We start from the raw sequence: 219,640 nt of genomic DNA, 5'->3' as shown, positions 1-219,640 counted from the left end.
ACTCTGGTGTGTGGAACAGCGTTTCCAGCACTGCCGCAATGTCGCCGTCCGTGCGCTCAAAGCTGTGGGCCAGTGTCTGCAGCAGTGCGGGAGGCGGGTTGTCGCCCACCAGAAAGAGCGCGATCTTGCGGGTGATGAAGCGCGCGGTGGCAGGCGCACGGGCCAGGCGGTCCAGCGCTTCGTCCACCTCGGCCAGGCCTTGGGCGCGGAGCGGCTGGCCGAGCAGTGTTTTGGGGTCCCAGTCATGCCGCTGCGGGTTGAATTCAAACAATCCCTCGCGCACGTAGTGGCGAAGCAGTGCGGGCCTCATGCGCGGGGGCTCGTCACCCGGCGGCCGCTGCGACACGCCCACGCCGGTCAGCACGCGGGCCAGCTCCTGCACGTCCTGCTGGCTGTAGCCACCGTCCACGCCCAGCGTGTGCAGCTCCATCAGCTCGCGCGCGTAGTTTTCGTTGATGCGGCCTGCGGCGTTTTGCGCGTTATCCAGGTACCGCAGCATGGCCGGGTGGCGCACGGTGGCGCCCAGCAGGTCGCGAAAGCGGCCCAGTGCGTGGGGGCGCACCGCACGCTCTTCGTAGTCGCCCACCAGTGCCCGCAGGCTGCCTTTGCCTGCAAACACGTTGAAGTGGTTCATCCAGAACCAGGTCATCTTCTCGCGCAACTGGCTGGGCGAATACAGCGCGCGCAGCACAAACCGGGCGGCAGCCTCTTGCTGCAAGGCCCGCATGTCCTGCTGCCAGGCCTTGAGCGCGGCCTTGCGCTCGTCTTCGGTGGGTTGGGCCTTGGCGGCGCGGTTGCGGGCTTCCATGTTGGCCGCCAGCGCCTCGATGGGGGTGCGCGAAATGGCCATGGCGTCGATCTGCGCCTGGGCTTCGCGGGGCAGTGCGGCGTTGGCACCCGGGCGCAGTTGCGCAGCCAGATACGCACTGATGCCCAATCCGCCCTGCGCTTGCGTGCCCTGGGCGGTGCAGCCCCAGGTCACGCGGTCCAGCAGGCGTGCCAGGGTGGGTTCGTCGGCCGCGCTCCAGGTGCCCGGGCCTGTTGTGTGGGGCACTGCGGCTGCGGGGGGCGCGGCTTGTGTGGCAAGGGGGGCGCCAAAGACGGCGCAACCCGCCAGGCCGAGCAGCAGGGTGCGGCGGTGGAGGTGCAGTGGGTTAGTGGGGGTCATGGGGCCTCGCGGGCAGCTAGCCAATGGCTGTCCGCATGGTGCCGCTGCCACCACCCGCATGCAAGCCCGCACGGCGGGTTTTACCTGCGCGACACAAACGCCAGGGAGGATTTATCGAGGGGTATCTCCAAACCCCTAGACATGATCGCCTGAGAACAGGTTCTCGGTGCTATGGCGCTGCGCCCGTGGCCTGCGCGGCCTCCTCAAAACGGTCTACCTTGCGCAGGGTCTGGAACGCCATCATCCAGCCACCCACCACCCCCAGCGTGCACAGGCCGCCCACGAGGGCGGCGGGCACTACGCCCAGCCATGCGGCGCTGGTGCCAGCGCGGAATTCGCCCAGTTCGTTGGACGAGCCGATGAACAGCATGTTCACCGCATTCACCCGCCCGCGCATGGTGTCGGGCGTGGAGAACTGCACCAGAGCGCCCCGGATGTAAACGCTCACCATATCGGCCCCGCCCGCCACCAGCAGCGCCGCAAACGACAGCCAGAACAGTGTGGACAGCGCAAACACCAGGTTGGCCACACCAAACACCGCCACCGCGATGAACATGGTGCGGCCCACTTGGCGGTTGAAGGGCCGCATGCTCAGGTACAGCCCGGCGCTGACCTCGCCCACAGCCATGGCACTGCGCAGCGCACCCAGGCCCGCCGGGCCTACATGCAGCACCTCTTGCGCATAGATCGGCAGCAGCGCCACCACGCCGCCCAGCAGCACGGCAAACAGGTCCAGCGAGATGGTGCCCAGGATGATGGGCCGCGTGCGGATGAAGGTGATACCCGCGCCAAAGCGCTCGAACATCGTGCCTTGCGCGGGGCCGGGTGCCGTGGCATGGGCCACCACCACGCGCAGCAGCAGGGCCACCCCGAGCACAAAACACGCGCAGCAGATGGCATAGGTCAGCTCTCCGCCGCCCAGCGCATACAGCAGCCCGCCCAGCAGCGGCCCGCCAATGCTGGCCACACGCATCAGCATGCTGTTGGCGGCGATGGCCTGGGCCAGTTGTGCACGGGGCACGATCTGTGGCAACAGGCTCTGCATGGCCGGGCCCGAGAACGCGCGGGCACAGCCATACAGCACCAGCACGGCATAAATGCCCGCCACCCCACTGCTGCCGTGGCCAGACAGCCACCAGAGCAGGGCGCTGCACAGGCCGCCCACCGACCAGGCGATCGCCAGGATGCGCTTGCGGTCAAAGCGGTCGATCAGGTCGCCCGCGGGCAGCAACAAAGCCAGCATGGGCAGAAACTGCGCCAGCCCCACATAGGCCAGCGCCAGCGGCTGCCGCGTCAGGTCGTACACCTGCCAGGCCACCACCACCGCCTGTACCTGGGTGGCGATGACGGCCACCACGCGGGCGACCAGAAATGAAACAAAACCGGTATGGCGGTAGACGTTGGCAGGTTCGGCGGGCGCGGCAACAGCAGCGCTCGGGGTGAGGGGCTCAGGGGTGGGCATGGATAGGATCAGCGGGGGAAGCATCCGCCCGATGCGGCGATGCTCCCAAACGGCGGGAGGCCAGATGCTAGCGATTGTTGCGCCGGGCTGCAGTCAAGCGTTGGTAAAGCCTCGCAGTGGGCGCGCTGATGACGAGCATTCGATGGCGTCAACGGCGCTGCCGGTGCCGGTAGTCCCAGGGCGCCAAAGGCCGCTTCTGGGACCACAGGCCCGCATGCTGTGCTTGTGCAGAGCGCTGCAAGGGCGCCAGGTGCGGGTAGTGGCTGGCGTAGGGCGTGTACACCCAGGCCATGCCTGCGCGCACCTGTGCCGTGGCGACATCGGTGCCACCGCAACGCACCTGCGCCACCATGCGTCCGTAGCTGTCCTCATCCACGGGTTGTAGCGTGGCCCGTTGTCGAAAGCACAGCTGTGCCAGGTGCTGCCGCGACTTCTGCCCGAACGCCTGCCGCGACTCGGGCGCATCGATGGCGGCGATGCGCACCTTCACCTGCTGGTAGGCACCAGGTGGTCCGCAGCGGGCAGTGAGGGTGTCGCCGTCGCTGATGGCAACGACCAGGCAAAACAGGGAAGCGAGGGGCACAGGGAGCTTGGGTGTGTGTTTGCAGGCACTGGCGCCAGTGTTTCTTGCAAAAATGGAGCGATTTGGCTGGATGCGCTACATCAGTATGACTTCGTAGCTATTAATAGTATAGCGGTTTGCTGCGTGATGACGGTGACACAACAAGGGCTGGTATGGGGGCATGCGCATGCCGCCGCCCTGCGTAGCACCTGGCGGGCCACAGGTCTGCTTTGCTTCAAGGTGAGACCACGCCGTGGTGTGCATGGCTTGAAGAATCTGGGGAACCGGGAGCGGTTACTGCCGTCAGACACTCCAGGCGCTGTGACAATGGGGTGCATTGTCCAATGCGCTCGCGTCGCGTTTGCTTCACGCTTGTTATCGTCGGCGATAGCCGCCCACCCCCAAGGAGTCCCGGTTTTGCGTTTCCCCTGGTCCACAGAATCCCATGCCCCCCAACCAGCGCCCCTGCGCACCGCTGCAGTGGCCCTGGCCTGTGGCGCGACTTTGGTCATGGCAGGCTGTGCCGGCACAGGGGCCAAGACGTTTGGCGTGCAGGAGAACTTTGGCTCGGTCGCCACGTACTCGCGCCTGTTCGATGCCACGCCGGCCCAGACGTGTGAAGCCTCGCGCCGCGCGCTGCTCAGCCAGGGCTACGTCATCTCGTCCAGCGCGGCCGACCTGGTGGAAGGCAAGAAGAGCTTCCAGCCCGAGCCCGAGTCGCACCTGCAGATGGTGGTGCGCGTGGTGTGTGTGCCCGAGGCCAACGACGGCAAGGTCAGCCTGGGCTTTGTGACGGCCACCCAGGACACCTACGCATTGCGCAAGACCAACAACTCGGCCAGCGTCGGTGTGGGCGCCATCGGCTCGGTGTCGCTGCCGTTCTCATCCAGCAGCGAGTCCCTGGTCAAGGTGGGCAGCGAGACCATTGCCAAGGACACCTTCTACGACAGCTTTTTTGATCTGGTCAAACGCTACCTGGTCATCGACCAGGCGCTGGCGGACTGAGCGGCCGGGGGCGTACCCGGTTTTTTTTTCGTTCGTCTCTCGGCCCACTTCCCGCCGGTGCCTCATCGGGCGGCGCGCCAGCGTTGTACCCAGGCCCATCCTTCGGGCCAGTCACCCAGGCCGCTGTCGGCATTGATATGCCCCTTGGCCCCCAGGTCCACCTGCTGGGCACCCCAGGCGGCTGCGCAATGGGCCGAGAAGGATGCAGTGGAATACGGATCGTCGCTGCTGCTCACCAGCATGGTCTGCCGCGCGGGCTGACCCGGGGCGGTCAGCGCCGCAGGCACGGGCGTGAAGCCTTTGGCATCCGGTGGAAAGTCGGGCCCCTCGGGGTCTGGCACGGCCACCAGCAGCAGGGCATGCACAGCGGTCAACGCGCTGGCAGCCCACCGCGCCAGTGCCAGGCAACCCAGGCTGTGGGCCACCACGATGGGGGGCTGGCCTGCTGCAGTGATGGCCGCGTCAATGGCCTGCATCCAGGCGTCGCATTGCGGGTGTGCCCAATCGGCCTGCTCCACCCGCACCACGCCCGTGTGCTGGGTTTGCCACAATGATTGCCAGTGGCGGGGGCCGGAGTTGTAGATGCCGGGAACAAGCAAAACAGGTCTCATCGTCAAAATTCCTTCAGGTCAAAAAAAGCAGTGGTGTCACTGCCTGCCAACGATAGGTGCCGCGCCTGTGGATGGGCAGGGGGCATCATCGGAAAGTGGCCCTCCAAACCTTGAAGTCATCGCAAAGGGAGCATTGCACCGTGGAGCTGGACAAAAAAGACCGACAGATCCTCATGGCCCTGCAGGCCGACGCTCGCCAGAGCCTGTCTGCCTTGGGCAAGCAGATCGGTCTGTCGCAGCCTGCGATGAGCGAGCGCGTCAAGAAACTCGAAGACGCAGGTGTGATCGTGGGCTACCAGGCCCGCATCGACCTGGCTGCCGCTGGCCTGGGCTTGCAGGCCGTGGTGCGGGTGCGCACCACGCACGAACACATTCAGCGCTACGTGCAGCTGTTTCAGACTATGCCCGAGGTGCTGGACGCCGTGCGCGTGACGGGAGAGGACTGCTTTGTGGTGCGCTGCGCATTTGGACAGCCGGCAGACCTGGAGCGCGTGGTGGATGCCCTGGCGGCGTTTGGCAGCGTGTCTACCGCCTTGGTGCTGTCGCACCCCGTGAACAAGCTGGTGCCGCTGGCATGACGCGGCGGGTCAGCAGAACCTGCGGGTGACCCGCGCGGGCGAGCCTGCTCAACGGGTGACCAGGTACCGCAGCTCCGCAAAAATGCCGCCCAGCGTGGTCACTGACTTGAGCTGCAGCGTGGGTTGCATGATCTGGCGCGGCAACAGCGGCGTGCCTGCGCCCAGCGTGACGGGGGCTATTTGCACGATCAGCTCGTCCAGCAGGCCCGCGTCGTAAAACTGCCCCACCAGGTCACCCCCACCCACGATCCACACATTGCGCCCTGCTGCAGCCTGCACCATGGCCTGGTGCACGGGCCGCACATCGCCACGCACAAAGCGCACATCCGCGCCTGCAATGCCGCGCAGCGTCCGTGCGCTGAACACCCAGGTCGGAGGCGTGTAAGGCCAGGGCTGGCCCGCATCGATGGCATGTTTCAGCATCCATTCGTAGGTGTGCGATCCCATTGCCAGCGCACCCACGTCGCGGATGAAAGCGGGGTAGCTGGGGCCCTCGATCTCGCCAAATTGCAGCAGCCAGCCAAGGTCATGGTCGGGCGTGGCGAGGAAGCCATCGAGGCTGGCTGCGCCATAGAACTGGGTCTTGCCGGGGCGGGGGTGGTTGCCTTGTGGGGGCATGGTGGGGCTTCTCTCTGAGGGTGGGTAGGTGCGCTGGCCCGGTGCAGGTGCAGCGGGCATGGTGGGGCACGGTCACTGTAGAGAGGGGCTGCTGACAACGGCCTGGCAGCAGATGTCAGGCCGGGGTTAGCCCGGGCTGCGGGCACCGGCCTGCAGGGCCTGCACGGCAGCTACCAGCACGCCGGTGGCTTCTTCGGCGCTGAGCAGTCCGGCGCTCACGAATGCGCCGTTCACCACCACCGCAAGCTGGGCGGCCAGTTGCTCCGGGTGGGGGGCCTTCAACCGCACCGCGACCTCGTGCAGGCGGCCCCGCAGCGCTTGCATGTGCCGCCGCGCCACCTGCCGTGCAGGGTGGTCCTGCTCGGCAAATTCAGCGGCTACGTTGATCTGGGGGCAGCCCCGGTAGTTGGAGCGGGCCAGGCGCTCGCCAATCCAGCGCATGTGGGCCTCCAGCTCCCCAGCGGGGTCATCGGCGAACTGGGCCGCCACGCTGTCCCATTGGTCCCAGAACTCGACGTCTTCCCGCTCCAGGAAGGCCACGATGAGGTCGTCCTTGGTGGGGAAGTAGCGGTACAGGCTGGTCTTGGCCACGGCGGCTTCCAGCACGACCAGGTCCACGCCCACGGCGCGCACGCCGCGTTCATAGAACAGCCGAGACGCGGTGTCGAGGATGCGGCTGCGGACATCGGCGGCGGGCTCGGCCCCCGTGGCCGGGCCGCTGGTGGGGGAGAGGTCCCTGGTGGAACGTGAATTTGTGGTGCGCATGCTTGACATGATACAGACCTGTCTGTAATCTTTAAAAAACAGACAGGTCTGTATCGTTAAATTTCAACCACCCACCCAACGCAAAGGATGACCATGAACCCGCAACAACACCGCCCCATCGCCGTTTACGGCGCCACCGGCCACACCGGCCAATTTGTCGTGCAGGAAGCACAGCGCCGCGGGCTGCCCGTGGTGGCCGTGGGGCGCAGCGCCGCCCGGCTGGACGAGGTGTTTGCCCCTGGCGTGACCCGGCGCATCGCCGATCTGGCCGACCCCACGAGCCTGGAACAGGCGTTTGCCGGCTGCGCCGTGGTCATCAACTGCGCAGGCCCCTTTCTCGACACGGCTGCCCCGGTGGCGCAGGCCGCGCTGCGGGCAGGCTGCCACTACATCGATGTGACGGCCGAGCAGGCGAGTGCGCAGGCCAGCCTGGCCGATTTCGATGCTCCGGCCCGCGCTGCGGGCAAGGTGGTGATTCCGGCCGCCGCCTTCTATGGCGGTCTGGCCGACCTGCTGGCCAGCGCGCTGACCAGGGCCGGCACCATCGACGAGATCACTGTGGCGATCGGGCTGGACCGCTGGTGGCCCACCGCCGGCACGCGCAAGACAGGCGAGCGCAACACCGTGCCGCGCCAGGTGGTGGCCCACGGGCGCCTGGTGCCGCTGGTGCCGTCTGAGCACGTGCCGGACTGGGCGTTTGCCGCGCCCCTGGGCAGCCAGGCCATGGTGGAGATCCCGTTCAGCGAGGTCATCACCATCGCCCACCACCTGCCGGTGGGCCACATCCGCTCGCTGCTCAACCGCTCGGCGCTGCAGGACATCCGCGACACCGGCACCCCGCCGCCCACGGCCACGGACGACAGCGGACGCTCTGCGCAGCGCTTCGAGCTTATGGTGCAGCTGGTGCAAGGTGGCCAGACCCGCACCGCCGGCGTGCGCGGGCAGGATATCTATGCCGTGACGGCGCCCATCGTGGTCGAGGTGGCCCAGCGCCTGCTGGCGCCTGCCTACGCCCACAGCGGCGCACTGGTCGTGGCGCAGGCGGTAGACCCGGTGGACATGCTGCGCGCGTTGCACGGCACGGCGCTGGAGGTATTCGGCGACGCCTTGACGGGCTGATGTCCAGGGGCGCTCAAGGCAGCTGCACCGTCTCCGCCAGGTGCCCGTACACCGTCGCAATGCGCCGCAGGTGCCGCGACTCCGGGTGGGTCAGCAGCCACAGCTCGGTTTCGCCATCGGCCAGCGCGCCCGTGAGCGGGCGCAGGTCGCTGCGGCCCTGGGCCAGAAAGAGGGGCAGCACCCCCACGCCCATGCCCAGGGCCACCAGTTCCATCACGGTGAGCAGGCTGTTGACGCGGTAGGTGGGCTGCGCCCTGGGGTATTGCTTCTTGCGCCAGCGCACCGAAGGGTGGTCGGGCAGCGCGTCGTCGGGCGCAATCCAGGCGGCGCGGCCCGCCTCCACATCCGACAGGGCCAGGGTGCTGGCGGTGCCTGCGTACAGGGCCGAGCGGATCATGCCCAGCTGCCGCCCCACCAGGTGCTGTGGCGGGCGCTTGGTCGCGCGCACCGCGATGTCGGTGTCGCGCCGCGTCAGGCTCACCAGCTCGTTGCCGGCGTGCAGCTCGTACACCAGGGCCGGGTGCCGGGGCTGCAGCATCTGCAGGGCTGGGGCGATGAGGCCGTGCAGGATGGTGTCGGTGGTGGAGATGCGCACCGTGCCCGACACCTGCTCGGGCTGCGCCTGTGCGGCAGAGCGCGCGGCCTCCAGGGCGGCTTCCACCCGCTCGGCCTGTTCGGCCAATGCCTGGGCCAGTTCCGAGGGGCGGTAGCCGGCGCGCGACCGGTCGAACAGCGACTGGCCCAGCCCCCGTTCGATGCGCTGAATGGCGCGGAACACCGTGGACGCATCCACTCCCAGCCGCTCACCGGCGGCCGCCAGGGTGCCGGTGCGCACCATGGCCAGCAGCACTTCCAGCTCGGCCGCGCCCAGTTGGTATTGCGCTGATGCAACGGTTGATTTCATGGGTGCTTATTTTGTTTGCGTTGTTGCAAGCATAGATTCTGCCTGTCGCCGGGCCTTGCCGTGTACCGATGGGTGTCTGCGGCTGCTAGTGGGTAGCAACGGCGACACATTCCAACCGTTTTTACAGAAAGCCCCGTTCCCATGAAGCTCTACTACGCCCCCGGTGCCTGCTCGCTCGCCGTCCACATTGCCTTGCGCGAGGTCGGCGTTGCGTTCGATCTGGTCAAGGTGGACCTGGTGCGCCACACCACCGAGACCGGCGCCAACTATCTCGACATCTCCCCGCGCGGCTATGTGCCCCTGCTGGAGCTGGCCGACCAGTCGCGCCACACCGAAGCAGCGGCGCTGCTGCAGTACGTGGCCGACCTGGACCCGGCGCGCGCACTCATCGGCCAGCCCGGCTCCAGCGAGCGGCTGGCCGTGCTGGAGTGGCTCACCTTCGTCAGCACCGAACTGCACAAGGGCTTCAGCCCCTGGCTGTGGCACAAGGAGACGGCCGACTCCACGCGCCAGGCCGTCAAGGCCAAGCTGGCCGTGCGTTTTGCCGAGATGGAGGCCGTGCTGTCGCGCAGCGACTTTCTGGCAGGCGGCTACAGCGTGGCCGATGCGTATGGCTTCACCATCGTCAACTGGTCGCACCTGCTGGGCATCCCGCTCACTGCCTACCCGCACCTGCAGGCCTGGATGGCACGCGTGGCGGCCCGCCCGCAGGTGCAGGCTGCGCTGCGGGCTGAGGGGTTGCTGTCGTGATGGCCCAGACCACGGCGCCCGCTGCGCTCACTCTGGTCTCGCACGCGCTGTGCCCCTATGTGCAGCGCGTGGCCATCGTGCTGCACGAAAAGGGCCTGGCGTTTGAGCGCCGCACCATCGACCTGGCCCGCAAGCCCGACTGGTTCCTGGCCCTCTCGCCACTGGGCAAGACCCCGGTCCTGCAGGTGCGCGGCCAGAGCCTGTTCGAGTCGGCCGTGATCTGCGAATACCTGGACGAGGTGGCCATGCCCGTGCTGCACCCGCCAGATCCGCTGCAGCGCGCACGCCACCGCGCGTGGATGGAGTTTGGCTCTGCGGTGCTGAACACCATCGGCGGCTTCTACGCCGCGCCGGACGAGGCCACGCTGCAGGCCCGCGCGCAGGACCTGCGCAGCCGTTTTGAGCAGATCGAAGAGGCCCTGGGCCAGCGCAGCGTGCCGGGGCCGTACTTTGCAGGGCCGGACTTTGGCATGGTGGATGTGGTGTTCGGCCCGGTGTTCCGGTACTTCGACATCATCGACACCTTGCCGGGCGTGGATGACCTGGGGCTCTGGCAAGGTTTGCCGCTGGTGCAGCGGTGGCGCGCCGCGCTGGCGGCACGCCCTTCGGTGCTGCAGGCCGTGGGTGTGGACTATGCCGAGGGCTTGCGGGCTTTTTTGCGCGCGCGTGGGTCAGCCCTGTCGCGGCGCATGCAGGCGATGGCCGGCTAGACCCCGCACGCCTGCCGGCTCAATCCGCCCAGGTGCCCGGCGCCAGCCCGTCCAGCGTGTACGGTCCGATGGCCGCGCGGATCAGCCGCAGCGTGGGGTGGCCCACGGCGGCCGTCATGCGGCGCACCTGGCGGTTGCGGCCTTCGCGGATGATGAGTTCGATCCAGGTGGTGGGGATGGCCTTGCGCTCGCGGATGGGCGGGGTGCGGTCCCACACCGCAGGGGCGGGCTCCAGCAACCGTGCGCGGGCGGGCAGGGTGGGACCGTCGTTCAGCACCACGCCGCTGCGCAGCGCGGCCAGCGCGGCCTCATTGGGAATGCCCTCCACCTGCACCCAGTAGGTCTTCTCCATCTTGAAGCGCGGGTCGGCAATGCGGGCCTGTTGCTTGCCGTCGTTGGTCAGCAGCAGCAGCCCTTCGCTGTCGGCGTCCAGCCGCCCAGCCACGTACACGCCGGGCAGGTCAATGTAGTCCTTCAGGCCCTGCCACTTGCCCTCGGGCGTGAACTGGCTCAGCACGCCGTAGGGTTTGTTGAAACGGATCAGGCGCGAGGTCATGGGGCTGGTTTCAAGCAAAAAGGGCCAGATGCGCTAGTGCAATATGTGCTGGGTGCTATCAAATGCATAGTAATGAAGCTCTGCGCCATCAGGCCGGCACGAACAGCGCCGGGTCCACCATGGTGCGGTTCAGCATCACGCCCCAGTGCAGGTGCGGGCCGGTCACGCGGCCGGTGGCGCCCACCTTGCAGAACGCGTCGCCTGCCTGCAGCACATCGCCCACGCGCACCTCCATGCTGCTCAGGTGGCAGTACATGGTGAGCAGGCCCTGGCCGTGGTCCAGCCACACCGTGCCGCCGTTGAAGAAGTAGTCGCCCACGTCAATCACCCGGCCCGGCAGCGGCGCCACGATGGGCGTACCGGTGGCGGCGGCAATGTCCATGCCGCTGTGCGGATTGCGCGGCTGGCCGTTGAACACGCGGCGCAGCCCGAACGAGCTGGACCGCCGCCCCGGCACGGGCACGCGCATGCGCAGCGATGCCAGCGCCACGCCTGCGGGCTGCTCGGTGAAGGTGGCCATCATCTGGGCCTGGTGGTCGCGCTCGCGCTCGTAGCGGGCCTGGTCCTCGGGCGAGAGGTCCACCGTGCGCGGCGACACCTTCAGGTGCTGCTCCTTGTATTGCTTGGGCGCCACGTTGTAGTGCACCAGGCGCGGGCTGCCGCCGCCCTCGGGCAGCACGCTGATGAAGGCATCGCCCGGCGCTGCCGCCAGCGGTATGCCCACGATGGCCGTCCACTCGATGGCATCGCCCACCACCCGCAGCGGCACATCCACCTCGCCCTGGCGCACCTGCGCCACCGGCCGCGTGGCCGCCGGGCCCAGCGACAGCCGTGTCACGCCCCCCGGCACCTGCAGCGCCTGGGGCCACACCGTGGGCGCGGGTGGCACAGGCTTGGCATGCAAAGGGGCCACCAGGGCAGGCTGCACGAGCAGGCCCGCCGTGCCGATCAAGGCGCTGCGGCGGGTGATGGAGAGGGCGGGGCGGAAGGGAGCGGGGCGGAAGGGAGCGGGGCGGGCAGATTCAGACACGGCAGAGGAAGGCATGAACAAAAACAAAGTGGCTGCGCGGGGGGGCTGGTACGGGTGCAAAGCGCCCCGCTGTCGCGGCCGACAAGGGCGATTGTGCCCCCGGTGTTGGCGGCGTCCGCCTACATCGCGCCTGCATGTCGGCACCTACCATCGCGCCATGCCACCCGCAGCCCACCGCCGCCGCTCCACCATGCTCACTGTCTTGCTCACGGCTCTGGCCACCGGGGCCCTTGTCTTGTTGGCACTCAACTTCACGGCGGGCGAGAAAAAAGTGCAGCAACAGTTGCCGCGCCTGTACAGCGCCGCCCACCCGCAGTTCGAGCGCGCCCTGGGCAGCCTGCTGGGCCCGGGCATTGTGGGCGGCAATGCGGTGACGGAGCTGCTCAACGGCGACCAGATTTTTCCGCCCATGCTGGCCGCGATCAAATCCGCTCAGAAAAGCGTCACCTTCGAAACCTACATCTACTGGTCGGGCGACATCGGCAAGCAGTTTGCCGACGCCCTGAGCGAGCGCGCCCGCGCCGGTGTGCCCGTGCATGTGCTGCTCGACTGGGTGGGCAGCGCCAAGATGGAAGAAAGCTACCTGGCCGAGATGAAGGCGGCCGGGGTGTTGATTGAAAAGTTCCACAAACCGCACTGGTACAACCTGGCCCGCCTGAACAACCGCACGCACCGCAAGCTGCTGGTGGTGGACGGGCAGGTGGGCTTTACCGGTGGCGTGGGCATTGCGCCCGCGTGGACGGGCCACGCGCAAGACCCCGACCACTGGCGCGACTCGCACTACCTGGTGCGCGGCCCGGCGGTGGCGCAGATGCAGGCCACGTTTTTGGACAACTGGCTCAAGGTCACGGGCAAGGTGCTGCACGGCGACGCGTACTTTCCGCCCATCGCGGCGGTGGGCACCCAAAAGGCGCAGATGTTCTCCAGCTCGCCATCGAGTGGCAGCGAGAGCATGCAGCTCATGTACCACCTGGCCATCACAGCGGCCGAGCGCAGCATCGACCTGTCGGTGGCGTACTTTGTGCCCGACGACCTGACCCGCAAGCTGTTGATGGACGCCCTGGCACGCGGCGTGCGCGTGCGCCTAGTCACCCCCGGCGAGCACACCGACACCGAGACCGTGAAAGCCGCATCCCGTGCCACCTGGGGCGAGCTGCTGCAGGCCGGGGCCGAGATCTACGAATACGGGCCCACCATGTACCACTGCAAGGTCATGATCGTGGACCAGTTGCTGGTGTCGGTGGGCTCCACCAATTTTGACAACCGCTCGTTCCGCCTGAACGACGAGGCCAACCTGAACGTGTACGACGCTGCATTTGCACAACGCCAGACACAGGTGTTTGAAGACGACATCCGACGGTCACGCCGCGTGACCTACGAGGCCTGGCGAGACCGCCCGCTGCGCGAGAAAGTGCACGAGACCTTGACCGGCTGGATGCGGTCGCAGCTGTGACGATGTTTGAATGAAATCAGCCGCTGGCGCCAGTGAATAATGCGCCAGGCGCTATCAAAAGTGTAGTTGCTGGTAGTGGATGCGCGGCGGCGGTTGCGGTGCGCCGCCGGGGCAGTGTTTGCCCTGGCGGGCATCTCCGCCGTGCTTGTGGATCAGTGCGTCACGAACTCGTAGGTCACGGCTTCGCTGTCCACCATGTCGAGGATGTCGTCCAGCACGTCTTCGTCTTCGGTACTGGCCCACAGGTCTTCGGGGTCTGTGGCAAACAGGGGTTCGATGGCGATGTCCATGAACTTGCCATCGGGCAGCTTGATGACCGGCGTGCCCTCAGAGGTATCGACCAGCTCCCAGTTGTCGGGCACGGTCATTTCGAGCTGGATGGTGACGTTGAGTTTTTTCATGGCGAATCCTTGTTGCAGAACCGGTCAGGGTAACCCAGTTTGGTGCCAGATGGATGTCTGGCGCCGAACGGATATGCCTAATGCGCTATAAAAATTAGAGCATCCGAAGGATTTGTGGCTGCAGGCGCTCATGCCTGCGCCGGGCGAACTCCGTGCTCTCGCGTCTGGCATGGGCTTTGCGTCATGCAGGGCGTAACGTGTCGCGATGCAGACCGTGGGCCGCCGATGTGCCCTTGTACTGCGCGCCGTTTGCTGTAACGTGTCTGGCCCAAGCCCCTGTGCGTCCGCATTCGCTGCGGGCCACGGAAATGCCTGTTCTTGTCCCATCTTCTGACCTACTGGAGAACCTGCCCATGATCATCAAGAAAACCCTGGCCCTTGCCGCAGCCGCCGCCGTGGTCGCCAGCCTCGCCTTCAGCCCGGCTGCGCAGGCAGGCCCCCGGCTCGACAAGATCATGGAGGCCAAGGTCATCCGCGTGGGCACGCCCGGCGACTACCGCCCGTTTGCCATCAAGACCGACGCGGGCTACAGCGGCCACGACATCGATGTGATCGAAACCATGGCCAAGGAGCTGGGCGTGAAGATCGAATACGTGCCCACCACCTGGCCCAACCTGGTGAAGGACCTGCAGGGCGACAAGTTTGACGTGGCCGTGGGCGGCATCACCCGCAACGTCAACCGCATGCGCATTTTTGACATGCTGCCCGGCTACGCCCCGTTCGGCAAAGTGGTCCTGGTGCGCGCGGCCGACAAGGCCAAATACACCAGCGTGGACGCCATGAACCAGCCCACCGTGCGCGTCATCAAGAACCCCGGTGGCACCAACGAAACCTATGTGCTGGCCAACCTCAAGGCCGCCCAGGTCACAACACACGACAAGAACGCCGAGATCCCCGCGCTGATCGCCGAGGGCAAGGGCGACGTGATGATCACCGAAACGTACGAAGCCCTGCACTACGCCAAGGCCGACCCGCGCCTGCACGCCGCGTTTGTGGACGCGCCGCTCACGCCCAAGAACTACCTGGGCTTCATGCTGCCCACCGACGACGCCGACTACGTGCGCGTGATGGGCTTTGTGTGGGGCCTGGTGGACAGCCGGGGCACCATCAAGCAGGCCGCAGACAAGTGGCTGAAGTGACGGCTTTGAAGTGACTTGGGTCGGGCGCAGTGGACCTGTGGGCTACTCGCCAGGAATCTCCGGCTCCACCAGCAGCGCCAGCAACTGCAGCGACTCCTGCCAGCCCAGGTAGCACATCTCGGTCGGGATCACCGCCGGGATGCCTGCCTGCACGATGGACACCTCGGTGCCCGTCATCACTTTTTTGAGCTGGATGGTGGTGCGCATCTCTCCGGGCAGGTTCGGGTCGTCAAACCGGTCGGTGTGCACGATGCGCTCGCCCGGCACCAGCTCCACATAGTCGCCGCCAAACGCGTGCGTGCCGCCGCTGCTCAGGTTGGTGAACTGCATGCGGTAGCTGCCGCCCACGCGCGCGTCCAGGCTCAGCACCCGGCCGGTAAAGCCATGGGGTGGCAGCCATTTGCACATGGCATCGGCATCCAGAAACGCGCGGTAGATGCGCTCGGCCGGGGCGCGCAGCACGCGGTGCAGGGTGACGGTGCCGGTGGCGGCGGTCGGGGCTGCGGAGGGGTTGGGGTTCGTCATGCAGGGTCTCCTTGCGGGAATCGGGGTGGATGGATGACAGCGTGCGCCCCAACGCCATGGCGGTCAATGGCCTGGGGCGTCAACGCGTTCACACCTCTACGACGAACGGGCCGGTGCGTTTTCGACAACCGGCCCTTTGCATCACCACATTTTTTTGTGGCGCCGGCTCAGGCGGCGATGGTGCGCACCGCAAAGCTCTCACTGCCCTGCGCCCAGGCCAGCAGCCGGTCGATGTTGGGGTGCTTGCCCGGAAAGGCGCGCGCATCCGCCACATGCTCCGCATACCACTCCAGCCCCAGGCTGGCGGCTGCAGGCGTGATCTGCCCGCCATACAGCGCTGCCAGCGCGGCATACACCACCAGCGACCCGGTCTGGCCGGGCTTGTTCTCGATGGTGGCCAGCACCTGGCTGTCTGCGCCCAGTAGTTGCAAGGCGGCGAGGTGGCTGGCGGAGGGGAGTTGCTTGAGTCGGTCTGCGAAGTTCATGGCGGTCAAATTCAAGTGAAATGTGCCGCAAGCGCTAGAAGATCATGCGCGAGCAGCTATAAAAAAGTGAGTGGTTGAATCAGCGGGGCGGAATCTTAAGGGATGCGCGAAGGGGTCAAGACTTTGAACAGGCTCTGACTTTTGAACACACGCTCACGCCTGCCACACCCCAAACCCTGCCGAGCGCAGATCGATGCCAATCTCGATCTCCCGGTCCACAGCCTCCTCGTAGGTCATGGGGTTGAAGCCCTCGTACAGGTCCGGCAGCAGCCGCAGGCCGTACTGCGTCACAAACCGGTTGGCCTGGATGCCCGCCTTGTGCTTGTCAAACCGCACATCCGGGTCCAGCCCCGTCATGCCCACGTACACGCAGGGCTTGCCGTCGATGTAGCCGGGGTTGCACTTGCGAAAGCGCGGCTCCAGCAGCACGTCTTTGGAGAGCTCGACCACGTAGACGTGGTGGTGGGGCTTGCGGCGGCGCATGGGGGCTGGTGGGGTGGGGCGGTGTGGGGTTGGGCAGCTTTACGCAGTCCGTCTGGCGGCCTACTCGTCGTCCTCATCCGCCAGCCCGTCATCCCGCAGGCGTCGGTCCAGCTTGCCGCGCAGCGCATCGGCGTCTTGCACGAACTGGTCCACCGGCACCGCAGGGGCCACGCGCAGGGCGGGCGGGAACAGGCTGCTCATGTACAGCTCGTTGCCCAGCCGCATGCGGTTGAGCCACTGCGCGCCCAACCACGACGGCACGCCCAGCAGCACCACAGCCGCCATGGCCCAGGCCAGGCCAACGCGGCGGCGGGGCAGCACGGTGGCCAGGTGGGCGTGCAGCGCGCCGGCCAGCACCAGCACCATCAGCACCGGGGCAAACCGCGACAGCGACTCCAGCGAAAACGTGAACGCCGTCAGATAGCTCAGCAGCTGCACCGCGTCGGCCACCAGCACTGCGGCGCACGCGATGCGCACGTGGCGCCAGAACCGCAGCTGGCTGCCAAACAGCTTGTTGGCCACGGACCACAGACCCGCCCAGGCCCCCACCACCGCCAGCGTCGTCAGCAGCAACAGGGGCAGCGATTTCAGGTACTGCGCGGCGTCGCGGGCCTCCAGCCACGACTCTCCCAGCCCGGCCAGCAGCACCAGCACCGCCAGCGCGGCCGTGGTGCCCACCGTGTGCCACGGAAACTGCGGCAGCGCCTGCTCCTCGGCAATGGGCGCATCGGCCAGGCGCAGGTGGATGTGGGTGTGGCCCAGGTCGATGGGCATGCCATCGGGCCAGTCAAAGCGTTCGCCATGGGCATGCTGCTTGCGCTGCAGGCGTGCGCCGTTGCGTGTCTCCAGCACCTCGACCTGCACGGTGCGGGGCTCGTCCACCGCGCGGTCAATGCGCAGGTGCCGGGGCGCCACAAACGGGTCGTCCAGCACCAGGTCGCAGTCTAGCGCGCGGCCCACCGTCACGGGCCAGCGGGTGATGGGCGCACGCGCCAGCAGCGCGCCGTGGCGGTCAAACGCCTCGATCAGCCCCAGGGTGGTGGTGGTTGGCATCGCGCTCATAGTGCGGCCTCCCAGCGAAAGGCCTTGAGGTAGTGGCTGGCGAGCTTCATGCCGTTGTCAAACGCAATGCCTTGCACATCCAGGCGGCCCAGCACGCCCCGTGTGGGCTGGTTGACCGAAGTGGCCAGTACTGTCATGTTGTACAGGCCGGTCAGCTTGCGGTAGGCCGACAGGCACACCACCGCACGCAGCGGCACGGTGCCGGGGTCCACAAACCGCTCGGTGCACTCGGCCGCCGTCTGGTGGCGGTTGCCGCGTGTAGGCAGGCGCTCGTTGGCAAAACTTTGCGAGTACATGCGGGCAAACCGGGCTGCGCCCAGCGTGGGCGCGTTGTAGGCCTCGTAGGACAGGCGCACCGCGCCGGTGCTGAAGTCGCCCGCCACCACATCGCTGTCGGCCTGGCACTGCGTGCGCTCCAGGTTCAGCCCCGGGAAGGCCGGGTCACGCCCCGATCCCCAGCACCGCGCCAGCGCATCGTCGGGCACGGGCAGGCGGTAGTTGCCATGGCGCTGCTCGCGAAACGGCGCTTTCAAGAACCGGTCCGTCAGCAGTTGCTGGTGCTCCATCAGCTGCCGCGTCATCTCGGCGTGCGCGGCCTGCGTGATGGGCTGGGCGTTGGCTGCGCGCTGCACCAGGGCCTGCGCAAACTCGGCAGGGATCAAAAAGCTGACCTGCTCACCATCGAGCCGCTTGGCAACGTTCACACCCAACACCCGGCCTGCGTCGTCCACGGCGGGGCCGCCGCTCATGCCGGGGTTGAGCGCGCCGCCAAAAAAGATGCGCGGATAAAAGCTGCGCTTGACCAGCCCGTTGTAGGTGCCCTCGGTCACCGCAAAGCCAATGTCCAGCGGGTTGCCCAGCGAGTAAATGCGCTCGCCCTGTGCCAGCGCGTCAGTGGTGGGCCGAAAGCCCAGCACCGGCGCCGCTGCCGTGCGCCCCTTGGCGCGCAGCACGGCCAGGTCGCGCTGCACGTCAAACGCCAGCAGCTCCACCTCGCCCTCCTGCCCCTCCATCGTCACGTACACGCCCCGGTAGCGCTCGGGCTCCAGCGCGAGCTGGCTGGCCACGTGAAAGTTGGTGACGATCAGCCCATCGGCCGACACAAAAAAGCCCGAGCCAATCGACGCCTGCGTGTTGGCGTTGCGCAGCAGCGTGCGGATCTGCACCAGCTTGTCGCGCGACAGCTCGTAAATGCGCCGCGCATCGCGCGACAGCAGGGCCGCATCGGCGGCTGTGGGTGCGGCGGCTGGTGTAGACGCCGCGCCGTCCACAGGGGCACTACCCGCCGGGCGAGTGGACGGGGCGTTGGCAGCAGCGGGTGAGGGGGCGGGCTGTGCGTGCGCCAGCGCACACAGCAGCAAAAGCAGCGACGAGGTCGCCAGCCGCAAGGGCCGAATCAAAGGGAAGGGCATCGCGGTATTCTATGAACGCCCTGCGACAAGCCGTTTGACGTTGTCCTTTCTGTCGGTCCTGTTTGCAACCATTCACCCGCCACTCCATCCCACGCAGCCATGCAACCCACCCACACCTATCCCATCGGCACACCCGGCCAGCCCTGGGGCGCTGCAGAACGCGAGCAGTGGCGCGCACGCCAGATGCGCCAGCGCAGCTACGCCGACGACGTGCTCACGGCCATCGAGGCACTGCGGGGCCGGTTTGACGTGGAGATGTATGGCGACGTGATTTATGGCGACGCCCAGCACCCGGCAGAGCGCTTTCCCCTGCGGGCCCTGCGCAGCCGCGATTGGCAGCCCGGCCTGCCCACCGTGCTGGTGACCGGCGGGGTCCATGGCTACGAAACCAGTGGCGTGCACGGAGCGCTGCGGTTTGCAGACACCCAGGCGGAGCGCTTTGCCGGCCACGCCAACTTGCTGATCGTGCCTTGCGTCAGCCCGTGGGCCTATGAGCGCATTCAGCGCTGGAACTTCGACGCCATCGACCTCAACCGGTCGTTCCGCGAGGGCTCATCCGCGCAGGAGTCCGCCGCCCTCATGCGCCTGGTGGCACCGCTGCACGGGCAGTTTGCCGCCCACATCGACCTGCACGAAACCACCAACACCGACGAATCCGAATACCGCCCCGCCGTGGCCGCGCGCGACGGCAAGGTGTTCGAGCCCGGCAGCATCCCCGACGGCTTTTACCTGGTGGACGACGCCGACAACCCGCAGCCCGCCTTCCAGCAAGCCATCATCGAGGCAGTCAGCCGCGTCACACACATTGCGCCAGCGGACGAGAAGAACGAAATCATCGGCACGCCCGTGGTGGCGCCGGGCGTCATCCACTACCCGATGAAGCAGTGGGGCCTGTGCGCGGGCATCAGCGGCGCGCGCTACACCACCACAACGGAGGTCTATCCCGACAGCCCCCGCGCCACGCCCGAGCAGTGCATTGAGGCGCAGGTGGCGGCGGCGTGTGCGGCGGTGGAGTTTGTGCTGGCCGACGCCCAACACTGAGGTTTATGGCCCCAGCGGTACGGCTTCGTATTTTTTGGTGCTTTCTTGGCGCTCGTTACGGAGCGCTTCCCAAAGCGCCCAGCAGCCGGGCACTCACCTCGGCTTCATCGAGCGCCGCGAACGCCATGTTGTGCTGCTCCGTCAGCGGCCCATGGCCCGGCTCCATGCGGCCTGCGGCGTCGTAGCCCATGGCCTTGAACTTCCAAGCGCCGCCGACTAGCTTGAGGGAACCCACATGTGCCCCATCGGCCGTGTGCACGGACACCACGGCGGCGTTGATGGGCACCAGCTGCAACGGACCAGCCACCGGGCCGGGCGGTATGTGAGCGAAGGTGGGGTGTTTCAATCTTGCTCGTCCAGCAGCGTCTGTACCGCGCGCAGCAAGGCGGGCAGGGCCGTCTGGGTGATGTTCCACACGGTACCCACGTTCACCGTGGCGTAGCCGTGGATGAGTTGGTTGCGAAACGCCACGATCTGCGCCACGTCGGGAATGCGGGCGGCCATGGCCGTATCCAGCTTGGACAGTTGGTTGAGTGCTTCGCCAATGATTTCAAACTTACGCTCTACCGCCGCCTGGGCCATTGCGTTGGCGCCATAGGCTGCTGCATCCATGCCTTGGGTAAAAGACTCTATGGCGGCAGCCGCCTCGCGCACATCCCACAAAAAGGCTCGCGGGTCACGCTGCATACACAGCCTCGCGGTGGCGGTTGATGTTGGCCAGCACGTACGGGTTGCGCACAGCACCGGGTTCCACCAGGTCCACGCCCCGGCCGAGCAGGGCTTCCAGATCGGCTTTGGCGCCAAAAATGGAGTGGAGCCCGGGTTCAACACCCGGAGCAAACTCCACCAGAAAGTCGGCGTCGCTGTGGGCGGGGTCAAAGTCACTGGCCCGTGCCGCCGAGCCAAACACCTCCAGCCGCCGAATGCCGTAGCGCCGGCAGATAGCGGCAATGCCGGTGCGGTATTGGGCGATGGCGGGATGCATGGGCGCAGTTTAATCGAGCACCTCATTGACCGCCATATTGGCCTGTAGCGCTTGTTCGATAAGCGGGAAGTGCTATGAAGAATATAGCGAATTAGTGCGATGCCTAAAACGATGACCCCGGTTCGCTCAAAAACGCAAGCTCTTCGGCCGTGGAGGTGCGGCCCAGCACCGCGTTGCGATGCGGGTAGCGCCCAAAGCGGTCGATGATGGCCTTGTGCCGGCGCTCAAAGTCCAGGTTGTTTTCCATGCCCGGCTGCGCGAACAACTCCAAGGCTTGCTCATGAATCACGGCAGATTCGCTGTGCATATAAGGCATGTAGACAAACACGCGCTGGGCTGTGGGCAGACTGCGGTCCTGCCTGCTGGCCACCAGCTCCTGCGCCAGGGCGAGGGCCAGTGCGTCTTGCGCAAAGGCGCGGGCGGTGTCGCGGTACACATTGCGCGAGAACTGGTCCAGCACCAGGATTTCTGCCAACCGGCCTTCTGGGGTAGCGCGCCAGGGGAACAGTTCACAGCGGGCTGCGGCATCCAGCGTGGGGCCGAAGCGGGTGCGGATGGATTCGTCGAGGGCAGCGTCTTTGGCGAAGTGCTGCTGGGGAGTGAGTTCGGTGAACCAGAAGTGTAGGATTTGGAGCGATTGCATCAGAGCCATTGCGTGGTTTTGTTTGAAGGGGCGGTGCTCAAGAATTGTGGGTGGAGCTACCACAAGCATGAAGCGCTAAACGCAGCGGATTCGCTCGCTCCGTGCGCTAAGTTAATCCGCATTCTCCTTTTCAAGTCTCGAGAATGCCCATAGATCGCACTCCGCTTCGAATTCCTGACCCCACTCGTTTTCAATGTGAGCCAGTTCGTGCAGAACCGTGTGTGACAAGAATAAATACGGGCTGTTTTCTAACTGTTCACTTTCTGTCGCAAATCCGGTGACGACAAGCGCATCGATCACGCTGCTTATAGATCGTTCGTCAATAACTCGTCGTATAGCGATGATGAAAGAGTTATTGCTAATGGGCGGAAAGGCTGCTGCGATCGGATCCCCCCTAACGCTGTAGGCGTTGGCTTTGGCCCAAGAGCTGACGGTTTCGGCTGAAACCAGAGATACCGTCTTGGTTGCGAACCGCTTAATCAACCCTTCGAGTTCTGAGCGGTATATCTCGATGTCTTGGATATGCATGCGATCTGGCGTGTAACTAGGGAGCGTTCAAATGTCAAAACGGCGCCTAGAGGCAACAATTTTTAGAAGGCGCGATGCGAGCATGATCATGTCTCGTGGCTCCTTCGCTTCAATCGCAACACGACGATGTGATGATGGTTCACCAACCGTGCGCTTCGGTTACAGCTAGTCTATTTTGAATCAATGCTCGTTTGAGCGTATGGGCGCTTTCGGCTCAGTCGCTCTCAATCAAAAAAAGCCAGCAGACTTGAGGTCTGCTGGCTTTTTCAAGCTTTAAAGCGAAATTACTTCCCCCAAGAATCCTTCAACCCCACCGCAAAGTTAAATACCGGCTTCTCTGCTTTGTGGTCAATGCGGTCCGCCACAAAGTACCCATGCCGCTCAAACTGAAACTTGTCGTCCGGCTTCGCGTTGGCCAATGACGGCTCCACGATGGCCGTCACCACCTTCAGGCTGTTCGGGTTCAGGCTTTCGATGAAGTCCTTGCCGCCCGCGTCGGGCTGGGCGTCCAGGAACAGGCGGTCGTACATGCGCACTTCTGCGTTCACGCCGTCGGCCACGCCCACCCAGGTGATGGCGGCTTTGACCTTGACGCTGTCGGCGCCGGGGGTGCCGCTTTTGGTGTCCGGCACCACGGTGGCCAGCACTTCGGTGATGTTGCCGTCGGCGTCCTTGGTGCAGCCGGTGCATTCGATGACGTAGCCGCCCTTCAGGCGCACCTTGTTGCCGGGGAAGAGGCGCTTGTAGCCCTTGGGCGGCACTTCTTCAAAGTCTTCGCGCTCGATCCAGACTTCCTTGCCGATGGTGAAGTGGCGCAGGGGGCTCTCAACCCCCTCGGGTGGGTGGGGCAGGGCGGGCAGGCTGCAGGGCTCCAGGTGGCCTGCGCCCATCACGTCGTCCCAGTTGGTCAGCACCAGCTTGACGGGGTTGAGCACGGCCATGCCGCGGTGGGCCTTCAGCTCCAGGTCTTCGCGCAGGCAGCCTTCCAGGGTGCTGTAGTCGATCCAGCTGTCGGATTTGGTCACGCCAATGCGTTCGGCAAAGGTCTGGATGGCGGCGGGCGTGTAGCCACGGCGGCGCAGGCCGACGATGGTGGGCATGCGGGGGTCGTCCCAGCCGCTGACCTTGTGGTCGTACACCAGCTGGGCGAGCTTGCGTTTGCTGGTGATGACGTAGGTGAGGTTCAGGCGCGCAAATTCGTACTGGCGGGGGGGCGGGCTGGCCAGCAGGCCGCCTTCGGTCAAACGTTCCAGCAACCAGTCGTAGAAGGGGCGCTGGTCTTCAAACTCCAGCGTGCACAGGCTGTGGGTGATCTGCTCCAGCGCGTCCTCGATGGGGTGCGCGTAGGTGTACATGGGGTAGATGCACCAGGTGTCGCCCGTGTTGTGGTGCGTGGCGCGGCGGATGCGGTAGATGGCCGGGTCGCGCATGTTGATGTTGGGGCTGGCCATGTCGATCTTGGCGCGCAGCACCATCGATCCGTCTTCGTGCTGGCCGTCCTTCATCTCGCGGAAGATGCGCAGGTTCTCTGCCGGGGTGCGGCTGCGGAAGGGGCTGTCCACGCCGGGCTTGCTGAAGTCGCCCCGGTTTACGCGCATTTGTTCGGCGGTCTGTTCGTCCACGTAGGCGTGGCCAGCTTCGATCAGGTATTCGGCCGCGCGGTACATGAAGCCGAAGTAGTCGCTGGCCTGGTAGGGGGCAGCGCTGCCGGGGGTCTGGCCGATCTGTGTCCAGTCAAAACCGAGCCACTTCACGGCGTCGATGATGCTGTTGACGTATTCGGTGTCTTCTTTTTCGGGGTTGGTGTCGTCAAAGCGCAGGTGGCACACGCCGCCGTAGTCGCGCGCCAGGCCAAAGTTGATGCAGATGCTCTTGGCGTGGCCCACGTGCAGGTAGCCGTTGGGTTCGGGCGGGAAGCGGGTGCGGATCTTGGCGGGGTCGGGCTGGCCGGCCGTGTGGTGGGCGGCGTCGCCGGGGGTGCCAGCCCAGCGGCGGGTGGCGTAGGTGCCTTTGTCCAGGTCGTGTTCGATGATCTGGCGCAAAAAATTGCTGGGCTTGACGGTTTCAGGGGGCGCAGAAGTGGCAGTGGCGGCGGTATTGGCGGGGGAGGGGGTGCTCATCCAGCCATTTTAGGCGGCGGTTTCGTGACGGTTTACGCATTAAAACCAGCGCGTGTACGTTCAGACACAACGTAAAGACGATTTTGTGCCATCCTTTTAGGCACTTGGTGCGTTGTGTACCGGTGAGGCGTGTCCTTTTGGCTGGCCGCCCTCATTCACTAGGAGATTTCCATGACGAAAACCCGTTCTGTTTCTACTGCGGCCGCTGTGGCGGGTGTGGCGCTGGCCCTGTTGGCCGGTGCTGGCTCCGCCCAGGCCCGCGATGTCAATTGGTCTGTGGGCATTGGCGTGCCCGGCGTGGTGGTGGGTGCCAGCAATGGCTACTACGCCCCCGCCCCGGTGTATGTGGCACCGCCCCCACCGGTGTACTACGCTCCCCCTCCACGCCCTGTGTACTACAACGCTCCCCCGGTGTACTACACGCCACCCCCAGCGGTGTATTACGGCGGTTATGGCTACGGCCACCGCCACCACGGGCACGGCCACGGTCGCCACTGGGACCGTTGATCAGCCCCCAACGGCTGGTTTGTCACCAACCTCTTGGGCGCGAGTCGCTCACAGGCAGCGTTGCACAGGCTGCCTTTTACAGCGGTCCTTCGGGGCCGCTTTTTTATTGGGGCGGACCCTGCGCTGGGGCGCCGCATAATCCCGCACTCTGGCCTGCCAGCGTGGCAGGCGCATTGCCCCGGAGACTTTGTCTGTGACTGCCAATAAAACCGTTTTTGTCCTCAATGGCCCCAATCTGAACCTGCTGGGCACGCGCGAGCCTGCCGTTTACGGCGCGGCCACCCTGGCCGATGTGGAAAAGCTCTGCACCGACGCCTGCAACCGCCACGGTTTTGCGCTGCGTTTTCACCAAAGCAACCACGAAGGCGCGCTGGTGGACTGGATTCACGAGGCGGGCCGCCTGCACGCAGCGGGCGAGCTGGCGGGCGTGGTCATCAACGCCGGGGCCTACACCCACACCAGCATTGCACTGCACGATGCCATCAAGGGCACGGGCATCACCCTGATCGAGCTGCACATCAGCAATGTGCATGCGCGCGAGGCCTACCGCCACCATTCGTACATGGCAGCCGCCGCCAAGGCGGTGATGTGTGGCTTTGGCGTGCTGGGCTATGGCCTGGCGATTGACGGGCTGGCGCAGTTGCTGGCCCAGCAGCCAGCGGCCTGATGGCTGGGCGCGGGGGATTCCACGGCCATGGCCCCGCTGCCCCTGCAAGTTTCTGAGGACGAGGTTGAAATCACCGCCATGCGCGCGCAGGGCGCGGGCGGGCAAAACGTCAACAAGGTGTCCAGTGCCGTCCACCTGCGGTTTGACGTGGTGGCGTCGTTGCTGCCCGAGGGCGTGAAGGAGCGCCTGCTGGCCCTGCGCGACACCCGCATCACGCAAGACGGTGTGCTGGTCATCAAGGCCCAGCAGTACCGGAGCCAGGAGCAAAACCGTGCCGATGCCCTGGAGCGGCTCAATGCGCTGGTCAACAGCGTGGCCGTGCCGCCCCGCGTGCGCCGGGCCACCAAGCCCACCTATGGGTCGAAACAGCGGCGCTTGCAAAGCAAAACGCAGCGGGGCGAGACCAAGGCACTGCGGGGCAGGGTGCGCGACGGCTCCTGACCTGCGGGCCAGAGCAGGCCTGCGTAGGGGCTGGAGGGCGTTGCTTGCTGTGCGCCAAGGGGCTGTCAATGTTTGATTGGCATCATCCGTAGAACAATCTGTCTGCCTTGCAGGGCTTGGTATCACGGGCTATCAGTCCTACATTCATGGGGTTCCTTGTTGGAGTTGTCATGTCTGCCTCTGCCCAAGCCCCGGTTCCAGTTTCTGCCGCAGTCCCCGCGCTGTTTGTGTCGCATGGTGCGCCCTTGTTTGCGCTGGATGCGGGCACCACCGGCCCGGCGCTCACGCAATGGGGCCAGAGCCTGAAGTCGCAGTACCCCGGCCTGCGTGGTGTGGTGGTCATGTCGCCACACTGGATGGCGCGCTCGGCGCAGGTGATGACCGGGCCGCAGCCTGCCACATGGCACGACTTTGGCGGATTCCCTCCCGCGCTGTACCAGCTGCAGTACCCCGCTCCAGGCTCGCCCGCTTTGGCACAAGAAGTTCTGGGTCTGTTGCAGGCCGCTGGCGTGGCGGCCCAGGGCGATGCCGCGCGTCCCTTTGACCACGGCGCCTGGGTGCCGCTGATGCACTTGTTCCCGCAGGCCGACCTGCCTGTGGTGCAGGTGGCGCTGCCCGTGGGCGCGGGCCCGGCCGATGTGTATGCACTGGGCGCCGCCTTGCGCAGCCTGCGCAGCCAGGGCGTGCTGGTGGTGGGGTCGGGCAGCATGACGCACAACCTGGCCGAGTTTTTTGGCGGCGAGCGCGCGCCCGCGCCCTATGTGCTGGAGTTCAGCCGCTGGATCGAGGACGCTCTGGCCCGTGGGGACATGGCAGCACTGCTCAACTACCGCAGCCAGGCGCCTCACGCCCACCGTGCGCATCCGACCGAAGACCACTTTTTGCCGATCTTCTTTGCACTGGGTGCAGCAGGCGACGACCTTCACGCAAACTACTTGAGCCGCGAGGTGATGTACAGCATGCTGTCGATGGACGCTTTTGCCCTGGAGCCGGCGCACTGACACGGAGCTCCTCGCATTCCACCCGTTTTTGGCCCTAAACCATTCGAGGCGCACATATATGCTTACCTTGCCGCTCACATTTTTGCAGCGTCCCGCTGCCTCCACCGCACCCCGGCCCTGGCTGCTGGTGCTGATGCATGGCGTGGGCAGCAACGAGCAGGACCTGTTCAGCCTGGCCCCGCAGATCCCGGACCGGTTTCATGTGCTGAGCCTGCGGGCGCCGTTTCGCATGGGGCCGGGCTCACACGCGTGGTTTGATTTCTCCATCGAGCCCAGCGGCGAGCGCACCATCAACGAAGAGCAGGAGGCGCAAAGCCGCGCCCTGGTGGCCCAGGCGGTCGAGTCTGCCGCCGAGCAGCTGGGCATTCCGCCCGAGCGGGTGGTGGTGGGCGGCTTCAGCCAGGGCGGCATCATGGCGCTGTCGCTGTTGCTCACCCGGCCCGCGTTGATGCATGCAGGCCTGGTGTGGCACAGCCGCCTGCTGCCGCAGGTGGTGCCGCTCACCGCACCTGCCGATGCGCTGCGTGGCAAGCAACTGTGGCTGAGCCACGGTACCCACGACAACGTGATCCCGCTGGCCAACGCCCAGGCCATCGCCCACCACATGGCGCCACTGCCGGTGACGGTGACGTACCGCGAGTTCCCCAGCGCACACGAGATTCGCCCCTCCGAGCTGGCCGCCACGGTGGCCTGGCTGGAGTCGCTGTCCACCACGCCCACGGCGTTTTAGGCAGATTTGTGGGCGGGCCAGCCCGATGCTGGCTACATCGCGTTACCAGGTCCTGGGCGCATGACGATCCAATCGTGCAAGCCGCCCTTGGGGGGCTGGCAGGGAACGCCTGACGCTGCATAGGCTCGGACAAGGGTTGTTCCTGTGTTGAAGGAGAGTCCATGCCCGATCAAGACACCGCAGAATTCCGCCCCGCGCCAGAGCGCACCTCCGCCGCACTCTGGGTCTTGCTGGCCGCGCTGGTGTGCGCCGTGGCGGCTGGCGCGGCATGGTGGTTCTGGCTGCGGCCGGTGGAGCTCGCATTGGCGCCACCCCCTGTGGAGGCCGCTCCACCAGCACCGGCAGCGCCCACGCCCGCTCCCGAGGCGTCGGGGCCGCAGAACCCGGTGGATGTGCTGGCACCGCCTGACGCTGCCTTGCCTGCGCTGGCCGAGTCCGACGCCAGGGTGACAGAGCTGTTGGCCGAGCTGCTGGGCCGCGACAAGCTGGCGGTGTTTCTGCAGACCGATGGTTTTGTTCGCCGCGTGGTGGCCACCGTAGACAACCTGGGGCGTGCCCATGCCCCCTCGCGAATGTGGCCCGTGCAGCCCACGGCGCAGCGGTTTGTGGTGGATCGCACTGGCAACGCGCCCACCACCATCGCGGCGGCCAATGCCGCGCGCTACAGCACCTTCTTGGCGTTTGCCGAAGCGGTACCGATGGAGGCCGCCGTTGCGCTGTACGCGCGGCTGTACCCGCTGTTTCAGCAAGCGTATGAAGAGCTGGGCTATCCCCGGCGCTACTTCAACGACCGCCTGGTGGCGGTGCTGGACCAGCTGCTGCAAGCGCCCGAGCCCGCGGGCCCGCTCCAGGTCAAGCTCACGCCCGTGAACACCGAAGTGCCCAACCTGCGGCCCTGGGTGCGCTACGAGTTTGTGGACCCCGCGCTGGAGGCGCTGCCCAGCGGTCAGAAGATCCTGCTGCGCATGGGCCCCGCCAACGAGGCGCGTGCCAAGGCGCTGATCCGCGAGCTGCGCAAGCGCGTGGCGACGAGCGACGTGGCGCGCAAGTAAGGCCCTCTAGCCTGTCATGGGGTGGGAAGTGGCAGAGCCGTCTTGTAGCGCACCTGCTTGAGTGCGAAGCTCGACCGGATCTTCTCGACGCCCGGAATGGGGGACAGCTGCTCCAGAATAAAACGCTCCAACGCCCCAATGTCGGCAAGCGCTACGCGGATCAGGTAGTCGCTGTCGCCGCTCATCAGGTAGCACTCCATCACCTCATCGTGCTCGGCGATGCGGCGTTCAAAGTCGGCCAGGGCTTCCTTGCTTTGCGCCTTGAGGCTGATGCTGATGAACACATTCAGGCCCAGCCCCAGCGCCGCCGCATTGGCCAGCGCCACATAGCGACTGATGACGCCTGCTGCCTCCAGTGCCTTCACCCGCGCCAGGCAGGGCGAGGGCGACAGGTGCACGCGCCGCGCCAGTTCCACGTTGGACAAAGATCCATCGGCCTGCAGCTCGGCCAGAATGCGCAAATCGAGGGTATCCAGTTTCATATGCCGCAGTTTATGACTTTGGCGGCATAAAGTGCTATAGACGCGCGTTGCGAAAGGCAAAACGGCAACTCATTTGGAGCCAGCCTCGCTACAGTGGCCTCCATGAACGCCCTCACCCCCCACGCCCTGCTGCAACAAGCCACCGGCGCCCCCCTGGACGCCGATCCCGAAGAAACCGCCGAGTGGCGCGATGCCTTCCTGGCACTCGTCGCCACCGAAGGCCCCGAGCGAGCGCGGCACATGCTGCAGGAGCTGGTGCGGGTGGCGCGTGCGCAGCGCATTGGCTGGCAGCCCGACCTGAACACGCCGTACGTGAACACCGTGGCGGTGCAGGACCAGCCTGTGTTCCCGGGTGACCTGGCCATCGAGGAGCGCGTGGCTTCCATCGTGCGCTGGAACGCGCTGGCGATGGTGGTGCGCGCGAACCAGGCGTATGGCGAGCTGGGTGGGCACATTGCCAGCTACGCCAGTGCTGCGGATCTTTTCGAAAGCGGGTTTAACCATTTCTTTCGTGCCCGTGAAGGCCTGGGCGAAGGGCAGCACCGGGGCGATCTGGTGTTTTTCCAGCCGCACAGCGCGCCCGGCGTGTATGCCCGCGCCTTCCTGGAAGGGCGCCTGTCCGAGCAGGACCTGATGCACTACCGCCAGGAACTGACGGCGCCGGGTGCAGGCGCGCAGGGCCTGTCGAGCTACCCGCACCCCTGGCTGATGCCCGACTTCTGGCAGTTCCCCACGGGCTCGATGGGCATCGGCCCTATCAGCAGCATCTACCACGCGCGCTTCATGCGCTACCTCACGCACCGCAATCTGCTCGATTGCACCCACCGCAAGGTGTGGGGTGTGTTCGGCGATGGCGAAATGGACGAGCCCGAGAGCATGAGCGCGCTGACCCTGGCCGCGCGCGAGGGCCTCGACAACCTGGTCTGGGTGGTCAACTGCAACCTGCAGCGCCTGGACGGCCCGGTGCGTGGCAACGGCCGCATCATCGACGAGCTGGAGCGCCTGTTCGCCGGCGCGGGCTGGAACGTGGTCAAGCTGGTCTGGGGCAGCGACTGGGACGGCCTCTTCGCCCGCGACCTGACCGGCGCGCTGGTGCGCACGCTCGAAGGCACGGTGGACGGCCAGATGCAGACCTTCGCGGCCAAGGACGGTCGTTTCAACCGCGACAACTTCTTCGGCCAGAACCCCGAGCTGGCCGCGCTGGCCCAGGGCATGACCGACGAGCAGATCGACCGCTTGAAGCGCGGCGGGCATGACCTGGTGAAGATCCACGCCGCCTACGCCGCCGCTGCCGCCCACCAGGGCCAGCCCACCGTGATCCTGGCCCACACCAAAAAGGGCTACGGCATGGGCACTGCCGGCCAGGGCAAGATGACCACGCACAGCCAGAAGAAGCTGGACGAGACCGACCTCATCGAGTTTCGCAATCGCTTCAACCTGCCGCTCAGCGACGAGCAGGCCACCAGCCTGGCCTTCTTCAAGCCCGCCGAAGACAGCTCGGAGATGCGCTACCTGCGCAGCCACCGCGACGCACTGGGCGGCTACCTGCCGCGCCGCGAGACGGCGTGCGACGCGCTGCCCGTCCCATCCATTGATAGCTACGCGCAGTTCGCGCTGCAGGCCGATGGCAAGGAGATGAGCACCACCATGGCCTTCGTGCGCATGCTGGGCACGTTGCTCAAAGACGCCACGCTGGGCCCGCGCATCGTGCCCATCGTGGCCGACGAGGCGCGCACCTTCGGCATGGCCAATCTGTTCAAGCAGGTGGGCATCTACAGCAGCGTGGGCCAGCGTTATGCGCCCGAGGACATCGGCTCGGTGCTGAGCTACCGCGAGGCGCTGGATGGCCAGATCTTGGAAGAAGGCATCAGCGAGGCCGGCGCTATCGCAAGCTGGACGGCGGCCGCCACCAGCTACAGCGTGCACGGCCTGGCCATGCTACCGTTTTATATCTACTACTCGATGTTCGGCTTCCAGCGCGTGGGCGATGCCATCTGGGCTGCGGCTGACCAGCGTGCGCGCGGCTTCCTCTTGGGCGCGACCTCGGGCCGCACCACACTGGGCGGCGAGGGCCTGCAGCACCAGGACGGCAGCAGCCACCTGGTGGCCGCCACCATTCCCAACTGCAAGGCCTACGACCCGGCCTACGCGGGCGAGATGGCCGTCATCATCGATGCCGGCATGCGCGAGATGGTGACCGAGCAGCGCGACGTTTTCTACTACGTCACGCTGATGAACGAGAACTACGCCCAGCCCGACCTGCCCGCTGGTGCGGCAGAAGGTGTGCTGCGTGGATGCTATGTTTTCAGGAGCTATCCAGGCAATATGCACCAGCGCGACAGCGAGATTTCGTCCAAAAGCGTCACCCTGATGGGCTCTGGTGCCATCCTGACCGAGGTGGTCAAGGCAGCAGAGCAACTTGCCGGCGAGGGTGTGGATGTGACTGTGCTCAGCGTCACAAGCTGGAGCGAACTGGCCCGCGACGGTGTGGCCTGCGAGCAGCGCTGGCTGGCGGGCGATGCCCAGCCTGCACCCGCATGGCTGACTCAGCAATTGGCCACGACCCGTGGACCAGTGATCGCCGCCACCGACTACGTGCGCGCCGTGCCGGAAACCGTGCGCGCCTTGGTGCTGGAGGGGCGGCGGTTCGTCACCCTCGGCACCGATGGTTTTGGCCGCAGCGACACCCGCGCGGCGCTGCGCCAGTTCTTTGGCGTGGATGCGCAGGCCGTGGCGCACGCAGCGCGACGCACACTGTCTGCGGGCTGACGGCCGCACGGGACACCCGCGCGCCGCGCCGGCGCCACCTTGCAGGCCCACGGTGTGGCGCTGGCGCTGCTGCCAGGTGATGTCCCTGTTGCGCAGCGGCATCCCCTTCCTACAATGGGTTACATACTGATTGGAGGGCGCCATGGCCGACATCACCTGGGACCACAGTCCCCCGACCACCTGGAACGCCATGGTCAACGGCCAGGCCGTGTGCTCTGTCAAACGCAAGGACATTGGCGGGTGGACGGCTGCCTGGACGGACGACCGTCTGTGGCCCGCGCCCACCCACCTGCCCAGGGCTACGCCGCAGCCCACGCGTTTTTTTGGCAGCCTTGAAGAAGCCAAGCTGGCGGTGGAGCAGGTGCTGGCAGCCTGAAATTGGCCACGGCTGCGGCCAAGGTGCCGCAGTGTGAATCAATGCTATTTGTTTGATAGCTTATTGCGCAATACCAGCAAGCGCTGGAGGCTGAAAATTGCCAAAGTACGGCGCGTGAGGCATGGAGTTGCCTTCAGCCGACCAGCAACGCGCCCAGGCGTGTCAGGTTCACGTCGCAGCTGCTGACGACCACGCCCACACGCTGGCTGCGCAGCTCGATGCGTATCGCACTTGCCGCTGAAAAGCCCAGGCACCCTTGGGTTCCACCACCGGGTGCATGCGCTCGGCAAAAAATGGACACGCCGTCCACCAGTTGCTCGTCCGTCACCGTGAGGATGTCGTCCGTATCGCGCCGGATGATGGCAAAACTGATTTGCCCCAGGTGCTACGTCTGCGCGCCATCGGCAATCGTCTTGGTCGTATCGATGTGCGCGATGGCCCCGGTGCGCCAGGACTGTTGGCCGTCGTTGCCCGCAGCGGGCACTACGCCGTAGAGCTTGCAGCGGGGCGGCAGGGCCCGCGTGGCCAGCGCCGTGCCCGACAGGAGCCCGCCGCTGTCCAGGCACAAGAACAGCGCGTCGAGTGCGCCGACTGCCTCGAACAGCTCCTTCGCCGCCGTGCCGTGCCCTGGCCTGCCAGCACGTCGGCATGGTCGAACGGGGGAATCACTTTGAGGCCGTACTGCGGCGCCATGGCGCGGGTGCTCTGTTCGCGGTCCTCGATGTAGCGGTCATAGAGCACCACCGTGGCGCCATACCCCTGAGCGGTGGCGACCTCGGCGGCGGGCACCTCCCGCGGCATGACGATGGTGGCCGGAATGCCCAGCTCTCGCGCTGCGAGAGCGATGCGCTGGGCGCGGTTGTCGGACGAAAGCGCCACCACACTCGCCTTGCGCTGGGCTGCATCGAAGTGATAGAGCACGGTGAACGCCCCCCGGAACTTGAAGGCGCCCATGCGCGGCATGGTTCTCGCACTTGGAGAGCACCTGCGCACCCCATTCCGCGTCGAGGCTGCGCGAGGCGAGCATGGGGCGGTGGGCGTGCCCTGCGATGCAGCCGGCTGTGGCCACCACGTCGTCGTAGGTGGGCAGGGCCGTGGGGGCGCGATGGGAGTCTTCGTTCAGGGGTCTCAGCGCGAGTGAAGAAGGCGTTGGCGGCCGCGCCTAGCGTGTCAGGGTAGCTTCACGGCCGCCAATGCGTTTGAGGTGGAGAGGTACAGCGTAGACCCATTCACTGCGATGCCCGTGGGTTCGTCGATGAAGCCCGGCAGCGGGCCGGCCGCGAAGCCCTTGTTCCAGCGCTGGCCTACTAGGGTGCTCACCTGGCCGTCGGCGCCGATCTTGCGCACCACGCGGTTGCGCGGATCGGTCACGTAAACGTTGCCGCTGGCATCGGCGGCCAGCCAGGCGTGGGAGTCCGAGATGGCTGCGCCGGTGTCCACGGTCAACTGCGCCGAGGCCACCGGACCGTCCACCAGCGCTGGCGGCAGGTCCGGGCGCCCCGCAATCGTGCTCACCACCCCGGCGGGCGTAATCTTGCGGACGGTGGGGCCGATGCCCGTGATGTTGTGGTAGCGGCCGTCCACCACATAGACGTTGCCCTCGGCATCGATGGTCATCTGGCCCAAGGCCGAGAACTGCGCCGAGGCTGCCGGACCATCCGCGTGTCCGCGCGCGTTGGGATTCCCCGCAAACACGCTGACGGCGCCGGCCGGGGTGACCTTGAATACCACGCCCTGCAGGGAAACCGCATAGACGGTGCCGCCAATGTCGGTGACCATGCCAGTCAGTCCCTGCAGCAGAAAGCCCGGTATCGCGTCTAGCTGGGCGGAGAGGTCGGCATGCACAGTAACGTTGCCTGCAGGGGTTGTCTTGAGGATGCGCTTGAAGTCGAAAGAATAGATGTTGCCCGCTCCATCGATGGACAGCGGAGCCGAGCCGCAGAAGGCCACGTCGTTGATCGGACCTGTCATCTGTGCGCACGGGTTCTTGGCGCGGCCGAGGGTGGCCACCGTGCCATCGGATGTGACGGTGCGCAGCGCGGCGTTGTTGCGGTCGCGCACGTACAGCGTGCCTGCCTTGTCCACCGCCAGCGCGCCAGGGCTGTCAAAGCGCGCGGCGCTGCCGCGGCCATCGGTGTGCCCTGCCAGCGAGGCGGTGCCCACCTGCAGGTCGGGCGCGCCGGCGCGCGGAGTGCGGTAGACAACCGCATACGTTCGATAGGCGTCGGAGGGACCGTTTTCGGTGATGAGGATGCGGCCTTCGGCATCCACCGCCAGATGTTTGCCCGCACAGAAGGGTTGGGGCAGCATGTTGGGTCCAAAGCTGCAGTTGTCCGCGCGCCGCACGGTTGTGACGGAGCCATCGGCCGCGATCTCGCGCACGGGCGTGCCCTCATAGCGGTCCAGGACGAACACTCGGTTGGAGCGGTCTATCGCGATGGCCTGCAATGCACCAAATTTGGCCGCGCTAGCCGCTCCATCCACGTAGCCCGCGTTATTGAGAGTCACCGTGCCCGACAGCACAGTGGCCTGTCCGTTGGGCGCGTACTTGCGCACCACATGATCGTTGGGATCTGCAGCGTACAGGGTTCCTGCAGAGTCGGTCGCCAGGTTGACGGGGTATAGGCGGTCTGGGTTGTAGCTCCCGAAGCCCGGAGTTGCGTACTGGCTGGCCCTGAAGATGACCGTTGTGACCACCCCTGCGGGCGTGATTTTGCGTATGGGATTGCCTGTCGGCGTCAGGGAGATGTCTTGCAAGGTTGGCGCCCATTCGGACACAAACACATTGCCCTCCCGGTCCACCGCAATGCTGGTCGGGCTGCACAGCGTGGCCGCCGTACCGGTGCCATCGGCGTTGCCGCATACGCCCACCTTGCCGGCCAGCGTCGTGACGTTGCCCGCGGCATCGATCTTGCGCACCAGGTGGTTGCCGGCGTCTGCCACATAGGCGTTGCCGGCCGCATCCACCGCCACGGCCTGAGGGACATTGAAGCGGGCTGCAGTGCCCGATGCATCCAGGTAGCGCGGCCCTTCACTGCTGGCGTCGCTGCGGGTGGGACCACCTCCCGCCCAGGTGCTGAGCTGCCCGGTGGGCGCTAACCGGCGAATGGTCTGGTTTCCCGGGTCGGTAATCAGTACATCGCCGTTGGGTGCCAGTGCCATGCCGCCGCTTTCGGTACTGATCTTGGCCGCAGTGCTCAGGCCGTCCTGCGTTCCTGGCCCCTCGGTAGTGCCAGCCAGCAACGCCAGGGGCGTGGCGGGCGGAGGAGGCGGTGGTGCATCACCCCCTGACCCTCCACCGCACGATACCAGCGCAGACATGGCCAGCGAGGTCCAGAGCGAGTGGGACAGCCGACGGCGGCTGCACGTGGATGCATCGGGCATGGTTGCGTACCTCAGGAATAACAATGAACGGGTGGGGTGCCGCCGCTGGCTAGCGTGCCGCAGCGATGCTGCACAAGGATTGGCGGTGGCGCCATGGCGGCGGCACGCCCAGCGCGAGCGCGGTGCACGGCAGCTGGCTGCGGGTTGATCACGGCAACTGCACCTGCACCACCGCGTTCGGCATCGATATGTACATCATTGAATTGCGCACCGCGATTCCGGCCGGGCGATTGATGATGCCGGGCAGATCGCCTGCTGCAAACCCGTTCTTCCACAGCTGCCCCACCAGTGTGCTGACCTGACCGTCAGGGGCAATCTTGCGGATCACGCTGTTGACCGGATCTGTGACATACACGTTGCCCTTGCTGTCCACTGCAAGGCTGGCTGTCTCACCGGACGATGTGGAGCCCACCGTGAATTGCGCAGTTGCCGCGGGACCATCAGCGTAGCCAGCAGCGGCGTTGGGATTGCCTGCCAACGTGCTGACCAGCCCGGCTGGCGTGATCTTGCGGATGGTGGGCCCCACTTTGACGTTGATATTGGACAGGCCGTCAACCACATAGAGGTTGTCTGCTGCATCAATGGTCATATAGCCCGGCGCCGCAAATTGTGCTGCGGCCCCTTGCCCGTCAACATGGCCTACCGTGGCAACGCTACCTGCGAACAGCGTGACTGCGCCATTCGTGTCAATCTTGAAAATTGCACCCTTGAGCGTGGAAACGTAGACATTGCCCTTGCTGTCCGCCGCAATTCCGGATGCATTGTTGCTCATGAATATGTAAGTGGACGTTGTCAGCAGCGACGTCAGGTCTGCAAGGAGGGTCACCTCGCAATTGCGCATTTTGAGGACGAGCGTCTCATGGACGGTATACAGGTTTCCAGCACCGTCAGTGGCCAGCGGGCCACTGTTGTACCCCAAGGACCCACTGGTCGGACCTGAAAGGGACAGAAATTCGCTGGCCAGGCCGGTGACTGCCGTGCAATGCCCGCCCGGTTTGCCCAAGGTGCGAACCAGGCCGTCTGCTTGCACTGTTCGGATGTTGTTGGTTCCTTTGTCCCGCGTCCACATGTTGCCGTTGTCCCGTACGTACAGAGATCCAGATGGGTTGAAGGCCAATGCACCGGGCCGGCCAAATCGAGCACTACTACCCTGTCCATCTTCTGAACCTTCGGCGGAGGGCAGTCCGGCGACCATGGTGGACGTGCCTTGCGGCGTGTAGCTGCGCAGCTGGGCATATCTGTAAGAGCCATCGTAGTACCCATATTCGGTAACGAGAAACTCGCCGCTGGCCTTGACGACCATTTGGTCTGCTGTACACAGAGTTCCTGGGGCGCCCACAGCGAAACCAACTGGGCTGGTGGTGCAAGACTGCGCACGGAAGAGTGTTGTTACAGCTCCATCACCTGCAATCCGCCGAATCGTCGGGTAGCCCGTGTTGTCGGGGACCAGCACATGCAGGCGGTCCGCGGCGTCGAATGCTATGGCGCGGAAGCTGCGGAACTGCGCGGCAGATGCCGTACCGTCCGCATCCCCTTCATTGCTCTGAGTTGCGTTACCAGATACCAAAGCGGCTTGCCCATCGGCTGTGTACTTGCGGATTACGTGGTCGTTGGGGTCGGCCGCGTACAGCGTTCCCTGCGAGTCGGTCCCCAATAGCACAGCATCGTAGTAGTAAGTCGGGCCCCAAGGGCCGGGCCTGGCGGTTGGGTACAAACTGGCTTTGCTGACCAACGTGCTCACTTCCCCAGCGGCAGTAATCTTGCGAACGGCGTTGGCTGCGGAGTTACCTTGTGCCACAAATACATTGCCAGCCTTGTCCACAGCGATGCTGCTGGGATTGCACAAGGTCGCGATGCCAGTGGGGCCATCTTGATTGCCGCAGACGCCAGGTTTTCCGGCCAGCGTGGTGACTTTGCCCGCTGCACTGATCTTGCGGACCAGATTGTTTCCTGTATCTGCAACATAGGTGTTTCCGGCCCCATCGACGGCGGCTGCCATCGGCCTGCGGAAACGTGCGTCCGGGCCGTTACCATCGGCAAAATTGACGACCTCGGGTGCTGGACCTCCACCACCGGCCAAGGTGCTCACCTGATCCTGGGTGGCACTCAGTTTGCGGATGCGATGGTTACCTGTGTCCGCTATGACGACGTCGCCTGATGTGGTCACCGCCATCCCACCCATATCGACATTGAAACGGGCTTCGCTGAGCGCTGCGCCATCCTGATTGCCGTCGCCATTGGGATCTCCAGCCAGGACTGAGAGGGCTGTAGCCGGAACGGCTGGTGGCGGTGGCGGCGGTACTGGCGTTTCCACGGAGCCGCCAGAGCCCCCCCCGCAAGCGGTGACAGCGGTGGCTACCAACGCAACCAGCAGGCTGATGCGTCGCAGTCGTTCGTTGGATCTGATGTGCCCCATGAGACTCCCGGGATAAATGTTGCTTAGTGAAAAAATGTGATGAGGCGAGTCTATGTGGCATGTATTACTACTGCCAAGTAACAGTTGGTTAGTGCATATCGTTCACCAAGACCTGGCATGCCTGCCGCGGGTCGTGGCCCCATGCTCAACGAACGGTGCAGACTTCGTGTCGCGCGCTGAAACGGGCCAGCCCACTTGCCAGTGGCTATCGCTAGTGTCCCGAGTTAGAAACTCGCAGACAAAATTTCTCGATACTGCGCCGAATGTCATCGGCGGACTTGACCTACACAAACGGCTTGGGAGCTGAGTTGTTCAGCTCCAGGTATTGATGAATCGCCTGTTCAAGCTGTCTTGTTGATCGGTGTGTGCCGCGACGGATGTACTTCTCGGTCAGGGTGGCAACCCGACGCTCGACCTGATTGAGCCAAGACGCGGAAGTTGGCGTGAAGTGCACGTGGAATCTGGGGTGCCTTGCAAACCATGCCTTGACCGCAGGGGTCTTGTGCGTGCCGTAGTTGTCCATCACCAGATGCACATCCAACTGAGCTGGCACATTCGCCTCAATGGTGCGCAGGAACTGCAAAAACTCCGTGCTGCGATGGCGCCGGTGTAACTCACCAATCACCTCCTCCCCCGTGGCAATGCCCAGTGCTGCAAACAGCGTCGTCGTTCCATGGCGCATGTAGTCGCGGGTTCTGCGCTCAGGAATACCCGGCGCCAACGGCACCACGGCTGCAACAGCATTCGATACACAAGGGCGCAAGGTCAACGCCATTGACACCGATGCGCGAGGGGCGGGAATGTGCGCCGGCGGCCGCCGGCCGCCGGACTGCACAGCCGCCGCTGTGGTGCCAAAGACCGGGGCTGGCGTCGCCATGGTTCGGGCCCCGCGCCCTGGCCAGCGCCCGCCGGCCGATGGACTATGGCAACTGCACCTGCACCACGGCGTTGGGCACCGAGAGGTACATCATGCTGCCCCGCACGGCGATGCCGCTGGGGCGGTCGAGCATGCCAGGGAGATCGCCTGCCGCAAACCCGTGCTTCCAGGCTTGGCCTGCGAAAGTGCTGACCTTGCCGTCGGTACCGATCTTGCGGACCACACTGGCGAAGGGATCTGTGACATAGACGTTGCCCTTGCTGTCCACGGCGAGACTGGCCGACTGCGCAGGCCAGCTCGCACCGCGCTGCACATGGAAGCGTGCGGCGTCGGCAGGCCCATCGGCGTAGGCGGGCGCTGCGGTGGCGTTGCCTGCCAGCGTGGTGACCATGCCGGACGGCGTGATCTTCCGAATCGTTGGCCCCACCTTGTTGGTGTCGTGGTACAGGCCGTCGACAACGTACAGGTTGCCCGCCGCATCGGCCGTCATGTGGCCCAGCGCCGAGAACTGTGCTGCGGCGCCTTGCCCGTCCACGTGGCCCACGGTGCCCAGGGTGCCGGCAAACAAGGTGATTTCGCCTTTGGTGTCGATCTTGAAGATCGCGCCCTTGAGGCTGGAGACATACACGTTGCCAGTGGCGTCGGCCGCGATGCCGGATGCCACACCCAGGAAAGCCGTTGGCACCTTGTCTAGCCAGGGCGCGAGGTTGGCCAGGAGCACGGTATTGCAGTTGGCCGTCTTGTAGATGCGCGCGCCATCCATGGTGTAGAGGTTGCCCGCGCCATCAGTGGCGAGGGGCCCCAGGTAGCGGGAAGGAATCTGGCTGGCCACGCCGGTTATCGCCGTGCAATGGCCGCCGGGCTTGCCCAGGGTGCGCACAAGCCCGTCCGTCTGCACCGTGCGGATGGTGGCATTGCCCTCGTCGCGCACGTACAGCGTGCCCGCCGGGTTCAATGCGATCGAGCCGGGCATGTCAAAGCGCGCGGTGCTGCCTTGCCCGTCGTTCGCACCTTCGGCCGATGGGATGCCCGCCACCGCTGTGGAGTTGCCTTGGGGCGTGTACTGGCGCAACTGTGCGTATCTGACCGTACGCATGCCGACGCCGTTGTTGCTGTGGCCGGTTTCGGCGACCAGGAATTGCCCGCCGGCGGTCACGGCCATCTGGTCCGCGCTGCACAAGGTGCCGGGCCCGGCACCCCGGCCATCGTTACCCACGTAGCAGTCCGTGGCCCGTACGAGGGTCGTTACGCTCCCGTCGCCGCCAATCTGGCGGATGGATGGTGTGGCGTACCAGTCGAGCACGAACAGGCGGTTCGCCGCGTCAAAGCCAATCGCCTTCAAATCACCGAACTTGGCCGCTGAAGCGGGACCATCGGCGTTGCCGCTGTTTTGCGCGGCTGCTACGCCGGACACCGTGGTGGCTTGGCCACTGGCCGCATAACGGCGGATGACGTGATCGTTCGGATCTGCGGCGTGCAAGACGCCGTTCGAGTCGATCGCCAAAAGTACCGGGCGGTAGATCTCTGCTACGTAGGGACCGGAAATGAAGACCGAGCTGGGGTACTGGCTGGCCTTGCTGGTCAGCGTGGTCACTGCACCCGTGGGCGCGATCTTGCGAATGGGGTTGGCGACGATCTGGGTGGGCGACTGCGTGATTTCGGACACGTACACATTGCCCGCTTTGTCGACGGCGATGCCGGTGGGGCGGCAGAAACTGGCGGCGTTACCGGTGCCATCCTCGTTGCCGCAGACCCCGACCTTGCCTGCCAGTGTGGTCACCACGCCGGCCGCGGTGATCTTGCGCACCAGATGGTTGTCGGTGTCCGCAACGTAGGTGTTTCCGGCCTCATCCAGGGCGACGCCCATGGGCCGGTGGAACTGCGCGGCGGTGCCGGTGCCGTCGGCATGGTGGGAGGGAAGATTGAACACCTCCCGGTCGCCGTCGCCCGCCAGGGTGGTGACCTGAGTCCTGTCGGCACTGAGCTTGCGAACTTGGTTGTTGCCGCTGTCCAGGAAGACAACCTCGCCAGAGCTGGCCACGGCCATGCCGCCCAGGTAGGTGCTCAGCCGGGCGACGGTCAGTGCCGCGCCATCCTGGTTGCCCGCAGCATCGGTATTGCCTGCCAGTACCGACAGGGTGGTGGCGGGCGCCGGTGGGGAAGCCGGCGGCGGGGGGGCCGTGGGTTCGGACGACCCACCCGAGCCGCCACAGGCGCTGAGCAAGACGCTGGTGAGCGCGGCGAGCGCGCCAAGGTGCCGCAGTCGCACTGCGGACGTAAACGTTGTCATGCAAATCTCCCTTTCGGGCCGCACGGCAAAAACGCCTGAACGATGCACGTGCATTCGTTGCGGACCACTTGGCTCTTTTATATAACCATTCAGGGAGTACTTCCGTGTCGGATGGATGTGGAAGATGTTTCAAATGGAAGCAATCTCGGGTGCGCCGGACCCGGGTGGCCGCATCCCTGCGCGGGGCAAGGTGGGTGCCCACTGCAGCGCTCGTGAAGGGGGCTGGCCGGGCTCACTGTGTCAACGGGCCTGGAAAAAAGCGTTTAGTACAAGCATGAGCCCTGGGAATTCGAGCGAAAAGCGCGCCCGGTTCACAAAATAGGCTTCGCACGCTACCGCGAAGAACTCTGCGGGCGAGGTGGCGCCGTACGCGTCCAGCCAGGGCCGTTCGGCGCCGAAGCGCTCGGCCATGACAACGCGTTCACGGAACTGCTCGTAGGCGGGCTCCCAGGCTGCCCACCACGCCTCATACGCCGCACGGCCGGTGCGTGCGCCCATGAAGCCTGCGGGCAGGGGCGGGCAGCCGTTGGGTTGGCCGTTCTTCATATCGAGCTTGTGCACGAACTCGTGCACCACCACGTTGTGGCCGCGCGCCGTGTTCTCGGTGGCGTTGGCCACGTGCTGCCAGCTGAGCATGATGGGGCCGCGCTCCATGGCCTCGCCCAGCAGCACCTGGGTGTGCTCGTGCACCACGCCCGCTTCGTCCATTGTCTGGCGGCGTGCGACGGCTTCGCCGGGGTGCAGCACGATGCCCACGAAATCGTCGTACCAGCCAAGCGCCTTGGCGGGGTCGCCCCAGTGCAGCAGGGGCAGGCAGGCCTGCGCGGCAATGTCGATGGCCATGGCGTCGGTCACCGTGAGGCCATGGGCGCCGTGGAATTCCTTGTGGTGCAGAAAGAGTGCGCTCAGCACGCGCAGCTTGGCCTGGTCGTGCAGCGATAGCGCGGCCAGGAACGGGTAGCGCTGGATGGTCTGCAGCCACAACGTGGCAGAGATGTCCGGTACCGGGGCCACGGTGGCGCGCACGCGGCGCCAGAGGCGGTTGAGCAAGGGGGGCATGGCGATCGGGCTGCGGGAGGTGGGCCCGCTCAGTTCATGACCGCTGTTACTTGGGGGCCAGGGGCAGCCGTTCCAAGCCTGCGCTGGACAAACGCAGTGTTTCCAGCCGGGGGGGCAATGCTGCGGCATCCCAGTCGCTCAGCACCACGCGTTGCAGACCCGGAGCCAGCACGTGGTCGGCCGGCCGGTGGGTGTGGCCGTGGATGAGGGTGTGGGCGCCTGCGGCCTGCAGCCAGGCGATGGCGGCGGGGCTGTCCACATCGGCGTACGTGGCCCCCGACTGCTTGCGCGCCTCGCTCTCCTGGCGGATGCCGCGCGCCTGCACGCGGCGCGTGGCCAAAGGCTGGGTCAGAAACTGCTGCTGCCAGGCGGCGCTGCGGGCCTGCAGGCGAAAACGCTGGTAGTCCACATCGTCCAGGCACAGCAGGTCGCCGTGGCTCAGGACATACCGCTGGCCGCCAAAGACCAGGACTGTGGGGTCTGCCAGCCCGGTGATGCCGCACCCAGCCAGGAAGGCAGGGCCCGCCAGGAAGTCGCGGTTGCCATGCATGAAGTACACCGGCAGGCATTGCGCGGCGGCCCGAAGGAGGGCGCAGCCCCGGGCTTCGAAGCTGCTGGGCTCGCTCATGGCATCGTCGCCCACCCACACTTCGAACAGGTCGCCCAGGATAAAGAGGGCGTCTGCCGTGGTGCCTTCCAGATACTGCTGGAATGCGGCCACCGTGGCGGGTTCGCTGGCCTGCAGGTGCAGGTCTGAAATGAAATCGACCGTGCGCCAATGCGAGGGAGCGACAAGCTCCTCGAACCGGGGCACGGTCGTGGTCACGGTGGGGGCTGGGTGGTTCATCCCTTGCGCTGCGGCCTGCAATGGGCGGCCGACATTGGCGTGGCCTCAGCGGGGCGCGCAGCGCCACAGGGGGATGCCATGCTCAGAGGGCGACGGCCTTCTCGATGATCACGTCTTCCTTCGGCACGTCGTCATGGAAGCCCTTGCGGCCCGTCTTCACGGCCTTGATCTTGTCCACCACGTCGGTGCCCGACACGACCTTGCCGAACACGGCATAGCCCCAGCCCTGGGCCGAAGGTGCGGTGTGGTTCAGGAAGCCGTTGTCGGCCACGTTGATGAAGAACTGGGCGGTGGCCGAGTGCGGGTCGCTGGTGCGGGCCATGGCCACGGTGTAGTTGGCGTTCTTCAGGCCGTTGTTGGCTTCGTTTTCGATGGGCGCGTCGGTGCCCTTTTGGGTCATGCCGGGCTCAAAGCCGCCGCCTTGCACCATGAAGCCGGGGATCACGCGGTGGAAGATGGTGTTGTTGTAGTGGCCCTTGTTCACGTAGGCCAGGAAGTTCTCGACCGACTTGGGTGCCTTGGCGGCGTCGAGTTCGAGGGTGATGACGCCGTAGCCGGCGATGTGCAGTTCGACTTGGGGGTTGCTCATGGCTTTGCTTCTTTCAAAAAAATGGGCTCTTCACTTCACCACGGTGGCGGAGTTGATGGTGATGGGGGTGGTGGGCACGTTCTGGTGGCCGCCCTTGTTGCCGGTGGCTACGGCCTTGATCTTGTCGACCACGGCGGTGCCTTCGACCACCTTGCCGAACACGGCGTAGCCGTGGCCGTCAGGGTTGGGGGCGTTGAGCATGCCGTTGTCCTTCACGTTGATGAAGAACTGCGAAGTGGCCGAGTTGGGATCGCCGGTGCGCGCCATGGCGATGGTGTACGTGTCGTTCTTGAGGCCGTTCTTGGCTTCAAGCGGGATGGGGGCCTTGGTGGGCTTTTGCTGCATGTCAGCCGTGAAGCCGCCGCCCTGGATCATGAAGCCGTCCATCACGCGGTGGAAGATCGTGCCGTCGTAGTGCTTGCTGTTCACATAGGCCAGGAAGTTCTCGACCGTCTTGGGGGCCTTGGCGGCGTCAAGCTGCACGACGATGTCGCCCATCGACGTGGCCAGCTTGACCTTGGGGGCATCTTGGGCCTGCACCGGTGCTACTGTAAACATAGCAGCTAGGGCAATACTTGCTAGCGCTACCGTCGAATTTCTTCTGGAAATCATCCAATCACTCCTTCGAAAAAGATCTGCCATTGTTGGCCGCGGCGCGTCCAGTACTGGCGCTTGACCGGGCCTGTGCGGGCGCCTTCGGCGACTTCGCCGAACGTTACCACCATGGTGTCGGCCGAGTCTGTCCACCGCAGGTAAGACTTGTCCTTGAGCTGGAGTTCCCGGCCCTTGAGGGCGCGGGCCTCGGCCTGCAGCACCTGGGTCCATTCCTCCAGCGGCTTCTTGCGGTAGCTCTGGAAGTCGGGCGCATAAAAGCCCAGCAGGCGCTTCATGTCGCCCTCGGTCTTGGCGGTGCGCCAGGCGTTGAGCACCGCTTCGAACGATTTGCGGTCGGCCGCCACGCTGTGGGGCTGCACCCATTGCAACTGGCGTGCAATGACCACGGGGGTGGAGCGGGGCTCCACCGTGCGCAGGATGCGTTCGAGGTCGGGGTTGGCCAGCACGAGGCAACCGTCGGTCGCCAGTGGCGCGCGCGAGAATTGGTCGGGCGGCGTGCCATGCAGCCAGATGCCGCTGCCCGTCTTGCCCCGGCTCTGGTCCAGGGGGTTGGGATAGTTGATGGGGAGGGCGCCCGCGCCGTAGAAATCCTTGAGCTTGGCCGGGTCCAGGCGGCTGGTGATGAAGTACACCCCCAGCGGTGTGCGCTGGTCACCCTCCACCTCTTTTTCGATGCCGAGCTTGCCCACGGAGGCATAGTAGTCGGCCACCAGCCGCAGGCCCTGGGCGGTGTTTTCAAAGAGATACAGGCGAGAGCGCGAGGTATCTACCGCAATCGCGTGGCGCGAGCGAGGGGACAGCTCCAGGAACTGTGCGGGGATGGCATTGACCGGGGGGCGGCTGCGTTGTGCATCCACACGCTGGCGCGATTCGGTGCGCAGTTCGGCTAGTGCCGCAGCGGCCTGGATGCTGCGGGCCGAGTCCGGCTCAGGGGCCACATCGCCCATATGCCGCAGTGGCCGGGTTCGCGACATGAGCAGGTCACCGACCGCCAGTTGCGCCAGCTGGAAATTGGGGTAGTCGCGCGCCAGGCTTTCGGCCTGGGCCAGCGCCTCGCGACCCCGGCCTTCGGCCACCAGCTTGTAGACCGCCATGAGGCGCGTTTCCGCTTGGCCGTCGCGCAGCTCAGCAGGTGTGGGCGCCACTGGGGGCGTGGTGGATGCCGCATGCGCAGCAGCCGCCCGGCGGGCCTTGGCACCCTGCGGCAGGGCTGGCGTGGCCAACGAGAGGCCCAGCAGCAACAGCACAGCGGATGCTGCCCTGCGGCCTGCGTTGGTCAGGGGCACAAACATGCAAACCATCTATCAGCTGACTGTCAGGGCAAAAAAAAAGCCCGCGCGGAAGGCGCAGGCGCCGCATCGGGGGCCATGGTTAACCGCCTGTGGATTCGCGAACGATGGTCCAGCGGCCGTTGTTATTGACGAGGTCCAACGTCTTGCGGCTGCTCACGTTGAGCGCGTCGGCACTGTATGCTTGGCGAAATCGGGCCGTGGCCTTGTCACCTTGCACGGACACGGTGATGTCAGAAAGCTTCACGCTGATCTTGGATTTGCCGACGATGCGCGCCTCGCGTTCCTTCTCCCAGGCAGCGCGGCCTTGGCGACCAGGTGGATCGAACGACTTGTCGTACGCGCCCAGGTACCCCTTCATGTCCTTGGACGACCAGGCCGCAGCCCAGGCCTGTACGGCGGAGGTAACGGCCTGGGTGGACGCGTCGCTGGCAGCTGCAGGAGCGGGGGCAGGTGCCGTTGCAGCGGGAGCAGGGCTGACAGTTGGAGCGGGAGCGGCGGCAGGCACTGGCGCCGGGGCTGCAGCTGCTGGCGCTGGAGCGGGTGCAGGGCGCTGGGTTACCACCACGGCGGGCGCGGGCGCTGCGGCGGCAGGGCGACCGGTTTTGCTGCCGGGTTCGTTGGAGAACAATTCGCGGATCAGTGCCAGCTTGGGCTTGACCGAGTTGGCGTTGTTGGCATCCAGTTGCAGCGCCTTGTTGTAGGCCTGGCTGGCCAGCTTGGCGTAGATGTCGCCCAGGTTTTCCTGTGCGGTGGCGTAGCTGGGGTTGGTGCGGATCGCCATTTCCAGCGCCGTGCGGGCCTTGTCCAGCTGGTTCTGGTTGGCGTACAGCACAGCCAGGTTGTTGTAGGGCTCGGGCAGCTCTGGGTACTCTTCGGTGAGCTTGGTGAAGGTGGCGATGGCGTCGGCCTGCTTGCCCGAGTCGGTCTGGGCCACGCCACGCAAGAAGCGCAGTTGCGGGTCGCGTGGGTTGGCGGCCAGGCGCTGGTCGGCCTTGGCCAGCGCCTCGGACGCCTTGCCAGCCTTGAGCAACTGGGTGATGTCGGCATAGTCGTCCGCGTGGACCACGCCCGTGCCCATCAGGGCGGTCAGTGCCAGAAGGCGCAGTAGGCGTGGGAGTGTGCGTCGGACTTGCTTCATGGGGGTACAAAGGAGTTGGGCGGCAGCCAGCCCGGGCGGGGGCTTATACTGCGGCGGATTGTAGCTGAGGGGGTTGTCATGACGGTACGCTGTTGCCGCTGGTGATTTTGCTGGACGCCCCTTGCCGGGCCACCCCCTGTCAAGGGCCGAGTTCCGCTGCTGCCGGGTGAGTTTCTTTGCCTCGCCCACCCCATCAAGTCTCCCGTTACTGAAATCCCATGAGTTTGCGCATCTACAACACGCTGTCGCGTGCATTGGAAGACTTTTCCCCGCTCGAACCTGGCCATGTGCGCATGTATGTGTGCGGCATGACCATTTATGACCTGTGCCATATCGGCCACGCGCGGATGATGATGGCGTTCGACGTGGTGCAGCGCTGGCTCAAGGCCAGCGGCCTGCGCGTGACCTACGTGCGCAACATCACCGACATCGACGACAAGATCATCAAGCGCGCGCTGGAGCGTGGCATTACCATCCGCCAGCTCACTGACGAGATGATTGCCGCGATGCACCAGGACATCGGCCTGCTGGGCATCGAGCCACCGTCGGTGGAGCCGCGTGCCACTGAATACGTGCCGCAGATGCTCTCGCTGATCGGTCAGCTGGAGGGCAAGGGCCTGGCCTACCGTGCGAGCAACGGCGACGTGAACTACTCCGTGCGCAAGTTCGATGGCTACGGCAAGCTCTCGGGTAAGTCGCTGGACGAGCTGCGCGCCGGCGAGCGGGTGGCCGTGCTGGACGGCAAGGAAGACCCGCTCGACTTCGTGCTGTGGAAGTCCGCCAAGCCCGAGGAGCCGCCCGAGGCCAAGTGGGACAGCGCTTTTGGTGCTGGCCGCCCCGGCTGGCACATCGAATGCTCGGCCATGAGCTGCGCCACGCTGGGCGAGACCTTCGACATCCACGGTGGCGGCGCAGACCTGCAGTTCCCCCACCACGAGAACGAGATCGCCCAGAGCGAGGGCGCCACGGGCAAGCCGCTCGCCAAATTCTGGGTACACAACGGCTTCGTGCGCGTGGACAACGAGAAGATGTCCAAGAGCCTGGGCAACTTCTTCACCATCCGCGACGTGCTCAAGACCTATGACGCGGAGACGGTGCGCTTTTTCATCGTGCGGGCCCACTACCGCAGCGCGCTGAACTACAGCGATGCCCACCTCGACGACGCACGTCAGGCGCTCAAGCGTCTGTACACCGCGCTCAGCCTGGTGACCCCCACGCAGGTGGCGTCCATCGACTGGACCAGCCCCTACGCAGCCCGCTTCAAGGCCGCGATGGACGAGGACTTTGGCACGCCGGAGGCCGTGGCCGTGCTGTTTGACCTGGCCAGCGAGGTCAACAAGACCCGTTCTGCCGAGCTGGCCGGGCTGCTGAAGGCGCTGGGTGGTTGCCTGGGAATCTTGCAGGGCGACCCGCAAGCGTTTCTTCAGTCGGGTGCGGCGGGGGTGGATGAGGCCGAGATTCAGGCGCATATTGCCGCCCGGGCCGCAGCCAAGGCGGCCAAGAACTTTGCCGAGGCCGACCGCATTCGCAACCACTTGCTGGCCCAGGGCATCGTGCTCAAGGACTCTGCCGCCGGCACCACATGGGAAGCTGCCCAATGAGCATTGTTTTGATGCTAAATATGCCAGTAGTGCAGGTGGAATAAGCGGTGGCAGCTTCTAAAAAGATAGCAAGCGACGCCGCGGCGCCGCCACTGGTGCTGGCCACGCCCGACTACTGGGCCGAGGCCTGCAAGCACCTGGTGAAAAAAGACCGGGTGATGAAGCGCCTGATACCGCAGTTTGGCGACGCCGCGCTGCAAACCAAGGGCGACCCCTTCATCACACTGGCGCGTTCCATCGTGGGACAGCAGGTGTCAGTCGCGTCAGCACAGGCCGTATGGGAGCGTTTTGTGGCGCTGCTGCCGCGCGGCATGAAGCCCGCCAGCGTGCTCAAGCTCAAGATCGACGACATGCGGGCCGCAGGCCTGTCTGCCCGCAAGGTGGACTACCTGGTGGACCTGGCCATGCACTTTGAAGGCGGCAAGCTGCACGTCAAGGACTGGGCCGCCATGGACGATGAAGCCATCATTGCTGAGCTGGTGGCCATCCGTGGCATCGGCCGATGGACGGCCGAGATGTTTTTGATCTTCTATTTGATGCGGCCCAATGTTTTGCCCCTCGATGACGTGGGGTTGATCAGCGGCATCAGCCAGAATTACTTCTCTGGCGACCCCGTGAGCCGCAGTGACGCCCGCGAGGTGGCCGAGGCCTGGAAGCCCTGGTGCAGCGTCGCGACTTGGTATATTTGGCGGTCTCTGGACCCCCTGCCTGTAACCTATTGACACCACTGCAGGCACGCCGGTTACAGTGCGTGCCATTCGTGGCAACCCCGCCGGGTGCGATCCCCCTAGGAGAAAAACGTTGGCGAAAAAGACCTTTCTGGATTTCGAACAGCCCATTGCCGAGCTGGAGTCCAAAATTGAAGAACTGCGCTACGTGCAGACCGAGAGTGCCGTCGATATCTCGGAAGAGATCGACCAGCTGAGCAAGAAGAGCCAGCAACTCACCAAAGACATTTACAGCGAACTGTCGCCCTGGCAGATCACCAAGATCGCCCGCCACCCTGAGCGTCCCTACACGCTCGACTACGTGCGCGACATCTTCACCGACTACGTCGAGCTGCACGGCGACCGCCACTACTCGGACGACCTGTCCATCGTGGGCGGCCTCGCGCGCTTCAACGGCCACGCCTGCATGGTGCTGGGCCATCAGAAGGGCCGCGACACGAAGGAGCGCGCCATGCGCAACTTTGGCATGAGCAAGCCCGAGGGCTATCGCAAGGCCCTGCGCCTGATGAAGACGGCCGAGAAATTCAAGCTGCCCGTGTTCACCTTTGTGGACACGCCCGGCGCCTACCCGGGCATTGATGCCGAAGAGCGCGGCCAGTCCGAGGCCATTGGCCGCAACATCTTCGAGATGGCGCAGCTCGAAGTACCTATCATCACCACCATCATTGGCGAAGGCGGCTCCGGCGGCGCCTTGGCCATCAGCGTGGCCGATCAGGTTGTGATGCTGCAATACGCCATCTACTCGGTCATCAGCCCCGAAGGCTGTGCGTCCATCCTCTGGAAGACCAGCGACAAGGCGCAAGAGGCCGCTGACGCCCTGGGCATCACCGCCCACCGCCTCAAGGCCCTGGGCCTCGTGGACAAGATCGTGAGCGAGCCCGTGGGCGGCGCCCATCGCGACCACAAGCAGATGGCCGCATTTTTGAAGCGCGCTTTGGGCGATGCCTTCCGCCAGGTGGCAGACCTCAAGACCAAAGACTTGCTGGACCGCCGCTACGAGCGTCTGCAGAGCTACGGCCGCTTCAGCGACACCAAGGCGGACGCCCGCTAAGCCCGCTAAGCCCGCTGAGGGCAGGTTCTGGCCTGTCGTTGCTGGCACCGAATGCACCAGCTTGGTGCGGCTCCAACGGCCCTTCGGGGCCGTTGTTGTTTTTCTGGCCGACTCCTCGCAGGGGCGCACAAACCCGCACTGGCGCATGGACTGCTACCGGATGTAACATGCCCGTAGACCGCCTGCGCGGGCGGTTCAAGGAGGGCTTCATGTCGCTTCTGAAGACGCTCAAGGGCCAGATCCTGGTCCTCTCTGCCACCTGCATGGTGGCTGCCCTGATGGTGCTGACGTTGGTCAACTACCTGTCGGCGCGTGCACAGGCGCAGGTTTCGCTGGCCGAAGAGGGCATGGCGACCGCCAAGAGCCACGCTGAAACCATCGAGGAGTGGGCGCGGGCCAAGGCCACGATCATTGCGGCCTCTGTCGCCGCCTTTGAAGATCCCGAACCTGCCAAGTCTCTGGCCATGCTGCGCGACGCGGGCAAATTCAGTACGGCGTATTTTGGCTACGCGGACAAGAAGTACGTTTTTTCAGAGACTCGCAGCCTGCCCGCCGACTACGACCCCACCGCACGTCCCTGGTACAAGCAGGCCGCGCAAGCGGGCGGGTCTGTGGTCACGCCGCCCTACATCTCGGCGTCCGACCAGAAACTGGTGGTGACTTTTGCGACCCCGGTGGGCGCCGGCGCAGCGCTCAAAGGCGTGGCGGCTGGTGATGTCTACATGGAGTCAGTGGTTGCCAATGTGGCTTCCATCCAGCCCACGCCGCAGAGTTTCGGGTTTCTGGTGTCTGCCGACGGCAAGATCATCGCCCACCGCGACCAGGCGCTGACCCTCAAGCCCATTGCCGATTTGTCCAAGGACCTCGTGACCGACAAGCTGCTCGCTGCATCCAAGGACAAAAGTTTGCTGCAGGCGGACATCGCGTCGCGCAGCCGGTTACTCAGCGTGGTGCCGATCGCGGGCACCTCATGGATGCTGGTGGTGGCCCTGGATGAAAGCGAGGCCATGGCACCGATCCGGGCCATGCTGGCCACATCGCTGATCTCCAGCGTTTTGGTGTTGGTGGTGGCCGTGGGGCTGCTGGGCGTGGTTCTGACGCGACGCCTGCGCCAGCTCACGCTGGTGCGTGACGCGATGCACGAAATCGGCGCCGGTGACGGCGACCTGTCGCGCCGCATCGACGCCCACGGTGAGGACGAGCTGGCCCAGATCGCCGGTAGCTTCAACAGCTTTGCGGGCAAGCTCTCCGGTGTGCTCTCGCAGATCCGTGACGCCAGCAGCTCGGTACGCGTGGCCGCCGAAGAGATTGCAACCGGCAACCATGACCTGAGCGGGCGCACCGAACTCACGGCATCCAGCCTGCAGCAGACATCAGCCTCCATGCAGCAGCTGACCGAGACCGTCCGGCACAACGCAGACTCGGCACGCCAGGCCAACCAGCTGGTGGCCCAGGCGTCCAGCGTGGCGCAACATGGTGGACAGGTGGTGGGCAATGTGGTGACCACCATGGACCAGATCAATGCGGCCTCGCGCAAGATCAACGACATCATCGGCGTCATCGACGGCATTGCCTTCCAGACCAACATCCTTGCGCTCAATGCTGCGGTGGAAGCCGCCCGCGCGGGCGAGCAGGGCAGGGGCTTTGCGGTGGTAGCAGGCGAGGTGCGCAGCCTCGCCCAGCGCAGCGCCGAGGCCGCACGCGAGATCAAGACCCTGATCAATACCTCGGTCGAGCAGGTGGAAAACGGCTCGCGGCTGGTGCACGACGCGGGCACCACCATGACCGAGATCGTGACCTCGGTGCAGCGTGTGACGGACATCATGGCCGAGATCACGGCGTCCACCAATGAGCAAAGCACCAGCATCAACGAGGTCGGCCAGGCCGTGGCCCAACTCGACCAGATGACCCAGCAGAACGCAGCGCTGGTGGAGGAGAGCGCTGCCGCGGCACAGAGCCTCAAGGACCAGTCGGTGCGGCTGTCGGAGGTGGTGGGCACCTTCCGCCTGTCCACCGACCCTGCCCACGCTGCGCCGCGGCTGTCATCGCCGGGCGGTTAAGTTGCAAGGGGCGGCGCGCCCCCCATGCACCTTACTGCCGGAGTGCGGGGCACCGTGATAATCGGCGCCCATGCGCCGCCATTTCTCCCTTGTTCTCTACGCCCTCCGGGCACGTCCGGCGGTTGCGACGGGTCCAGATGCAGGGCCTGAAGGGCGGATGCGATGACGCAATCAATGGACGCCGCCCTGCGGGCCTTTGCGCCCGCGTTACCGATGGCTGTGGCGTTGAGCGGGGGCGCAGACTCGACCGCATTGCTCTTGGGCTGTGCACGCCGCTGGCCCGGGCAGGTGCTGGCGGTCCATGTGCACCATGGGCTGCAGGCGGCCGCCGATGGGTTTGAGCAGCATTGCGTGGCCTTGTGTGGCAAGCTGGGCGTGCCCTTGCGTGTGCAGCGGCTGGACGCGCGCCCCGCGCCCGGCCAGAGCCCCGAGGATGCCGCTCGGCAAGCCAGATACCAGGCTTTGACGGCAGTAGCGCTAGAGGATCATGCCTTGGGTGCTATTCAATCCATAGCAATTGCACAGCACGCCGACGATCAGGCCGAAACCCTGCTACTCGCCCTGTCGCGCGGAGCGGGAGTGGCCGGCCTGGCCGCCATGCCCGCCCAGTGGACGCGTGCTGGTCTGGTCTGGCACCGCCCCTTGTTGCAGGTGTCTGCGGCGGACGTACGCGATTGGTTGAAGGCACAAGGCCAGGCGTGGGTGGAAGACCCCACCAACTCCGATGAGCGCTTCACGCGCAACCGCATTCGGGCGCAACTGCTGCCTGCGCTGCATGCCGCATTCCCGTCCTTTCGCGATACCTTTGCACGGTCGGCCGCCAATGCAGCCCAGGCTGCCGAGCTGCTGAACGAGATGGCACAGCAGGACCTGTCCTTGGTGGGCGTGCCCCCCGGTATCAAGGCGCTGCAGGGGCTCACCCGCGCGCGCCAGGCCAACGTGGTGCGCCACTGGCTGCGCCATGCCCACCAAACCACCCCGGGAGCCGCGCAATTGGGCGAGCTGCTGGATCAGATCCAGGCCTGTACCACACGGGGTCACCACATCCGCATCAAGGTAGGAAGCGGCTTTGTCGTGCGGTCTGGTCTTACGCTGGAATGGCTCAGGCAGTAGCTCTCAGGTGTCTTTTTGCCCGCGTCGCGGGACGACACCCACAAATACGGGAGTAAACCGCCGCATCCGGCACGCTGGCCAATCGCGAAGATTGCCAGCTCTATGAGCTCGGTGCGTCCAATAGAAAGCCCGAGTCCGTCCTTGCCCCCTGCCCAACAGGCTCAGCACACAAGCCATCCGCGCTCGGATGGCCTCCATGTCGACATCAAAACCTGGGCGGCAATCGGCAAAAAAGTGACTCCAGCTATCAGCGCCCGGCGTGCACGAGGACTTTGGATCAGCCCACCTATGCTGCTGCAACCAGCGGAACAGCCCCTGAAATGAGGCATAATAGCGGGATTGGAAACGTGACCGAGTGGCCGAAGGTGCTCCCCTGCTAAGGGAGTATGGGGTGTAGAGCCTCATCGAGGGTTCGAATCCCTCCGTTTCCGCCAGAGCTAAAAAAACCCGCCCTAAACCAGCGGGTTTTTTTACGTCTGTGCTCTGCGTTGACCCCATATAAAACAACGTGGTACGCTTCGATTCATGGTGTTTTATACAGTGTTTTCGCAGCGGGTAGTCAACCGGTTTCCGAGCTCAATTCAAAATTTTTGGGTCTACATGATGGCCTACAGAAATTGAGCCATGCCGAAGCGAATCCTTGAGATGACGGCGCTGGAGGTTTCCAGGCTGCGCGTGGAAGGCTCGCACGCCGTGGGCGGGGTCAGCGGGTTGTACCTGCGGATTGAAGGAGGGTCGCGCACCTGGGTGCTGCGGTATGTGCACATGCGCCAGCGTAGGCGCATGGGCCTGGGCAGCTATCCCGGTGTGACGCTGGCTGCCGCACGGGAGGCAGCGCGCGCAGCGCTGGGGCAGCGCGATGCAGGCATCGACCCCATCAAGTCGCGCCGGGACGAACGGGAGGCCGCCCGCCTGGCAGCCGCCCAGCGGCTGGAGTTCGACAAGGCGGCCGATGCGTTCATCACTGAACACGAAAGCACCTGGCGCAACGCCAAGCATGCGCAGCAGTGGCGCAACACCCTCAACACCTACGCATCGCCGCACTTTGGGCGGCTGTCTGTCTCCGAGATTGAACAGTCCCACGTGCTGCGCGCGCTGGCGCCTATCTGGAAGACCAAGACCGAAACCGCCACTCGTGTGCGCGGGCGCATTGAGCAGGTGCTTGATTGGGCCACCGCCCACGGCCACCGCACCGGACCCAACCCTGCGCGATGGCGTGGGCAACTAGAGCACATCCTGGCCAACCCTGACAAGGTTGCCCCGGTAAAGCATCGAGCCGCAGTGCCAGTGGCCGATCTGCCCGCCGTGTACCAGCAGATTGCCGCTGTGGACGGTCAAAGCGCCCGCGCTCTGTGTTTTCTGATCCTGACTGCTGTTCGCTCTGGCGAGGTGCGCGGAATGGTATGGAGCGAGGTAGATCTGGATGCAGCCCTTTGGGTCATTCCCGCTGAGCGCATGAAAGCCAATCGGGAGCACCGCGTACCCTTGTCGCGCCAAGCTGTGGCGCTGCTGCGCATTCAGGAGGCCGCGCGCGAGGAACTGGTGGAACACGTCTTTCCCAGCAACCGTAAAGGCCCGCTGTCTGACATGGCATTCACCGCCCTGATGCGCCGTCATAAGCTGGCAGCCGTGCCGCACGGTTTCCGCTCGACCTTTCGGGACTGGGCTGGAGAACTTACGCATCACCCGCGCGACGCAGTGGAGCTGTGTCTCGCCCATAGCATTGATACGAAGACAGAAGCGGCTTACCGCCGCGGTGACATGATGGAAAAGCGCGCATTCATCATGCAAGAATGGGGCGACTACGCTTCCTCTAGTAGACCCTGAACACTGTGGCGCTCTGGCCGCCAGCCGGTCCGCCACTACCTCCACCACAACGCTTACGAGGGCAGAAGTGCATCGATTTCCGCAAGACACCGCCATCACTGCAGACGTCGCGATCGCGGCGATCACTGCGCACCCCTCTGTTGCATCCGGCGAGGGGGATTGCATGTCGCTTTGGACGAGCCTTTCGAAGGCGGCGCGAGAGGCTGCAGAGGAGTCCCCTCCCGACTGGCCCAAGGTCAAGTCACTTTGGCTCGTCGCTGACGCCTGCTCCTTGGTGCTGCGCGCGGACAGCGCTAACGAGCCTTTCATCCCAATGATGGTGTTCGGCGATCGGCGTTCCGCAATCGCGCAGGACTTTTTGCCTGGAGATGCGGCGCTTCTGTCGGAAATTGCCGTAGCCGTATCGCACCGGGCCCTGCAGGCCCGCCTGTCGGACCTAGCATGGTTGAACGCCCGTCCTAAGAGAAACATCGCGGATTCCCACCGAGCTATCGACGCCTATGGGGCCGCGCCATTGGACGAGCCAGAATTCCACTCATCGCTGGTCGAGTGGCGCCGCGCCATCGTGCTGGCCCGACAGTTAAAAGATGAGGGACGCGCAAAGCTCGCTCGTCTCATCTCGTCTTTGGAGTCCACTGCCGAGAGAGAGATTCCCAAGGACGGAGGTCTGGGGAAGTCGGCGGCCAGGGTTTTGTTTGATCTGCGTGTGGCGACGGATAAGGGAGCTACTCTGGCCGACCTGCTGGCAACGAGCGGCGAGCGACAGAGCGCAGCCGGCAATCACTATGTGGCACGCAACCTTCTAGGTCACGCACGGGACTGGTATGTCCGCTTGTCTAATGCTGAACGCGCCGCCGACATGACCGTCGCCATGGCGCTCACTTGCGAAGCCGAGGCAGACCAGCGCATTCAGGAAGGAGGAGACATAGGGCATGTGATGGCTGGTAGTTTCCTGGACGACGCCATCCAGCTACTGCGTGCGGTGCCCGGGGCCCAGCGGCCAGCACGCGGCGTCGATGCGTGCATTGAGCGGATCCTTAAACGCCTGACGGTGTCTGGTCAGCAGGCAATGAAGGCCATGCACACCTACTCGACCGGCAAAATGGATATCACTGAACACGTGCAAGAGGCAGAGCGGGCCGTCAGCGGAAAGTCTGGGGTTGCAGCGCTGCTGACGATGGCGCGGTTGCACGGAGGCGCACAATTCGCTCGGCTCAAGGCGGGCGCCCAGGAATCCATGCAAACGCATTTGTTTAGCGCGGCGTTTGCCTCGACACACTATGGACCTGATGGCCGCGTAGTTGCCAAGACGCCTGGAGGTTTGTCCGGAGTGGACACCGATCTTGACCAACAGTTGTTCGGTCTCATGATGCGCCACTACTTGCTCGATATCGAGCTGGTCTGCCGGGCAGTCATCCTGCCGGCGCTAGGCATTATCCAGCGCGAACACACGGTTCGAAAGTCCGAATTGGCACAGTTAATGTCCCTTGCGCCGGTGGTCCCGCCAGGTCGCGCGGAGCAGTTCGCAAAGGGTCTTTGGGAGGGTTTCGAGTATGACTTTGCGACCGCCACATACATTCTGGCGCCGCAGGTGGAGAACCTCGTGCGCTGGCACCTAAAACAGCGTCAAGTCCTTACGACAACCGTGGACAGGTCGGGCATCGAGAATGAAGTGGGACTCAGCGCCCTCATCGATCTACCGCAGATTGTCGAAGTGTTCGGGGAAGACTTGGCGTTCGAGTTGCGCGCGCTGTTTTGCTCTGCACTTGGCCCCAACATACGCAACCAAGTCGCCCACGGACTGCTCAACCACGACGAGTGCAACACCGTGCCGGCGGTATATGCGTGGTGGTGGGTCTTGCGACTGACGCTCAAGAGCTTTCATGATGCGCAAGTACCGGCAGGGCATCCGTCTGTGGAGCCGGTGAAGGCTGCCTGATTGCTCTTATCGCAGCGCGCCTAGGTCCTTTTTTGTTGCCAAGCGCCAGGGCACCCCTGCAACCACTCCACCACTTCCGCCACCAGCCAAAACAGCTTCGCCCCCATCTTCCGAGGCGGCGGAAACCCGCGCTGCTCGATCAACGCCCGCAGCGTGTTCTCCACGATGCCCAGCTCTTCCAGCAGCTGGGCCTTGTTCATGATGATCTGGCCCATGTGTCAGCCCTCCGGGTTGATGATCTGAAAGCCCAGGCCCACCGCCAGCCCGTGCTCCACCTTCGCCCCGCGCGACTTCTCCCAGCCGGGCAGCAGGTACACCGCATCGCAAGTCACCAGCCGCGCAATGTCCATGCGCATGCAGTCCAGCCACTGGGCCTTGGGGTCTGCGTTGATTTCGGCGGGGTTCTCCACATGGTGGCCTTGGGCGCGCAGCGCCGCCGCTGCTGCGTGGAAGGCGGGAAAGTTCAGATCGGGGTAGCCCGTCATCGGGCCTGCAACGTAGATTCGCATGGCATCCCTCCCTATCGGCTCACCCGCCGGCCCATCACCAGGCTGGGCGGTCGATTGGCCGCGCTGCGGTGCTGCAGCTCGGGGCAGGTGTACGGCTTGCCCGTCTTCCAGCTCATGCTGATGGGCTGCGCGGTGCTGTAGTCCACGCGCTCTGCCTGCCTGATCTGAGACCAGCGCGATGGCTCAACGGGGTGCGCCAGTGCCGGTGCGTTTTTCGGCTTTGCCATGGTTCAGGCCTCCGCGCGTTCTTCGATGCGTTCCACGCGCAGCACGTTTTTGCCGGTGGCAATGTGCGCGTGGGCCTCGGCTTGCTCCGCGGTGGCGGCCTTCACCCGAACGGTGGGCAGCAGCCTGGCGTCTGCAAGGTCTTCCACATCTGATGGCGTGACGCCCTGGGGCACTAAAGTGGCCCGGTAGCTGCGCAAGGGCTGGACGTTGTGAATGGGTTGCATGTCTTCGATTTCCTTTCTGTGTTCGGTCAGGCCACCAGCTGCAGCTGGGCCTGGGCGGGGTTGGTGATGGGGGCGGCCGGCTGGCGGCGACGGCGGCGCGGCCTGGCGGCATCGGCCAGGCGCTGGCGCTCCGCGTCGAACACGGCGCGCAGGTGTTCCGGCGTGGTGCCGGCCTGCGGCACGTAGCCGCTGTGCAGCGGGCGCTGGTAGCAATGCACGCGTGGCTCGGTTCGCTTGGCGTTCATGGGTTGCACTCCTTTCGGTCGGTGGTGGTGGGTTGGAAAAGGTCTGCGCGCGTGATGCGCACTGTTGAAAGGGCGGTCAGCAGGTCCGGCAGCAGCTCGGCCGGTGTCTCCAGCACCTCGCGTTTCATCTGGTCGCGGGCGGCCTGGCCGTCGCCCATGTCTTCGCAGCGGCGGCGCGCTGCCAGCAGTACCTGGGCCTGCAGCGGGGTGGGCTTGCGGCCCGTTTCGGCCATGCCGCTGCGCGCCTCGGTGGCGGTGGTGTGTTTTGCTGCCTGTTTTTTCATCAGTGCCACGCCTCGGTGGACTGCATGGCGCGTAGTGCGCGGAACTGGGCCACCGTTTCGGGCTTGCACCAGTCCTCTTTGAAGTGCGGGCTTGGGGGGAAGAGCTCTCTCGCCAGCTCGCCCGTGATGCGGGCCGTACAGTTATTGAAACCAGTCCAAGCGCGCGGCAAAGCCGCGCGGGCCGTGGCTGTGCCGTCGCCCTGCGCTTGTCCTGCTGCAGCTGTGCAATCCGCCGCATGCGCGGCGTGGGCTGCAATGGTCACCTCATCCACCACAGGCGCCCAGGCAATGCGGCGGCTCACCAGCCAGCGCCCGCACATGCGCCCGCGCTGCGGCTTCAGGCCCACGATGCGGCCCACCTTCACTTCCTCGCCATACTTGTTCACCTCGCCCGCTTCGGGCGTGCGGTGGGCCGTGCGCAGGTGCCACTGCTTGCGGGGCAGGGCGTGGCCGCCCATCGCCTCCATGAAGATGCGCCAGTCCGCCCGAATCTCCCCATGCCGGTGGCAGGCGCTGAAGGCCCGCACCGTGGCCCGGTCGCCCTCCTGCGCAAACAGCTCCAACTGGTCGGCCGACACGCGGCGCAGCTCGCGCCACACCGTCACGCTGGGCATGCCGATGGTCTGAAACTGCCGGATGCCCCAGTGCGATGCCCAGGCGTCCACGCGCTGATGGCCAGCGGCTGGCTCCCTCACGTCCCACTGGTCGGTGTGGCCAAAGTCCATGGCGATCTGCTGGCCGTTCACCACATCCTGGTGCTCCGCCAGGGCAAGGTGGCCCACGCTCTTGGCGATGTACTTCGCCACATAGCCAGCGGCGCCGCCCCTCACCATGCGCTTGATGTTCACGCGGTTCTCGGCCGCGCCGCGCTCGTCGCCGTCCTCGCTCAGCCAGTAGTGGCGCACCTTGTCTTCCACGGCCTGTGCGCTTGCTTCATCCTCTACCCATATCAGCGCATGCCAGTGGGGCGTGGCGTCGTGGTGCGGTTCGGCTACGCGCAGGCCGTACATGCGCACGCCTTTGCGCGCGAGGGCAGAGCGGGTTCGTTGCCACATGGACCGTAGCCACGCTTGCCCGTCACGCGGCGTGGCGCCGCGATACTTCTTGTTAGGGATAGGACGGCCACCACTGCCCAGCTTCACCGGGTGGAACTTGCTGGGCAGCGTCAGCGTCAGGAACAGGCCCACATGCGCGCGCGCATCGGCGTACTCCTCCGCACCCCTGATGCGCGTCATCAGCTCGCCCCCGCGCACGATGGGGTTGGCCGTGCCCAGCTCGGCCAGCTCGCGCAGCGTGTACACCTGCCCTGCCTCATTGCGGAACAGCTTGCGGCCCAGGGCCTCAGCATTGCGCTTCACCTGCGCCTTGCGGCGCGCCAGCCCGTCGCGGCTGATGTAGCCGCCCAGCCGCACGTGCACACGCCCCATGCCAATGTTGCCGCCCTCAACCACACGCGCAACATGCACGCGCAGGCGCTTGCGCCACCACGCGGCATCCTGTGCCCGCTTGATGGCGGGCTCGCCCGTGATGGGCTTGTCCTCCACGATGCCAGCGCACCGCACCAGCAGCCGGATGCTGTCCACACGCTCTGCCAGGCTGGCACCCTGGCCAATGGCCAGCGCGTCCAGCTCGTCGGCCTCGCCCGCCAGCTTCTTGGCCATCTCGCAGATTTCGTGGTCGTCCAGGTTCCACATGGCTGCGGCGCCAAACCGGTCTTCATACTGGGCAACCGCCTGCAGCATGTCCCACGCCTGCGCCCACTCGGGCGGCTCCTGCAGCCATTCCTGCACCGTCTTTTCGGCCGCCAGCATGGGCGGTGCCGTGGGCGCCAGCCGCTCGCGCACTGCAGCCTGCCAGCTGGCAGGCGCACACCGGATCACGCGCTCCAAGTGCCCGCGCGCCATGCGCAGCGTGGGCTTGTTCGCGTTCCATTCCTTCAGGCTGCCGTTGGGCAGCTTGCGCGGTATCGTGGGCATGGCGCTACACCCGCGCCGCAAGGGCAGTCAGGCCACCCAGGTGCTTCTTGGCATCGCGCACCACCATGCGCAGCTCCTCGCGCTCAGGCGGCGGCAGCTCTTGCCAGTTGCGGTCTGCCAGCGTGTACAGGTGCTCCACATCCGCGCCAATGCCGGCAATCATCAGCAGCGCCACGCGCCACATCACCGGCAGCCTGCGCCACTCCCTCGATGCCGCGTCGCAAAAGCGCCCATTGCTCGCGCTCTGCGTCATCTGGTCGCGCAGCTTCATCAGCTGCGCCAGCACGTCCGCCGGCGGCGGCACAGGCCTGGCCGCAGGTGGTGCTGCTGGCTGCAGCAAGTCCATGTCAGGCGCAACCAGTCTCAGATGCATGTGCGCACCTTCTTCACAGGCGCAATGCCAAAGCCGCAGCGCCCGCCTGTCAGGCGCTCTGCCAGGTCAAACGCCTGCCGCGTGGCGGCCTGCCGGTCAGCCGCCAGCAGGTGCTGGGTCATGCGCTGGCCGTTGGCCGCGCGGTAGGTCATGGCGTAAAGGCTCATTGCGTCCTCTCAGGTTTTTTGGGCAACAGAAGTCCCCGCCTGGCGTTGCCGCCTTGCAAAAAAATCGGGGTAGGGGGGGTGATGGGTGCCGCTGCTATTCAGCGGCTGTGGCGCCGTTTATGACGTGTTGGCGTCCCCGGCAAACAGGTCGTCCGTGACGGGCTCGATGGGCGTGATGGGCTCGTGCGCCGCCTCTGGCGAGTTGTCCAGTAGCACACGCAGCATCCCGCGCCGCACATGCTGAGACAGCGGGATGCTCACCTTCGGGTTGGGCCGCGCAGGCACGCTCAGCATCTTGGTGAACTCTGTCATCGCCTCGTAGTTCGCGCCGCACTCCGCGTTCGTGCAGCTGAAAACCAGCTTGCGCATCGTCATGCTCACCTTGCTGCCGTGGCGGATCACGCACTGGGCACCGCAGTGCGGGCACTCCATGCGTGTGCCCTCGTAGCGCACCTTCTTGCCCTGGTGCAGCCTCTGCTGGCGTGCAGGCTTTGTCGCCTGCAGCGCTTCATGCTCCGCTTTGGTGTGCAACATGCTTTTCCCCGTGGTCATCGTGCTGGCGCTTATCAGCGGCTCTTGAGCGGCTATTTGCTGCCCCTCACTGCGTCGCCGTGCCAGCGCCGCGCTCGGCCAGGTAGCCTTCGAGCCCGCGCAGGTAGATGCGGCGCATAAAGCTCGCGGCGCTGCGGTCCTCGCTGGCGGCCAGCTCGCGCGCTTGCGACAGCTCCTCGGGCCACAGGCGCATGCCCGTCTGCTCCATCCTCTTCTTCGGTTCGGGCGCTACTGGCTCTGCCAGCCTGCCCGCCGCGCGGTTGGCAGCCACCAGGGCCTTGAAGCTGTGCGGGGTGTTCTTTGCGGTCTGCATCATGTTCTTCCTTGGGTGTTGTCAATCGCCAGCTTCGGGCCCGGCTTGATGCCCGTCATTTCGTAGACGCTGCGGTCTATCTGGGTGCTGATTAGCAGCTCAAGCACCGCGGTGGTGGTGGGCAGCCTGTACGCCTGCCGCAGCAGCTCCAGGTGGTGCTCCATTTCGGCGGAGACTTCCACCAGGATTTCTGTGGTCTGCATGGACGCATTCCATGGCGTCAGCAACGCGCAGCGTTGCCCACGCTGGCCGCCTGCGCCATGCCGCCCAGGCCCAGCTTCTGCAGCTCTTTCTCGGCGGCCAACAGCGCCATGTTCTGGATCAGCGTGGCCTTCTGCACGCCCAGGCGGTCCGCCAGCACGGCCAGCAGAACATCGTCGGCCTTCTTGAAGCGCACGGTGTGCCGGTAAACGCGGCGCTGTTCCTTGTTGTCGTATGCCATATGAACCTTTGTTGCTTATCGAACTGCGGTGAAAGAGCCGCTTACAGTTGTAGCTTTCACAGGAGACCCCGCATGCAGAGCCGAGTAGTCGCCCACCACACCATGGACACCCTGAACGACGACGCCCCGGTCACGGTCGGCATGCTCAGGGCGTCCATTGACGAACTTGGGCAGGGTGTTGGCTTTGTCCTCAGCGGCGCTCTGCTGGAGGCTGGTCTCGACGCCAAAAAGCGCAAGGAAATTGCGGTCGCTCTGCACGCGCTGACGATGCAGGGCACCTTCCACGGCCCGGCCCGCGATGTTCTGGCGGGCATCGTCTACGGCATGTCCATGCAGCTTCAGGGCACGCCGGATGGCGTCGGCAAGCAGGCGTAGCGCGTTCACGCCACCACCCCAGCCACGGGCCGAAACTCCACTGCCCCCGCAAACACCCCCAGCAGCGGCGCCAGTTCCAGCGCCTCGCGCTCCGAGAACTCCACCGGCCTGCGGTTGCCGCTAAACACCAGCTGCCCCGTGGCCGCGTCGGCAACACTCAAAAAGGCCCACACCGGGCGGTCAACCGCCCCAACGCTCTGGGCCAGCAGGTAGCGCTGCCCTGCGTCGCTGCATGGGCCTGTGCTTGCTATCTGCCCCAGGCGTGCACCCAGTTGCGAACGGCGCTGGTCCAGCAGCCTTTTGGCGCCTTGGGTGTGGCGGTGTGCGCGCCGCAGTTCCGTATTCATTGCCATTGCCAAAACCTCCTACCCGCAACGCGTGGCGGTGTGTACCATCGTGTGAGATGGCGTTAACTGTGTGCGCCAAATCTTACGGTAAATATTTTCCGGTTGCAAGCCGGATTGGCGCATGAATCAGAAAAAAATTTCCAGTGAAGAGGTTCGCACAGAGATAGGTAAGCGGCTGCGGGAGGAGCGAGAGAGGCGTGGGCTCAAGCAGGAAGATTATTTCCGGTTTGGAGATTGGTCCGCGCGCACTGTGAGCAATTGGGAGGCTGGACGCACAATGCCTACGGCGGAGTTCTTTGCGGAGGTTGAGACGCTGGGACTCGATGTGAACTACATCATTACTGGCCGCCGTGTCGCGGGGCCACTCACTGGCCCTGCAGCAGCGCCAGCAGGCGAAGCAGACACCATTCGCATCCCCCTGTTCAGTGCCACCGGCAGCATGGGAAAGGGCAATGACCTCATCACCGAAGACGTACTGATGGGGGATGTTCCGATATCGCGCCACTGGCTGGCGCTGAACGTGCCCCGGTCCCGACCCGAGGCGCTGCAGCTGGTGCACGCCTACGGCGACAGCATGCTCGGCACCCTGAATTCAGGCGACTTCGCCATCGTGGATACCGACTGCCAAGTCGCTGACATTGACGGCGTTTACGTGCTGCAGGCCAACGGCCAGCTATTCATCAAGCGCGTGACCCGCCGCATGGATGGGGCGCACGTCATTACCAGCGACAACCCCAGCGTGCGCACTGTTGATGTGCTGGATGGCACCCAGCCCGTGCGTATCTGCGGGCGGGTGGTTTATGGATGGAACGGGCGGCGGTTTTGATGCCCCTACAGGCTTGATTCTTATTGCTTTTTATCTGAATACATCGCTAGAGATTTATGGTTACAAAATCTAAGGCTCCGGCCCCTGCAAGTGTGGTGAATATCAAGACGACAGAATTGATATTTGACCCCGAGAATCCAAGATTCTACCGACTCAACTCCCAACATTCGATGGTGGAAAATATCATCGAAGATATGCTTGATCAAGAGGGGGCGCAAGATCTAATGCTCTCTATTGGGCAGAAGGGCTATTTTGCAGGTGAACCTTTGTTGGTGATCTCACCCAAAAAGAAGGGAGAGGCATTTACCGTCGTGGAGGGGAATAGGCGTCTGGCCGCAGTCAAACTGCTCAATGGGGAGATTGTTCCCCCCAAAAAGCGTCAGCGTTCCGTAGCCATTATTCAAGGCGAGGCCATCGAGCCTGCACCAACTGAGCTCCCATGCCTTGTTTACGAAAATAGGCGCGATGTATTGCGATATCTTGGATATCGGCACATCACCGGTATTCAAGAATGGGATGCGCTGTCTAAAGCTAGATATCTGAAGGAGCTTCGGGATGAGTTTTATCCGAATATTGATGAATCGGAGCAATTCAAAAATCTTGCAAAAGATATTGGAAGTAAGGCGGATTATGTTGCCAAGTTGCTTACCGCTCTTAATCTCTATGAAAAATCTAAGGATAACAATAATTTTCATGGCCTAAAAATAGACCCGGCAGACATAGAATTTTCTTATATTACTACTGCTTTAGGGTATAAAAATATTCCTGACTGGCTTGGTCTCGCCACTCCGAAGGATGTAGAGATGCCAGGTGTGAAGATGGATAACTTGGCGAAAATGTTTGGTTGGTTTTTTGCAAAAGATCAACACGGTCGAACCATTATTGGAGAGTCACGGAATATAAGTGACCTGGCCGCAATTGTCACAAGTGATAAGGCGATAGCAGCGCTTGAGGAAACTGGGAGTATTAGTACCGCATACCTCTACACCGATGGGCCAAATGAAGCGCTAGAGAAGTCGCTACAGGAGGCATTGGCAAAAATACAGATAGCTTGGCGCATGGTGCCTGATGCTAAACATCTGACTTCCTCCCACGAAGACTTGGCGAATGAAATTTTCGACCATGGGAAGACCTTGCGAAACTCCATTCGTGACAAATTGGAGGATCAATAGGATGTTCACATCCCTGGAAAATCCTCCTGATGGCAAAGATATTTTTCTTTGGACCGATTACATAGAAATACTAGCCCTCACGCACCCAGATCGTTGTTATTGCAAAGGGGATTTGAGTGGATTGGCAAGAAGGCTGTTGACATCAACACGAAGAAATATTGACTACGAGCAGCTTTGGAGGGATGTTATAAATTTCTCAAGCACTAGAAGAGTTGCATTTGGAGAGTTTTATCCATTTGAAATCTCTGATGATCAGGATACTTTGAGTTTCAAATTCAATGCAACGCCTGAGCACCATGCCTATGTGGGGCTTCTCATTGCCTCATCGTTGCGGCTAGTGTCGAAAGAAATACTGCATCGCATTGCCCGGCAGTTTGAAGAGGCCTCGCTTGAAGTTTTTAAGGGCCTTCAGCCTGTTGGAGCTGAAGTTCGAGCAACTTGGGCTGGAGCCGGGGCTGGCGCGGTCTACCAAGGCAAGTTGTACGAAAAGATGCTTGCCATAGCAAATGATCTCCGATGCACACCCAATTTCAAGGTCGAAGATTTCGATGAGCGAGACACGGGGGATGGTGGTATTGATTTAATTGCATGGCATCCAATGTCTGATGAACGCGATGGCATGCCAATCTCTTTTGCCCAATGCGGATGCTCAAAAGCAGATTGGACATTCAAACAAATCGAGGCCCATCCTGCAAAGCACATTCGTCATCTCCCCGTGATGCATCCATGGGCCACGTACTATTTTATGCCTCTTGATTTGCGCCGATCAGATGGGGATTTTGCAAAAAAATCTGATATTGGTCAGGCAATTATCGTTGATCGCCTTCGAATTCTGCGGCTGGCAAAGCAATTCAATTCTTTGAAGGATTTTCCGGCAATGCCTTACGTAACAGACGCCACTCAATACGTAAATCCAGACAATTAAGGCTTGAAGTAATTCGATAAAAATTAGAAAAAGGGTGCGATTGTATGGAGAGAGCATTTTTTACTCGAGCGCCAAATGACGGGGAGCTTTTATCTTTGAGACGCTTTTTAGCGACTTACAGGGATGGCTCAGGGGGGCAGCGTGAGGCTGATGGCAGTTCGCGCGCCGATTCGCGCCAGATCGAGCGCTGCTTGGCAGAGCTGCTATATGGCCGCACAACGGAGAACAAATCGTTCTATGACTTCGTCATTGAGTCGAACGAGAGCGGTGGCATTGCGGTCCGTGGCGCGTCGATTAAGTCGAAGCAGCTGGAGCTGGATGCGGATAGCCTTGAAGTGGGTAAAGCGATGCGCGCGCACCTGGAGATTTCCAATTCCAACTCCAAGGACTGGAAGCTGTGCGCGGCGCACGGGCTGAGCCAAAAGGATTTTGGCGATGCTCAGCATGCGGAAACCTTTGGCCGCCTTATCTTGGCGCGGCAAGTTGCAGACCGGGAGCAGGCAGAGGCCAACTATGTTGCCCAGCAAGACGCCGACGTGAAGAGAACCTTCATCACGAAGGAGTCGATCTTCATCTCTGTGCTCTACACATCCCCTCGCAAGAAGGATGGCGAACGCCAGTGGATGGTCTCGGCGTTCCCCATCAATCTGCCTCCGCCCGTGAAATGGGAGTTCCGCACCGAGCGGTCTCTGGTCGGGTACGACGAAGAGGGCGGGGCGCTCTACGAGTGGTATGGCCTATCTGGCAGCCAATTCAAGTACTTTCCCAAGCTTGCTTCGCGGCTGCACGGCACGGGGTTGTTCACGCTGCCAAAGCCAGCTGTGGAAACCCTACGCGCCAAGTCTTCGAAGATGTTCGAGGGCTAGAGCAGCTTCCGCACTTTCCGCATGATCTGTTCCATCAGGAACGGGGGCACCGCATTCCCGATTTGCTCGAACTTTTCGGCCAAGTCGCCTTCGGGTTCGAAATTCGCCGGAAAGGTCTGAATGGCCGCGGCCTCGCGCCATGACAGGCGGCGGGGCGGGTTCAGGCAAGGGAAGTCCGGGGCGAACTCCCGGTGGTCGTACTGGTCTGTAAAGCGCCACTTCTGCTTCCAGCCGTTTGCCAGGTCGCTCCACTCCAGCTCCATCACGGGCGAAGCAGGGTGCAGCGTCACGTGGCGGAAGTTGGCCACCACCGTAAATGCCGGGCTATCCCAGCGGTGCCGGCGGTTGCGCGACATGAAGTACCAGGCAAAGTTGCCTTCGGGGTCGTGCGGCCGTTCGTAGTATTCGCCCACAGGGTTGGGCGGCAGGTGGCGGATAGCCTCGCCATGGCTCGCCCAGGGCAGCAAGCCACTCTTCTTGATGAGCGATGGCTTCGCATGGGTCTGGTTGGGGAACTCGAAGGTGTCGCTCACATCGTGCCGCACGCCCACGATGATGACCCGCTTGCGCATCTGCGGCACGCCGTAGTCCGCGGCGTTAAGCAGCATGTGGTGCACGTGGTACTTGGCCGACAGCTGGTTCTCGTAGACGTCGATCTGCTTCTTGAACCACTCGCCGTTTTGCAGCTTCGCAAGGCCCGACACGTTCTCGGCAATGAACACCTTCGGCTTGACCTTGTTCACAGCTTCCGCAAACCCCAGAAAGAGGTTGGAGCGGTCGTCCTTGTCTGGGTTGCGCAGCCCGCCCATGGAGAACGATTGGCATGGGTAGCCGCCCATCACCACATCTGCCGCAGGGTAGGGGTTCGGCTTCGAGGCATTGAACTCGAAGATGCCCGTGTGCCGGACGATGCCTTCGCCAAAGTGCTTGGTGAATGTCTCTGTGGAGGCCTTGAAGTTATCAAGCGCAAGCACGGTGCGAAACCCCGCCGCGTGCGCGCCAAAGTCCATTCCACCCGCCCCAGAGAAGAGGGACACAACGCGCAAACCCATGTAATTATTCCCAGTACTTTTCAGAAGGCGCCATTGTAGGGAAAGACCGCAACCTTGGCCAGCGCGGTGTCGCCTTTGGCCAACAGTGCCTGGCTGTGCGATACCCTTTGCAGATGGACACCATGACTCCCGAGCTGCGCAGCCGGCTCATGTCCCGTATCAAGGCCAAGGACACCAAGCCTGAAATGCTGGTGCGGTCCGCCGCGCATCGCCTTGGGCTGAGGTTCAGGCTGCATGACAAGCGGCTGCCTGGCAAGCCTGATCTGGTGTTGCCAAAGCACCGGACTGTGATTTTTGTCCACGGGTGCTTCTGGCACCGGCACGGGTGCAAGTTGGCGTCCAACCCCAAAAGCCGGCAGGACTATTGGGCGCCAAAGTTCGAGCGCAACGTGCGGCGCGATGCAGAGCACCGCGCGGCTCTGGAAGGGGCCGGTTGGCGGGTAGTTGTGATTTGGGAATGTGAAGCAAAAAGCCCAGCAGTGCTCCAAGAGCTGCTGACTCGGCTCTTCAGCCCGTCTAGTGGCAAGTAGAGGCACATGCAATGCGGCCTGTCCTGGCCGCAGGCGAACGCTGTCGCCACGAGACTATGCGAGCTGCAGTTCGAGCCTGCGACCCATTGCCACCAGCGCCGCGGAAATCGTATCGATTTTCGTCGGATGATGTAGATCCAGAAGCCGAGTCACCTCTTGCGGGCGCACATCCATTCTCCTGGCTAGTTCGGAGGGGCGGATCCCCTGAAGGACCATCTCGTTTAGCAGCAGCACTTTGGCTGACACACTTGTCGGCAAGTCGATTGCAACTTGCCCCGGCTTCACCGGCGATGGCGCGGGAACGCGACGGCGGTCCTCGAAATAGAAGTCCATTGCAGTGATGAGCGCATCTCGCGCCATCTCAACAGCTTCTTCGAAGGTGTCGCCTGACGTAATCGCCTCCGGAATATCCGGAAATGAAACCAGAAACTCTGAACCATCCCGCGCGATATCTGCGGGGTATTCAAGCATTATTTATCAAACTCCTTGACGCCCAGTTGGCGCAATATGGTTTTCAGTAGCCCTGTGCCAATTTCATCTTTGTGCCTTGGCAAAGTGCACTGGTGACCGTTCAAGTAAACCTTGGTGTGCTTAGAGCCTTCCTTGAACTCAGCACCAAGCGCCGCCAACCTCCGGCGGAATTCCGTGTTTTTCATACACATTCCAATTTAGTAGTCGCCTTTCAGCAACTAAGTGAAATTTTTTATACATGAGAACTCCTTGGTTGCAACTATGGATTGGTTGAAGGGAAAAGCTAGAACTTGTAAGTTAGAAACTTAGGTTTGAGAGCTTGGTGCCGAGATTTGGTTAGTTGCAGGCTGGATTGTACGCATTTTTGTTTACGTGTCAACCCTTGCGCGAGCGTTCGACTCTTTCGGCAACATGGCGATGTTCTAGGGCGCTCGACGCTCGCCGTGGGTTCATTGGTGGCATAGTCGTATGCATGCGCTACTGGTGGGTCAATCACAAACAGACATCTAAACAAGAACTTGCTGGAGGCTATCTGTGGTCTCCCGTGCGTGAGGCCAGCGGCGCACGCAGCCAGTTCTACGACAACATGAGAGTCGCTGCGCCTGGCGATGCTGTGCTGTCATTCTCTGGAGGCGTAATCCAGCACGTGGGCCGGGTCGCAGACTTCGCAAGCCCTGCGCCGAAGCCTGACAGCTTCGGCGCTGTTGGCGAGTACTGGAGCAAGAGCGGCTGGCTTTTGCCCGTGGCGTGGCAAGAGCTCCTAGCTGCGATCAACCCCAAGGCGATGATCGCCGAGCTCGCGCCCTTGCTTCCGGCAAAGTACTCACCCATCCATCCTCAGTCGGGCAACGGCAATCAGAAAGCCTACTTGGCAGAAATCAGCGCAGCGCTGTTTGAACGGCTGGCTGGGCGGGTGCTTGAAGAGGCTCCGGCCCCAGTACTCCAAGCTGACACATTCAAAGCTTTGGCGAGCATCGATGAGTCGATCGAAGCCCAAGTGATGCAAGACCCAGGGCTGGACTCCACCACCAAACGCCAGGTGGTGCTGGCGCGAAACGGGCAGGGGCTATTCCGCGCCCGTGTGTTTGAACTGGAGCAGTCGTGCAGGCTTACCCAAATCCGTACACCTGCGCTGCTGATAGCCAGCCACATCATGCCGTGGAGGTCCTGCGGCACGGCTGCTGAACGGCTTGATGGCGCAAACGGTCTGCTGCTGGCACCCCATGTGGATCGCCTGTTTGACAAAGGGTTTATTAGCTTCACAGATGCTGGGCAGGTATTGATTTCGCCCAAGCTCGACGCAAATGATCTGGTACGACTTGGACTACAGGATGCCTGCGACAGAGGATGTAACGCTTTCTCAGACCGGCAAGCGCCATATCTCAAATTTCATCGCGAAATCGTTTTTCTAGAGTAGGCCAATTGCTCCCTACAGTCGCTCAAAACAACAGGAGGCACAACGATCATGGACAACCACACCGTTCTTCGAGACTTCATTTATCACTGGTCCGATTTTCCCGGGCTATCCATAAGCCGCCACGGGCTTTGCTCTTTCAAAGCAGACATTGAATATAGGTATCTAGGCCACCTTGTCACCGAGACCACTCAGGTAACCATTCCTCGAACTGGAATGGAAGATGGACAGGTGAACCTGAGTGAAAGTGGAATTCTGAATTACGATGACTTCCACCTTGGCTTCTCACCAACCCGCCAAACCTATCGCATGGACGGCCAGAAGCGCCTAGTTGTTTCCGGCTTCTCGAAGAAGTGGGGAGGGGAATACGAAGTGCTTATCACTCCGGCCGCCAATTGACGCTGGTGCATTAGCGTTTCATTTCACACGTGTTTCCAACTCAACGCGCGTGGTCAATCCCCCGTCCCCAAGGCTGTGCGTCAGTTTCACGACCAGCCAGTCGGTGGCGTCGATCACATCCTTGAACCCCCGCAGCACCACAGGGGTTTGCGGCATCAGCTCGGGGCGGCCTATGGCCAGGGTCAGTTCCATGGTGGCTTTGCCGCGTTCGATGCGCCCGCGCTCGGCCCGCGCGGCGGCCATGGCGTCGGCCTCGCTGCCGAAGGTGTCTTTCAGGCGCTTTTCATTTTCCTGTTCGCCTACCAGCACGCTCTTTTTCTCGGCCGCGTTCGGGTCGTGCCAGTAGGCGCGCACCCCGCTGTAGGCGTTTCGGTCGGCGCTGTGGTAGCGGTGCTGGTCGCCATCGGCGCGGGTGATGATGATGGTTTCGAGGTCTTCGCCGTTGGCGGCCTTCGTGCTGCCTATGGGCTTGAACACCAGGCGTCCCTTCTTCACCGTGGCCACCGCGTCGTGCTTCTTGGCGAGGCGGGTGAGGAAGTGCAGGTCGCTCTCGCGTGTCTGGTCGATGTGTTCCACCGGGGTGTTGGCCAGGCTGTCGTCAATGCGTACCTGCAGGCCGTTGCGCTGCGCAATGTCGCCCACGATCTCGCCCAGCTTCTTGCCGTGGTAGCTGCGCTCCGCGCGGGTGCGCAGCTCGCGCCGCATCTCAGCAGATCGGGCGCGAATGCTGATGGTGTCGGGCGTGCCGCTGTGTTCCACCTCGTCCACGTCGAACGTGCCCTTGTCCTGCATGCCGCTGCCTTCCCATCCCAGGGACAGTGCCAGCTCTGCCCCCTTAGCTGGTATGCCCATGCGGCCGTCGCTGTCGTCTATCACCAGGTCCAGCTGGTCTGCTTCGCCGCCTCGGGCTTCGGTGAGGGTGAGCGACACCAGGCGCGCCTCCACCTTTTTGGAAATGTCCCGCCCGTCCACCACCAGCGCGAACGTGGGGGCGCGGTGCAGCTGGCTGGTCTGCAGGTAGTCGGGCGCCACGATCACAGCCACCACTCCCAGTAGTCATCCACAGGCCAGGGGTCCACACCGCCCGATGGTTCGGCGCGCTGGTCATCCTCAGCCGCCAGCTGCAGGTCGAACTCGATACGCCGTGCGGCGCCGTTGTCGATCAGCACAGAGCGGGTTTCGGTCAGGTTCTCGATGGTCCAGGCGCCGAACACCTCGCCCGCGCCCGACACCAACGCCCAGGCCTTGCCGCTGTCGGCCATCTTGCGCAGCGCTTCCAGCGAACGCATGGAGCCCGCGAACTCAGGCGCCAGCACGCCCGACAGGTTGATGGTGTCATCACCCAGGCCCACGAACTGGCGGGCGGGCCTGGCCCCCACGCGCGAGTTGCTGGGGTGGCGCCAGGCCGTCTGGCGGCGCAGCTGGTCGGTGGGCAAGGTCTGCAGCCCGAAGGTGAACTGCCCCAAAGAAAACAGCATGTGTGGTGCTCCTACCCGTCAATGTCGCTGTACTGAGAATTCACCCGCGAGCGGTCGGCCTGTTGCAGTCGTCGCACCTCGGCCGCCACCGCACGCGCGAGGGCCTTTTCGTCCATGCCTGGCGCGGCGTTCACGGTGATGCTGATGGTAGTGCCGCCACCCATGGGGGCGCCCATGCCCGCGCCGTGTGCCATCAGCGGCGCGCGGCTGTCGATGCGCAAGGCGGCGGCATCAGCCGCCATCGGCATGGTGGCAGTGGCTGCTGTGGCCATGGCCAGCGCCGCAGTGCGCACGGCGCCCTGGCCGCCCGCAATGCCCAGGGCCGCGCCTTCGCTGATCCAGCCGCCGTACTGCATGAACACCTTGGAAGGCGATGCAATGCCCAGCTTCTCGCGGAACCAGCCGCCCACGGCATCGGCCACGCCCACGATGGCGTCGCGCACTGCCTGCACGCGGCTGGTGATACCGTTCACCAGGCCTTGCATCAGGTCCGCGCCCGCTGTCATGAACCGGTCTTTCAGGCTCACCAGTGTTTGCCACAGTGCTGCAGCCCCTGCGGTGGCGCTTGCCCAAAGGGCCGAAGCCGCGCCCGCCAGCTGCTGCCAGATGGCGAGCAAGAAGCCCTTCACGGTGTCCCAGTTGCGCCAGATCAGAAAGGCCGCCGCTGCAATGGCCGCGATCACCAGCACGATGGGGTTGGCCAGCAGGAACAAGGCGACGGCGCGCAACGCGCCCAGCAGGAACCCCAGGCCCGACACCAGCAAGCTGGCGGCCTTGCCGACACCCGGCAACAGGAACGCCAGGCGGGCCAGGCCGAAGCGAAACAGCAGCATTGGCCCCATCACCGATGCGTAGGCCAGGCCGATGGCCCCCACGGCGGTGGCACCGATGGCCAACACGGCCACCACGCGCAGCGCCCATTTCACGGCGGTCTGGTTTTCGCGCGTCCATGCGCCCACGGCGTTGGCCATGTCGCCCAGCTTGCCCACGATCAGCACCAGGTCGGGCGCGATGGTGGCGCCCATGTCCTTGAGCATGTTGGTGAAGCTGCCCTGGGCGGCCTCTACCGAAGCGCTCAGGGTCTTGAGCTGGGAGTCCACGCGCTTGCGCAGATCGGCCTGGGCTTCCATCTTGGCCACCACCTCGCGGTAGCCGTCCAGGCCCTTTTCCATCAGGGTATTGAGTACCTGATGCGTTTCCGCGTCGTCGCCGTAGAGCTTCTTCAATGCGGCGATGCGCTTCACATCGCTGTCCACGCCCTTGAGTTTGTCCAGCTGCGCGAACAGGTTGTCCAGGCCCGCGAACTTGCCGCCCTTGGTGGCGAAGTTCAGCTGGATGCCTTCGCCCGCCAGCATCTTGTTGGTCTTGGCCAGCTTCTCGGCATCCAGCGACAGCTGCACCACCTTGCGGATGGCGTTGCCGGCGGATTCCCCGGCCATGCCGGTCTGGTCCATCATCACCAGCAGCGGCGCCAGCATGTTGCTGGCTTGCAGGCCCTTTTCCCCCAGGAACGGCATCACCGCGCTGATCTTGGTGAAGCCCTGCAGCATGTTGGTGGGGTCCACGCCCAGGTAGAAGGCGCGCTGGATCACGTCCATCAGGCCCATCATGTCCTTTTCGCTGGTCTGCGTGGCGTCCTGCATCTTGGCGGCGAACTCGGCCGCAGCTGTCACCGGCATGCGTAGCTGAATGCCAAGGTACGCGGCCGACTCGCCCAGGCCGCCCAGGATGGCCTGCGATGTCATGCCCTGGCGGCGCAGCATGGTCATCATGTCGATGAAGTCGGCCGTGGTGCCTGGCAGCTTGTCACCCAGGCGCGTGGCCAGGGTCAGAATCTGCTGGAACTCCGGCCCCACCTCGCCAGCCTTGCCCATCATGGACGCGCGCAGCTGCGTTTCCGACACCTCGGCCGGCATGAAGGCGCCCACCACAGAGCGCAGCGGCCCCGCCATCTTGCTGCCCCCGGCCATCAAGGCAGCGCTACCGGCGGCAATCATGCCGGTGTGCATCATTTCGTTGCCGTGGCGCTTGCGCAGCTCGGCCAGCTTGCGCTGCTGTTCGCCGTTGGACTTGAGCTTGGCCGTTTGCTGCTCGATGGTGGAATTGGCCGCTGCAGTGTCGGTGCGCAGGCGTTGCGAGTGGTTGGCCAGGTCGCGCGTGCTGATGCCTGCGGCCGACAACTTGGCGCGCAGCTGCTGCAGCTTCACCTGCTGGGTGTCGTGCTGGTTTCCCAGCGCTGCCGCCTCTCGCTTGGCCTTGGCCAGCTCTTGCGTCATGGCCCGCGTGGGCTCGGCCGTCTGGCCGTACATGCGCGCAAGCTCGCCCACCCGGCCCCGCGCCTGGGCGAGCTTGGCGGCCGTGTCGTGCAGCTCGCCCTTGAGCGTGCGGAACTCGCCCACCTGGGCTTGCTGGGCGTTCAGTGCCTTGAGGCTTTCCTTGGCGGCCTTGAGCGCGCGGGCGGCGTCGCGGCTCCCGTCGCTCACGCGCTTGAGCGGCCCCAGGGCGCGGTCCACGAAGTCGAGGACAACGCGCAGGCGCAGGTTGTCAGCCATGGCGGCCCCCACGGCCGCCAGCGCAATGGATCAGGCGGGGAAGTCTTTGCCCAGGATGCGCCGGGCCTCGGCCATGTCGGCATCGGCCGCGCGGTCGCGCGCCAGGGTCCAGACGTACACGGGCAGCATGAACACGGCCAGGGCCGCAATGGCCAGGGCCGCAATCAGCAGGTACGCAAGGGCGGTGAAAAGCATGGTTCATTCTTGCACATCCAAAGGCGCAGGGGTGGCGGGGTCATTCCTGGCGTTCGTGACGCTCGCGCGCCCGTTCGCGCCACTCCATCAGATCGGCCACGCTCATGGGGTCCATGTCGGCGGGCCGCCAATGGAACACCAGGGCCAGGTCGGCCATGGCGTCCTCTACTCGGGCTGGAACGCCTCCCGCTGCGCCTTCGGCACCAAAAAACTGACCACCTCCGTTCCCAGGCTCACCAGGTCGGCGGGGTCCAGGGCGGCCACTTCCTGTTTCAGCAGGGGCGGCTCGGTCACGCGTGGCAGCAGGGTTTGCAGGGCCGTCACGTTCATCTGCAGCACCTCCACCAGCGACAGGCCGCGCAGGGCGCCCGCGTTGGGCTTGCGCACCTGCACGTGCGTGATGGTCTGGCCGTTGCGCTGGATGGGCGTGTCCAACGGGATGCCCACTGGAAGGCCTGGCGCCGTGATGGCGACAGCGGGTGCGGTGGCGGCGGTGGTGGTCGTTGTCATGGTCTTGTTTCCTTGCCCATCTGGTATTTGATTGGGGCGATTGGGGTGGATTGGGGAAAGGGATCGGCCCCGAAGGGCCGGCGGTGGGGTGGGCGTTAGACGCCCAGGGCGGCGCGCACTTCGGCCAGTCGGTCCACGCCGTTGACCATTTCGACCATGTTCACGGCGTCGATTTCGATCAGCGTTTCGCCGTTGATGCTCAGCTTGTAGTAGCTCAGTGCGGCCTTGTACTTGATGGCCGTGGCCTCGCCGGCCTTGGCGCTTCCGGGGTCGATTTCAGAGAACCGGCCGCGCATCACCACTTCCATGGCGTCCACGCTTTCGCTGTCGTCGCCCTGCAGCGCACCTGCGAAGCGCAGCAGCACGCCGTCATGGCGCAGCGTGCCCCAGCTGGTGAACAGCTCTTTCATGTACCCGGCGGCGGTCAGCTCGGCTTCCAGGCCTTCCATGCCAAAGTCGGCCTTCACCGGGGCGTTCATGCCGCCGCTGCGGTAGTCCTCCATCTTGCGGGCGAGCTTGGGCAGGCCCACTTCGGGCATTTCGCCCACGTAGCTGGTGCCATCCACAAAGGTGGCAAAGTTCTTGATCTTGCGGGGCAGTCCCATGGTGTTCTCCTGTGGTCAATCGGTCGGGGTGGTGGGGCCTTATTCGCCGGTGCCCACGCGCAGGGCGAAGTCGGCGTAGTAGCGGTCGGTAATGCGCTGCTGGAAGGTGAGGTCTTCCAGCGGGGGCACGGGCGTGTAGTCGTAGTCCAGCGTCAATTTGCCGTTCTTGAGCGTGGCCGACACGTTCACCTCCTGGTCGTACCAGGCCTGGCCGTTCAAGATGTAGCCCAGGTTTTTCAGCTCGCGGAACTTGGCGTTGATGCCTTCCAGAATGTCTTTCACCAGGCTGGGGTGCAGCGGCTTGTCCACCGCCCAGAAGTGGCCCTCGGCCATGGTGTCGGCCAGGATTTGCGCGGTCCGCGTGGCGCTCTCAAACGCGAACAGCTCATCGGTGGCGCAGGTGCGCGAACCCCAGAAGCGGAAGCCCTGATTGCGGATCAGCGTGGTGATGCCGGCCGCGTTGAGCAGGCCAGCGTCGGTGTCGGGGTTCTGCAAGTCCCAAAACACATCCTTGTCGATGCCCAGCACGCCATTCATGGGCACGTTGGACAGCGTCTTGTGCCAGCCATGCTCGGCGTCGATCTTGGCGCGCAGGCCCATGGCGTAGGCCACGGGCGATGCGTCCACGATAACCCCCGTGCCCGGGGTTGCCACTTTCACGCGCGGCCAGATCAGCATCAGCTCGCGGCCCTCGAAGTTTTGGCGGTAGTCCATCACCTCGGACACGTCCGCGCCGTGGCCCTCGGCGTACACGAACGCGCGCAGCTTCTGCGCCACGGCCACCAGGGCGGTGGTCACAGCCTGGGTGTCCAGGCCTGGCGCGCCCAGGATGCGGGGTTGCACGCCCAGCTTGGCTTTGGCGGCCAACAGGGCTTGCATGCCGGTGTACTGCGAGCCCACGGCCGTGCCGATCACCTTGCCGTTCTGGTCGGTCAGCTTGGCGGCAGCGTCGGCGCCTTCGCCATCGGCCACGCGCACCACCACGGTGATGGGGCGGGCTTGGTCGCGGATGGCGGTCAGCGCGCCGGACAGGGTGCCCAGCGTGCCGGCCTTGGCAATGGCGGCGTCCACCTTCGTGACCAGCACCGGAGTGTTGAGAGGGAACGCGGTGGCGTCGGCGTCGCTGGCCGTGCAGATCAGGCCCAGCACGGCCGTGGAAATGATGCGGATGTTGCGCTGGCCTTCGTTGATTTCGACAACGCGCACGCCGTGGTGGTAGTTTGCTTGGGTAGCCATGGTGGTTCCTTCGGGTTTGGGTTGGTTACGGGGTGGTTGCGTGCGCGGCGTGAAGCACGCAGGGGTCAAAGCGGTGCGGCTCGGGGTGCGCCAGGCATGCGGCTACCAGCTCGGAGCAGGTGAAGCGGCTGGCCTTTTGCGGCAGAAACCAGGCGATGAAATTTGCGATCAGCTGCCAGTCGTAGAGGGCGCCTTGCAGCAGGCTTGCACGGGCAGCAGCCAGCACGGGGTTGCGATTCACCTTCACGGCATGCCAGTGGGCAGGGTCCAGGCGAATGCGCTTGAACCGCACACCACCCATGCGCCCAGCACGGCGGGGCGAGTGGGCCGGCAGGCGCTCGGCCGCTACGCTGGAAACGCACCACAAGGCGCCGTTGCTGTCGGGCTCGGTGGTGCCGTCCGGCATCAGGTGGTCCACGCCATCGCCTGGCTGGAACACCAGCTCGGTGTGGCTGTACCGGCCGCGCAGGCGCAGCCGGATGATGCGATTGGCCAGCCCTTGCAGGCCGGGGCGGGTGCCGGTGTAGGAAGCCAGCAGCATGGGTCATCCCTCCAATCCCTTGATGTGGCGCTCGGCCTCGGTGGTGGGCGTGTTCAGGATGGCCGCCTTCTTGGCGGCCGTCATGGGGCCGGAGCCGGGCGCCCACGGCTGCGCAGTGGGCTGGGCGGTGGCGATCAGCATGTCGATCATGGCGGCCACGCGCGGGTCGCGCAGGTCGATGTACTTGCGCACGCCGGTCAGCGTTTGCACGGCTTTGCATGCCCCGTGGTCGCTGGCCGCAATGGCCAGGGCGTCCGGCCCGAAGCGGTCATAGAACGGCCCCACATCCACCCACCACAGCCGTGCATCTTCTGCGGTGGCCGCGGCTTCCCAGGCGCCGGTGGCCGGGTTGTGCACCTTGCCGATCAGCGTGGTGTCGTAGGTTTCCAGGGCCACCAGGTCGGCCCCCTCCAGAACGTCCAGCGCTTGCGTGATGGCAAAGGCACGGCGGTCGCCGTCGATCTGGGCGTAAAAGTGCATGGTCATTTCCATTCGGTCAGCTCCCAGGAAACCGTGGAAGTTGAGGCTCCGCCGGAGCCCGCGCGGCTTGCGGTAATCGTGGTGCTGGAATCCAGTACGGCCATGGGCATCTGCGAGATGTCCGCCACCTTTCCGCCCAGGATTCGCAGCTCTGCCTTGCTCATGTTCACGGCGCTCACGGTGACCGTGGCTGTCAAACCGCTGCCAGAGATGCTGATGACCCCGCGCTGCACGGACTTGATGCCCGCGCCGCTGATGGCCGTCAGCACTTCGGTGGCCTTGGCGTTGACGGCCGCCAGCAGCTCGGCCAGCTTGGTGGTGGTGAAGTCGCGGAACAGGCGCACCGCGTCGAGGGTGATTGCGTCAAACATCAGGCTTGCACCTCAATAGCTGTGATGGATTGCAGCCCGCTGGCGTCGTAGGCGAGCGTCTCTGTGCGGGTGCGGTTGTCGTAGGTGGTAACGACAGTGCCCACGCGGCCCTGGCCGTCATAGGTCAGCGTCTGCACGGCGGGCTTGCCCGCCACGGTACGGGTGACAGTGGCCAGGCGGCCCTGGCCGTCGCGGGTCAATGTCAGTTGGCTGGCCCCGTTCGCGGGCCCCAGCGCGAGGTGGGCGGGTTTCAAAGTCACGTCCGGGCCGGTCTGGCCGTTCACCGTGCTGACCTTGCTGGCCGACAGCGCGGCCACTACCGCCGCAACGGCGTCGATGCTGTCGCCCAGCTCGTCCATGGCGGCGGCCAGCTGGGTTTGCGTGGCCAGGTCGCCCACGTTGCCGATGGCGGCTTCCAGCTCGTCGCGGCGCTGGCGCAGCAGCTCCAGCATTGCCGTCACCTCGGCCATCGCCGGACCCACCAGCGTGTCGATGCGCTTCAGGCCAAACTGCGTCAGCTCATCGACCACCGCCTGCAGTTCGGCGCGGCGTTCTTCCAGTTCGGCAATGCGGGCGTCCACGTCCCCCAACACGGGGTTGAAGTAGTCCTCGGACAGCGGCGTGACGCCGTCCCGCATGCGGTACTTTTCAAAGCGCGTGGGCATGGTGGTGCGCCTTACAGGGCCAGGTCGTAGCGCTCGGCCACGTGCCAGGGGTGCACGCCGGTCACGCCCGCGCCGTCGATGCGGATGCGATAGGAGCCGGTGTTGGCGGCCAGCGTCCAGCGGAACTCACGCCAGCGGCTGCGGCCGTCCACGATTTCATCGCGGAACGATGTGGCGGCCACGGTATTGCCGGCCACGATCAGGCGGCAATCGACCGTGTGGCCGTTGGCTGCGCTGAAGTCTTCCAGCAGCAGGCGCACGCGGATGGTCTTGGATGGCGTGCCCAGCACGCGGTCGGTGCTGACGTGCACAAAGGCCGTGCCACGGCGGCGCACCGTGACCTGGGCATTGCCGGGGCGAACAGCGGGCATCAGGTCTTGCGTGCCGATGAACACCGCGCGCAGGGGCACCAGGGCGGCGCCGCCGAATTGCGGCGGGGTGTCCGGCGTGACGGGGCGCCACAGACCACCGGTCTGGTATTCCCACACCAGGCGGCAACCGGCGGGCACGGCCGCGTCATACAGCATGTCCAGCTCTTGAATGCCGCCCGCCAGCTGCAGGGGCTGCATCTGCACCACGGCGCGGGGCGAGTTGAAGCGCGCAAAGTTCAGGCGCAGCATCAGGTCGCGTTCGGCGGCCTGGGTGAAGTAGGCGCCGTCCTGGGCGTACATCAGAATGCCCTGGGTGTATTCGGTGCCCTCGGTGAAGCCCACGCGGTGGCCCGCGCCGGACACCAGCACCAGGGCATAGCGCTTGCCCGACTCCACCAGCACGGGGTCGGTGAATGGCACCTTGAGCCAGCCCGCCGTGACGGCGCCGGGGGCCAATGTGGCACGGGCCAGCACTTTTTCTACGTTGGGCTGGCCCAGCGCGGCTTCGGTCAGCATCACCGTGAGGCCCCCGGCCGGGTCTGCCGATGTGACAAAGACTTCCGTGCTGCTGAGCCAGCCGGTTTGCGCCATCAGCACGGTTTGCGCCAGCACGGAGCCCTGCACCACATGCTCGGTGGTCACAATGTCCCAGTAGGGCTCTTGCCATGTGTCGATCCACATGCGTGTCACGCGCACAAACTGGTGGTCTTGGGTGGCTCGCGCCAGGTCTTGCGGGTCCACCGTCCAGGCTTCATCACCCCGGCGCAGGATGCCGGTGATGGGGTCGTACACGCCGGACTTCCAGAACGCACTGTTCGTGCAGGGCGTCAGTGTTTCGCCCATGCGCACGCGCTCGCGGCTGATGGTCTTTTGCACCGCGTTCAGTGTCTGGTACTGGTACTGGTTGATGGCCAGCTCGCCCGCCCGTGTTTCCATGCGCAGCCGTGTGACTTCTTCATAGGCGGGCAGCAGCAGACCGCCCGCGCTGGTGCGTGCCTCGGGGTCCATGGGGTTGAGCAGCGACAGGGCGCCGGCCTGGGTGGCCACGATGGGCGGGCGGATGCCTTCGTAGGCGGCGGCGCTGTAGGCGGCGTGGGCGGTGTCGCTTTCGGCGGTGCTTAAAAAATGGTCCGCCCCGTAGAACACGTAGTCGTCGGGGATTTCCATGCGCTCTTTGATCTTGGCCATGTCCAGGCCCAGCTGCGCCACATGCTCCAGGCTGGCGCGCGTGGCCAGCTCCGCGCCCAGTCCCGAAATGTCGCTCATGATGTGCGCAATGCGCGGCTCTGCGGCCAGCATCCAGCCTTCGGCCACGCGCAGGCGGGCGTCCAGGCGCTGCAGGTTGGGCAGGCGGCGGTTGTCGGCCAGCACCACCTCTTGGACCCCGGTGGGCGACAGGCGAACGTGGGCGATCAACGTGTAGCCGGTGGGCGGCTCGGGGCGCTCGGGGGTGGGGGACTCCAGGCCCTGGGCAATGTGCACGGTGGCCACGCGGCGGCGCAGCATGGCCACGGCCTCGGGTTCCACCTCACGGGTCTGCAGGTCGATCAGGAAGTCGCGCGGCTGAATGTCGGTGTCTTCCTCGGCACCAAACACGCTCACGGCCACCCACTTCTGGTCCTGCAGCGGCAGCATGGCGAACACGCTGTGCGTTTGCGCGGGGTCCAGTGCGTACACCTTGCCGGTGGGGCCGTCATACAGGCGGCCGGCGGCCACTTCCAGCTCTGTGGCGCTACGGCCGGAAACCGTCATGCCGGTGACCTGGCGCTCGGCCGTGATGGCGTCCGTCACGATGTGGCGCGCGGCTTCGTCGCCCCAGGTCTGGGAGTTGTTGAGGTCGGCGGCCTGCAGTTCCTGGCGGTCGCGGTAGATGACTTGCTTTTCCATGGGGTTTAGCTCCGGTTGATGGTTTGGCCGGCCAGCACGGCGCCGGCGCGGTGGATGCGGCTGGCGCGCGCCGTGGCGTGCAGGCGCGTGCGGATCAGTACCTTGTCGTGCGCGGCCCGCGCCCAGTCCATGGCGTCCAGGGCGGGGGCCATGCGCTCGCGGGCATCGCCCACCGACAGCGCGGCGCGCATGGCGGTGCCAGCCATGGCGAAGGGCTGGCGGCGTGCCGGCATGCGCACATGGGCCAGCGCGACAAAGGGCGGGCTGCTCAGGCGGGTGAAGCCCAGGTACGCGGGGCCGTGCTTGGGCACGTTGGCCACGGCCGGGTCGTGCAGGCGGATTCGGGCGTACATGCGCCGCGCGCTGTCGCTGCGCACGGTGAAGCCACCCAGGGGCAGGCCGGCACACAGCACATTCGGGCGCGCTGCGCGCTCGGCCACGGGCTCGGCATCTGGCGACAGGGGCGCGAGCGATGGCGCCGTTTGCTTGAGCGTGAGCAGCTGCAGGCGCTCGCGGTAGTTCACGGTCTGCACGCGCCAGTACCGGGTGGAGGCGTCGGCGCGGCTCATGACCCCGGCCAGCGGCTGGCCCAGGTGCTGGCCACGGGCCACGGCGCGGCGCGCCAGGTCCACCGTGGCGGTGCGGTCCTGCGCCATGTCGGTCCACCCGTGGGTGGTGAGCGGCAACACCTGGCCGGTGGGGTAGCGGATTTCCGCGCGGATGGCAGATCGCGCCATGGCGCTGGTGCGGGCCGGTGGCTCGGCCTGGGCGCCCACAAAGCCGCTGCCCAGCATCAGGCCCTCGCAGGGTGCCCGCTCGCGTTGGCTGTAGATGCGCATCTCGGGATGGGCGGCCAGCCACTGGGCGCGGCTCTCGGCGTCCCAGTAGCCCAGGAAGGTTTTGGCGGGCGGCATTTCCAGCCGCTCGATGCGGGCGCCGCCCAGGCGGGCCAGCTCGCGCAGGCCGCGCGGGGTGCCGATCAGGGCATGCAAACGCGGGCTGGCCTTGATGACGGCGCGGCGCTCGGCCTCGGCCTGGGGCCACACGGGCACGTCTTCGGCCAGGCCCATGTGCGGCAGCAGGTGCGCGGGGATGCGCGCGGGATCTTGCAACGTCGAAAGCGCAGCGTCTCCCACGGTCCACGGCCCCATGGCAGAGGATGCCGCCCGCTCCAGGGGCGTGGCGTTGGGCGGCAGCAGGTGGTGGCGGTCAGTCATGGCGCGCCTGTGGTGTGACGGTGATGGACGTGATGACGGGCACTTCACCGGCGCCGGCCGCAATGTCGGCGGCGGGCGTGGCCAGCACCGCGTCGCGGATGCCTTCGCCCATCAGGGCGGCCACCAGGGCGGCGCGCGTCATGTCCACGCGGAAGGCGGCCCGCAGACCCAGCTTGCGCACACGCTCGGCGGCAGCGGCGGCCAGAACGGCGCCATCGGGGCCGGGCGGGTGCACCAGCGTGGCGGCCACGGCCAGCGGCAGGATGCGCGCGGCCGTCACGTCCACATCCACCGTCAGGGGGCGCACGTCTTCGGCCAGCAGCGCGGCCTCGGTCTGGCCCACGATGGCGTCACCTGGCACCGCAACCCGCCAGCACATGGAATTGGCCCCGGCCTCGGGGTGGTCGCCAAACAGGGCGCGGCCGATGGCTTGCTGGGTCGCTTCCACATCGTTGGTGTTTGCCGCCACGCGGGCCAGCAGGCACACCTTGACGCGTCCCGGGCGGTCGGCCCACACGTCCACCTGGCGCACATCCACCGACACCGACATGGCGCGCAGGCGCCAGCTGGTCGGGCTTCCAGCGGCCGACAGGGCGTGGTAGCCCATCAGCACGCGCTCTTGCAGGCGTTCGTCGTCTTCACCAGGCAGGCGCGCCAGGTCGTAGCGCGCGGCCAGGTTGTCCAGATCGGTGCCCACGGCCCAGCCCAGCATGACGGCGCTGGCGGCATCGTTGATGCGGGCGCGGATCAACAGCTCGCGGTAGGCAGCCACCTGCAGCAGCTTGATGAGCGGCTCGCTTTCGAGGTCGATCACCTCGGCGGCGGCTGGGTACAGGCGCAGCAGGTCGGCGCGCAGCTCGGCCAGCACCGTTTCAAAGTCGAGGGCTTCGACAACAGCGGGGCGGGGCAGGGCGGAAAGGTCCAGATTGTTCATGCGGCGCGTCCCGTCACGGATACGTTCAGGGACAGCGGGCCCACGCGCCCGCGCTGGTCGTAGGTGCCGTGCAGGCGGAACAGCACGGCGCCGGGGCGGTCGGCCTCGCGCAAGGATTCGATACGCGACAGCCGGAAACGTGGCTCCCAGCGCATCAGGGCGCTGGCCACTGCGGCATAGACGCGCACCTGGGTGGCCAGGTTGTCGGGGTGGTCGATCAGCTCGGGCACCAGCGAGCCGTATTCGCGGCGCATGACGCGCGAGCCAATGGGCGTCGTCAGAATGTCGCCCAGCGACTGGCGCAGGTGGTCCAGGCCGGTGATGGATTGGCCGGTGGTGCGGTTCATAGGGGCGGCCCCGTTTCTTCGTCACCGCGTGCCACGCCGGGGTGCTTGTGGCTCGCCAGGCTGACTTCCTGGGCGATCACATCGGGCGATCCCACCACGCCGTCGGCACTGATGGTGAGCGTTGAGCCGCCGGCGGAGAGCGAGATTTCTTGCTCATTCATCGTGATGACGGAGCCCAGCACGCTGATGGTGATGCTGCCCACAGCCTCGATTTGCAGATTGCCGAACTCGGCGTTGTGCTTGATGACGCCACCGCCGCCCAGGTCCATTTGAAATACCTTGGGGTCTTCGCTGGCCTGCTGGTTTTTGTCGCTGTAGGCACCGGGCAGCACCACCGCGTTGCTGAGGTCGCCGCCGGGGGAGAACATCAGCACCTGTTCGCCCTTCACGGGCGGCCACCACGTTGCACCTGCCTCGCCACCAGCGCGGCCAGCCACCCAGGGGCGCCAGTTGGTGAGCATTTCGCCGCAGCGGACGCGAACGCGCGCGGGCTTTTTGGTGCGCACTTCTTCCACGGTGCCCACGCGCACCAGGTTTTCCAGGCGGCGCAGGATTTCAAACGGGGATTCGGGCTGATCTACGGGGCGATCCATGCATTTGATGGTGCCCGCGCGTGCGCGAGAAAGCACGCAGCCCATGCTGTGGCTGCGCTTTGGACAATTCGAGAGCGAGGTCCCCTATGAGAAGAGACTACCTGAGCGCTCTGGAGCGCTCCATGTGTTCCTCTATCAACCGTCTGAACTCGTTCATCTCTGCCTTGGACGCAAAGAACCTTTTGGGTATGAGGTGCGCCTGATGTCCAGATATGTACAAGGCGATGAAGCCAGGACGCTGCAATAGCTTGACGATTCCTGACCAATAGAAAACGGACTTGTTGAACTTGGTTTCTTCAAGTAGTCCTTCGTCCGTTACCTCCATGGTGTGTTCTACAAACATGGTCTTGTTCTTCTTGCCTGCGACGGCGAACGCAATAGCGAAAAAGACAAACAGCCAAATGGCAATCCACCAAAAAAGCGCGATCAAAGCGGCCGTAAAGAAGTCAGCCGAGTTTTCCGTCATAAATGTCCAGATGATCCAGGCGGCAAACAGCCCGTGTGTGAGCTGATACCAGGGCGATCTGAAGGTGTGTGCGATGTTGAATCGAAGCACGTCCCAGTAGGTTGTCTTGAATTGAATTCGCATGGTGTCCCTCCCACTATTTTTTGATCGACGGCTTATTCTGCTTCACGCTCGTTGTGCCTTGGACTAAGTGCTCAGCCTCGAAAGCATGATTTCATGCAGCCGCTTGGTGAAGTCGTCGGAAATACCCAGCAGCGGGCGTGCCGGGTAGTCGTATTCCGGGCCGCCAGGCTTCACGCTGTCGCGCAGGCCGAAGTGATGCACCCGGGCGATGCGCTCGGTGCGGCCAGCGAAGCCCACCACCGCGTCGCCGCCTTCGGCCTGGGCGCGCAGGTGTTTGGCTCCGGCCAGCTTGGTGAACATGCTCTGTGCCTTGCGCTTGCGCAGCTGGCCGCGCTGGTCGCGCATCGGGTTTTTGCGTGGCGCCCAGGCTTCACCATCTGGCCCGTGCTGCGCGCGGATGGTGGCGGCGTTCTCGCGGCGCAGCTCGCGCGCAATGTCCAGGGCGAGTTTCCGGCGCTCGACATCGGTCAGGCGGTCCAACAGGGGTTGCAGCCATCCTTCCAGCAGCATGAAGTCGTCGGCCATGGGTCAGTGGTTCCCGCGCTGGCGGGCACGGACCCAGCGGCGCCAGCGCCTACGGATGCGCTGGTATCCCTCCCACAGTAGAAAGCAGACGGTGAACAGGTATTTCATCGCGGGGCGTAGTCCCACTCGGCCAGCTTCTCGTCGCGCAAGTACACCTCCCAGTGTTCGGCTTGCAGGATCGCCAGCTGTGGCGGGGGTTCCTTGGGGTGGATCAGGTCCAGCGCTCCGGCAGGGCCGGTTGCACGCGGGCGCGCAACGACGCGCTCGGTCAATTCCAGCTCGATCTGCAGGTCGATGGCCTTGGCGTTCAGATACTCGGCCTCGAACCGGATGGCGCGGGCGCGTTTTGCTAGATCGTCGAAGACCTCCGGCTGGTTTCGCTTCATCCATTCCACCAGGGGCGCCATCACTGCGTCGGCGTGGCCCGCATAGTCCAGCAGCAGCGCGCGCAGGGTGTAGGCGTACTCAAACGACAGCGAGTCGGTGCCGCTGTGCATGATCCGGCCGCCGGTGATGAAGATGGCCAGCTTCTGCGGGTCTTTCTTGAGTGCGGGCAGCGCCTTGGTGAGCGTGTCGCGCAGGCTACTCGGCTTTTCCATTCTGGGCGGCCTCGATCATGTTGCGGGCGCTGTCGTAGGCGCGCTCGCAGGCGAGCCCACGGGCGCGGGCGGTGTCAGCAACGTGCGCGAGTTCTCCCGCTCTGTCGTCTGCGCGTCGGAGCATGTCGGCAAGCAAATCGGCGGGGGCGGGGTCTGGCGCGCACTGTCCGGCAGCGGCGCGAGCCTGGGCGGCGGCACGGTGCTGGGTGAGGTAGTCGGCAAGGTCGCGCTGCAGCCGGTTGCGAGCGTCAACAGCGCGAGCGCGGCCAGCGTCAGCAACACCAACGGCGGCCTGTGCATCGGCGTCGATTTGGGTGAGTTCGTCACGGTGGTTCCCTTCCAGTTTGCGATAGCGTTCAGAGGCTTTGAGCGCGGACCGTGCGGCCGTGGTGCGCTCGGTCTGCAGGGTGTTTTCGGTGTGAGCGGTTTCCAGCCGGGCTTCGGCCAGGCGCAGGGTCTGCATCACCAGGGCGAAGCCCAGGCCCAGCCCCAGGGCAATGGCGGTGTATTTCCAGGCGTTGGCGTGTAGAGCTGCAAGTGTGGTCATTGCATTGCCATGCAGTCCGCATGCCTCTTTTGTTGCCGGGTCCACACGCCCTTGCAACCATGCGGCCCCCAGTTCTGCGGCAGGCGGCAATCCCGGCCGGCCTGAAAGCGCCACAGCAGCAGCGCCTGGCAGGCGCCCACGTAGTCGCCGCGCAGCAGCCAGGTGCGGGGGGAATTGGGCTTGCGCCAGTTGCCGCTGCCGAACTGGCCCACCCAGTCTTGGTAGAGGTCGAATTCGCCGGGGTACAGCAGCACACCCGGCAGGCTGGCTTTGAACCGCACCTCGTCGGCGTTGTGCAGGTTGCGCGCCAGTTGCTCGGCCCGCTGGCGGGTGATGGGCGGGTCGTTCAGGCGCACCGCCGTGCCGTCCTCGTACCGGGTGGACCCGTGGCCGATGGTGGGCACGTCGCCCACCGTAGGCACGTAGGGGTGGTGCACCACGGCACCATCGGCGCGCACGCTGGTGGGGCCGTCGCCTTCGCTCGCCTTCCATGTGGCAAAGCCTGCGGCCGACAGCGACAGCAGCGCCACGGCGATGCGCTGGCGGGTGCTGGTGGTCACTGTGCCACCTCGCACGCAGCCTGCTTTGCGATGCGCTCGGCGCGTTCATTGCGCCACTTCCACAGCAGGTAGCCCAGCTGCGCAGCCACATACGCGATGGTCAGGGCGGTTAGCGTGTGGCTCATGGTCCAGCCGTTGACGGCTTGATGGGCCACTACGGCAACGGGGGGCGATGCCTTGGCGGTTTCTACGCCGATGGCTTTGATGATGCTTTCACGGTCCATGGTGTTTTCAGTCCCACAGGTTGATGGTTTGCTTTTGGGTGCGCTTTGGCGGGACAACGATTTGCACCACGGTGCCGGCTGGAAGGCGCGGCCCCAGCTTGGCCAGGCCTGGGTTTGCGGCCAAGGTGGCCTCTACCACCTCGGCCGTGGCACCTGTGGTGCGGCGGCACAGCTCGTCCAGCATTTCGTAGTCCTGGGCGATGGCGCGCATCAGATCAGCTCCACGGTGGTGCGCGGCCGGCCCAGCAGGTCGGAGATTGCCCACCGGAGCTTGCGGCGGTGCTCGTCCACCTTGGCTTCGATGCGTTCGCGGATGCGCTCTGTTTTGCTGTCGTTGTGGGGCGTGGTGTCGATTTCGCGGTACGCCTCGGCCAGGTCTGCCTGCACATGGGCGTGGATGGCGCGCAGGTAGCGGCCAGCCTGGCGGCCGTCGCCGGCATCCGCCAGCGATTCCACGCCCTGGGCGAGCTGGTCAGCCTTGTAGGTGCGCAGCTCCGCATTCACCGCGTCGATGGCGCCCGCTATGGCTTCGGCCAGGCGCGCGGCCGTCACGGTGCCGTCCAGCAGGCAGGCCTCGCGGACCTTGGGCGCGTCGATGGCTGGGAACCATGGGTCGTTTTCGACCTGGGCGTCGTCGGCTTCGATGGGCGGATTGGCGGTGGCGATGAACGACATGGGCGGCTTCGTGCTGGTGGTGTTTGAGGGTGTGGCGGTGGCCCAGGGCGTCGGAGTGGTGCACGGGTGTGCGCTCTCTGCCCTGGGGCCGCCACGGGTGCGGGGTACGCTCGGGTTGCAGCGGCTGGGTTACTTCGCCTGGCCTACTTGGTCTTCGCGGCCAGGCGGCGTTCCAGCCGCTCAATGTCTTTTTTCACACCGGCTCGGGTGTCCAGCTCCATGGCGCGCTGCAGCAGGGGCAGAGCCTCCTTGCACGCCTTGATGGTGCGCGTGGCCATGTCCACATCGTGGCTACCGGTCTTGCCCAGCACGGCCCAGCCTGCGGCCTTGTACAGCTTGCTTTTGGCCTGGTCGGGCGTGTCAGCCTGGTCGGTCAGGGCCATGGCCTTGGCGGCCACCAGTAGTGCATCAGCGCCGCTGAGCTTGCCCGCCAAGATGGCTTCGGCCACTTCGTCCTGCACGATGGTGGGCAGATTGCGGTTGTACTGGTCGGGCGGCTTGATGCCGCTGGCCAGTGCGTACTCTGCCACTTCCAGCGCCCGGGCGTAGTTGCCTGCGTCGATGTGCCACACCAGCACGGTGGCCAGCACGTCGTCCTGGGTGCCTGGCCGGGCTTGCAGCACGCCGTCTACGTAGGCGTCGTACTCTGGGAGCATGGCCCGCTTGGCTTCGATCTTTCGCTCCACGCTGTGCATGTCTTTCAGGCGCAGGCGGTGCTGGTGCAGTTGCGCCAGCTGTAGTTCGTAAGCAGTGCCTACGGTCTGGCCGTGCGCGTTGTCGGCTTCTTGCTGCGCGGCCTGCTGCGATGCAAGGCTGTGAATGCGGTGCCTCTGGGCTGGTGTCTGTCGCATGGCTGGTGTTCCCCGTGCTTCTTGTCGGTGCTGTGGCTGCCGGCTTGCAAATAGCGGCTCCCTTTTTTAGAAGCGGCTTTTTGCGGCAGGCTGCTGTGCGTCAGTCCTGCAGCTCGATGTTTTCGATCAGGCAGGCTTTGCCCAGGTCTTCCACCACGAACGCGTCGTTGCTGCTCTCGAAGGTCTCGATGCGGTCGCGCTTGGGGTTGTCGATCACCGCACGGCGGCGGCTGCCGTCCTGGTAGTAGATGGACAGGTTTTTCAGGCTGGTGATGAGGATGGCGTTGGGCTTCATGTAGGGCACGGTGATGCCTTGCTTGCCACCCAGGCGGCGCTGGCTGCGCACGATGTCGGCGGCCAGCATTTCCGTGGGGGCGGTCTGGCCGTCCACCAGTGGGAACAGCTTGTCGTGCATCAGGCCACGGCCCACGATGGCCACGAGATCGCCCGCCTCTGCGTGCCAGGCGTCCAGCAGCGATTCGGTGGCGTCGTACACCAGGCCGTCCAGCGTCTTGTAGTCGCCAGTCGCGCCCACTACCACCTTGCCTGCGGCTGCGCCGTGGTCCATGACGCGCTCGGGTGCGTTTTCGCGCAGGTACTGCAGCCAGCCCTTGTTTACGTCCTGCAGCAGGGGATTTGTCACCCGGTTGGTGTTGGCCGCAGCGCTGGTGCCATTGAATCCGATCATGATGCGGTCCAGCGCGCATTGCTGCTGGATGGCGCGCGACAGGCGCAGCTGGAAGTCGGGGAACTTGGCCCACATGTCCAGCGTGGCATAGCGCACGTGGGTGTCGTAGTTGGTCTGCACGCACTGGTAGCCCTGGCCGCCCAGCGATGCGGCATCGCGCGTGATACGGTCAGCGCCAGTGGTGTCGGTGCGGCTGGCCACGGGGCCATCGGTACCGATACCGATTTTCTGGCCCTGCATCTCGTCCACGGGGTAGATGCCGATGGACTGCAGGAAGGCGCTGCTTTCCTGAATGCGGCTTTCCAGCTTTTGCTGCACGCTCGGCGCTACGGTGAACATTTGGGCCGCCGACTCCACGCCGTTGAGCGTGGCGAGCTGGGCGAGGTAGGCGGAAAAGTGCTTGCGGGTTGGGTTCTTCATGGTCTGTCCCTTGGGTTCGTTTCTGGTTTGCGGTGTCTTGCGTGTTGCGTGGTGGTGGCTCAGCAGTCGGCCAGCACGGCGCCTTCAGTGCCGGTGGCTTCAGGACGCCCGGTAGAGCTGCTGTCTTGCTGGCTCAGCTTCACGGTCAGTTCGTTGAACTTCTTTTCGAGCGCGGAGAAATCGCCCGCCAGCTTGTCGCGCGCGGCCTTCTCGGCGGCCAGTTCCTTGGCCTGGTGTTGAATGGCGGCATCAGCTGCGCCCAGCACTTCCAGCGTCTTGGTAGCGAATACGTCGGTGGTTTCTGGCGTGGGCTTGGGGGCAGTGATGCTGCTCAAGTTTTTCAGCATGTCGCTGAATTTGGTGATGAGCGTGGACGCGATGTTCTCGGCATCGCCTTCCAGGCCCAAATCCGTTTCGACAGCAGCGGAGAACAGTGCGCCCTCGCTGTGCTTCTTGCCCTTGAACGGGCTTGCGTCGGGATTGCCGGCCGCGAACTTCAGCACCTCGGTGCCCAGGCTGGCGGGGGAGTCGGTCACAGCAAGGCCGGTCAGATAGGCTTCGCCGGACTTCGCAAAGTTGGGGTCCACTTCGATGCTGGTGTAAATCTTCTGCTTGGCCTTGTTCATGGCCACCAGCGCCGGCAGTGCTTCGATTTGCGCGAACAACGCCAGCTTGCCGTCTTCCACTGTGCGCGATTCCACTGCTAGCACATCGCCCAATGCTGCGAAAGCGCCTTCGGGAAGCATGCCGCGCATGTGTTCCAGCCACACGCGGGCACCGTACTTTTCACGATTGAAGTTCTTGGCCATCTGCTCGATCCAGCTGCGCTGAATTTCGCGGCCGTCGGTGGTGGCGCCTTCGGTTGCTACGCGGAAAAACTTGGATGGCATGGTGCGGCTTTCGTGCGGTGAGTTGATCTGCCGCCTATGTTCCGCATGCCTTGCCGTGGCCGCAATTTGTGCGCGCTGTGGCTGCGCGACTCACATTTTTCCGGTGGTGCTTTCCGCGCGCGCGCGGCAGACACTGGTAGCCCATGACAAGCAAAGCCGCCACCAGACCAGCCACAGCAGCCAAGTCCAGACGCGAGGTCAGCGCCGTGCACAACACGGGCAGCGCCGCACAGAAAGCGATCACCACCCGCGCCAAAGCCATCTTCAAGGACGCTCAGCCAGGCGGTGAAACAAGCCCGGTGGATGGCGGTGCAGGTGTGCGCCGCGAAGCACGGGCGCTGTTCTGGATGGGCTGGAAGCTGTCGCACATCGCAGAGCACCTGGGCGTTCCGCGCGGAACGCTGCACGGCTGGTGCAAGGCAGAGAAGTGGCAGGACACACCGGCCGCGCAGCGCGTGGAGAACGCGCTGGAAGCCCGTCTCTCAACGCTGATCGCCAAGGACGTGAAAACGGGCGGGGACTTCAAGGAAATTGACTTGCTGGGCCGCCAGCTGGAGCGGCTGGCCCGCATCGGCAAGTACGAACGCACCGGGCGCGAAGCCGATCTGAACCCAGCCATTGAAGCGCGCAACGCTGGGCCGAAGAAGGCTCGCGGCAAAAACTGCCTGTCAGAGGAACAGGTGGAACAGCTGAAAAGCGCTTTCCTCGATTCGCTGTTCCAGTACCAGCTGGGCTGGTGGCAGAGCAGCCAGCAGCGAACGCGGGCCATTCTCAAGTCGCGCCAGATAGGTGCCACCTGGTACTTTGCGCGTGAGGCGTTGATTGATGCGCTGGAGACTGGGCGGAACCAGATTTTTCTGTCCGCGAGCAAGGCCCAGGCCCACATCTTCAAGCAGTACATCTGTGCATTCGTCCACGAAGTGACGGGTGTGGAGCTGAAAGGCGACCCCATCGTGCTGGCCAACGGCGCCACGCTGTATTTCCTTGGCAGCAACGCACGCACCGCCCAGGGCTACCACGGGAACTTCTACTTTGATGAGTTCTTCTGGACGCAAGACTTTGAGCGCCTGAACAAAGTGGCCAGCGGCATGGCGATGCACAAGAAGTGGCGCAAGACCTACTTCAGCACGCCCAGCAGCATTCAGCACGCGGCCTATGCGTTCTGGTCGGGCCTGCGAGTCAAGAAGAAGTCCAGGATTGAAGTGGACTTGACGCACGCGCGCTTGGCCGGTGGCTTCACTGGCGAGGATCGGGTGTGGCGCAACATCGTCACGATCATGGATGCGCTGGCGGGCGGCTGCGACCTGTTCGACCTTGAAGAGCTGAAGCTGGAGTATTCCGATGCGGAGTTCGCCAACCTGCTGATGTGCGGTTTTGTCGATGATTCGTTTTCGGTCTTCCCGCTCTCGATGTTGCAGCCCTGCATGGTGGACAGCTGGGAGCTGTGGACAGATTTCAAGCCATTCAGCCAGCGGCCCTATGGCTGGCTGCCAGTATGGGTAGGCTATGACCCGAGCCACACGGGCGATAACGCCGGCCTGGTGGTGGTAGCCCAGCCCACCAAACCGGGCGGGGCGCTGCGCGTGCTGCACACAGAGCAGTTCAAGGGCATGAACTTTGAAGCCCAGGCGAAGGCGATCAAGGCAATCGCTGAGCGCTACAACGTAACCGGCATCACGGTAGACACCACTGGCATCGGGGAGGGCGTTTACCAGCTGGTGCAGAAGTTCTATCCCGCGGTGCGAGGCATCAACTACAGCGTGGACAGGAAAACCATGCTGGTGCTCAAGGCGCAGCAGGTCATCAATGCGGGGCGGCTGGAGTTTGACGCTGGCAACAAGGAGCTGGCCGCCAGCTTCATGGCCATCAAGCGTGAGATGACGGCCAGCGGACGCAACGTGACGTATGCCGCGGGGCGCAGCGAAGAAACCGGCCACTCCGATCTGGCCTGGGCAACGATGAACGCGCTCAGCCATGAACCCTTGGAAACGGGCACTGACCTGGCCACGCCACAGGGCCAATCCTTCCTTGTTATCTCTGACTGAACATGACAAAACGCAATCGCCGCGCTCAGGCGCACTACACCCCCACGTCCACTGAACCCTCTGCGGCTACTGCGGCCCCGCCGCAGGCCCAGGCTTTCAGCTTCGACCTGGGCGAGCCAGAGCCTGTACTGGGGGGACGCTCGGCGCTGCTGGAGTATGCGGAATGCTTGCAGTGCGGCGACTGGTACGAACCGCCTGTGAGCTTGGCAGCGCTTGCTCGCCTTCTGCGTGTAGGAGCGCACCACGAGTCGGCCCTGCGGTTCAAGGTCAATGTGCTGGTCAGCACCTTCATCCCGTCTCAGTCGCTCAGCGCCGAAGCCTTCGGCGGCTTCGCTCTCGATTACATGGTGCTGGGCAATGCCTATTTGGAGCGGCGCCGTAACCGGTTGGGCGAACTGCTGGAGCTACGCCACGCATTGGGCAAGTACACCCGGCGCGGCCTTGAAGCAGGGCGCTTCTTTTTCGTTACGGACCTGCAGAGCCCGCACGAATTCCCGCGCCACGCAGTGTTCCAGCTGCGCGAGCAGGACATCCATCAGGAAATCTATGGCCTGCCGCCGTACCTGGGTGCGCTGCAGTCGGCCATGCTCAATGAATCGGCCACGCTGTTCCGGCGCCGCTACTACAACAACGGCAGCCATGCCGGCTTCATCCTCTATGTGACCGATGCAGCCCAGTCCCAGGGCGACGTGGACAAGATGCGCGAGCAGCTGACCAAAACCAAGGGCGTTGGCAACTTCAAAAACCTTTTCTACTACGCGCCCAACGGGAAGAAGGACGGCATCCAGATGATCCCCATCAGCGAGGTGGCCGCCAAGGATGACTTCCTGAACATCAAGAACGCCAGCCGCGATGATGTGCTGGCTGCTCACCGTGTGCCGCCTCAGCTGATGGGTATGCTGCCCAACAACGTGGGCGGTTTCGGAGACGTGGAGAAAGCCGCAATGGTGTTTGCCCGCAACGAGATTGCGCCGCTGCAGGCGCGCATCTCACACGCCATCAACTCGTGGGCCGGCAACAAGGTGTGCACCTTCAAGCCCTATCTTTTGCAGGATGTCCCTTCCTAGAACCTAGTCTGCTGCTGCGTAGTCTCAAGCGCGCTTACTTGGGAAGGGTGAGGGCAGCTAACGCAATGCCGCTCGTAGCGCGTTAAGCGCCGATATGGTCACTGTCAAAAGGCCAATGTTCGCGATGACAACGGTGCCAAGGAAATCGGCAAACAGCATCCGGCGATGGGTAAACATAGTTCTGAGAGTCCTAAATACAGCTCGCCAGCGATGGACGCCTCGTACACGTTCGCGCCGCGCAAAGCGGGCGTACACCGTCAGGTTGTCGAGCAGCGCGTCTACAAACTGATTCAGGTTGGCTAGAAACGCCAACCAGAAAACCCCCACGCAGGAAAAAAACGCAACGGTCGAAGGCCAGTTGGATAGATCAAATCGCTTGAAATCCAGGTGGATCCAAAGAAGCAGCGCTGTAGTCGCCAGCAAGACCTGCGGAGTCAAATTTCTCAAGAACTCTAGTAGGGCCCGTTGGCCTTCTTTTTTAAAGATCAGCACAGTTGATGTGTGTAGCGGCGACATAGACAGTGTATCTGCCGAGTCATGCATCAAGTGCACCTCGCCTGCGTCAAAGCTTACCGCCGCAGCCCCCGTTCAGGGGTGCGGGCGGGCGCCCACCTACGTTCATCGCATCACCAGCGCCGCCTCCTCGCATTGGCTGAGGCAGTGCGAGCCCACCCTGCGGCGCGCCGTCGAGACCCCGCCGCGCCCGCTTGCTTGATACGTCGATTTTGTCGGGGTGTCGTGCGGACCCCAACGCTAGGGTTGATGCGGCTCTACGCGGCTGTTTCGGATTGGAAGCGCTGTCGGCAATTGTCGGAATTTGTCACTCGTCCAAAGTCCGTGCTTTTGTTCTGTATGGAGCAGGCCTTCCATGCCATAGTTACAAGTTATATGAAGCCTGAATGCCACTTCTACATCGATGACTCTGGCCCAAGAGACCCAGACCGAAAACCCGACAAAATCGCTACAGATCGTGATTGGTTTGCCCTTGGGGGCGTGCTGGTAAACGCATCAGATGAAAGTCACTGCAAAGAGTTGATCGAGGCGTTCCGTTCCCGCTGGCCACAATTGGCTGCGGAGCCCCTCCGCTCATATGACATCCGCCACAAAACAAAAAGGGCACGTTGGCTCCAATCTGAGCCAGTCGAACGGCAAGCTGCTTTCTATGACGAGCTGACTGAATTGATCATCAGCCTTCCTGTTCACGTATTGGCGTGCGTGATAGATCGGCCTGGATACAACAACCGATATTTAGCGCAATACGGCCCCCGGCGCTGGAAATTGTGTGCGACTGCATTCAACATCGTCGCCGAGCGCGCAGCAAAAGTAGCCATACACCGGGAGTCAAGGCTGAGAATCTATGCTGAACAAAGTGACAAAGCTACAGAGAAACAATTGAAATCGTATTTCAATACCCTACGAAACGAAGGGCTGCCGTTTAATGCCACCAATTCTCAGAAGTACAGCCCTTTAACTCAGGCCCAGTTTCATTCGACTCTTTTTGAGTTCCGAATTAAAACCAAGCAATCAGCTCTTATGCAGTTTGCAGATTTGGTGCTGTGGCCGGTATGCCAGGGGGGCTACGACCAATCTCATCGTGCGTACGTCACGCTTGTAGAAGCCGGAAAGCTCATCGAATCCGTATGCACGGAGGAAAACGGACTGCTGGGGACAAAGTACAGCTGCTTTGACCCTAGATAAAACAAAAGCCCGCAAACGCGGGCTCTTGGCGGCCACAACAGGGTGACCTCATAGGCTATGCCTGATAGCAGTATCGCTGATGTTGACCAAAACGTCAATAACGGTTTGCCGGCATGTCGTGCGATCCTAGGTCCTGGCTGCTGTATGCGGTTTAGCAAGTGTTGCATGTATGTGATGGCCTACTGGATGGCCTACGAATGAGCACCAGGCTCCCCAAAGCATCATCTGTTGCCGCTGTGTGGCGCCCTCCGTTTCCGCCAAGATAAGCCCCAAGCGCTCAACGCGCTTGGGGCTTTTTCTTTGTCAAGTCTGTCTGTTCGCCGCAGTTCGGTTGAGGAATTGCATTGCGCATAGGTGATTCCCGAATACCCAACCGATCATGTTTCGCGCCCAATCGTGGGGTCCTAAGAGCCTTGCTCGCTTTCTTGGGGACATGGATCAGATTCCGCCCGCTGTTTGGATTGCGGAGGGCCTGTGTCCTGGTGAACTCTGGCAAGGTTTCAGCCCGCCCTGTGCGGGCTTTTTTTTGTTGTGTACTTCAAGCCGAGGGCGCTGGCCCGTGATAGCGGCCCAAAGCCGACATGGAGCGCGCAAGTGCTGGCCAGTGGCCCTGTATGCTGACACTGATACTGATGCCTACAGGGAAGAAGGGCCCCCATGACGCACCATCGTGACGTGCAAGTTCGCGAGCTCAGCCTGGCATTCAACGATCTGGACTTTTGTTATCTACCCAGGGCTGCGGGCTCTGCGCCTTCTCATTGCGCCGATTTTTTGTGCACGGTCGATGCTTCCAGGTTTTTTTCCAACGGAGGCCATCACATCGTTTTTACGCTCGATTGCGAGGGTGGGCAGGGCGGCTACAACCCCCACTGCGGGGCCATCTTGCGGTACGGCAAGAACCTGTGGTCGGCTGCGCGTGGTTTCATCATTTTTGGCGATGGTGCGGTGATGGCGGAGGGGTGGAACGGTACCGCCATGCCGGCATTGGCCGTCATTGCCAATACCGTAGGCGCGGGTTTCGATCCAGTTCGACACCCGGTGTTTACGCTGCGCATCACCGCAGGTTATCGGCGCGGTGCTTTTGCGAACAGCATGCGGATTGAGATCCGCTTGGGTGAATCAGCAAAGGGCGCTTTGCTGTTTGCTGGAGGCATTGACGGGGCCGAGTGGGGGTGGAGTTGGAGGGGGGGCTCCAAGGCCGCCATGGGGGGTATCGCTGCCGGCTTTGTGCCTCCAGTTGCCACCGGTTGCGTGGAAGAATTGCTGCCACGCAGTGCGCCTCATGCTGCGCTGGTTATGTCCCGTTTCAAATTCAGGATACATCCACCCAGTACGGCCCCCTAGTCAGTAAATCGCAAGCATGAGTGACCCAGCGTGGACACGCGCAAGCACCTATCTCGGTGTCGTGAAATGGTCGGCGCCTTCGTTACTCACTCGTCGATCGAAGCACTCCACCGGCTGCCCCAATCGTTTCCCTTGTTGCTCACCTTGTCGATCTCGCGACGGTCGCGTTTGGTTGGTCGACCTTCTTGCAATGTCGCAGCCGGCTCAGGGGCCAAGCGGCGCAGTTCTGCGGCCTTTTCGCGGGCGGCGATGCTGTCAGGGGTTTCTTCGTACAGTTGCTGGGCCACTGGCGCAGGGCCCCGGGCACCGCTCAGGCCCAGAACGCGCACGGTGCGTGCTACGGGACCTTGGCGTAGCGCTACGGTGTCGCCGCAGCGCAGGTCGCGTGCAGGTTTGGCCAGCTGGCCATTGACAGTGACCCGGCCCTTGCCGATCTCTTCGGTGGCGAGGCTGCGGGTCTTGTAAAAGCGGGCGCACCAGAGCCACTTGTCCAGGCGCATCGTCTCCAAGGTGTTCATGGGCGAGATTGTGCCGTCTAGGCCATGGGTGTGCTGTCGGTCAAGGGCGCAGGCAGTGGCAGGCGAACCACGGCGTCCAGCCCTGTCACCTTGTGGCCTTGCACCTGGTTTGTCAGTGTGATGTTGCCTTCCAGGGCCTGCACGATCTCATGGCAAATGGCCAGGCCCAGGCCGCTGCCGGTGCGCACGTCTCCTGCAGAAAAGGGCTGGAACAGGCGTGCCGCCAGCTCGTCATCAATGCCAGGGCCGTGGTCGCTGATCGTCAGCGCCGCATGCCGCCCGTCGCTGCGCAAGTCCACGGTCAACTCACTGCCGGGCGGTGCGTGGCGCACGGCGTTGTGCAGCAGGTTGCGGCTCAGTTCGCGCAGCATCCATTCATGCGATTGCACCAGGGTTGGCTCGGTGTGGATGCCAAAGTCCAGATCGCGCTGAGCAATCAGTGGCGAAATCTCCAGCGCCACGGCACGCAGAATGTCATCAAAGCGGGTGGCTGGTGGAGCGCTTTGTTGGCGCAGCTGCTCCACCTTGGCCAGGGCCAGCATCTGGTTGGCGAGCTGGGTGGCGCGGTCCACGGTGTCGCTGATCTCGTGCAGGGCTTGTTGCGGCTCCACGTCGCCGCGCAGGGCCGATTGCACCTGGGTCTTGAGCACGGCCAGCGGTGTGCGCAGCTGGTGGGAGGCATCGCGCACAAAGCGCTTTTGGTGCCGCAGCAGGTGACGCAGGCGCTGCATGACCTCATTGGTGGCGTCCACCAGCGGCTGCAGCTCGCGCGGGGCGAGCGGGGCCGCGATGGGGCTCAGATCGCCCTCGCGCCGGGCCTGCAGCTGCTGGCTGAGCTGCCGCACGGGCTGGGTGGCGCGCTGCACCACCAACACCACGGTAAAGGCCACCACGGCGATCAACAGCGCCTGTCGCAACAGGGTGTTCCACAGGATCTGCAAAGCCAGGGTTTCACGCACCTCCAGGGTCTCGGCCACCTGGATCACGGCCATGGCCCGGCCTTCGGAGCTGGCCACCGGTTGCAGCAGTACTGCCACACGCACATCGCGGTCACGAAACCGGTCGTCGTAAAAGTCCACCAGGGCCGCGTAGGGCGGGCGCGCGGGGATGCTGCCATGCCACACCGGCAACTCTTCAAAGCCCGACACGATATCGCCCTTCAGGGTCGAGACGCGATAGAACATCTGGCTCTGGTTGTCGGCCTCAAAGGCCTCCAGCGCGGAATAGGGCACGATGGCGCGCAGTTGCGCCGCATCGTCAAAGCCTTTCACGTCGAGCTGTTCGCTGATGCTTTTGGCGGATGCCAGCAGGGTGCGGTCATACGCGGTGTTGAGCGATGCCAGCGTCTGGTGGTACAGGCTCCAGGTGTTGAAGCCGATGAACAGGGCTACGGGCAACAAGATGCCCAGCAGCAGCCGCCGTCGCAGCGAGTGGTGGCGCGGGGCACTCTGGGTCATGCGTCGGCCCGTAGCAGGTAGCCCAGGCCGCGCAGCGTCATCAGGGTCAGGCCCGTGCCCGCCAGCTTTTTGCGCAGCCGGTACACCACGACCTCGATGGCTTCGTACTGCACGTCGAGCTGTCCCGGAAACACCAGCTCATACAGCCGCTCCTTGGTCACGGCATGGCCCGGTTGCGCCAGCAGCGCGTGCATCAGCGCCAGCTCGCGGGGGGTCAGCTCCATCACCTCGCCGTTCAGGTACAGCGCGCCGCTGTCCTTGTCGTAGCGGATGGCGCCGATCTGCACGATGCTGGGGGCCAGCGGCGCTACGGCGGGATCTCCACTGCGGCGCACCAGTGCGCGCAGGCGTGCCTCCAGCTCGTCCAGATCGAACGGTTTGGGCAGGTAGTCGTCGGCGCCAGCGTTCAGCCCCACTACGCGGTCGCCCACGGTGCCACGTGCCGTCAGGATCAGTACGGGGGTGCGCAGGCCACGTGATCGCGCCTGCTGCAGCACCTGCAAGCCGTCCAGGCCCGGCAGGGTGAGGTCCAGGATGACGGCGTCGGGCTGCAGGGCGGTCCATTGGCTCAGCGCTGCGCGTCCGTCGCCCACAGCGGTCACTTCCATGCCACGCCGGGTCAGTGCGCGGTGCAGCGTGGCCTGCATGGTGGGGTCGTCTTCTACAAGGAGCAATTGCATGCGCGGCACCATAGCACCGTCTCATTGGGCCGGGTGCATGAGTGTTTTCCCTGAGTCTGAGGACAGCCGTTTGACAGGCAGCGCGCGCATCATCGGGCGGTTCGCAAACCTTATCAGGAGACAGACACCATGCGTCGCGATACCTTTCTGAAATCACTGGCCGCCCTGGCCGCTGCGGGTGCGTTGCCCGTGTCGGCCCAGACGGCAGCGGCCCTCAAGATGATGATTCCCGCCAACCCCGGGGGCGGTTGGGATTCCACGGGTCGTGCGCTGGGCAAGGCGATGCAGGATGCGGGCGCCGCATCGTCGGTGTCCTATGACAACAAGGGCGGCGCAGCGGGCGCGATTGGCCTGGCCCAGTTCGTCAACGCCAGCAAGGGCGACCCGAACGCGCTGATGGTGATGGGCGCTGTGATGCTGGGCGGCATCATCACCGGCAAGCCCCCGGTGGGCCTGGACAAGGTCACGCCCCTGGCGCGCCTGACCAGCGAATACAACGTGTTTGTGCTGCCCGCCAACTCGCCTTTCAAGACCATGAAGGATGTGGTGGAACAGCTCAAGAAGGACCCCGGCAGCGTGAAGTGGGGTGGCGGCTCGCGCGGCTCTACCGAGCACATTGCCGCCGCCATGATCGCCCGTGAAGTGGGCGTGGACCCCGCCAAGATCAACTACGTGGCGTTCCGTGGGGGCGGTGAAGCCACTGCCGCCATCCTGGGTGGCAACGTGACCGTGGGTGGCAGCGGCTACAGCGAGTTCTCCGAGTACATCTCTGCCGGCAAGATGCGCGCAGTGGGCGTGACCTCGGGCACCCGCCTCAAGGGCGTGAACGTGCCCACGCTCAAGGAGCAGGGCATCAACGTGGAAATCGGCAATTGGCGCGGCGTGTACGGCGCGCCTGGCATCACGCCCGAACAGCGCAAGGCCTTGATCGACGCGCTGGCCAAGACCTTCAAGCACAAGGCCTGGCAGGACGCGATGGAAAAGAACGGCTGGACCCCCGCATGGATGGCCGGCGACGAGTTCGGCAATTTCGTGGATGCCGAGTTCGCCAGCATGCGTGCCACGATGGCCAAGTCCGGAATGATCTGATCCCGAAGCAAGGCGCGGCAGCCGTCATTTCTGCCTCTGGGCAGGCGGCGCGCCCGTGCATTGGTTGGTGCGAAGGAAAAAACATGACACAACAACATTCATCGCGCTCCAAGCCCTTGCAGACCCTGATCGGGGTCGGGCTGGTGGTGCTCGCGCTGGGTCTGGCCTGGGGGGCCAGCTCGGTCAGTTCAGAAGCGGGCTACGGTGGCGTGGGCCCCAACTTCTTTCCCTGGGTGGTCAGCATTGCCATCCTGATCTGCGGCGTGCTGTGCGTGGCACATGCGCTGAGCGGAGGGTTTCGGGAGCTGGAAGAGGGCTCCGGCGACGAGCGCGCCCACTGGAAGGGCTTCATCTGGGTGTCGGCAGGGCTGCTGCTCAACGCCCTGCTCATCACCACGCTGGGCTTCATCCTGAGCTGTGCGTTGTGCTTCGTGCTGTCGGTGCGGGGTTTCAAGAGCTCGGAAGGTGAACTCGACCTGCGCCTGCAGGCCTGGATCAAGGATTCCTTCATCGGTATCGCGGTAGCGGCCCCGGTGTACTGGATGTTTACGCAACTGCTGGCCATCAACCTGCCCGGCCTGACCAACACGGGGTGGCTGTAAAGCCTGCACGCCATGGAAACCTTAAACCTTTTGATGCAGGGTTTTGCCACCGCGGCAACACCCATCAACCTGATGTGGGCCTTTGTGGGCTGCATGATCGGCACCGCCGTGGGCGTGTTGCCAGGCATCGGCCCCGCAGTGGCTGTGGCCATGCTGCTGCCCATCACCGTCAAGGTCGAGGCCACGGCCTCGATGATCTTCTTTGCGGGCATCTATTACGGCGCCATGTATGGCGGCTCCACCACGTCCATCCTGCTCAACACCCCGGGTGAGGCCGGGTCCATGGTCACGGCCATGGAGGGCAACAAGATGGCCAAGCATGGCCGCGCCGGTGCGGCCCTGGCCACGGCCGCCATCGGTTCGTTTGTGGCGGGCACCATCGCCACGGTGCTGGTGACCTTCTGCGCGCCGCTGGTGGCCGAATACGCCATCCGCCTGGGCCCGCCGGAGTATTTCATGCTGATGGTGCTGGCCTTCACCACCGTGAGTGCGGTGCTGGGCAAGAGCACGCTGCGTGGCATGGTGGCGCTGTTTGTGGGCCTGGCCATGGGCTTGATCGGCATCGACCAGATCACGGGCCAGGCGCGCTACACCGGGGGTGTGCCTGAGCTGATGGATGGCATCGAAGTGGTGCTGATCGCCGTGGGCCTGTTTGCGGTGGGCGAGGCGCTGTACAACGTGATGTACGAAGGCAAGTCCGACGAAACCCAGAACCGCCTGACCAGCACCCACATGACCAAGGAAGAGTGGAAGCGCTCCTGGCCCGCATGGTTGCGCGCCACGGCCATCGGGTTTCCGTTTGGCACCGTGCCTGCCGGTGGCAGCGAGATTCCAACCTTCCTGAGCTATGCCGCCGAGAAGAAACTGAGCAAGCACAAGGAAGAGTTTGGCACCACGGGCGCCATCGAAGGCGTGGCAGGCCCCGAGGCCGCCAACAACGCGGCCATCACGGCCACGCTGATCCCACTGCTGACGCTAGGCATCCCCACGTCGAACACCACGGCCATTTTGCTGGGCGCGTTCCAGAACTATGGCATCCAGCCCGGCCCGCAGCTGTTTGACACCAACGGCGCGCTGGTGTGGGCGCTGATCGCGTCGATGTACATCGGCAACGTGATGCTGCTGATCCTGAACCTGCCGCTGGTGGGCCTGTGGGTGAAACTGCTGAACATCCCGAAGTCGTACCTGTACGCGGGCATTCTGGTCTTCTCCACCCTGGGTGTGTATGGCATGCGCCAGAGCGCATTCGACCTGGTGCTGCTGTACGCGATCGGCCTGCTGGGTGTGGTGATGCGCCGCTTTGACTTCCCCGCCGCGCCGGTGGTGGTGGGCATGATCCTGGGCCCCTTGGCTGAGGCACAGATGCGCAATGCGGTGTCGATTGGCGAAGGCAAGTGGACGATTTTCCTGGAGCGCCCCGGTTCGGTGACCCTGATCGTCATCGTGCTGGCCGTGCTGATCGTTCCGCGCCTGCTGCGCCGTTGGGCTGCCCGCAAGATGGCGCTGGCAGAGGCCTGAAACCGTGGCGAGGCCCCAGGCTCGCACCCATAAAAAAACCGCGCCACCGGGCGCGGTTTTTTTTCGTCCAGACGGCGCGGGCAGATCCGTGCCGACGATTTTCTTGGCAAGCCAGACCCCCAGGCGCTGTGCTCCCGGAGCCCTCCCCACCAGGTGGCTTGCTGTGAACTCAGGCTGAATCGTACCATAAAATGCGAATAGTTCTTATTTGCAGGATGGCGCATGTCTTCATTTCCGCAGGAGTTTCTGGTGCTTTGTCGTCAGTGGGGCGAAGCCCAGCGGCGTTGCAGCGCGGCCCTGACGGCGCAGGCCGCCGAGATCCAGGCGCTGCAGGCCGAGGTGGTGCGGCTGCGTGGGGCGCTGGTGGTGCGCGATACGCGGCTGGCCATGGCGTACGACGAGCTGGCGCAGCTACGGGCTGCTGTGCCGGGGCTATCCCGCCGTCAGACCATGGCACGCCATATCGCTGTGCTGGCGGAGCGCATTGCCACCTTGTCGCGGGAATGCCTGCGCTGGCGACTGGCGGCGCAGTCAGACACCAGGGCAGTGAGCCACCCGGAGCAGGGTGGGGCAACCAGCGCCGCGCCCCCGGATGCTTCGGCACCCCCCCGCAGGGTGCGCGTGCCCGTGGTGGTCGAGGCCCATCCGGACGCAGACGCGGGTGCGACGTTTGACGCCAGCCTGGCCGCCGCTGACCTGGTGATTTGCCAGACGGGCTGCATCAGCCATGACGCCTACTGGCGGGTGCAGGACCAGTGCCGTCGCACGGGCAAGCCCTGCATCTTGGTGGACCAGCCGCTGGCAGCATGTGAGGCATCCCTGTACACCTCTTTGACTCCGGTTTGGGATAAAAACGCCTGATAGCGCTAGTGCCATTTGCCTAGGTAGCTATCTAATTTGTAGCGTCTTGGCTCTATGCCGGGCGTCTGCTGCCTGTGGGGGACAGATCCTGCGCCCCGCCAGCGCGCTACCATCCGCAGATGCCTTTGCTCGCTGATGACGCCCCCGCACTGCCGCTGGATGCCCAGGGCATTCTGGAACTGGCGGCACGCTCCATGTTCCAGCTGTTCTCCAGCGTCAGCCAGGGCATGTTCCTGGTGGATCGCAGCGGGCGCATCGTGTGGGTGAATGAGGGCTACCAGCGCTTTCTGCCGGACCTGGGTTTTTCGTCGGTGGACCAGTTCGTGGGCCGCACGGTGGAAGAGGTCATCCCCAACACACAGATGCGCCGCGTGCTCGAAACGGGCCAGCCCGTGCTGATCGACCTGCTGACCAACAAGGCGGGCACCTTTGTGGTCAGCCGCATTCCACTGCGCGACGACGCGGACCGCGTGATCGGCGCCATTGGCATCGTGCTGTTCGACCATCCCGAAACCACGCTGCAGCCCCTCATCAGCAAGTTTGCGCTGTTGCAGCGCGACCTGGACGACGCCCGGCGCGAGCTGGCCAGCCAGCGCCGCCGCAGCCTGGCGGTGGCGGGCGACGGCGAGCGGCGGTCCAAGTACACCTTTGCCAGCTTCATCGGTTCCAGCCCCGCGGCGGCCGAGGTCAAGCGCCAGGCGCGCCGTGCAGCGCAGTCGAGCAGCCCCGTGCTGCTGCTGGGTGAGACGGGGACCGGCAAGGAGCTTCTGGCCCACGCGATCCACGCAGCGTCCAGCCGCGCCAGTGGCCCGTTCGTCAGCGTCAACATCGCCGCCGTGCCCGACACGCTGCTCGAGGCCGAGTTCTTCGGCGTGGCGCCTGGCGCCTACACCGGCGCCGACCGCAAGGGCCGCGACGGCAAGTTCAAGCTGGCCGATGGCGGCACGCTGTTCCTCGACGAAATCGGCGACATGCCCCAAAGCCTGCAGGCCAAGCTGCTGCGGGCGCTGCAAGAGGGCGAGATCGAGCCGCTGGGCAGCAACAAGCTCGTGCCTTTCAATGTGCGCATCCTGGCCGCGACGTCGCGCGATTTGGCGTCCCTGGTGCGCGAGGGCAAATTCCGCGAGGATTTGTTCTACCGCCTGCATGTGCTGCCGGTGCGTGTGCCGCCGCTGCGCGTGCGGCGCAGCGACATTCCTGCCTTGGTCGAAGCATTGGGCGAAGACCTGGCCCTGCGCAATGGCACCGCGCCGCCCGAGTTGCTGCCCGATGCGATGGCCCTGCTGGCGGGCCAGCCCTGGCGCGGCAACATCCGCGAGCTGCGCAATGTGCTGGAGCAGGCGGTAATGCGCAGCGACTCGCAGTCCATCGACGCCGCTCAGCTCGAACGCATCCTGCGCGAAGCGGGCGTGGAGCCCGCCGCCCCCGCCCCGGTGCAGGACCCAGGCCACGCCGCCGACGCCGAGGACGAAAGCCGATACCTGCGCCCGCTGGCCGAGCAGGTGGCGGAGCTGGAGCGCAAGGCCATCGCGGCTGCGCTCAAAGCCCATGGCGGCAACAAGCTGGCCACTGCTCGCCAGCTGGGCATCTCGCGCGCCACGCTCTATGGACGTCTGGAAAACCCTGAATAAAAATCAGGCAAATGTCTAAAAATTAGACATTCAATGTGTATTTAAATCAGGCAGTGTCGCCAGGGTGTCAGTAAAAGTATCTTTGAAATCAAGCACTTGGCTGCTGGCACAGACTGTGCAATAAAGAAGCATCACAACAGGAGACATCGCCATGCACCGTCGCACTCTGGTCGCCCTCGCTTCCGCAGCCGTTACCGCCGCCGCACTTTCTGCCCCCGCGTTCGCGCAGACCGGTGAAATCCGCATTGCCCACGTGTACAGCAAGACGGGTCCGCTGGAGGCCTATGGCAAGCAGACCCAGACCGGCCTGATGATGGGCCTGAACTACGCCACCGGCGGCAGCATGACCGTCAATGGCAAGAAGCTCGTCGTGATCGAGAAGGACGACCAGGGCAAGCCTGACCTGGGCAAGAGCCTGCTGGCCTCGGCCTACTCGGATGACAAGGCCGACATTGCCGTCGGCCCCACCTCCAGCGGCGTTGCCCTGGCCCTGCTGCCCGTGGCCGAGGAATACAAGAAGATCCTGCTGGTGGAGCCCGCCGTGGCCGATGCCATCACCGGCGACAAGTGGAACAAGTACATCTTCCGCACCGGCCGCAACAGCAGCCAGGACGCGATCTCCAACGCCGTGGCCATCGACAAGGCGGGCGTGACGGTGGCCACGCTGGCACAGGACTATGCCTTCGGCCGCGATGGCGTGAAGGCCTTCAAGGACGCGCTCAAGAACGCCAAGCTGGTGCACGAGGAATACCTGCCCACCACCACCACCGACTTCACCGCCGGTGCCCAGCGTCTGATCGACAAGCTCAAGGACGTGCCCGGCCGCAAGGTCATCTTCATCATCTGGGCCGGTGCAGGCAACCCGTTCAAGATCGCTGACATGGACCTCAAGCGCTATGGCATCGAGATCGCCACCGGCGGCAATATCCTGCCCGCCATGGCGGCCTACAAGAACTTCCCCGGCATGGAAGGCGCCACGTACTACTACTTCGGCATCCCCAAGAACCCCGTGAACGAAGCCATGGTGGCTGCGCACTACAAGGAGTTCAAGACCCCGCCAGACTTCTTCACGGCCGGCGGTTTCAGCTCTGCCATGGCGCTGGTCACCGCTCTCAAGGCCACGAACGGCGACACCAACACCAACAAGCTCATCAAGACCATGGAGGGCATGAGCTTCGAGACGCCCAAGGGCAAGATGACCTTCCGCAAGGAAGACCACCAGGCCATGCAGAGCATGTACCACTTCAAGATCAAGGTGGACCCGGCCTTTGCCTGGGGCGTGCCCGAGCTGGTGCGCGAGATCAAGCCTGAAGAAATGAACGTGCCGATTCGCAACAAGCGATAAGCCGGTCTTTCGATTCCGTTAGCGAGTTAGCGAGGCCCGTCGGACAGGACCACCGTCCTGCTCCCTCGGGGTCCATCCCGCAGGGGCGGCCGCCCCTCTTTTTCCAGTGAATTGATGCATGAACCCCCGGGTCTACACGGGGGCAGGGTCGGTTTTTCTCAAAAATTATTTGGAGACAAGACAACATGGCTTTCAATTTCCTCCGGGCGGCAGCAGCAGGGGCTGCGATGGCACTCTGTGGCTTGGGCAGTGTTCACGCTGCCGTCAACCTGCCGGCACTCAAGATCGACAAGACACAGACCACGGTATCGGGCCTGTCCTCGGGCGGCTTCATGGCCGTGCAGCTGCACGTGGCGTATTCGGCAACGTTTGCCAAGGGCGCCGGTGTGGTTGCGGGCGGCCCGTTCTATTGCGCCGAGGGATCGGTCGTCAACGCCACCGGGCGCTGCATGGCCAGCCCGGCAGGCATCCCCACCAGCACGCTGGTCAGCACCACCAACACCTGGGCCAGCCAGGGCGTGATCGACCCCGTGGCCAATCTGCAGAACTCCAAGGTCTACCTGTTCTCGGGCTCGCTCGACAGTGTGGTCAAGACCGGGGTGATGGACGCGCTGCGCACCTACTACAACAGCTTCGTGCCCGCCGCCAATGTGGTCTACAAGAAGGACATTGCGGCCGAACACGCCATGGTGACGGACGACTACGGCAACGCCTGCTCCACCAAGGGCGCGCCCTACATCAGCGACTGCAACTTCGACCTCGCCGGTGCCATGCTGCAGCACCTGTACGGCACGTTGAACGCCCGCAACAACGCCACCCTGCCCACCGGCAATTACATCGAGTTCAACCAGAGCGAATTCATCACCAACCATGGCATGGCCACCACGGGCTGGGCCTATGTGCCCCAGGCCTGCCAGGCGGGCGGCACGGCCACCTGCAAGCTACATGTGGTGCTGCATGGCTGCAAGCAGAACATCAGCGATGTGCAGCAGCAGTACGTGCGCAACACTGGCTACAACCGCTGGGCTGACACCAACAACATCGTGATGCTGTACCCGCAGACCAGCACCGCAGCCACCAACAGCTGCTGGGACTGGTGGGGCTATGACAGCGCCAACTATTCCAAGAAGTCGGGCCCGCAAATGGCGGCCGTCAAGGCCATGGTGGACCGCGTCTCCAGCGGCACGGGCGGCACCACGCCCCCCGGCCCTGTGGCCCTGCCAGCCCCCACGGGCGTGAGCACCTCGGGCGCTACAGCCAGCAGCATGGCCATCGGCTGGGCTGCCGTCACGGGCGCGGCCAGCTACAACGTGTACCGCAACGCCAACAAGGTCAACGCGCTGCCTGTGACTGCCACCAGCTACACCGACACCGGCCTGGCCGCGTCCACCACCTACAGCTGGACGGTGCGCGCGGCCGATGCCAACGGGGCCGAGGGCGCCACATCGGCCGCAGCTTCGGGCACCACGCTGGCCGCATCGGGCGGCGGCACGGCCACTTGCACCACCGCCAGCAACTATGCACACACCCTGGCCGGGCGCGCGTATGCCGCCGGGGGCTACACCTATGCGCTGGGCTCCAACCAGAACATGGGCCTGTGGAACGTGTTCGTCACCAACACCCTGAAGCAGACCAGCACCAACTACTACGTGATCGGCACCTGCCCCTAAAGTGCCGGGGCGCGCTGCCGCAGGGCAGGGCGCCCCACCCATTCCATCGATTGACTCAGACCGTGAAAGTGAACCCCCACCCATGAGCACCTTGGCCACCAAGGACTTGACCATCCGCTTTGGCGGCCACGTGGCGGTCAACGGCGTGACCTGCTCTTTCGAGCCCGGCACGCTGACCGCCATCGTGGGCCCCAACGGCGCGGGCAAGACCACCTACTTCAACCTGATCTCGGGGCAACTCAAGGCTACCAGCGGCAGCGTCACGCTGGGCGGGCAGGACCTCACGGGCCAGTCCGTCTCGGCACGCACGCACGCGGGTCTGGGCCGGGCGTTTCAGCTCACCAACCTGTTCCCCAACCTCAGCGTGCTGGAGAACGTGCGCCTGGCCGTGCAGGCCACGCAGGAGGGCAAGCACCGGCGGGGCATGAACCTGTGGAGCATCTGGAGCGACCACAGCGCGCTGACCCAGCGCGCCCGCGTGATCCTGCAAGCCGTGGCCATGACCGACCGGGCCGACACCCCGGTGGCCAGCCTGCCGCACGGCGACCAGCGCAAGCTCGAAGTGGCACTGCTCATGGCGCTGGAGCCGCAGGTCTACATGTTCGACGAGCCCACGGCCGGCATGAGCCACGACGAGGCGCCCGTGATCCTGAACCTGATCCGCGAGCTGAAGAAGGACAAGACCAAGATCATCCTGCTGGTGGAGCACAAGATGGACGTGGTGCGCGAACTGGCCGACCGCATCATCGTGCTGACCAACGGCACGCTGGTGGCCGATGGACCGCCAGCCGAGGTGATCGCATCGCCCGTGGTGCAAGAGGCTTACCTGGGCGTCTCCAAGGACGCAGAGAAGGAGGCCGCATGAGCACGACGCCAACGACCAACCTGCTCGAACTCAAGGGTGTGCACACGCACATCGGGGCGTACCACATCCTGCACGGCGTTCATCTCGCCGTGCCCAAAGGGCAGCTCACCATGCTGCTGGGCCGCAACGGCGCAGGCAAGACGACCACGCTGCGCACCATCATGGGCCTGTGGCATGCGTCACAGGGTTCCATCCACTTTGGCGGCAAAGACATCACCGCGATGAATACGCCTGCCATCGCGGGCCTGAACATCGCCTTTGTGCCCGAGAACATGGGCATCTTTGCCGACCTCACGGTGAAGGAAAACATGCTGCTGGCCGCACGCAGTGCCCGCAACGCCGCGCAGATGGACGAGGCGCGCTTGCAGTGGATCTTCAAGCTCTTCCCCGCGGTGGAGAAGTTCTGGAACCACCCCGCCGGCAAGCTCAGCGGCGGCCAAAAGCAGATGGTGGCCGTGAGCCGCGCCATCGTCGAGCCGCGCGATCTGCTCATCGTGGATGAGCCCAGCAAGGGCCTCGCGCCCGCCATCATCAACAACATGATCGACGCGTTCGACCAGCTCAAGAAGAGCGGCGTGACCATTTTGCTGGTGGAGCAGAACATCAACTTTGCCAAGCGGCTCGGCGACACCGTGGCAGTGATGGACAACGGCCAGGTGGTGCATGCGGGCAGCATGGCCGTGCTGGCGCAAGACGAAGAACTGCAGCGCTCGCTGCTGGGGTTGGCGCTATGAGTTGTGTGAGCAATTTCATATGTTTTCGGGCGGTAGCGCAGGTATCTATTGCCCTGTTGGCTATCAAATGTGTAGCTAATGTACGTGGTGCGGCGACCGCCGCTGGAGGTCGGGCATGAGCGTCACCCGCGATTTCGACTGGAAGCCCCTGGCGTTGGTGCCGGCGCTGGCGCTGCTGGTGCTGCCCTTCATCGGCTCGCCCAGCACCTGGCTCACGCTCACGGTGGCTGGGCTGGCCATGGGCATGATCATCTTCATCATTGCCTCGGGCCTCACGCTGGTGTTTGGTCTGATGGATGTGCTGAACTTCGGCCATGGCGTGTTCATTGCGCTGGGGGCGTTTGTGGCCACCAGCGTGCTGGGCGCGATGGGCGACTACACCCAGAGTGCCGAGCTGTGGCGCAACCTGATGGCCGTGCTCCCCGCCATGGTGGTGGCCATGGCAGTGGCCGGGGCCGTGGGCCTGGCGTTCGAGCGCTTCATCGTGCGGCCCGTGTACGGCCAGCACCTGAAGCAGATCCTCATCACCATGGGCGGCATGATCATTGGTGAAGAGCTCATCAAGGTCATCTGGGGCCCCGCGCAGATCCCGCTGCCGCTGCCCGAGGGCATGCGCGGCTCGCTGCTGGTGGGCGATGCTGCCATCGAAAAATACCGCCTCGTCGCGGTGGCCGTCGGCCTGCTGGTGTTTGGCGTGCTGGCCTGGACGCTGTCGCGCACCAAGGTCGGCCTGCTGATCCGCGCCGGCGTGCAGGACCGCGAGATGGTCGAGTCCCTTGGCTACCGCATCCGCCGCCTGTTTGTGGGCGTGTTCGTGGTGGGCTCGGCCCTGGCGGGCCTGGGCGGTGTGATGTGGGGCCTGTACCAGCAGAACGTGGTGCCCCAGATGGGCGCGCAGGTCAACGTGCTGATCTTCATCGTGATCATCATCGGCGGCCTGGGCAGCACCGGCGGCGCGCTCATCGGTGCGCTGCTGGTGGGGCTGATGGCCAACTACACCGGCTTCCTGGTGCCCAAGGTGGCGCTGTTCTCCAACATCGCGTTGATGGTGGCCATTCTCTTGTGGCGCCCGCAGGGCGTCTATCCCGTGGCCAACCGCTGATGAGGAGCCGACTGACATGCTGAACCGACTTCTCTCCGGCGACTATCCGCGCAGCAAGGTGCTGGCGGTGATTCTGGTGGCCATCTTTGTGGGCCTTGCTTTTGCACCTTTCCTCTTCCCCGGGGTCAAGGCGCTGTCCGTGGCGGCCAAGGTGCTGATCTTTGTGGTGCTGGTCGCCAGCTTTGACCTGCTCTTGGGTTACACCGGCATCGTGAGCTTTGCGCACACCATGTTCTTTGGCATTGGTGCCTATGGCATTGCCGTGGCCACCACGCGCATGGGGCCCACCTGGTCTGCGCTGCTGGTGGGGCTGGCAGGCGCGCTGGTGCTCTCGCTGCTGCTGTCGCTGGCGGTGGGGCTCTTCTCGCTGCGCGTGCGGGCCATCTTTTTTGCGATGATCACGCTGGCCGTGGCCGCTGCGTTCCAGACGCTGGCCTCGCAGTTGTCGGACATCACCGGCGGCGAAGACGGCCTGACCTTCAAGGTGCCCGAGTTTCTGTCGCCCAGCTTCGAGCCGTTTGACGACCCCTTCCTGGGCGTGAGCATCGATGGGCGGCTGATCTGCTACTACCTGCTCTTCGTGACGGCCGTGGCGCTGGTGCTGGCGCTGCTGCGCATCGTCAATTCGCCCTTCGGCCGCGTGCTGCAGGCCATCCGCGAGAACGAGTTCCGCGCCGAGGCCATTGGCTACCGCGTGGTGGTGTATCGCACCACGTCCAGCGTGCTGTCGGCGCTGTTTGCCACCATGGCAGGCGCCATGCTCGCGCTCTGGCTGCGTTACAACGGGCCGGATACGTCCCTGAGCTTCGAAATCATGATGGACTGCCTGCTCATCGTGGTGATCGGCGGCATGGGCACCATCTACGGCTCGGCCATTGGCGCCGTGCTCTTTCTGGTGGCGCAAAGCTACCTGCAGGATCTGCTGCGCCTGGGCAGTGAGGCCACGTCGGGCCTGCCCTGGCTGTCGGCGCTGCTGTCGCCCGACCGCTGGCTGCTGTGGCTGGGCGTGCTGTTCGTTCTGTCCGTTTACTACTTCCCCACCGGTGTGGTGGGGCGCCTGCGCGCGGCAGCTGCGCGCAAGGTGGGGTGAGTGGCCTGGCCGCGCCGGGTGACTGGCGTGGCCTGGGTGTGTGGGTGAGCTGTGCAACAAAGACGCAAAGAAAAAACTCCAGGAGACAAGCACATGAAGATGAGCATGAAGAACCCGCGTTTTCGTCCCTTTTCTCGTCCGTTCGTTCCCGCCGTGCTGGCTGCAGCCGTGCTGGCCGCCTGCGGCGGCAGTGATGGCGACAGCGCCGCACTCAACACCAAGCCCGCCTACCTGGGCGCCATCAGCGAGGCCACGTACGACGGCAACAGCCACGATCTGCTCACCGCGGGTCTGGGCGCCACAGGCCTGGCGGCCTCCGTGCCACCGGCCCACGCCGACCCGCTCAAGCCCACGGCGGCCGAGCTGCGCCGCACCGCCATCCACACCAATTACCGCGCCATGCTCGACATGACGGCGGCGGGCGGCTACGGCACGCTGTATGGCCCCAATGTGGATGCGCAGGGCAAGGTCACCACCGGCGAGGGCAAGGTGGCGGGCACCGAATACATCGCGTTTGCCGACGATGGCACGGGCCGCAAGAACGTCACCCTCATGGTGCAGGTGCCTGCCAGCTTCGACCCCAAGAAGCCCTGCATGATCACCGCGACTGCCTCGGGTTCGCGCGGTGTTTACGGTGGCATCTCCACCGGTGAGTGGGGCCTCAAGAAGGGCTGCGCAGTGGCGTACTCTGACAAGGGCACGGGCGGCGCACCGCACGACCTGCAGAACGACACCGTGCCGCTGATGGACGGTACCCGCACCACGGCCACGGTAGCGGGCAAGGCCGCGGCCTTCAACGCAGGGCTCACCGCCACCGAGCTGGCGGCCTTCAACACCGCCACACCCAACCGCTTTGCCTTCAAGCACGCCCACTCGGGCCAGAACGCCGAGAAGGACTGGGGCACCACCACCCTGCAGGCGGTGGAGTTTGGCTACTACGTGCTCAACCAGCGCTACGGCGCCACCGATGCGGCGGGCCTGCGCTTGAAGACGCTGACCCCGGCCAACACCATCGTGATCGCATCCAGCATCTCCAACGGTGGTGGCTCCGCGATTGCTGCGGCCGAGCTGGACACCCAGGGCCTCATCAGCGGCGTGGCCGTGTCCGAGCCTGCCATCGAGATGCCGGCCAACCCAGGCGTCACGGTACGCCGTGGTAGTGCTGAGGTGGCCGTCACCGGCAAGACGCTGGTGGACTTCACGACCTACGCCAACCTGTACCAGGCCTGCGCATCGCTGGCGCCGTCGGTCAGCACCAGCCCTTATGCAGCTGCTTTTGCCGCCGGCTTTGGCAGTGCGGCCCTGCCGATTGCGCCCAATCGCTGCGCTTCGCTCAAATCCGCAGGCCTGCTCACGGCCTCCACCACGGCCACGCAGGCCGAGGAGGCTTTGCAGAAGCTGCGCGCCTACGGCTGGGAGCCGGAGTCCAACGACCTGCATGCGTCGCTGGCTGCTTTTGAAGTCGCTCCGGCGGTGGCCGTCACCTTCGCCAACAGCCTGTCGCGCGCCAGCGTCAAGGACCACCTGTGCGGCTTCAGCTACGCGGCCACGGCGGCTACGGGCGCGGTGACAACACTGGCCCCCGCAGCCCTCGCTGGAATGTTTGCCACGGGCAACGGCGTGCCCCCATCGGGCGGCATCAACCTGGTCAACAACCTGGGCAAGCTGGGCCCGGCACGCGACTTCCTGTCGGTGTCGGACGCTGGCGTGGCCGACTGGAACCTGAGCGGTGCGCTGTGCCTGCGCAACCTCGTCACCGGCAACGATGCCGCCGCCAAGAAGCTGCAGGCTGGTGTGGACGAAACCCGCCGCAGCGGCAACCTGCGTGGCAAGCCTGCCGTCATCGTGCATGGCCGTGCGGATGCGTTGCTGCCCGTCAGCCACACCTCGCGCCCCTACGCGGCACTGAACAAGAAGGTCGAAGGCGCCGCCAGCAAGCTCAGCTATGTGGAAGTGGCCAATGCCCAGCACTTCGACAGCTTCATCGGCTTGCCCACCGTGCTGCCGGGTTATGACAGCCGTTATGTGCCGCTGCACGTGTACCTGAACCATGCGCTCGACGCCGTGTACGACCACCTCGCCAACGGTAAGGCGCTGCCCGCCAGCCAGGTGGTGCGCACGGTGCCACGTGGCGGCACACCGGGCAGCGCCCCGGCCATCACCGCCGCCAACGTGCCGCCGCTGGCCGCCACGCCCGCTGCCGCCAACGCCATTGCCATCACGGCGGGCGCCATTTCCATCCCCGACTGACCGGGACGCTGAACGACCTATGTGGAAGCCCGGGACTCGTGCACTGCCGGTTCATGCCGCCCGGGCCATTGAAGGCGCAGTCATCACAAGGATGGAACCAATGAACACTGTGAAGAGTTGGGCACGCCGCGCGTCGGCCGCCCTGAGGTGGAGTGGCGCGCTGATGGTGGCACTGGCCGCAGGCGTTTCGGTGCCAGCGAGGGCTGCCGATGTGGTGGTGGGGCAGGTGGCCCCGCTGTCTGGCGTGCTGGCCAGCACCGGCGCGCAGATGGTGCTGGGCGGCAAGATTTATTTTGACTGGGTCAATGCACAGGGTGGCGTGCACGGCGCCAGCATTCGCCAGGCGGTGGCCGACGATGGCTACAAGGTGGCAGACACGGTGGCCCGCACCCGCGAGCTGCTGGCCAAGCCCGAGGTGGTGGCGCTCTACGGCTTTGCAGGCACGGCCAACATCACCCAGCTGCTGTCCGATGGCGTGCTGGAGCAGGGCGGCGCCGCGCTGGTGGCGCCGTACACCGGTGGCGAGTCGTTGCGCAGCCCGTTCAACCCCTGGATCTTTCATGTGCGTGCGGGTTATGTGGACGAAACCGAGCACATGGTGCAGCAGCTCACCACCCTGGGCATGAACCGCGTGGCCGTGATGTACCAGGATGACGGATTCGGCAAGGCGGGCCTCGCGGGCGTGGAGGCCGCACTGGCCAAGCGTGGCCTCAAGCTCGTGGTGTCAGCAGGCTACGAGCGCAATACCGACAAGGTGGATGACGCCGTCAAGGCCATCAAGGCCGCCGATGTGCATGCGGTCATCATGATTGCGGTGAACAAGCCTGCGGCGGCCTTCATCCAGCGCTACCGCGAGCAGGGCGGCGGCGCGCAGCTGTACAACATCTCGGTGGTGGACCCGACGGAGCTGGTGAAGCTCGCGGGCCTGAAGAACGCCCACGGCCTGGGCATCAGTCAGGTGGTGCCGTACCCCTACCGCCCGCAACTGCCCGTGGTGCGCGAGTACCAGACGTTGCTGAAGAAGTACGCGCCTGAGGCCGAGGTCAACTACACCAGCTTCGAGCAGTTTTTGGGCGCCAAGGTGCTGGTCGAAGCCCTGCGCCGCGCCGGGCCTGCGCCCACACGCGCCAAGGTGGTGAAGGCGCTGGAGTCATTGCAAAGCTATGACCTCGGCGGCATCACGCTGGGCTATTCGCCCACCAACCGCATCGGCTCGCGCTATGTCGAGGTTACCGTCATCGGCAGCAACGGCCGCCTCATGAAGTGAGCCGCCGACGCTTCACTTTTTTCTTCTCTGTTCCACAAGGTCGCCATCATGTCCCCCACCTCGCACTACGCCGCCTGTGCTGGCTATGAAATCCACTACATGGAGTGGGGTGCGCGTGACGCGCCCGTGGTGATTGCATGGCATGGCCTTGCGCGCACCGGGCGCGACATGGACGAGCTGGCCGCGCACCTGGCACCGCGCTACCGCGTGATCTGCCCCGACACCCTGGGCCGGGGCCTGAGCCAGTGGGCGCGCGCGCCGCAGGACGAGTACCGCCTGTCGTTCTACGCGCGCATTGCGGCCAGCCTGTTTGACCAGTTGGGGATCGAGAAAGCGCACTGGGTGGGCACGTCGATGGGTGGAGCCATCGGCACGGTGTGCGCATCGGGTCTGTTTGAGCCGCAGCTCAAGGGCCGCATCACCAGCCTGCTGCTCAACGACAACGCACCGCGCCTGGCCGATGCCGCGCTGGAGCGCATCAAGGCCTACGCGGGCCACCCACCCGCGTTCGATACGGTGATGGAGTTGGAGGCGTTCTTCAGGCAGGTGTACAAGCCATACGGATGGCTGAGCGACGCGCAGTGGCGTCTGCTGACCGAGAGCAGCACGCGCCGCCTTGCCGACGGACGTGTGACACCGCACTACGACCCCGCCATGGTGCAGCAGTTCACGCACCATGCCAATGACTACCTGATCTGGGACCACTACGACGCGCTCAGCATTCCGGTGCTGTGCCTGCGCGGGGCGGAGTCTGACCTGGTGCTCCCCGATGTCACCGCCGAAATGCTCACGCGCGGCCCGGGTGCCCGGGGGCTGGCACAGGTGGTCGAGGTGCCCGGTTGCGGCCATGCGCCAGCACTGAACGTGCCCGAGCATTACGCACTGGTAGACGGGTTTTTGGCTCGGGCGGGGTGACGCGACTGGCGGTACATTGGCTCCAACTGTTGCCTACCGCCATGAAACCGTTCTTGTTGATCGCCTCGCATTTGCTCACCCTGGCTGTGGGGTTTGCTGCGGGTGTGTACTGGTTGCCGATCCTGATCGCGCCCGCAGCCCCTACGCTGCAGGCGGTGCAGGCAAGCCTGCCCACGGCCGCATGGAAAGCCACCTTTCGCCGCGACCTGAAGGACAGCGACGCCCTGCACTGGGGCGAGGGCGTGGTGTTCATTGGCCCACAAGCCATCAGCCTGGCAGGCAAGCTGGCACCGGGGCCGGACTACAAGCTCTACCTGTCGCCTTCGTTTGTGGAGACAGAGGCTGACTTTCAGCGCCTCAAGCCACAAATGCTGCGCGTGGGGGATGTGAAGACGTTTAACAACTTCATCGTTCCGGTGCCGCAGGGCGTGGACCCCGCACGGTTCAACACCGTGATCGTGTGGTGTGAGACCTTCGGCCAGTTCATCACGGCCGCGCAGTACCGGTAGAACGACTGTTCAAGGTCATGCCAGGTGTGTGCAAGTGCTCTGCCGGAAGGTGTGGAGCCACCAAGGGGGACTGGGCGCCCCGGCTGTTGGCATATGCATCAGCCCATGCTGTGCGTCCAAGGTATCCACGCACCCCGATTGCACTGCCCGCTGATGTCGGAAAAGGCGTTCAGGCGCCCAGCTGCGCCAGCGCGGCTTGCAACCCGGCGAGTCCGCCCACACGCTGGTCATTGATGAAGATTTGTGGCATCTGCCGCACCGATGGCCCGCACTTGGCATAGAACGCCAGGCGCTCGGCTTCGTCATCGATCTTGATTTCCTCGTAGGGCAGGGAGCGGGATTTGAGGAGCATCTTGGCCGACTCGCACTGCGGGCAGGCAGACTTGGAATACACGGTGATTTGAAGGGTCATGGTGCGAGTTTACGGGGCGTGGAGTGGGTCATGAGACCGCGCCGACCTCTGGCTTGTACCGTGGCTGCGGCGGAGTGGTTTACTATTCGGTTTGTTTTGTGACTGATTGGTAATTTATGGCTCTGCTATTTCCTTGGGTCCGCCGTTCGGTGCTGCTTTTAGCGGCGTCTTTTGTTGTGGCCTTGGTGGGCTGCTCATCCACCACGCCGCCTCCCGGTGTCACCCCCGTCACCCCGTTTGATCTGGCCCGGTACGAAGGCCGCTGGTACGAGGTGGCGCGGCTCGACCATTCTTTCGAGCGCGGCATGACGGACGTGAGCGCCACCTACCAGCGCCAGGCAGATGGCAGCGTGCGTGTGCTCAATCGCGGTTTCGATACGGGCAAGGGCGATTGGCGCCAGGCGGAGGGCAAAGCCAAGTTCACCGGCGACACCCACACCGCCTCGCTCAAGGTCTCGTTCTTTGGCCCGTTCTACGGCGGCTACCACGTGGCCGTGCTGGATGCCGATTACCAATGGGCGCTGGTGGTGGGGCCGGACCGCAGCTACTGCTGGATCCTGTCACGGACGAAGCAGCTGCAGCCTGCTGTGCGCGAGCAACTTTTGGCCCGCGCACAGGCATTGGGCATCGATACCCAGGCGCTGATCTGGGTAGCCCAAGAACGCACCGACCCGCAGCCATGAGTGTTTTGACGATGTCACAACCCATCGCCGTCATCGGTGCAGGTCTGGCGGGCCTGTCGTGTGCGCAGGCGCTGCTGCAGGCGGGGCATACGGTGCATGTTTTCGACAAGAGTCGGGGGCCGTCGGGCCGCATGAGCACTCGGCGCGCGGAGGACCAAAGTGGACCCTGGCAGTGCGACCACGGCGCGCAGTATTTCACCGCACGTGACGCCGCTTTTCGCTCCGAAGTGGCCCGGTGGCAGCGGGCCGGTGTGGCCGCCCCATGGGGCGCACGCCTGGCAAGTTTTGATGGCACTGGCTGGACCACCCCGCACACGCCCCTTGAGCGTTTTGTGGGTACACCGCGCATGACATCGCCCGCTGCTTGGCTTGTGCAGGGCCTGGCGCAGGCCGGTGAGCGCGCCCATACCCAGTGGCAGACCACCGTGCTGCGGCTGGAGCGGCACCCCGAAGGATGGGCCATCACTTGCGCAGAGCAGGGGCTGCTTGCTCAGTGCTACCGCGCTGTGCTGCTGGCTGTGCCCGCGCCTCAGGTGGCGCCGCTGTTGACCCAGGTGGCCCACGCTGGCGCTGCGATAGCAGGCAGCGCCCGCATGCGGGGCAGCTGGGCCGTCATGTTGCGTTATGCCTCGCCTGTGGCCTTGCCGTGGGACGGCGCCTTCATCAACACCGGCCCGCTGCGCTGGGTGGCACGCGATAGCAGCAAGCCCGGCCGTACGGGGCCAGAAACGTGGCTTTTGCACGCCAGTGCCGAGTGGAGCGAGGCGCATATCGAAGACGGCGCAGACAGCGTCACCGCTGCCTTGCTCGCCGCCTTTGCGGCCCTGGGCGGCCCCACACCCCTGGCTGCCACGGCGCACCGCTGGCGCTATGCGGATACCGAACCCGCACTGACCCTGGGCTGCTGGTGGGACGCCAATGCCCGCCTGGGGCTGTGTGGGGACTGGCTGAATGGCGGCAAGGTCGAGGGCGCCTGGCTCAGCGGCCTGGCACTGGCGCGACAGGTCGCAGCCGCCTGATCTGTGCGCACAGGGCTTGTGCCATGAGCTACACCGTGGTCTGGTTCAAGCGCGACTTGCGCGTGCATGACCACGCCCCGCTGCAGCACGCCGTCGCCCAGGGCCCGGTGCTGTGTCTGTACGTCGTCGAGCCCAGCCTCTGGGCGCAGCCTGATGCGGCCCTGCAGCACTACCACTTTCTGCAAGAAAGCCTGCACGACCTGGCCCAGGCCCTGCCACGGCGCGGCGCCACGCTGCAGGTGGCCGTGGGCGAGGTGGTGGACGTGCTGGCCCGCCTGCATGCACTGGCCCCGTTCCACACTCTTGTGGCGCACGAAGAAACCGGCAACGCCCACACCTATTCCCGCGACTTGGCCGTGGCCCGGTGGTGCCGCACGCAGGGCGTGGCATGGCGCGAATGGCCGCAGCACGGCGTGGTGCGCCGCCTGCGCTCACGCGATGATTGGCAGGGACACTGGCAGGCCCACATGCACGCACCAGTGGTGCTCGCCCCCGGGCCCGATCTCTTGCAGGCCCGTACGTTGCCGTGGCCTGCACAGCCCTGGCCCAGCGGGGATGAACTGGGCCTGCCCGCGCATGACCCACCCCAGCGCCAGCGAGGTGGCCGCAAAGAAGGTCTGCGCGTGCTGCAAGAATTTTTGGCAGAGCGCAGCCAGGGCTATCGGGGCGGCATCTCATCGCCGCTGACAGCGCCCAGCGCCTGCTCGCGCCTGTCGCCCTACCTGGCATTGGGTTGCCTGGGCATCCGCGAGGTGGTGCAGGCCACCCAGCGCCGCCAGCAGCAACTCAAAACCAGTACCGAGCCCGGAGCTGCGTGGCAGCGCAAAGGCTTGACGGCCTTCATGAGCCGCCTGCATTGGCATTGCCATTTCATCCAGAAGCTTGAAACGGAACCCGCACTGGAGTACCACAACCTGCACCAGGGCTACAACGGCCTGCGCGAAGCGGAATGGAACACCGCTCACTTCGAGGCCCTGGTGGCCGGGCGCACCGGCTGGCCCATGGTCGATGCCTGCGTGGCGATGCTGCGCGAGACGGGATGGGTCAACTTCCGCATGCGGGCCATGCTGGTGTCGGTGGCTTCGTACCCGCTGTGGCTGCACTGGCGGCCCGTGGGCGAATGGCTGGCCCGCCAGTTTCTGGACTACGAGCCCGGCATCCACTGGAGTCAGATGCAAATGCAGGCGGGCACCACGGGCATCAACACCACCCGCGTCTACAACCCCATCAAGCAGGCGCAAGACCACGATCCCCACGGCCACTTTGTGCGTCAGTGGCTGCCCGCCTTGCGCCGTGTGCCCGATGCCTGGCTGCTGGAGCCCTGGCGCATGCCGCCCGATGTGCAGGCCCGCTGCGGCGTGCGCGTGGGCCACGACATTGCCGTGCCCCTGGTAGACCTGGACACCGCCACCCGCACCGCCAAGGCCCGCGTGCACGGCCTGCGCGCCCAGCCAGCCGTGCGCGCCGCCCAGGCTGCGATTGTGGAAAAGCACGGCTCCCGCCAGTTTTGCGATGGCGGCAGCCCCCAGGCACGCGCCCGGGCTCGCGCACTCAATGCCGCCCAGCATCCCCAGCAGCAAACCCTGGACTTTTGAACCATGCGCATGCGCAAAAAAACCGACCTGCCGCAAAAGACCTGCCAACACTGCGGCCTACCCTTCACCTGGCGCAAGAAGTGGGAGAAGGTGTGGGACGAGGTGAAGTACTGCTCCGACCGCTGCCGCAGCGAACGCAAACGCACCGACAAGGCCGCAGGGGAGGGCGTCGCATGAGCACCGTGCTGTTCTGGTTTCGCAACGACCTGCGTCTGCACGACCAGCCGGCGTTGCAAGCGGCACTTGCCAGCGGCGCCACCCACCTGCTGCCCGTGGTGTGCCTGCCTGCAGACGATGAAACCACGCCCTGGGGCTTTGCCCGCGTGGGCGCGCACCGCCGCGCCTTTACCGCGGCAGCGCTGCGCGGTCTGCAAGGGCAGATGCTTGCATTGGGCAACCCACTGCTCGTCTGCCAGGCCCCGCCTGCCACCGCCTTGCAGCAACTGGCCCAGGCCGTAGGGGCCACCACCGTGGTGTGCGAAGACATTGCTGCCCCTTACGAACAGGCCGAGGTGGCCGCACTGCGCGCCGCTGGCTTGCAGGTGCGTACCGTGTGGCACAGCAGCTTGCTGCCCCCGGCGCGCATGCCCTGGCCAGTGGACCAGTTGCCCGGCGTGTTCACCAGCTTTCGCCAGAAGGTAGAGCGCGCGGGCATTACCCCCGCCGCACCATTGCCGCTACCGACCAAACTGCCCCCGCCACCCGATGTACCTGCCTCCGTGCTGCAGGGAGCGGGCGCAGAGCAGGGCACCGCAGCCATCCTGCAACCCGTGCCGCCGCAGGGCAGCGATGCCCGCTCGTCCTTCCCCTACGGCACCGCTGCCTGTGATGGAAGCGAGGCCGCTGCACTGGCCCACCTGGCGCAGTACCTGGCCCGCAAGTTGCCCCACAGCTACAAGGACACGCGCAACGGGCTCACGGGGCTGGATTACTCCAGCAAGTTCTCGCCCTGGTTGGCAACGGGTGCACTCTCGCCGCGCCAGATCTATGCCGATCTGAAAAATTTCGAGCGCGACCACGGCGCCAACGATGGCACCTACTGGCTGTGGTTTGAGCTGCTGTGGCGCGATTACTTCCGGCTGCTGCACCTGCAATACGGTGCAGCGTTGTACCGGGCGCGCGGGCTGTCAGAACTGCCGCCCGCCCCACACAACCTGCGCGGTTTTGATCGCTGGTGCCAGGGCAATACGGGCCAGCCCCTGGTCGATGCCGCCATGCGCGAGCTGGCCGCCACTGGCTACCTCAGCAACCGCCTGCGCCAGGTGGTGGCCAGCTACCTCATCTACGACCTGCGCGGCGACTGGCGCGCGGGCGCGGCGTGGTTTGAATCGCAACTGGTGGACTACGACGTGTACAGCAACCAGGCCAACTGGCTCTACATTGCGGGGCGCGGCACCGACCCGCGCGGGGGGCGGCGCTTCAACCCCATCAAGCAGGCGCAAGACCACGACGCCGACGGCAGCTACCGCCGCCTATGGGGCACGGCATGAGTACCCCGCAACCGCGCACCCACACCCTGCGCCTGCTGCTGGGTGACCAGCTCAACCCCGAGCATTCATGGTTTGCCACGCCGGACGAGGGCGTGGTCTACGTGCTGATGGAAGTGCGGCAAGAGACCGACTATGTGCTGCACCACGCGCAAAAGATACTCGCCATTTTTGCCGCCATGCGCGACCTGGCCCGCCACCTGCGCGAGGCCGGGCACCGCGTGCGCTACGTGGCGATTGATGACGCCAGCAACCGCCAGTCGATGCCCGACAACCTGGCCGCCCTCATGGCCCACTACGGTGCGCACACGCTGCAATACCAGCACCCCGACGAATGGCGGCTGGACGAGCAACTGCGTACCTGGGGCGCAGAGCAAGCCTTTGCCGTGCAGGCCGTCAGCAGCGAGCACTTCTACACCACCCGCACCGAAATGGCCGAGGTGTTCCAAGGTCGCAAACAGTGGCTCATGGAGCACTTCTACCGCCGCATGCGCCAGCGCCACAGCGTGCTGATCGACGAGGCTGGTGAGCCCGAAGGCGGCCAGTGGAACTACGACCACGACAACCGCAAGCCCTGGCCCGGCACACCCGCGCTGCCGCCCGATGCCCGGCCCACGCACGACCACAGCGCCCTGTGGGCCACCATCCAGGCCGCAGGCGTGCAAAGCTTTGGCAACCCGCAGGCCCATGCACTGCGCTGGCCCCTCAACAGGGCCGAGGCACTGGCGTGGCTGGAGCACTTCATCACCACCACGCTGCCGCACTTTGGCGCGTATGAAGACGCCATGAGCACAAAGAGCAGCAGGCTCTTTCACTCCCTGCTGTCCTTCGCCCTCAACACCAAAATGCTGCGCCCGCACGAGGTGATGCAACGCGCCCAGGTCGCCTACCACGCAGGCGCTGCGCCTCTGCCTGCAGTGGAGGGCTTTGTCCGCCAGATCCTTGGCTGGCGCGAATATGTGCGCGGCATCTACTGGGCCCACATGCCCGGGTACGACGAGCGCAACGCCCTGGGCCACAGCACGCCGCTGCCAGAGTGGTTCTGGACGGGCAACACCCGCATGCGCTGCATGCAGCACGCCGTGGGCCAGTCGCTGGAGCATGCGTATGCCCACCACATCCAGCGCCTCATGGTCATCGGCAATTTTGCACTGCTGGCGGGGCTCGACCCCGCTGCCGTGCACCGCTGGTACCTGGGTGTGTATATCGACGCCTTTGAATGGGTAGAAGTGCCCAACACCGTGGGCATGAGCCAGTTTGCCGACGGCGGCCTGTTGGCCACCAAACCCTATGTGAGCAGCGCTGCCTACATCGACCGCATGAGCGACTACTGCAGCGGATGCCACTACGACAAGAAGCAAAAAGTGGGTGAGCGCGCCTGCCCGTACAACGCGCTGTATTGGGACTTTTTTGCGCGCAATGAAGGCACGCTGGGCAACAACTTCCGCCTCGGCATGGTGTTCCGCCAGTTGCAGAAGATGCAGGGCCCGCAGCTCGATGCGCTGCGCGAGCATGCAGCCAGCCTGCGCACGCGGCTGGATGCGCTGTAGCCCATTTGCCGAACCACCCCACGACACCCTCACCGCAGGACCGCGCCATGTCTCAAATACAACCCGCCGCAACGCCGTTCACTTCTTTGCAGTCGCTGCCTGATGGCTACCGCGCCCTGGTCATCGGCTCCACTGGCGCCATCGGCAGTGCCTTCCTCGCCCACCTGCAGGCCGATCCGCGCTGCGCCTTGGCCGTGGGACTGGGCCGCCACACCCATCCGGCGGTCGATTTGGACGACGAAGCTACCATCGCCGCCGCCGCCCAGCAGCTCAAGGCCCAGGGGCCGTGGCACTGCATCATCCACGCCGCTGGCATGCTGCATGGTCCCCACGGCATGCCTGAAAAGCGCCTGGGCCAGTTGAATTACGCGCAGATGGAAGCCACCTTCCGCACCAACACTTTCGGCCCCGCGCTGGTGCTGGCCCACTTTGCACCGCTGCTGCCCAAGCAGGAGCGAGGCCTGCTGGCGGTGCTCTCGGCCAAGGTGGGCAGCATTGGCGACAACCGCCTGGGCGGCTGGTACAGCTACCGCGCCAGCAAGGCCGCGCTCAACATGCTGGTCAAAACGGCGTCCATCGAAGTGGCCCGCACCCACCCGCAGGCCGTGCTGGTGGCGCTGCACCCGGGCACCGTCAACTCGGCCTTGTCGGCCCCTTTCAATGGCGCAGAAATAGGCCGTCCGGCGGCGGATGCGGCGGGCGACATGCTGCGGGTGCTGGATGGACTCGCGCCCGAGGAGACGGGCAGCTTCTACGCCTACAGTGGCGCGCCACTCGCCTGGTAAGCGTGGCGCGCGGTGCTATGGTTTTGATACTGCTTGCGTACCAGCAGTAAGCGCTGGCAGGCCATTTGCTCCAAGGCGCGCCATGTGCCACTGTCCGTGCGCGACCGCCGTATGGCTTGCATGCAGAATGCCGCATGCATTCCACCCCATCGCCCGACACGATCCTGTTTGCCTCCCACACCACGGCCTCAGCCGCGTCCGTGACGCAGTGGGTAGAACGCCACTACGGCCTGCCCGTGCAGCAGTGCTACCTGATCCGCCGCAACCTCAATGACAACTACGCTGTGCGAACAGCGGACGGCAGCCGCTACGTGGCAAGGCTCTGCGCCATCCGACCGCGCGGTCCGTTCAACGTGGATTTTGAGCTGGCGTTGTTGGCTCACCTGGAGGCGCAGGGCGTGGGTGTGGCCTCTCCGGTGTTGGCTGCGAACGGCGCGACCAGCGTGACCTTGCCGTTCCCCGAGGGCCTTCGTGTGCTGGTCCTGTTCCGCCACTGCGAAGGCGCTGTGCCCGATACCCCCGAAGACCTGCACCTGACCGGCGCCACGCTGGCCCAGATTCACAGCGCCGCGCAAAGCTACACCGGCCCCGCAAGCCTCTACGTGCTGGACGGCCACCATCTGGCGGGCCGCACGCTGGAGTACCTTGCCGCCCACCCCGAGCTGGCCCCCACCGTGCTGGATGCCTACCGCGAACTGATCCACCGCCTTCTGGGTGAGCTGGCGGATGTTGAAAGCACCTTGTCCCGTGTGATGTGCCACGGCGACACCCATGGCTTCAACAACCATGTGTACACCGATGCCGAGGGAGTGCGCCGGGCCGCCTTCTTCGACTTTGACGACGCCGGGCCGGGGTTCCTGGCTTATGACCTGTGTGTGTGGCTGTGGTCGAACCTGCCCCGCAAGGCCCCCATGGAGCCCGACGAAGCCTTGCTCAAGCGCTGGCAGCAGTACCTGGCTGGCTACCGCGCAGGCGGCGGCCATGTCACCGATGCTGACCTCGCCGCCCTGCCGCTCTTCGTGCAATTGAGGCACCTGTGGAACATGGGGGAGGGCGTGGCGCGTATCCACCACTGGGGCGCCAACATGATGTCTGCCGACTGGATCAAGAAGCAGCCGGATGTGATGGCCGCCTGGGCCCGCCTGGATTTGCCCGCTTGATGGGCCTGCACTGAGCCCTGATGCGTTGCGCAGGCACCCATGCTCAGGTCATGTGGCGTGGGGCCACTGGGTGCGTCAGTTGCTGCGCATCGCTGGGGTCTTGCTCCAGGCTGTAAGGGACCGAGAGAAAGGCCACGCTGAACACAAAAAACAGCGTAGCGGACACGGCCCGGGCGATGGGGAGCACAAAGTTCTTGAGGTCAGTGTTCATGGTGGTTCCTGCTGCGGCTAAAGGTGGAGAAGGGTCGGGGTCAGATGCCGCCTTGACCCTTGCCGCCATGTTGCCGGTACCAGGCTGAACCGGTGCTGAACGGGTGCTGAGCGGCGCTTGCCCACCGCCTACTTGTAGTTCTCCCGGCGCTCCCCAAACTCCCTCACCCGCTTGCGCCACGCCCTGTAGCTGCCCGGCGCCAGGTGCGTGCGCATCAGCACCTTGACTTGATCATGGTGCAGGCCGTGGACGGCGCGGATCTGCGCAAAGCTCACGTGGTCGCTCAGCGCCATCTGGATGATCTCGCCCACGGTGGCGGCGTCCAGCGGCGCGCTCGGGTGGGTGCTCGGCAAGTCGGCGGCGCGCGGTGTGGTCATGGTCAGTGTGTTCAGGTGGTGACGCGAGGGTAGTGCGCATGCTTTCACCTTGCGCTGCGGTGGCCCTTTCACCCTTGCCATGCAAGCCCTCCACGACCCCTTGGCGCGGGCGTTCAGCGATCTAACGCCAGCCCCTCGGCCAACGCCTCAAACACCACCCGAATCCGCCGTGATGTACGTAGCTCTCGGTGCGACACCAGCCAGACGGGAAAACGCACTGGCGCCACTTCGTCCAGCACGCGGACGATGCCCGGCGTTTCGCGGGCGATCTCGTCCATCATGGCGCCAATGCCCATGCCCTGGCGCACCAGCGCCCAGTGGGCTGCGGTGTGGTCGGCGTAGCAGGTGAAGTTGTCTTCGCTCAGGCTCAAACCGTACTGACGCAGATACGCAAGGTACTGGCCGTTGCGGTCTGACCCCACAAACTCCGCATTCATAGCGTCCTCCGCGCTGCGCGGGTGGCCGTGGGCCTGCACCCAGCTCTCCGACGCGTAAAAGCAAGCGCGGGCCTCGCGCACCAGGCGCGCGATCAGCTCGGGCTGCTCGGGCTGAACGTGGCGGATGGCAATGTCGGCCTCGCGGCGCAGCAGGTCGCTCAGCGCGTTGGAGGCGATGACTTCCACGGCAATGCCTGGCTCCTGTGCCCGCAGGCGTTGCAGGATGGGGGGCAGCAAGTGCGTGGCTACTACATCGGTGGCTGACACCGACACCACGCCCCCCACCGCCTGCGACCGCCCGCTGGCAGCCAGGCCCAGGGCCTCTGCAGCAGTGCCCATGGCGCGGGCATGTTCCAGCAGGTCCAGCCCCGTGGGCGTGAGCACCATGGATTTGCCCACGCGCTCGAAGAGGGTCACGCCCATCTGCTGCTCAATGGCCGCCACCTGCCGGCTCAGCGTGGGCTGGGTCAGGCCCAGCTTGCGTGCGGCGGCCGACAGCGAGCCGGTCTGCGCCGTTTGCAAAAAAGCCTTCAGTTGGTTCCAGTCGAGGTTATCCATGCGTAAACGTATATGTTCACTGCAATTTACCGCAGTTTCCTGAGCTTCAATGCATGGATAGCATCTGGGTGTTGCTCATTGCACTTGCCTCCACAAACTGCCTCTTTACCTCGCCGCTTCAGCACTTCACCCGGTCTGCACACCATGTCGTCTTCTGCCATTGCTCCCGTATCCCGCGCATTGCCCTCCGCCGCCACCCCGCCGGCTGCGTCAGCCAAAGCGCGCTTCTGGGACCGCATTGCACCCAAGTACGCCGCCGACCCCATTGCCGACCTGGCAGGGTACGAGGCTACCTTGCAGCGCGTGCAGGGCCTGCTGTCGCCCCAGCATGACGTGCTGGAGATTGGCTGCGGCACCGGCAGCACGGCGCTGCGCCTGGCGCCATTCACCCGCAGCCTGCTGGCCACCGATGTGTCGTCGCAGATGATCGCCATCGCCCACCAACGGCTGGCCGCGCAACCGTCAGCAGCCTTACGCTTCGCCGTGGCCGACGCAGAGGCCATGGCCCCAGGGCCCGAGGTGTACGACGCAGTGCTGGCCTTCAACGTGCTGCACCTGATGAGCGATCTGGACGACGCGCTCAGGCAGCTGGCAAAGGTGCTGCGCCCGGGTGGACTGCTGATCTCCAAGACCGCCTGCATCGCAGAGATGAACCCGCTGATCCCCTACCTGGCCGTGCCCCTGATGCGCGCCATCGGCAAGGCCCCTCCGGTGTTGTCCTTTGACGAACAGCGGCTCCGCTCAGCCATGGTGCAGCAGGGCCTGCAAATCGTCTGCACCGAGCGGCATGGCACGCGCGGCAAGGACATCCGCGCCTTCATCGTGGCCCGCAAACCGGGCTGAGTTTTACCCATCCACTTCAGCACAGCCTGGCGACTTTGCAAGGCCGCCGGGCGGAGCCTTGCCCACGCATGCGCTGCCGGTCCCCTGCTTTCATTCCACGCGCCGCAGAAGGGTCCCCAGATATTCGATTTGCTGCGGCCCTGCCGTCATCACACACCTCTTTGCCCACACGGCTTCGCCCGCTCACCCACAACCCCCCATCACTGCCACTCACACCATGAACCATCGCAACCACCCCCTGTCTCTCACCTCCGCCGCTGGCCTCGTCGCAGCCGTGGCATTCCTCACCGGCTGCGCGTCCACCCTCGACCAGGCGGGCCTGGAGCAGCGCACGGGGCAAGCCATTGGCCGCACGGCAGGCCAGTTCACCATCACCGACCGGCAGGAGGAAACCGGTGGCCGCATCAACTACACCGTCAACACCCGTGACGGCGCCAGCTACCGGTGCTACCTGTACGGCGCAACGGGCTTTCAGAAGGCCATGAGCTTCGGCCAGACACCCCATTCCGACGCCGTCTGCACCGCCATGGTGGGCGGCGCGGGTAATGGTGGCGCCCAGGCACCGGCAGCGGCCGCTCAGCCACAGGGCCGCGCTGCGCCCAAGGAATGCAATGCTCTGCTGCGCACGGCGGGCCGCTGCTAAGAGCTGCTCACAAAACTCTTCTGGCGTCGTTGCTGTGTCTTGTCGTACTGCTCGTACTGCCTGCGACACAGCGCCTGGCCAGAACCGCTTCGCTGAGTTCTGTTAGCCGCTCTCAATGGCACCGCGCTGCTTTGGCCTGCGGGCCATGAACCTGTATGCAAAGGATTTGGGACCATGAACCGATGGCACTGGGCCAGCTTGCTGCTGGCAGTCTGCTTGAGCGGTTGCGCCAGCTTGCCCGGCGCCACCACCGACACGGTGGACGGGCGCACGGTGGAGTACGTGCAGGCGGGGCAGGGCACCCCCGTGGTGGTGTTTGAGAACGGGCTGGGCGCCCGGCTGGACTGGTGGTCCAAGGTTTGGCCCGACACCGTGGCAGAAACCCGCGCGCTGGCCTACAACCGCGCGGGCTATGGCCGCAGCGACGCGTCCCCCCAGCCGCGCGATGGGGCGCAGGTGGTGCAAGAGCTGCGGGCATTGCTCAGGGCCCGCCAGCTACCGCCTCCCTATGTGCTGGTCGGCCACTCGCTGGGCGGCCTGTACATGCAGCTGTATGCGCGCCAATACCCCGCCGAGGTGGCGGCACTGGTGTTGGTGGACTCCACCCACCCCGAGCAGATGCGGGGGGCTGGCAACCCCGACCTGTGGCCGACATGGCTGAAAGTGGCTTTCCGCCTGGGCACCTCTCACGTGGTCAAACAAGAGCTGGCAGCGCTGGACGCCACCGGGCAGCGCGTTGCCAGCCTGCCGGTGGACCCATCGGTGCCCGTGTTTGTGCTCAGCGCACTGCAAACCCCTGGGGCTTCATCTGCGCTGGCCGAAGACGTGCGCCAAAAGCGCGCCGACTTCGCACACCTCTACCCCGGCTCCACCCAGGTGTGGGTGGACAGCGGGCACGGCATTCCGCTGGAGAAGCCCGAGGCGGTGGTCAGCGCGATTCGCGCAGCATTGCAGGCGGCCCGCGCGCTTCGCTGAAGGCGGAGGCGGCCACGCCTGTGGCAATTTCATCGTGGCTTGGCAGCCAAACCCCGTGCCAGAATGACACGATGAGCACCACCACCTCCTCCTTCCAGTCCAACGCAGATGGCACCCAGGTCACCACCTACACCTGGGCCCAAACCCCGGGCCAACCGGTGGGCGTCGTTCAAATCTCCCACGGCCTTGCCGAGCATGGCGAGCGCTACGACCGCTTTGCGCGGGCCCTGAACGCCGCAGGCTTCATCGTCCACGCCGTGGACCATCGCGGCCACGGGCGCACGGCAGGTGGCAAGCTGGGTGACTTTGGCAGCGCTGGTTTCAACGGCCTCATTGCCGACGTGGCGCAGTTCGGCGCACTGCTGCGCGCGCAGCATGGGCCGCAGCAGCTCCCGCTCTTTTTGTTCGGCCACTCCATGGGCTCGTTCGCTGCGCAGGCGGCCATCCTGGACCATTCATCCACCTGGTCCGGCGTCATCCTGTCGGGCTCCACCGCCCTTGACCTGTTGGCCGCCGCCATGGCCAACGCCCCCGCCGATGCGCCCGCTGGGCTCGCGGCATTCAACGCAGGCTTTGAGCACCGCACCGGCTACGAATGGCTGTCGCGCGATGCTGCCGAAGTCGATGCCTACGTGGCCGACCCGTGGTGCGGCTGGGATGTGCCACCCGACGTGATCCCCTCACTCTTTGCCCCCGCGCCCCGCTTGGCGGACCCCGTGCAGCTCGCACGCATCCGCAGCGACCTGCCCATCCTCATCGCATCCGGGGACGCAGACCCGCTGGCCGCAGGCGGGGTCTTGTTGGAGCAACTGGGGCAGCGGTATCGGGATGCCGGTGTGACCGATGTCACGGTCAGGCTGTACCCGGCGGCGCGGCATGAGATCTTGAACGAGACGAATCGGGATGAGGTGACGGGGAATGTTGTGGCTTGGCTGAAGGCGCGTGTGTAGGTAGTGGAGTCGGTGCTCAATGCTGTGGTGGTGGCCTATTCAATGCCTGTTCTGGGCTGATAACAGGAATTCGACATCCACATGCAGATGACTGCAATCGCTGCAGAGCCGATCGCAGGCGTGCCAGCTCCAGACAGTTAGCCGACCACCATCTTCACGTTTGCTTTGCTTCTGGCCGACTTGGATATAGCCGTCGCAAGGGAGGAAATATGAAAATTTCTAAGCTGATCATCAAGAACTTTCGTTCGTTGCGAGACGTGGCCTTTGAGCCTGGCGGATTCAACATCCTCGTCGGCCGGAACAACCACGGCAAATCGAACCTGTTCGAAGCTATCGAATGGTTCTATTCCGGAAAGGGCGACCTGGCAGATCTTCGATATGCGGGAGCGTCTGAAGGCGAGGAAATGGTCGTCGAGATTGAGTTCTCTGGCGTTCAAACCGGACTTGAGCAAATCTCGAACAAGGACAATCAGCAGAAGCTGAGAAACATCGTTGGCGAAGACGATGTCTTAAGCGTTCGTCGTACTAGCGTCGATTCCAAGGCACGCTATGTCTACAACGCAAAGGAAGGGAAGTGGCAAAAGCAGCCGGTTGGCGTCGACAGCGCGTTTAACAACTGCATCCCTCGCTTCGAGTTCGTCCTAACCGATAAGAACCTCAAGGAGGTGTCAGCCTTCAAGGCTACAACACCCATTGGTCAGATGCTCAGCAGCGTCGTGTCTGAAGCGCTCGAGCAGGATCCCAGATACGTGGATTTCAAACAGAAGTTCGCAGAGCTATTTGAGTCTCCAGATTCAAATGTACGGAGGCTGCTGCAGCAGACTAGCGAGCGTGTCGCTGGCCATTTGAAGCTGCAATTTCCCGATTGCGCTGCCGTTGAGTTCAACGTGGAGATTCCGCCTTTCGAGGATTTTTTGAAAGGCTACACGACGACCGTTGACGATGGCGTGACCACGCTCGCAGAAGAGAAGGGTGATGGAATGCAGCGAGCGCTGATGCTGGCCATCATCAAGGCTCATGCCGACGCGCGCCGTCACGAAGCTCTTGGGAAGGCGTTCATATTTTTCATCGATGAGGCCGAGCTTCATCTGCATCCAGCAGCACAGCGTCAGCTCAAGAATGCATTGGCGAGCCTGACTGAGGATGTAGACCAGGTCTTCATCACAACCCACTCGTCAGTCTTCCTTTCTGACACGCACGCGGGGCAAGCCGAGTTTGTTGTCGAGAAGGAGGATGGGGCGACCTCGGTGACTCCAATGACGAAGAAGGAAAGAGTTCGAACAGTCTACGAGCTCCTCGGCGGGAATCCGACAGACCTTTTGCTGCCTGCGAACTTCTTGGTCGTTGAGGGTCCGAGCGAGGTTCTGTTCATCGAAGCGGTTTGCGCCAGGTACTACCTCGAAAAGCCCAAGATTCATGTCGTGGCAGCGAATGGGGATGACGAGCGTCAGGCACAGTATCTTGCGGCGTTGATGAAGTGCTATGCGCCGCTGAAGGACTCGCCCGTCTATCGTCGATGCGCAGTTCTGCTGTTCGACGCTCCGACGGGTGGAGACAAGCAGGCTCGGCTTACTGCCTTCCTCGAACAAAACGCCGACATTCGCGACAACAACCGGGCTCACACGCTTCCGACGACAGGGCTGGAAGACTACTACCCGGCGGAGGTGCGTGCCAAGTACCCCAATCTGACGAACAAAATAAAGCTCGCGAGGGCCATCGGCGCTGAGATAACCCAAAATCAGTTCGAGCAGGATATGCCCGTGATTTTCGCTGCACTGACTGCCTGCTGGGAAAAGGCGTATCAGGCTTGACTAAGACCTGTGAGTACCCGATTGTTCTCATTTGAATGCGGCAACAGTACTACGGCGCATTCGATACGAATTGCGTGCAGAAGACCCCTTTCGCTGCGAAGCAGCCAGGACCCTGAGCATTCAATCTCGTGGGTCAATAGACCGTCTACCGCCCCCGCATCCCTCGCCCCCTTCGCGCGCCCCCCGCCACCTGACAAGCCTTCCGATACGCCCGCAGCGTCAGCTCCGCCCGCTGCATCACCGTGTCCTCCACCGTGGCCGCGCCTCCGGCTAGCTCATCGGCCTGCGCCTGCAGCAACTCCGCCGGGCTCATGCCCGATGCCTCGCCCGTCAGCAGCGCAATGCCTTCGCTCACATGCCCCATGGTGTAGACGTGGAACAGCCCGCGCTCCACCGCGTCCAGCACGCTGCGGTCCAGCATCAGGTGGCGTTGGTTGCGGGCAGGGATCAGCACGCCGTGGGTGCCGTCCAGCCCGGCCGTTGCGCAGGCGCGGAACCAGCCTTCGATCTTTTCGTTGATGCCGCCCACGGGCAGCACTTCGCCATGCTGGTTCAGTGCGCCGGTCACCGCAATGCCCTGGCGCAGGGGCAGGCCTGACAGGCTGGACAGCAGCGCGTACAGCTCGGCGCACGAGGCGGAGTCGCCTTCCACGCCGCTGTATTCCTGCTCGAACACGATGGATGCATTGAGCGCCAAGGGCGCTACATGGCTGAACAACGCGGTGAGGTAGCTGTGCAGGATGAGCACGCCCTTGTCGTGGATGGGGCCGGACATATCGACCTCGCGCTCGATGTTGAGCAGGCCCTCTTGCCCGGCAAAGGTGCGCGCGGTGATGCGCACCGGAAAGCCAAACCGGTAGTCGCCCAGGTCAATCTGCGTCATGGCGTTGATCTGGCCGGTGATGGAGCCCTGCAGGGTGATCAGGCGCTCACCTTCGGTGATGGACTCGTGCAGTTCTTCTTCGGGCTGGTTGTGGCGCAGGGTGCGGGCGGCCAGGGCGGCTTGTACGTCGACGGCTTGCACCAGGGTGCCTGCGCGGGCCTGGCACAGGGCGGCGCTCTCGATGGCGAGTGCTTCGGTGTGGGCAAAACGCGCGCTTTGGCGGCCTTGGTCGTCGGCCTCGCGGTGCGATTGCTCCAGCAGCAGGGCCACGGCGTCGGCGGCAAAGTGGGGCAGGCCGCGCTTTTTGCAGCAATGCGCGACCAGGATGGCCGAGGACTGGTGGGTGCCGGGGGTGGCGATGAAGCGGTCTGAAAAGTCCACCTTGACGCGAAAGCGCCGCGCGGCGTCGGGGTCGGCCTCTTGCAGGGCGTAGTACTCCTCCACCGATCCGATCAGCACGATCTTCACATCCACGTCCACCGGCTCGGGCTGCAGTGCCACGGCGCCGCCTGGCGCATGGGCGGGGCCGCCACCGCCGCCGTCCTCGATCTGCAAACGCCCGCAGCGCAGAAAGCGGCGCAGGCGCGGCCACAGGCCTTCTTCGGCGGCCAGGTCGTGCAGGTGCAGCAGGATGAAGCCGCCATGCGCCTTGAGCAGGCTGCCCGCGTGAATGCTGGCGTGGTCGGCCTGCACGGTGTCGGCGTCGGCGCCGTGTTCGATGCTGCCGAACAGGGTGCGGGCCGTGGGGTTGTCTTCCACCACCACCGGGGCGCTGGTGCGGCCGTGGTTGTCCACCACCACGTTCACCTGGCAGCGGGCCAGCAGGTCGTCCAGCGCGTCCTTGCGGTCGTCTTCGGCGTCCTGGCCTTGTTCAGCGTCACCTGGCTCGAACAGGTCGATGTGGTCCAGCACGGCGCGTTCCACCTGGTCCAGCCACTGCGTGAGCTTGACGGCGTCCTTGATCTGCTTGCGCAGGCCCTGGCGGATGCCGTGCAGCGCGTGCTCCACCAGCGGCTTGATGGTCTGGCGGCGCAGGGCGGCCAGGGCGTCGTCGCGCGCGCGCTCCAGCGGGCGTGTGGTTTCGAGGAACTTGGCGATCTCGGCGCGCAGCTCCTGCTCGGCGGCGTCGATCTCGGCACGGCGCTCGCGGGGCAGGGCGCGCGCTTCGCCTTCGGTCAGCGGCTGCCCCTTGGGGCCGGTGAGGGTGAACACCATGTGCCCGGCCTCGCGGCTCAGGCGGAACTGGCGGGCCTCGGCAAATGCGTCCAGCGCTGCAAAGGCTTCGCTCTCTTGCGCTTGCCAGGTCTTCTCGATGCGCTCGGTCTCGGCCTTGAAGTCGGGGCTGGTCAGGCGCTTGGGGATGTCGGCCTGCAGGCTGCGTGCCATGTCGGCCAGACCCTGGCGCAGCAGGCGGCCCTCGCCTGCGGGCAGGCGCAGCGCGCGGGGGCGGTCGGGCTGGTCAAAGTGGTGCAGGTAGCACAGGTCGGGCGGCACCGCGCGTTTCGCGGCCTCGGCCTGCATGGCCTGGCGCAGCAGCGACGCCCGCCCGCTGCCCACTTCGCCCAGCACAAACAGGTGGTAGTCCGGCTGCTGCATCGCCAGACCAAATTGCGCAGCGGCCTGGGCACGCTCCTGCCCGATCCAGGGCAGGGGCAGGTCTTGCAGCTCGGCGGTGCTGGCAAAACCCAGCGTGGCGGGGTCAATGGTCAGACGCAACTGGTAGGGGGTAAGGGCAAATGCGGGCATTGATGTGGGTGTAGGAGGGGGCGGTGCGGAGTGCGTGGCAGGCAGCCGTGCAGCACCTGGCGACCAAAATATGAGCCAAAACGGGCAGATGCGCTAGTGCAATATGCCCTGGGTGCTATCAATAATGTAGTGAATGACCATGGGCGCGCAGGGCGCCCAGTGCCATTCGCTTTGGCATGCGCAACGGCATGGGCATGCGCATCAGTGCGCCACCGGGCATACCCCGGCAGGTGCACCACCGGCCAGGGCGTGGCTGCGGGCATCGGCCAGTGCGGCGGCGGTGGGGGCCTCGGTGGGCCAGCCCGCCAAGTGCTGCTGGGCCACACGGCTCAGGGCAGTGATCCAGTGGTGGTTGTCGTTCAGGCAGGGGATGTAGTGAAACTCCTTGCCGCCCGCGTACAAGAAGGCCTCGCGCACTTCCATGTTGATTTCTTCCAGCGTCTCCAGGCAGTCGCTGGTGAAGCCGGGGCACACCACGTCCACCCGCCGCGTGCCCGCCTTGCCCAGCGCCTCGATGGTGGGCTGGGTGTAGGGCTCCAGCCACTTGGCCTTGCCAAAACGCGACTGGAAGGTGATGCGGTAGCGCTCCTCGCGCAGTCCCAGGCGCTCGGCCAGCAGGCGGCCGGTCTTGCGGGCCTCGCAGTGGTAGGGGTCGCCCAGGTGCAGGGTGCGCTCGGGGACGCCATGAAAGCTCATCACCAGCTGGTCGGGCTGGCCGTGGTGCTTCCAGTGCGTTTCGATGGTGCGGGCCAGGGCGTCGATGTAGCCGGGGGCGTCGTGGTAGTGGTTGACAAACCGCAGTTCGGGCACGTTGCGCGTAGCGGCGGCCCAGGTGTAGACGGCGTCAAACACGCTGGCTGTGGTGGTGGCGGAGTACTGCGGGTACAGCGGCAGGATGAGGATGCGCGTGGCGCCCTCGGCCTTCAGCGCATCGAGCTGGCTGGCGATGGACGGGTTGCCGTAGCGCATGGCGTGGCGCACCAGCACCGCGTGGCCCGCCTCGCCCAGCCAGCCGCGCAGCAGCGTGGCTTGCTTGGCCGTCCAGTGCGCCAGGGGCGAGCCCTCGGGCGTCCAGATGCTGGCGTATTTGGCGGCCGACTTGGCCGGGCGCGTGCGCAGGATGATGCCGTGCAGGATGGGCATCCACAGCAGTTTGGGAATCTCCACCACGCGGTGGTCACCCAGGAACTGCGCCAGATAGCGGCGCACGGCCGGGGCCGTGGGTTCGTCGGGCGTGCCCAGGTTGCACAGCAGCACAGCGGTGCGGTCGGCTTGGCCGTGAGTGAAAGGGGGTTCGGGGTGGAAGGAAGGCATGCGGCATTTTCACCCACGCGCCGGGCCAGTGCGGGCTGGGAGCCTATTTGCCGCCCGGCACACAGCTGCCTGCGAGATCAGCGCCGGGCATGTCGTCTTCATGCGTTTGTAGCCCTGTTTTTGGGCGCATCGGGTATTCCCTGATGTGGTTATGAAACCGGTTTCATAAACTGGCGCCACTTTGGAATAACGACTGTCCACCGTGAATTACCAGTTCCAGTTCGATGCCGTGTTTGCCGCGTGGCCCTTGCTGCTCAAGGGCACCTGGATCACCGTGCAGCTGTCGCTCACCGCCACCTTGCTGGGGCTGGTGGTGGCCATCTTTTGCGCCTGGGGCAAGACCGGCGGGCCGGGCTGGCTGCGGTTTTTGATCAATGCGTACATCGAGGTCATCCGCAACACGCCGTTTCTGGTGCAGCTGTTTTTCTTCTTCTTTGCGCTGCCATCCATCGGCCTGCGCTGGTCGCCCTACACGGCGGCGCTGACAGCCATGGTGGTCAACCTGGGGGCGTATGCGGCCGAGATCGTGCGGGCGGGCATCGAGTCCATTCCCAAGGGGCAGATCGAGGCGGGCAAGGCGCTCAACCTCAAGCCGTGGGAGATCTTTCGGTTTGTGATCCTCAAGCCCGCGCTCAAGGCCATCTACCCGGCGCTCACGAGCCAGTTCATCTTGCTGATGCTCAGCTCGGCCGTGGTGTCGGTGATCTCGGCGGACGACCTGACCTCGGTGGCGGCCAACCTGCAGTCGCAGACCTTCCGCAGCTTTGAGATCTACATCGTGGTGACGGCCATCTACCTGGCGCTGGCGCTGAGTTTCTCGGCGCTGTTCAAGCTGATCTATCAGCGCATGCTGAATTACCCAGACCGTCGCTGAGGAATACCTGCCATGCGTACTTTCGGACTCTCCGAGTTTCTTTTTATCGTGCAGGCCGCGCAGTGGACGCTGGCGCTGTCGGCCATTGCCTTCGTCGGCGGTGCGCTGCTGGGGCTGGTGGTGGCGCTGTCGCGCACCTCAGAGAACGCTGCGGCACGCAATGCATCGCGCGTGTTCATCCAGGTGTTCCAGGGCACGCCGCTGCTGCTGCAGCTGTTCCTCATCTTCTTTGGTGCGCCCGTGCTGGGGTTTGACATCAACCCCTGGGTGGCCGCGGGCGTGGCGCTGGTGCTGAACAGCGCGGCGTTTCTGGCCGAGATCTGGCGCGGCTGCATCGAAGCGGTGCCACGTGGACAGTGGGAGGCTGCGCAGGCCCTGAACCTCAAGTACGTGGCCCGCATGCGGTTTGTGGTGCTGCCCCAGGCCTTCAAGATCGCACTGCCGCCCACGGTGGGCTACGTGGTGCAGATCATCAAGGGCACATCGCTGGCGGCCATCATCGGCTTCACCGAGATCACGCGGGCCGGGCAGATCATCAACAACGCCACCTTTCAGCCGCTGCATGTGTTCACCACCGTGGCCGCGCTGTACTTCGTGATCTGCTGGCCGCTGTCGCTGCTGGCCGCACGCATGGAGCGCAAGCGCGCACGTGCTCTGGCGCGCTGACCCACGCGCCGCCATCCTCTTTTCTTTCTGTTCTCGTTCACACCAACCACCAGGAGACATGCGATGACTTTTTCTTTGCAACGCCGCACCGCCACCGCCGCTTTGGCTGCCTTGGGCCTGGGTGCCGCGCTCACGGCCTTTGCGCCGCTGGCCTCGGCCCAGTCCGTGGCGGACATCAAGAAGAAGGGTGAGATCACCATCGGCATGCTGGTGGACTTTCCGCCCTACGGCACCACCAACGCGCAAAACCAGCCCGACGGCTACGACGCCGACGTGGCCAAGCTGCTGGCCAAGGACCTGGGCGTGAAGGCCAACATCGTGCCCGTCACCGGCCCCAACCGCATTCCGTTCTTGCTGACCAACAAGGTCGATGTGCTGGTGGCATCGCTCGCGATCACGCCCGAGCGTGCCAAGCAGGTGCAGTTCTCGCAGCCCTACGCGGCCGCGACCATCGTGCTGTACGGCAAGACGGGCGCCAACATCAAGAGCGCGGCAGACCTGAAGACCGTGCGCGTGGGCGTGGCCCGCGCCAGCACGCAAGACGTGGCCGTGACCAAGGCGGCGCCCGAGGGCACTGAAATCCGCCGCTTTGACGACGACGCGTCGGCCATGCAGGCGCTGATTTCGGGCCAGGTCGATGCGATTGGCTGCTCGGTCACGGTGGCGGCGCAGATCGCCAAGCGCGTGCCCGCCAACACCTTCGAGAACAAGTTCAACCTGCTGCAGCAGGCCATGGGCATCGCCCTGCGCCCCGGCCAGGACGAGCTGACCAAGGCCGTGAACGACTTTGTGGCACGCAACACTGCCAATGGCGAGCTGAACAAGCTGTACCAGAAGTGGCTGGGCGCTGATCTGCCCAAGCTGCAGTAAGCCTGCCTGAACGATAAGGAGCCATTGATGAGCGACGCAGTCACGACCGCCCCCGGCACACCGCCGATCATCCGCATGGAGGGGGTCAACAAGTGGTACGACAGCTTCCAGGTGCTCACCGACATCAACCTGTCGGTGCGGCAAGGGGAGCGCATCGTGATCTGCGGGCCATCGGGCTCGGGCAAGTCCACGCTGATTCGCTGCATCAACCGGCTGGAGACGGTGCAAAAGGGCCGCATCGAGGTCGATGGCATCGACCTGACCGCTGGCGGCAAGAACGTGGATGCCGTGCGCGCCGAAGTGGGCATGGTGTTCCAGCAATTCAACCTGTTCCCGCACCTGACCATTCTGGAAAACTGCACGCTGGCCCCCATGCGATCGCGCGGCATGAGCAAGGCGCAGGCCGAAGAAGTGGCCATGAAGTACCTGACCCGCGTGCGCATCCCCGAGCAGGCGCATAAGCACCCCAGCCAGTTGTCGGGTGGGCAGCAGCAGCGCGTGGCCATTGCGCGGGCGCTGTGCATGGCGCCCAAGGTGATGCTGTTTGACGAACCCACCTCGGCGCTCGACCCCGAGATGGTCAAGGAAGTGCTGGACACCATGATCAGCCTGGCCGAAGACGGCATGACCATGCTGTGCGTGACGCACGAGATGGGCTTTGCCCGCAGCGTGGCCGACCGGGTGATCTTCATGGCCGACGGCAAGATCCTGGAGCAGGCGCCACCACAGCAGTTCTTTGGCCAGCCGCAGCACGACAAGACGCGGCAGTTCCTGGGCCAGATCCTGAGTTCACACCACGCACATTGAGACCCACGCACAGACCCACGCACATTGAGACCTGACAGGTCGTGCGGTTGATGGCCTTCGCCCCGTGGGGGCGCGGCCTGAAAGAAACACATGAAGGTATTGATTTCCTTGTCCTCCTTCGGCGCGGCCGAAACAGGACGCCACGGCCAGCTGTGGTGCACCGACCTGGCCCAGCAAGCGGGCGCGGACGGCGTGGAGGTGCGTGGCGAGCTGCTGCGCGATGCGGCCACCGAGCTGCCCGCGCTGGCGGGCCGGGCGGCGGTGTACTCCAGCCCCGAAGGCCTGTGGACCGCGCATGGCGAGCTGGATGAAGCAGCCCTTGCACGCGGCGTGCAGGCCGCCCAGGTGCTGCGTGCACCGCGCCTGAAGATGTCGATTGGCGGCTTTGGCGCAACCCTGCCGACATCGCATGCCTCGCTGCAACGCCTTAAAGCCCTGCTGCAGGCCGCCCCGCAGGTGGAGCTGGTGATCGAGAACGACCAGACCGCCACCGCCGGCACGCTGGCCGCCATGCAGGCATTTTTTGCAGCCCAGGCACAGGCGGGGCTCGGCCTGGGCATGACCTTTGACATGGGCAACTGGCACTGGCAGGGCGAATGCCCGCTGCAGGCCGCGCAGGCCCTGGCACCCTATGTGCGCTATGTGCACTGCAAGGGCGTGCAGCGGCTGCCCGCCAAGTGGGTGGCGGTGCCGCTGGCCGATTCGGTGGCGCCCTGGCGCGCCGTGCTGCGTGCCTTGCCAGCCGATGTGCCGCATGCCATTGAATACCCGCTGGTGGGTGACGACCTGGTGGCGGTCACGCGCGAGCAGGTGGCCTTTATCCGCGCTGCACGGGAGGCTGCATGAGCGATTCAGCCTTCGACGTGGCACTGTTTGGCGAGGCCATGCTGCTGCTGGTGGCCAACGAGCCCGGTCCGCTGGAGAACGCCACCGGCTTTCACAAGCGCACGGCCGGGGCCGAGACCAATGTGGCCATTGGCCTGGCGCGCCTGGGCCTGAAGGTGGGCTGGGCCAGCCGCCTGGGCATCGACTCCATGGGCCGCGCGCTGTTGGCCGCCATGCAGGGCGAAGGCATCGATTGCTCGCACGTGGTGTGTGATGCCACGCAGCGCACGGGCTTTCAGTTCAAGGAGCGCGTGACCGATGGCCGCGACCCGCAGGTGGAATACCACCGCAAGGGCTCCGCCGCCAGCCAGATGGGGCCCGCCGATGTGGACGAGCCCTGGCTGCAGTCCGCGCGCCACCTGCATGCCACAGGCGTGTTTGCCGCCATCTCCGACACCAGCCTGCAGGCCGCCATCCGCACGCTGGAGGTGATGCGTGCTGCAGGCCGCACCATCTCCTTCGACCCCAACCTGCGCCCCACGCTGTGGTCGTCGCCCGAGACCATGCGCCACTGGATCAACACCCTGGCGACCTATGCCGACTGGGTGCTGCCGGGCATGGAAGAGGGCGTGTTTTTGACCGGTGAAACCACTCCAGAGGGCGTGGCACGCTTTTACCGTGAGCGCGGCGCCAAGCTGGTGGTGGTCAAGCTCGGGCCCGAGGGCGCGTACTACGACAGCGACGTGGCCGGCACCGGCCGCGTGCCTGGCGTGCCCGTGGCCCAGGTGGTGGACACCGTGGGCGCGGGCGACGGCTTTGCGGTGGGCGTGATCAGTGCCTTGCTGGAAGGCCTGCCGGTGCCCGCCGCTGTGCGCCGTGGCGCCTGGATTGGTGCCCGCGCCGTGCAGGTGCTGGGCGACACCGAGGGGCTGCCCACCCGCGCCCAGCTGCAGGAGGCGGGCCTGTGAGCCTGGCGCTACCTTCAGCAAACGGCAGCACAGGCCCTGCGCGCAAACAGGTGCTGGTGTTTCGCGAGCTGCCGCCCGACCAGCTCGCGCGGTTGACCGCCGTGCACGACGTGACAGTGGCCGACCCGCGCAAGCCCGACGAGCGCGCGCGGTTTGACGCGGCGCTGGCGCAGGCGCACGGGCTCATTGGCTCCAGCTTCCCCATCGATGCCGCCGTGCTGGCGCGTGCGCCCTGGCTTCAGGTGGTGTCCAGCATTTCGGTGGGCGTGGACAACTACGCGCTGGACGTGCTGCAGGCGCGCGGCATCATGCTGTGCCACACCCCCGGAGTGCTCGACGAAACGGTGGCAGACTCGGTGTTTGCCCTCCTCATGGCCACCAGCCGCAGGCTGGTGGAACTGTCGCAACTGGTGCGCGAGGGCCGGTGGACGAAGAATATTGGAGAAGACCTGTTTGGCAGCGATGTGCACGGCAAGACGCTGGGCCTGCTCGGATTTGGCCGCATTGGCCAGGCCGTGGCGCGCCGCGCCGCACTGGGGTTTGGCATGCCGGTGATGTACCACGCCCGCCGCCCGGTCGACCTGGCAGCCCAGGCCCCCGAGTTGCAGGGCAAGGCCATCCACACGCCGCTGCCTGCGCTGCTGGCGCAGTCGGACTTTGTGGTGGCCATGCTGCCCTTGTCGGACAGCACACGGGGTATGGTCAATGCCGAAATTTTTGCGACCATGAAGCCCGGCGCCATCTTCATCAACGGCGGCCGGGGTGCCACCGTGGTGGAGCAAGACCTGCTGCACGCGCTGGACCATGGCCCGCTGCGCGCAGCGGGGCTGGATGTGTTTGCCACTGAGCCGCTGCCGCTGGCGTCGCCCCTGCGCACCCACCCGCGCGTGACCCCGCTGCCGCACATCGGCTCGGCCACGCACGACACGCGCCATGCCATGGCCGCGTTGGCCACCACCAATCTGCTGCAGGCCCTGGCGGGCGAGCGGCCCGCCGCCGTGTACAACGCCGTACCCGCATGAGCCCGCCGACACCCGCACCCTCCGCCACGCTGCGCGCCCGTCCCACCATCGCCGATGTGGCGGCCGAGGCCGGTGTGTCCAAGGCCACGGTGTCGCGCTACTTCAACCACCGCGAACGCCTGCTCAGCCCCGACATTGCCGCGCGGGTCGAGGCGGCCATCGCCAAGCTGGCCTATGTGCCCAGCCCCATGGCCCAGGCGCTGAGCCATGGCCGCTCGCGGCTCATTGGCCTGGTGGTGGCCGACATCACCAACCCCTATTCGGTGGCCGTGTTGCGGGGCGCCGAGAAAGCCTGCCAGGACGCAGGCTACCTGGTCATGCTATTCAACCTGGGCAACGACCGCGAGCGCGAGCGCGCGGCCATCGACGCGCTGGCCAGCTACCAGGTGGATGGCTTCATCCTCAACACGCTGGGGCAGGGCGAGGGGCAGGCGGATGTGAACACCTTGCACGGCAAGCCCGCCGTGCTGGTGGACCGGCGCCACGCCGGGCTGGCGGCAGACTTCGTCTCGCTGGACAACCAGGGCGCCATGCGCGAAGCCTGTGCCCACCTGCAGCAGCAAGGCTGGCAGCGCCTGCTCTACATCAGCCAGCCCTTGCTGGGCGTGAGTTCCCGCATCGAGCGCACGGAGGCCTTCCGTGCGCTGGTGTCCTCCAAGGGCTCGGCGGTGCGCGGCGCGGTGCTGCAGCTGGCGGCCGAGCAGGGTGACGAAGTGCTGGACCAGGCACTCACCGATCTGCTGCAGCAGGCCCGGCCCGGCGAGCGCTGCGCGGTGGTGGCGGGCAATTCGGTGGTCACGCTGCGGGTGGCAGCGTCCGTCTCGCGCCTGGGGTGGACGTTTGGGCAACAGCTGGGTTTCGTAGGCTTTGACGACCCCGAATGGGCGTCGCTGATCCGGCCTGGCCTGAGCGCGGTGGCCCAGCCCACCGATGCCATCGGGCAACGTGCTGCGCAGTGCCTGCTGGAGCGTATCAACGGCCTGGAAGGCCCTGCGCGCGAGAGCCTGCTGCCCGGGCTGCTGGTGGTGCGCGGATCTTCGTTGGGGCCTGGGGGCGCGCCAGACCCGGGTTGAACGCACTGCATTCCGCAAAGGCCTGCGGTATGCTTTGCGGCCCTCGTCCCGGTGCATCGCCGGGGCCTCTTTTTTCGCCTTCATCCTTCAGGTGCGCCCTGTGCCAAATCCCTCTCTGGACACCTCCCGCATCCGCGCCATCTCCATCGATCTGGACGACACGCTCTGGCCCATCTGGCCCACCATCACGCGGGCCGAGAGTGTGCTGCTGGACTGGCTGACCCACCACGCGCCTGCCACGGCGGCACTCTTCTCGGACACCGAGGCGCTGCGCGCCATCCGCAACCAGATGGTGACCCTGCGCCCTGACCTGAAGGGCGACCTGAGCGCGCTGCGGCGCGAGTCCATCCGGCTGGCGCTGACGCAGGCCGGTGACGAGCCCGCGCTGGCCGAACCGGCGTTTGATTTGTTCTTTGCAGAGCGCCAGCGGGTGGAGCTGTTTGACGATGCGCACGACACGCTGGCTTTCTTGTCAGCGCGCTACCCGGTGGTGGCGGTGTCCAACGGCAATGCCGATATTCACCGCATCGGCATCGGCCACTACTTTCGCCACAGCATCAGCGCGTCGGACTTTGGCATCGCCAAACCCGATGTGCGCATCTTCCATGCGGCCGCCACGGCCGTGGATGTGTTGCCCCACGAGGTGCTGCACGTGGGCGACGACGCCACACTGGATGCGCAGGGCGCACTGAATGCCGGCATGCAGGCGGTGTGGATCAACAGCGCCAACCACCCCTGGCCGCACGACGACACACCGCCCCATGCCACGGTGGACAGCCTTACCGCGCTGTGCCGGCTGTTGGCCTGACCGGTTTCGCTGGGTTCGGTTTCTTGCCTCAGGTCAAGGTTTGGGCGCGCGGCGGTTGAAGCCGCTGCCTGATCAGGTCACACTCCATCGTCGCTCAGCGACCCCTCCCACCATGCCCCGTACTCCCCCCCCGTTGCCCGCCATCCGCACCATCGGCATGATGCAGCCCATGACCTGGCTGGTGCTGGCCTGGCGCGACATGGCGCGGGCGGGCTGGATCAGTTTTGCGCATGGCCTGGCACTCACACTGTTTGGGGCCGCCATCTTTGCAGTGGCACACCACCGCTTCTGGCTGCTGGCGGGGGCTCTGTCGGGCTTTCTGGTGGTGGCGCCGGTGCTGGCCACCAGCCTGTATGCGCTGAGCCGCGCGCTGGAGCGTGGCGAAGCCGCCAACCTGGGCGTGGTGCTCAAGACCTGGCTCAACTGGCAGAACAGCCATGTGAACAAATGGGGCAGCGACTACTGGTGCATGCTGCAGTTCGGGGCCCTGCTGGCGCTGGCCGCCTCGGGCTGGGTCGTGACATCTGCGGCGCTCATCACGCTGCTGGCGCCCGTGCCCATCGAGACACCGCTCGACTTTCTGCGCCATGTGGTCATGGCGCGTGACGGCTGGTTGTTTGAAGTCTGGCTGGCGCTGGGCAGCCTGATGGCCGCGCCCATTTTTGCGTCCAGCGTGGTGGCCATGCCCCTGCTGCTGGACCGCCGCGCCACGCTGCTGCAGGCGGTGCTCACCGGCTGGCAGGCGGTCATCACCAACCCGCTTCCGATGGCGTTCTGGGCAGCGATCATCCTGGGCTTTACCTTGCTGGGCCTGGGTTCCCTGCTGCTGGGCCTGATCGCTGTGATGCCCATGCTGGGCCACGCCAGTTGGCACGCATACCGCGACCTGGTAGATGCATCCAGCCTGCCCGAGCGTGACCTGGTGGCCCCTGGTGTACCGGCGGCCCCTGTGCGCCGGCCTGGAGGGACATCGTGATTTTTGGATTTACCGAGGCGCAGATCTCGGGCTTCTTCCTCACCTACGGGGTGGGGGCGTTCATCGCCTACATGCTGTTCATCATCGGGCAGCTCGCGTGGGAATCGAAGGCCGGACGCTTTGGCACCTTCGTGCTCTTCCTGGGCCTGGGCGTGGGTTTTCTGGGGTTCCTGGCCAAGGTGGTGATCCAGTGGTGGCTGGAACGGTAGCGGGCCACACGGCCCGTTGCTCAACGCCAGGCGCACCCAACCGCGATCTGTCCGGGGTCTGGCACTGAAACCTGCGCATTCATTTCTTTCCGTTGTGTTTTGTTTCATGTAGAAACTAATTGCAATGGCTGGAGGTGGTTGTGATGCTTCGTAACTCCCTGATCGTCGTCGTCCTGGGGCTGCTGGCCGAGGCGGCGGAAGCCCTGTCCCTGGGCGCGCCGCAAGGCAAGGTATGGCTGGGACAGCCCATCGACCTGGGCTTTGAAGTCCAGCTGGACCCCGGCATGTCGGTGGACGCCTTGTGCCCGCAAGCGCGGCTGGTGTCTGGCGATGTGGCCGTGCCGGCAGGCCGTGTCCAGGTGAGCGTGCGGCCGGGCGAACCGGAGCGCAACCCGGTGCTGCGGGTGCAGTCCTCCCATCTGGCCGACGAGCCGGTGCTGACGGCCCAGGTCTCCGTGCATTGCACGGGCCGGGTGACGCGCGAATACACCTTTCTGGCCGATCTGCCTGCCACCGTTGCGGCCGGGCTGAAGCCAGTGGCGATTCCCTGGGAGGTGCCGTTGGCAGATGCCTCCCCCTCACGGGCGGCCGGGGTGGCTGCCGGAGAAGCGTCTTCTGCAACCGCAATGGGCACCTCGCGGCCGCGCAAGGCGTTGGCCGCCAGCCGGGTAGAGCGCAAGGGCACGAAACTGGCCGCAAAGTCTGCCGAGGCTCCCGTTGCGCGCAGCCGGTCCGCTGACACAGCGGCAGTGGCTTCCGCGACCAGCACTGCGCAGACGGCGCCTCAGGAGCCACCCAGCACCGCGCCCAGCATGGCGCCCGAGGCCGCAGCAGCGCCCCCCGCACAGGCGTCGGCATCGTCCACCGCCTCGGTGGCTCCAGCAGCGGCACCTGTTGCGCCTGGACCGTCCAAGCCCCGGCTGGTGATGGAGCCGTTGACGGCGCTGGTCACGCCGCCCGCCTCGGGCGAAGGGGCTCCGTCCGACGGCGCAACACTGATGCCGGTGGCGGCTTCGGCTGCGGAGGCTAACGCGCCGGACGGCGCGGGATCCCCCGGCGCGCGCATGCAGGCCTTGCAGGTGGAAGTGGATCGCATGCGCGCGCAGGCCGAGCAAGACCATCAGGCCACGCTCGCATTGCTGGCCCGTGTGGAACAGCTGAATGCAGGGCATTTCCCGGCGTCCTTGGTGTATGGGCTTCTGGCTATGCTGGCCTTGACGGTCGGGGCAGCAGGTTGGCTGCTGGCGCGCATGCGACACGCCATGGACGCATCGAACGAAGAGTGGCGCAACACCCTGACGGCCTATGTGGCGCAGTCTTCCTTGCCCGCAGCGGGAGACGCCGAGGCCGAGCGCCGCACAGCAGTGCTACCTGCCGATGACCGGCCTGCCGGGTTGCCCGGACTACAAGGAGTGGGTGCCTTGCCCGCGTAGGGACGGTCAGCGGACCCATCGCTCAGGAGGTGGTGCGCAGCGCAGATCAACGCGGCCAGGACCGCAGCCCCAGATCCTGCGCCAGGCGGCGATAGTCGGCTAGGCTGCGTTGCACATAGTCGTCCAGGGCCGTGCCACTCAGCGCAAAGGGGTACAGCCCATGGCGGGCGCACAACGCGGCATACCCGGGCGCCGCCTGGGCTTCCTGCAGGGCGGTCGTCCAGGCGTGGGCAGCCGCGTCCGGCACGCTGGCAGCCATGTAGAGGCCGCGCACGGTGGTCCATTGCAGGTCAATGCCCTGCTCGCGTGCCGTGGGCAGGGCGGCCAGTGTGCCGGGCAGCCGCGCGGGTGCCAGCACTGCCAGGATGCGCACCGGCAGGCCTTCTGCAGCGGCCCGGGTGGCCTCGGCCGCGTCGCCGGTGAAGATGTCGATGTGCCGGCCGCCCAGCGCCTTGAGCGCTTCGCCGCCGCCTTCAAACGATACAAAACGCATGCGCTTGTGGTCTTGCCCCGCTGCGCGCACCAGCAGCGCGGCCTTGACCCAGTCCTGGCTGCCCAGCGTGCCGCCGGCGCCAAACACCACGCGGCCCGAATCTTTTTGTAAGGCGGTGACCACGTCCTGCAAGCGCTGGTAGGGGGCGTCGCGGTGCACTGCCACCACGCCGTAGTCGTTGCCCAGCGTCGCTATCCAGCGCACGGCGCTCACCGGGTGTGGGCCGAAGCGGCCCTGCGCCATGTTGAGCAGCGAGCCGCTGGAGAACGCCACCAGCGTGCCGGGCCCTCCCAGGCGGCCGGTGGCCACCTGGTCAAATGCCACGGCGCCAATGCCGCCGGGCAGGTAGCGGGTGCGCAGCGGCGTGCGGCCAGGGCGCACGGCCTGCAGTGCCTGTGAGGCCAGACCACAGGTCAGGTCAAATCCGCCGCCGGGGCGTGAAGGTGCAATGCATTCCGCCGGCTCACGGGATGCGTCGGCCGCCGCCGGGAAGGGAGCCAGGCCCGCGCCAGCGCTGGCGGCGGCGGCCGCGAGCGTCTGCAGCAGCTGGCGGCGGCTGCAAGGCGCTGTCAGCGGACGGTCTGTGGTGGGCAAGGGCTGCGGCATGGGGTGTGGAGCGTTCACTTGTTCAGCAGACTGTGTCAGGCGCGGGGCCACCAGAGTATTGCCAGGAGCCCTGGCCCTTCAGCGCGCGCCTGCAGCCGCAGGCTGCCCCGGTGCCGCTCGGCAATCGACCGGGCAATCGCCAGCCCCAGGCCGGAGCCGCCTGCCGTGGCCTGCGAGCCGCGCCGGTAGCGCTGGCCCAGTGCGTCGCGCTCCTCGGCGGGCAGACCGGGGCCGTTGTCCTCCACGCAGATGCTCCAGCCCAGGCTGTCACCCGCGGCTGACACGGTGACGGTGCCCTGCGCCGGGGTGTAGGCGATGGCATTGGCTGCCAGATTGGTCAGGGCCTCGCGCAGCAGGCCACTATCGCCCACGGCCTCGATGCCAGCGGAGGGCGTGTGGATGCCAAAGTCGATCTGCTTGGTGCGCGCCTGGGGCAGCAGCTCCAGCGCCACCGTGCGCAGCAGCGCGGCCAGGTCAAAGGGCGTCAGCTCTACCGCCGCTGTGTCGCTGCGGCCCAGTGCCAGCAGCTGCTGGGTGCTGCGCGTGGCGCGGGCGATCTCGCCTCCGATGGCTGCCAGTGTGTGCTGCACCTGCGTGGTGTCGCCCTCGCGGCGTGCGTAGTCGATCTGCATCTGCAGCGTGGTGAGGTGGGTGCGCAGTTGGTGCGAGGCATCGTCCAGAAACTGCCGTTGCTGTGCCACCAGATCTTGCGTGCGCGCCATCTGCTGGTTGACCGCGTCCACCAGCGGGCGGATGTCAGCGGGCAGGTCGTTGGATGCCAGCGGGGTCATGTCGTCGCCGCTGCGGGCCTGCACCTCGCGCGCCAGCCGCGCCAGCGGGCGCAGCGCCACAGCCAGCAGTGCCGCAGTGCCCAGCACCATCAGGGCCAGCACCAGCGCATCGCGCTGCACCGCGCGGCGCACAAAGCGGGCTGTGAAGTCCTGGCGCGACCGCGTGCTTTCGGCCACCTGCACGAGCACGGTGGATGCGGGCTCCGCACGGTCCAGCGCGCGGCGGTAGGCGGCCAGCCGCACTGACTCTCCAAAGTAGGTAGCGTCATAAAAACGCGGTACGCCAGGCTCCAGCGGCCCGGCGGGCAGGGGCAGGTCGGCATTGCCCAGCTCCACCAGCCCGTCGGACGACGCCACGCGAAAGTACACATTGCCGCTGGCCGTGAGTTCAAAGAATTCCAGCATGCTGTACGGCAACTCGGCCGACAGGCCGCCCGAGGCGGTGGAGATGTTGGCGTCGATGGACTTGAGCGCGCCGAGCAGCGAGCGGTCGTAGGCCGCGTTGGCGGCCTCCAGCGCATCGTGCCGGGTCATCCACAGCTCCACGCCCGTCACCAGGGCCAGCAGCGGCAGCAGCAGCATGGCCAGCAGCCGCCACAGGCTGGCGCGGCGCAGGCGTGCGGTCAGGCCCATCGGTCAGTCCGCCTCCAGCGCATAGCCCAGGCCGCGCAGCGTGGTGATGCGCACACCACTGCCATCCAGCCGCTTGCGCAGGCGGTGCACAAACACCTCGACGGCTTCGGGGTGCACATCGTCATCGTCGGTGAACACGCGGTCCAGGATCTGTTGCTTGGAAAACGGCTCGCCGCTGCGCTGCACCAGCACGCGCAGCACGGCGTGTTCGCGCGGGGATAGGGCCAGGGGCTCGCCGCGCAGGGTGAACTGCTTGCGGGCGCTGTCGTACACCAGCGCACCGCAGGCCTGGCGCTGGTGCTCGTTACCACGCGCGCGGCGCACCAGGGCGTGCAGGCGTGCCTCCAGCTCGGCCAGCTCGAAGGGCTTGGCCAGAAAGTCGTCGGCCCCCGCGTTGAGCGAGCGCACGCGCTCGTCCAGCGAATCACGTGCCGTCAGGATCAGCGCGGGCAGGCGCTGGTCGCGGTCGCGCAGGCGTTGCAGCACTGCCTGCCCGTCCAGCCCGGGCAGGCCCAGGTCCAGCACCAGTGCGTCGTAGTTGTCGTGCTGCTGCAGCGCGCGGTCGGCCAGGCGGCCGTCGTTCACCCATTCGACCTGGATGCCCGCATGCTCCAGCGCACGGCTGAGCCAGGTGCCCAGGTTGTGGTCGTCTTCGGCCAGAAGGATGCGCATGGAGGGATGCTACCGTTTGTGCGGAAGGCGCAGGGCTTGCCTTCAGCATTGAGCCATTCAACGCGGAGCGGTCACGGCGCGCAAGCGCCAGCAGTCAGCTTGCGAGCACGCACTGCCCAGGCCAGGCAGCCGTGCAAGGGCCGCCCCGCCGCACTGGCTGCGTCCCCCATCCCGACCCGCGCAGCGGGGCGAGAGAAAGGGGGAAGACGCGAAGCGGCTCAGGGGGTTAGTCTGGCTTCACCTTCGCGCGCAGCAGCACTTTCTTCCAGCGCTCCTGTTCGGACGCGATGAATTGCGCGAACTGCGCTGGCGTGCCGCCAATGGCCTCGGCAGCATCCGCGTTCAGGCGCTCCAGCGAGCCGGGGGCCTTGACGGCCTTGGCGGTCTCGGCCGCCAGCTTGTCAAGGTTGGCCGGGGCCAGGTTGGCGGGCGCCAGCATGCCGTACCACTGCGTCATCTCAAAGCCCGGAAAGCCCTGTTCGGCCACCGTGGCCACGTCGGGCAGCTGGGGCAGGCGCTTGGCCGATCCGGTGGCAATGCAGCGCACCTTGCCGGCCTTGATGAAAGGCAGCAGGGCGGCAGCGCCCACGGCAGCGGCATCAAGGCGGCCCGAGAGCAGGTCGGTCATCATGGGGCCGGTGCCACGGTAGGGCACGTGCAGCATGAAGATCTCGGCGGTCATCTTGAGGTATTCAAACGCCAGGTGGCCCGCGCTGCCGTTGCCCGCCGAGCCATAGCTGAGCTTGGCCGGGTTCTTCTTTGCGTAGGCGATGAACTCCTTGAGGTTCTTGGCTGGCACGTCGGGGTGCACCACGTACAGGCTGGGCACCTTGGCCAGCAGGCTCACGGGCTTGAAGTCCTTGTTGGCGTCGTAGGGCAGCTTGTCGAAGATGAAGGGGTTGACGGCCAGCGTGCCGATGTGGCCCAGGATCAGCGTGTGCTGGTCGTCAGAGCGTGCCACTTCACCCATGGCGATGTTGCCTGCGGCGCCCGGTTTGTTGTCCACATACACGCTCTGGCCCAGCGTCTTGCCCAGCTCGGCAGCAGTGGAGCGGGCCACGATCTCCGAGCTGCCGCCCGGCGCGAACGGCACCACAAACCGCACCGACTTGGACGGCCAGGCCGCCTGGGCCGAGGCTCCAGCGGGCAGCAGGCCGCCCAGGGCCAGTGCGCCGCTGGCTCCCAGCAGATGGCGGCGGGTGGGGGACCAGAGGGCGGGGTGTTCGTGTGAAAGCATGGGGGGTGTCTCCGTCAAAACAAAAGGCCGAAAGGCCAGCGCGCACAAAGGCGAACAAGGCGCATGCGGCATGCGAGTGGCGCCATGGTGCCTGGGTCGTGCTTTCGGAATGCTGTCAGCGGGCTTGGTAGTTACCCGGGGGTGGTCTGCTGGCCCGGGTGGAGTTGTGTCAGCCCGCTGCTGCGCAGGCCGCCACGGCGGTGCCGCTGAGCACCGCGCCTTCCAGCGTCGCCGGGTAGGGGCCCTCCACATAGTCGCCGCAGGCCGTCAGCCCCGGCAGCACCTGCATGGCGGGCCGCTGCAGGCCGGGGGTGCATGCAAACGTGGCGCGCTTTTCGACCACGGTCTGCACAGGGCGTAGGCCCGGCAGGCCCAGCTGCGCAGCGGCTTGCTGCAGCACCTGTTGCTCGATGAGCGCCCGGTCGCCATCGCTGGCGCTCACCACAAAGGCCAGCAAGCCCTGCTGGCCGTCGAGCTGGCCCCGGTCGAACACGAATTGCGCCGGGTGCTCTGCCGTGTTGCGCAGCGCCAGCATGGGCAGGGGCAAACGCGCCCCACTGGCGTGGGCGTAAACGGTGGTGATGGCCTCAAACCGCAAGGCACTGGCGGTGGCGCTCCAGCGGGTGGCAGCGGCCAGGCCCGCCGTGCTGGCAAGGCCCGCGACCAGGCGCGCGGCCTCCCACGAGGGGCAGGCCAGGGTGATGTGGTCAAAGGAGTCGGCTGCTTCGGCGCCCTGCGCTGTACCGACGGCGCCCATAGCCCCCACCAATTGCCAGCGCCCGCTGGGCAGGGGCACGAGCCGCTGGATGCGTTGGCCGGTGACCACCTGGCCGCCTTGCTGCACCAGCCAGCGCACCGCAGCCTCGGGGAACAGCGCGCCCGGGTCGGTGCGTGGCAGCAACAGGTTGGAGCCGCCGCGTCCGCTGAACAGGCTGTCCTGCAGCACCCGCAAAAACAACTGGCCGCTGGCCTCGCGTGCGGGGGTGTTGAGTGCCGACACGCACAGCGGGTCGATGAACTCGGCCATCAGCCGGGGCGTGAGCGGGGCACACAGGTCTGCCACCGAGGTGTGGGGCGCGCAGCGAAAGCCGCGCAGCTGCCAGGCCGTGGCCGTGCGCAGCAAGGCGACCTTGTCTTGCCAGCCCCAGCCTTTGGCGCGCGCGATGCCCAGCAGCGCATCGAGCGGCGGGGGCAGGTCGGGCAGTTGCAGGCCCTGGCCATCGGGAAACTGCAGGGTCAGCGGCAGGCGCAGCAGCGCGGTGGCAGGGTCCATGCCCACCAGGCGCATCAGGCGCAGGCTCTCGGTGTAGGCACCAATCAGGATGTGCTGGCCGTTGTCCAGCGTGGCCGCTGTGCCATCGGGCAGCACGCCCGGCACGGCGCGGGCGCGACCGCCCACCGTGCGCGCGGCCTCGAACACGGTGACCTGGCGGCCGGCCTGCCGGTGGGCGATGGCTGCAGCCATGCCGGCCCAGCCAGCCCCGATGACGGCGACTTTCTGCGGTGCCACGCCGGGCTACATCCTGCCCAGGGCTTGCATCTTCCAGGCCAGCCAGAACTTGCGCAGCGGCGTGAGGCGGATGCGCTGGTGCAGCACCTGGAAGTTTTCGTGCTCGATCTCGCGCAGCAAGGTGCGGTAGATGCTGGCCATCATCAGGCCGGGCTTTTGGGTGCGGCGGTCCGCGTCGGGCAGCAGGGCAAAGGCCTCGTCGTACAGCCGGTGCGCACGCTCGGCCTGAAAGCGCATCAGCGCCGTAAAGCGGTCGGAGTAGGTGCGCTTCAAGATCTCGTGCGCCTTCACATCGAACTGCTGCAGCTCGCTGACCGGCAGGTAAATGCGGCCCAGCATGGCGTCTTCGCCCACGTCGCGGATGATGTTGGTGAGCTGGAATGCCAGGCCCAGCCGGTGTGCGTATTCGGTGGTGCGCGGGTCGGTCTGGCCGAAGATGCGCGCTGCGACTTCGCCCACGACGCCCGCCACCAGGTGGCAGTAGCCCTGAAGACCTGCAAAGTCGAGGTACCGGGTCTGCTCCAGGTCCATCTGGCAGCCGTCGATCACGGCCTGCAGGTGGCGCTGTTCGATGCCGTAGTCGGCCGCCAGCGGCATCAGCGCCAGCATCACGGGGTGCGTGGGCTGGCCCGCGTAGGCCTTGGTCACTTCGGCCTGCCACCAGGCCAGCTTGGTGCGGGCCACGCCGGGGTCGCTCACTTCATCGACCACATCGTCCACTTCGCGGCAAAACGCATAGAACGCCGTGATGGCCGCGCGGCGCGGGGCAGGCAGAAAGAGAAAGGCGTAATAGAAGCTGCTGCCCGAGGCCACGGCTTTTTGCTGTACGTACTGCTGCGGTGTCATGGGGCGAGATTGTCCCATGGCGCACCGGGGCGGTCCGGTTGTCGGGGTTTGAGATGATTTCGGGCGGATGCGCTAGTGCAGCATGCCCTGGTTGCTATTCAAATAATAGCTTTATGGAGGTGTTGCGGAGGCGGCGGGTGCAGGGGCAGGCGCCTCGGGTTGCGACATCTCGCGCATCAGCGCATCCAGGTCGTCGCCTTGGATCGACATCTCGGGCAGCGTGGCGGGCGTGCTGCGCAGCCACCGCGTGGTGGCGGGCACGGCCATCACCAGGGCGATCACGCCGGCCAGGCAGAGCAGGTAGGGCGCCAGCGCACGCGCCACCGCGCCCATGGCAGGCCGGGGCGCCACCTGGGCGCGGGAAAGCACCAGCGCGTAGCCCAGCGGCGGCAGCAGGAACCCCGCCTGCAGCACCAGCAAGGTGAGCGCGGCCACCCAGGCCGCGTCGTCCACCAGCGCCAGCAAGGGAGGCATGACGATGGGAATGATCAGAAAGATCAGCTCGAACGCGTCCAGCACAAACGCCGAGCCCAGCAGCACGGCCAGCACCACCCCCATGGCCAGCAGGGGCTGGCCCTGCAGGGCACGCATCCATTCGGCCACCAGCACATCGGTGCCGTAGGCGCGCAGCACCAGCGAGAACGTGACTGCCGCCACCAGCAGCGCAAACAGCGCGCCGGTGAGCGCCATGGCATCGTCCAGCACCTGCGCCAGCCGCCGCAGCGTGAGCTGGTGCGACGCCATGCCCCACACCAGCAGCAGCACCCCGGCGGTGGCGGCGGCCTCTACCGCCCGCACGCGGCCGGTGGTGACCAGTGCCAGCAGGGCCACGATGAGCATGGGCACCACGCCCAACGTCCAGCGCTCGCTGCGGGTCAGGGGCGCGGGTGCTGTGGACGCGACCCCTTGATCGGCGATGCCGACAGCGCGGCGCTGGGCCAGCCACCAGGTCACGCCCATCCACAACACCAGCAGCAGCGCACCGGGGGCCAGGGCGGCCTGCAGCACATCCTGGGTATTGATGATGCGGGTGCCTGCGCGGGCGCTGGCCAGCCCCAGCTGCGTGGCCAGGGTCAGGCCCTCGGTGTGGGCGCGCAGCATGGCATCGCCCAGCAGCAACAGCACCAGCGACGGCGGCACGATGATGCCCAGCGTGCTGGCCACGGCGACCAGGGCGGTGCGTCGGGCGGGCGGCATGCCTTCGTGGGCCCAGGCCTGCCCGGCGGTGTGCGACAGGGTCACCAGACTGGCCCCCACCGATCCGTTCATGGGCGCCATCAGCATGCCCACGCCCAGGCCCGCCATGTCGGGCGCGGCCCGTTGCCCCACCACGCGCGCCAACAATTTGCGCAGGCCGCTGTACAGGCCGTTGACCAGTGCCAGGTGGTTGAGCAGCGCGCCCACCACGGCGTATAGCACCAGCGCCTGTAGCAGGTCGTGTTCAAGCAGGCCCACCACGCGCTCCGGCAGGCTGCGCAGCACCGCGCCATCAAACGCGCCCAGCGCCAGGCCCGCCACCGCGCCCAGGGTACTGACGCCCAGCAGCACGGCGTAGGTGGCCCAGCCGGTCGTCATCATCAGCACCAGGGCCAGCACCAGCAGCAACAGGCCGATGGCGTTCATGGGATGGCGCTCATGGGACGGGACTCATGCAGGGTCCGCCGGTGCGCCAGTGGGCGCGCGCAGCGTGTGCACGGCCCGCCACAGGTCGGCCAGGGCTTGCAGGGCCAGCAGCACGGCCAGCAGCAGCAAGGCCAGCTTGATGGCGAAGTAGCCGGGGTTGGCGGTTTCAGGAAAACTCTCCAGCCCCCGCACCGACCGCCACACCGTGGGCGCGGCGTTGATGCACACAAACACCGCCCACGGCAGCACGGCGAGGGGCGCGCCCAGCAGGCGCATGACGCGCACTGGGCCCCGGCCTGCATGGGCGAGGTCAGGGCGGCTGACCAGGTGGGCGCCGCGCCGGTCGGCATGGCGCAGGGCCACGGCCACATACAGCGCAAACAGCACCTGCGCGAGGTCGTTGGCCTGGCTGGACCCCGCGCCCCACCCGTCGCGCAACGGCCATTGCAAAAACAGCAGCAGCACGACCAGCAGCGCCAGCGGCATCACCAGCGCGCCCAGGCGGTTGAGCCAGCGCTCCAGTGGCAAGGGGGTGGGCAGGTCAGGCGGCAAATGCATGCAGATGAAGGGGCGGCGGAATGGGCTGCGAAACAGGCTGCAAAACGGGCCGCTGGGCGGCTCGGTTCAGCATTCGACCACATTCACCGCCAGCCCGCCGCGCGATGTTTCCTTGTACTTGACCTTCATGTCCGCGCCGGTCTGCATCATGGTCTTGATGACCTTGTCGAGCGAGACCACGTGCTGCCCGTCGCCGCGCAGCGCCATGCGGGCGGCGTTGATGGCCTTGATAGCGCCCATGGCGTTGCGCTCGATGCAGGGGATCTGCACCAGACCGCCCACGGGGTCGCAGGTCATGCCCAGGTTGTGCTCCATGCCGATCTCGGCCGCGTTCTCCACCTGCTCGGGCGTGCCGCCCATCACGGCGGCCAGCGCGCCAGCGGCCATGGAGCAGGCCACGCCCACTTCGCCCTGGCAGCCCACCTCGGCGCCGGAAAGCGATGCGTTCTCCTTGTAGATGATGCCGATGGCACCTGCGGTGAGCAAAAAGGTGGCAATGCCGTCGTCGTTGGCCGGGATGGGGCCCTGCAGAAAGTTGACGTAGTAGTGCAGCACGGCCGGGATCACGCCTGCCGCACCGTTGGTGGGCGCCGTCACCACGCGGCCGCCCGCGGCGTTTTCTTCGTTCACGGCCATGGCGTACAGGTTCACCCAGTCCAGCATGGAGAGCGGGTCGCGCAGGGCGGCCTCGGGCGAGCGGCTCAGGTTCTTGTGCAGCTCGGCCGCACGCCGGCGCACATGCATGGGGCCGGGCAAGGTGCCGGTGCTGGCGCAGCCGCGCTGCACGGCGCCCGCCATGGTCTGCCAGATGGCCAGCAACTGGCGCCGCACCTCGGCCGGGCTGCGCCAGTGCTGTTCGTTGGCGGCCATGAGCTGGGCCATGCTCTGGCCCGTAGTGCGGCACTGCGCCAGCAGCTCGGCCCCGGTGCGGAACGGGTGCGGCAGGCCCTGGCCATGGCCTGCGGTATCGGCGCCAGCGCTGGCGGGCGTGTTGAGCACGCGCTGACCCGCCGCGTCGACCACAAAGCCGCCGCCCACCGAGTAGTACTCACGCATGGCGATGTCGTTGCCCTGCGCATCCAGGGTATGGAACGCCATGCCGTTGGGGTGCAGCGGCAGGCTTTTGCGGCGAAACAGCAGGTGGTCCTTTTCGACAAACGGCACGGCATGCTCGCCCAGCAACGCCAGCGTGCCGCTCTGGCGGATCTGTGCGATGGCGGGGGCGATCTGGTCGGGGTCGATGTGGTCTGGCTCGTGCCCGGCCAGACCGAGCAGCACGGCGCGGTCGGTGCCGTGGCCCACGCCGGTGGCCGAGAGGGAGCCGAACAGCTCCACGCTCACCCGGTGCACCGCCGCCAGGCCGACGGTGTCGCGCACATGGCAGGCAAATTGCCGCGCCGCAATCATGGGCCCCACGGTGTGGGAGCTGGACGGCCCGATGCCGATCTTGAAGAGGTCGAAAACGCTGACGGACATAGTGGGGGGTGACCCTGGGCTCTGAGAACCAGTGTTAAAGGTGCCCCAGCGCTTGTGGCGCGCGGGCACGGGCCGGCAGGGTGGGGTGTTGGCCGCCGCCCTGCCACGGTGGCCGCGAGGCTAACCGGGTGCAGTGGCAGGGGCATGCTCGCAATCCCTGCCCCTGCCGGGTCAAGGGCGAGAGGCATTCCAATAATTCGCTATCAATTAAGTAGCTTTTGGCGCATATGAATCATGCGCTACAGGCCTTTTGGGCACTGAGCGGTGCGCTTGCAGGCCAGTGTGTGAGCCCGCCTTGTGGCCCATGAATCTTTCTTACATCACCAGTGCGCGGCCCAGCATCACGCACCAGTCCCACCCACGGAGCTTGGGCCGGGTGTGCAGGCTGCCCCCTTTCAGGGCCTCGACCTTGTCGAGGATGCGCAGGCCGCCTTGCACCACCAGCCGCAGCTCCCAGCCGGCGCGGCCGGGCAGGCGGTGCACCAAGGGGGCGCCACTCTGCATGGTGGTGCGCGCCCAGTGGGCGCAGTCGGCGATTAGGCGGGCGTTCTCGCGGGTGCTTTGCAGCGCCAGCAGCTCGGACTGGCAGGCGCCATACGCTACGCAGTCGGAGCGCGGCAGGTAGTGGCGGCCTCGGGGAATGTCCACGGACAGGTCCTGCCAGAAGTTGATGAGCTGCAGCGCCGTGCAGATGGCGTCGCTCTGGCGCAGCGCCTCGGCGTCGTGCACGCCATACAGGTGCAGCAGCAGCCGGCCCACGGGGTTGGCCGAGCGGCGGCAGTAGTCCAGCAGCTCGTCGCGGTCGGCGTAGCCCTCGCCGTCACGGGTTTTCTCCACGTCCTGGGCAAAGGCACTCAGCAGGTCTTCCAGCAGCGGCACGGGCAGCTGGTGGCTGCGCAACACGCCTTGCAGCGGCAAAAACACGCTGGCCCAGCGGGGCGAGGGCGTCTGGCCCTGGGCAATCGCGCGCAGATCGGCCAGGTAGGCAGCCAAGTCTGCCAGCCGGGCGGCGGGCAGGGCATCGCCTTCGTCGGCAATGTCGTCCGCCGTGCGCGCAAAGCCGTAGATGGCGGCAATCGGCTGGCGCAGGTGGGGCGGGCACAGCAGGGATGCTACGGGGAAGTTTTCGTAATGGGTGACAGGAGGCGCCACCGCATCAGTCGCAGTGGGCTGTGGCGCGGAGGCTGCGCCGGGGTGGGGAGAGGGGCTGGGACGGTCGTTCACACCCGGATTGTCGCTTGACAAGCTCAAGGGCTTCTCATAGATTACTAACCGGTCAGTCAGTAATCATAAAAACCAATCCAGTGGGGTACAAGGCGGCTGGCCCCTGCATCTTTCACAAGCGCCCTGCATGGCTGCGGGTGGCTGGTTGGCGGGTGTCTGGTGTACTGTCGCTGCGCGGGCACTCCGGCCTGCGTCTTGCTTGCTGATCCTTGTGGCCCCTTCTTTTTTCACCGGATTTCCCATGCGCACATCCTCCGCCCTGCGGCCCTCTTCACGGCATTCCAGGCTTTTGCTGGTGCTGGCCACCGCTACCGTGCTGGCCGCCTGTTCGCGTCCCGCACCGCCCGAGGAGCCCGTGCGCTCCGTCAAGCTGATGACGGTGGGCGTGGGCGCGCTGCAGTCCAGCCTGGAGTATTCGGGCGAGGTGCGCGCGCGCGTGGAGTCGCGCCTAGGCTTTCGCGTGGCGGGCAAGATCGTGCAGCGCCAGGCCGAGCTGGGCCAGCGCGTGAAGGCCGGGCAGGTGCTGGCGCAACTGGACCCCAAGGACTACCAGCTGGCGGCTGACGCCGCGCGTGCGCAACTGGCATCGGCCACCACGCAGCGTGATCTGGCGGCGGCGGACCTCAAGCGCTACCAGGCGCTCAAGGACCAGAACTTCATCAGTGGTGCCGAGCTGGAACGCCGTGAGGCCACGCTCAAAGCGGCCCAGGCCACGCTGGACCAGGCGCGCGCGCAGCTGTCGTCGCAGGGCAACCAGGCGGCCTACACCACGCTGGTGGCCGACGTGTCCGGCGTCGTGACGGGCATCGATGCCGAGCCGGGCCAGGTAGTGTCGGCCGGTGCGCCGGTGGTGCGCATTGCGCAGGACGGCCCGCGCGACGTGGTGTTTGCTGTGCCCGAGGACAAGGTGGCGCAGATCACGACGGGCTCCGAGGTGGCTGTGCGCGGCTGGTCTGGCGGCGCGACCCTGACGGGCCGCGTGCGCGAAGTGGCTGCCAGCGCCGACGCTGCGACCCGTACCTTCCAGGTCAAGGTGGCCATTGACGCTGCGGACGCCCCAGCGCTGGGCGCCACCGTGTACGCCACGCCCAAGGCACTGAGTCATGCCGGCATTGCCGCCATCAAGCTGCCCACGAGCGCGCTGCGGCAGGAGGGCCAGTCCACCGCCGTGTGGGTGTACGACCCCGCGACCAGCACCGTCAAGTCGCAGGTGGTGCAGATCGCCACGGCCGACGGCAACGATGCCGTGGTGGCAGGGGGCCTGACCCCCGGCATGCAGGTGGTGGCCACTGGCGTGCATGTGCTGTCTCCCGGCCAAAAAGTGACGGTATATCAGCCAAAAGTGGCCCAGGCGCCAGTGAATAAAGCACAGACAGCTCCTGAATCTGTAGCAATGCCGGCGGTGCCATCGGCTCCGGCGGCCGCTGCTGCACCCGCCACCGCCACGGCCTCTGCCGCCAACTGAGGCCCGCCATGACGCAAATCCAACCCAAAGAGGGGTTCAACCTCTCCAAATGGGCGCTCGACCATCCTGCGCTCACCCGCTACCTCATGGTGGTGTTGATGCTGCTGGGCTTTGCCGCCTACTTCCAGCTGGGGCAGGACGAAGACCCTCCGTTCACCTTCCGTGCCATGGTGGTGCGCACCTACTGGCCCGGTGCCACGGCCCAGCAGGTGGCCGAGCAGGTCACCGACAAGATCGAGCGCACGCTGCAGGAAGTGCCGTACGCCGACAAGATCCGCAGCTATTCCAAGCCCGGCGAGTCGCAGATCATTTTCCAGATCAAGGACTCCTCCAAGCCCGGCGACGTGGCCAACGTCTGGTACAGCGTGCGCAAGAAGGTGGGCGACATGCGCTACACCTTGCCCCAGGGCATTCAGGGCCCGTTCTTCAATGACGACTTTGGTGATGTGTATGGCGTGATCTACGCTCTGGAGTCCGAGGGATTCAGCTACGCAGAGCTCAAGCAGTTTGCCGATGACGCGCGCCAGCAGCTGCTGCGCGTGCCCGATGTGGCGAAGGTCGAGCTGTTTGGCGTGCAGGACGAAAAGCTCTTCATCGAGATCTCGCAAAAGCGCCTGTCGCAACTGGGCCTGGACATGAACCAGGTGCTGGCCCAGCTGGGCCAGCAGAACGCAGTGGAAAGCGCGGGCACCATCCAGACCCCGCAAGACCAGGTGCAGGTGCGCGTGCAAGGCCAGTTCAACGCCATCGAGGACCTGCGTGCGATGCCGATCCGCGGCCCCTCGGGCGCGCAACTGCGTCTGGGCGATATTGCCGAAGTGCAGCGCGGCTATGTGGACCCACCGGGCGTGAAGGTGCGCCACCAGGGGCGCGAGGTGATTGCGCTGGGCGTCTCCATGTCCAAGGGCGGCGACATCATTGCGCTGGGCAAGGCCCTGCACACCACCACCGACCGCATCGCTGGCACGTTGCCGGCGGGCGTGAAACTGGTCAACGTGCAAGACCAGCCCAAGGCGGTGTCCACCTCGGTGAACGAGTTTGTCAAGGTGCTGATCGAGGCCGTGGTCATCGTGCTGGCGGTGAGCTTCATCAGCCTGGGCGTCCACAAGCGGCCCGGCAACAACCCGCTGTGGAAGCGCTGGTACATCGACCCCCGCCCGGGGCTGGTGGTGGGCATCACGATCCCGCTGGTGCTGGCCGTCACGTTCCTGGCCATGTGGTACTGGGGCATAGGGCTGCACAAGATTTCGCTGGGCTCGCTCATCATCGCGCTGGGCCTGCTGGTGGACGACGCCATCATTGCGGTGGAGATGATGGTGCTCAAGCTCGAAGAGGGCTATGACAAGGTGCGCGCCGCCACCTTTGCCTACGAGATCACGGCCATGCCCATGCTCACAGGCACGCTGATCACGGCGGCGGGCTTCTTGCCCATCGGCTTGGCCAAGTCCACCACGGGTGAATACACCTTTGCCATCTTTGCCGTGACGGTGATTGCGCTGGTGCTCAGCTGGTTCGTGTCGGTCTACTTCGTTCCTTACCTCGGCACACTGCTGCTCAAGGTGCCGCCTCACGTCTTGGCCGCTCAGGCCAACAAGGGCATCACGGACGACCCACACGAGGTCTTTGACAGCCCGTTCTACCGCAGCTTCCGCCGTCTGGTGGACTGGTGCGTGCAGCACCGCTGGCTGACCATTGGCGCCACGGTGCTGACCTTTGCGCTGGGCATTGTCGGCATGGGCAAGGTGCAGCAGCAGTTCTTCCCGGATTCCAGCCGGCCTGAGATTCTGGTGGACATCTGGTTCCCTGAAGGCACGTCGTTCGCAGGCAACGAGGCCGTCACCAAACGCGTGGAGCAGCGCCTGTTGTCCGAGCCAGGCGTGAATACGGTGAGCACCTGGGTAGGCTCTGGCGTGCCGCGTTTTTATCTGCCGCTCGATCAGGTGTTCCCGCAGAGCAACGTGTCGCAGTTCATCGTGGTGCCCCAAGACCTGAAGGTGCGCGAATCGCTGCGTGTGAAGCTGCCTGCGCTGCTGGCGCAGGAGTTCCCGGAAGTGCGCGGGCGCGTCAAGCTGCTGCCCAACGGGCCGCCCGTGCCTTATCCCGTTCAGTTCCGCGTGGTAGGCCCTGATCCGCTGGTGCTGCGCGAGCGTGCGGACGAGGTCAAGGCCCAGCTGCGCCAGAACCCCAACATGCGCGGGGTGAACGACAACTGGAACGAGTCCGTGAAGGTGCTGCGCCTGGAAGTCGACCAGGCCAAGGCACGCGCCCTGGGCGTGACCAGCCAGTCCATCGCACAGGCGTCCAAGACCATTCTGTCGGGCACGCAGGTCGGCCAGTACCGCGAGGGCGACAAGCTCATCGACATCCTGCTGCGCCAGCCGCTGGATGAGCGCAACGCCATCACTGACATTGCCAACGCCTATCTGCCCACGGCCTCGGGCAAGTCGATCCCGCTCACGCAGATCGCCAAGCCTGTGTTCACCTGGGAGCCCGGCGTGATGTGGCGCGAAAATCGCGACTACGCCATCACCGTGCAGGGCGACGTGACCGAGGGCCTGCAGGGCGCCACGGTGACGGCGGCGCTGCTGCCATCCCTCAAGGAGATTGAGGCCAAGTGGCGGTCGGCGGGCCAGACGGGCTACCGCATCGAGGTGGCGGGCGCCGTGGAGGAAAGCTCCAAGGGCTCGGCGTCCATCGCGGCGGGTCTTCCCATCATGCTGTTCATCACCTTCACGCTGCTCATGCTGCAACTGCACAGCTTCAGCCGTGCCATGCTGGTGTTCCTGACCGGGCCGCTGGGGCTGGCGGGTGTGGCGGCAGCGCTGTTGCTGCTCAATCGTCCCTTTGGTTTTGTGGCGCTGCTGGGGGTGATCGCGCTCATGGGCATGATCCAGCGCAATTCGGTGATCCTGATCGATCAGATCGAGCAGGACCGCGCCCGGGGCGTGCCCGCCTGGGATGCCATTGTGGAATCGGCCGTGCGCCGTTTGCGCCCCATCGTGCTCACCGCCGCTGCCGCCGTGCTGGCCATGATCCCGCTGTCGCGCAGCGTGTTCTGGGGGCCGATGGCCGTTGCCATCATGGGCGGGCTGGTGGTGGCCACGGTGCTGACGCTGCTGGCACTGCCTGCAATGTATGCGGCCTGGTTCCGTGTCAAACGACCTGCGCCAGAGGTTCCTGGTGCTGCTTGACCGACAGGGCGTCCGCATCAGGTAAAATAGAAGGTTGACCGATTTCACACAGGCGGCAGCTGAGGTTGCCGCCTGTTTGTTTGTAGAACCGCGCGGGTGGCGAAATTGGTAGACGCACCAGGTTTAGGTCCTGACGCCAGCAATGGTGTGGGGGTTCGAGTCCCCCCCCGCGCACCACCCATGTGAGACTTTGCGGAACACGGCGCTGCTGCGCTGCAGCCAGCACGATCCACATTCATAAGAGGAATAGCCATGGCCGTTACTGTTGAAACCCTTGAGAAGCTCGAGCGCAAGATCACGCTGAGCGTGCCCGTCACCCTGATCCAGTCTGAAGTGGACACGCGCCTCAAGCGCCTGGCCCGCACGGTCAAGATGGACGGTTTCCGTCCCGGCAAGGTGCCCATGAACGTGGTGGCCCAGCGTTATGGCTACTCGGTGCAGTACGAAGTGCTGAACGACAAGGTGGGTGAGGCCTTTGCCGTGGCTGCGAATGAAGCCAACCTGCGTGTTGCAGGCCAGCCCCGCATCACTGAAAAGGAAGGCGCTCCCGAAGGCCAGGTGACTTTTGACGCCATCTTCGAAGTGTTCCCCGAAGTCAAGATCGCTGACCTGTCGGACGCCGAAGTTGAAAAACTGTCGTCCGAAGTGACCGACAGCGCCATTGACAAGACCATCGACATCCTGCGCAAGCAGCGCCGCAGCTTCGCCCAGCGCGCCATTGACGCCGCTGCGCAAGACGGTGACCGCGTGACCGTGGACTTCGAAGGCAAGATCGACGGCGAACCCTTTGACGGCGGCAAGGCCGAAGACTTCCAGTTCCTGGTCGGCGAGGGCCAGATGCTCAAGGAGTTCGAAGACGCGGTGCGTGGCATGAAGTCCGGCGAAAGCAAGACTTTCCCCTTGGCGTTCCCTGCTGAATACCACGGCAAGGACGTCGCTGGCAAAACCGCCGACTTCCTGGTGACCATCAAGAAGATCGAAGCGGCCCACCTGCCCGAAGTGAATGATGCTCTGGCCAAGTCGCTGGGCATTGCCGACGGTTCCGTGGATGGCCTGCGCGCCGACATCAAGAAGAACCTGGAGCGCGAAGTCAAGTTCCGCTTGCTGGCCCGCAACAAGGCTGCCGTGATGGACGCCCTGGTGTCCAAGGCCGAGTTGGATCTGCCCAATTCCAGCATCCAGGCTGAAATTGCCCGCCTGATGGAAGGCGCCCGCGCTGAACTCAAGCAACGCGGCATCAAGGACGCCGACAAGGCCGAGATCCCTGAAGACGTGTTCCGTCCCCAGGCAGAGCGCCGTGTGCGCCTGGGCCTGGTGCTGGCCGAGCTGGTGCGCGCCAATGAGCTGCAGGCCAAGCCCGAGCAGCTCAAGGCCCACATCGACGAGTTGGCCGCCAGCTACGAGAAGCCCGAAGACGTGGTGCGTTGGTACTTCGGCGACCGCCAGCGCCTGGCCGAAGTCGAAGCCGTTGTCATCGAAAACAACGTGACCGAATTCGTGCTGTCCAAGGCCAAGGTGGTCGAAAAGGCCATTTCCTTCGACGACCTGATGGCGCAGCAGGGCTGATAGGCCCTCGGGCCGGGTGGTCTGCCTCGTGCAACTGCCCGGTTCTGGTTGTCAAGACACACCAGGGGCTTGTGCTTTCGTGCACAAGCCCCAATTCATTTCTGGGTACAGTACCTGCTTGACTGGAGAAATACATGAGCGCATTGGAAACACAAGGCCTGGGCATGGTCCCCATGGTCATCGAGCAGTCGGGCCGTGGCGAACGGTCCTATGACATCTACTCGCGCCTGCTCAAGGAGCGCGTGATTTTTCTGGTGGGCCCGGTCAATGACCAGACCGCCAACCTGGTGGTGGCACAGCTGCTGTTCCTGGAAAGTGAAAACCCGGACAAGGATATCTCGTTCTACATCAACTCGCCCGGTGGTTCGGTGAGCGCCGGTATGGCGATTTTTGACACCATGAACTTCATCAAGCCCGATGTCTCGACCCTTTGCACGGGCATGGCGGCCAGCATGGGTGCTTTCCTGCTGGCGGCGGGCGCCAAGGGCAAGCGGTTTGCGCTGCCCAACTCCAAGGTCATGATCCATCAGCCATTGGGCGGCATGCAGGGCCAAGCCACCGAGATCGAGATCCACGCCCGCGAGATCCTCAAGACCCGCGAGCAGCTCAACAAGATCCTTGCTGAGCGCACCGGACAGCCGCTGGAGAAGATCCAGCGCGACACTGAGCGTGACTATTTCCTCTCGGCCGACGAGGCCAAGGACTATGGTTTGGTGGATCAAGTGATCAGCCAACGCGCCTGATCGCCCGAGGGCGACGAAGCGGCGTTTTCCCGAGGGGAAGACGCCGTTTTTTATTTGGTTATCATCCCGACAACTTTCCGAAACAAGCAAGGCATTGCCCCCATGGCCGAGAAAAAAGGCTCTTCCAGCGAAAAAACCCTTTACTGCTCTTTTTGCGGCAAAAGCCAGCATGAAGTGAAGAAGCTGATCGCCGGTCCGTCGGTCTTTATCTGCGACGAGTGCATTGACCTGTGCAACGAGATCATCCGCGACGAACTGCCTGCTGGGGACTTGGCCCGCGAAGGCCGCAGTGACCTGCCCACGCCGGTCGAGATCAAGGCCAATCTGGACAACTATGTGATTGGCCAGGATGTTGCCAAGCGCACGCTGGCCGTGGCGGTGTACAACCACTACAAGCGCCTGCGCCACAAGGACAAGGCCCACAAGGACGATGTGGAGCTGTCCAAGAGCAACATCCTGCTGATCGGCCCTACGGGCTCGGGCAAGACGTTGCTGGCGCAGACCCTGGCACGCATGCTGGATGTTCCCTTTGTGATGGCCGACGCCACCACGCTGACCGAAGCCGGCTATGTGGGCGAGGACGTGGAAAACATCGTCCAGAAGCTGCTGCAAAGTTGCAACTACGAAGTCGAGCGCGCCCAGCGCGGTATTGTCTATATCGATGAAATCGACAAGATTTCGCGCAAATCCGACAACCCCAGTATCACGCGCGATGTGTCGGGCGAGGGCGTGCAGCAGGCGCTGCTCAAGCTCATAGAGGGCACCATGGCCAGCGTGCCGCCCCAGGGCGGGCGCAAGCACCCGAACCAGGACTTCCTGCAGATCGACACAACCAACATCCTGTTCATCTGCGGTGGCGCGTTTGCAGGGCTGGAAAAGGTCATCGAGAACCGGACCGAGGCCTCTGGCATCGGCTTTGGCGCATCGGTCAAAAGCAAGAAGCAGCGCTCGCTGACCGAAGTGTTCACCGAGATCGAGCCCGAAGACCTGATCAAGTTCGGGCTGATTCCTGAACTGGTGGGCCGTATGCCAGTGGTGACTGCCTTGGCTGAACTGAGTGAAGATGCGTTGGTGCAGATCCTGACCGAGCCGAAGAACGCGCTGGTCAAGCAGTACAGCAAGCTCCTGGCCATGGAGGGCGTGGACTTGGAAATTCGCCCGGCTGCCCTGAAAGCCATTGCCCGCAAGGCGCTGGCCCGCAAGACGGGCGCGCGAGGCCTGCGTTCCATTCTGGAGCAATCGCTGATCGGCACGATGTTCGACCTGCCCAATACCAGCAACGTCGAAAAGGTGGTGGTGGACGAGTCCACCATCGAAGAAAACAAGCCGCCGCTGCTCGTGTACCGCGAAGCGGCCAAGAAGGCCTGAGAAGACCGGAGCGGGCGCCATGTTGTCGCCCTTTGAACCATCAACCCTTGCGCCAGTACGGCTGCGTGCAAGGGTTGAAAATCCCCACATGTGGACCCACTTCCACAGAGCACTTTGAGGATTTCCATGTCCGGACATACCCCCCTGCCAGCCACCCCTATTGACCTGCCGCTGTTGCCTTTGCGCGATGTGGTGGTGTTCCCTCACATGGTGATCCCGCTTTTCGTGGGCCGCCCCAAGAGCATCAAGGCCCTTGAGATGGCCATGGAGGCTGATCGCCGCATCATGCTGGTGGCCCAAAAAGCTGCCGCCAAGGATGAGCCCTCGGTGGCCGACATGTTCGATGTGGGCTGTGTCTCTACCATCTTGCAGATGCTCAAGCTGCCCGACGGCACCGTGAAGGTGCTGGTGGAAGGCCAGCAGCGTGCTCTGGTGGCTTCCATTGAAGATGCCGAGACGCATTTCATGGCCACCGTGACTCCGGTGGAGGCGACCCCCGACGCCAATAAGCCCAGCGAAATCGAGGCCCTGCGTCGCGCAGTGATGCAGCAGTTTGACCAGTACGTCAAACTCAACAAGAAGATCCCGCCCGAGATCCTGACTTCCATCTCCAGCATTGACGACCCAGGTCGGCTGGCAGACACCATTGCTGCACACCTGCCCCTCAAGCTCGAGAACAAGCAGGTGGTGCTGGATCTTTCGGATGTAAAGGCGCGCCTCGAAAACCTGTTCGAGCAGCTCGACCGCGAAGTGGACATCCTGAACGTCGACAAAAAGATCCGTGGCCGCGTAAAGCGCCAGATGGAGAAGAACCAGCGCGACTTCTATCTGAACGAGCAAGTCAAGGCCATCCAGAAGGAACTGGGTGAGGGCGACGAAGGCGCCGACATCGAGGAGATCGAGAAAAAGATCAAGCTCGCCAAGATGCCGGCCGAGGCACGCAAGAAGGCTGACGCCGAACTCAAGAAGCTCAAGCTGATGTCGCCCATGTCGGCCGAGGCGACGGTGGTGCGCAACTACATCGACGTGCTCACCGCGCTGCCTTGGAGCAAGAAGACCAAGATCAAACACGACCTCGTGAATGCCGAGGGCGTCCTCAACGAAGACCATTACGGCCTCGACAAGGTCAAGGACCGCATCCTTGAATACCTCGCGGTACAGCAGCGCGTGGACAAGGTGAAAGCGCCCATCCTGTGCCTGGTGGGCCCTCCTGGCGTGGGCAAGACCTCGCTGGGGCAATCGATCGCCAAGGCCACCGGCCGCAAGTACGTGCGCATGGCCCTGGGCGGCATGCGCGACGAGGCCGAGATCCGCGGGCATCGCCGCACCTACATCGGTGCGCTGCCGGGCAAGGTGCTGCAGAGCCTGTCCAAGGTGGGCACGCGCAATCCGCTGTTCCTGCTGGACGAGATCGACAAGCTGGGTACTGACTTCCGGGGCGATCCGTCGAGCGCTCTGTTGGAGGTGCTGGACCCTGAGCAGAACCACACCTTTGGCGACCACTACGTCGAGGTGGACTTCGACCTGAGCGATGTGATGTTCGTCGCCACATCGAATTCGATGAACATTCCGCCGGCACTGCTCGACCGCATGGAAGTGATTCGCCTGTCGGGCTACACCGAAGACGAGAAAACCAGCATCGCCATGAAGTACTTGCTGCCCAAGCAGCTCAAGAACAATGGCGTGAAGGACGAAGAACTCCTCATCACCGAGCCTGCAGTGCGCGACATGGTGCGTTACTACACCCGTGAAGCAGGTGTGCGTTCGCTCGAGCGCGAGCTGTCCAAAATTTGCCGCAAGGTGGTCAAGGGCCTGCAGCTCAAGAAACTGGAGCCGCAGGTGGTGGTCACGGCTGACAACCTGCCGGACTTTTTGGGCGTGCGCAAGTACACCTATGGCCGTGCGGAGCTGCAAAACCAGGTAGGACAGGTAGTGGGCCTGGCCTGGACCGAGGTGGGTGGAGATCTGTTGACCATCGAGGCGGCCATCATGCCGGGCAAGGGTGTGATTACGCGCACGGGTTCGCTGGGTGATGTGATGAAGGAATCCGTGGAGGCTGCCCGTACGGTGGTACGCAGCCGCGCGCGCATGCTGGGTATCAAGGATGAAACGTTCGAAAAGCGCGACATCCACATTCACGTGCCAGACGGTGCCACCCCCAAGGACGGCCCCAGCGCGGGGGCTGCGATGACTACCGCGTTTGTTTCTGCGCTCACGGGTATCCCTGTGCGCGGCGATGTGGCCATGACAGGCGAGATCACGCTGCGTGGCGAGGTGACGGCCATTGGGGGCCTTAAGGAAAAGCTGCTGGCCGCATTGCGCGGTGGCATCAAGACCGTGCTGATCCCTGAAGAGAACGTGAAGGACCTCGCCGAGATTCCGGACAACGTGAAGAGCGGCCTGGAGATCGTGCCCGTGCGGTGGATCGACAAGGTGCTGGAAGTTGCTTTGGAGAGCAAACCCGTGCCGCTGACGGATGAAGAGGTTGCAGTGGCTGCTGCGGTGCCTGTGTCGACGGACAAGGCCGCGGTGTCATCCGCCACGGCCGATGGATTGAAACATTGACGCAATTTTTTTGGGAACTCCCAAAAAATGCGCTACAATTCATTCCATCGCAGCAAACGTTGTACAATGTAAGGCTTCGGTAAATGCGGGAATAGCTCAGTTGGTAGAGCGCAACCTTGCCAAGGTTGAGGTCGAGAGTTCGAGACTCTTTTCCCGCTCCAATTTCCACAAAAAGGGAAGCAATTGCTTCCCTTTTTTGTCAGAGGAATGAGAGTTCCTGGCGCGGTAGCAAAGCGGTTATGCCCCGGATTGCAAATCCGGTTAGTCCGGTTCGACTCCGGACCGCGCCTCCAGATATGGTCTGCAGCAGTGAAGCGATGAAAGCCTCTGGGCCGAGACGCTCGCAGGGATCGTGTCGATGGATGGTAGTTGGATGGAAATTTTTTGGCTTGCAATCGAATACGGCCAAAAATAGTTATATAATTTGAGGCTTGCTGATAAGCACTAACGGAAACGTTAGAGAAATCAGAAAATGCGGGAATAGCTCAGTTGGTAGAGCGCAACCTTGCCAAGGTTGAGGTCGAGAGTTCGAGACTCTTTTCCCGCTCCATATTTGAAAAGGGAAGCTTAGGCTTCCCTTTTTTCTTGGCGGTTCGGAGCGTGCTGTTGTCAAACTGCGGCCCCGACCAGAGATGCGACAGGGCATTGCGCGCACGCGCTGCCCGGGTTACGCTGCAACGCAGGTATGCGCTCAGCAGCCGGCGCCCCGATGGTGAAATTGGTAGACACTGCGGACTTAAAATCCGCCGCTTTCCTGAAAAGGGGCGTGCCGGTTCGACCCCGGCTCGGGGCACCACTCAACTGTTCACACTTGCGCAGCAATTGCGCAAAGCTAGGCAAATCAACGGTCTAGCGCTTCCCCCTTTGGTGGTACAGTGCGCCCGCTGCGCAATTCTGCGCAAGTGATGCCCCCGAAATCCCCCCACCAATCCCCCCAATGGCAACCCCCATCAAAACGGCACAAGGCACGTGGCGCATTCAGATCGAGGTGAAGGGCCAGCGCGACAGCAATACGCTGCCCACAAAGCGCGAGGCCAGCGAGTGGGCGGCCAGGCGCTCGGCTGAGCTGCTGGCCACGGCCACCGGTCGCGCCGGTGAGGTGAAGACGCTGGGCCAGGCGCTTGTGCGCTATGGCGAAGAGGTGTCGAGCGAAAAGAAGGGCTGGCAGAAGGAGTTGATACGCCTGCAGGCCTTCCCGCGCCAGCCGCTGTTTCCGGCCAAGCGCCTGCTGGCCGAGCTGACGCCCTCCGATATCGTGGCCTGGCGTGATGCCAGGCTGAAAGTGAATGCGCGTGGCTCGGTGCTGCGGGACATGGTGCTGCTGTCCCACGTGCTGGAGGTCGCCCGGCGCGATTGGCAGTGGCTGAACTCGAACCCGATGCAGGACGTGCGCAGGCCTGCAGAGCCCGACCACCGCGAGCGGATCATTTCAGGCCCAGAGGTGCGGCGCATGCTGCGCGCTCTAGGGTGGAGTAGGGGGCCGGTGCGCTCGGTGGGCCACGCGGTGGCCAACGCCTTTCTGCTGGCCCTGCAGACAGGGTGCCGGGCCGGTGAGATCTGCGGCATCCGCTGGGATGACGTGGGGGCGGGTTACTTCAAGGTGGACGGCAAGACCGGCAAGCGCGATGTGCCTGCCGTGCCGTCCACGATGCGCACCATTGAGCTGATGCGCGGCTTTGATAAAGACCTGGTGTTTGGGCTCAAGACGCAGAGCCTGGACGCGATGTTTCGCAAGTACCGGCAGCGGGCGGGCCTGGAAGGGTTCACCTTCCACGACAGCCGCCACACCGCTGCCACGCGCCTGGCCCAGCGCCTGCATGTGCTAGACCTGTGCAAGATGTTTGGGTGGACCAGCACCACCCGTGCGCTGGTCTACTACAACCCGAAGGCCGTAGACATAGCCCAGCGCATCACGACTGGCGCTGCTCCCATTCAATCACCTCGCTGAGCAGCCACTTGCCGTCGCGGCCTGGGCGGGGGAAGTCCTTGTATTTCTCCATGCGACTGCGCAGCGTATTGCGACACACGCCAAACCGTTCTGCGAGCTGGGCTCGGTCCAGGCGCGTGCCCAGCATGCTGGCCATCAGCGTCATGGCGCTGACCATCTTTTCCATTTTTTCGGCTAGTTGGGCGGCTTCGCTCATGGTGTGACCGTCTCCTTTGGCACGTTGAAGAACCCCAAGCGCCCCTTGAACGGCACGAAGGGAATGGGGCTGCTGTCGTGGAGCACGAAGCCGTGGGAGCCGTCTTGCTTCCAGGGCGAAGGGTGGTGCTGGCGGCAGTCGGTGACGTGGGTCCAGCCAACGAAGCCGCCGCGCGGCAGGTCTTCGTAGGCGGGCATGTTGGCGGGCAGCAGGCCCGTGCGCTGCAGCTCCTCGTACACCTCGTCGTAGTAGCGGCGGGCCATGGTTTGGCCTGCGTGCACCAGCAGGCGGCCACGGAAGTTGGTGGGCCAGTCGCGGTTCTCGATGTCCTTGAACCCGTGGACGATGAGCCAGGCCCACGGCTGGCGGATGCTGAGGGCGGGGATCATGCTGCGGCCTCCATGCCAAGATCTGCAGGGGCCACATGCAACACCTGGCCGCCGCCCTGGCTTTGCATGTGGGCGATGACGCGCTTGGTGGCGGTGTGCAGCTCGCCAGCGCTGAGCTGGCGCAGCTGGTGATCGTGTAGATCGACGGCGCTGGTGATGGCGTCCAGCTCGTAGTAGTGCAGCGTGACGGGGCGCCATGTGCCGAATTCAATGCCGCGCGTGAGAATGGCCTTGATGGCGATCAGCGCTGCCTCGATGTGGCCTTGCATGCCGCGTACGTAGCCCAGGCGCTCGATCTCCAGCGCGATCAGCATGGTGGTGCGCAGGGTTTGCACCTGCAGCTCGGTCGCCACGCCCTCGCGCACACGGGTGGCGCAGTGGCGAACGGCATCCATGGTCTCGCGGATCTCGGCCTCGGTGAGGCGCGAGGCGCGCACCTGGGCCTTGAACATGGTGTTCACCGGCGTGGGCTGGCGGCGTTGGGGGATGCGGTAGCGGGGGAGGCCCATCACAACCCTCCTTTCAGGGGCACTCGGCCGTATGCAGCATCCAGCTTTTTGACGACTTCCCCTGGCCCATCTGAAGCGAGGATGCCCGCTTCATTGACTAGCTGGCTTGGTCGGACGTCAGGACTCGCACCAAAGTCTTTCGCATCAGATGCCTCCAATTCGGTGTAGTCCACGGTCAGCTCCATGGGCTGCGCTTCAGTGCCTGGGAAGGGCCATGGGTCGGGCAGCGTTACCACCCACTTGCGACCGCTGGCGCGCACGATGGTGGCGGTGTGGTCTTTGCACCGGATCAAGCCGCCTGCGGGGCCTTTGACGTTGGTCTTGAGCTTGACGGCTTGGCCCTCGGTGAAGTTGTTGGGCGTCTCTGCACTCTGCATGGCCTGGGCGATGCCAGCCATCACCTCGGCCTGGCTGGCCTTGGCGGTGCCGTCAACGGTGCCCTTGCCTTTGGCCTTGGGCTTGAGTGCCGGTTTGGCCTTGTCAGCGGGAGCATCTGGCTGCGCCTCGGCTGCGCGTGCTGCGGCCTCTTCCTTCATCGCGTCTTGCGTGGTGGCCTTGTGGTAACTGGTGTCGATGTGGGCCGCCCATGCAACAGCGTCCAGCAGCTTGGCCTCGTCGGGTGGGCGTTGATAGCGGGGCGCCACGTCCACCGTGGCGGCCAGCATCATGAGGGTGAGCAGCTGAAGTCGTGGGCTGGCGCTGGCTGACTTGCGTGCGGCCTTCTCCAGCTCGGTGTCGGTGAAGCGTTCGGGCAGATCGAAGATCATGCGCACCAGTGCTTCATCGGCCTCGCGGGCCTCGGTCAGGATGTAGTGGTAAGCGACCTCCTCGGGCAGATCGATACTGCTGGGTGGGTCGTTCTTCAGAGTCTCGATGATCTGTGCGATGGCAGCGCCGCGCCACCGGGTTTGATACTCGGCCTGCAACTCATCCTTGGTGGGCTGGGGGGCCTTCTTCTCGGCCTTGCCCGCTGCCCCTTTGGCCTGCAGTGCCTCGCCCGCAGCGCGCACTGGCACGGCCTCCACCACACCGCCCGTGGGAGTCTCGATCAGCACCACCTTGCCTTGGGGCACTTCCTGGCCCAGCACCTGGCGCATGGGCTCTGTCTCGCCCTTCTTGGTGGGCTTGTCCAGCAGGATGTAGCCCTTGGGGGTGGCGCCTTCGGTGGGCATCAGCTCACGGGCTTCGCGGCCCGTGATGATCTTGCGGCCCTTGGCCTGGGCTTCGGCCTTGAGGGCTTCGTAGTGGGCCTCTTTTTTGTCGGCAAAGCAGGCGGTGTCCGTACAGACGTCTGCACCCGCCTTGTCCCACAGCTCGGGGTTGGCACCGGTGCGCTTGGGGCACTGTGTGCAGGCGCCCACCTTGGGCAGCAGCTGGGCGTTGTCCAGGGCGAAGGGCGCCTGGGTGAGGTCGGTCATGTACTGGCGCTGGGCCAGATCCTTGGCGCTGCGGTAGCTGAGCGGGCCGCCATCGGGGCCGCCAGTGAGCGCCTTTCTTGTGAACTCCACCTGCAGAGCAGGCGTAGGGCGCTGGGCCACCAGCAGGGCCACGCTGCGGTTGAGCGTGCCCGCTTTGAGGGCTGCGATGGCCTCGGGGCAGATCTTGAGCAGGCGCAGGCTCTCCACCACGTGCGTGTGGCTGCGCTTGAGGGCGTTGGCCACGGCGTCGCGCGTCATGTTGAAGTCGTCAACCAGCTGCTGGATGCCGCGCGCCTCGTCCAAGGGGTTGAGGTTTTCGCGGTGCAGGTTCTCGATGAGCTGCATCACCACGGCGTGGGTGTCGTCTGCGGCCACAATGTGCACGGGCACCCGATTCAACCCTGCGATGCGCGCGGCCACAAAGCGGCGTTCGCCCGCGATGATTTCGTGCGAGGCGTGGCGCGTGGCCTCATCTTCAAACGTGTCTTGCAGGCGCGCGGCAGGCAGGCGGCGCACCAGCAGGGGCTGCAGCACGCCGTACACCTTCATGGTGGCGGCCATCTCCAGCAGGGCGTCGTCTTCCACGATCTGCCGGTTGGTCTTGCTGCGCACCAGTTCGATCAGCGGCAGAGAGCTGTCAGCGGGCATGGCCTGGGCGGCGTCCGCGCCGACAACGGTGAAGTCGGCCATGGGCAGGTTGATCAGCACATCGCCGCATTGCAGCTGGTACTGGCGCCCGCCTGGCGTTCTACCTGTGATCAGGCCTTGCATGCCCGCCTGGGGGTGCGGCTTGCCGCGCAGGGTGGTGGCGTCGTCGTTGACGCGGGCCTCGCGGCCAATGAGTGGGTCTTTGGTTGCCATGGTTTATGCAGGCTGTGGGGTACGGAAGCTGGTGAGGCTGGGCAGGCGGAAGGCGTCGCCAGAGCCCGGGCGGTAAGGGTTGGTGCGCAGCTCGGGGCAGGTGTAGGGCGGGCCTTTCACGGTGCTGTTGCGCACGGGGACGTCGGTGCTGGCGATCTCCAGGCGCTCGCTCTTGCGGCGGGCCTGCAGCTCGGCCTGGGATGGCACGGGGCTGATCAGCACCTTGCCGTTGGCGCTGATGTGGGCCTTGGGTATGTCCTGCAGCTCGGCGCTGCGTAGCGGTGCGGGCCGTGGGCGCTGGATGTGCACGCTGGTGGTGTTTGGCTTGGTGCGGGGGACGTAGTCGGCGGCCTTGGAAAAAGGGCGTTGGTTCATGCTGGCACCTCCACCCGTACGCCTGGCAGGCCCCATGCGCGTTCGGCCCAGCCGCCCAGCACCAGCTGCTGCAGGTGGCGCAGGTCGTGGTCGTTGTTGATGACCTGGTTGGGCTCGAAGCCTTCGCCCGTCACTTCGCTCACGTGGGCTGTGCTGCCCACCTCGCACCCGGGGCGCTTGATCTGCCAGATCTGGCCGCCCAGCGCTCGCACCAGTTGGGCTTCGTCCTCAAAGCGGACGTCGGTGATGACGACCAGCCGGGCGGCCAGCGTCTGGTGCATGTAGCGGATGCGCTGAGCTGCCTTGCGTACCCAGTAGCCCGGCTCCAGCGCACGACGGTATTCGGTGCCCCACCATTGCATGATCTGGCGCGGGCTGCGAGGAGTGTTCAGATCCAGCGGACCGTCGTTGAAATGCTGGTTTTGAACAATCATGCGAGCCACAAACATGGGGTCGAGGCAGTGCGCCAAAGCCAGCGCGGTGAGCGGGTGCTCCTTGGTCTCGCGCCGAGTGAGGAACACGGTCTCGATGTTGAAAGCGTCTGAGATTTCGCCGCGCAGGGCGTCTGCAAACGCGAGCTTGTACGCGCCACAGTGGGTGGTGAGCAGGTCGGCAACGGTGTCTTTGCCGCTGCCCATGGGGCCGGTGAGGCCGATGACGTGGGTGTGGTGGGTCATTCCAGATCCTTGCGAGTGGATGGGGTTTGGTAGGGCAGGCCGATGTGCGCGGCGTCGCAGTCGAGGCGGCGGGAGCGGAACCGGGGGTTGGTGGCATCCAGCTCGGCCACCTGGCCGCGCAGGCTGCGCGCGAGGGCGCTGGCCGCGTAGTGGCTGGCGGGGCTGGCGTTGGGGTAGGTGTGGCGGGCCACCACGTGCTGGCCTGTTTGTGCGTCTGTCAGGTGCACATCCAGCACCGGCAGGCCGGCACGCGTGGTGCCGCAGATGGCTGATGTGACTTGGCCGCGTATGCGGAGCTGCAGCGCTGTTGTCATGGGCGGCCCCTTGGACGGCGGCGGCGCTCGCGCAGGGCCACATCCATGTGCGTGGCGGCCTTGGTGCGGACGTGGTTACCGTCGAAGCTCCACCAGTTGCGCAGGTAGGTGAACACGAACAGGAGGGTGCGCATGGTCAACCTCCCATGCGGGAGAGGCACAGCACGCAGGCGGGCGGTGCGTCAGGGAAGAGGGCTTGCGCACTGGTCTGCGCCTCGGCGGCGCTGGCAAAGATTCCGTCGTATGGCTTCTGGCCGGGCACCTTGATGCGGAAGGTCAGCATGGGGTTGCCTCCTTGCTGGTGGCTTGGTGCTTAGGTGAAAACACGGCGCGGCCTGCCTCGGTCGGGCGGTCGGCGGCATCGATGAGACCGCGCTGGCGTAGCGCCGCCAGCGTTTGGAAAGAGCCGCCGTGCTGGCTTTGGCCCTTGAGGTGTGCCCATGGGCCTTTGCCGTCGAGGATGCTGCGCAGCATGTTGCGCATCGCGGGCGAGAGGCGTTGTGCGGTCATTCAGCACCGCCTTCCTTGGGCAGCGTGGATGCGTCAGCCATGTCGGCGCGCACTTGCATCAGCTGCATGGTCAGACGCCCCAATTTGGAGCTGCGACCCCAGTCGCCCGGGCGGCCCGCGTAGCTGAGCAGCGGGTCTAGCAAATTGATCCAGCGGGCGCGCTCATTGATGGACAGCGGGGAGGCCGCAAGCGGGAGCGCCTCGAATGTCTTCGCGGGGCTGGAGGTGGGCTGGGGTTGGTCTAGACTGGCTTCACCTTGATTCGTGGAGCTAAGACCATGGCTATCGGAACTGTGACGCATGTGAACCCGCGCAACGGGATGTTCATCATCGCAATCGACTCGGGGGACCACGTTGTTTTCGAAAATCTCTCCAGCACCGATATCAGTGTGGGAGATCGCATCCGGGGCGACCTCAATGCCCTGGGCAGCGAGGAACTCGCGCACCTGGGCGAGGGTGAGACCTTTAGTGCGTTCGGGCAAACAGGCCCCAGCAGCTTGCAGGTCTGTTTGCGCATCGCTGCCGGTTAGCTCATCCTTCGCGGCTGCAAGGGCGCCCACGCCGTTGATGAGATCGCGGGCTGCTTCTGTGTAGCCCTTCCAGAACTCGAAGGTGGCGGCATTGTTGGTGTAGGCCGTCGCCGCAATTCCCAATTGCCCGCGCCGTAGTACGGCGGCAGCGTGTGCGCCGTGGATGTGTTGCGGTCGTGCGCTCATGCGGCACCGCCTTCCAGCACCGCGCCGAGATGGGCCTGCAGCAAGGCCAGCTCAAGCCCTGCACGCACGCGGGGTGTGCAGAAGTAGTCCACGTCATGCGGGCTGACGTGCTGGGTGCCGTCTGGGCCGCCCCAGGCGCATTCAAACAGTGCGGTGTCATCGTCGGCGTCGCCTTGGGCGATGAGGTCGCTGGCCGACGCGATGTTGTAGATCAGTCCGTTTGAACACCAGGCAGTGGTGTCGATGTTCCAGGCCAGGGCCAGCAGCGCCTCGATGCGGGCGTGCGGCATTTCGCTGTGAGGGCAGTCGAAGAAGACCCAGCGCTCTTGCAGCGGGCGGTCGCGCTCGCACATCGATGTCGGCAGCGACACGATGGCGCGGTACAGGCGGCCATGCGCCTGATAGTGAGCGGGGTGCTGGCCTTTGGGTGGCCGGGTGCTTGGCTGGACCTGGCTAGCGAGGTGGCTGCAGGCCTGTGCGGTGAATGACATGAAACCTCCATCGCCCGGGATGGGCGTGGAGGAAATCTACCGAATACGGAACATTGTGTCAACCGTATTCGGTAGATTCAGTATGTCATCGATTCAGGAGCACTTGGCTTTTGTGATGGAAGACTCGAATTCAGGAATCAGCTTGGGTCTGTGAACAATTTGATAGGCCATGCCCGTCACCTCTTCTTTTCCGAGGAACTGCAGGATCGCATTGCTGCTCTTGGAAATCAATTCCACAAGCGCCTTCCGGGACGCTGCAAGGCATTCAGGTGTCTGAAGTTGTTCTGCCTCGCGCTGCAGGGCCTGCATGCTGGCGGCTGGCGTGGCAAGCGAAACGCGGCTGGTGGCCATGGCTAGACGCTCCGCATCTGCCCAGCGACGGTAGAGATCTAACAATGGTGCGGCAGCAGGCGGTCCGACGAGCTGCAGATTGGGCTCTACTGCTTTCCGTGACGAGTGGCTACTGTTTTCCCATGTTTTTATGGGCTGTGCACCCTTGGCATCGGTCGGGCAGGCGCTTTCTTGGTACGTAACGCGCCCGTCTGATCCTGTGCATTTGTTGATGGCCCAAACCGGCGTGCAGGCCAGAGTAAGCACCAGAATGCAATACTTCATTCGTGTCGATCTTTCTCTCTGCTCAAGACTTGCCGCTGTGGGCTGGGGAATCGGTAAATGCGTGCGCTGGATCGTTTCCCTGGCCGAGCACGTACATGATCTGTTGGATAGCTTTTTCGCTGGCCGCATGATCTTCAGCGCGATTTGCCAAATCCTCCAAGAGCGAAACTACAGCACGGCGTGCACCTTGAGCCTCTGGAAGCAATAGGCCATGAAGGCAGCGAAGTGCCTCCCATCCGTTGATGGGGGCAGGTGCCCTGGAGATTGGTATTGGTGCCGAGGTCGCCGCTGAAGGCTGTGAGGTGGGCTCGGGTGATTCGATTACGCCTAGCTTGGGCTGCAGTAGCTGCCAGGGTTCGATCTTGAAGGCGCGTGCGACCTTGTCGAGCACGTCGAGGCCCACACTTGTTTCTTGCTCTTTTATCCGAGTGACGGTTCCAGGGCCGATATGAGCATTCTTGGATAGAGCGGTCAGATTCTCCTTGCCGTAGTCGCGCTGCATCAGTGCTGACACGTTTTGCCAAAGGATGTGCTTGCTATCTCGGTCCATCCGGATACGGTACGACAAAATACTATCCGAATTCGGTTGAAATGATCTACCGAATGCGGTAGATTCGCTGCTCATGAGCACGACCCTACCTTCCGTCCAGGACATTCGGTGCCGCCTGGAATCGCTTACGCGCACCAAGCTGCAGGCGCTGTCCGAGGCCTCTGGCGTTCCTTTCACCACGCTCTGGAAAATCAGAGCTGGGGAAACGAAAAACCCGGGCATTGAGACGGTACGAATGTTCTTCCGACTCTTGGAAGAGCGCACGGACGCCGTGCCCGTGCAACCAGCGGATGGTGACATCAAGTCTGAATGCGCAGAGGCCGCCCATGCGTGATGAAGCCTTCGCCCTCCAGCTGCTGTCCATGGCCGAGCGCTGGGCCGAGCGCTGGGCCAGCGCCTGCGGTGCCACATTGCGCGACCGCAAGGACTTCACCGCTACCGTGTTCAGTGTGACCCGCCGCCCAGAGGAGCGGGCATTGCTGGCCGCCGCCGTTGAGCTGTACGACCTGGTCGGTGCGTCTGTGCCGGGCGCGCGGGTGATGCGCTCCATGGGTCTGGACCCGGATGCTGGTGCGCTGATGGAAGACCGCGACCTGGAGGCGCGGTACACCGAATGGGCAGAGGGGCGCCTGAGCAAGCCCGCCGCCAGCGGCAGCGAGGGGTAACGGTGGCTTGCGATCAGCTGGCGGCTGCGACGGCCGCGCGGTGCATGTCCATCAGCAGCGTCTCTGTGGCCGTGTTGCCCTCGCGCTCCTCGGCCTGGGCCAGCCGAGCCAAGTCTTGTGCGAAGCCCGCTTGCTTGTCGCTGGGCAGTTGCCGCACGGTGGCGAAGACCAGCGCTCCGAGCGCGGTAACCACCGCATTGACGGTCTCGGCTGTCAGCGGCTGCGTTTCGTTGTTGCTCATGTGTTCCTTCCAGGGTTCTAGTTTTCGGTCCAAGGGCGTTCGAGGCCCTTGGGTCATTTTCCGCCACGTGGCCGCTTGCAGCGGTGGTCGTGCTCTCCGTTCCTTCCTGTCTCCCTCCTTGGGTGGCGCGGCTGGCGGGTTTTTTCTTCACGGTGATTTCAGTGCATGTGTGCATGCACTGAAGTCTCTTTTTTTTGCCCAAAAAAGGCATTCCGAACCGTTCCGAATGATTCGGAACCGTTCGGAAGGCTGTGGGCGTCACAGTTCTGAGGTGGCCTGCTGTGAATGATCCGTTGCTGTACGAAGACGAGTTGGACGCCGCGCGCGACGCGGTGAAGCACCTGGGCGGTGCAAAGAAGGTCGGCCCGCTGATCTGGCCCGACAAGGCCCCTGAGCCTGCCGCCCGCCATCTGCTGGACTGCTTGAACGGTGCACGGGCTGAGCGTCTGTCCCCCTCCCAGTTGCTGATGCTGATGCGCCTGGCGCGTGAAGTCGGGTTTCACGGTCTGGCGGGCTATCTGCTGCGGGAGGCTGGCTACGCGCCCCCGGTCCCCGTGGAGCCGCAGACCGAGGCCGAAGTGCTGACCCGCCGTATGGAGGGGATGGTCGGTGAGTTCACCGCCATGGTGAGCAGGCTGGAACGCCTCAAAGGCACGGGCCGCAACTGATGGACAACTATCAGCAAGTGCTGCTGCAGATGCAGGAGTTCGGCATCGAGTTCCGGGACAAGGATTTGCCTCTGGAGCTTGACAGGCCAAAGAGCAAGACCTGCGGCAAGGGTGGCAAAGATTGGTACAAGCTCTACCTGTTCCGGCGTGACCCGGACAAGGGCGGCGGCACTTACGTTGTGGGCACCTTTGGCACCTATCGCCATGGTGGGGCCAGCCAGAAGGTGCACGTGGAGTGGGCACCCCTCTCCCCCGAGGAGCGTGCGCGCCGGGCGGAGGAGCTGCGGGCGCAGCGCGTGAAGGCTGCGGCAGAGCGCCGGACCGAGATTGCCAATGCGATGGCCGAGGCCATCGATGTGTGGCGCCGGGGCGTGAAGGATGGGCATTCGCCCTATCTGGAGCGCAAGGGCGTGAAGGGTGAGGCCTGCCGCTATCTGGCGCAGCCCTTCGTCCTGCGCTGGCCCGGTGAGCCTGGGGAGGAAGACACGAGGGTGCATCTGCCCGAGGGCACCGTGCTGGTGCCGCTGCTGCGGTATGACCTGCCGCGCCATGAGGCGCTGCGGGCGCTCCAGTTCATCCGGCCCGATGGGGCCAAGATTTACCAGCGGGGCATGGATAAGCCGGGGTGCTGTTTGCGGCTGGGCGATATCAGCGTGACCCACACCCCTTTGCTGCTGGTGGTGGAGGGGTACGCGACGGGCCTGACGGCACGGGCGGCTGTCGATGGCCAGTACCCGGTGTTTGTGGCGCTGGACGCGGGCAACCTGGCGCATGTGGTGCCGCTGCTGCGCAAGCTGTACCCGGGCACGCGCATCCTGATCCTGGCCGACGACGATTGGCAGACGCGCGACCCTGTGTCGCACGACCTCACGAACCCTGGCCGTCATGCCGCCCGGGCTGTGGCCCGCAAGGTGGAGGGCTGCGACATCCTTTGGCCCATTTTTAAGCTGGACACGCGGGACAAGAAAGACACCGACTTCAACGACCTGCAGGCGCGCGAGGGCCTCGATGCCGTGCGCAAGCAGCTGTCTGGCGTCGTCACGATGATGGCGAGGCGCTATGGCTGAAACGACGCCAGACAGCGGGCCACAGGGCGGGGCGGTGGAGCCCGCACCGACTGCAAGCGAAGCATTGCAGTCGCACGTTGCCCCCGGCGCGCCAGCGCCGCACGATAGTTCTGTCGTTCGCGTGGACTTTGGCGCGGGCAAGGGGCAGGGCGGTGGTGCTGCATCTACTGATACAGGCGCTGGCCCCAGCTCGGCCCCGCCCCCCCTCCCCCAAAGTAGCGCAGCTGCGCGCATGTCGGGGGATGGGGGTGGTGACGCCGGGGAGCCTGCTGAGCCTCCAGCAGATGACGCTGCGGGTGATAAGCCGGTGCAGGGGCGCAAGAAGGAAAAGACCATCGACTGGGGGAAGTTCAACCACCTGGTCGAGCACTTCGTGCTGATCTATGGCACGGACACCGTTTGGGATGGCAGCGAGCGCCTGCAAATGAAGATCGCCAACATGGGCCACGCCCATGGCGCCGACATGGTGCGCATGTGGAAGTCCAGCGAGCGGCGGCGCACGGTGCGCCTCGATGACGTGGTGTTTGACCCCACCATGACTTGCGACCCGGAGACGACGGTCAACCTGTACGACGGGATGGCCATGGTGCCCCAGGAGGGCAACGTGGACCCGATCCTTGACTTGGTGCGCTACCTGACCAGCCGGGCGGCAGAGCATGACGCCGAGTGCGATGAAATCATGCACTGGCTGCTGTGCTGGCTTGCCTACCCCCTGCAGCACCCTGGCGCGAAGCTGCGCACGGCGGTGGTGATGCATGGTGATGAGGGCGCCGGTAAGAACTTCCTGTTCGACATCATGGTGGCGATCTATGGCAAGTACGGCGCCCTGGTGGGCCAGGATGAGCTGGAGGACAAGTTCAACGACTGGCGCAGCTGCAAGATGTTTGTAGTGGGCGATGAAGTGTCCAGCCGCGCTGAGCTGGTGCACAACAAGAACCGTCTGAAGGCGCTCATCACCTCGCCCACGGTGCAGATCAACCCGAAGAACCTGGCTCGTCGGGAAGAGAAGAACCAGATGAACATTGTGTTCCTCTCGAACGAGCTGCAGCCCCTGGCGCTGGACAACTCGGACCGGCGCTATCTGGTGGTGTACACGCCCCGGGCCAAAGACCCGGACTACTACCGCAAGCTGGGTGAGTGGCGGGACAACGGGGGCGCTGAGGCGTTCTATCACTTCCTGCTGACCTATCCCCTCGATGGCTTCCATCCCTACTCGCCCGCCCCCATGACGGCGGCGAAGGAGGCGCTGATCGAGATCAACCGCAAGAGCCCTGAGCAGTTCTGGGCTGAATGGGCCAGTGGCGAGCTGGACTTGCCCTACCAGGCCTGCGCTGTGGATCAGTCGTATGCGGCCTACCTCAAGTGGTGCCAGCGTACTGGCGACCGCTACCCGTTCAAGCGCAATCAGTTCACGCCCACGCTCACCCGCTTTGCCGAGGGGCAGGGCAGGCCCGTGCGTATCAAGCCCATGAATGTGGCTAAGCCGGGTGAGGTCAAGAAAACCACGCGCATGTTGCTGGTCTCTGAGCCTGTCCTGAAGAAGCCGGATGCGGGGCCTGACGACGTGGCCATGACGGAGGGGGAGTGGGCCACCAGCTCGGTCAGCGACTTTGACAAGGCGCTCAAGAAGTACATCGGCTATGGGTCGGGCTCCCCCTCCCACGATGGCGGCGATGCCGATGGAGGAAGTGAATGAGCGCCCACGCAGTTACACGGTTACGCGAGTGCGTAACGGCAAAACCTAGCACTGGCGCGGGGAGTTACGCGATTACGCGGTTACACGCCACCCGCGTGTGTGTATGTGCGCAGGCATGCAGGCGGGCGCGTGTGTGCGTGCATGCATGTGTGTGCGTGTGCAGCGTAAACGCGTAATCGCGTAACTCGCTAGGCGTGGCGCGGGTTGTGGTGTTACGCGTGCGTGTAAGCGCGTAACTCGGTTTGTTCTTTTGAAAGAAGAAAAGGAAAAGGGAATGGTTGAAATCAAAGTGCGAGGGCTTCAGTCGATGCTGACCCGGCTCAGGTTTCTGGTCGCGGTGCGCGCAGCGCTCTCGGCCACCACAGCCGCGTCCGTGGTATCGCCACTGTCTACCCCCCCTGTAGGTACTCCCGGGGCCGTCGCTCATGGGGGTAATTCGACCCCCGCGCGCGCGCTAGTTGCTGGCGCTGGGAAAAGTCCGGGGTTTGGTCCGGTTTCGGGGAAATAGTCCGATGGCTGTGCGGCTCATCACCATTGCTGCCTATGCGCGCCACCGTGACTGCGATGAAAAGGCTGTGCGCAAGGCAATCGAGGAGGGCCGGATTACCGCCATCCAGCAGCCAAACGGGCGCAAGTTGATCGATCCCGAAGTGGCGGATATCCAGTGGGCGAAGAACACCCGCGCCCGGGCAGACAGCAAGCGCACGGCGGGCACTGTTGCAAGCAATGCCGGCTCCCCCTTGCTGGATGGAGAAACGCCCCCTGGCGGTCCGGATTCGGCTCAGGGTGCCGCATCGACGCCTGGATATGCCGACTACCGCACGCTGCGGGAGAAATCGGACTACGAACGGGTGGAGCGAGAAAACCGCCGTGAGGCTGGTCTGCTGGTGGAGCGCTCATTGGTCGAGCGCGGGATCTTCGATGCGGTCCGCGCCTTCCGCGACTCCGTGATGGTTATCGGCCAGCGTGCCGCCCCTCGATGCATCGGACTTGCAGACTCCCGCGAGATCGAGCACGTCATCGTTGATGAAACCCGCAAGGCGCTGGAGGGCTTCGAGGCCCGCATGGCGGCGCTGTTGCCAAACAAGGAGATCAGTTGATGCGCACGCCCCAATTTATCTTGGATCAGGTTGAGGACGTGCTCCTCCATGTAGGAGCTGATCTCCTGCGGACGCTAGTCCACTACATACCCTCGCTCTTCTGGAGACAAGGGCCTTATTTGCAATCTTGCAGCACGTTGGAAATCCAGAAGTGCCGCACGCAGCGTCACATGAGCCTCGTTAAACACTGCATGGAACTTGTCGAGATGCTCCTTTCTGACCCCCGCATCCATCTGACCCCAGCCTGCGTTACCTCTCTCAAACTCTCGAACTTGTTCCCCTATTGCGCGAAGCGATCCGATGGCTTCCGCTGCCCTGTACGCGGCGTTGTTTGGCAAGGCTTCAAGACGAACAAGTGCGTGCGCATCAAAAATACCAATTGCGGACTCCCATCTGGTCGGGAGCATCACCGGAAATTTGGGAAACCCGACGACATACGCCTTCTGAAACCCAAGAAAGGTAGCCACGCGACTGGCGTTGTCTTCGATGTCTTTCAACTGCGCCAGGCATGTAGCGGCGTGCAATCCGGCCATTCGTTTCGCCGAACTCCTCAGTTTCACCTCCGTAAAAGTAGCTATTCCGAGAGCAATCACGGAAGCCGAAGCTGTCGCCAAAGCGGAGATCATGTTCCAGTCCATCCACACACCTCTTATGCTGAGTTTCAAATACTCACATCGTGGCACATGCTGGAGGTGGAATGATCCACATCGACGGCTACGAACTCGTCATTCGCACCGCCATGGAGGCCGCGCGCCCCGACCTCGAGCTGCGCGTGGACGAATGGGCCGAGGAGTTCATGATCCTGCCCAAGAGCGGACCCCAGCCAGGGCCGTTCCGCTTCGACCGCAGCTATCCGGCGCGGCGTGTGCACCAGGTGCTGTCGCCCAGTCATCCCTGCAAACGGGTGGTGGCCAAGGTGGCATCGCAGATGTTCAAGACGCAGACCGCGTTGAACTGGATCGCTGCCCTGATGCACCGCAGGCCGCGCAACATCCTGGCGCTGGAGCCCACCGACACCCTGGTCAAGCGGTTCTCGGCCCGGGTCAGCACGATGATCCGCAACGTGCCCGAGCTGCGCGAGCGTGCGGCAGCAGCCAAGAGCCGCGACAGCCGCAACACGGTGCAGGCCAAAGACTTCCTGGGCGATGCCACCCTGTACATGAACACCGCAGGCTCTGCGGCCAACCTGGCCGAAGTCTCGGCGCCGTTTATCTACGTGGACGAGATCGACCGCCTGGAATTGAACGTGGACGACGAAGGCGACCCGGTTGAGCTGGCCGAGGCCCGGGCCACCCAGTACGCCAACGACTGCAAGTTCTTCTACACCAGCAGTCCGAGCGTGGAGGGCTTCAGCAAGATCGATGACCTGTTCAACATGGGCACCAAGGAGGAATATCACGTTCCTTGCCCAGACTGCGGGCACCTCCACCCCCTGGTGCTCGGCAACTTCCGCTTCGAGCGAGATCCTGATACCGGCTACATGGACCGGGCTTGGTTTGTGTGCCCTGCTTGCTTCTTCGAGATCGATGAACACCACAAGACCACGATACTGCCCGATATCGGTGCGGGTGGAGAAGCGCGCTGGGTGGCAACGTCCACGGGCGATGGTGAAACGATCAGCTTCACCCTGTCTGCGTTCTACATGCCCATCGGTGCTATCACCTGGCTGTCGTTGGCGCGTCAATACGCACGGGCCAAAGACCGCCTGGCGCGTGGCGACCATGAAGGCATGCAGGTGTTCTACAACACCCGCCTGGGCCTGAGCTACCGCAACACCGAGTCCAACACCACCGCCAAGCAGCTGCAAGACCGGGCCGAGGCGAATCCGCCCCGCGTCATCCCCGACCAGGCCCTGGTGGTCACCATGTCCACCGACACCCAAGACACCCGCCTCGAAGTCCAGATCGAAGCCTGGGGGCCAGGCATGGAGCACTGGGTGCTCGACTACATCGTGCTGCCCGGCTTGCCCTCCGACTCACCAGAAGACCCCAACAGCGTCTGGGCGCGGCTGGACGAAATCCGCCGTACCCCGCTGCTACACGCCAGCGGGCGCGCCATCATGATCAGCGCCGACAGCATCGACGCGGGCGGTCACCACACGCAGGATGTGTACAACTACGGTGCGGCCCGCGCGCACCTGGGCTGCACGGTGCTGGGTGGCTCGCCACGGCCCAATCGACCCATCATCAGCAGCACCCCCAGCAAGGTGGACATCGACTGGGGCGGCACCAAGCGCCCGGGCGGGGTTGAGCGCTGGATGGTGGGCACCGACGTTGCCAAGGACTACCTGTTCAACCGCTTCCACCTGGTCGAAGGGCCGGGGGCCATGCACTTCCACGACAAGCTGCCGCCCGAGTGGTTTGAAGGTCTGGTGGTGGAGCAGCCGCGCACCCGGTACGTCAAAGGGCGCGCCGTGCGTGAGTGGATCAAGCCCAACGGCGCCCGCAATGAGCCCTTGGACTTGTCGGTCTACAACCTCGCCACGGCCTACCGCCTGGGCCTGCACAAATGGTCCGCGCTCGACTGGCAGCGGCTGCGCGACAAGCTCATCCCGCCCACCGGCGACCTGTTCGCGCCACCTTCTGCCCCGGCATTGCCGCCACCAGCACCCGTTGTAACCGTCGCTGCCACCGTACAGACGTCTGTACCCCCTGCGCCGTCAGCGCCCGTGCCTGCCGTTGCTCCCGTTCCGGCACCCACCACGGTGCCGCCCGTTACTCACCATCCCGCCCCAGTAGGGCGCCGCATTCGTTCCAGAGGTATCTGATGCACAACCCCCAAGACCAATACGACACCGAAGCCCTCAGCCTCGCAGCGCCCGCCCCTGGTAGCGACGATCAGGAGCCCGCTGCTACCGTGGAAGACGGTGACCTCGATGATCTCTGCGAACGCTGGGTGAGCTGGTGCAGCACCAGGCGCTTCTATGCGCCCGCGCCCAACTACGTGAACATCCTGGGCCAGATGAGCGGCAGCACTAAGCCCGTGCGGCCCAACGGCCCCGACGCGGCCAACAGCCCGGAGATCATGGCCTTGCACCTTGCCTACCTGGGCCAGCCCGACGCACTCGACAAGCGCGTGTTCGAGCTGTACTACGTGCACCGCATCAGGCCCATCAAGCGCGCGGCGGATGCGCTGCAGATATCGCGCAAGCACTTTTACACGGTGCTGAGAGACTTCAGGCGTCGCCTTCGGATGGCCTCGAATGGCATCCTCGCGGGAAACCAAGCAGCACGTGAAGCGCTTCCCCACTTCGTTCCTGATGAGCGCAAGTTCACTGGCTAAGATTGATATTCCACATTGTCGTGGTGCTACAGAGGATAGAGATGCCCCTAAGTAAAGATGCAATCCTTACTGCGGCAGCAACAATTGCTGCTGCAAAAATCCAAGTTGGAGGAGTGTTAGCTGCAGCTGCGGGCGAAAAGACTGCACAAGCTGCGGCAAAGGCTGGTGTGGATGGGGCTGCAGTTCTCCGGGAGTCGATCAATGAGGTTCTCAAAACGGTGAAGTACGTTGAAGAACACAAAGTCGTTTTCGACAAGTGGCAGGATCACGCATAGATTGCATTGCCGCTTCTTGCTTCACTCAACATCGAAATCCAGCGCAGTCAACTCCTATTTTGTCACCTCCACAGGTGACAAAATAGGGCTCGCCAACAGGTGACACTTTGGCCCAAAATTGACCCCAATTCAGGTAGGTCTCAAAACTCCGCCAGCCTGAAACCACACCAACCACAGCGCTCTGTTGTGCAGCATGCCCCCGGCAGCCGAAAGGCTCCGGGGGCTTTCTTTTGGGGCTTCCATACATGCTTGAAATTCGCCGCAGCGGCAACATGGCCGATGTGATTGCATCGGTGCGTGACGTGCCCGCTCGCATCGTGCCGTACGCCGCATCCACGGCGCTCACGCGCACCGCGCAGCACGCGGCCAAGATCGAGCTGCCCGCCGAGATGCGTTCGGTGTTCGGCAACCCCGTGGCCTACACCCTGAACTCGCTGCGCATTGAGCCCGCGACAAAAAACACATTGAGTGCGCGGGTGATGGTCAAGAACAGCGCTGCAGGTGTGGCGCCCGAGAACTTCCTGTTTCCACAGGTCGAAGGCGGTGGCCGCAAGCACAAGCGTGCCGAGGCCGCCATGCGGTACGCCGGTGTGCTGGGTGCAGGCCAGTTCGCCATGCCTGGCAAGGGCCTATCGCTGGACGCCAACGGCAACGTGAAGGGCGCCGAGGTACGCACCATCCTGGCAGCTCTCAAGAACATTCGCGGCGGTGTGGGCGCCAAGGGCCAGAAGGCTGGGCGCGGTCGCAAGCTGGCAAACGACCTGTTCGTCGGCAAGCCCAACGGCGGCAATCGCCCAGACGGCATCTGGCGCCGTGAGGGCCAGCGCATCCGCGCGCTGTTCGTGTTCACCAACGATGCACCCACCTACGGCAAGCGCCTGGACTTCACCGGCGTGGTGCAGCGCGTTGCTCTGGAGCGCTTCCAGCCCGAGTTCCAGAAAGCCATGGCCGCCATGGTGGCACGCGGAGGCCGGGCATGAGCACGACGCCTCCACTCACCCCGCTGCAGCTGGCGCAGCAGCGGCTGGACAACTACCTGGCGGCAGAGGCCCGCATCCTGCAGTCGCAGGAATACACGGTGGGGCAGGGCGGCACCGCCCGCCGCAACCGCCGTGCAGACCTTGAACAGGTGCAGGCTGGCATCAAGGCTACGCAGGCCGAGATCGCCACCTTGCAGGCAGCCCAGTCCGGCGCACGTCGCGTCACCTACCTGCGACCACGCTGATCATGAACAAAAGCATGAAACGTCAGCACGCGCGCCTGCAGGCAGAGATGCTCAAGCGGCTGGATGCGCTGCTCCCTTCGCCTGGAATGTCTGCCAGCCTTGACGGCAACGGCGCCTCTTCCAGCCCCAGCAACGCAGGCGGTCGCTTCTGGCGCACCACCCCGCGTGACGCCCGTTTCGACACGCTGCGCCACCTCCCCACGCAGCGCGGCGCCTCGCGCGAGTTGTCCCGCACCAGCCCTATCGCTGCAGGCGCCATCAATACCAACGTCGACCGCGTGGTCGGCACTGGACTGGCGCTCAGTGCGCAGCCCAGCCTCAAGATTTTGGGCTGGGAGGCTGACCAGGCCGCCGAGTGGAAGGCCCGCTACGTCCAGCCCGAGTTCGGCCTGTGGGCAGACAGTACCGAGTGCGATATCGAGCGCACGCTCAACTTCTACCAGCAGCAAGCCCTGGTGCTGCGCGGCGCGCTGGAGAGTGGTGATTGCTTCACCCTCATGCCCGATGGCGAGCGCACCTCCACCATGCCCTATCGCCTGCGCCTGCAGGTGCTGGAGGCTGACCGCGTCGGCAACCCGCTGGGCGCCATGGATACGGCCCAGATGGCAGGCGGCATCCGGTTTGACAACGGTGGCGCTCCCCAGGCCTGCTTTTTGTACGACCAGCACCCTGGCGGCTACATCCCCGGGCTCAACACCAAAGGCATCTACTCGGGCCAGTGGGTGGACTTCGTAGGCCGCAGCGGTCGCCGCCGCATCCTGCACCACTTCCGCAAGCTGCGTCCTGGCATGCCACGGGGCGTGCCCTACCTGGCGCCCATCATCGACTGCATCAAGCAGATCGCCCGGTACACCGAGGCCGAGATCATGGCCGCCGTCGTCACGGCCTACCTCACGGTCTTCATCGAATCGCCCGCAGGCAATGCCGCAGCCCCGGTATTTGGCGCGACTGGGCCTGGCGCTGGAGGTATTGGTCAAGAAGTGGGTTTGGGTACAGGCGCAGTGATTGATCTGGCGCCTGGCGAAAAAGCCAACATGGTCAACCCGGGCCGCCCCAACCCCAACTTCGGGCCGTTCATCGACTCGGTGATCAAGCAGATGGGCATCGCCCTCAGCATCCCTTACGAGCTGTTGGTCAAGCAGTTCAACAGCAGCTACAGCGCCAGCAAGGCCGCGCTGCTCGATGCCTGGGTGTACTTCCGGGGCGTGCGCATGTGGCTGGGCCTGAGCTTTTGCCAGCCCGTGTTCGAGACCTGGTTCACCGAGGCCGTCGCCATTGGCCGCATCCCCGCCCCCGGCTTCTTTGCCGACCCGCTCCTGCGCTGGGCATACACCCGCGCCGCATGGCCCGGCGACAGCATGGGCTCCATCAACCCCAAGGACGAGGTAGCCGCGTACGCATCCGCCATCGACGCCCGCCTGATGACCCGGGAGCGTGCCGAGTGGGAGCTGTTCGGCACCGACTGGAACGAGACCTACGGCCAAAAGCTGGCCGAGCATGACCGCCTCATCAAAAACGGTATGCAGCCTACGCCCAAGGCTGGTGCTGCAGCGCCTGCCACCACCAAACCCGCGACAGAGGAAGTAACACAGCCATGAGCGAACAGTCCAGCTCCACGCCCACCGACCGCATCCACCGCGTGATCGACTTGCGCATCCCTCTGCCCTATTTGCTTTCGGGCGTGATGGTGGTGTTGTGGGCGCTCATCAGCATGTACTTTTCAGTCAACCAGCTGGTGCGGGATGTTGGCGATCTGCAGATCACCGTCAAGAGCGGCAACTCGCAGTCCACCACGCTGGCGGGAGAGATCGCAATCCTCCGTTGGCGCGTTGACAGCCTGGAGGGCGTTCGTCGCGAGCCGCTGCCTACCAGCCAGCCCCAAGCAGAGCCCAGCAAGCGTGGAGGTCGGCCATGACCCTCCTCGACCTCATCACCGGCGCCTGGGCCATCGAGCCCGACAAGCTGCGCGAGATTCAGGCCATCTACGCCACGCACCTGCGCGGCGAAAAGATCGACATCCCCGCGCTTGAAGCCCGCCTGGGCCGCCCGCTCTCCAGCGAGCAGCAGCAGTACACCGTGGAGCCTGGCGGCGTCGCGGTGCTGCGCATGTCCGGCATCATCGCGCCCAAGGCCAACCTGTTCATGCAGGTCAGTGGTGGCCTCAGCACGCAGATGGCAACCAAGCAGCTCGAAAGCGCGTTGGCCGACCAGCGCGTGCGCTCCATCGTCCTGGCTATCGATAGCCCTGGCGGCAATGTGATCGGCACGCCTGAGATGGCCGCCGCCGTGCGCGAAATGTCGGCCATCAAGCCCATCGTCACCCACAGCGACGGTGCCCTGGCGAGTGCCGCCTACTGGATCGGCAGCGCGGCCAATGCGGTGTATCTCAGCGGCCCCACGGTGCAGGCCGGGAGCATTGGCGTGGTCATCGACCGTGCCTACAACCCAGCCAGCTCGGTTCGCGAGGAAAGCATCGTGGCGGGCCGATACAAGCGCCTCACCAAGTCCAACGAACCCCTGAGCGACGAGGCCCGCGCCATCGTCCAGGCTGACGTGGACTACGTCTATTCCCTGTTCGTGGATCAGGTCGCGGCATTCCGCGACACCACATCAGACCAAGTTCTGGAACGCATGGCCGATGGTCGTGTGTTTCGCGGCCAGCAGGCCATCGATGCGGGGTTGGTGGACGGTGTTTCCACCCTCGACGCACTGGTGGAAAGCATGGCCACAGACCCCGCCCCGTACGCACAGCGCCGCAAGGCCGTGTTTGCGGTCGCGGCCCTTCCGTCCCCAAGCGCCGGTGCTGCGCCCAAAGACAAAACCACAACCCGTGAAAAGGAAACCACCATGCCCGGTGAAAACCAAGCTCCCATCACGCGTGCGTCTTTCGAGCAGGACCACGCGCCCCTCTTCGCCCAATTGCGCGGCGAGTTCACTGCTCTCGGCGCCACGCAGGAACGCGAGCGCATTCAGGCCGTTTTGGCTGTGGGTGCCAACCTTCCCGGCCATGAAAAGCTGCTGGGCACCCTGGCATTTGACGGCAAGACCACGGCACCCGAGGCGTCCATGGCCGTACTGAAGGCCGAAGGCGATCAGCGTGCTGCTGCCATCAAGGCCCATGCCGACGATGCCCCCGAAGCAGCCAAAGGCAGCGCGGCCCCGGAAGACAAGGGCGCGAAGACCAAGCAGCAGATGGCTGCTGAAGCCCAGGCCCACGCCAAGAAGACTGGCGTGGACGTGGTCACCGCCCTCAAAGAACTGGGTTACGCGAGCTGATCGCGCCTCCCGCCACCCGTAACCCCACTTAGGAGATCCAAGCCATGACCGGCAACATTTCCCTCCTCACCCTCACAGTCACGGCCGCCAGCGCGCTGGCTGCGTGCCGCTTCGTCACTCAAGACGGGGCCTACCCTGCAGCTGGTGCAGCTGCCTTCGGCGTCACGCGCTCCAGCGCGGGCGGCGCGGGCGACCTGGTGCCCGTAGACGTGCAGGGCACTGCCATCGCAGAGTCTGGCGCCGCCATCACAAAGGACGCCGCCCTGATGGTGGATGCCACTGGCCGTGTGGTGCCGCTCACCGTAGGCAGCAAGTCCCCCGTGGGTCGTGCCATGGAGGCCGCAACCGCTGCGGGCCAGCCGATTGAGATCCTGCTGGTCCCCAGCGCGGGTCTCGTCTCCGCAGCGTCCTGATCGGCGCACACCCCTCATCCCAACTTCAGGAGCATTCACATGCAACAACAAACCCCCGGTCAGGCCCGTGTCGTTGACCCCATCCTCACCGCAGTTGCGCGCGGCTACCGCAGCCCGAAGGCCGCAATTGCCAACGTGCTGTTCCCCATCGTCCCTGTGGGGCTGCGTGCAGGAAAAATCCTCAGCTTTGGACCTGACGACTTCAAGCTGGTCAGCACCGCCCGCGCTCCCGGCGCAAACACGAAACGGGTCCAGTTCGGCTACGCTAGCGAGAACTACTCGCTGGTGGACCACCGGCTGGAAGGTGCGGTGCCCAATGAGTTGCAGGAAGAAGCCAGCAATGGCCCCGGCATCGACCTGTCCAGCAACGCCGTGCGTCGCGTGCAGAACACCATGGCGCTGGAGCGCGAAAAGATGGCCGCCGACCTGGCGCGCGACGACGCACGCTATGCCGCCTCCAACAAGGAAACCCTGAGCGGCACCAGTCAATGGAGCCACGCCAGCAGCGACCCTTTCACCGACATCATGGACGCGAAGGAAGTCATCCGCTCCAAGATCGGTGAAAAGCCCAACGTGCTCACCCTCGGCCCCAAGGTGCTCACGGCACTGCGCACCCACGCCAAGGTGTTGGACCGGCTGTCTACGGCCAGCGACCGTCCACCCGCAACGATCCAGCAACTGCAAGCCCTGTTCGAGCTGCAACAGATCGTTGAGGGCGAAGCCGTCTACCACGACGGCACGCAGTTCCAGGACGTGTGGGGCAAGGACGCCATCCTGGCTTTCACCACCCCCGCGAGCATGCAGGAAATGGGCTCTCCCAGCTACGGCTACACGTATCAGCTGGAAGGCCGCCCCATGGTCGAGGAAGGCTACCCGGAAAACAACACCAACAGCTGGTACTACCCGGTGACCGACGCTTATCAGCCGGTTCTGGCTGGCGCCACGGCGGGCTTTCTGTTCAAGAACGCGGCGGCCTGATCATGCCGAAGTACACCGTATGCAGCCCCATCAAACATGATGGGAAGAAGTACGCGGTGGGCGCCTCCATCGACCTGACCAAGGCCGAAGCGGAGGCGCTTCCCGATGGCACCGTGGAGCAACCGCGCGCCGACGACTCAACCGCCCGCAAGGCGGCCGAGAAGGCGGAAGCCGAACGCAGGGCTGTGGAAAAAGCAGAGGCCGAGCGCAAGCGCCGCGCCGATGCGGAAGCCGAGCGCCTGGCGGCTGAGCAAGCCGCAGCCGACCGCAAGGCCCAGGAAGAAGCCGAGGCCGCCCAAAAGGCCGAAGCTGATCGCCTGGTCGCCGAGCAGGCCGATGCCGACCGAAAGGCCGCTGAGCAGTCGGGCGCTGGCAACAGCAGCGCGCAGGGCTGACCACTGCCATGCTGGATCTCGAAGAAGACATGGCCGCCGTGTTCTACGGCCCCGACTTCGCCAACACCTTCACGCGCCAGCGGCCATCGGTCGCTGACGTGGATGTGGTGCTGATCTTCGGGGTGGTCGATGAAGAGGCTCTGGATGGCCGAACCATCGCCGCCACACGCAAGGTGCAGATGCCTGTCACGCAGGATGTCCGCGCTGATGACGTGCTGATGGCCAAAGAGGCTATCCCAGCCCTCAACATCGCCGCAGGCGCCCGGTTTCGCGTGCTGGACAACCCCCGGCGCGTGAACGACGGCATGGAGATGGAGGCGCTGCTCGGCAGCGTGTCGCCATGAGCACGCTCAAGCCCGACACCCTGCCACAGGGCGCCCCCTTCGCCATCGGTGCGGCTATCGTCGCAGCGCTGCGCGCGGCTCAGGCTCTCGACGGTGCCACGGTGTTGGACAACCCCAAGCGGGCCAGCGACCTGCAGACCGGTAGCCGCATCGTCTTTTTCGAAGATCAGGCCGACAAGCCCATCGCGCAGCCGGGTCAGTCGCAAAAGCGCACCTACGGGTTCACGGTGGGGGTCATCAACCGCACCACGAATGACCGGGAGGGCGCCCACACCGACTACCGCGCCGCCAAACGCGTCATCCGCAACTGTCTGCCGGAGATCATCAAGCTGGTGCAGATCGAGGGCCGTGGCCTTGTCGAAGGCGACGTGCTCTACCGTCTTGAAAACCTCGACGTGGGAGGCGGACTGGTGCTCGGCCTGTTCACGCTCGATTACCGCGATCCGGGCTGATACCCGCATCGAATCAACCACCCCGAGGCCCGCCACTGTGCGGGCTTCTTCGTTTCTGAAGGGAAATGACCATGACTACAACCGCACGTGCCATCCTGGCCGCAGGCCTTGTGAAGTTGAACATGTGGAATACGCTTACCCTGGCCTTCAACGGCTTCGGTGACGCGCTTGACGCGGACAAGTTCGAGATCAAGCCCAACTTCGAGGAAAAGACCAGCGAGTCGCGTTCCCACCTCGACTACGGCCAGGCCCGAGCCTCTGTTGTGCTGCCCAAGCCCACAGAGCTGACCATCGAGCTGTCCGCAGCCACTGTGGAAGCGCTCGCCATGCAGTTCCAGGGCTTGGTGCAGAACCTCACCCAAGCCTCTGGCAGCTTTGCCGCGCAAGACCTCACGATCACTGCACTCGACCAATGGCTGCCGCTGGGTAAGCGGTCGATCAGCGATACGGGTTTTGAAATCACCAACGCTGGTGACACTGTCACCTACGACCTTGGCACGCACTACGAAGTTAACTGGCTGCGTGGTCTGGTGCGCTTTCACTCGGCAGCAGCAGGGGCACCAGCCGCCGCAGCAGTAGTCAAGGTGACCGGAAACTACGGCGCGGTGGACGGAAAGAAGATCCTCGGTGGCCGGGTTACCCAGGTGCGCTGCCAGGTGCAGTTCGACGGCCAGAACATGGTGGACGGATCGCCTGTGGAAGCCGACGTTCACGAGTGCGTGCTGGGCTCCAACAACGGGTTCGACTTCCTGGGCTCCGACTTCTCCAGCATCACGCTGAGCGGAAAGATCGTCACTCCGCCCGGGAAGACCGAGGGTTACGAGATCCGCCTGCCAGGCGCTTCTACCTGATGGGTCAGCGCCGTACAGACGTCTGTACGGCGCCCATCAGCACCAGCACGGGCCATCCCACCACCACGGTGGCGATGGCCCCGCCACCCAGCGCCATCAGGCGCTCCGAATCCACCAGCAGGCCCAGCAGGGCCAGCGGAATGCCAGCGCCCACCAGGGCAATGCACCAAACCAAACCCTTCATCTGATCCTCCAACATGGCCGATCCCAAGATCAAATACGACATCGAAGCCGCCGTCAAGGGCGAGGCCGATGCCGCTTCGCTTGCCAAGACGATGCGGGGGGTTGCTGACGTCCTGGAGGGCGAACTGCAGCAGGGCGCACTGGCGGCGGCTCAGGCGTTGGAGTCACTGGCATCAAAGCAGGATGCAGTCTCCACCTTCCAGAAGCTGACCAATGAATCCGGCGCCCTCAGCATTGAACTTGCTGAGGCCGAGAGCGCAGTGCGGCAACTCGATGCCCAGCTGTCGAAAGCCAGCGGCTCCACTCAGCAGTTTGTGCGCGCAGAGATGGAGTCCAAGGCAGCGTTGGAGTCCAAGAAGGCCCAGCTCCTTGCTGCGCGCAAGGCTTACGAAGATCTGCAAGCAGAGACCACTGGGGCGGCACGGAAAACGACCGAGTACCGCCAGGCGAGCGAGACGGCCAGAGCATCCATCCAGTCGTTGTCCGCCGAGGTCAAGCAGCAGGCGCGGGCCTTGAAAGAAGCGGAGAGCAGCTCCAAGGCTGCGCAGCAGGCCGAGAATGCGCTCTCTGCGCAGTACCAAGGCAGCACAGCCGCGCTCACTCAAGTGCGCGGAGCATTGCAGGCCAACAATGCCGCACTCAGCTCCGGTCAGGAGCAGCTCAAGTCCATGGGGATTGAGGCGGCCAATCTCTCTCAGGCGGAGCGCGCTCTCGCAGCGGCTACCCAGGCGGCGCGGCAAGAGATCGCTGCAGCAGCGCCAGCCTACCTTCAGGTAGCCGCCGCCTCCACCCAGTCCACCCAGGTGCAGGTGCAAAACCAGCGCACGCTGCGCGAGGGCATGACGTCCATCAGCACCCAGCTGCAGCGCATCCAGCAGATCGCCACTGCGGCGTTGGGTGGCAGCTATGTCGGGGGCCTTGCCAAGAGCGTTGCCGACACCGCAGATGAGTTCAAGAACCTCGAAGCGCGTGTCAAGCTGGCAACTGGCGAGGGCCCGCTTTTTCAGGCAGCTTTCGCAGGCGTCACGAAAGTGGCCCTGGACACAAACAGCGCTCTTGACGAAACAGGCACCCTGTTCGCCCGCTTGGCAAAAGCCGGTCAAGAGGCGGGACAGTCCGCCCAGGTAGCCCAGCAAAATGCGCTGGGGCTCACCAAGACCATCAATCAGGCCATCCAGCTTTCGGGCGGGTCGGCCGACGCCGCCAAGGCCGCCATCACCCAGCTTATCCAGGGCCTGCAGTCGGGAGTGCTGCGCGGGGAAGAGTTCAACAGCGTCATGGAACAGGCCCCACGCCTGGCTCAGGCGCTGGCGAACGGGCTGGGCGTTACTACGGGCGAGTTGCGCAAGATGGCAGAGCAGGGCGCACTCACAGCCGACGTGGTGATGAAGTCCCTGCAGGGCCAGGCCGATGTGGTGGCTGGCGAGTTCAGCAAGCTGCCCCCCACCGTGGGTCGTGCGCTGCAGAACCTCACCACCCAGTGGACCCTCTACGTGGGCGAGTCCGACAAGGGCCTGATCTCCAGCGCCAATGCTGCCAAGGTGATCGACGCGCTGGCGAAGAACCTCGACACCGTTGTCAGCACCCTCACCGCTGCAGGCAAGGCTTGGGCCGCCATCAAGATCGCCGGGCTGGTGGCAGACTTTGCCCGCTGGGCCACCCAGATGCTCACGGCCACCACCGCGCTGGAGGCCAACACCGCCGCCGCTGTGCGCAACACCGCCGCGCAGCAGGCCAACAGTGCCGCCCAGTTGCAGGGCGCCGCAGCCCAAACGGCCAACACAGCCGCTACCACGGCCAACACAGCGGCCCGCACTGCCAACGCGACCGCGTGGGCAGAAATGGGTGCGTTCACGCGCGCTGCTGGAGCGGCCCAAGACGCGGCCACCGCAGCCACAGCCCGCAGCACCGCAGCGCTCGCCGCAAATGCGACTCAGGCTGCAGGGGCGGGCCTGGTGTGGCGTGCGTCATCGGCTCTTATTGGCCCATGGGGTATCGCCCTGGCAGCGCTAGCGCCTGAGATCGTGGGCCTCACCCGTAGCTTAGGTGAGAGCATTGCAAAGGCCGCGGGCTGGGGCAAGGTGCTGGAGGAAAACGAGCGCAAGTTGCGCGCACAAGATGGAGCGCTGAAAGATCACCAAGCAGCGTTAGCACGCCAGAACGCGCTCTATGACGAAGCGCGCAACAGGTCGTTCGATCTAACAAAACAGTCCACAGGACTGATCGCTGAATTCGACAAGCTCACCAAGTCGGGTGAATCCTCCGCCGATGCTTTGTCCAAGATTGGCAAAGACTTTAATGCCTCGAATTCAGAGGGCATTCGTGCGATGTCAGCAGCGTTGGAAAAGCTGCTCGCAGACGGCAAGATCACGGCAACGGAGTTCCAAGCTGCTTGGGCAAAGGCTCTTGATGGCAAGGACTTGGCTGTCTTCGAGGTCAATGCGCGAAATGCCTTCGCTGCGGTAGGGCAGGAAGCTGACAAGCTCCGGCAGCAATTGAATCAGGCCATTCAGAACGGAGCTTCTGAAGAGGTCGTGCGGGATCTGCGCAAGCGCTTGGAGGGTGCGCTGGCCTCGGCATCTCGTGAAGGCGAGCGCGTCGCCAACATGATGGATCAGGTGGTGCGCGCTGCAGTGCAGCGCACCGGCCTGGACTTCGATAGCCTGCAGGGCAAGATCGGCGCCGCATCGCGCAGCGCCATCAACGATCTTGATGCCGTGGTTGGCGGGCTCGACCGCCTCAAGGCCCAAGGCGTGGACACCGGCCGCGTGCTGGAGGCCAGCCTCACAAAAGCCATCGACACCGCCGACAGCCAAAAAGCGATTGATGAGGTGCGCGCCCGCGTTGAGCAGCTGCGCAAGGAGCTGGGCAACAAGGTGGCAGATGGCCTGCTCGACCAGGCGCGCGAGAAGGCTCAAGAGCTGGGTGATGCGCTCGACAAAGCCAAGCCCGGTATCAACAGCCTGCGCGAGGCGATGAAGGCGCTCGGCATCACCTCCGACGAGTCGCTCAAGAACACCGCCACGCAGGCGAAGGCGGCTTACGACACCATCGTCAGCAGCGGCAAGGCCAGTGCGCGCGAGCTGTCCGAGGGCTTCGTGAAGGCAGCAGAGGCCGCTATTGCTGCCAATAAGGGCATTGCCCCTTCCTGGGTACAAGCTGAGGCTGCAGCCCGTGGCTACACGCTGGAGGTGGATGCTGCTGGCAAAACCACCCTGCGATCCATGGCCGATGCCAAGGCCGCTATCAATGGCGTGGCCGCAGCCGTGCGCGATGCGACGGAGACGCTCCGGCTTATGGGCATTGACGCCGCCAACGCCTCCGACAAGGTCAAGGCCCTGGCTGCAGATGGGCAAGCGCTCGCCGCCGCCTTCCAGTACCGCAAGGAGCAGCGCGACGCCGACACCGACAAGTCGAAGTACATGAACCAGGGGAACATCACCTCGCAAGACCTGGTGCCCACCTTCAACTCCCTGGAAGAAGCCGAAGCCTGGAAGGCCAAGTGGCTGGAGCAATACAACAAAGAGAACAACAACGTCTTCCGCCAGGGGGGCCAGCTCGGGTCGTTCATGAAAGACCTCACGCTGTTTGAGTACAACGCCGAGCTGAAAGCGCTGGAAATCCGCAAGGCCATGGAAGACGCCAAGAAGAAGGCGGAACTGGAGGCCAACCCGCCTACATCCGGTGGTGGCACGGGCGGCGGCACTGGGGGCGGTACAGGCGGGGGCACTGGCGGTGGGACCAGCGGCCCGCGCATCGACCGCATCGTCAACGTCTACATCGGCAACAGCCGTGCCTATCCCATCCCCACCAACCAGACGGGCGAATACAGCATCAATGACCTCGCGCGCGAGGTCGTGCGTGTGCTCGAAGCCGACAAGCGGGCCGCAGGCCTGTAAATCACCATGACCATCACCCTCACAAAAGACGGCACCACCCTGGAGCTGCCCGAAGACCTCATCTGGTCCGACGAACTCACCTGGTCGCCCGTGGCCCAGTCCACCGAGCGCGGCATCTGGGGCACTCTGATTGTTGATGCCATGGCCCGCGACGGTGGCCGCCCCATCACCCTGGTGGGCGATGGCAGCAGCGCCTGGATCTCGCGCGGCGACCTGCTCACGCTCAAGGCATGGGCATCCATCCCGGGGCAGCGCTTCACCCTGGATGTGCTCGGCCAGGTGTTCACTGTCATCTTTGACCACGGCACCGCCGATGAAACCCGGTCCATGGCGATGACAGCAGTCATCGACTACAGCGACCCAGTAGACAGCGACCACTACTGCAGCTTGACGCTGCGTTTTCTTGAGGCCAGCGAAACCCCATGACCATCAACCCCAGCAACATCCGCCTGCTCGAATCCGAGCGCATGACAGACACCACCGACGGTGGTGGCCGCCGCACCAACCGCGTCATCCCTGATGGCGTGGCGGGCAACATCTTCCCCAAGGTCAGCCGCATCGACTCGGTGTATGGCCGCGTCAACCTGCGCAAGGTGTTCCCGCACATCAACACGTCCAGCCTGGACGTGTACGCGGGCGCGCACTTTGTCATCACCGACGCGCCGGACAACAACCGCATCAGCGTGCTGGCATTCAGCACGGCCAGCGACTTTGATAACCGCACCGCCGCCCGCGACCGCATCGAGAGCTATGTGATCGCCGGGCCGGAAAGCCGCATGGTGCTGTACGGGCGTCAGCTCAGGGGTTCGCAGGCCATCCTGATCTACCAGCGCGCTGAGGAGCCCTTGCCCGAGATCGGCGAGGTGTACTCCATAAGCACTGAGGTCGGTGGCGTGACCACCGCCCAGCAGTTCGTGCGAGTGCAAGACGTCGCCCATGAGCTTCGGACCCTGACCGATGATGGTGGCGAGTTTCAGCGCCGCATCATCACGCTCAAGATCGGGGCGCGGCTGCGCTATGAGTTCCAGGGCCTCGCCACTCCCAGCCGGTTTTCTCAGCAGGCCGCGTCTTCACCGGGCAAGATGCGCGTCACCACGGTGGCTGATGCCGCGCGCTACTACGGCATACAGCCCCTCTCGGTCGCCGCTTCGGCTGATGACCTGGAGCTGACCCTTGCCAGCATTTATGCGCCCATCGTGCCCACTACACAGCGCGAGGCGGTGCTGAGCCTTGTCAGCATTGCAGGGGCATCAACCGTCATCCCAGCTGCTGCCTCGCCGTTGCCAGAGCGATATATGCCAGACGCAGTGCCTGCCAATAGTGGTACGGCCACGGTGCACCTGCCTGGCGGCATTGCGCCCGGCACCTTGAGCCTGCGGCTTGTGTATTTTGGCAATGGATCGAACACCGTCACCGTACAGGCTGACGGCACCGTGCCCCCTATTGAAGCCGGGGTTTTTTTCAGGGTTGCGGGCGGTCAGGTCGATCATGCATCTGGCCTCATCACTTTGACCGGTGTGTATGGCAGCAGTGGTGCTGCGGCGCATTTGTTCGCCACCTACACGCCAGGCGGCGCAGTCTCTCAGCCTGCTCATACCAAGTCCATCCCGATCACACTTGGCACGCGCGGCACGGTGTACGCGGTGCCGCTGCTGCCAGTCCCAGCACCAGGCACGCTGATGGTGGACTACCGCGCTCTGGGCAAGTGGTACCGCCTGCGCGACAACGGTGCGGGCGAGCTGGTGGGCAGTGATGCCGCCTACGGCACCGGCACGGTGGACCCCGTCACGGGTGGGGTTGCAATCACGCTGGGGGCGCTGCCCGACGTGGGCAGCAGCTTGTTGTTGTCCTGGGGTAGCCCGGTGCACTTCGAGCTGATCAACACCGCAGCCGTGGGTAAGGCCACGCAAGCCTTTTTGCTGCCCGAGCTGCCAGTCAAACCGGGCTCCATCAGCCTTCATTTCACGGCGGGGTCCACTGCCTTCACGGTCACAGACTCGGGCGGTGCGCTGTCGGGTGGCGGTGTCACGGGTACGGTGGACTACACCACGGGTCTGTGCAAGCTGTCCTATGGCACCAAGGCGCCCAACCCCGATAGCGCCATCACCGTGGACTATGTCCAACTTGGCCCTGCAGATCCCGGCGCGCCCACGGTGCAATCGATGAACGTGCCGCTGGCCAGCGGTTCCATCGCTACCGGGCGCAGCTGGGTGGCGGGTAGTGTTGTGGTCTACGCCAGCATCACCGACCCCTTCGGCGCCCTGCAAACCATCCAGCTGCGTGACGATGGCACGGGCGTGCTGCGCGCGGCATCTGTGGCTGGGCGCGTGGAGTGGAGCCTGGGCACCACCAACAACATCGCCAACATCAACTACAGCACCGGGGTGATCGATGTCATTGGCCCGGTCAAGGCCTATGTACAGGTCAATGCGTCCACGCCCTCGGCGTCATGGTACGAAACGGTTGAAAGCTCCCACCCCCTCACGCCCAGCCAGACAGTGCAAGTCTCTGGCACCACAGGCGCAACAGCTACGGATGTGCCCCAGTCCGTCACCCTGTCGATGGCGGCTGATGCACCCCTGCAAATTGACCTCACCAGCAGCACCCGCCGCCTGGTGGTTGCTGGCAGTGTGATGTTCGACTTTGCTGGCAAGACCTACATCGACCGCAGTGGCACGCTCTATACCGATGTCTCCTACACCACCGGCAGCGGCTTGCCATCGGGCTCCATCGACTACGAGACCGGGATTGCAACACTGGCCGAGTGGGTTAGTGGCGCCACCCTGGCGCTCACCATGCGAGCGGGCCTGGTGGTGCGTGGCCGGTGGACCGCTGAGGCAGTGAGCTTCCGCACGGCGGGCAGTCCGCTGCGGCCCGCCAGCCTTTTCGTGCAATGCACAGCGGCAGACGGCGAGCTGTTGGCCTCCACCTCTGATCAAAACGGGGTCATCACCGGGGGTGGCGTTACGGGCCAGGTGGAGCAGACCATGGGGGTGGTCAACGTCCAGTTCCCCAAGCCCGTGATGCCTGGCACGCTGCGCTACAGCACCGTAGTGCTGTCCAACTTGCCGCTCGATGCGGACATCTTGGGCCTTGACCCTGTGCGTCTGCCCAGCGATGGTCGCGTGCCAATCTATCGACCGGCAGATGTGGCGCTGCTGCACCACACAGCAAGTTTTGATGCAGGCACGCCCACGGCGGGCAGCACCATCAATGTGGGCCGCACCGAGCTGGCCGCCCTGTGGATGGAGGATGCAAACCGGCTTAAGCTGTCCGAGTCCCTGTATGTCTCGGATCTGGAGGCGGGCACGGCCACCATGGCGGCCGACCTCAGCCTGACGGGCTACGTCACGCCCATCACTGCCAAGCATCGCATCGAGGAGACCGTGCTGCTCAGCGATGTGCAGATCAATGGCGTGGTGTCGCTCACTGCACCGCTGCTGCGCGACTTTCCGCTCGGCAGCTTCTTGAGCGGTGCGCTGCTGTACGGCGACCTGCAGGCCCGCGCCACCAATCTGTTCGATCAGCAAAGCTGGACGGGTGTGTGGCAAGACTCGGTGATCGGTAGTGGCGCCACCGCGCAATACAACGACATCGACCACCCGGTGGAGGTGCTCAACAACGGCGCCATTACCGAGCGCTGGCGCATCCACTTTCTGACAACCAGCACCTTTCAGGTGATCGGCGAGAACCTGGGCGTGATCGCCACAGGCACGACCAGTGCGGACGTGCAGCCAGTCAACCCCCTCACCACGCTGCCTTACTTCACCTTGCGCTTCGCAGGCTTTGGTGGTGGCTGGGCTGCTGGCAACCAACTGCGCTTCAACACCATCGCTGCGGCCCCGCCCACATGGCTCGCGCGCGTTGTGCTGCCAGGCGCAGCGCTCACCGGCGACAGCTTCGACGCGCAACTGCGCGGCGATGTGGACTGACCGCCCGGCCCACCCAGCACCCACCAACACAAGGACACACCACCATGATCTTGCGCCTCATCCCCGCGCTGCGCGCCGCTATTGCCGAGCAGTGGATTTCTTACTTTGACGCGGGCGCTGGCCCGGCCATCATCGAGTTCTATACGGGCATCATCCCCACCAACCTGGGCGACACGCTCACCACCCAGGTCAAGCTGGGCACGCTCACCTGCAGCGACCCAGCGGCCACGCAAACAGCGGGGGTCATCGCCTTTGGCACCATCACGCAAGACAGCGGGGCCGATGCCGGCGGCACCGCTGCCTGGGCGTACATCAAAGACGGCTCGGGCGCCATCGTCAACGCGGTGGATGTGTCCAACGCGGCAGGCGACGGGCTGATCAAGCTCAACACCACCACGGTGGTGGCTGGCGGGCCGATATTGATCAACTCGCTTGAGTTCACTGTGGCAGGGGCGTAAGGGGCGGCGATGGCTGGAGACCTCTACTACCCCAATGTCTCACTGCTGCTGCCCGGCAATGGGGCAGATGGCGGGACCACGTTCACCGACTTTAGCCCGACACCAAAAACCGTCACGAGGTACGGCGGTATCACCACCGAGACAGAGCAATTTCTGTTTGGCGGGTCATCAATACTTTTCGATACCTCCAAGTATCTGGGGGTGCCGTACGGCTCGGATTTTGCGCTCGGCACAGGCGATTTCGCGCTTGAGGCGCGCTTGCGCCACACCACGCTATCGGGGTACCAGACGCTGTACGACCAGGGCTATGTGGCCTCTGGGGCACTCCTTGTGCAATCCGGCAACGGCAACGGCAAATGGATTGTCTACATTGGCGGCGTGGCTGTAGCCACTGAGTCTGGCGGCACGGTTGCGGCCAATCAGTGGTACGACATCACCATCACAAGGGTGGGGACTGCGGTGACCATTCGGCGCAATGGTGTGACCGTGGCCACGGGCACGTCAAGCGCCAGCATCACATCCACTGCCAATGTGTTCTTGGGCATCGGCTCAGGCTCCAATTTTCTGAGGGCCTACAGCAACGACATTCGCCTTACCAAAGGCGTTGCCCGAAGGACGGCAGACTTCACGCCATCGTCCTTGCCGTTCCCGACAAGTGCGGTTGCCCTGTCTGGTTATGTCGAAGACGCGACCGGTGCGCCCGCAGCCCGTGTTATTCGAGCATTGCGAGAGGATACTGGTGCCTTGGTTGGATCTGTGACGAGTAACGGCACCACCGGGCTTTACAGCATATCGACCACTTATGGCGGTGCGCACACGCTCAACGCCTACCCCGCCGCCGGTGAAAACCTGCCCGCCCTCACGCTGCGCGGAGTCATCCCGGTATGAGCTACACCCCGCCCGCAGGCGACGCCGCGAATTTTTCGTGGGTGGGCGTGGCTGCGTACACGCCGCCCGCTGGAGATGCAGCCAACTTCAGTTGGGCGGCAACGGGCGTTACCGGCACAGGTGCGGGCACGTTGTCGTTCACCGGCGCGGGCGTGGGCGCCCACGGCGTTGCAGGCTCAGGTGCTGGCGCCCTGGGCTTTACCGGCGCAGGCGAGGGCGAGCACACCAGCCCATCGGTAGAGGGTGCAGGCGCAGGCACGCTGCACTTTTCCGGCGCGGGCACTGGTGCGCACGGCGTGGCGGGCGCTGGTACGGGGGCTTTGGCTTTTTCCGGCGCGGGCACTGCGGGCCACGGTGTGGCAGGTGCGGGCGCGGGCCACCTGGGCTTCGCGGGCTCCGGTGCAGCCTTGCACCTGCGCTACGAGGTGCGCGGCGAAGTGCGCCTGGCTGGCGTGCTGGTCAACCGGCGTGTGCGCTGCTACCAGCGCACCACGGGCGAGCTGCTGGGCCAGGCCGACACGGTGGCCGGGCGCTACCGCGTGCATGCTGGTTTCACTGATGCAGAGGTCTATGTGACCGCCATTGACCTGGCAGACGCAGCCACCGACTGGATACCGCCAGCAGCCAACCGGCTGGTGCCAGTGCTTGCGGACGATGCAGCATGACAGCCCAGCTCGCTACCAACACCGTCCTGGCCTATGGACCGCAGGGTGCGCGGCAGTCGGCCACGGCGGCGCTGCTTGGCTACACGCCGCCCAGCAGCTCGCGGCGCGTGGTGGCTACGTTTGCCACCCCATGGGGTAGCGCGACCGATCAAGCCACCGACTTGCACTCTCCCATGCTCCCCTCTGATGTGCTCTATGTCCACGCGCGTGCGCCTTGGCACCAGGGGGCGCCACGGCAACAGGAACAGCGCGCCCAGTGGGTGCCGCCTGATTTGCTGGACCGCGAGCGCAGCGCGCCCTGGCAGCAGTTCGCACGGCACCTGCAGGCGCTGGCTGTCAGTCCCTGGGGTGCCCCTCGCACTGCAGACAAGGCAGAACGGGGGCCTTGGGGTGAGTTTGGCGGGCGCCCCACGCTGGATGCCCTGGCCGCATGGGTGCCCGGGCGGGTGTCAGACCAGCAATCCGCAAGCCCGTGGGGTCAGTTCGCACGCCGCCCCGCGCTGGCCGTGCGGCCTCGCTGGGCCACTGCCCACCGCGCTGACGCGCAGCGGTGGATTCCGTGGGTGCGGTTTGGGCGCGTGCTGGACCCCGGCTGGGGTGTTGTCACGCCACCGGGCAGCGTAGACGAGCCGATTTATCAGATCCCACTTTTGAGGTGCTATGTGACAGTCCATTCCATTCAGGCAGAGCTACTGCCCAGCCTTGAGCGCGTGCAGCTCAGCGGCGTGTCGATCGCATCCAACGATGACGGCTTTGGCTGGACGTTGAGCGCCACAGGTCCCGAGCATCTGATTGATCAGCTCGCCCTGGTGGGTGGACTGCCCGCTCGCGTGCGTGTGACCATTGACGGCATCGACTGGGTGTTTGCCGTGGACCCGCCAGAGCGCACCCGCAAGTTTGCCGATCGCAAGGTATCTGTCGTCGGCCAGAGCGTCACGGCGCTGCTCGGCGACCCTTACCTGCCTGCCTCCAACTGGGACAACTCTGCAGCACCTTTCACGGCGCAGCAGTTGGTGGCGCAGGCGCTGGAGTTCACGGGCGTGGATATCGACTGGGGCATCACTGACTGGCTGGTGCCAGCCGGTGCATGGAGCTTTCAGGGCACGCCCCTGGCCGTGGCCCAGCGGGTGGCCGAGGCGGTGGGTGCGGTCGTGCGCAGCCACCGCACCGACGAAACCCTGCAGTTCGCGCCGCGCTACCCTGCCTTGCCTTGGGAATGGGATGCCACCCCGCTCGATGTCCAGATGCCCGGGCAGCTCATGACGTCAGACAGCCTGCAGAACCGCCGCAACCCCGACTGGGAGGCCGTGTATGTGCTGGGTCAGGTCCACGGGCAGAAGGGCCACGTGGTGCGCACTGGCACCGCTGGCGCAGTGCTGGCCCCGCAGGTGATCGACTCGCTCATCACCCACCCCGATGCTGTCCGCCAGCGCGGCAGCGCGGTGCTGGGGGCTGCAGGCCGTGGCTACACCCAGAGCATGACGGTGCCGCTGCTGACAGGCGAGTCCTACCCCGGGCTGATCCTGCCCGGCTATCTGCTGCAGGTGGATGAGCCCGGCCTAAGCTGGCGCGGCCTGGTGCGCGGCATCACGATCACCGAGTCCGCGCCCACTGTGCGCCAGCAGCTAGTTGTGGAGCGCAAAGCATGAGCAAGACCAATCTGTTCCGCCGCCTGCAGGAGCTGCTGCCCGATGACCCGCAGCTCACTGGAGAGATCACCGGGAGCCTGGGCGATGGCCGCGTGCGCATCGAGCTGCCTGGAGGCGGTGCGCTCGAAGCCCTCAACCCGTCCGGCCTGGCTGTCGGCGCCTGGGTCTATGTGAAAGGCGGCGCCATCATCGGCGAGGCCCCTGATCTGCCCTATGTGCTGATCGAGATCTAGCTACCGCAACCCCGTTACCCCGCGCCCGCCCGTGGCAACACAGGCGGGCTTTTTGTTGTCCGCAACCCCCGAAAGGAGAACCCTATGAACCCCCTCAAGCGTTGGCGCTGGTGGGCCGTGCTGGCTTTGCCGGTGGCCGTCATCGCCCTCAACTCGTTTGGCCCCGATGGCTGGCGCGACCCGCTCGTGAAGCTGATCTGGCTGTCGTGGACGGCCATCTGCGTGGCACTGGCCCACAGCGCGCGCAAGGCGCTGTTTGACTATGCCCACGGGCGTGAGGCCTGGCTGAAGGCCATCCAGCACCCCATTGGCGCCGGGCTGGCCTTCCTGGGGCTGTGCTTTCTGGCTGGGGTGCTGGTGCTGGCCTTCACGGGCTTCGCCCGCGCGCAGCCCGTGCCTGCCGCTGCCCAGGCGCTGGCGCCCTTGGTGACGCAGGAGATCGCCCAGCACTGGCCCCAGGCGCCCCGGCGCAGCTACGTGGGCGCGCTGATCGAGAAAGAAAGCTGCATCAGCCTGGAGCACCGCACCTGCTGGAGCACGGCGGCCAGGCTCAAGACCAGCCGGGAAGAGGGCGCAGGCCTGGGCCAGATCACGCGGGCCTGGGGGGCGTCTGGCGCCCTGCGGTTTGATGCGCTGGCCGAGACCGTAGGCATGGACCCGCGCGCCCTGCAGGAACTGACCTGGGACAACGTGTACACCCGTGCCGACCTGGGCGTGCGCGCCATCCTGGTCAAGCTGCGCGACTGCCACCGGCGCTTTCAGCAGCTGGGCATTGATGACGACATGGCCCGCCTGGCGTTCTGCGATGCGGCCTACAACGGCGGCCTGGGTGGCGTGCAGCAAGAGCGGCAGCTTTGCGCCCTGACTGCCGGGTGCGACCCGGCGCAGTGGTTCGGCCACGTGGAGAACCACAGCAACAAGAGCCGCGCCAAGTGGCAGGGCTATGGCGCAAGCGCTTTCGACATCAACCGCGCTCACGTACGCGCCACCGTGCTGCTGGAGCCCAGGCGCTGGCGGTATGCGCAGTGGCTGGGGGTGTAGCCATGCCGCGCATCGACACTGACTTTGAAGGCCAGCGCTACGTTTCTTTTCAGTGCCCTGGCTGTGGTCAAGACCACTGCTTGCCTGTGACCGGCTCCGGTGCTTGGGCATTCAACGGAGACATCGAGCGGCCCACGCTGACGCCCTCCATCCTCGCAAAGGGCCTGAAGGTCAAGTTGGGGCCGGATGGTAAATGGAATGGCGAATGGGAGCGTGGTGCAGACGGTAAGCCGCTGCCCAACGTGTGCCATTCGTTCGTGACGGATGGGCGCATCCAGTTCCTCACCGACAGCAACCACGCTTTGGCGGGGCAGACGGTGGATCTGCCAGAAGTGGAGGCGTGATGCTGGACAAGATCAGAGCCTACGGCTTCCAGGTCCTGGCGCTGGCCCTGCTGGCGCTGGCCATCTACCTCGGCTTCCAACTCTACGAAGCACGGCTCGATGCCGAGAAGTCGCGCAGCGCCTTGTCAGCCGAGCAGACCTCCCGCGCCCGGGAGAACACCGAGCGCATGCGGGTGGCTCTTGACGACGCCCGCGCCACCTTCCGCAAGGGCGAGATCCACGCCCGCAATCAACAGGAGATAGCCGATGCCCATGCAAAACAAGAACGTGCCCGCGCTGCTGCTCTGGCTGCTGCCGCTGCTGATGGTGAGCGCCTGCGCGACCAGGTCAGAGCCTTTGCCGCCGCCTGTGGTGGGGGAGAAGCCCAGACCGTTGCCGCTGCCATCAGCGATTGCCGAGATCGAGCCGCCACCCTCGGGGCACTATACGAAGCTGCTGACCGACAGGCGGGAGACTTCGCGGCAGCGGCTGAAAAGCACGCCGACGAGATCCGCACCCTCAAGCGGGTCATCGTCAACGAACGGACGCTGACTCAATGAGCACGCCCGCCAGCTCTGCGCCCCGGGGCCGAAAGGCCGGGCGCCGCAAGCAGCAGCGCCTGCAGCACGAGCTGCGCGAACGGCAGCGGGAGATCGAGGAGCGCGTCTCCCGATCCGCAGCACCCCGCGACGACGACGCGCCACCTCCGCGCATCGACTGAAGCCTCTTTGGGGTCCGTACACATCCTATTACGATGCGTTGTACCAATCAGAGGAGGAGACGGATGGCTGGAGCGGCGAAGATTAAGCAAGCGAGCGCGCGCGCATTGGCTTTCGCAAAATCGAATTACTGCATTTTCTGCGGCGGGGTGGTAGATGGCACAACTGTTGATCATTGCCCTCCTCGATCCATATTTGTAAATCGCGAGTGGCCTGAAAATTTTGTATTCCCGGCGTGCGTGACGTGTAACGCTGGGTCTAGGGAGGCAGAAAACGTGCTGGGTTTCCTTACTCGGCTTTACTCTGCAAAGGAGGGTGAAAACGAGGTGCAGGAGTTCGAAAAATACGTCAAAACTCTACGAGCTAACTATCCGCAGGAGATGCGGCAAATGACCAAAATGCCAATATCAGCGCGAAGACAGTTTGTTCGTCAAAACGAGCTGGTGCTTCCGCCCGGGGCAACCCACTTGGACATACCGATTGTTCACATCCCCCGGCTGTGGGTAGATTTGGTCGAAGGTTTTGGGGCGAAGTTAACCAAAGGTATCCACTTTCACGAGACTGGAAGAGTCTGTCCGCCCCAGAGCGATGTGTGGTCCTACATGATTCCCAATGCGGCTGAAGTTAAGACGCCATTTTCGCCTGAGATATTGCAAGCGATGGGGCGCACGCACAATCTCGTGAGGTCCAAAAAAGATCTTTCCGATCAGTTTGGCTATTTGACAGAACGTACGGAAGACGGAAGTGCGGCCCTTTACGTATATCAGTTCAACCAGTCTTTCAAACTTATGAGCCTCTACCACGATGATGGGCATGTGGTGCACGATGTGGCGCAGAAGTGGAACGCGGGAGGATTTAAGGCCGTGCAGTGAAGTGCTTAGGTGTCTCAGAACGGCGCTGGCGACTCCACCACCTCCACCGGCCCGATTCCGCGATACAGCACTTCACCCGTGTGTTTGACGGTCACAGTCCAGCGGTCTGGCTCCACCTGCTCCACCAGATAGGCCGCGGCCTCCAGCGGCAGCACTAACTCATCAGGCATGCCACCGTACCAGGTCGGCGTGCGCAGCAGGGTAGGGTAGAGGATGGGGTTACTCATGGCGTTGGCTCCACTGATACGGGGCCGCGCCCCTGGTAGACGATGCGGTGTGGGCTGGTGGCTGTCGAGGTCACAGTCCAGACGTCACCCAACTCGCTGATCTGGTACAGCGCGGCTTCATGGGGGAGGGGCACGAAGTCATCCTCCTGCGGCACAGTCTTCGGCCGATTCAGTCGGGATAGGCGCACAGGCGCCGTGCCCATACCTCGGCACACCAGATCGATGTTGGCCTGGTCGATCTCGCAAGGCTGGTCCCGGATGAGAACATCTTCCCTGGTGTTGTCCAGGCGCACAGCGTCGGGCGATGCCTTGCGGGCCTGCTCCTCGGTCATCTTGATGCTTGACGTGACCATGCGCCCTCCCCACTTGTATCGCCAGGAGTAGCGGACTTCGATTTTCATGCTGTTCTCCAAAACACTGTTAAAGCATACAGTGTTTCTATTTCGCCCGTCCAGCGGTTGGCTGCATGCGAAAATGGGGCTATCGTGGCGCTGAGAGGTAGCGCCCAAGAAGAAACGGTCCCCCCAATTTCCCCCCGGAATCGGCGCCAAAGCCAATAGGCATGCGGCAATCCGACCCCGGCTCGGGGCACCACTACGATTCAATCATGTCAAGTTACAACGCTCCCTTCGAAATCCACGTCCACGGACAGGTTCTCTTGCGTGCTGATGTCAGTTTTGACCAGCTCCAGGAGGCGCTCAAACCCCTGTGGAAGTACGCTGGAGCCCGTTCGCTGGCCGATGGCGCGGCCAGTGCTTATGAGGAAGAACCTGGCATCAAGTACGACGCGCAGGAGCACTTGCTGCAGATGTGCTGGACGGTACGGGGTGACGAGGATTTCCGCCAGTCGCTCGACGAGATGTGCATGAGCCTCAATGAGCTGGCGGAGCAAGGCGCGGCCATCGAGGTCACCTTCTACGACACCGACTTTGATGAAGACGAAGAAGAGCAGGGCGCCGAGTCGCGCGATGACTTCGTGATGCTTTTCGTCGGCCCCACGCCCGCTGCCATCATGCAGGTGCAGCGTGATCTGCTGGTGCAAGACGTGGTGAACATGATGGAGCGCCACTTTGATGGCGCCGAGTTAGGGGGCGTGGTTGCAGAGATCGACAAGCTGTTCAGCCAGCGCTTTGATGCCCTGGTGAACTCCCTGGAGATCGGCAAGCCCCCGCGTGGCCCCGGCGGCCCAGGTGGTGGTCACGGCGGTGGCGGTGGCCGTCGTCCGCGCCACTTGCACTGACCTGCGTGGGCGTGCTGCGCTGAGTGGTGGTGCGCGCCATTCCGTGCATCGCCCTCAGATATCTCCCAGGCATTTGGTCAATTCTCCTAACGCTTCGATGCCTCTGTGTGGTCGCGCCACTCCATGCCCTGCGCGTCGTTGCCTTGTTGCCCATGAGCACTGATCTTTCGTACCTGCGTTCTTACCCCGCTTCGTTGCAGGACCAGGCGCGCGATCTGCTGGCACAGGGAAAGCTCGGTGCGGTTCTGCAGCGCAAGTATCCGCAGGCGCATGCCGTGCGCAGCGACAGGGCGCTCTACGACTATGCGCAGGAGCTCAAGGCACGCTACCTGCGCAATGCGGGCACGGTCAACAAGGTGCTGTTTGACAACAAGATCCACGTGGTGCGCCACGCGCTGGGCTTGCACACGGCGGTGTCGCGTGTGCAGGGCAACCGGCTGGCGGCCAAGCACGAGATTCGCATTGCCGCGATGTTCAAGCAGGCGCCGGAAGAGTTCCTGCGCATGATCGTTGTCCACGAGCTGGCCCACCTGCGCGAGAAGGACCACGACAAAGCCTTCTACCAGCTCTGCACCCACATGGAACCGCAGTACCACCAGTACGAGTTCGACCTGCGCCTGTACCTCACCCATGTGGAGCAGGCAGGCACCCGGCTCTGGGGCAGCGACGCGTCCTGAAGACTCAGAGCCGCCAACCCAGTTGCTTCATAAATGATAGCGGCTGGCGCATATGGATCATGCGCCAGAAGCAGATAGAGGCTGAATCAAGGAACTGAAACGCTCCGGCACTGGCTGGGGGGCAGGTCCAGCCACCGCTGGGCTGCTGCCTCCAGCATGGACACCGGGCCCGTGGTGAGCAATTGCACCGATGGGTTGCTCTGGAGGGGCGGCGGTTGATTGCCCGGGTTCGGTGGCTCGGGCACAGCGAGCAGGCCTGCGGTCTCCAGTAGCCGCCGCGTCTGGCGCGCCACGGGCTCTCCAGTCTCAATGAACTGGACGTCAGGCCCCACCAGTGCGCGCAACTCGTGGGCCACAAAGATGTAGTGGGTGCAGCCCAGCACCAGGGTGTCCATCTGCCCGGGGCCTGTGCCAAAACTGCCCATCGCCTGAAGATAACGTTCGCACAGTGCGCCAGTCTCCGTGGCACCGACAGGACTGCCGGGGGCGGCAGGTGGCAGGGCCACGCTGCGCTCGATGGCGTGCGCCAGACCATCGCAGGGCTGGACTACAAAGTGGGCCTGGTCAGCCAGTGAGGCCATGAGCTTGCCGAACTTGGCGCTGGTCAATGTGCCCCGGGTGCCGATGACACCCACGTGCCCTGTTTTCGTCACTGCAAGAGCGGGCTTGACGGCCGGCTCCAGCCCCACGAGGGGCAACACCGGGTGGCTGCTTCGCACTTCATGAATGGCAGCCGCAGTGGCCGTGTTACACGCCACCACCAGGGCCTTGATGTGGTGCTGCTCGCACAGGTACTGGGTGATGGCATGGGTGCGGGCGGCCACATAGGCGTCGCCACGCTCGCCGTAGGGGGCGTGGCCGCTGTCGGCCAGGTACACAAAGCGCTCGTGGGGCATGGCGGCCAGCAGGGCACGCAGCACGCTCAGCCCCCCGACGCCGCTGTCAAATACACCGATAGGAGAAGAGGCCGACTGCATCAGGGAGCCCATGGTTGGACAAAAGGCTGGATTGTAGGAAAACCGCAGCTCCAGGCTGTATGCGCTGCGTTCTGTTACGGAGTGGGTCAAAACTCTGGCTGTGCGATCAAGCCCGGGGCTGGGCGATGACCGGCGGCGCTATGGAGCACGGGGGGCGGATCGATCAGCGCGCGGGTGCTTTGGCCTTGCCGTTGCCACTGGGCGTTGCTTCTGCGACCTTCGGATGCGACAGCAGGTAGTAGCGTTTGACCACGGCCTTTTGACCCTCTTGGCCCCCGGCGACCAGCTCGCTGCCGATGCTCACCAGCACGCCGGTGGCCTGGTTGAGTTGCGCGGCAAACGCGCACAGATACCAGGCAGCCTCTTCGCTCGCCAACTGTGCGGTATCGGTCTGCAGGATGTCGATGCCATGCTCGCGCCCATACAGGCGCGTGAGCGCACTGCCCGTGGCGAACGATTGGCGCTTCGGGTCTTTCAGGTCGGGCACGCGTTCAACGGCCTCCCATGCCCAGCGACGGCTTTCGGGCCACCACGTGCCCAGCAGCTCCGCATCGAACACCGTGCGCTTGCCGCCACGGAGCACGGTGAAGGTCTTGTGGAAAAAGTCCAGCGTGCGCAGTTGGCTGCCCGCCAGGTGCTGGCTGTTCAGCAGCTGTTGGCGTTCGATGTGGGATTCGAGGCTGGCGTCCAGCAGCGCTGCGTCGCGGGCAGGCAGTGCACCGCCAAAGGCGGTCTGTGCGTCGCGCTGCGGAACCATGGGCGGGTTGGCACTGGCGGACAGGGGCAGGGCGCCGATCAGCGTGGTCAGCAGCAGGGCGTAGAGGGGCTGTCGAAGGGGCTGTGCAAACCCGTGGTTCAAAAGCATGGTGGGGGCGGCAAACGCCGAAGAAGAGGAGTCGGGTCGAGCCCGTATTTTTGCCGAACCGGATGCATGGATGTGCGTCGGGGCAGTCACAAAAAAACCGCCCGAAGGCGGTTCCTTGTCATTGCACCTTGTGGTGTGTCAGGCACCTCGCGGGCCCTGCCACACCCACGCGCATCAGGCGGCGGCGACGCCGATGCCTTTGAACTCGCCCGAGGCGATGCGCTTTTGCCACTCGGCCGGGCCCGTGATGTGGGCGCTGGTGCCACCGGCGTCCACGGCCACGGTCACGGGCATGTCCACCACGTCGAATTCGTAGATGGCTTCCATGCCCAGGTCTTCAAAGCCCACGACCTTGGCGGTCTTGATGGCCTTGGAGACCAGGTAGGCGGCGCCGCCCACGGCCATCAGGTAGGCGCTCTGGTGCTTCTTGATGGCCTCGATGGCGACCGGGCCGCGCTCGGCCTTGCCCACCATGGCGATCAGGCCGGTCTGGGCCAGCATCATCTCGGTGAAGCCGTCCATGCGCGTGGCGGTGGTGGGGCCTGCAGGGCCCACGGCCTCGCCCTTGACGGGGTCCACAGGGCCCACGTAGTAGATGACGCGGTTGGTGAAGTCCACAGGCAGCTTCTCGCCCTTGGCCAGCATGTCCTGGATGCGCTTGTGCGCAGCATCGCGGCCGGTCAGCATCTTGCCGTTGAGCAGCAGCGTGTCGCCGGGCTTCCAGCTGGCGACTTCTACCTTGGTCAGCGTGTCCAGGTTGACCTTCTTGCTCTTGTTGTAGTCGGGCGCCCAGTTCACGTTGGGCCACAGGTCCAGGCTGGGGGGCGTGAGGTACACGGGGCCCGAGCCGTCCATGACGAAGTGCGCGTGGCGTGTGGCGGCGCAGTTCGGGATCATGGCGATGGGCTTGCTGGCTGCGTGTGTGGGGTACATCTTGATCTTGACGTCCAGCACCGTGGTCAGGCCACCCAGGCCTTGCGCGCCAATGCCCAGCGCATTGACCTTTTCAAACAGCTCCAGGCGCAGCTCTTCGACCTTGTCGAGCGCGGGGCCGCCGGTCTTGGCGGCTTCGGCCTTGGCCTGCAGTTCGTACATGTCCAGGTCGTCCATCAGGCTTTCCTTGGCCATGAGCACGGCCTTTTCGGCCGTACCGCCAATGCCGATGCCCAGCATGCCGGGCGGGCACCAGCCAGCGCCCATGGTGGGCACGGTCTTGAGCACCCAGTCCACCACGTTGTCGCCGGGGTTGAGCATGTACATCTTGGACTTGTTCTCCGAGCCGCCGCCTTTGGCCGCCACGGTGATGTCCACGGTGTTGCCGGGCACGATCTCGGTGAAGATCACGGCAGGGGTGTTGTCCTTGGTGTTCTTGCGGGCGAACTGCGGATCGGCCACGACCGAGGCGCGCAGCGTGTTGTCGGGGTGGTTGTAGCCCCGGCGCACGCCTTCGTTGATGGCGTCGTCCAGGCTGCCGGTAAAGCCTTCCCAGCGCACGTCCATGCCCACTTTCAGGAACACGTTGACGATGCCGGTGTCCTGGCAGATGGGGCGCTGGCCGGTGGCGCTCATCTTGCTGTTGGTCAGGATCTGGGCGATCGCATCCTTGGCCGCCGGACTCTTCTCGCGCTCGTAGGCGCGGGCCAGGTGGGCGATGTAGTCGGTGGGGTGGTAGTAGCTGATGTACTGCAGTGCGCCGGCAATGGATTCGATCAGGTCTTCTTGGCGAATGGTCGTCGTGGTCATGGCGGTGGGGGTTTTAGGGAAAACGCGAACCCCGAATTATCTCCCGGCGGGCTTGCGCGGGCCTGTCAGGGGCGATGGGGGGTGGTAGCGCGCCATGGCCTTCGGTGGGTATGCTGCGGGCTGGTGTTTCATTCATTCCCATCCGCTCACCGAGCGCGCAAGGCCCCACCGTGAAGACCTCTACCCCCGACGCGACCGCATACCGTACCGAAAAAGACACCTTCGGCCCCATCGATGTGCCTGCCCAGCGCCTGTGGGGGGCGCAGACACAGCGCTCGCTGCACCACTTCGCCATCTCGGGCGAGCGCATGGCGCCGGAGCTGATCCGGGCGCTGGCCCAGGTCAAGCGGGCCAGCGCCTATGTGAACAACGCGCTAGGCCTGCTCGACGCGCCCAAGACCACGGCCATCGTGGCGGCGGCAGACGAGGTGATCGAAGGCGGTCACCTGCAGGAGTTTCCGCTGGTGGTGTGGCAGACCGGATCGGGCACGCAGACCAACATGAACATGAACGAGGTGCTGGCCAACCGGGCGAGCGAGCTGCTGGGTGGCCCGCGCGGCGAAGCGCGGCTGGTGCACCCCAACGACGAGGTGAACAAGAGCCAGTCGAGCAACGACGTGTTCCCCACAGCCATGCATCTGGCGGCGGTGGACGCACTGATGCACCGCCTGCTGCCCGCGCTGCACGGCCTGCGCACCACACTGGCGGCCAAGGCCAAGGCGTTTGACGGCATCGTGAAGATCGGCCGCACCCACCTGCAGGACGCCACGCCGCTCACGCTGGGCCAGGAGATCTCGGGCTGGGTGGCGCAACTGCAGCATGGCGAGCAGCATGTGCGTGCCGCGCTGCCCCACCTGGGCGAACTGGCGCTGGGAGGCACGGCCGTGGGCACCGGGCTCAATGCCCCCGCCGGTTATGCGCAGGCCGTGGCCAAGGAATTGGCCGACCTGACCGGCCTGCCGCTGGTCACCGCCCCCAACAAGTTCGAGGCCCTGGCCAGCTGCGATGCGCTGGTGCATGCCCATGGCGCGCTCAAGACCCTGGCGGCCAGCCTGATGAAGATTGCCAACGACGTGCGCTGGCTGGCCAGCGGCCCACGCAGCGGGCTGGGCGAGATCACCATCCCTGAGAACGAGCCGGGCTCGTCCATCATGCCGGGCAAGGTCAACCCCACGCAGTGCGAGGCGCTGACCATGCTGTGCGCGCAGGTGCTGGGCAACGACGTGGCCATCAACATCGGCGGGGCCTCGGGCAACTTCGAGCTGAACGTGTTCCGCCCGATGGTGATCCACAACTTCTTGCAGAGCGTGCGCTTGCTGGCCGATGGCATGGCCAGCTTCAACGAGCACTGCGCCGTGGGCATCGAGCCCAACCAGGCGCGCATCAACGACCTGGTGGAGCAGTCGCTGATGCTGGTGACGGCACTCAACCCCCACATCGGCTACGACAAGGCCGCCTTCATTGCCAAGAAGGCGCACAAGGAGGGCACCAGCCTGCGCGCCGCCGCCGTGGCCTCGGGGCATGTGACGGGCGAGCAGTTTGACCAGTGGGTGGTGCCTGCGCAGATGGTGGGGCGCTGAGTCTGCAGGGCTGTTTGGGGGGGTATCGTGGCGTTTTTGAGCCAAATGCACCGGTAGCGCTAGTGCTACATGCCTGAGTAGCTATTAAATTGATAGTTGTCGGCCCCGGGGGTGTCGCTGGCAGCCTGCCCGTCAGGCCGCTGGCGGGCCCTCGTGGTTCGGGTCCAGCGCAAAGCCCACGCCATACACCGAGCGGATCCAGTCGCTGCCGTCCGTGCTGGCGGCTTTGAGCTTCTTGCGCAGGTTCTTGATGTGGCTGTCGATGGCGCGTTCGTTCACATCCAGCGTGTCGTCATAGGCCTGGTCCAGCAGCTGGGCCCGCGAGAAGATGCGCCCCTTCTGGCGCGCCAGCACCTGCAGCAATTTGAACTCGCGCCGCGTGAGGCCCAGCGGCGTGCCATGTAGCGTGGCCTGCCAGTGCGACTCGTCCAGCATCAAGGCGGCAAGTGGTGTGCTGGCGGAGGAAGCCTCCTGCGCTGCAGCGGTGCGGCGCAGCACGGCCTTGACGCGGGCCACCACCTCGCGCGGCGAAAACGGCTTGCAGATGTAGTCGTCGGCGCCCAGCTCCAGTCCGATGAGGCGGTCCACCTCTTCTACCCAGGCGGTGAGCATGATGATGGGGTGCTGCGTGTGGCGCCGCGCCTGGCGCAATATCTCCAGCCCGTCGATGCCGGGCAGCATGATGTCCAGCAGCGTGAGGTCGGGCGGCGTGGTTAGCATGCTCGCCAGCGCGGCGCGGCCCTCGGCCTGGTGCTCCACCGCATAGCCCGCGTGGCGCAGGTAATCCACCACGATGGCGGCGATGTCGGGTTCGTCTTCGACGACAAGGATGCGTGGGCTCATGGTGCCGGGTTGTCCAGAAGGGGCAAGATCAGTGTGATGCGCAGCCCGCCCAGGGGCGAGGCCTCGGCCGTCAGCGTGCCGCCGTGGGCGAGCACGATGGCGCGGCAGATTGCCAGGCCCAGGCCTGAT

239 protein-coding genes, 6 tRNA genes and 2 pseudogenes (2 of these 247 cut by a window edge) are annotated in these 219,640 nt (G+C 64.8%); 124 read left to right on the top strand and 123 right to left on the bottom strand.

The window, feature by feature from the left end; all coding sequences use genetic code 11:
- The 3 genes from IB236_RS18545 to IB236_RS18535 form a co-directional block, all read right to left on the bottom strand.
- A protein-coding gene (locus IB236_RS18545) for a DUF1800 domain-containing protein (RefSeq protein WP_192421743.1) crosses the window boundary here: on the bottom strand, positions 1-1,168 show its 5' portion. Its footprint begins 443 nt before the window's first position; the window shows 1,168 of its 1,611 coding nt (coding positions 1-1,168); it begins with the start codon at positions 1,166-1,168; its stop codon lies off the left edge, out of view.
- A 169-nt stretch (positions 1,169-1,337) separates the two neighbouring features.
- Positions 1,338-2,630 (bottom strand): MFS transporter, encoded by a 1,293-nt coding sequence (locus tag IB236_RS18540; protein ID WP_192421742.1) that lies wholly within the window; start codon positions 2,628-2,630, stop codon positions 1,338-1,340.
- Between the two features lie 148 nt (positions 2,631-2,778).
- Complete coding sequence (locus tag IB236_RS18535) at positions 2,779-3,213, bottom strand: thermonuclease family protein (RefSeq protein ID WP_146871460.1); 435 nt, start codon at positions 3,211-3,213, stop codon at positions 2,779-2,781.
- 489 nt (positions 3,214-3,702) lie between these two features.
- Here IB236_RS18535 and IB236_RS18530 point away from each other — a divergent pair, with 489 nt between their 5' ends.
- Positions 3,703-4,197: a DUF2242 domain-containing protein gene (locus IB236_RS18530; RefSeq protein ID WP_056747050.1), complete on the top strand. Its 495-nt coding sequence runs from the start codon at positions 3,703-3,705 to the stop codon at positions 4,195-4,197.
- A gap of 62 nt (positions 4,198-4,259) precedes the next feature.
- Here the strand turns inward: IB236_RS18530 and IB236_RS18525 are convergent, their stop codons facing one another.
- Positions 4,260-4,808 (bottom strand): alpha/beta hydrolase, encoded by a 549-nt coding sequence (locus IB236_RS18525; RefSeq protein ID WP_192421740.1) that lies wholly within the window; start codon positions 4,806-4,808, stop codon positions 4,260-4,262.
- Positions 4,809-4,948: 140 nt separating this feature from the next.
- On the opposite strand from IB236_RS18525, the gene IB236_RS18520 reads away from it, so the two are divergent.
- A complete protein-coding gene (locus tag IB236_RS18520) occupies positions 4,949-5,386 on the top strand; it encodes an Lrp/AsnC family transcriptional regulator (protein WP_192421739.1) in 438 nt (145 codons plus the stop codon).
- 48 nt (positions 5,387-5,434) lie between these two features.
- Here IB236_RS18520 and IB236_RS18515 read toward each other — a convergent pair whose 3' ends face one another.
- Together IB236_RS18515 and IB236_RS18510 are read right to left on the bottom strand one after the other, a co-directional pair.
- On the bottom strand, positions 5,435-6,004 hold the full coding sequence (locus IB236_RS18515; protein ID WP_192421738.1) for a dihydrofolate reductase family protein: 570 nt from the start codon (positions 6,002-6,004) through the stop codon (positions 5,435-5,437).
- 126 nt (positions 6,005-6,130) lie between these two features.
- Entirely contained in the window at positions 6,131-6,769 is a 639-nt protein-coding gene (locus tag IB236_RS18510) for a TetR/AcrR family transcriptional regulator (protein ID WP_192421737.1), read from the bottom strand.
- A gap of 93 nt (positions 6,770-6,862) precedes the next feature.
- Between IB236_RS18510 and IB236_RS18505 the strand changes: the two genes are divergently transcribed.
- Positions 6,863-7,888, top strand: coding sequence for a trans-acting enoyl reductase family protein (locus IB236_RS18505; protein ID WP_192421736.1), 1,026 nt, complete (start codon positions 6,863-6,865; stop codon positions 7,886-7,888).
- 13 nt (positions 7,889-7,901) lie between these two features.
- Here the strand turns inward: IB236_RS18505 and IB236_RS18500 are convergent, their stop codons facing one another.
- Positions 7,902-8,792 (bottom strand): LysR family transcriptional regulator, encoded by an 891-nt coding sequence (locus IB236_RS18500; RefSeq protein ID WP_192421735.1) that lies wholly within the window; start codon positions 8,790-8,792, stop codon positions 7,902-7,904.
- 141 nt (positions 8,793-8,933) lie between these two features.
- Between IB236_RS18500 and gstA the strand changes: the two genes are divergently transcribed.
- Both gstA and IB236_RS18490 read left to right on the top strand, forming a co-directional pair.
- Positions 8,934-9,542, top strand: coding sequence for a glutathione transferase GstA (gstA, locus tag IB236_RS18495; protein WP_015014999.1), 609 nt, complete (start codon positions 8,934-8,936; stop codon positions 9,540-9,542).
- The gene (locus tag IB236_RS18490) at positions 9,542-10,252 is read left to right on the top strand and encodes a glutathione S-transferase family protein (protein ID WP_056747054.1); all 711 of its coding nucleotides are present in this window, start codon (positions 9,542-9,544) and stop codon (positions 10,250-10,252) included. The genes gstA and IB236_RS18490 overlap by 1 nt, the downstream gene beginning before the upstream one ends.
- A 19-nt stretch (positions 10,253-10,271) precedes the next feature.
- Here IB236_RS18490 and IB236_RS18485 read toward each other — a convergent pair whose 3' ends face one another.
- Complete coding sequence (locus tag IB236_RS18485; protein WP_099730742.1) at positions 10,272-10,808, bottom strand: pseudouridine synthase; 537 nt, start codon at positions 10,806-10,808, stop codon at positions 10,272-10,274.
- 88 nt (positions 10,809-10,896) lie between these two features.
- The gene (locus IB236_RS18480; protein WP_225581235.1) at positions 10,897-11,853 is read right to left on the bottom strand and encodes a peptidoglycan DD-metalloendopeptidase family protein; all 957 of its coding nucleotides are present in this window, start codon (positions 11,851-11,853) and stop codon (positions 10,897-10,899) included.
- Between the two features lie 175 nt (positions 11,854-12,028).
- Here IB236_RS18480 and IB236_RS18475 point away from each other — a divergent pair, with 175 nt between their 5' ends.
- Positions 12,029-13,291 (top strand): phosphatidylserine/phosphatidylglycerophosphate/cardiolipin synthase family protein, encoded by a 1,263-nt coding sequence (locus tag IB236_RS18475; RefSeq protein ID WP_192421808.1) that lies wholly within the window; start codon positions 12,029-12,031, stop codon positions 13,289-13,291.
- Positions 13,292-13,443: 152 nt separating this feature from the next.
- Here the strand turns inward: IB236_RS18475 and IB236_RS18470 are convergent, their stop codons facing one another.
- Positions 13,444-13,692 (bottom strand): hypothetical protein, encoded by a 249-nt coding sequence (locus IB236_RS18470; protein WP_056064732.1) that lies wholly within the window; start codon positions 13,690-13,692, stop codon positions 13,444-13,446.
- 353 nt (positions 13,693-14,045) lie between these two features.
- On the opposite strand from IB236_RS18470, the gene IB236_RS18465 reads away from it, so the two are divergent.
- Positions 14,046-14,831: a transporter substrate-binding domain-containing protein gene (locus IB236_RS18465; RefSeq protein ID WP_192421734.1), complete on the top strand. Its 786-nt coding sequence runs from the start codon at positions 14,046-14,048 to the stop codon at positions 14,829-14,831.
- Between the two features lie 42 nt (positions 14,832-14,873).
- Here IB236_RS18465 and IB236_RS18460 read toward each other — a convergent pair whose 3' ends face one another.
- The 5 genes from IB236_RS18460 to IB236_RS18440 form a co-directional block, all read right to left on the bottom strand.
- Positions 14,874-15,356, bottom strand: a complete 483-nt coding sequence (locus tag IB236_RS18460; protein WP_056064731.1) for an SRPBCC family protein — start codon at positions 15,354-15,356, stop codon at positions 14,874-14,876.
- A gap of 167 nt (positions 15,357-15,523) precedes the next feature.
- Entirely contained in the window at positions 15,524-15,841 is a 318-nt protein-coding gene (locus tag IB236_RS18455; RefSeq protein WP_192421733.1) for a DUF2322 family protein, read from the bottom strand.
- 153 nt (positions 15,842-15,994) lie between these two features.
- On the bottom strand, positions 15,995-16,324 hold the full coding sequence (locus tag IB236_RS18450) for a hypothetical protein (protein ID WP_015014990.1): 330 nt from the start codon (positions 16,322-16,324) through the stop codon (positions 15,995-15,997).
- A 60-nt stretch (positions 16,325-16,384) separates the two neighbouring features.
- The gene (locus IB236_RS18445) at positions 16,385-17,386 is read right to left on the bottom strand and encodes an FHA domain-containing protein (protein WP_192421732.1); all 1,002 of its coding nucleotides are present in this window, start codon (positions 17,384-17,386) and stop codon (positions 16,385-16,387) included.
- Entirely contained in the window at positions 17,383-18,798 is a 1,416-nt protein-coding gene (locus IB236_RS18440; protein WP_192421731.1) for a serine protease, read from the bottom strand. Before IB236_RS18440 ends, IB236_RS18445 begins: the two co-directional genes overlap by 4 nt.
- 99 nt (positions 18,799-18,897) lie before the next feature.
- Between IB236_RS18440 and IB236_RS18435 the strand changes: the two genes are divergently transcribed.
- Positions 18,898-19,839 carry a M14 family metallocarboxypeptidase gene (locus IB236_RS18435; protein WP_192421730.1) on the top strand — a complete coding sequence of 314 codons (942 nt, stop codon included), beginning with the start codon at positions 18,898-18,900 and terminating at the stop codon, positions 19,837-19,839.
- A 55-nt stretch (positions 19,840-19,894) separates the two neighbouring features.
- Here the strand turns inward: IB236_RS18435 and IB236_RS18430 are convergent, their stop codons facing one another.
- The 6 genes from IB236_RS18430 to IB236_RS18405 form a co-directional block, all read right to left on the bottom strand.
- Positions 19,895-20,185 (bottom strand): hypothetical protein, encoded by a 291-nt coding sequence (locus IB236_RS18430; protein ID WP_192421729.1) that lies wholly within the window; start codon positions 20,183-20,185, stop codon positions 19,895-19,897.
- Positions 20,182-20,526: a DUF86 domain-containing protein gene (locus IB236_RS18425; protein ID WP_192421728.1), complete on the bottom strand. Its 345-nt coding sequence runs from the start codon at positions 20,524-20,526 to the stop codon at positions 20,182-20,184. Before IB236_RS18425 ends, IB236_RS18430 begins: the two co-directional genes overlap by 4 nt.
- A complete protein-coding gene (locus IB236_RS18420) occupies positions 20,516-20,824 on the bottom strand; it encodes a nucleotidyltransferase family protein (protein ID WP_142144748.1) in 309 nt (102 codons plus the stop codon). Before IB236_RS18420 ends, IB236_RS18425 begins: the two co-directional genes overlap by 11 nt.
- A gap of 103 nt (positions 20,825-20,927) precedes the next feature.
- Entirely contained in the window at positions 20,928-21,467 is a 540-nt protein-coding gene (locus IB236_RS18415; RefSeq protein WP_192421727.1) for a DUF924 family protein, read from the bottom strand.
- Between the two features lie 111 nt (positions 21,468-21,578).
- Positions 21,579-21,995: a hypothetical protein gene (locus IB236_RS18410; protein WP_108497264.1), complete on the bottom strand. Its 417-nt coding sequence runs from the start codon at positions 21,993-21,995 to the stop codon at positions 21,579-21,581.
- Positions 21,996-22,279: 284 nt separating this feature from the next.
- Positions 22,280-24,115, bottom strand: a complete 1,836-nt coding sequence (locus IB236_RS18405) for a glutamine--tRNA ligase/YqeY domain fusion protein (RefSeq protein WP_192421726.1) — start codon at positions 24,113-24,115, stop codon at positions 22,280-22,282.
- Between the two features lie 171 nt (positions 24,116-24,286).
- Here IB236_RS18405 and IB236_RS18400 point away from each other — a divergent pair, with 171 nt between their 5' ends.
- The 6 genes from IB236_RS18400 to IB236_RS18375 all read left to right on the top strand — a co-directional run bounded on the left by IB236_RS18400 (position 24,287) and on the right by IB236_RS18375 (position 28,513).
- Positions 24,287-24,622 (top strand): hypothetical protein, encoded by a 336-nt coding sequence (locus tag IB236_RS18400; protein WP_056064701.1) that lies wholly within the window; start codon positions 24,287-24,289, stop codon positions 24,620-24,622.
- Positions 24,623-24,815: 193 nt separating this feature from the next.
- Positions 24,816-25,289, top strand: coding sequence for a type II 3-dehydroquinate dehydratase (gene aroQ / locus IB236_RS18395; protein ID WP_015014979.1), 474 nt, complete (start codon positions 24,816-24,818; stop codon positions 25,287-25,289).
- 27 nt (positions 25,290-25,316) lie between these two features.
- Positions 25,317-25,730 (top strand): alternative ribosome rescue aminoacyl-tRNA hydrolase ArfB, encoded by a 414-nt coding sequence (gene arfB / locus IB236_RS18390; protein ID WP_192421725.1) that lies wholly within the window; start codon positions 25,317-25,319, stop codon positions 25,728-25,730.
- Positions 25,731-25,900: 170 nt separating this feature from the next.
- A complete protein-coding gene (locus IB236_RS18385; protein ID WP_192421724.1) occupies positions 25,901-26,731 on the top strand; it encodes a class III extradiol ring-cleavage dioxygenase in 831 nt (276 codons plus the stop codon).
- A gap of 58 nt (positions 26,732-26,789) precedes the next feature.
- The gene (locus tag IB236_RS18380) at positions 26,790-27,461 is read left to right on the top strand and encodes an alpha/beta hydrolase (protein ID WP_056747068.1); all 672 of its coding nucleotides are present in this window, start codon (positions 26,790-26,792) and stop codon (positions 27,459-27,461) included.
- A 161-nt stretch (positions 27,462-27,622) separates the two neighbouring features.
- Positions 27,623-28,513, top strand: a complete 891-nt coding sequence (locus tag IB236_RS18375) for a DUF3014 domain-containing protein (RefSeq protein WP_056747069.1) — start codon at positions 27,623-27,625, stop codon at positions 28,511-28,513.
- A gap of 14 nt (positions 28,514-28,527) precedes the next feature.
- Here IB236_RS18375 and IB236_RS18370 read toward each other — a convergent pair whose 3' ends face one another.
- Complete coding sequence (locus IB236_RS18370; protein WP_056064679.1) at positions 28,528-28,995, bottom strand: Lrp/AsnC family transcriptional regulator; 468 nt, start codon at positions 28,993-28,995, stop codon at positions 28,528-28,530.
- Positions 28,996-29,097: 102 nt separating this feature from the next.
- Between IB236_RS18370 and mdeB the strand changes: the two genes are divergently transcribed.
- Together mdeB and IB236_RS18360 are read left to right on the top strand one after the other, a co-directional pair.
- Positions 29,098-31,764 (top strand): alpha-ketoglutarate dehydrogenase, encoded by a 2,667-nt coding sequence (gene mdeB, locus IB236_RS18365; protein WP_192421723.1) that lies wholly within the window; start codon positions 29,098-29,100, stop codon positions 31,762-31,764.
- A 142-nt stretch (positions 31,765-31,906) separates the two neighbouring features.
- Positions 31,907-32,140 carry a hypothetical protein gene (locus IB236_RS18360; RefSeq protein WP_056747071.1) on the top strand — a complete coding sequence of 78 codons (234 nt, stop codon included), beginning with the start codon at positions 31,907-31,909 and terminating at the stop codon, positions 32,138-32,140.
- A gap of 133 nt (positions 32,141-32,273) precedes the next feature.
- On the opposite strand, the gene IB236_RS24635 is transcribed toward IB236_RS18360, so the two are convergent.
- From IB236_RS24635 to IB236_RS18305, 12 genes and pseudogenes are all read right to left on the bottom strand, one after another.
- Entirely contained in the window at positions 32,274-32,468 is a 195-nt protein-coding gene (locus IB236_RS24635; RefSeq protein WP_370539931.1) for a hypothetical protein, read from the bottom strand.
- Between the two features lie 57 nt (positions 32,469-32,525).
- Positions 32,526-33,094, bottom strand: a pseudogene (locus IB236_RS24630) (pyridoxal-phosphate dependent enzyme).
- Positions 33,095-33,310: 216 nt separating this feature from the next.
- On the bottom strand, positions 33,311-35,524 hold the full coding sequence (locus tag IB236_RS18350; protein WP_192421722.1) for a hypothetical protein: 2,214 nt from the start codon (positions 35,522-35,524) through the stop codon (positions 33,311-33,313).
- A gap of 148 nt (positions 35,525-35,672) precedes the next feature.
- Positions 35,673-37,838 carry a hypothetical protein gene (locus IB236_RS18345; protein WP_192421721.1) on the bottom strand — a complete coding sequence of 722 codons (2,166 nt, stop codon included), beginning with the start codon at positions 37,836-37,838 and terminating at the stop codon, positions 35,673-35,675.
- A gap of 388 nt (positions 37,839-38,226) precedes the next feature.
- Positions 38,227-38,670 (bottom strand): annotated as a pseudogene (locus IB236_RS18340) (IS630 family transposase); the annotation flags it as partial.
- A 190-nt stretch (positions 38,671-38,860) separates the two neighbouring features.
- On the bottom strand, positions 38,861-41,107 hold the full coding sequence (locus IB236_RS18335) for a hypothetical protein (RefSeq protein ID WP_192421720.1): 2,247 nt from the start codon (positions 41,105-41,107) through the stop codon (positions 38,861-38,863).
- Between the two features lie 240 nt (positions 41,108-41,347).
- Positions 41,348-42,166 carry a zinc-dependent peptidase gene (locus tag IB236_RS18330; RefSeq protein ID WP_121942490.1) on the bottom strand — a complete coding sequence of 273 codons (819 nt, stop codon included), beginning with the start codon at positions 42,164-42,166 and terminating at the stop codon, positions 41,348-41,350.
- A 46-nt stretch (positions 42,167-42,212) separates the two neighbouring features.
- Entirely contained in the window at positions 42,213-42,992 is a 780-nt protein-coding gene (locus IB236_RS18325) for a UDP-2,3-diacylglucosamine diphosphatase (RefSeq protein ID WP_370539930.1), read from the bottom strand.
- A 103-nt stretch (positions 42,993-43,095) separates the two neighbouring features.
- Entirely contained in the window at positions 43,096-43,602 is a 507-nt protein-coding gene (locus IB236_RS18320) for a peptidylprolyl isomerase (protein ID WP_056064668.1), read from the bottom strand.
- A gap of 30 nt (positions 43,603-43,632) precedes the next feature.
- Positions 43,633-44,214, bottom strand: a complete 582-nt coding sequence (locus tag IB236_RS18315; RefSeq protein WP_121942491.1) for a peptidylprolyl isomerase — start codon at positions 44,212-44,214, stop codon at positions 43,633-43,635.
- Entirely contained in the window at positions 44,211-45,518 is a 1,308-nt protein-coding gene (locus IB236_RS18310) for a L,D-transpeptidase family protein (RefSeq protein ID WP_121942492.1), read from the bottom strand. The genes IB236_RS18315 and IB236_RS18310 overlap by 4 nt, the downstream gene beginning before the upstream one ends.
- A gap of 70 nt (positions 45,519-45,588) precedes the next feature.
- On the bottom strand, positions 45,589-46,647 hold the full coding sequence (locus IB236_RS18305; protein WP_192421718.1) for a tetratricopeptide repeat protein: 1,059 nt from the start codon (positions 46,645-46,647) through the stop codon (positions 45,589-45,591).
- 218 nt (positions 46,648-46,865) lie between these two features.
- Between IB236_RS18305 and cysS the strand changes: the two genes are divergently transcribed.
- The 8 genes from cysS to IB236_RS24625 all read left to right on the top strand — a co-directional run bounded on the left by cysS (position 46,866) and on the right by IB236_RS24625 (position 56,966).
- A complete protein-coding gene (gene cysS, locus IB236_RS18300) occupies positions 46,866-48,248 on the top strand; it encodes a cysteine--tRNA ligase (protein WP_192421717.1) in 1,383 nt (460 codons plus the stop codon).
- Positions 48,249-48,295: 47 nt separating this feature from the next.
- Complete coding sequence (locus IB236_RS18295) at positions 48,296-48,970, top strand: DNA-3-methyladenine glycosylase 2 family protein (protein ID WP_192421716.1); 675 nt, start codon at positions 48,296-48,298, stop codon at positions 48,968-48,970.
- A gap of 79 nt (positions 48,971-49,049) precedes the next feature.
- Positions 49,050-50,027 (top strand): acetyl-CoA carboxylase carboxyltransferase subunit alpha, encoded by a 978-nt coding sequence (locus tag IB236_RS18290; RefSeq protein WP_192421715.1) that lies wholly within the window; start codon positions 49,050-49,052, stop codon positions 50,025-50,027.
- Positions 50,028-50,236: 209 nt separating this feature from the next.
- Positions 50,237-52,087, top strand: a complete 1,851-nt coding sequence (locus IB236_RS18285) for a methyl-accepting chemotaxis protein (RefSeq protein ID WP_056747209.1) — start codon at positions 50,237-50,239, stop codon at positions 52,085-52,087.
- Between the two features lie 162 nt (positions 52,088-52,249).
- Positions 52,250-53,200 carry a tRNA lysidine(34) synthetase TilS gene (gene tilS, locus IB236_RS18280; protein ID WP_146871422.1) on the top strand — a complete coding sequence of 317 codons (951 nt, stop codon included), beginning with the start codon at positions 52,250-52,252 and terminating at the stop codon, positions 53,198-53,200.
- Between the two features lie 341 nt (positions 53,201-53,541).
- Positions 53,542-53,634: transfer RNA gene (locus tag IB236_RS18275), tRNA-Ser, on the top strand.
- 190 nt (positions 53,635-53,824) lie between these two features.
- On the top strand, positions 53,825-55,027 hold the full coding sequence (locus tag IB236_RS18270) for a site-specific integrase (protein WP_192421714.1): 1,203 nt from the start codon (positions 53,825-53,827) through the stop codon (positions 55,025-55,027).
- Positions 55,028-55,094: 67 nt separating this feature from the next.
- Positions 55,095-56,966, top strand: a complete 1,872-nt coding sequence (locus IB236_RS24625; RefSeq protein ID WP_192421713.1) for a DUF4209 domain-containing protein — start codon at positions 55,095-55,097, stop codon at positions 56,964-56,966.
- A 20-nt stretch (positions 56,967-56,986) separates the two neighbouring features.
- Here IB236_RS24625 and IB236_RS18260 read toward each other — a convergent pair whose 3' ends face one another.
- From IB236_RS18260 to IB236_RS18200, 13 genes are all read right to left on the bottom strand, one after another.
- Positions 56,987-57,181, bottom strand: coding sequence for an AlpA family transcriptional regulator (locus IB236_RS18260; RefSeq protein ID WP_192421712.1), 195 nt, complete (start codon positions 57,179-57,181; stop codon positions 56,987-56,989).
- A gap of 3 nt (positions 57,182-57,184) precedes the next feature.
- Complete coding sequence (locus IB236_RS18255; protein WP_187736436.1) at positions 57,185-57,475, bottom strand: DUF4406 domain-containing protein; 291 nt, start codon at positions 57,473-57,475, stop codon at positions 57,185-57,187.
- 11 nt (positions 57,476-57,486) lie between these two features.
- A complete protein-coding gene (locus tag IB236_RS18250; protein WP_192421711.1) occupies positions 57,487-57,702 on the bottom strand; it encodes a hypothetical protein in 216 nt (71 codons plus the stop codon).
- A gap of 3 nt (positions 57,703-57,705) precedes the next feature.
- Entirely contained in the window at positions 57,706-57,927 is a 222-nt protein-coding gene (locus tag IB236_RS18245; RefSeq protein WP_187736438.1) for a hypothetical protein, read from the bottom strand.
- 26 nt (positions 57,928-57,953) lie between these two features.
- Complete coding sequence (locus IB236_RS18240; protein WP_192421710.1) at positions 57,954-58,172, bottom strand: hypothetical protein; 219 nt, start codon at positions 58,170-58,172, stop codon at positions 57,954-57,956.
- Positions 58,169-58,456 carry a hypothetical protein gene (locus IB236_RS18235; protein WP_192421709.1) on the bottom strand — a complete coding sequence of 96 codons (288 nt, stop codon included), beginning with the start codon at positions 58,454-58,456 and terminating at the stop codon, positions 58,169-58,171. Before IB236_RS18235 ends, IB236_RS18240 begins: the two co-directional genes overlap by 4 nt.
- The gene (locus tag IB236_RS18230; protein WP_192421708.1) at positions 58,456-60,432 is read right to left on the bottom strand and encodes a replication endonuclease; all 1,977 of its coding nucleotides are present in this window, start codon (positions 60,430-60,432) and stop codon (positions 58,456-58,458) included. The genes IB236_RS18235 and IB236_RS18230 overlap by 1 nt, the downstream gene beginning before the upstream one ends.
- 4 nt (positions 60,433-60,436) lie before the next feature.
- Complete coding sequence (locus IB236_RS18225; RefSeq protein ID WP_192421707.1) at positions 60,437-60,805, bottom strand: hypothetical protein; 369 nt, start codon at positions 60,803-60,805, stop codon at positions 60,437-60,439.
- Positions 60,796-60,972 carry a hypothetical protein gene (locus IB236_RS18220; RefSeq protein WP_192421706.1) on the bottom strand — a complete coding sequence of 59 codons (177 nt, stop codon included), beginning with the start codon at positions 60,970-60,972 and terminating at the stop codon, positions 60,796-60,798. Before IB236_RS18220 ends, IB236_RS18225 begins: the two co-directional genes overlap by 10 nt.
- A 117-nt stretch (positions 60,973-61,089) precedes the next feature.
- Positions 61,090-61,506 carry an ogr/Delta-like zinc finger family protein gene (locus tag IB236_RS18215; RefSeq protein ID WP_192421705.1) on the bottom strand — a complete coding sequence of 139 codons (417 nt, stop codon included), beginning with the start codon at positions 61,504-61,506 and terminating at the stop codon, positions 61,090-61,092.
- 64 nt (positions 61,507-61,570) lie between these two features.
- Positions 61,571-61,837, bottom strand: a complete 267-nt coding sequence (locus tag IB236_RS18210; protein ID WP_225581233.1) for a hypothetical protein — start codon at positions 61,835-61,837, stop codon at positions 61,571-61,573.
- Entirely contained in the window at positions 61,837-62,040 is a 204-nt protein-coding gene (locus tag IB236_RS18205; protein ID WP_187736444.1) for a hypothetical protein, read from the bottom strand. The genes IB236_RS18210 and IB236_RS18205 overlap by 1 nt, the downstream gene beginning before the upstream one ends.
- 17 nt (positions 62,041-62,057) lie before the next feature.
- The gene (locus IB236_RS18200; protein ID WP_192421704.1) at positions 62,058-62,279 is read right to left on the bottom strand and encodes a hypothetical protein; all 222 of its coding nucleotides are present in this window, start codon (positions 62,277-62,279) and stop codon (positions 62,058-62,060) included.
- Positions 62,280-62,381: 102 nt separating this feature from the next.
- On the opposite strand from IB236_RS18200, the gene IB236_RS18195 reads away from it, so the two are divergent.
- Positions 62,382-62,654: a hypothetical protein gene (locus IB236_RS18195; RefSeq protein WP_192421703.1), complete on the top strand. Its 273-nt coding sequence runs from the start codon at positions 62,382-62,384 to the stop codon at positions 62,652-62,654.
- 5 nt (positions 62,655-62,659) lie between these two features.
- On the opposite strand, the gene IB236_RS18190 is transcribed toward IB236_RS18195, so the two are convergent.
- Positions 62,660-63,007, bottom strand: coding sequence for a hypothetical protein (locus IB236_RS18190; protein WP_192421702.1), 348 nt, complete (start codon positions 63,005-63,007; stop codon positions 62,660-62,662).
- Positions 63,008-63,122: 115 nt separating this feature from the next.
- On the opposite strand from IB236_RS18190, the gene IB236_RS18185 reads away from it, so the two are divergent.
- The 4 genes from IB236_RS18185 (at position 63,123) to IB236_RS18170 (ending at position 66,790) form a co-directional block, all read left to right on the top strand.
- Positions 63,123-63,827, top strand: a complete 705-nt coding sequence (locus tag IB236_RS18185; protein ID WP_192421701.1) for an XRE family transcriptional regulator — start codon at positions 63,123-63,125, stop codon at positions 63,825-63,827.
- A gap of 56 nt (positions 63,828-63,883) precedes the next feature.
- On the top strand, positions 63,884-64,999 hold the full coding sequence (locus tag IB236_RS18180) for a hypothetical protein (protein ID WP_192421700.1): 1,116 nt from the start codon (positions 63,884-63,886) through the stop codon (positions 64,997-64,999).
- Position 65,000: 1 nt separating this feature from the next.
- Positions 65,001-65,924, top strand: coding sequence for a hypothetical protein (locus IB236_RS18175; protein ID WP_192421699.1), 924 nt, complete (start codon positions 65,001-65,003; stop codon positions 65,922-65,924).
- Positions 65,925-66,115: 191 nt separating this feature from the next.
- Positions 66,116-66,790 (top strand): hypothetical protein, encoded by a 675-nt coding sequence (locus IB236_RS18170; protein WP_225581232.1) that lies wholly within the window; start codon positions 66,116-66,118, stop codon positions 66,788-66,790.
- Here IB236_RS18170 and IB236_RS18165 read toward each other — a convergent pair.
- Complete coding sequence (locus IB236_RS18165; protein ID WP_192421697.1) at positions 66,787-67,842, bottom strand: DNA cytosine methyltransferase; 1,056 nt, start codon at positions 67,840-67,842, stop codon at positions 66,787-66,789. The genes IB236_RS18170 and IB236_RS18165 overlap by 4 nt on opposite strands.
- Positions 67,843-67,955: 113 nt before the next feature.
- Here IB236_RS18165 and IB236_RS18160 point away from each other — a divergent pair, with 113 nt between their 5' ends.
- Positions 67,956-68,372: a DNA mismatch endonuclease Vsr gene (locus IB236_RS18160; RefSeq protein WP_192421696.1), complete on the top strand. Its 417-nt coding sequence runs from the start codon at positions 67,956-67,958 to the stop codon at positions 68,370-68,372.
- A gap of 54 nt (positions 68,373-68,426) precedes the next feature.
- Here the strand turns inward: IB236_RS18160 and IB236_RS18155 are convergent, their stop codons facing one another.
- Both IB236_RS18155 and IB236_RS18150 read right to left on the bottom strand, forming a co-directional pair.
- Positions 68,427-68,843: a type II toxin-antitoxin system HicB family antitoxin gene (locus tag IB236_RS18155; RefSeq protein WP_192421695.1), complete on the bottom strand. Its 417-nt coding sequence runs from the start codon at positions 68,841-68,843 to the stop codon at positions 68,427-68,429.
- Positions 68,843-69,028 carry a type II toxin-antitoxin system HicA family toxin gene (locus IB236_RS18150; RefSeq protein WP_192421694.1) on the bottom strand — a complete coding sequence of 62 codons (186 nt, stop codon included), beginning with the start codon at positions 69,026-69,028 and terminating at the stop codon, positions 68,843-68,845. The genes IB236_RS18155 and IB236_RS18150 overlap by 1 nt, the downstream gene beginning before the upstream one ends.
- Before the next feature lie 287 nt (positions 69,029-69,315).
- On the opposite strand from IB236_RS18150, the gene IB236_RS18145 reads away from it, so the two are divergent.
- Both IB236_RS18145 and IB236_RS18140 read left to right on the top strand, forming a co-directional pair.
- Positions 69,316-70,260 carry an HNH endonuclease gene (locus IB236_RS18145; protein WP_192421693.1) on the top strand — a complete coding sequence of 315 codons (945 nt, stop codon included), beginning with the start codon at positions 69,316-69,318 and terminating at the stop codon, positions 70,258-70,260.
- 48 nt (positions 70,261-70,308) lie between these two features.
- Entirely contained in the window at positions 70,309-70,656 is a 348-nt protein-coding gene (locus IB236_RS18140) for a hypothetical protein (RefSeq protein WP_192421692.1), read from the top strand.
- Positions 70,657-70,674: 18 nt separating this feature from the next.
- Here IB236_RS18140 and IB236_RS18135 read toward each other — a convergent pair whose 3' ends face one another.
- The 28 genes from IB236_RS18135 to IB236_RS18000 all read right to left on the bottom strand — a co-directional run bounded on the left by IB236_RS18135 (position 70,675) and on the right by IB236_RS18000 (position 91,206).
- Positions 70,675-71,700, bottom strand: a complete 1,026-nt coding sequence (locus IB236_RS18135; protein WP_370539929.1) for a contractile injection system protein, VgrG/Pvc8 family — start codon at positions 71,698-71,700, stop codon at positions 70,675-70,677.
- On the bottom strand, positions 71,691-72,134 hold the full coding sequence (locus IB236_RS18130) for a phage tail protein (RefSeq protein ID WP_192421691.1): 444 nt from the start codon (positions 72,132-72,134) through the stop codon (positions 71,691-71,693). The genes IB236_RS18135 and IB236_RS18130 overlap by 10 nt, the downstream gene beginning before the upstream one ends.
- 11 nt (positions 72,135-72,145) lie before the next feature.
- Positions 72,146-74,686 carry a phage tail tape measure protein gene (locus tag IB236_RS18125; RefSeq protein WP_192421690.1) on the bottom strand — a complete coding sequence of 847 codons (2,541 nt, stop codon included), beginning with the start codon at positions 74,684-74,686 and terminating at the stop codon, positions 72,146-72,148.
- 30 nt (positions 74,687-74,716) lie between these two features.
- Positions 74,717-74,881 carry a hypothetical protein gene (locus IB236_RS18120; RefSeq protein ID WP_192421689.1) on the bottom strand — a complete coding sequence of 55 codons (165 nt, stop codon included), beginning with the start codon at positions 74,879-74,881 and terminating at the stop codon, positions 74,717-74,719.
- Positions 74,882-74,921: 40 nt separating this feature from the next.
- Complete coding sequence (locus IB236_RS18115) at positions 74,922-75,038, bottom strand: GpE family phage tail protein (protein WP_187736458.1); 117 nt, start codon at positions 75,036-75,038, stop codon at positions 74,922-74,924.
- A gap of 8 nt (positions 75,039-75,046) precedes the next feature.
- Positions 75,047-75,391: a phage tail assembly protein gene (locus IB236_RS18110; protein WP_192421688.1), complete on the bottom strand. Its 345-nt coding sequence runs from the start codon at positions 75,389-75,391 to the stop codon at positions 75,047-75,049.
- A gap of 95 nt (positions 75,392-75,486) precedes the next feature.
- Positions 75,487-75,996, bottom strand: a complete 510-nt coding sequence (locus IB236_RS18105; protein WP_192421687.1) for a phage major tail tube protein — start codon at positions 75,994-75,996, stop codon at positions 75,487-75,489.
- A 39-nt stretch (positions 75,997-76,035) separates the two neighbouring features.
- Positions 76,036-77,232 carry a phage tail sheath protein gene (locus tag IB236_RS18100; RefSeq protein ID WP_192421686.1) on the bottom strand — a complete coding sequence of 399 codons (1,197 nt, stop codon included), beginning with the start codon at positions 77,230-77,232 and terminating at the stop codon, positions 76,036-76,038.
- 25 nt (positions 77,233-77,257) lie between these two features.
- Complete coding sequence (locus IB236_RS18095) at positions 77,258-77,773, bottom strand: hypothetical protein (RefSeq protein WP_192421685.1); 516 nt, start codon at positions 77,771-77,773, stop codon at positions 77,258-77,260.
- Between the two features lie 3 nt (positions 77,774-77,776).
- Positions 77,777-78,253 (bottom strand): hypothetical protein, encoded by a 477-nt coding sequence (locus IB236_RS18090; RefSeq protein ID WP_192421684.1) that lies wholly within the window; start codon positions 78,251-78,253, stop codon positions 77,777-77,779.
- Positions 78,254-78,255: 2 nt separating this feature from the next.
- The gene (locus IB236_RS18085) at positions 78,256-78,624 is read right to left on the bottom strand and encodes a hypothetical protein (RefSeq protein ID WP_192421683.1); all 369 of its coding nucleotides are present in this window, start codon (positions 78,622-78,624) and stop codon (positions 78,256-78,258) included.
- Positions 78,624-79,289: a hypothetical protein gene (locus tag IB236_RS18080; RefSeq protein ID WP_192421682.1), complete on the bottom strand. Its 666-nt coding sequence runs from the start codon at positions 79,287-79,289 to the stop codon at positions 78,624-78,626. The genes IB236_RS18085 and IB236_RS18080 overlap by 1 nt, the downstream gene beginning before the upstream one ends.
- A gap of 11 nt (positions 79,290-79,300) precedes the next feature.
- Entirely contained in the window at positions 79,301-81,547 is a 2,247-nt protein-coding gene (locus IB236_RS18075; protein ID WP_192421681.1) for a hypothetical protein, read from the bottom strand.
- Between the two features lie 5 nt (positions 81,548-81,552).
- Positions 81,553-82,764, bottom strand: coding sequence for a phage tail protein (locus IB236_RS18070; protein WP_192421680.1), 1,212 nt, complete (start codon positions 82,762-82,764; stop codon positions 81,553-81,555).
- Positions 82,757-83,698, bottom strand: coding sequence for a baseplate J/gp47 family protein (locus IB236_RS18065; RefSeq protein ID WP_192421679.1), 942 nt, complete (start codon positions 83,696-83,698; stop codon positions 82,757-82,759). The genes IB236_RS18070 and IB236_RS18065 overlap by 8 nt, the downstream gene beginning before the upstream one ends.
- A complete protein-coding gene (locus IB236_RS18060) occupies positions 83,695-84,045 on the bottom strand; it encodes a GPW/gp25 family protein (RefSeq protein ID WP_192421678.1) in 351 nt (116 codons plus the stop codon). Before IB236_RS18060 ends, IB236_RS18065 begins: the two co-directional genes overlap by 4 nt.
- On the bottom strand, positions 84,042-84,638 hold the full coding sequence (locus IB236_RS18055) for a phage baseplate assembly protein V (protein WP_225581231.1): 597 nt from the start codon (positions 84,636-84,638) through the stop codon (positions 84,042-84,044). Before IB236_RS18055 ends, IB236_RS18060 begins: the two co-directional genes overlap by 4 nt.
- Before the next feature lie 97 nt (positions 84,639-84,735).
- A complete protein-coding gene (locus IB236_RS18050; RefSeq protein WP_192421676.1) occupies positions 84,736-85,227 on the bottom strand; it encodes a YcxB family protein in 492 nt (163 codons plus the stop codon).
- A 63-nt stretch (positions 85,228-85,290) separates the two neighbouring features.
- Positions 85,291-85,752, bottom strand: coding sequence for a phage virion morphogenesis protein (locus tag IB236_RS18045; RefSeq protein ID WP_192421675.1), 462 nt, complete (start codon positions 85,750-85,752; stop codon positions 85,291-85,293).
- A 104-nt stretch (positions 85,753-85,856) separates the two neighbouring features.
- The gene (locus tag IB236_RS18040) at positions 85,857-86,351 is read right to left on the bottom strand and encodes a phage tail protein (protein ID WP_192421674.1); all 495 of its coding nucleotides are present in this window, start codon (positions 86,349-86,351) and stop codon (positions 85,857-85,859) included.
- Positions 86,335-86,898 carry a DUF2514 family protein gene (locus IB236_RS18035; RefSeq protein ID WP_225581230.1) on the bottom strand — a complete coding sequence of 188 codons (564 nt, stop codon included), beginning with the start codon at positions 86,896-86,898 and terminating at the stop codon, positions 86,335-86,337. Before IB236_RS18035 ends, IB236_RS18040 begins: the two co-directional genes overlap by 17 nt.
- Positions 86,895-87,458 (bottom strand): lysozyme, encoded by a 564-nt coding sequence (locus IB236_RS18030; protein WP_192421673.1) that lies wholly within the window; start codon positions 87,456-87,458, stop codon positions 86,895-86,897. The genes IB236_RS18035 and IB236_RS18030 overlap by 4 nt, the downstream gene beginning before the upstream one ends.
- On the bottom strand, positions 87,455-87,682 hold the full coding sequence (locus tag IB236_RS18025; protein WP_192421672.1) for a hypothetical protein: 228 nt from the start codon (positions 87,680-87,682) through the stop codon (positions 87,455-87,457). Before IB236_RS18025 ends, IB236_RS18030 begins: the two co-directional genes overlap by 4 nt.
- A 7-nt stretch (positions 87,683-87,689) precedes the next feature.
- Positions 87,690-87,893, bottom strand: coding sequence for a tail protein X (locus IB236_RS18020; RefSeq protein WP_192421671.1), 204 nt, complete (start codon positions 87,891-87,893; stop codon positions 87,690-87,692).
- Positions 87,893-88,357 (bottom strand): head completion/stabilization protein, encoded by a 465-nt coding sequence (locus IB236_RS18015; protein ID WP_192421670.1) that lies wholly within the window; start codon positions 88,355-88,357, stop codon positions 87,893-87,895. Before IB236_RS18015 ends, IB236_RS18020 begins: the two co-directional genes overlap by 1 nt.
- Before the next feature lie 143 nt (positions 88,358-88,500).
- Positions 88,501-89,208 carry a phage terminase small subunit gene (gpM, locus tag IB236_RS18010; protein WP_192421669.1) on the bottom strand — a complete coding sequence of 236 codons (708 nt, stop codon included), beginning with the start codon at positions 89,206-89,208 and terminating at the stop codon, positions 88,501-88,503.
- 100 nt (positions 89,209-89,308) lie between these two features.
- Complete coding sequence (locus tag IB236_RS18005) at positions 89,309-90,316, bottom strand: phage major capsid protein, P2 family (RefSeq protein WP_192421668.1); 1,008 nt, start codon at positions 90,314-90,316, stop codon at positions 89,309-89,311.
- Positions 90,317-90,375: 59 nt separating this feature from the next.
- Positions 90,376-91,206: a GPO family capsid scaffolding protein gene (locus tag IB236_RS18000; RefSeq protein ID WP_192421667.1), complete on the bottom strand. Its 831-nt coding sequence runs from the start codon at positions 91,204-91,206 to the stop codon at positions 90,376-90,378.
- Between the two features lie 143 nt (positions 91,207-91,349).
- Here IB236_RS18000 and IB236_RS17995 point away from each other — a divergent pair, with 143 nt between their 5' ends.
- Both IB236_RS17995 and IB236_RS17990 read left to right on the top strand, forming a co-directional pair.
- Entirely contained in the window at positions 91,350-93,251 is a 1,902-nt protein-coding gene (locus IB236_RS17995; RefSeq protein WP_192421666.1) for a terminase large subunit domain-containing protein, read from the top strand.
- A gap of 2 nt (positions 93,252-93,253) precedes the next feature.
- On the top strand, positions 93,254-94,318 hold the full coding sequence (locus IB236_RS17990) for a phage portal protein (RefSeq protein ID WP_192421665.1): 1,065 nt from the start codon (positions 93,254-93,256) through the stop codon (positions 94,316-94,318).
- 57 nt (positions 94,319-94,375) lie between these two features.
- Here the strand turns inward: IB236_RS17990 and IB236_RS17985 are convergent, their stop codons facing one another.
- Positions 94,376-94,810 carry a hypothetical protein gene (locus tag IB236_RS17985; protein WP_192421664.1) on the bottom strand — a complete coding sequence of 145 codons (435 nt, stop codon included), beginning with the start codon at positions 94,808-94,810 and terminating at the stop codon, positions 94,376-94,378.
- 360 nt (positions 94,811-95,170) lie between these two features.
- Between IB236_RS17985 and IB236_RS17980 the strand changes: the two genes are divergently transcribed.
- Together IB236_RS17980 and IB236_RS17975 are read left to right on the top strand one after the other, a co-directional pair.
- The gene (locus IB236_RS17980; protein WP_225581229.1) at positions 95,171-96,016 is read left to right on the top strand and encodes a DUF3800 domain-containing protein; all 846 of its coding nucleotides are present in this window, start codon (positions 95,171-95,173) and stop codon (positions 96,014-96,016) included.
- 657 nt (positions 96,017-96,673) lie between these two features.
- Positions 96,674-97,360, top strand: a complete 687-nt coding sequence (locus IB236_RS17975) for a hypothetical protein (protein WP_192421663.1) — start codon at positions 96,674-96,676, stop codon at positions 97,358-97,360.
- Positions 97,361-97,446: 86 nt separating this feature from the next.
- On the opposite strand, the gene IB236_RS17970 is transcribed toward IB236_RS17975, so the two are convergent.
- Genes IB236_RS17970 through IB236_RS17960 form a run of 3 tightly spaced genes read right to left on the bottom strand, consistent with a single transcriptional unit; the run spans position 97,447 to position 100,015 of the window.
- On the bottom strand, positions 97,447-97,878 hold the full coding sequence (locus tag IB236_RS17970) for an RNA-binding S4 domain-containing protein (protein ID WP_192421662.1): 432 nt from the start codon (positions 97,876-97,878) through the stop codon (positions 97,447-97,449).
- A gap of 17 nt (positions 97,879-97,895) precedes the next feature.
- Positions 97,896-99,335, bottom strand: coding sequence for a sensor histidine kinase (locus IB236_RS17965; RefSeq protein ID WP_192421661.1), 1,440 nt, complete (start codon positions 99,333-99,335; stop codon positions 97,896-97,898).
- Entirely contained in the window at positions 99,332-100,015 is a 684-nt protein-coding gene (locus IB236_RS17960; RefSeq protein ID WP_225581228.1) for a response regulator transcription factor, read from the bottom strand. The genes IB236_RS17965 and IB236_RS17960 overlap by 4 nt, the downstream gene beginning before the upstream one ends.
- A gap of 129 nt (positions 100,016-100,144) precedes the next feature.
- On the opposite strand from IB236_RS17960, the gene IB236_RS17955 reads away from it, so the two are divergent.
- The 15 genes from IB236_RS17955 to IB236_RS17885 all read left to right on the top strand — a co-directional run bounded on the left by IB236_RS17955 (position 100,145) and on the right by IB236_RS17885 (position 117,463).
- Complete coding sequence (locus IB236_RS17955; RefSeq protein ID WP_056064618.1) at positions 100,145-101,104, top strand: tripartite tricarboxylate transporter substrate binding protein; 960 nt, start codon at positions 100,145-100,147, stop codon at positions 101,102-101,104.
- Between the two features lie 83 nt (positions 101,105-101,187).
- On the top strand, positions 101,188-101,706 hold the full coding sequence (locus IB236_RS17950) for a tripartite tricarboxylate transporter TctB family protein (protein WP_056064616.1): 519 nt from the start codon (positions 101,188-101,190) through the stop codon (positions 101,704-101,706).
- Positions 101,707-101,718: 12 nt separating this feature from the next.
- Positions 101,719-103,224 (top strand): tripartite tricarboxylate transporter permease, encoded by a 1,506-nt coding sequence (locus tag IB236_RS17945; RefSeq protein WP_056064614.1) that lies wholly within the window; start codon positions 101,719-101,721, stop codon positions 103,222-103,224.
- A 222-nt stretch (positions 103,225-103,446) separates the two neighbouring features.
- Complete coding sequence (locus tag IB236_RS17940; RefSeq protein ID WP_192421659.1) at positions 103,447-104,085, top strand: DUF2325 domain-containing protein; 639 nt, start codon at positions 103,447-103,449, stop codon at positions 104,083-104,085.
- Between the two features lie 119 nt (positions 104,086-104,204).
- Positions 104,205-105,716, top strand: a complete 1,512-nt coding sequence (locus IB236_RS17935; RefSeq protein WP_121942500.1) for a sigma-54-dependent Fis family transcriptional regulator — start codon at positions 104,205-104,207, stop codon at positions 105,714-105,716.
- 151 nt (positions 105,717-105,867) lie between these two features.
- Positions 105,868-107,061 carry a substrate-binding domain-containing protein gene (locus IB236_RS17930; RefSeq protein WP_056064604.1) on the top strand — a complete coding sequence of 398 codons (1,194 nt, stop codon included), beginning with the start codon at positions 105,868-105,870 and terminating at the stop codon, positions 107,059-107,061.
- 185 nt (positions 107,062-107,246) lie between these two features.
- Positions 107,247-108,731, top strand: coding sequence for a PHB depolymerase family esterase (locus IB236_RS17925; RefSeq protein ID WP_192421658.1), 1,485 nt, complete (start codon positions 107,247-107,249; stop codon positions 108,729-108,731).
- An 82-nt stretch (positions 108,732-108,813) separates the two neighbouring features.
- Positions 108,814-109,596, top strand: a complete 783-nt coding sequence (locus IB236_RS17920) for an ABC transporter ATP-binding protein (RefSeq protein WP_056064596.1) — start codon at positions 108,814-108,816, stop codon at positions 109,594-109,596.
- Positions 109,593-110,330: an ABC transporter ATP-binding protein gene (locus IB236_RS17915; RefSeq protein WP_192421657.1), complete on the top strand. Its 738-nt coding sequence runs from the start codon at positions 109,593-109,595 to the stop codon at positions 110,328-110,330. The genes IB236_RS17920 and IB236_RS17915 overlap by 4 nt, the downstream gene beginning before the upstream one ends.
- A gap of 115 nt (positions 110,331-110,445) precedes the next feature.
- Positions 110,446-111,432, top strand: a complete 987-nt coding sequence (locus IB236_RS17910; RefSeq protein WP_056064590.1) for a branched-chain amino acid ABC transporter permease — start codon at positions 110,446-110,448, stop codon at positions 111,430-111,432.
- Between the two features lie 16 nt (positions 111,433-111,448).
- Positions 111,449-112,522, top strand: coding sequence for a branched-chain amino acid ABC transporter permease (locus IB236_RS17905; protein ID WP_056640192.1), 1,074 nt, complete (start codon positions 111,449-111,451; stop codon positions 112,520-112,522).
- Between the two features lie 93 nt (positions 112,523-112,615).
- A complete protein-coding gene (locus IB236_RS17900) occupies positions 112,616-114,772 on the top strand; it encodes a D-(-)-3-hydroxybutyrate oligomer hydrolase (RefSeq protein WP_192421656.1) in 2,157 nt (718 codons plus the stop codon).
- 100 nt (positions 114,773-114,872) lie between these two features.
- Positions 114,873-116,039, top strand: a complete 1,167-nt coding sequence (locus IB236_RS17895; protein ID WP_056064584.1) for an ABC transporter substrate-binding protein — start codon at positions 114,873-114,875, stop codon at positions 116,037-116,039.
- 48 nt (positions 116,040-116,087) lie between these two features.
- A complete protein-coding gene (locus IB236_RS17890; protein ID WP_192421655.1) occupies positions 116,088-116,954 on the top strand; it encodes an alpha/beta fold hydrolase in 867 nt (288 codons plus the stop codon).
- Positions 116,955-116,995: 41 nt separating this feature from the next.
- A complete protein-coding gene (locus tag IB236_RS17885) occupies positions 116,996-117,463 on the top strand; it encodes a DM13 domain-containing protein (RefSeq protein ID WP_192421654.1) in 468 nt (155 codons plus the stop codon).
- A gap of 169 nt (positions 117,464-117,632) precedes the next feature.
- Here the strand turns inward: IB236_RS17885 and IB236_RS17880 are convergent, their stop codons facing one another.
- On the bottom strand, positions 117,633-117,875 hold the full coding sequence (locus IB236_RS17880; protein WP_056064575.1) for a glutaredoxin: 243 nt from the start codon (positions 117,873-117,875) through the stop codon (positions 117,633-117,635).
- 116 nt (positions 117,876-117,991) lie between these two features.
- On the opposite strand from IB236_RS17880, the gene IB236_RS17875 reads away from it, so the two are divergent.
- The 8 genes from IB236_RS17875 to IB236_RS17840 all read left to right on the top strand — a co-directional run bounded on the left by IB236_RS17875 (position 117,992) and on the right by IB236_RS17840 (position 126,154).
- The gene (locus IB236_RS17875; protein ID WP_192421653.1) at positions 117,992-118,558 is read left to right on the top strand and encodes a lipocalin family protein; all 567 of its coding nucleotides are present in this window, start codon (positions 117,992-117,994) and stop codon (positions 118,556-118,558) included.
- An 11-nt stretch (positions 118,559-118,569) separates the two neighbouring features.
- Positions 118,570-119,577 (top strand): NAD(P)/FAD-dependent oxidoreductase, encoded by a 1,008-nt coding sequence (locus IB236_RS17870; RefSeq protein WP_192421652.1) that lies wholly within the window; start codon positions 118,570-118,572, stop codon positions 119,575-119,577.
- A 23-nt stretch (positions 119,578-119,600) separates the two neighbouring features.
- A complete protein-coding gene (locus tag IB236_RS17865; protein WP_192421651.1) occupies positions 119,601-121,172 on the top strand; it encodes an FAD-binding domain-containing protein in 1,572 nt (523 codons plus the stop codon).
- 3 nt (positions 121,173-121,175) lie between these two features.
- Positions 121,176-121,349: a DUF2256 domain-containing protein gene (locus tag IB236_RS24620; RefSeq protein WP_082565062.1), complete on the top strand. Its 174-nt coding sequence runs from the start codon at positions 121,176-121,178 to the stop codon at positions 121,347-121,349.
- Positions 121,346-122,662 (top strand): DASH family cryptochrome, encoded by a 1,317-nt coding sequence (locus IB236_RS17855; RefSeq protein ID WP_192421650.1) that lies wholly within the window; start codon positions 121,346-121,348, stop codon positions 122,660-122,662. Before IB236_RS24620 ends, IB236_RS17855 begins: the two co-directional genes overlap by 4 nt.
- A complete protein-coding gene (locus IB236_RS17850; RefSeq protein WP_192421649.1) occupies positions 122,659-124,209 on the top strand; it encodes a cryptochrome/photolyase family protein in 1,551 nt (516 codons plus the stop codon). Before IB236_RS17855 ends, IB236_RS17850 begins: the two co-directional genes overlap by 4 nt.
- 47 nt (positions 124,210-124,256) lie before the next feature.
- A complete protein-coding gene (locus tag IB236_RS17845; protein WP_192421648.1) occupies positions 124,257-124,994 on the top strand; it encodes an SDR family NAD(P)-dependent oxidoreductase in 738 nt (245 codons plus the stop codon).
- A 134-nt stretch (positions 124,995-125,128) separates the two neighbouring features.
- Entirely contained in the window at positions 125,129-126,154 is a 1,026-nt protein-coding gene (locus IB236_RS17840) for a phosphotransferase enzyme family protein (protein ID WP_192421647.1), read from the top strand.
- Positions 126,155-126,197: 43 nt separating this feature from the next.
- Here IB236_RS17840 and IB236_RS17835 read toward each other — a convergent pair whose 3' ends face one another.
- The 3 genes from IB236_RS17835 to IB236_RS17825 form a co-directional block, all read right to left on the bottom strand.
- On the bottom strand, positions 126,198-126,365 hold the full coding sequence (locus tag IB236_RS17835; RefSeq protein ID WP_156379521.1) for a hypothetical protein: 168 nt from the start codon (positions 126,363-126,365) through the stop codon (positions 126,198-126,200).
- A 128-nt stretch (positions 126,366-126,493) separates the two neighbouring features.
- Complete coding sequence (locus IB236_RS17830; RefSeq protein WP_056747101.1) at positions 126,494-126,742, bottom strand: DUF2805 domain-containing protein; 249 nt, start codon at positions 126,740-126,742, stop codon at positions 126,494-126,496.
- Between the two features lie 113 nt (positions 126,743-126,855).
- The gene (locus IB236_RS17825) at positions 126,856-127,737 is read right to left on the bottom strand and encodes a LysR family transcriptional regulator (protein ID WP_192421646.1); all 882 of its coding nucleotides are present in this window, start codon (positions 127,735-127,737) and stop codon (positions 126,856-126,858) included.
- Positions 127,738-127,881: 144 nt separating this feature from the next.
- Between IB236_RS17825 and IB236_RS17820 the strand changes: the two genes are divergently transcribed.
- From IB236_RS17820 to IB236_RS17800, 5 genes are all read left to right on the top strand, one after another.
- The gene (locus tag IB236_RS17820) at positions 127,882-128,580 is read left to right on the top strand and encodes a class I SAM-dependent methyltransferase (RefSeq protein ID WP_192421645.1); all 699 of its coding nucleotides are present in this window, start codon (positions 127,882-127,884) and stop codon (positions 128,578-128,580) included.
- A gap of 217 nt (positions 128,581-128,797) precedes the next feature.
- Positions 128,798-129,223, top strand: coding sequence for a hypothetical protein (locus tag IB236_RS17815; RefSeq protein WP_192421644.1), 426 nt, complete (start codon positions 128,798-128,800; stop codon positions 129,221-129,223).
- A gap of 174 nt (positions 129,224-129,397) precedes the next feature.
- A complete protein-coding gene (locus IB236_RS17810; RefSeq protein ID WP_192421643.1) occupies positions 129,398-130,198 on the top strand; it encodes an alpha/beta fold hydrolase in 801 nt (266 codons plus the stop codon).
- A gap of 71 nt (positions 130,199-130,269) precedes the next feature.
- Positions 130,270-131,148 (top strand): alpha/beta fold hydrolase, encoded by an 879-nt coding sequence (locus IB236_RS17805; RefSeq protein WP_192421642.1) that lies wholly within the window; start codon positions 130,270-130,272, stop codon positions 131,146-131,148.
- A 209-nt stretch (positions 131,149-131,357) separates the two neighbouring features.
- Positions 131,358-132,959: an ATP-dependent endonuclease gene (locus tag IB236_RS17800; RefSeq protein WP_192421641.1), complete on the top strand. Its 1,602-nt coding sequence runs from the start codon at positions 131,358-131,360 to the stop codon at positions 132,957-132,959.
- A 145-nt stretch (positions 132,960-133,104) separates the two neighbouring features.
- Here IB236_RS17800 and IB236_RS17795 read toward each other — a convergent pair whose 3' ends face one another.
- Both IB236_RS17795 and hemH read right to left on the bottom strand, forming a co-directional pair.
- Positions 133,105-135,588, bottom strand: coding sequence for a Lon protease family protein (locus IB236_RS17795; RefSeq protein ID WP_192421640.1), 2,484 nt, complete (start codon positions 135,586-135,588; stop codon positions 133,105-133,107).
- A 201-nt stretch (positions 135,589-135,789) separates the two neighbouring features.
- Positions 135,790-136,902, bottom strand: a complete 1,113-nt coding sequence (gene hemH / locus IB236_RS17790) for a ferrochelatase (protein ID WP_192421639.1) — start codon at positions 136,900-136,902, stop codon at positions 135,790-135,792.
- Positions 136,903-137,104: 202 nt separating this feature from the next.
- On the opposite strand from hemH, the gene IB236_RS17785 reads away from it, so the two are divergent.
- The 12 genes from IB236_RS17785 (at position 137,105) to IB236_RS17730 (ending at position 147,433) form a co-directional block, all read left to right on the top strand.
- Positions 137,105-137,776 carry an amino acid ABC transporter permease gene (locus IB236_RS17785; RefSeq protein ID WP_056064535.1) on the top strand — a complete coding sequence of 224 codons (672 nt, stop codon included), beginning with the start codon at positions 137,105-137,107 and terminating at the stop codon, positions 137,774-137,776.
- 12 nt (positions 137,777-137,788) lie between these two features.
- Positions 137,789-138,442, top strand: a complete 654-nt coding sequence (locus IB236_RS17780; protein WP_056064532.1) for an amino acid ABC transporter permease — start codon at positions 137,789-137,791, stop codon at positions 138,440-138,442.
- A 63-nt stretch (positions 138,443-138,505) separates the two neighbouring features.
- Positions 138,506-139,312 carry a transporter substrate-binding domain-containing protein gene (locus tag IB236_RS17775; protein WP_015014908.1) on the top strand — a complete coding sequence of 269 codons (807 nt, stop codon included), beginning with the start codon at positions 138,506-138,508 and terminating at the stop codon, positions 139,310-139,312.
- A gap of 27 nt (positions 139,313-139,339) precedes the next feature.
- Complete coding sequence (locus IB236_RS17770; RefSeq protein WP_056064526.1) at positions 139,340-140,119, top strand: amino acid ABC transporter ATP-binding protein; 780 nt, start codon at positions 139,340-139,342, stop codon at positions 140,117-140,119.
- Between the two features lie 90 nt (positions 140,120-140,209).
- On the top strand, positions 140,210-140,965 hold the full coding sequence (locus tag IB236_RS17765; RefSeq protein ID WP_192421638.1) for a sugar phosphate isomerase/epimerase: 756 nt from the start codon (positions 140,210-140,212) through the stop codon (positions 140,963-140,965).
- Positions 140,962-141,912 (top strand): sugar kinase, encoded by a 951-nt coding sequence (locus tag IB236_RS17760; protein WP_192421637.1) that lies wholly within the window; start codon positions 140,962-140,964, stop codon positions 141,910-141,912. The genes IB236_RS17765 and IB236_RS17760 overlap by 4 nt, the downstream gene beginning before the upstream one ends.
- A complete protein-coding gene (locus IB236_RS17755) occupies positions 141,909-142,934 on the top strand; it encodes a D-glycerate dehydrogenase (RefSeq protein ID WP_192421636.1) in 1,026 nt (341 codons plus the stop codon). The genes IB236_RS17760 and IB236_RS17755 overlap by 4 nt, the downstream gene beginning before the upstream one ends.
- Entirely contained in the window at positions 142,931-144,007 is a 1,077-nt protein-coding gene (locus IB236_RS17750) for a LacI family DNA-binding transcriptional regulator (RefSeq protein ID WP_192421635.1), read from the top strand. Before IB236_RS17755 ends, IB236_RS17750 begins: the two co-directional genes overlap by 4 nt.
- Positions 144,008-144,107: 100 nt before the next feature.
- The gene (locus IB236_RS17745; RefSeq protein ID WP_015014902.1) at positions 144,108-144,815 is read left to right on the top strand and encodes an HAD-IA family hydrolase; all 708 of its coding nucleotides are present in this window, start codon (positions 144,108-144,110) and stop codon (positions 144,813-144,815) included.
- A gap of 112 nt (positions 144,816-144,927) precedes the next feature.
- A complete protein-coding gene (locus IB236_RS17740) occupies positions 144,928-145,791 on the top strand; it encodes a DUF2189 domain-containing protein (protein ID WP_056064512.1) in 864 nt (287 codons plus the stop codon).
- Positions 145,788-146,000: a DUF2788 domain-containing protein gene (locus IB236_RS17735; RefSeq protein WP_056064510.1), complete on the top strand. Its 213-nt coding sequence runs from the start codon at positions 145,788-145,790 to the stop codon at positions 145,998-146,000. Before IB236_RS17740 ends, IB236_RS17735 begins: the two co-directional genes overlap by 4 nt.
- 143 nt (positions 146,001-146,143) lie before the next feature.
- A complete protein-coding gene (locus IB236_RS17730) occupies positions 146,144-147,433 on the top strand; it encodes a FimV family protein (protein WP_192421634.1) in 1,290 nt (429 codons plus the stop codon).
- Between the two features lie 46 nt (positions 147,434-147,479).
- Here the strand turns inward: IB236_RS17730 and IB236_RS17725 are convergent, their stop codons facing one another.
- The 10 genes from IB236_RS17725 to hpnC form a co-directional block, all read right to left on the bottom strand.
- Positions 147,480-148,532 (bottom strand): tripartite tricarboxylate transporter substrate-binding protein, encoded by a 1,053-nt coding sequence (locus IB236_RS17725; RefSeq protein WP_225581250.1) that lies wholly within the window; start codon positions 148,530-148,532, stop codon positions 147,480-147,482.
- 35 nt (positions 148,533-148,567) lie between these two features.
- Complete coding sequence (locus IB236_RS17720; protein ID WP_192421632.1) at positions 148,568-149,956, bottom strand: sensor histidine kinase; 1,389 nt, start codon at positions 149,954-149,956, stop codon at positions 148,568-148,570.
- A gap of 3 nt (positions 149,957-149,959) precedes the next feature.
- The gene (locus IB236_RS17715) at positions 149,960-150,628 is read right to left on the bottom strand and encodes a response regulator (protein ID WP_015014896.1); all 669 of its coding nucleotides are present in this window, start codon (positions 150,626-150,628) and stop codon (positions 149,960-149,962) included.
- A gap of 226 nt (positions 150,629-150,854) precedes the next feature.
- Complete coding sequence (locus IB236_RS17710) at positions 150,855-151,865, bottom strand: tripartite tricarboxylate transporter substrate binding protein (protein WP_015014895.1); 1,011 nt, start codon at positions 151,863-151,865, stop codon at positions 150,855-150,857.
- A 169-nt stretch (positions 151,866-152,034) separates the two neighbouring features.
- Positions 152,035-153,375: a hydroxysqualene dehydroxylase HpnE gene (hpnE, locus tag IB236_RS17705; protein WP_192421631.1), complete on the bottom strand. Its 1,341-nt coding sequence runs from the start codon at positions 153,373-153,375 to the stop codon at positions 152,035-152,037.
- Between the two features lie 6 nt (positions 153,376-153,381).
- Positions 153,382-154,221, bottom strand: a complete 840-nt coding sequence (gene hpnD, locus IB236_RS17700) for a presqualene diphosphate synthase HpnD (RefSeq protein WP_192421804.1) — start codon at positions 154,219-154,221, stop codon at positions 153,382-153,384.
- A gap of 111 nt (positions 154,222-154,332) precedes the next feature.
- On the bottom strand, positions 154,333-155,844 hold the full coding sequence (locus tag IB236_RS17695) for a TRAP transporter large permease subunit (protein ID WP_192421630.1): 1,512 nt from the start codon (positions 155,842-155,844) through the stop codon (positions 154,333-154,335).
- Between the two features lie 24 nt (positions 155,845-155,868).
- On the bottom strand, positions 155,869-156,402 hold the full coding sequence (locus IB236_RS17690) for a C4-dicarboxylate ABC transporter substrate-binding protein (RefSeq protein ID WP_192421629.1): 534 nt from the start codon (positions 156,400-156,402) through the stop codon (positions 155,869-155,871).
- 66 nt (positions 156,403-156,468) lie between these two features.
- The gene (locus IB236_RS17685) at positions 156,469-157,878 is read right to left on the bottom strand and encodes an L-serine ammonia-lyase (RefSeq protein ID WP_192421628.1); all 1,410 of its coding nucleotides are present in this window, start codon (positions 157,876-157,878) and stop codon (positions 156,469-156,471) included.
- Between the two features lie 315 nt (positions 157,879-158,193).
- Positions 158,194-159,102, bottom strand: a complete 909-nt coding sequence (hpnC, locus tag IB236_RS17680; RefSeq protein WP_370539928.1) for a squalene synthase HpnC — start codon at positions 159,100-159,102, stop codon at positions 158,194-158,196.
- A gap of 241 nt (positions 159,103-159,343) precedes the next feature.
- Between hpnC and IB236_RS17675 the strand changes: the two genes are divergently transcribed.
- The 12 genes from IB236_RS17675 to IB236_RS17620 all read left to right on the top strand — a co-directional run bounded on the left by IB236_RS17675 (position 159,344) and on the right by IB236_RS17620 (position 171,948).
- Complete coding sequence (locus IB236_RS17675; RefSeq protein WP_121943996.1) at positions 159,344-160,567, top strand: efflux RND transporter periplasmic adaptor subunit; 1,224 nt, start codon at positions 159,344-159,346, stop codon at positions 160,565-160,567.
- Between the two features lie 8 nt (positions 160,568-160,575).
- Positions 160,576-163,758, top strand: a complete 3,183-nt coding sequence (locus IB236_RS17670) for an efflux RND transporter permease subunit (RefSeq protein ID WP_056064492.1) — start codon at positions 160,576-160,578, stop codon at positions 163,756-163,758.
- A gap of 90 nt (positions 163,759-163,848) precedes the next feature.
- Positions 163,849-163,935 (top strand) — tRNA-Leu (locus IB236_RS17665).
- A 75-nt stretch (positions 163,936-164,010) separates the two neighbouring features.
- Complete coding sequence (tig, locus tag IB236_RS17660) at positions 164,011-165,324, top strand: trigger factor (RefSeq protein WP_056064489.1); 1,314 nt, start codon at positions 164,011-164,013, stop codon at positions 165,322-165,324.
- Positions 165,325-165,458: 134 nt separating this feature from the next.
- Positions 165,459-166,067 (top strand): ATP-dependent Clp endopeptidase proteolytic subunit ClpP, encoded by a 609-nt coding sequence (clpP, locus tag IB236_RS17655; protein WP_015014885.1) that lies wholly within the window; start codon positions 165,459-165,461, stop codon positions 166,065-166,067.
- Positions 166,068-166,169: 102 nt separating this feature from the next.
- Positions 166,170-167,435 (top strand): ATP-dependent Clp protease ATP-binding subunit ClpX, encoded by a 1,266-nt coding sequence (gene clpX / locus IB236_RS17650; RefSeq protein WP_056064485.1) that lies wholly within the window; start codon positions 166,170-166,172, stop codon positions 167,433-167,435.
- A gap of 126 nt (positions 167,436-167,561) precedes the next feature.
- Positions 167,562-170,000: an endopeptidase La gene (lon, locus tag IB236_RS17645; protein ID WP_056064482.1), complete on the top strand. Its 2,439-nt coding sequence runs from the start codon at positions 167,562-167,564 to the stop codon at positions 169,998-170,000.
- A gap of 85 nt (positions 170,001-170,085) precedes the next feature.
- Positions 170,086-170,161 (top strand) — tRNA-Gly (locus IB236_RS17640).
- Positions 170,162-170,219: 58 nt separating this feature from the next.
- A tRNA-Cys gene (locus IB236_RS17635) sits at positions 170,220-170,293 on the top strand.
- Positions 170,294-170,474: 181 nt separating this feature from the next.
- Positions 170,475-170,550: transfer RNA gene (locus IB236_RS17630), tRNA-Gly, on the top strand.
- A 153-nt stretch (positions 170,551-170,703) separates the two neighbouring features.
- Positions 170,704-170,796: transfer RNA gene (locus IB236_RS17625), tRNA-Leu, on the top strand.
- Between the two features lie 141 nt (positions 170,797-170,937).
- The gene (locus IB236_RS17620) at positions 170,938-171,948 is read left to right on the top strand and encodes a tyrosine-type recombinase/integrase (protein ID WP_192421627.1); all 1,011 of its coding nucleotides are present in this window, start codon (positions 170,938-170,940) and stop codon (positions 171,946-171,948) included.
- On the opposite strand, the gene IB236_RS17615 is transcribed toward IB236_RS17620, so the two are convergent.
- From IB236_RS17615 to IB236_RS17550, 14 genes are all read right to left on the bottom strand, one after another.
- Complete coding sequence (locus IB236_RS17615) at positions 171,911-172,144, bottom strand: AlpA family transcriptional regulator (RefSeq protein ID WP_192421626.1); 234 nt, start codon at positions 172,142-172,144, stop codon at positions 171,911-171,913. The two genes, IB236_RS17620 and IB236_RS17615, sit on opposite strands and share 38 nt — an antisense overlap.
- The gene (locus IB236_RS17610; RefSeq protein WP_225581227.1) at positions 172,141-172,533 is read right to left on the bottom strand and encodes an ASCH domain-containing protein; all 393 of its coding nucleotides are present in this window, start codon (positions 172,531-172,533) and stop codon (positions 172,141-172,143) included. Before IB236_RS17610 ends, IB236_RS17615 begins: the two co-directional genes overlap by 4 nt.
- On the bottom strand, positions 172,530-173,042 hold the full coding sequence (locus IB236_RS17605; RefSeq protein WP_192421625.1) for a hypothetical protein: 513 nt from the start codon (positions 173,040-173,042) through the stop codon (positions 172,530-172,532). The genes IB236_RS17610 and IB236_RS17605 overlap by 4 nt, the downstream gene beginning before the upstream one ends.
- Positions 173,042-175,321: a ParB/RepB/Spo0J family partition protein gene (locus tag IB236_RS17600; RefSeq protein WP_192421624.1), complete on the bottom strand. Its 2,280-nt coding sequence runs from the start codon at positions 175,319-175,321 to the stop codon at positions 173,042-173,044. The genes IB236_RS17605 and IB236_RS17600 overlap by 1 nt, the downstream gene beginning before the upstream one ends.
- A 3-nt stretch (positions 175,322-175,324) precedes the next feature.
- On the bottom strand, positions 175,325-175,696 hold the full coding sequence (locus tag IB236_RS17595; protein ID WP_192421623.1) for a hypothetical protein: 372 nt from the start codon (positions 175,694-175,696) through the stop codon (positions 175,325-175,327).
- Positions 175,693-176,373 carry a hypothetical protein gene (locus IB236_RS17590; RefSeq protein WP_192421622.1) on the bottom strand — a complete coding sequence of 227 codons (681 nt, stop codon included), beginning with the start codon at positions 176,371-176,373 and terminating at the stop codon, positions 175,693-175,695. The genes IB236_RS17595 and IB236_RS17590 overlap by 4 nt, the downstream gene beginning before the upstream one ends.
- The gene (locus IB236_RS17585) at positions 176,370-176,687 is read right to left on the bottom strand and encodes a hypothetical protein (RefSeq protein WP_192421621.1); all 318 of its coding nucleotides are present in this window, start codon (positions 176,685-176,687) and stop codon (positions 176,370-176,372) included. Before IB236_RS17585 ends, IB236_RS17590 begins: the two co-directional genes overlap by 4 nt.
- Positions 176,684-176,821 (bottom strand): hypothetical protein, encoded by a 138-nt coding sequence (locus tag IB236_RS17580; protein ID WP_192421620.1) that lies wholly within the window; start codon positions 176,819-176,821, stop codon positions 176,684-176,686. Before IB236_RS17580 ends, IB236_RS17585 begins: the two co-directional genes overlap by 4 nt.
- Positions 176,822-176,823: 2 nt before the next feature.
- Positions 176,824-176,970, bottom strand: a complete 147-nt coding sequence (locus tag IB236_RS17575) for a hypothetical protein (RefSeq protein WP_192421619.1) — start codon at positions 176,968-176,970, stop codon at positions 176,824-176,826.
- Entirely contained in the window at positions 176,964-177,197 is a 234-nt protein-coding gene (locus tag IB236_RS17570; protein ID WP_225581226.1) for a hypothetical protein, read from the bottom strand. Before IB236_RS17570 ends, IB236_RS17575 begins: the two co-directional genes overlap by 7 nt.
- The gene (locus tag IB236_RS17565; protein ID WP_192421618.1) at positions 177,194-177,913 is read right to left on the bottom strand and encodes a hypothetical protein; all 720 of its coding nucleotides are present in this window, start codon (positions 177,911-177,913) and stop codon (positions 177,194-177,196) included. Before IB236_RS17565 ends, IB236_RS17570 begins: the two co-directional genes overlap by 4 nt.
- Positions 177,910-178,404 carry a hypothetical protein gene (locus IB236_RS17560; protein ID WP_192421617.1) on the bottom strand — a complete coding sequence of 165 codons (495 nt, stop codon included), beginning with the start codon at positions 178,402-178,404 and terminating at the stop codon, positions 177,910-177,912. Before IB236_RS17560 ends, IB236_RS17565 begins: the two co-directional genes overlap by 4 nt.
- Positions 178,405-178,497: 93 nt before the next feature.
- The gene (locus IB236_RS17555; RefSeq protein WP_192421616.1) at positions 178,498-179,019 is read right to left on the bottom strand and encodes a DUF4124 domain-containing protein; all 522 of its coding nucleotides are present in this window, start codon (positions 179,017-179,019) and stop codon (positions 178,498-178,500) included.
- A 22-nt stretch (positions 179,020-179,041) separates the two neighbouring features.
- Positions 179,042-179,644 carry a helix-turn-helix transcriptional regulator gene (locus IB236_RS17550; RefSeq protein ID WP_192421615.1) on the bottom strand — a complete coding sequence of 201 codons (603 nt, stop codon included), beginning with the start codon at positions 179,642-179,644 and terminating at the stop codon, positions 179,042-179,044.
- On the opposite strand from IB236_RS17550, the gene IB236_RS17545 reads away from it, so the two are divergent.
- Positions 179,643-179,903 carry a hypothetical protein gene (locus tag IB236_RS17545; RefSeq protein ID WP_192421614.1) on the top strand — a complete coding sequence of 87 codons (261 nt, stop codon included), beginning with the start codon at positions 179,643-179,645 and terminating at the stop codon, positions 179,901-179,903. The two genes, IB236_RS17550 and IB236_RS17545, sit on opposite strands and share 2 nt — an antisense overlap.
- A complete protein-coding gene (locus IB236_RS17540; protein WP_192421613.1) occupies positions 179,896-180,234 on the top strand; it encodes a hypothetical protein in 339 nt (112 codons plus the stop codon). The genes IB236_RS17545 and IB236_RS17540 overlap by 8 nt, the downstream gene beginning before the upstream one ends.
- 13 nt (positions 180,235-180,247) lie before the next feature.
- On the opposite strand, the gene IB236_RS17535 is transcribed toward IB236_RS17540, so the two are convergent.
- Positions 180,248-180,475: a hypothetical protein gene (locus IB236_RS17535; RefSeq protein ID WP_192421612.1), complete on the bottom strand. Its 228-nt coding sequence runs from the start codon at positions 180,473-180,475 to the stop codon at positions 180,248-180,250.
- A gap of 281 nt (positions 180,476-180,756) precedes the next feature.
- Here IB236_RS17535 and IB236_RS17530 point away from each other — a divergent pair, with 281 nt between their 5' ends.
- The 4 genes from IB236_RS17530 to IB236_RS17515 all read left to right on the top strand — a co-directional run bounded on the left by IB236_RS17530 (position 180,757) and on the right by IB236_RS17515 (position 185,006).
- Positions 180,757-181,143 carry a hypothetical protein gene (locus IB236_RS17530; RefSeq protein WP_192421611.1) on the top strand — a complete coding sequence of 129 codons (387 nt, stop codon included), beginning with the start codon at positions 180,757-180,759 and terminating at the stop codon, positions 181,141-181,143.
- On the top strand, positions 181,143-182,210 hold the full coding sequence (locus IB236_RS17525; RefSeq protein WP_192421610.1) for a toprim domain-containing protein: 1,068 nt from the start codon (positions 181,143-181,145) through the stop codon (positions 182,208-182,210). The genes IB236_RS17530 and IB236_RS17525 overlap by 1 nt, the downstream gene beginning before the upstream one ends.
- A 232-nt stretch (positions 182,211-182,442) precedes the next feature.
- Positions 182,443-183,906: a DUF5906 domain-containing protein gene (locus IB236_RS17520; protein ID WP_192421609.1), complete on the top strand. Its 1,464-nt coding sequence runs from the start codon at positions 182,443-182,445 to the stop codon at positions 183,904-183,906.
- A 512-nt stretch (positions 183,907-184,418) separates the two neighbouring features.
- Positions 184,419-185,006: a hypothetical protein gene (locus IB236_RS17515; RefSeq protein ID WP_192421608.1), complete on the top strand. Its 588-nt coding sequence runs from the start codon at positions 184,419-184,421 to the stop codon at positions 185,004-185,006.
- Between the two features lie 74 nt (positions 185,007-185,080).
- Here IB236_RS17515 and IB236_RS17510 read toward each other — a convergent pair whose 3' ends face one another.
- Positions 185,081-185,632 carry a hypothetical protein gene (locus IB236_RS17510; protein WP_192421607.1) on the bottom strand — a complete coding sequence of 184 codons (552 nt, stop codon included), beginning with the start codon at positions 185,630-185,632 and terminating at the stop codon, positions 185,081-185,083.
- Positions 185,633-185,703: 71 nt separating this feature from the next.
- On the opposite strand from IB236_RS17510, the gene IB236_RS17505 reads away from it, so the two are divergent.
- From IB236_RS17505 to IB236_RS17440, 14 genes are all read left to right on the top strand, one after another.
- Positions 185,704-187,773 carry a phage terminase large subunit family protein gene (locus IB236_RS17505; protein WP_192421606.1) on the top strand — a complete coding sequence of 690 codons (2,070 nt, stop codon included), beginning with the start codon at positions 185,704-185,706 and terminating at the stop codon, positions 187,771-187,773.
- Positions 187,773-188,288, top strand: coding sequence for a hypothetical protein (locus tag IB236_RS17500; RefSeq protein WP_192421605.1), 516 nt, complete (start codon positions 187,773-187,775; stop codon positions 188,286-188,288). The genes IB236_RS17505 and IB236_RS17500 overlap by 1 nt, the downstream gene beginning before the upstream one ends.
- Before the next feature lie 41 nt (positions 188,289-188,329).
- Positions 188,330-188,563, top strand: a complete 234-nt coding sequence (locus tag IB236_RS17495) for a hypothetical protein (RefSeq protein WP_192421604.1) — start codon at positions 188,330-188,332, stop codon at positions 188,561-188,563.
- Positions 188,564-188,808: 245 nt separating this feature from the next.
- Positions 188,809-189,543: a hypothetical protein gene (locus IB236_RS17490; RefSeq protein WP_192421603.1), complete on the top strand. Its 735-nt coding sequence runs from the start codon at positions 188,809-188,811 to the stop codon at positions 189,541-189,543.
- A complete protein-coding gene (locus IB236_RS17485) occupies positions 189,540-189,788 on the top strand; it encodes a hypothetical protein (protein WP_192421602.1) in 249 nt (82 codons plus the stop codon). Before IB236_RS17490 ends, IB236_RS17485 begins: the two co-directional genes overlap by 4 nt.
- A 14-nt stretch (positions 189,789-189,802) precedes the next feature.
- On the top strand, positions 189,803-191,386 hold the full coding sequence (locus IB236_RS17480; RefSeq protein WP_225581225.1) for a phage portal protein: 1,584 nt from the start codon (positions 189,803-189,805) through the stop codon (positions 191,384-191,386).
- Entirely contained in the window at positions 191,383-191,703 is a 321-nt protein-coding gene (locus IB236_RS17475; protein ID WP_192421601.1) for a hypothetical protein, read from the top strand. Before IB236_RS17480 ends, IB236_RS17475 begins: the two co-directional genes overlap by 4 nt.
- The gene (locus tag IB236_RS17470) at positions 191,700-193,064 is read left to right on the top strand and encodes a S49 family peptidase (RefSeq protein WP_192421600.1); all 1,365 of its coding nucleotides are present in this window, start codon (positions 191,700-191,702) and stop codon (positions 193,062-193,064) included. The genes IB236_RS17475 and IB236_RS17470 overlap by 4 nt, the downstream gene beginning before the upstream one ends.
- Before the next feature lie 44 nt (positions 193,065-193,108).
- A complete protein-coding gene (locus IB236_RS17465; RefSeq protein ID WP_192421599.1) occupies positions 193,109-193,477 on the top strand; it encodes a capsid cement protein in 369 nt (122 codons plus the stop codon).
- 39 nt (positions 193,478-193,516) lie between these two features.
- Positions 193,517-194,455: a major capsid protein gene (locus IB236_RS17460; RefSeq protein ID WP_192421598.1), complete on the top strand. Its 939-nt coding sequence runs from the start codon at positions 193,517-193,519 to the stop codon at positions 194,453-194,455.
- Positions 194,456-194,457: 2 nt separating this feature from the next.
- Positions 194,458-194,850, top strand: coding sequence for a hypothetical protein (locus IB236_RS17455; RefSeq protein ID WP_192421597.1), 393 nt, complete (start codon positions 194,458-194,460; stop codon positions 194,848-194,850).
- A gap of 8 nt (positions 194,851-194,858) precedes the next feature.
- Complete coding sequence (locus IB236_RS17450) at positions 194,859-195,194, top strand: hypothetical protein (protein ID WP_192421596.1); 336 nt, start codon at positions 194,859-194,861, stop codon at positions 195,192-195,194.
- Positions 195,191-195,646, top strand: a complete 456-nt coding sequence (locus IB236_RS17445; protein ID WP_192421595.1) for a hypothetical protein — start codon at positions 195,191-195,193, stop codon at positions 195,644-195,646. Before IB236_RS17450 ends, IB236_RS17445 begins: the two co-directional genes overlap by 4 nt.
- Positions 195,647-195,717: 71 nt before the next feature.
- A complete protein-coding gene (locus IB236_RS17440; RefSeq protein WP_192421594.1) occupies positions 195,718-196,497 on the top strand; it encodes a hypothetical protein in 780 nt (259 codons plus the stop codon).
- A gap of 4 nt (positions 196,498-196,501) precedes the next feature.
- Here the strand turns inward: IB236_RS17440 and IB236_RS17435 are convergent, their stop codons facing one another.
- Positions 196,502-196,681 (bottom strand): hypothetical protein, encoded by a 180-nt coding sequence (locus IB236_RS17435; protein ID WP_192421593.1) that lies wholly within the window; start codon positions 196,679-196,681, stop codon positions 196,502-196,504.
- Positions 196,682-196,694: 13 nt separating this feature from the next.
- Here IB236_RS17435 and IB236_RS17430 point away from each other — a divergent pair, with 13 nt between their 5' ends.
- The 13 genes from IB236_RS17430 (at position 196,695) to IB236_RS17370 (ending at position 211,359) form a co-directional block, all read left to right on the top strand.
- On the top strand, positions 196,695-200,579 hold the full coding sequence (locus IB236_RS17430) for a tape measure protein (protein ID WP_192421592.1): 3,885 nt from the start codon (positions 196,695-196,697) through the stop codon (positions 200,577-200,579).
- A gap of 6 nt (positions 200,580-200,585) precedes the next feature.
- Entirely contained in the window at positions 200,586-201,005 is a 420-nt protein-coding gene (locus IB236_RS17425) for a hypothetical protein (RefSeq protein ID WP_192421591.1), read from the top strand.
- Positions 201,002-204,511: a hypothetical protein gene (locus IB236_RS17420; RefSeq protein ID WP_192421590.1), complete on the top strand. Its 3,510-nt coding sequence runs from the start codon at positions 201,002-201,004 to the stop codon at positions 204,509-204,511. The genes IB236_RS17425 and IB236_RS17420 overlap by 4 nt, the downstream gene beginning before the upstream one ends.
- 44 nt (positions 204,512-204,555) lie before the next feature.
- Entirely contained in the window at positions 204,556-204,969 is a 414-nt protein-coding gene (locus tag IB236_RS17415; protein ID WP_192421589.1) for a hypothetical protein, read from the top strand.
- A gap of 9 nt (positions 204,970-204,978) precedes the next feature.
- Complete coding sequence (locus IB236_RS17410) at positions 204,979-205,857, top strand: LamG-like jellyroll fold domain-containing protein (RefSeq protein ID WP_192421588.1); 879 nt, start codon at positions 204,979-204,981, stop codon at positions 205,855-205,857.
- Positions 205,854-206,522: a hypothetical protein gene (locus tag IB236_RS17405; protein ID WP_192421587.1), complete on the top strand. Its 669-nt coding sequence runs from the start codon at positions 205,854-205,856 to the stop codon at positions 206,520-206,522. Before IB236_RS17410 ends, IB236_RS17405 begins: the two co-directional genes overlap by 4 nt.
- Positions 206,519-208,171 carry a hypothetical protein gene (locus IB236_RS17400; protein ID WP_192421586.1) on the top strand — a complete coding sequence of 551 codons (1,653 nt, stop codon included), beginning with the start codon at positions 206,519-206,521 and terminating at the stop codon, positions 208,169-208,171. The genes IB236_RS17405 and IB236_RS17400 overlap by 4 nt, the downstream gene beginning before the upstream one ends.
- Complete coding sequence (locus IB236_RS17395) at positions 208,168-208,404, top strand: hypothetical protein (RefSeq protein WP_192421585.1); 237 nt, start codon at positions 208,168-208,170, stop codon at positions 208,402-208,404. The genes IB236_RS17400 and IB236_RS17395 overlap by 4 nt, the downstream gene beginning before the upstream one ends.
- A gap of 84 nt (positions 208,405-208,488) precedes the next feature.
- Positions 208,489-209,445: a hypothetical protein gene (locus IB236_RS17390; protein WP_192421584.1), complete on the top strand. Its 957-nt coding sequence runs from the start codon at positions 208,489-208,491 to the stop codon at positions 209,443-209,445.
- 2 nt (positions 209,446-209,447) lie between these two features.
- Positions 209,448-209,789, top strand: a complete 342-nt coding sequence (locus IB236_RS17385) for a DUF6527 family protein (RefSeq protein ID WP_192421583.1) — start codon at positions 209,448-209,450, stop codon at positions 209,787-209,789.
- A complete protein-coding gene (locus IB236_RS17380) occupies positions 209,789-210,328 on the top strand; it encodes a hypothetical protein (RefSeq protein WP_192421582.1) in 540 nt (179 codons plus the stop codon). Before IB236_RS17385 ends, IB236_RS17380 begins: the two co-directional genes overlap by 1 nt.
- Positions 210,325-210,489, top strand: coding sequence for a hypothetical protein (locus tag IB236_RS17375; RefSeq protein ID WP_192421581.1), 165 nt, complete (start codon positions 210,325-210,327; stop codon positions 210,487-210,489). The genes IB236_RS17380 and IB236_RS17375 overlap by 4 nt, the downstream gene beginning before the upstream one ends.
- A 63-nt stretch (positions 210,490-210,552) precedes the next feature.
- On the top strand, positions 210,553-211,359 hold the full coding sequence (locus IB236_RS17370; protein ID WP_192421580.1) for a hypothetical protein: 807 nt from the start codon (positions 210,553-210,555) through the stop codon (positions 211,357-211,359).
- Positions 211,360-211,373: 14 nt separating this feature from the next.
- On the opposite strand, the gene IB236_RS17365 is transcribed toward IB236_RS17370, so the two are convergent.
- Positions 211,374-211,586, bottom strand: a complete 213-nt coding sequence (locus tag IB236_RS17365) for a hypothetical protein (protein ID WP_192421579.1) — start codon at positions 211,584-211,586, stop codon at positions 211,374-211,376.
- Positions 211,583-211,987, bottom strand: a complete 405-nt coding sequence (locus IB236_RS17360; RefSeq protein ID WP_192421578.1) for a hypothetical protein — start codon at positions 211,985-211,987, stop codon at positions 211,583-211,585. Before IB236_RS17360 ends, IB236_RS17365 begins: the two co-directional genes overlap by 4 nt.
- A gap of 206 nt (positions 211,988-212,193) precedes the next feature.
- Here IB236_RS17360 and IB236_RS17355 point away from each other — a divergent pair, with 206 nt between their 5' ends.
- Complete coding sequence (locus IB236_RS17355; RefSeq protein WP_056064478.1) at positions 212,194-212,826, top strand: DUF6806 family protein; 633 nt, start codon at positions 212,194-212,196, stop codon at positions 212,824-212,826.
- Positions 212,827-212,978: 152 nt separating this feature from the next.
- Complete coding sequence (locus IB236_RS17350; protein ID WP_192421577.1) at positions 212,979-213,503, top strand: M48 family metallopeptidase; 525 nt, start codon at positions 212,979-212,981, stop codon at positions 213,501-213,503.
- 86 nt (positions 213,504-213,589) lie between these two features.
- Here IB236_RS17350 and murI read toward each other — a convergent pair whose 3' ends face one another.
- From murI to IB236_RS17335, 3 genes are all read right to left on the bottom strand, one after another.
- The gene (gene murI / locus IB236_RS17345; protein ID WP_192421798.1) at positions 213,590-214,480 is read right to left on the bottom strand and encodes a glutamate racemase; all 891 of its coding nucleotides are present in this window, start codon (positions 214,478-214,480) and stop codon (positions 213,590-213,592) included.
- A 163-nt stretch (positions 214,481-214,643) separates the two neighbouring features.
- Positions 214,644-215,345 (bottom strand): DUF6882 domain-containing protein, encoded by a 702-nt coding sequence (locus tag IB236_RS17340; RefSeq protein WP_056747126.1) that lies wholly within the window; start codon positions 215,343-215,345, stop codon positions 214,644-214,646.
- A gap of 174 nt (positions 215,346-215,519) precedes the next feature.
- Positions 215,520-217,088 (bottom strand): fumarate hydratase, encoded by a 1,569-nt coding sequence (locus IB236_RS17335; RefSeq protein ID WP_056747127.1) that lies wholly within the window; start codon positions 217,086-217,088, stop codon positions 215,520-215,522.
- Positions 217,089-217,258: 170 nt separating this feature from the next.
- Between IB236_RS17335 and fumC the strand changes: the two genes are divergently transcribed.
- Positions 217,259-218,668, top strand: coding sequence for a class II fumarate hydratase (gene fumC / locus IB236_RS17330; protein WP_192421576.1), 1,410 nt, complete (start codon positions 217,259-217,261; stop codon positions 218,666-218,668).
- Between the two features lie 132 nt (positions 218,669-218,800).
- Here the strand turns inward: fumC and IB236_RS17325 are convergent, their stop codons facing one another.
- Complete coding sequence (locus IB236_RS17325) at positions 218,801-219,511, bottom strand: response regulator (RefSeq protein ID WP_192421575.1); 711 nt, start codon at positions 219,509-219,511, stop codon at positions 218,801-218,803.
- Positions 219,508-219,640, bottom strand: the 3' portion of a protein-coding gene (locus tag IB236_RS17320; protein ID WP_192421574.1) for an ATP-binding protein. 1,487 nt of this gene lie beyond the right edge of the window; 133 of the gene's 1,620 nt are visible here — the last part of the coding sequence; its start codon lies off the right edge, out of view; it ends in the stop codon at positions 219,508-219,510. The genes IB236_RS17325 and IB236_RS17320 overlap by 4 nt, the downstream gene beginning before the upstream one ends.

Origin of the sequence: Acidovorax sp. ACV02 (assembly GCF_014851475.1) — a bacterium.
GTDB lineage: Bacteria > Pseudomonadota > Gammaproteobacteria > Burkholderiales > Burkholderiaceae_C > Acidovorax > Acidovorax delafieldii.
This window is presented reverse-complemented; position numbering and strand designations above follow the sequence as displayed.

Coding starts and splice junctions, on each gene's coding strand:
- IB236_RS18540 (WP_192421742.1), bottom strand. CDS start 2,630: ATGCCCACCCCTGAGCCCCTCACCCCGAGCGCTGCTGTTGCCGCGCCC.
- IB236_RS18530 (WP_056747050.1), top strand. CDS start 3,703: ATGGCAGGCTGTGCCGGCACAGGGGCCAAGACGTTTGGCGTGCAGGAG.
- IB236_RS18525 (WP_192421740.1), bottom strand. CDS start 4,808: ATGAGACCTGTTTTGCTTGTTCCCGGCATCTACAACTCCGGCCCCCGC.
- IB236_RS18515 (WP_192421738.1), bottom strand. CDS start 6,004: ATGCCCCCACAAGGCAACCACCCCCGCCCCGGCAAGACCCAGTTCTAT.
- IB236_RS18510 (WP_192421737.1), bottom strand. CDS start 6,769: ATGCGCACCACAAATTCACGTTCCACCAGGGACCTCTCCCCCACCAGC.
- IB236_RS18505 (WP_192421736.1), top strand. CDS start 6,863: ATGAACCCGCAACAACACCGCCCCATCGCCGTTTACGGCGCCACCGGC.
- IB236_RS18500 (WP_192421735.1), bottom strand. CDS start 8,792: ATGAAATCAACCGTTGCATCAGCGCAATACCAACTGGGCGCGGCCGAG.
- gstA (WP_015014999.1), top strand. CDS start 8,934: ATGAAGCTCTACTACGCCCCCGGTGCCTGCTCGCTCGCCGTCCACATT.
- IB236_RS18490 (WP_056747054.1), top strand. CDS start 9,542: ATGGCCCAGACCACGGCGCCCGCTGCGCTCACTCTGGTCTCGCACGCG.
- IB236_RS18485 (WP_099730742.1), bottom strand. CDS start 10,808: ATGACCTCGCGCCTGATCCGTTTCAACAAACCCTACGGCGTGCTGAGC.
- IB236_RS18480 (WP_225581235.1), bottom strand. CDS start 11,853: ATGCCTTCCTCTGCCGTGTCTGAATCTGCCCGCCCCGCTCCCTTCCGC.
- IB236_RS18475 (WP_192421808.1), top strand. CDS start 12,029: ATGCTCACTGTCTTGCTCACGGCTCTGGCCACCGGGGCCCTTGTCTTG.
- IB236_RS18470 (WP_056064732.1), bottom strand. CDS start 13,692: ATGAAAAAACTCAACGTCACCATCCAGCTCGAAATGACCGTGCCCGAC.
- IB236_RS18465 (WP_192421734.1), top strand. CDS start 14,046: ATGATCATCAAGAAAACCCTGGCCCTTGCCGCAGCCGCCGCCGTGGTC.
- IB236_RS18460 (WP_056064731.1), bottom strand. CDS start 15,356: ATGACGAACCCCAACCCCTCCGCAGCCCCGACCGCCGCCACCGGCACC.
- IB236_RS18455 (WP_192421733.1), bottom strand. CDS start 15,841: ATGAACTTCGCAGACCGACTCAAGCAACTCCCCTCCGCCAGCCACCTC.
- IB236_RS18450 (WP_015014990.1), bottom strand. CDS start 16,324: ATGCGCCGCCGCAAGCCCCACCACCACGTCTACGTGGTCGAGCTCTCC.
- IB236_RS18445 (WP_192421732.1), bottom strand. CDS start 17,386: ATGAGCGCGATGCCAACCACCACCACCCTGGGGCTGATCGAGGCGTTT.
- IB236_RS18440 (WP_192421731.1), bottom strand. CDS start 18,798: ATGCCCTTCCCTTTGATTCGGCCCTTGCGGCTGGCGACCTCGTCGCTG.
- IB236_RS18435 (WP_192421730.1), top strand. CDS start 18,898: ATGCAACCCACCCACACCTATCCCATCGGCACACCCGGCCAGCCCTGG.
- IB236_RS18425 (WP_192421728.1), bottom strand. CDS start 20,526: ATGCAGCGTGACCCGCGAGCCTTTTTGTGGGATGTGCGCGAGGCGGCT.
- IB236_RS18420 (WP_142144748.1), bottom strand. CDS start 20,824: ATGCATCCCGCCATCGCCCAATACCGCACCGGCATTGCCGCTATCTGC.
- IB236_RS18415 (WP_192421727.1), bottom strand. CDS start 21,467: ATGCAATCGCTCCAAATCCTACACTTCTGGTTCACCGAACTCACTCCC.
- IB236_RS18410 (WP_108497264.1), bottom strand. CDS start 21,995: ATGCATATCCAAGACATCGAGATATACCGCTCAGAACTCGAAGGGTTG.
- IB236_RS18405 (WP_192421726.1), bottom strand. CDS start 24,115: ATGAGCACCCCCTCCCCCGCCAATACCGCCGCCACTGCCACTTCTGCG.
- IB236_RS18400 (WP_056064701.1), top strand. CDS start 24,287: ATGACGAAAACCCGTTCTGTTTCTACTGCGGCCGCTGTGGCGGGTGTG.
- arfB (WP_192421725.1), top strand. CDS start 25,317: ATGGCCCCGCTGCCCCTGCAAGTTTCTGAGGACGAGGTTGAAATCACC.
- IB236_RS18385 (WP_192421724.1), top strand. CDS start 25,901: ATGTCTGCCTCTGCCCAAGCCCCGGTTCCAGTTTCTGCCGCAGTCCCC.
- IB236_RS18380 (WP_056747068.1), top strand. CDS start 26,790: ATGCTTACCTTGCCGCTCACATTTTTGCAGCGTCCCGCTGCCTCCACC.
- IB236_RS18375 (WP_056747069.1), top strand. CDS start 27,623: ATGCCCGATCAAGACACCGCAGAATTCCGCCCCGCGCCAGAGCGCACC.
- IB236_RS18370 (WP_056064679.1), bottom strand. CDS start 28,995: ATGAAACTGGATACCCTCGATTTGCGCATTCTGGCCGAGCTGCAGGCC.
- mdeB (WP_192421723.1), top strand. CDS start 29,098: ATGAACGCCCTCACCCCCCACGCCCTGCTGCAACAAGCCACCGGCGCC.
- IB236_RS18360 (WP_056747071.1), top strand. CDS start 31,907: ATGGCCGACATCACCTGGGACCACAGTCCCCCGACCACCTGGAACGCC.
- IB236_RS18350 (WP_192421722.1), bottom strand. CDS start 35,524: ATGCCCGATGCATCCACGTGCAGCCGCCGTCGGCTGTCCCACTCGCTC.
- IB236_RS18335 (WP_192421720.1), bottom strand. CDS start 41,107: ATGACAACGTTTACGTCCGCAGTGCGACTGCGGCACCTTGGCGCGCTC.
- IB236_RS18330 (WP_121942490.1), bottom strand. CDS start 42,166: ATGCCCCCCTTGCTCAACCGCCTCTGGCGCCGCGTGCGCGCCACCGTG.
- IB236_RS18320 (WP_056064668.1), bottom strand. CDS start 43,602: ATGAGCAACCCCCAAGTCGAACTGCACATCGCCGGCTACGGCGTCATC.
- IB236_RS18315 (WP_121942491.1), bottom strand. CDS start 44,214: ATGATTTCCAGAAGAAATTCGACGGTAGCGCTAGCAAGTATTGCCCTA.
- IB236_RS18310 (WP_121942492.1), bottom strand. CDS start 45,518: ATGGTTTGCATGTTTGTGCCCCTGACCAACGCAGGCCGCAGGGCAGCA.
- IB236_RS18305 (WP_192421718.1), bottom strand. CDS start 46,647: ATGAAGCAAGTCCGACGCACACTCCCACGCCTACTGCGCCTTCTGGCA.
- cysS (WP_192421717.1), top strand. CDS start 46,866: ATGAGTTTGCGCATCTACAACACGCTGTCGCGTGCATTGGAAGACTTT.
- IB236_RS18285 (WP_056747209.1), top strand. CDS start 50,237: ATGTCGCTTCTGAAGACGCTCAAGGGCCAGATCCTGGTCCTCTCTGCC.
- tilS (WP_146871422.1), top strand. CDS start 52,250: ATGACGCAATCAATGGACGCCGCCCTGCGGGCCTTTGCGCCCGCGTTA.
- IB236_RS18270 (WP_192421714.1), top strand. CDS start 53,825: ATGCCGAAGCGAATCCTTGAGATGACGGCGCTGGAGGTTTCCAGGCTG.
- IB236_RS18260 (WP_192421712.1), bottom strand. CDS start 57,181: ATGGGCCAGATCATCATGAACAAGGCCCAGCTGCTGGAAGAGCTGGGC.
- IB236_RS18255 (WP_187736436.1), bottom strand. CDS start 57,475: ATGCGAATCTACGTTGCAGGCCCGATGACGGGCTACCCCGATCTGAAC.
- IB236_RS18250 (WP_192421711.1), bottom strand. CDS start 57,702: ATGGCAAAGCCGAAAAACGCACCGGCACTGGCGCACCCCGTTGAGCCA.
- IB236_RS18245 (WP_187736438.1), bottom strand. CDS start 57,927: ATGCAACCCATTCACAACGTCCAGCCCTTGCGCAGCTACCGGGCCACT.
- IB236_RS18240 (WP_192421710.1), bottom strand. CDS start 58,172: ATGAACGCCAAGCGAACCGAGCCACGCGTGCATTGCTACCAGCGCCCG.
- IB236_RS18235 (WP_192421709.1), bottom strand. CDS start 58,456: ATGAAAAAACAGGCAGCAAAACACACCACCGCCACCGAGGCGCGCAGC.
- IB236_RS18230 (WP_192421708.1), bottom strand. CDS start 60,432: ATGCCCACGATACCGCGCAAGCTGCCCAACGGCAGCCTGAAGGAATGG.
- IB236_RS18225 (WP_192421707.1), bottom strand. CDS start 60,805: ATGCATCTGAGACTGGTTGCGCCTGACATGGACTTGCTGCAGCCAGCA.
- IB236_RS18220 (WP_192421706.1), bottom strand. CDS start 60,972: ATGAGCCTTTACGCCATGACCTACCGCGCGGCCAACGGCCAGCGCATG.
- IB236_RS18215 (WP_192421705.1), bottom strand. CDS start 61,506: ATGTTGCACACCAAAGCGGAGCATGAAGCGCTGCAGGCGACAAAGCCT.
- IB236_RS18210 (WP_225581233.1), bottom strand. CDS start 61,837: ATGCAGACCGCAAAGAACACCCCGCACAGCTTCAAGGCCCTGGTGGCT.
- IB236_RS18205 (WP_187736444.1), bottom strand. CDS start 62,040: ATGCAGACCACAGAAATCCTGGTGGAAGTCTCCGCCGAAATGGAGCAC.
- IB236_RS18200 (WP_192421704.1), bottom strand. CDS start 62,279: ATGGCATACGACAACAAGGAACAGCGCCGCGTTTACCGGCACACCGTG.
- IB236_RS18195 (WP_192421703.1), top strand. CDS start 62,382: ATGGACACCCTGAACGACGACGCCCCGGTCACGGTCGGCATGCTCAGG.
- IB236_RS18190 (WP_192421702.1), bottom strand. CDS start 63,007: ATGGCAATGAATACGGAACTGCGGCGCGCACACCGCCACACCCAAGGC.
- IB236_RS18185 (WP_192421701.1), top strand. CDS start 63,123: ATGAATCAGAAAAAAATTTCCAGTGAAGAGGTTCGCACAGAGATAGGT.
- IB236_RS18180 (WP_192421700.1), top strand. CDS start 63,884: ATGGTTACAAAATCTAAGGCTCCGGCCCCTGCAAGTGTGGTGAATATC.
- IB236_RS18175 (WP_192421699.1), top strand. CDS start 65,001: ATGTTCACATCCCTGGAAAATCCTCCTGATGGCAAAGATATTTTTCTT.
- IB236_RS18165 (WP_192421697.1), bottom strand. CDS start 67,842: ATGGGTTTGCGCGTTGTGTCCCTCTTCTCTGGGGCGGGTGGAATGGAC.
- IB236_RS18160 (WP_192421696.1), top strand. CDS start 67,956: ATGGACACCATGACTCCCGAGCTGCGCAGCCGGCTCATGTCCCGTATC.
- IB236_RS18155 (WP_192421695.1), bottom strand. CDS start 68,843: ATGCTTGAATACCCCGCAGATATCGCGCGGGATGGTTCAGAGTTTCTG.
- IB236_RS18150 (WP_192421694.1), bottom strand. CDS start 69,028: ATGAAAAACACGGAATTCCGCCGGAGGTTGGCGGCGCTTGGTGCTGAG.
- IB236_RS18145 (WP_192421693.1), top strand. CDS start 69,316: ATGCGCTACTGGTGGGTCAATCACAAACAGACATCTAAACAAGAACTT.
- IB236_RS18140 (WP_192421692.1), top strand. CDS start 70,309: ATGGACAACCACACCGTTCTTCGAGACTTCATTTATCACTGGTCCGAT.
- IB236_RS18130 (WP_192421691.1), bottom strand. CDS start 72,134: ATGCTGTTTTCTTTGGGGCAGTTCACCTTCGGGCTGCAGACCTTGCCC.
- IB236_RS18125 (WP_192421690.1), bottom strand. CDS start 74,686: ATGGCTGACAACCTGCGCCTGCGCGTTGTCCTCGACTTCGTGGACCGC.
- IB236_RS18120 (WP_192421689.1), bottom strand. CDS start 74,881: ATGCTTTTCACCGCCCTTGCGTACCTGCTGATTGCGGCCCTGGCCATT.
- IB236_RS18115 (WP_187736458.1), bottom strand. CDS start 75,038: ATGGCCGACCTGGCCCTGGTGTTCCATTGGCGGCCCGCCGACATGGAC.
- IB236_RS18110 (WP_192421688.1), bottom strand. CDS start 75,391: ATGACAACGACCACCACCGCCGCCACCGCACCCGCTGTCGCCATCACG.
- IB236_RS18105 (WP_192421687.1), bottom strand. CDS start 75,996: ATGGGACTGCCCCGCAAGATCAAGAACTTTGCCACCTTTGTGGATGGC.
- IB236_RS18100 (WP_192421686.1), bottom strand. CDS start 77,232: ATGGCTACCCAAGCAAACTACCACCACGGCGTGCGCGTTGTCGAAATC.
- IB236_RS18095 (WP_192421685.1), bottom strand. CDS start 77,773: ATGCTGCTGGCTTCCTACACCGGCACCCGCCCCGGCCTGCAAGGGCTG.
- IB236_RS18090 (WP_192421684.1), bottom strand. CDS start 78,253: ATGCACTTTTACGCCCAGATCGACGGCGACCGCCGTGCCTTTGCCATC.
- IB236_RS18085 (WP_192421683.1), bottom strand. CDS start 78,624: ATGTTTGACGCAATCACCCTCGACGCGGTGCGCCTGTTCCGCGACTTC.
- IB236_RS18080 (WP_192421682.1), bottom strand. CDS start 79,289: ATGCCCACGCGCTTTGAAAAGTACCGCATGCGGGACGGCGTCACGCCG.
- IB236_RS18075 (WP_192421681.1), bottom strand. CDS start 81,547: ATGGAAAAGCAAGTCATCTACCGCGACCGCCAGGAACTGCAGGCCGCC.
- IB236_RS18070 (WP_192421680.1), bottom strand. CDS start 82,764: ATGACTGACCGCCACCACCTGCTGCCGCCCAACGCCACGCCCCTGGAG.
- IB236_RS18065 (WP_192421679.1), bottom strand. CDS start 83,698: ATGAACAATCTGGACCTTTCCGCCCTGCCCCGCCCCGCTGTTGTCGAA.
- IB236_RS18060 (WP_192421678.1), bottom strand. CDS start 84,045: ATGAACCGCACCACCGGCCAATCCATCACCGGCCTGGACCACCTGCGC.
- IB236_RS18055 (WP_225581231.1), bottom strand. CDS start 84,638: ATGGATCGCCCCGTAGATCAGCCCGAATCCCCGTTTGAAATCCTGCGC.
- IB236_RS18050 (WP_192421676.1), bottom strand. CDS start 85,227: ATGCGAATTCAATTCAAGACAACCTACTGGGACGTGCTTCGATTCAAC.
- IB236_RS18045 (WP_192421675.1), bottom strand. CDS start 85,752: ATGGCCGACGACTTCATGCTGCTGGAAGGATGGCTGCAACCCCTGTTG.
- IB236_RS18040 (WP_192421674.1), bottom strand. CDS start 86,351: ATGGAAAAGCCGAGTAGCCTGCGCGACACGCTCACCAAGGCGCTGCCC.
- IB236_RS18035 (WP_225581230.1), bottom strand. CDS start 86,898: ATGACCACACTTGCAGCTCTACACGCCAACGCCTGGAAATACACCGCC.
- IB236_RS18025 (WP_192421672.1), bottom strand. CDS start 87,682: ATGGACCGTGAAAGCATCATCAAAGCCATCGGCGTAGAAACCGCCAAG.
- IB236_RS18020 (WP_192421671.1), bottom strand. CDS start 87,893: ATGCGCGCCATCGCCCAGGACTACGAAATGCTGGACGAGCTGTGCCGC.
- IB236_RS18015 (WP_192421670.1), bottom strand. CDS start 88,357: ATGTCGTTCATCGCCACCGCCAATCCGCCCATCGAAGCCGACGACGCC.
- gpM (WP_192421669.1), bottom strand. CDS start 89,208: ATGCGACAGACACCAGCCCAGAGGCACCGCATTCACAGCCTTGCATCG.
- IB236_RS18005 (WP_192421668.1), bottom strand. CDS start 90,316: ATGAAGAACCCAACCCGCAAGCACTTTTCCGCCTACCTCGCCCAGCTC.
- IB236_RS18000 (WP_192421667.1), bottom strand. CDS start 91,206: ATGCCATCCAAGTTTTTCCGCGTAGCAACCGAAGGCGCCACCACCGAC.
- IB236_RS17995 (WP_192421666.1), top strand. CDS start 91,350: ATGACAAGCAAAGCCGCCACCAGACCAGCCACAGCAGCCAAGTCCAGA.
- IB236_RS17990 (WP_192421665.1), top strand. CDS start 93,254: ATGACAAAACGCAATCGCCGCGCTCAGGCGCACTACACCCCCACGTCC.
- IB236_RS17980 (WP_225581229.1), top strand. CDS start 95,171: ATGGAGCAGGCCTTCCATGCCATAGTTACAAGTTATATGAAGCCTGAA.
- IB236_RS17975 (WP_192421663.1), top strand. CDS start 96,674: ATGACGCACCATCGTGACGTGCAAGTTCGCGAGCTCAGCCTGGCATTC.
- IB236_RS17970 (WP_192421662.1), bottom strand. CDS start 97,878: ATGAACACCTTGGAGACGATGCGCCTGGACAAGTGGCTCTGGTGCGCC.
- IB236_RS17965 (WP_192421661.1), bottom strand. CDS start 99,335: ATGACCCAGAGTGCCCCGCGCCACCACTCGCTGCGACGGCGGCTGCTG.
- IB236_RS17960 (WP_225581228.1), bottom strand. CDS start 100,015: ATGCAATTGCTCCTTGTAGAAGACGACCCCACCATGCAGGCCACGCTG.
- IB236_RS17955 (WP_056064618.1), top strand. CDS start 100,145: ATGCGTCGCGATACCTTTCTGAAATCACTGGCCGCCCTGGCCGCTGCG.
- IB236_RS17950 (WP_056064616.1), top strand. CDS start 101,188: ATGACACAACAACATTCATCGCGCTCCAAGCCCTTGCAGACCCTGATC.
- IB236_RS17945 (WP_056064614.1), top strand. CDS start 101,719: ATGGAAACCTTAAACCTTTTGATGCAGGGTTTTGCCACCGCGGCAACA.
- IB236_RS17940 (WP_192421659.1), top strand. CDS start 103,447: ATGTCTTCATTTCCGCAGGAGTTTCTGGTGCTTTGTCGTCAGTGGGGC.
- IB236_RS17935 (WP_121942500.1), top strand. CDS start 104,205: ATGCCTTTGCTCGCTGATGACGCCCCCGCACTGCCGCTGGATGCCCAG.
- IB236_RS17930 (WP_056064604.1), top strand. CDS start 105,868: ATGCACCGTCGCACTCTGGTCGCCCTCGCTTCCGCAGCCGTTACCGCC.
- IB236_RS17925 (WP_192421658.1), top strand. CDS start 107,247: ATGGCTTTCAATTTCCTCCGGGCGGCAGCAGCAGGGGCTGCGATGGCA.
- IB236_RS17920 (WP_056064596.1), top strand. CDS start 108,814: ATGAGCACCTTGGCCACCAAGGACTTGACCATCCGCTTTGGCGGCCAC.
- IB236_RS17915 (WP_192421657.1), top strand. CDS start 109,593: ATGAGCACGACGCCAACGACCAACCTGCTCGAACTCAAGGGTGTGCAC.
- IB236_RS17910 (WP_056064590.1), top strand. CDS start 110,446: ATGAGCGTCACCCGCGATTTCGACTGGAAGCCCCTGGCGTTGGTGCCG.
- IB236_RS17905 (WP_056640192.1), top strand. CDS start 111,449: ATGCTGAACCGACTTCTCTCCGGCGACTATCCGCGCAGCAAGGTGCTG.
- IB236_RS17900 (WP_192421656.1), top strand. CDS start 112,616: ATGAAGATGAGCATGAAGAACCCGCGTTTTCGTCCCTTTTCTCGTCCG.
- IB236_RS17895 (WP_056064584.1), top strand. CDS start 114,873: ATGAACACTGTGAAGAGTTGGGCACGCCGCGCGTCGGCCGCCCTGAGG.
- IB236_RS17890 (WP_192421655.1), top strand. CDS start 116,088: ATGTCCCCCACCTCGCACTACGCCGCCTGTGCTGGCTATGAAATCCAC.
- IB236_RS17885 (WP_192421654.1), top strand. CDS start 116,996: ATGAAACCGTTCTTGTTGATCGCCTCGCATTTGCTCACCCTGGCTGTG.
- IB236_RS17880 (WP_056064575.1), bottom strand. CDS start 117,875: ATGACCCTTCAAATCACCGTGTATTCCAAGTCTGCCTGCCCGCAGTGC.
- IB236_RS17875 (WP_192421653.1), top strand. CDS start 117,992: ATGGCTCTGCTATTTCCTTGGGTCCGCCGTTCGGTGCTGCTTTTAGCG.
- IB236_RS17870 (WP_192421652.1), top strand. CDS start 118,570: ATGTCACAACCCATCGCCGTCATCGGTGCAGGTCTGGCGGGCCTGTCG.
- IB236_RS17865 (WP_192421651.1), top strand. CDS start 119,601: ATGAGCTACACCGTGGTCTGGTTCAAGCGCGACTTGCGCGTGCATGAC.
- IB236_RS24620 (WP_082565062.1), top strand. CDS start 121,176: ATGCGCATGCGCAAAAAAACCGACCTGCCGCAAAAGACCTGCCAACAC.
- IB236_RS17855 (WP_192421650.1), top strand. CDS start 121,346: ATGAGCACCGTGCTGTTCTGGTTTCGCAACGACCTGCGTCTGCACGAC.
- IB236_RS17850 (WP_192421649.1), top strand. CDS start 122,659: ATGAGTACCCCGCAACCGCGCACCCACACCCTGCGCCTGCTGCTGGGT.
- IB236_RS17845 (WP_192421648.1), top strand. CDS start 124,257: ATGTCTCAAATACAACCCGCCGCAACGCCGTTCACTTCTTTGCAGTCG.
- IB236_RS17840 (WP_192421647.1), top strand. CDS start 125,129: ATGCATTCCACCCCATCGCCCGACACGATCCTGTTTGCCTCCCACACC.
- IB236_RS17835 (WP_156379521.1), bottom strand. CDS start 126,365: ATGAACACTGACCTCAAGAACTTTGTGCTCCCCATCGCCCGGGCCGTG.
- IB236_RS17830 (WP_056747101.1), bottom strand. CDS start 126,742: ATGACCACACCGCGCGCCGCCGACTTGCCGAGCACCCACCCGAGCGCG.
- IB236_RS17825 (WP_192421646.1), bottom strand. CDS start 127,737: ATGGATAACCTCGACTGGAACCAACTGAAGGCTTTTTTGCAAACGGCG.
- IB236_RS17820 (WP_192421645.1), top strand. CDS start 127,882: ATGTCGTCTTCTGCCATTGCTCCCGTATCCCGCGCATTGCCCTCCGCC.
- IB236_RS17815 (WP_192421644.1), top strand. CDS start 128,798: ATGAACCATCGCAACCACCCCCTGTCTCTCACCTCCGCCGCTGGCCTC.
- IB236_RS17810 (WP_192421643.1), top strand. CDS start 129,398: ATGAACCGATGGCACTGGGCCAGCTTGCTGCTGGCAGTCTGCTTGAGC.
- IB236_RS17805 (WP_192421642.1), top strand. CDS start 130,270: ATGAGCACCACCACCTCCTCCTTCCAGTCCAACGCAGATGGCACCCAG.
- IB236_RS17800 (WP_192421641.1), top strand. CDS start 131,358: ATGAAAATTTCTAAGCTGATCATCAAGAACTTTCGTTCGTTGCGAGAC.
- IB236_RS17795 (WP_192421640.1), bottom strand. CDS start 135,588: ATGCCCGCATTTGCCCTTACCCCCTACCAGTTGCGTCTGACCATTGAC.
- hemH (WP_192421639.1), bottom strand. CDS start 136,902: ATGCCTTCCTTCCACCCCGAACCCCCTTTCACTCACGGCCAAGCCGAC.
- IB236_RS17780 (WP_056064532.1), top strand. CDS start 137,789: ATGCGTACTTTCGGACTCTCCGAGTTTCTTTTTATCGTGCAGGCCGCG.
- IB236_RS17775 (WP_015014908.1), top strand. CDS start 138,506: ATGACTTTTTCTTTGCAACGCCGCACCGCCACCGCCGCTTTGGCTGCC.
- IB236_RS17770 (WP_056064526.1), top strand. CDS start 139,340: ATGAGCGACGCAGTCACGACCGCCCCCGGCACACCGCCGATCATCCGC.
- IB236_RS17765 (WP_192421638.1), top strand. CDS start 140,210: ATGAAGGTATTGATTTCCTTGTCCTCCTTCGGCGCGGCCGAAACAGGA.
- IB236_RS17760 (WP_192421637.1), top strand. CDS start 140,962: ATGAGCGATTCAGCCTTCGACGTGGCACTGTTTGGCGAGGCCATGCTG.
- IB236_RS17750 (WP_192421635.1), top strand. CDS start 142,931: ATGAGCCCGCCGACACCCGCACCCTCCGCCACGCTGCGCGCCCGTCCC.
- IB236_RS17740 (WP_056064512.1), top strand. CDS start 144,928: ATGCCCCGTACTCCCCCCCCGTTGCCCGCCATCCGCACCATCGGCATG.
- IB236_RS17730 (WP_192421634.1), top strand. CDS start 146,144: ATGCTTCGTAACTCCCTGATCGTCGTCGTCCTGGGGCTGCTGGCCGAG.
- IB236_RS17725 (WP_225581250.1), bottom strand. CDS start 148,532: ATGCCGCAGCCCTTGCCCACCACAGACCGTCCGCTGACAGCGCCTTGC.
- IB236_RS17720 (WP_192421632.1), bottom strand. CDS start 149,956: ATGGGCCTGACCGCACGCCTGCGCCGCGCCAGCCTGTGGCGGCTGCTG.
- IB236_RS17715 (WP_015014896.1), bottom strand. CDS start 150,628: ATGCGCATCCTTCTGGCCGAAGACGACCACAACCTGGGCACCTGGCTC.
- IB236_RS17710 (WP_015014895.1), bottom strand. CDS start 151,865: ATGCTTTCACACGAACACCCCGCCCTCTGGTCCCCCACCCGCCGCCAT.
- hpnD (WP_192421804.1), bottom strand. CDS start 154,221: ATGACACCGCAGCAGTACGTACAGCAAAAAGCCGTGGCCTCGGGCAGC.
- IB236_RS17695 (WP_192421630.1), bottom strand. CDS start 155,844: ATGAACGCCATCGGCCTGTTGCTGCTGGTGCTGGCCCTGGTGCTGATG.
- IB236_RS17690 (WP_192421629.1), bottom strand. CDS start 156,402: ATGCATTTGCCGCCTGACCTGCCCACCCCCTTGCCACTGGAGCGCTGG.
- IB236_RS17685 (WP_192421628.1), bottom strand. CDS start 157,878: ATGTCCGTCAGCGTTTTCGACCTCTTCAAGATCGGCATCGGGCCGTCC.
- IB236_RS17675 (WP_121943996.1), top strand. CDS start 159,344: ATGCGCACATCCTCCGCCCTGCGGCCCTCTTCACGGCATTCCAGGCTT.
- IB236_RS17670 (WP_056064492.1), top strand. CDS start 160,576: ATGACGCAAATCCAACCCAAAGAGGGGTTCAACCTCTCCAAATGGGCG.
- tig (WP_056064489.1), top strand. CDS start 164,011: ATGGCCGTTACTGTTGAAACCCTTGAGAAGCTCGAGCGCAAGATCACG.
- clpP (WP_015014885.1), top strand. CDS start 165,459: ATGAGCGCATTGGAAACACAAGGCCTGGGCATGGTCCCCATGGTCATC.
- clpX (WP_056064485.1), top strand. CDS start 166,170: ATGGCCGAGAAAAAAGGCTCTTCCAGCGAAAAAACCCTTTACTGCTCT.
- lon (WP_056064482.1), top strand. CDS start 167,562: ATGTCCGGACATACCCCCCTGCCAGCCACCCCTATTGACCTGCCGCTG.
- IB236_RS17620 (WP_192421627.1), top strand. CDS start 170,938: ATGGCAACCCCCATCAAAACGGCACAAGGCACGTGGCGCATTCAGATC.
- IB236_RS17615 (WP_192421626.1), bottom strand. CDS start 172,144: ATGAGCGAAGCCGCCCAACTAGCCGAAAAAATGGAAAAGATGGTCAGC.
- IB236_RS17610 (WP_225581227.1), bottom strand. CDS start 172,533: ATGATCCCCGCCCTCAGCATCCGCCAGCCGTGGGCCTGGCTCATCGTC.
- IB236_RS17605 (WP_192421625.1), bottom strand. CDS start 173,042: ATGGGCCTCCCCCGCTACCGCATCCCCCAACGCCGCCAGCCCACGCCG.
- IB236_RS17600 (WP_192421624.1), bottom strand. CDS start 175,321: ATGGCAACCAAAGACCCACTCATTGGCCGCGAGGCCCGCGTCAACGAC.
- IB236_RS17595 (WP_192421623.1), bottom strand. CDS start 175,696: ATGAACCAACGCCCTTTTTCCAAGGCCGCCGACTACGTCCCCCGCACC.
- IB236_RS17590 (WP_192421622.1), bottom strand. CDS start 176,373: ATGACCCACCACACCCACGTCATCGGCCTCACCGGCCCCATGGGCAGC.
- IB236_RS17585 (WP_192421621.1), bottom strand. CDS start 176,687: ATGACAACAGCGCTGCAGCTCCGCATACGCGGCCAAGTCACATCAGCC.
- IB236_RS17580 (WP_192421620.1), bottom strand. CDS start 176,821: ATGCGCACCCTCCTGTTCGTGTTCACCTACCTGCGCAACTGGTGGAGC.
- IB236_RS17575 (WP_192421619.1), bottom strand. CDS start 176,970: ATGCTGACCTTCCGCATCAAGGTGCCCGGCCAGAAGCCATACGACGGA.
- IB236_RS17570 (WP_225581226.1), bottom strand. CDS start 177,197: ATGACCGCACAACGCCTCTCGCCCGCGATGCGCAACATGCTGCGCAGC.
- IB236_RS17565 (WP_192421618.1), bottom strand. CDS start 177,913: ATGAGCGCACGACCGCAACACATCCACGGCGCACACGCTGCCGCCGTA.
- IB236_RS17560 (WP_192421617.1), bottom strand. CDS start 178,404: ATGTCATTCACCGCACAGGCCTGCAGCCACCTCGCTAGCCAGGTCCAG.
- IB236_RS17555 (WP_192421616.1), bottom strand. CDS start 179,019: ATGAAGTATTGCATTCTGGTGCTTACTCTGGCCTGCACGCCGGTTTGG.
- IB236_RS17545 (WP_192421614.1), top strand. CDS start 179,643: ATGAGCACGACCCTACCTTCCGTCCAGGACATTCGGTGCCGCCTGGAA.
- IB236_RS17550 (WP_192421615.1), bottom strand. CDS start 179,644: ATGAGCAGCGAATCTACCGCATTCGGTAGATCATTTCAACCGAATTCG.
- IB236_RS17540 (WP_192421613.1), top strand. CDS start 179,896: ATGCGTGATGAAGCCTTCGCCCTCCAGCTGCTGTCCATGGCCGAGCGC.
- IB236_RS17535 (WP_192421612.1), bottom strand. CDS start 180,475: ATGAGCAACAACGAAACGCAGCCGCTGACAGCCGAGACCGTCAATGCG.
- IB236_RS17525 (WP_192421610.1), top strand. CDS start 181,143: ATGGACAACTATCAGCAAGTGCTGCTGCAGATGCAGGAGTTCGGCATC.
- IB236_RS17520 (WP_192421609.1), top strand. CDS start 182,443: ATGTCGGGGGATGGGGGTGGTGACGCCGGGGAGCCTGCTGAGCCTCCA.
- IB236_RS17515 (WP_192421608.1), top strand. CDS start 184,419: ATGGCTGTGCGGCTCATCACCATTGCTGCCTATGCGCGCCACCGTGAC.
- IB236_RS17510 (WP_192421607.1), bottom strand. CDS start 185,632: ATGATCTCCGCTTTGGCGACAGCTTCGGCTTCCGTGATTGCTCTCGGA.
- IB236_RS17505 (WP_192421606.1), top strand. CDS start 185,704: ATGATCCACATCGACGGCTACGAACTCGTCATTCGCACCGCCATGGAG.
- IB236_RS17500 (WP_192421605.1), top strand. CDS start 187,773: ATGCACAACCCCCAAGACCAATACGACACCGAAGCCCTCAGCCTCGCA.
- IB236_RS17495 (WP_192421604.1), top strand. CDS start 188,330: ATGCCCCTAAGTAAAGATGCAATCCTTACTGCGGCAGCAACAATTGCT.
- IB236_RS17490 (WP_192421603.1), top strand. CDS start 188,809: ATGCTTGAAATTCGCCGCAGCGGCAACATGGCCGATGTGATTGCATCG.
- IB236_RS17485 (WP_192421602.1), top strand. CDS start 189,540: ATGAGCACGACGCCTCCACTCACCCCGCTGCAGCTGGCGCAGCAGCGG.
- IB236_RS17480 (WP_225581225.1), top strand. CDS start 189,803: ATGAAACGTCAGCACGCGCGCCTGCAGGCAGAGATGCTCAAGCGGCTG.
- IB236_RS17475 (WP_192421601.1), top strand. CDS start 191,383: ATGAGCGAACAGTCCAGCTCCACGCCCACCGACCGCATCCACCGCGTG.
- IB236_RS17470 (WP_192421600.1), top strand. CDS start 191,700: ATGACCCTCCTCGACCTCATCACCGGCGCCTGGGCCATCGAGCCCGAC.
- IB236_RS17465 (WP_192421599.1), top strand. CDS start 193,109: ATGACCGGCAACATTTCCCTCCTCACCCTCACAGTCACGGCCGCCAGC.
- IB236_RS17460 (WP_192421598.1), top strand. CDS start 193,517: ATGCAACAACAAACCCCCGGTCAGGCCCGTGTCGTTGACCCCATCCTC.
- IB236_RS17455 (WP_192421597.1), top strand. CDS start 194,458: ATGCCGAAGTACACCGTATGCAGCCCCATCAAACATGATGGGAAGAAG.
- IB236_RS17450 (WP_192421596.1), top strand. CDS start 194,859: ATGCTGGATCTCGAAGAAGACATGGCCGCCGTGTTCTACGGCCCCGAC.
- IB236_RS17445 (WP_192421595.1), top strand. CDS start 195,191: ATGAGCACGCTCAAGCCCGACACCCTGCCACAGGGCGCCCCCTTCGCC.
- IB236_RS17440 (WP_192421594.1), top strand. CDS start 195,718: ATGACTACAACCGCACGTGCCATCCTGGCCGCAGGCCTTGTGAAGTTG.
- IB236_RS17435 (WP_192421593.1), bottom strand. CDS start 196,681: ATGAAGGGTTTGGTTTGGTGCATTGCCCTGGTGGGCGCTGGCATTCCG.
- IB236_RS17430 (WP_192421592.1), top strand. CDS start 196,695: ATGGCCGATCCCAAGATCAAATACGACATCGAAGCCGCCGTCAAGGGC.
- IB236_RS17425 (WP_192421591.1), top strand. CDS start 200,586: ATGACCATCACCCTCACAAAAGACGGCACCACCCTGGAGCTGCCCGAA.
- IB236_RS17420 (WP_192421590.1), top strand. CDS start 201,002: ATGACCATCAACCCCAGCAACATCCGCCTGCTCGAATCCGAGCGCATG.
- IB236_RS17415 (WP_192421589.1), top strand. CDS start 204,556: ATGATCTTGCGCCTCATCCCCGCGCTGCGCGCCGCTATTGCCGAGCAG.
- IB236_RS17410 (WP_192421588.1), top strand. CDS start 204,979: ATGGCTGGAGACCTCTACTACCCCAATGTCTCACTGCTGCTGCCCGGC.
- IB236_RS17405 (WP_192421587.1), top strand. CDS start 205,854: ATGAGCTACACCCCGCCCGCAGGCGACGCCGCGAATTTTTCGTGGGTG.
- IB236_RS17400 (WP_192421586.1), top strand. CDS start 206,519: ATGACAGCCCAGCTCGCTACCAACACCGTCCTGGCCTATGGACCGCAG.
- IB236_RS17395 (WP_192421585.1), top strand. CDS start 208,168: ATGAGCAAGACCAATCTGTTCCGCCGCCTGCAGGAGCTGCTGCCCGAT.
- IB236_RS17390 (WP_192421584.1), top strand. CDS start 208,489: ATGAACCCCCTCAAGCGTTGGCGCTGGTGGGCCGTGCTGGCTTTGCCG.
- IB236_RS17385 (WP_192421583.1), top strand. CDS start 209,448: ATGCCGCGCATCGACACTGACTTTGAAGGCCAGCGCTACGTTTCTTTT.
- IB236_RS17380 (WP_192421582.1), top strand. CDS start 209,789: ATGCTGGACAAGATCAGAGCCTACGGCTTCCAGGTCCTGGCGCTGGCC.
- IB236_RS17375 (WP_192421581.1), top strand. CDS start 210,325: ATGAGCACGCCCGCCAGCTCTGCGCCCCGGGGCCGAAAGGCCGGGCGC.
- IB236_RS17370 (WP_192421580.1), top strand. CDS start 210,553: ATGGCTGGAGCGGCGAAGATTAAGCAAGCGAGCGCGCGCGCATTGGCT.
- IB236_RS17365 (WP_192421579.1), bottom strand. CDS start 211,586: ATGAGTAACCCCATCCTCTACCCTACCCTGCTGCGCACGCCGACCTGG.
- IB236_RS17360 (WP_192421578.1), bottom strand. CDS start 211,987: ATGAAAATCGAAGTCCGCTACTCCTGGCGATACAAGTGGGGAGGGCGC.
- IB236_RS17355 (WP_056064478.1), top strand. CDS start 212,194: ATGTCAAGTTACAACGCTCCCTTCGAAATCCACGTCCACGGACAGGTT.
- IB236_RS17350 (WP_192421577.1), top strand. CDS start 212,979: ATGAGCACTGATCTTTCGTACCTGCGTTCTTACCCCGCTTCGTTGCAG.
- murI (WP_192421798.1), bottom strand. CDS start 214,480: ATGCAGTCGGCCTCTTCTCCTATCGGTGTATTTGACAGCGGCGTCGGG.
- IB236_RS17340 (WP_056747126.1), bottom strand. CDS start 215,345: ATGCTTTTGAACCACGGGTTTGCACAGCCCCTTCGACAGCCCCTCTAC.
- IB236_RS17335 (WP_056747127.1), bottom strand. CDS start 217,088: ATGACCACGACGACCATTCGCCAAGAAGACCTGATCGAATCCATTGCC.
- IB236_RS17325 (WP_192421575.1), bottom strand. CDS start 219,511: ATGAGCCCACGCATCCTTGTCGTCGAAGACGAACCCGACATCGCCGCC.